The organism is Pseudomonas guariconensis, assembly GCF_024127895.1.
GTDB classification, from domain to species: Bacteria; Pseudomonadota; Gammaproteobacteria; order Pseudomonadales; family Pseudomonadaceae; genus Aquipseudomonas; species Aquipseudomonas guariconensis_B.
Genome location: NZ_JAMYBK010000001.1, coordinates 170051 through 400736, shown reverse-complemented (window position 1 = coordinate 400736; position 230686 = coordinate 170051). Strand labels below are relative to the sequence as shown.

General features: G+C 64.4%; 209 protein-coding genes and 2 pseudogenes (2 of these 211 cut by a window edge). 106 read left to right on the top strand and 105 right to left on the bottom strand.

Going from position 1 to position 230686, the window contains the following annotated elements; all coding sequences use genetic code 11:
• Both NJF35_RS01855 and dapC read left to right on the top strand, forming a co-directional pair.
• Window positions 1-1695, top strand: the 3' portion of a protein-coding gene (locus tag NJF35_RS01855; RefSeq protein WP_225787330.1) for a [protein-PII] uridylyltransferase. The gene continues 1008 nt to the left of window position 1, outside the view; 1695 of the gene's 2703 nt are visible here — the last part of the coding sequence; the start codon falls outside the window, past its left edge; the stop codon is at window positions 1693-1695.
• Window positions 1696-1717: 22 nt separating this feature from the next.
• Window positions 1718-2914: a succinyldiaminopimelate transaminase gene (gene dapC / locus NJF35_RS01850; protein ID WP_225787329.1), complete on the top strand. Its 1197-nt coding sequence runs from the start codon at window positions 1718-1720 to the stop codon at window positions 2912-2914.
• A gap of 33 nt (window positions 2915-2947) precedes the next feature.
• Here the strand turns inward: dapC and NJF35_RS01845 are convergent, their stop codons facing one another.
• Complete coding sequence (locus NJF35_RS01845) at window positions 2948-4594, bottom strand: Na+/H+ antiporter (protein WP_225787328.1); 1647 nt, start codon at window positions 4592-4594, stop codon at window positions 2948-2950.
• Between the two features lie 299 nt (window positions 4595-4893).
• Here NJF35_RS01845 and NJF35_RS01840 point away from each other — a divergent pair.
• From NJF35_RS01840 to NJF35_RS01820, 5 genes and pseudogenes are all read left to right on the top strand, one after another.
• Window positions 4894-5114 (top strand): annotated as a pseudogene (locus tag NJF35_RS01840) (HigA family addiction module antitoxin).
• A 111-nt stretch (window positions 5115-5225) separates the two neighbouring features.
• Window positions 5226-5573 carry an ArsC family reductase gene (locus NJF35_RS01835; protein WP_225787462.1) on the top strand — a complete coding sequence of 116 codons (348 nt, stop codon included), beginning with the start codon at window positions 5226-5228 and terminating at the stop codon, window positions 5571-5573.
• Between the two features lie 42 nt (window positions 5574-5615).
• Window positions 5616-6650 (top strand): 2,3,4,5-tetrahydropyridine-2,6-dicarboxylate N-succinyltransferase, encoded by a 1035-nt coding sequence (gene dapD, locus NJF35_RS01830; protein WP_225787327.1) that lies wholly within the window; start codon window positions 5616-5618, stop codon window positions 6648-6650.
• 78 nt (window positions 6651-6728) lie between these two features.
• Window positions 6729-7934: a cysteine desulfurase gene (locus NJF35_RS01825; protein ID WP_253090629.1), complete on the top strand. Its 1206-nt coding sequence runs from the start codon at window positions 6729-6731 to the stop codon at window positions 7932-7934.
• Window positions 7931-8341: a SufE family protein gene (locus NJF35_RS01820; RefSeq protein ID WP_253090628.1), complete on the top strand. Its 411-nt coding sequence runs from the start codon at window positions 7931-7933 to the stop codon at window positions 8339-8341. The genes NJF35_RS01825 and NJF35_RS01820 overlap by 4 nt, the downstream gene beginning before the upstream one ends.
• 113 nt (window positions 8342-8454) lie before the next feature.
• Here the strand turns inward: NJF35_RS01820 and tcdA are convergent, their stop codons facing one another.
• Entirely contained in the window at window positions 8455-9276 is an 822-nt protein-coding gene (tcdA, locus tag NJF35_RS01815; RefSeq protein WP_253090627.1) for a tRNA cyclic N6-threonylcarbamoyladenosine(37) synthase TcdA, read from the bottom strand.
• A gap of 274 nt (window positions 9277-9550) precedes the next feature.
• Here tcdA and NJF35_RS01810 point away from each other — a divergent pair, with 274 nt between their 5' ends.
• The 4 genes from NJF35_RS01810 (at window position 9551) to NJF35_RS01795 (ending at window position 14635) form a co-directional block, all read left to right on the top strand.
• Window positions 9551-12142 (top strand): glycosyltransferase, encoded by a 2592-nt coding sequence (locus tag NJF35_RS01810; protein WP_253090626.1) that lies wholly within the window; start codon window positions 9551-9553, stop codon window positions 12140-12142.
• Between the two features lie 133 nt (window positions 12143-12275).
• Complete coding sequence (gene dapE, locus NJF35_RS01805; protein WP_225787322.1) at window positions 12276-13427, top strand: succinyl-diaminopimelate desuccinylase; 1152 nt, start codon at window positions 12276-12278, stop codon at window positions 13425-13427.
• Window positions 13427-14239: a putative RNA methyltransferase gene (locus NJF35_RS01800; protein WP_225787321.1), complete on the top strand. Its 813-nt coding sequence runs from the start codon at window positions 13427-13429 to the stop codon at window positions 14237-14239. Before dapE ends, NJF35_RS01800 begins: the two co-directional genes overlap by 1 nt.
• An 18-nt stretch (window positions 14240-14257) precedes the next feature.
• Entirely contained in the window at window positions 14258-14635 is a 378-nt protein-coding gene (locus tag NJF35_RS01795; RefSeq protein ID WP_225787320.1) for a hypothetical protein, read from the top strand.
• Window positions 14636-14732: 97 nt separating this feature from the next.
• On the opposite strand, the gene NJF35_RS01790 is transcribed toward NJF35_RS01795, so the two are convergent.
• Window positions 14733-14942 carry a cold-shock protein gene (locus tag NJF35_RS01790; RefSeq protein WP_225787319.1) on the bottom strand — a complete coding sequence of 70 codons (210 nt, stop codon included), beginning with the start codon at window positions 14940-14942 and terminating at the stop codon, window positions 14733-14735.
• Between the two features lie 233 nt (window positions 14943-15175).
• Between NJF35_RS01790 and plsB the strand changes: the two genes are divergently transcribed.
• The 3 genes from plsB (at window position 15176) to NJF35_RS01775 (ending at window position 18859) form a co-directional block, all read left to right on the top strand.
• Window positions 15176-17662 (top strand): glycerol-3-phosphate 1-O-acyltransferase PlsB, encoded by a 2487-nt coding sequence (gene plsB, locus NJF35_RS01785; RefSeq protein WP_253090625.1) that lies wholly within the window; start codon window positions 15176-15178, stop codon window positions 17660-17662.
• 75 nt (window positions 17663-17737) lie between these two features.
• The gene (locus NJF35_RS01780; protein WP_225787317.1) at window positions 17738-18136 is read left to right on the top strand and encodes a YbaY family lipoprotein; all 399 of its coding nucleotides are present in this window, start codon (window positions 17738-17740) and stop codon (window positions 18134-18136) included.
• Between the two features lie 33 nt (window positions 18137-18169).
• Window positions 18170-18859, top strand: coding sequence for a DUF4197 domain-containing protein (locus NJF35_RS01775; RefSeq protein ID WP_225787316.1), 690 nt, complete (start codon window positions 18170-18172; stop codon window positions 18857-18859).
• Between the two features lie 64 nt (window positions 18860-18923).
• Here the strand turns inward: NJF35_RS01775 and NJF35_RS01770 are convergent, their stop codons facing one another.
• Window positions 18924-21989 (bottom strand): efflux RND transporter permease subunit, encoded by a 3066-nt coding sequence (locus tag NJF35_RS01770; RefSeq protein ID WP_225787315.1) that lies wholly within the window; start codon window positions 21987-21989, stop codon window positions 18924-18926.
• A 6-nt stretch (window positions 21990-21995) separates the two neighbouring features.
• Window positions 21996-23096: an efflux RND transporter periplasmic adaptor subunit gene (locus NJF35_RS01765; protein WP_253079932.1), complete on the bottom strand. Its 1101-nt coding sequence runs from the start codon at window positions 23094-23096 to the stop codon at window positions 21996-21998.
• 181 nt (window positions 23097-23277) lie between these two features.
• Here NJF35_RS01765 and NJF35_RS01760 point away from each other — a divergent pair, with 181 nt between their 5' ends.
• From NJF35_RS01760 to NJF35_RS01725, 8 genes are all read left to right on the top strand, one after another.
• Window positions 23278-23910 carry a TetR/AcrR family transcriptional regulator gene (locus tag NJF35_RS01760; protein ID WP_225787313.1) on the top strand — a complete coding sequence of 211 codons (633 nt, stop codon included), beginning with the start codon at window positions 23278-23280 and terminating at the stop codon, window positions 23908-23910.
• A 103-nt stretch (window positions 23911-24013) separates the two neighbouring features.
• Window positions 24014-25109, top strand: a protein-coding gene (prfB, locus tag NJF35_RS01755; RefSeq protein ID WP_225787312.1) for a peptide chain release factor 2 whose coding sequence is annotated in 2 segments (ribosomal slippage) — window positions 24014-24085 and window positions 24087-25109 — 1095 coding nt in all. Because the reading frame shifts where the segments join, the coding sequence is not laid out codon by codon here.
• A gap of 123 nt (window positions 25110-25232) precedes the next feature.
• Complete coding sequence (lysS, locus tag NJF35_RS01750; RefSeq protein ID WP_253079931.1) at window positions 25233-26735, top strand: lysine--tRNA ligase; 1503 nt, start codon at window positions 25233-25235, stop codon at window positions 26733-26735.
• A 333-nt stretch (window positions 26736-27068) separates the two neighbouring features.
• On the top strand, window positions 27069-27773 hold the full coding sequence (locus tag NJF35_RS01745; protein WP_225787310.1) for a TetR/AcrR family transcriptional regulator: 705 nt from the start codon (window positions 27069-27071) through the stop codon (window positions 27771-27773).
• A 46-nt stretch (window positions 27774-27819) separates the two neighbouring features.
• On the top strand, window positions 27820-28368 hold the full coding sequence (locus tag NJF35_RS01740) for a hypothetical protein (RefSeq protein ID WP_225787309.1): 549 nt from the start codon (window positions 27820-27822) through the stop codon (window positions 28366-28368).
• Between the two features lie 24 nt (window positions 28369-28392).
• The gene (locus NJF35_RS01735) at window positions 28393-29670 is read left to right on the top strand and encodes a flavohemoglobin expression-modulating QEGLA motif protein (protein WP_225787308.1); all 1278 of its coding nucleotides are present in this window, start codon (window positions 28393-28395) and stop codon (window positions 29668-29670) included.
• Entirely contained in the window at window positions 29642-30565 is a 924-nt protein-coding gene (locus NJF35_RS01730) for an alpha/beta hydrolase (RefSeq protein ID WP_253090624.1), read from the top strand. Before NJF35_RS01735 ends, NJF35_RS01730 begins: the two co-directional genes overlap by 29 nt.
• Window positions 30562-30888: a hypothetical protein gene (locus tag NJF35_RS01725; protein WP_225787306.1), complete on the top strand. Its 327-nt coding sequence runs from the start codon at window positions 30562-30564 to the stop codon at window positions 30886-30888. The genes NJF35_RS01730 and NJF35_RS01725 overlap by 4 nt, the downstream gene beginning before the upstream one ends.
• A gap of 133 nt (window positions 30889-31021) precedes the next feature.
• Here NJF35_RS01725 and NJF35_RS01720 read toward each other — a convergent pair whose 3' ends face one another.
• The 3 genes from NJF35_RS01720 to NJF35_RS01710 form a co-directional block, all read right to left on the bottom strand.
• Complete coding sequence (locus NJF35_RS01720) at window positions 31022-31810, bottom strand: OmpA family protein (RefSeq protein WP_225787305.1); 789 nt, start codon at window positions 31808-31810, stop codon at window positions 31022-31024.
• A gap of 50 nt (window positions 31811-31860) precedes the next feature.
• Window positions 31861-32274 carry a DUF4398 domain-containing protein gene (locus tag NJF35_RS01715; protein ID WP_225787304.1) on the bottom strand — a complete coding sequence of 138 codons (414 nt, stop codon included), beginning with the start codon at window positions 32272-32274 and terminating at the stop codon, window positions 31861-31863.
• A gap of 262 nt (window positions 32275-32536) precedes the next feature.
• The gene (locus tag NJF35_RS01710; protein WP_225787303.1) at window positions 32537-32884 is read right to left on the bottom strand and encodes a pilin assembly protein; all 348 of its coding nucleotides are present in this window, start codon (window positions 32882-32884) and stop codon (window positions 32537-32539) included.
• A gap of 229 nt (window positions 32885-33113) precedes the next feature.
• Here NJF35_RS01710 and ppc point away from each other — a divergent pair, with 229 nt between their 5' ends.
• The 7 genes from ppc to NJF35_RS01675 all read left to right on the top strand — a co-directional run bounded on the left by ppc (window position 33114) and on the right by NJF35_RS01675 (window position 40259).
• Window positions 33114-35741, top strand: a complete 2628-nt coding sequence (gene ppc / locus NJF35_RS01705; protein WP_253090623.1) for a phosphoenolpyruvate carboxylase — start codon at window positions 33114-33116, stop codon at window positions 35739-35741.
• A gap of 257 nt (window positions 35742-35998) precedes the next feature.
• Complete coding sequence (gene adk / locus NJF35_RS01700; protein ID WP_253079928.1) at window positions 35999-36649, top strand: adenylate kinase; 651 nt, start codon at window positions 35999-36001, stop codon at window positions 36647-36649.
• An 87-nt stretch (window positions 36650-36736) separates the two neighbouring features.
• A complete protein-coding gene (gene tsaB, locus NJF35_RS01695) occupies window positions 36737-37411 on the top strand; it encodes a tRNA (adenosine(37)-N6)-threonylcarbamoyltransferase complex dimerization subunit type 1 TsaB (protein WP_253079927.1) in 675 nt (224 codons plus the stop codon).
• A gap of 130 nt (window positions 37412-37541) precedes the next feature.
• Complete coding sequence (locus NJF35_RS01690; RefSeq protein ID WP_225787299.1) at window positions 37542-37829, top strand: hypothetical protein; 288 nt, start codon at window positions 37542-37544, stop codon at window positions 37827-37829.
• A gap of 3 nt (window positions 37830-37832) precedes the next feature.
• A complete protein-coding gene (locus NJF35_RS01685) occupies window positions 37833-38702 on the top strand; it encodes a DUF72 domain-containing protein (RefSeq protein WP_253090622.1) in 870 nt (289 codons plus the stop codon).
• 30 nt (window positions 38703-38732) lie between these two features.
• On the top strand, window positions 38733-39563 hold the full coding sequence (locus NJF35_RS01680; RefSeq protein ID WP_253090621.1) for an oxaloacetate decarboxylase: 831 nt from the start codon (window positions 38733-38735) through the stop codon (window positions 39561-39563).
• A 6-nt stretch (window positions 39564-39569) separates the two neighbouring features.
• Window positions 39570-40259 carry an extensin family protein gene (locus NJF35_RS01675; RefSeq protein WP_253090620.1) on the top strand — a complete coding sequence of 230 codons (690 nt, stop codon included), beginning with the start codon at window positions 39570-39572 and terminating at the stop codon, window positions 40257-40259.
• Window positions 40260-40261: 2 nt separating this feature from the next.
• Here NJF35_RS01675 and NJF35_RS01670 read toward each other — a convergent pair whose 3' ends face one another.
• Entirely contained in the window at window positions 40262-40882 is a 621-nt protein-coding gene (locus NJF35_RS01670) for an energy transducer TonB (RefSeq protein WP_253090619.1), read from the bottom strand.
• A gap of 94 nt (window positions 40883-40976) precedes the next feature.
• On the opposite strand from NJF35_RS01670, the gene NJF35_RS01665 reads away from it, so the two are divergent.
• Window positions 40977-41759, top strand: a complete 783-nt coding sequence (locus tag NJF35_RS01665) for a class I SAM-dependent methyltransferase (protein WP_253090618.1) — start codon at window positions 40977-40979, stop codon at window positions 41757-41759.
• 180 nt (window positions 41760-41939) lie between these two features.
• Here the strand turns inward: NJF35_RS01665 and NJF35_RS01660 are convergent, their stop codons facing one another.
• Window positions 41940-42665, bottom strand: coding sequence for a tellurite resistance TerB family protein (locus NJF35_RS01660; protein ID WP_225787293.1), 726 nt, complete (start codon window positions 42663-42665; stop codon window positions 41940-41942).
• A gap of 197 nt (window positions 42666-42862) precedes the next feature.
• Between NJF35_RS01660 and NJF35_RS01655 the strand changes: the two genes are divergently transcribed.
• Window positions 42863-44287: a gamma-aminobutyraldehyde dehydrogenase gene (locus NJF35_RS01655; RefSeq protein ID WP_225787292.1), complete on the top strand. Its 1425-nt coding sequence runs from the start codon at window positions 42863-42865 to the stop codon at window positions 44285-44287.
• A 65-nt stretch (window positions 44288-44352) separates the two neighbouring features.
• Here NJF35_RS01655 and NJF35_RS01650 read toward each other — a convergent pair whose 3' ends face one another.
• Entirely contained in the window at window positions 44353-45459 is a 1107-nt protein-coding gene (locus tag NJF35_RS01650) for an NADH:flavin oxidoreductase/NADH oxidase (protein WP_225787291.1), read from the bottom strand.
• Between the two features lie 477 nt (window positions 45460-45936).
• On the opposite strand from NJF35_RS01650, the gene NJF35_RS01645 reads away from it, so the two are divergent.
• From NJF35_RS01645 to NJF35_RS01635, 3 genes are read left to right on the top strand one after another with little or no spacing between them, the layout of a single operon-like run.
• Window positions 45937-46530: a 2OG-Fe(II) oxygenase gene (locus NJF35_RS01645; protein ID WP_225787290.1), complete on the top strand. Its 594-nt coding sequence runs from the start codon at window positions 45937-45939 to the stop codon at window positions 46528-46530.
• Window positions 46527-47396 carry a hypothetical protein gene (locus NJF35_RS01640; protein WP_225787289.1) on the top strand — a complete coding sequence of 290 codons (870 nt, stop codon included), beginning with the start codon at window positions 46527-46529 and terminating at the stop codon, window positions 47394-47396. The genes NJF35_RS01645 and NJF35_RS01640 overlap by 4 nt, the downstream gene beginning before the upstream one ends.
• 29 nt (window positions 47397-47425) lie before the next feature.
• Window positions 47426-47986, top strand: coding sequence for a hypothetical protein (locus tag NJF35_RS01635; RefSeq protein ID WP_225787288.1), 561 nt, complete (start codon window positions 47426-47428; stop codon window positions 47984-47986).
• Between the two features lie 251 nt (window positions 47987-48237).
• Here the strand turns inward: NJF35_RS01635 and recJ are convergent, their stop codons facing one another.
• Together recJ and NJF35_RS01625 are read right to left on the bottom strand one after the other, a co-directional pair.
• Window positions 48238-49947, bottom strand: coding sequence for a single-stranded-DNA-specific exonuclease RecJ (gene recJ, locus NJF35_RS01630; protein WP_225787287.1), 1710 nt, complete (start codon window positions 49945-49947; stop codon window positions 48238-48240).
• 30 nt (window positions 49948-49977) lie between these two features.
• A complete protein-coding gene (locus tag NJF35_RS01625; protein WP_225787286.1) occupies window positions 49978-50520 on the bottom strand; it encodes a YaeQ family protein in 543 nt (180 codons plus the stop codon).
• Window positions 50521-50754: 234 nt separating this feature from the next.
• Here NJF35_RS01625 and NJF35_RS01620 point away from each other — a divergent pair, with 234 nt between their 5' ends.
• Complete coding sequence (locus NJF35_RS01620) at window positions 50755-51954, top strand: CaiB/BaiF CoA transferase family protein (protein WP_225787285.1); 1200 nt, start codon at window positions 50755-50757, stop codon at window positions 51952-51954.
• Window positions 51955-51976: 22 nt separating this feature from the next.
• Window positions 51977-52852 carry a TIGR02285 family protein gene (locus NJF35_RS01615; RefSeq protein ID WP_253090652.1) on the top strand — a complete coding sequence of 292 codons (876 nt, stop codon included), beginning with the start codon at window positions 51977-51979 and terminating at the stop codon, window positions 52850-52852.
• Window positions 52853-53001: 149 nt separating this feature from the next.
• On the opposite strand, the gene NJF35_RS01610 is transcribed toward NJF35_RS01615, so the two are convergent.
• From NJF35_RS01610 to ffh, 12 genes are all read right to left on the bottom strand, one after another.
• Window positions 53002-53283 (bottom strand): DUF3509 domain-containing protein, encoded by a 282-nt coding sequence (locus NJF35_RS01610; RefSeq protein ID WP_225787284.1) that lies wholly within the window; start codon window positions 53281-53283, stop codon window positions 53002-53004.
• 77 nt (window positions 53284-53360) lie between these two features.
• Window positions 53361-53801, bottom strand: coding sequence for a histidine kinase (locus NJF35_RS01605; RefSeq protein WP_253079921.1), 441 nt, complete (start codon window positions 53799-53801; stop codon window positions 53361-53363).
• Window positions 53802-53967: 166 nt separating this feature from the next.
• Window positions 53968-55377: a threonine synthase gene (thrC, locus tag NJF35_RS01600; protein WP_253079920.1), complete on the bottom strand. Its 1410-nt coding sequence runs from the start codon at window positions 55375-55377 to the stop codon at window positions 53968-53970.
• A 170-nt stretch (window positions 55378-55547) separates the two neighbouring features.
• The gene (locus tag NJF35_RS01595) at window positions 55548-56852 is read right to left on the bottom strand and encodes a homoserine dehydrogenase (RefSeq protein WP_225787281.1); all 1305 of its coding nucleotides are present in this window, start codon (window positions 56850-56852) and stop codon (window positions 55548-55550) included.
• Window positions 56853-56934: 82 nt separating this feature from the next.
• Window positions 56935-57696, bottom strand: coding sequence for a DsbC family protein (locus NJF35_RS01590; protein ID WP_225787280.1), 762 nt, complete (start codon window positions 57694-57696; stop codon window positions 56935-56937).
• Window positions 57697-57850: 154 nt separating this feature from the next.
• On the bottom strand, window positions 57851-58747 hold the full coding sequence (gene xerD / locus NJF35_RS01585; RefSeq protein ID WP_253090617.1) for a site-specific tyrosine recombinase XerD: 897 nt from the start codon (window positions 58745-58747) through the stop codon (window positions 57851-57853).
• A gap of 184 nt (window positions 58748-58931) precedes the next feature.
• Window positions 58932-59342 carry an acyl-CoA thioesterase gene (locus tag NJF35_RS01580; RefSeq protein WP_225787278.1) on the bottom strand — a complete coding sequence of 137 codons (411 nt, stop codon included), beginning with the start codon at window positions 59340-59342 and terminating at the stop codon, window positions 58932-58934.
• A 122-nt stretch (window positions 59343-59464) separates the two neighbouring features.
• Entirely contained in the window at window positions 59465-59815 is a 351-nt protein-coding gene (rplS, locus tag NJF35_RS01575) for a 50S ribosomal protein L19 (RefSeq protein ID WP_225787277.1), read from the bottom strand.
• A gap of 42 nt (window positions 59816-59857) precedes the next feature.
• Entirely contained in the window at window positions 59858-60610 is a 753-nt protein-coding gene (gene trmD / locus NJF35_RS01570) for a tRNA (guanosine(37)-N1)-methyltransferase TrmD (protein ID WP_225787276.1), read from the bottom strand.
• Between the two features lie 3 nt (window positions 60611-60613).
• Window positions 60614-61150: a ribosome maturation factor RimM gene (gene rimM, locus NJF35_RS01565; RefSeq protein ID WP_253090616.1), complete on the bottom strand. Its 537-nt coding sequence runs from the start codon at window positions 61148-61150 to the stop codon at window positions 60614-60616.
• Between the two features lie 5 nt (window positions 61151-61155).
• Window positions 61156-61407 carry a 30S ribosomal protein S16 gene (rpsP, locus tag NJF35_RS01560; protein ID WP_225787274.1) on the bottom strand — a complete coding sequence of 84 codons (252 nt, stop codon included), beginning with the start codon at window positions 61405-61407 and terminating at the stop codon, window positions 61156-61158.
• Window positions 61408-61638: 231 nt separating this feature from the next.
• Window positions 61639-63015 (bottom strand): signal recognition particle protein, encoded by a 1377-nt coding sequence (ffh, locus tag NJF35_RS01555; RefSeq protein ID WP_225787273.1) that lies wholly within the window; start codon window positions 63013-63015, stop codon window positions 61639-61641.
• A 530-nt stretch (window positions 63016-63545) separates the two neighbouring features.
• On the opposite strand from ffh, the gene NJF35_RS01550 reads away from it, so the two are divergent.
• From NJF35_RS01550 to NJF35_RS01540, 3 genes are all read left to right on the top strand, one after another.
• On the top strand, window positions 63546-64355 hold the full coding sequence (locus NJF35_RS01550; RefSeq protein WP_225787272.1) for an inner membrane protein YpjD: 810 nt from the start codon (window positions 63546-63548) through the stop codon (window positions 64353-64355).
• 9 nt (window positions 64356-64364) lie between these two features.
• Window positions 64365-65570, top strand: a complete 1206-nt coding sequence (locus tag NJF35_RS01545) for a transporter associated domain-containing protein (RefSeq protein ID WP_225787271.1) — start codon at window positions 64365-64367, stop codon at window positions 65568-65570.
• Window positions 65571-65827: 257 nt separating this feature from the next.
• Window positions 65828-67132 carry an MFS transporter gene (locus NJF35_RS01540; RefSeq protein WP_225787270.1) on the top strand — a complete coding sequence of 435 codons (1305 nt, stop codon included), beginning with the start codon at window positions 65828-65830 and terminating at the stop codon, window positions 67130-67132.
• A gap of 75 nt (window positions 67133-67207) precedes the next feature.
• Here the strand turns inward: NJF35_RS01540 and purT are convergent, their stop codons facing one another.
• The 5 genes from purT to NJF35_RS01515 form a co-directional block, all read right to left on the bottom strand.
• A complete protein-coding gene (gene purT / locus NJF35_RS01535; protein ID WP_253079918.1) occupies window positions 67208-68389 on the bottom strand; it encodes a formate-dependent phosphoribosylglycinamide formyltransferase in 1182 nt (393 codons plus the stop codon).
• 104 nt (window positions 68390-68493) lie between these two features.
• A complete protein-coding gene (locus NJF35_RS01530) occupies window positions 68494-68961 on the bottom strand; it encodes a VUT family protein (RefSeq protein WP_253079917.1) in 468 nt (155 codons plus the stop codon).
• A gap of 119 nt (window positions 68962-69080) precedes the next feature.
• Window positions 69081-69278, bottom strand: a complete 198-nt coding sequence (locus NJF35_RS01525; RefSeq protein ID WP_253079916.1) for a DUF1289 domain-containing protein — start codon at window positions 69276-69278, stop codon at window positions 69081-69083.
• A gap of 1 nt (window position 69279) precedes the next feature.
• The gene (locus NJF35_RS01520; RefSeq protein ID WP_225787266.1) at window positions 69280-69804 is read right to left on the bottom strand and encodes a gamma carbonic anhydrase family protein; all 525 of its coding nucleotides are present in this window, start codon (window positions 69802-69804) and stop codon (window positions 69280-69282) included.
• Window positions 69805-69848: 44 nt separating this feature from the next.
• Window positions 69849-70448: a CoA pyrophosphatase gene (locus NJF35_RS01515; RefSeq protein WP_225787265.1), complete on the bottom strand. Its 600-nt coding sequence runs from the start codon at window positions 70446-70448 to the stop codon at window positions 69849-69851.
• A gap of 133 nt (window positions 70449-70581) precedes the next feature.
• Here NJF35_RS01515 and NJF35_RS01510 point away from each other — a divergent pair, with 133 nt between their 5' ends.
• The 5 genes from NJF35_RS01510 to NJF35_RS01490 all read left to right on the top strand — a co-directional run bounded on the left by NJF35_RS01510 (window position 70582) and on the right by NJF35_RS01490 (window position 80355).
• Window positions 70582-71136, top strand: a complete 555-nt coding sequence (locus NJF35_RS01510) for an NUDIX hydrolase (RefSeq protein WP_225787264.1) — start codon at window positions 70582-70584, stop codon at window positions 71134-71136.
• 19 nt (window positions 71137-71155) lie between these two features.
• Window positions 71156-71716, top strand: a complete 561-nt coding sequence (locus tag NJF35_RS01505) for a murein L,D-transpeptidase family protein (RefSeq protein WP_225787263.1) — start codon at window positions 71156-71158, stop codon at window positions 71714-71716.
• Window positions 71717-71874: 158 nt separating this feature from the next.
• On the top strand, window positions 71875-73566 hold the full coding sequence (locus NJF35_RS01500) for a ShlB/FhaC/HecB family hemolysin secretion/activation protein (RefSeq protein WP_253090615.1): 1692 nt from the start codon (window positions 71875-71877) through the stop codon (window positions 73564-73566).
• Between the two features lie 27 nt (window positions 73567-73593).
• Window positions 73594-78132: a hemagglutinin repeat-containing protein gene (locus NJF35_RS01495; protein WP_253090614.1), complete on the top strand. Its 4539-nt coding sequence runs from the start codon at window positions 73594-73596 to the stop codon at window positions 78130-78132.
• Window positions 78133-78303: 171 nt separating this feature from the next.
• Window positions 78304-80355, top strand: coding sequence for a PhoX family protein (locus NJF35_RS01490; RefSeq protein ID WP_253090613.1), 2052 nt, complete (start codon window positions 78304-78306; stop codon window positions 80353-80355).
• A 98-nt stretch (window positions 80356-80453) separates the two neighbouring features.
• On the opposite strand, the gene NJF35_RS01485 is transcribed toward NJF35_RS01490, so the two are convergent.
• A complete protein-coding gene (locus NJF35_RS01485) occupies window positions 80454-80765 on the bottom strand; it encodes a YqfO family protein (RefSeq protein WP_253090612.1) in 312 nt (103 codons plus the stop codon).
• A 2-nt stretch (window positions 80766-80767) separates the two neighbouring features.
• Window positions 80768-84664 carry a phosphoribosylformylglycinamidine synthase gene (gene purL / locus NJF35_RS01480; RefSeq protein ID WP_225787258.1) on the bottom strand — a complete coding sequence of 1299 codons (3897 nt, stop codon included), beginning with the start codon at window positions 84662-84664 and terminating at the stop codon, window positions 80768-80770.
• Window positions 84665-85151: 487 nt separating this feature from the next.
• On the opposite strand from purL, the gene mltF reads away from it, so the two are divergent.
• A complete protein-coding gene (gene mltF / locus NJF35_RS01475) occupies window positions 85152-86609 on the top strand; it encodes a membrane-bound lytic murein transglycosylase MltF (protein WP_225787257.1) in 1458 nt (485 codons plus the stop codon).
• Window positions 86610-86643: 34 nt separating this feature from the next.
• Here mltF and tadA read toward each other — a convergent pair whose 3' ends face one another.
• A complete protein-coding gene (gene tadA / locus NJF35_RS01470; RefSeq protein ID WP_225787256.1) occupies window positions 86644-87123 on the bottom strand; it encodes a tRNA adenosine(34) deaminase TadA in 480 nt (159 codons plus the stop codon).
• Window positions 87123-88505, bottom strand: a complete 1383-nt coding sequence (locus NJF35_RS01465) for a multicopper oxidase family protein (protein WP_225787255.1) — start codon at window positions 88503-88505, stop codon at window positions 87123-87125. The genes tadA and NJF35_RS01465 overlap by 1 nt, the downstream gene beginning before the upstream one ends.
• A gap of 204 nt (window positions 88506-88709) precedes the next feature.
• On the opposite strand from NJF35_RS01465, the gene NJF35_RS01460 reads away from it, so the two are divergent.
• Window positions 88710-91385 carry a membrane-targeted effector domain-containing toxin gene (locus tag NJF35_RS01460; protein WP_225787254.1) on the top strand — a complete coding sequence of 892 codons (2676 nt, stop codon included), beginning with the start codon at window positions 88710-88712 and terminating at the stop codon, window positions 91383-91385.
• Between the two features lie 253 nt (window positions 91386-91638).
• Here the strand turns inward: NJF35_RS01460 and NJF35_RS01455 are convergent, their stop codons facing one another.
• Both NJF35_RS01455 and NJF35_RS01450 read right to left on the bottom strand, forming a co-directional pair.
• The gene (locus NJF35_RS01455; RefSeq protein ID WP_225787253.1) at window positions 91639-92037 is read right to left on the bottom strand and encodes a type II toxin-antitoxin system death-on-curing family toxin; all 399 of its coding nucleotides are present in this window, start codon (window positions 92035-92037) and stop codon (window positions 91639-91641) included.
• Complete coding sequence (locus tag NJF35_RS01450) at window positions 92037-92207, bottom strand: acetyltransferase (RefSeq protein ID WP_225787252.1); 171 nt, start codon at window positions 92205-92207, stop codon at window positions 92037-92039. Before NJF35_RS01450 ends, NJF35_RS01455 begins: the two co-directional genes overlap by 1 nt.
• A gap of 1307 nt (window positions 92208-93514) precedes the next feature.
• On the opposite strand from NJF35_RS01450, the gene NJF35_RS01440 reads away from it, so the two are divergent.
• Window positions 93515-95839, top strand: coding sequence for a patatin-like phospholipase family protein (locus tag NJF35_RS01440; RefSeq protein ID WP_253090610.1), 2325 nt, complete (start codon window positions 93515-93517; stop codon window positions 95837-95839).
• Window positions 95840-95896: 57 nt separating this feature from the next.
• Here the strand turns inward: NJF35_RS01440 and NJF35_RS01435 are convergent, their stop codons facing one another.
• From NJF35_RS01435 to NJF35_RS01415, 5 genes are all read right to left on the bottom strand, one after another.
• Window positions 95897-96535, bottom strand: coding sequence for a hypothetical protein (locus NJF35_RS01435; RefSeq protein ID WP_253090609.1), 639 nt, complete (start codon window positions 96533-96535; stop codon window positions 95897-95899).
• 2 nt (window positions 96536-96537) lie between these two features.
• Window positions 96538-97035 carry a TIR domain-containing protein gene (locus NJF35_RS01430; protein WP_253090608.1) on the bottom strand — a complete coding sequence of 166 codons (498 nt, stop codon included), beginning with the start codon at window positions 97033-97035 and terminating at the stop codon, window positions 96538-96540.
• Window positions 97036-97095: 60 nt separating this feature from the next.
• Window positions 97096-97914, bottom strand: coding sequence for a nucleoside triphosphate pyrophosphohydrolase family protein (locus NJF35_RS01425; protein WP_253090607.1), 819 nt, complete (start codon window positions 97912-97914; stop codon window positions 97096-97098).
• An 85-nt stretch (window positions 97915-97999) separates the two neighbouring features.
• Entirely contained in the window at window positions 98000-99028 is a 1029-nt protein-coding gene (locus NJF35_RS01420) for a nucleotide kinase domain-containing protein (protein ID WP_253090606.1), read from the bottom strand.
• A 329-nt stretch (window positions 99029-99357) separates the two neighbouring features.
• Window positions 99358-99618, bottom strand: coding sequence for a hypothetical protein (locus NJF35_RS01415; RefSeq protein ID WP_253090605.1), 261 nt, complete (start codon window positions 99616-99618; stop codon window positions 99358-99360).
• Window positions 99619-100267: 649 nt separating this feature from the next.
• Between NJF35_RS01415 and NJF35_RS01410 the strand changes: the two genes are divergently transcribed.
• From NJF35_RS01410 to NJF35_RS01390, 5 genes are all read left to right on the top strand, one after another.
• Window positions 100268-100477, top strand: a complete 210-nt coding sequence (locus tag NJF35_RS01410) for a TraC family protein (protein WP_253090604.1) — start codon at window positions 100268-100270, stop codon at window positions 100475-100477.
• Between the two features lie 2 nt (window positions 100478-100479).
• A complete protein-coding gene (locus tag NJF35_RS01405; protein ID WP_088851986.1) occupies window positions 100480-100704 on the top strand; it encodes a hypothetical protein in 225 nt (74 codons plus the stop codon).
• A 265-nt stretch (window positions 100705-100969) separates the two neighbouring features.
• Window positions 100970-101758, top strand: coding sequence for a P-type conjugative transfer protein TrbJ (gene trbJ / locus NJF35_RS01400; RefSeq protein WP_088851987.1), 789 nt, complete (start codon window positions 100970-100972; stop codon window positions 101756-101758).
• A gap of 192 nt (window positions 101759-101950) precedes the next feature.
• Window positions 101951-103558, top strand: a complete 1608-nt coding sequence (gene trbL / locus NJF35_RS01395; protein ID WP_088851989.1) for a P-type conjugative transfer protein TrbL — start codon at window positions 101951-101953, stop codon at window positions 103556-103558.
• Complete coding sequence (locus tag NJF35_RS01390; protein ID WP_253090603.1) at window positions 103555-103875, top strand: hypothetical protein; 321 nt, start codon at window positions 103555-103557, stop codon at window positions 103873-103875. Before trbL ends, NJF35_RS01390 begins: the two co-directional genes overlap by 4 nt.
• 447 nt (window positions 103876-104322) lie before the next feature.
• Here the strand turns inward: NJF35_RS01390 and NJF35_RS01385 are convergent, their stop codons facing one another.
• The 8 genes from NJF35_RS01385 to NJF35_RS01350 form a co-directional block, all read right to left on the bottom strand.
• A complete protein-coding gene (locus NJF35_RS01385; RefSeq protein WP_253090602.1) occupies window positions 104323-104916 on the bottom strand; it encodes a hypothetical protein in 594 nt (197 codons plus the stop codon).
• A gap of 232 nt (window positions 104917-105148) precedes the next feature.
• Window positions 105149-106027 carry a helicase RepA family protein gene (locus NJF35_RS01380; RefSeq protein ID WP_253090601.1) on the bottom strand — a complete coding sequence of 293 codons (879 nt, stop codon included), beginning with the start codon at window positions 106025-106027 and terminating at the stop codon, window positions 105149-105151.
• 3 nt (window positions 106028-106030) lie between these two features.
• On the bottom strand, window positions 106031-106261 hold the full coding sequence (locus NJF35_RS01375; protein ID WP_088852310.1) for a helix-turn-helix transcriptional regulator: 231 nt from the start codon (window positions 106259-106261) through the stop codon (window positions 106031-106033).
• Window positions 106262-106566: 305 nt separating this feature from the next.
• Window positions 106567-107775: a tyrosine-type recombinase/integrase gene (locus NJF35_RS01370; RefSeq protein ID WP_253090651.1), complete on the bottom strand. Its 1209-nt coding sequence runs from the start codon at window positions 107773-107775 to the stop codon at window positions 106567-106569.
• 307 nt (window positions 107776-108082) lie between these two features.
• Window positions 108083-109660, bottom strand: coding sequence for a glutamine-hydrolyzing GMP synthase (guaA, locus tag NJF35_RS01365; RefSeq protein WP_225787251.1), 1578 nt, complete (start codon window positions 109658-109660; stop codon window positions 108083-108085).
• A gap of 125 nt (window positions 109661-109785) precedes the next feature.
• On the bottom strand, window positions 109786-111255 hold the full coding sequence (gene guaB, locus NJF35_RS01360; protein WP_225787250.1) for an IMP dehydrogenase: 1470 nt from the start codon (window positions 111253-111255) through the stop codon (window positions 109786-109788).
• Window positions 111256-111383: 128 nt separating this feature from the next.
• Entirely contained in the window at window positions 111384-111944 is a 561-nt protein-coding gene (locus NJF35_RS01355) for a sugar ABC transporter ATPase (RefSeq protein ID WP_225787249.1), read from the bottom strand.
• Window positions 111945-111994: 50 nt separating this feature from the next.
• A complete protein-coding gene (locus NJF35_RS01350) occupies window positions 111995-112750 on the bottom strand; it encodes a sulfite exporter TauE/SafE family protein (RefSeq protein WP_253081234.1) in 756 nt (251 codons plus the stop codon).
• 299 nt (window positions 112751-113049) lie between these two features.
• Between NJF35_RS01350 and xseA the strand changes: the two genes are divergently transcribed.
• The 3 genes from xseA (at window position 113050) to leuA (ending at window position 117255) form a co-directional block, all read left to right on the top strand.
• Window positions 113050-114429 (top strand): exodeoxyribonuclease VII large subunit, encoded by a 1380-nt coding sequence (gene xseA / locus NJF35_RS01345; protein WP_253081235.1) that lies wholly within the window; start codon window positions 113050-113052, stop codon window positions 114427-114429.
• 3 nt (window positions 114430-114432) lie between these two features.
• On the top strand, window positions 114433-115260 hold the full coding sequence (locus NJF35_RS01340) for a M23 family metallopeptidase (RefSeq protein ID WP_253090600.1): 828 nt from the start codon (window positions 114433-114435) through the stop codon (window positions 115258-115260).
• Window positions 115261-115581: 321 nt separating this feature from the next.
• The gene (gene leuA, locus NJF35_RS01335; RefSeq protein WP_225787245.1) at window positions 115582-117255 is read left to right on the top strand and encodes a 2-isopropylmalate synthase; all 1674 of its coding nucleotides are present in this window, start codon (window positions 115582-115584) and stop codon (window positions 117253-117255) included.
• 163 nt (window positions 117256-117418) lie between these two features.
• Here the strand turns inward: leuA and NJF35_RS01330 are convergent, their stop codons facing one another.
• The 6 genes from NJF35_RS01330 to NJF35_RS01305 form a co-directional block, all read right to left on the bottom strand.
• On the bottom strand, window positions 117419-118711 hold the full coding sequence (locus tag NJF35_RS01330) for an OprD family porin (protein WP_225787244.1): 1293 nt from the start codon (window positions 118709-118711) through the stop codon (window positions 117419-117421).
• A 137-nt stretch (window positions 118712-118848) separates the two neighbouring features.
• On the bottom strand, window positions 118849-120162 hold the full coding sequence (locus tag NJF35_RS01325) for an MFS transporter (RefSeq protein WP_225787243.1): 1314 nt from the start codon (window positions 120160-120162) through the stop codon (window positions 118849-118851).
• Between the two features lie 204 nt (window positions 120163-120366).
• The gene (locus NJF35_RS01320) at window positions 120367-121008 is read right to left on the bottom strand and encodes an N-carbamoylsarcosine amidohydrolase (protein WP_225787242.1); all 642 of its coding nucleotides are present in this window, start codon (window positions 121006-121008) and stop codon (window positions 120367-120369) included.
• Between the two features lie 14 nt (window positions 121009-121022).
• The gene (locus NJF35_RS01315) at window positions 121023-121775 is read right to left on the bottom strand and encodes an Asp/Glu racemase (protein ID WP_225787241.1); all 753 of its coding nucleotides are present in this window, start codon (window positions 121773-121775) and stop codon (window positions 121023-121025) included.
• A gap of 13 nt (window positions 121776-121788) precedes the next feature.
• Window positions 121789-122595: an N-formylmaleamate deformylase gene (gene nicD / locus NJF35_RS01310; RefSeq protein WP_253090599.1), complete on the bottom strand. Its 807-nt coding sequence runs from the start codon at window positions 122593-122595 to the stop codon at window positions 121789-121791.
• Window positions 122592-123740, bottom strand: coding sequence for an FAD-dependent monooxygenase (locus NJF35_RS01305; protein WP_253081240.1), 1149 nt, complete (start codon window positions 123738-123740; stop codon window positions 122592-122594). Before NJF35_RS01305 ends, nicD begins: the two co-directional genes overlap by 4 nt.
• A gap of 329 nt (window positions 123741-124069) precedes the next feature.
• On the opposite strand from NJF35_RS01305, the gene NJF35_RS01300 reads away from it, so the two are divergent.
• The 4 genes from NJF35_RS01300 to NJF35_RS01285 all read left to right on the top strand — a co-directional run bounded on the left by NJF35_RS01300 (window position 124070) and on the right by NJF35_RS01285 (window position 129970).
• Entirely contained in the window at window positions 124070-125122 is a 1053-nt protein-coding gene (locus NJF35_RS01300) for a 2,5-dihydroxypyridine 5,6-dioxygenase (RefSeq protein ID WP_253090598.1), read from the top strand.
• An 84-nt stretch (window positions 125123-125206) separates the two neighbouring features.
• A complete protein-coding gene (locus tag NJF35_RS01295; RefSeq protein ID WP_225787237.1) occupies window positions 125207-125689 on the top strand; it encodes a MarR family winged helix-turn-helix transcriptional regulator in 483 nt (160 codons plus the stop codon).
• A 235-nt stretch (window positions 125690-125924) separates the two neighbouring features.
• Window positions 125925-126392: a (2Fe-2S)-binding protein gene (locus tag NJF35_RS01290; protein WP_253090597.1), complete on the top strand. Its 468-nt coding sequence runs from the start codon at window positions 125925-125927 to the stop codon at window positions 126390-126392.
• Window positions 126393-126406: 14 nt separating this feature from the next.
• Window positions 126407-129970: a molybdopterin cofactor-binding domain-containing protein gene (locus tag NJF35_RS01285; protein WP_253090596.1), complete on the top strand. Its 3564-nt coding sequence runs from the start codon at window positions 126407-126409 to the stop codon at window positions 129968-129970.
• Between the two features lie 3 nt (window positions 129971-129973).
• Here the strand turns inward: NJF35_RS01285 and NJF35_RS01280 are convergent, their stop codons facing one another.
• Window positions 129974-130612, bottom strand: a complete 639-nt coding sequence (locus NJF35_RS01280; RefSeq protein WP_225787234.1) for a TetR family transcriptional regulator — start codon at window positions 130610-130612, stop codon at window positions 129974-129976.
• 118 nt (window positions 130613-130730) lie between these two features.
• Between NJF35_RS01280 and NJF35_RS01275 the strand changes: the two genes are divergently transcribed.
• On the top strand, window positions 130731-131702 hold the full coding sequence (locus NJF35_RS01275; protein ID WP_253081243.1) for an XdhC family protein: 972 nt from the start codon (window positions 130731-130733) through the stop codon (window positions 131700-131702).
• 133 nt (window positions 131703-131835) lie between these two features.
• Here the strand turns inward: NJF35_RS01275 and NJF35_RS01270 are convergent, their stop codons facing one another.
• From NJF35_RS01270 to zwf, 3 genes are read right to left on the bottom strand one after another with little or no spacing between them, the layout of a single operon-like run.
• On the bottom strand, window positions 131836-132510 hold the full coding sequence (locus tag NJF35_RS01270) for a bifunctional 4-hydroxy-2-oxoglutarate aldolase/2-dehydro-3-deoxy-phosphogluconate aldolase (RefSeq protein WP_225787232.1): 675 nt from the start codon (window positions 132508-132510) through the stop codon (window positions 131836-131838).
• 17 nt (window positions 132511-132527) lie between these two features.
• A complete protein-coding gene (gene pgl, locus NJF35_RS01265) occupies window positions 132528-133241 on the bottom strand; it encodes a 6-phosphogluconolactonase (protein ID WP_253090595.1) in 714 nt (237 codons plus the stop codon).
• Window positions 133228-134697 (bottom strand): glucose-6-phosphate dehydrogenase, encoded by a 1470-nt coding sequence (gene zwf, locus NJF35_RS01260; protein WP_225787230.1) that lies wholly within the window; start codon window positions 134695-134697, stop codon window positions 133228-133230. Before zwf ends, pgl begins: the two co-directional genes overlap by 14 nt.
• A gap of 209 nt (window positions 134698-134906) precedes the next feature.
• Here zwf and hexR point away from each other — a divergent pair, with 209 nt between their 5' ends.
• Window positions 134907-135770: a DNA-binding transcriptional regulator HexR gene (hexR, locus tag NJF35_RS01255; RefSeq protein WP_225787460.1), complete on the top strand. Its 864-nt coding sequence runs from the start codon at window positions 134907-134909 to the stop codon at window positions 135768-135770.
• Here hexR and NJF35_RS01250 read toward each other — a convergent pair.
• The 10 genes from NJF35_RS01250 to edd all read right to left on the bottom strand — a co-directional run bounded on the left by NJF35_RS01250 (window position 135763) and on the right by edd (window position 147524).
• Window positions 135763-136617, bottom strand: a complete 855-nt coding sequence (locus NJF35_RS01250; RefSeq protein WP_225787229.1) for a D-hexose-6-phosphate mutarotase — start codon at window positions 136615-136617, stop codon at window positions 135763-135765. The two genes, hexR and NJF35_RS01250, sit on opposite strands and share 8 nt — an antisense overlap.
• A gap of 117 nt (window positions 136618-136734) precedes the next feature.
• Window positions 136735-138036, bottom strand: coding sequence for a carbohydrate porin (locus NJF35_RS01245; RefSeq protein ID WP_225787459.1), 1302 nt, complete (start codon window positions 138034-138036; stop codon window positions 136735-136737).
• Between the two features lie 82 nt (window positions 138037-138118).
• Entirely contained in the window at window positions 138119-139273 is a 1155-nt protein-coding gene (locus NJF35_RS01240) for an ABC transporter ATP-binding protein (protein WP_225787228.1), read from the bottom strand.
• A 3-nt stretch (window positions 139274-139276) separates the two neighbouring features.
• Window positions 139277-140113 (bottom strand): carbohydrate ABC transporter permease, encoded by an 837-nt coding sequence (locus tag NJF35_RS01235; protein ID WP_225787227.1) that lies wholly within the window; start codon window positions 140111-140113, stop codon window positions 139277-139279.
• Window positions 140106-141014: a carbohydrate ABC transporter permease gene (locus NJF35_RS01230; protein WP_225787226.1), complete on the bottom strand. Its 909-nt coding sequence runs from the start codon at window positions 141012-141014 to the stop codon at window positions 140106-140108. Before NJF35_RS01230 ends, NJF35_RS01235 begins: the two co-directional genes overlap by 8 nt.
• 100 nt (window positions 141015-141114) lie before the next feature.
• Window positions 141115-142377, bottom strand: a complete 1263-nt coding sequence (locus NJF35_RS01225; RefSeq protein WP_253081245.1) for an ABC transporter substrate-binding protein — start codon at window positions 142375-142377, stop codon at window positions 141115-141117.
• A 131-nt stretch (window positions 142378-142508) separates the two neighbouring features.
• Entirely contained in the window at window positions 142509-143963 is a 1455-nt protein-coding gene (locus NJF35_RS01220) for an ATP-binding protein (RefSeq protein WP_225787224.1), read from the bottom strand.
• Window positions 143944-144669, bottom strand: coding sequence for a two-component system response regulator GltR (gene gltR / locus NJF35_RS01215; protein WP_225787223.1), 726 nt, complete (start codon window positions 144667-144669; stop codon window positions 143944-143946). Before gltR ends, NJF35_RS01220 begins: the two co-directional genes overlap by 20 nt.
• 72 nt (window positions 144670-144741) lie before the next feature.
• Window positions 144742-145701: a glucokinase gene (locus NJF35_RS01210; protein WP_225787222.1), complete on the bottom strand. Its 960-nt coding sequence runs from the start codon at window positions 145699-145701 to the stop codon at window positions 144742-144744.
• Window positions 145698-147524, bottom strand: coding sequence for a phosphogluconate dehydratase (edd, locus tag NJF35_RS01205; protein ID WP_225787221.1), 1827 nt, complete (start codon window positions 147522-147524; stop codon window positions 145698-145700). Before edd ends, NJF35_RS01210 begins: the two co-directional genes overlap by 4 nt.
• Before the next feature lie 267 nt (window positions 147525-147791).
• Here edd and gap point away from each other — a divergent pair, with 267 nt between their 5' ends.
• From gap to NJF35_RS01175, 6 genes are all read left to right on the top strand, one after another.
• Window positions 147792-148793, top strand: coding sequence for a type I glyceraldehyde-3-phosphate dehydrogenase (gene gap, locus NJF35_RS01200; protein ID WP_225787220.1), 1002 nt, complete (start codon window positions 147792-147794; stop codon window positions 148791-148793).
• Window positions 148794-149080: 287 nt separating this feature from the next.
• Window positions 149081-149593, top strand: a complete 513-nt coding sequence (locus NJF35_RS01195) for an RNA polymerase sigma factor (protein ID WP_225787219.1) — start codon at window positions 149081-149083, stop codon at window positions 149591-149593.
• A 93-nt stretch (window positions 149594-149686) separates the two neighbouring features.
• A complete protein-coding gene (locus NJF35_RS01190; protein ID WP_225787218.1) occupies window positions 149687-150649 on the top strand; it encodes a FecR family protein in 963 nt (320 codons plus the stop codon).
• A gap of 126 nt (window positions 150650-150775) precedes the next feature.
• Window positions 150776-153364: a TonB-dependent receptor gene (locus NJF35_RS01185; protein ID WP_225787217.1), complete on the top strand. Its 2589-nt coding sequence runs from the start codon at window positions 150776-150778 to the stop codon at window positions 153362-153364.
• Window positions 153365-153594: 230 nt separating this feature from the next.
• Window positions 153595-154203 carry a biliverdin-producing heme oxygenase gene (locus NJF35_RS01180; RefSeq protein ID WP_225787216.1) on the top strand — a complete coding sequence of 203 codons (609 nt, stop codon included), beginning with the start codon at window positions 153595-153597 and terminating at the stop codon, window positions 154201-154203.
• 52 nt (window positions 154204-154255) lie between these two features.
• Complete coding sequence (locus NJF35_RS01175) at window positions 154256-154669, top strand: YbaN family protein (protein WP_225787215.1); 414 nt, start codon at window positions 154256-154258, stop codon at window positions 154667-154669.
• 3 nt (window positions 154670-154672) lie between these two features.
• On the opposite strand, the gene arcD (NJF35_RS01170) is transcribed toward NJF35_RS01175, so the two are convergent.
• Window positions 154673-156100 carry an arginine-ornithine antiporter gene (gene arcD / locus NJF35_RS01170; RefSeq protein WP_225787214.1) on the bottom strand — a complete coding sequence of 476 codons (1428 nt, stop codon included), beginning with the start codon at window positions 156098-156100 and terminating at the stop codon, window positions 154673-154675.
• A 436-nt stretch (window positions 156101-156536) separates the two neighbouring features.
• Here arcD (NJF35_RS01170) and arcD (NJF35_RS01165) point away from each other — a divergent pair, with 436 nt between their 5' ends.
• From arcD (NJF35_RS01165) to NJF35_RS01110, 12 genes are all read left to right on the top strand, one after another.
• Window positions 156537-157964 (top strand): arginine-ornithine antiporter, encoded by a 1428-nt coding sequence (gene arcD / locus NJF35_RS01165; RefSeq protein ID WP_225787213.1) that lies wholly within the window; start codon window positions 156537-156539, stop codon window positions 157962-157964.
• Between the two features lie 32 nt (window positions 157965-157996).
• Window positions 157997-159253, top strand: a complete 1257-nt coding sequence (gene arcA, locus NJF35_RS01160) for an arginine deiminase (RefSeq protein ID WP_225787212.1) — start codon at window positions 157997-157999, stop codon at window positions 159251-159253.
• Window positions 159254-159322: 69 nt separating this feature from the next.
• Entirely contained in the window at window positions 159323-160333 is a 1011-nt protein-coding gene (locus NJF35_RS01155) for an ornithine carbamoyltransferase (RefSeq protein WP_225787211.1), read from the top strand.
• 89 nt (window positions 160334-160422) lie between these two features.
• The gene (gene arcC, locus NJF35_RS01150; protein WP_225787210.1) at window positions 160423-161361 is read left to right on the top strand and encodes a carbamate kinase; all 939 of its coding nucleotides are present in this window, start codon (window positions 160423-160425) and stop codon (window positions 161359-161361) included.
• A 56-nt stretch (window positions 161362-161417) separates the two neighbouring features.
• A complete protein-coding gene (locus NJF35_RS01145; RefSeq protein WP_225787209.1) occupies window positions 161418-161780 on the top strand; it encodes a DUF5064 family protein in 363 nt (120 codons plus the stop codon).
• Window positions 161781-161890: 110 nt separating this feature from the next.
• A complete protein-coding gene (locus NJF35_RS01140; RefSeq protein ID WP_225787208.1) occupies window positions 161891-163399 on the top strand; it encodes a sigma-54-dependent transcriptional regulator in 1509 nt (502 codons plus the stop codon).
• Between the two features lie 279 nt (window positions 163400-163678).
• On the top strand, window positions 163679-164062 hold the full coding sequence (gcvH, locus tag NJF35_RS01135) for a glycine cleavage system protein GcvH (protein WP_225787207.1): 384 nt from the start codon (window positions 163679-163681) through the stop codon (window positions 164060-164062).
• A gap of 12 nt (window positions 164063-164074) precedes the next feature.
• Entirely contained in the window at window positions 164075-166930 is a 2856-nt protein-coding gene (gcvP, locus tag NJF35_RS01130; RefSeq protein WP_225787206.1) for an aminomethyl-transferring glycine dehydrogenase, read from the top strand.
• Window positions 166931-167065: 135 nt separating this feature from the next.
• On the top strand, window positions 167066-168442 hold the full coding sequence (locus NJF35_RS01125) for an L-serine ammonia-lyase (protein WP_253090594.1): 1377 nt from the start codon (window positions 167066-167068) through the stop codon (window positions 168440-168442).
• Between the two features lie 26 nt (window positions 168443-168468).
• Window positions 168469-169590, top strand: coding sequence for a glycine cleavage system aminomethyltransferase GcvT (gene gcvT, locus NJF35_RS01120; protein ID WP_253081730.1), 1122 nt, complete (start codon window positions 168469-168471; stop codon window positions 169588-169590).
• A gap of 346 nt (window positions 169591-169936) precedes the next feature.
• On the top strand, window positions 169937-170149 hold the full coding sequence (locus tag NJF35_RS01115) for a cold-shock protein (RefSeq protein ID WP_225787203.1): 213 nt from the start codon (window positions 169937-169939) through the stop codon (window positions 170147-170149).
• 90 nt (window positions 170150-170239) lie between these two features.
• Window positions 170240-170728, top strand: coding sequence for an RDD family protein (locus tag NJF35_RS01110; RefSeq protein WP_225787202.1), 489 nt, complete (start codon window positions 170240-170242; stop codon window positions 170726-170728).
• Window positions 170729-170846: 118 nt separating this feature from the next.
• On the opposite strand, the gene lptG is transcribed toward NJF35_RS01110, so the two are convergent.
• Both lptG and lptF read right to left on the bottom strand, forming a co-directional pair.
• Entirely contained in the window at window positions 170847-171908 is a 1062-nt protein-coding gene (lptG, locus tag NJF35_RS01105) for an LPS export ABC transporter permease LptG (RefSeq protein ID WP_225787201.1), read from the bottom strand.
• A complete protein-coding gene (gene lptF, locus NJF35_RS01100; protein WP_225787200.1) occupies window positions 171901-173016 on the bottom strand; it encodes an LPS export ABC transporter permease LptF in 1116 nt (371 codons plus the stop codon). Before lptF ends, lptG begins: the two co-directional genes overlap by 8 nt.
• A gap of 289 nt (window positions 173017-173305) precedes the next feature.
• Here lptF and NJF35_RS01095 point away from each other — a divergent pair, with 289 nt between their 5' ends.
• The 5 genes from NJF35_RS01095 (at window position 173306) to rlmF (ending at window position 179733) form a co-directional block, all read left to right on the top strand.
• Window positions 173306-174796 carry a leucyl aminopeptidase gene (locus tag NJF35_RS01095; RefSeq protein ID WP_225787199.1) on the top strand — a complete coding sequence of 497 codons (1491 nt, stop codon included), beginning with the start codon at window positions 173306-173308 and terminating at the stop codon, window positions 174794-174796.
• A 50-nt stretch (window positions 174797-174846) separates the two neighbouring features.
• The gene (locus tag NJF35_RS01090; protein WP_225787198.1) at window positions 174847-175275 is read left to right on the top strand and encodes a DNA polymerase III subunit chi; all 429 of its coding nucleotides are present in this window, start codon (window positions 174847-174849) and stop codon (window positions 175273-175275) included.
• Between the two features lie 5 nt (window positions 175276-175280).
• Window positions 175281-175649: a DNA polymerase III subunit chi gene (locus tag NJF35_RS01085; RefSeq protein WP_225787458.1), complete on the top strand. Its 369-nt coding sequence runs from the start codon at window positions 175281-175283 to the stop codon at window positions 175647-175649.
• Window positions 175650-175770: 121 nt separating this feature from the next.
• Window positions 175771-178617 carry a valine--tRNA ligase gene (locus NJF35_RS01080; protein ID WP_225787197.1) on the top strand — a complete coding sequence of 949 codons (2847 nt, stop codon included), beginning with the start codon at window positions 175771-175773 and terminating at the stop codon, window positions 178615-178617.
• A gap of 159 nt (window positions 178618-178776) precedes the next feature.
• Window positions 178777-179733: a 23S rRNA (adenine(1618)-N(6))-methyltransferase RlmF gene (rlmF, locus tag NJF35_RS01075; RefSeq protein ID WP_225787196.1), complete on the top strand. Its 957-nt coding sequence runs from the start codon at window positions 178777-178779 to the stop codon at window positions 179731-179733.
• A 49-nt stretch (window positions 179734-179782) separates the two neighbouring features.
• On the opposite strand, the gene NJF35_RS01070 is transcribed toward rlmF, so the two are convergent.
• Window positions 179783-180064: an HU family DNA-binding protein gene (locus tag NJF35_RS01070; protein WP_225787195.1), complete on the bottom strand. Its 282-nt coding sequence runs from the start codon at window positions 180062-180064 to the stop codon at window positions 179783-179785.
• A gap of 396 nt (window positions 180065-180460) precedes the next feature.
• On the opposite strand from NJF35_RS01070, the gene yejK reads away from it, so the two are divergent.
• Window positions 180461-181468: a nucleoid-associated protein YejK gene (yejK, locus tag NJF35_RS01065; RefSeq protein WP_225787194.1), complete on the top strand. Its 1008-nt coding sequence runs from the start codon at window positions 180461-180463 to the stop codon at window positions 181466-181468.
• A 71-nt stretch (window positions 181469-181539) separates the two neighbouring features.
• Here the strand turns inward: yejK and NJF35_RS01060 are convergent, their stop codons facing one another.
• The 14 genes from NJF35_RS01060 to NJF35_RS00995 all read right to left on the bottom strand — a co-directional run bounded on the left by NJF35_RS01060 (window position 181540) and on the right by NJF35_RS00995 (window position 192594).
• Window positions 181540-181827 carry a GIY-YIG nuclease family protein gene (locus NJF35_RS01060; RefSeq protein ID WP_225787193.1) on the bottom strand — a complete coding sequence of 96 codons (288 nt, stop codon included), beginning with the start codon at window positions 181825-181827 and terminating at the stop codon, window positions 181540-181542.
• Between the two features lie 43 nt (window positions 181828-181870).
• A complete protein-coding gene (locus NJF35_RS01055; protein WP_225787192.1) occupies window positions 181871-182341 on the bottom strand; it encodes a nuclear transport factor 2 family protein in 471 nt (156 codons plus the stop codon).
• An 88-nt stretch (window positions 182342-182429) separates the two neighbouring features.
• A complete protein-coding gene (locus NJF35_RS01050) occupies window positions 182430-183710 on the bottom strand; it encodes a CynX/NimT family MFS transporter (protein ID WP_225787191.1) in 1281 nt (426 codons plus the stop codon).
• 13 nt (window positions 183711-183723) lie between these two features.
• A complete protein-coding gene (locus tag NJF35_RS01045) occupies window positions 183724-184371 on the bottom strand; it encodes a FadR/GntR family transcriptional regulator (protein WP_253081797.1) in 648 nt (215 codons plus the stop codon).
• Window positions 184372-184666: 295 nt separating this feature from the next.
• Window positions 184667-185713: a histidinol-phosphate transaminase gene (gene hisC, locus NJF35_RS01040; RefSeq protein WP_253090593.1), complete on the bottom strand. Its 1047-nt coding sequence runs from the start codon at window positions 185711-185713 to the stop codon at window positions 184667-184669.
• A gap of 2 nt (window positions 185714-185715) precedes the next feature.
• The gene (gene hisD, locus NJF35_RS01035; RefSeq protein WP_225787188.1) at window positions 185716-187041 is read right to left on the bottom strand and encodes a histidinol dehydrogenase; all 1326 of its coding nucleotides are present in this window, start codon (window positions 187039-187041) and stop codon (window positions 185716-185718) included.
• A gap of 126 nt (window positions 187042-187167) precedes the next feature.
• Window positions 187168-187803, bottom strand: coding sequence for an ATP phosphoribosyltransferase (gene hisG / locus NJF35_RS01030; protein WP_225787187.1), 636 nt, complete (start codon window positions 187801-187803; stop codon window positions 187168-187170).
• A 90-nt stretch (window positions 187804-187893) separates the two neighbouring features.
• Window positions 187894-189159 carry a UDP-N-acetylglucosamine 1-carboxyvinyltransferase gene (gene murA / locus NJF35_RS01025; RefSeq protein ID WP_225787186.1) on the bottom strand — a complete coding sequence of 422 codons (1266 nt, stop codon included), beginning with the start codon at window positions 189157-189159 and terminating at the stop codon, window positions 187894-187896.
• 23 nt (window positions 189160-189182) lie between these two features.
• Window positions 189183-189422 (bottom strand): BolA family protein, encoded by a 240-nt coding sequence (locus NJF35_RS01020; protein ID WP_225787185.1) that lies wholly within the window; start codon window positions 189420-189422, stop codon window positions 189183-189185.
• A 118-nt stretch (window positions 189423-189540) separates the two neighbouring features.
• Window positions 189541-189843, bottom strand: coding sequence for a lipid asymmetry maintenance protein MlaB (locus NJF35_RS01015; protein ID WP_225787184.1), 303 nt, complete (start codon window positions 189841-189843; stop codon window positions 189541-189543).
• Window positions 189840-190493, bottom strand: coding sequence for a phospholipid-binding protein MlaC (locus tag NJF35_RS01010; protein ID WP_225787183.1), 654 nt, complete (start codon window positions 190491-190493; stop codon window positions 189840-189842). The genes NJF35_RS01015 and NJF35_RS01010 overlap by 4 nt, the downstream gene beginning before the upstream one ends.
• 9 nt (window positions 190494-190502) lie before the next feature.
• Entirely contained in the window at window positions 190503-190988 is a 486-nt protein-coding gene (gene mlaD / locus NJF35_RS01005; protein WP_225787182.1) for an outer membrane lipid asymmetry maintenance protein MlaD, read from the bottom strand.
• Window positions 190988-191785, bottom strand: coding sequence for a lipid asymmetry maintenance ABC transporter permease subunit MlaE (mlaE, locus tag NJF35_RS01000; RefSeq protein WP_225787181.1), 798 nt, complete (start codon window positions 191783-191785; stop codon window positions 190988-190990). The genes mlaD and mlaE overlap by 1 nt, the downstream gene beginning before the upstream one ends.
• Window positions 191785-192594: an ATP-binding cassette domain-containing protein gene (locus NJF35_RS00995; RefSeq protein ID WP_225787180.1), complete on the bottom strand. Its 810-nt coding sequence runs from the start codon at window positions 192592-192594 to the stop codon at window positions 191785-191787. The genes mlaE and NJF35_RS00995 overlap by 1 nt, the downstream gene beginning before the upstream one ends.
• A 244-nt stretch (window positions 192595-192838) precedes the next feature.
• Here NJF35_RS00995 and NJF35_RS00990 point away from each other — a divergent pair, with 244 nt between their 5' ends.
• From NJF35_RS00990 to NJF35_RS00940, 11 genes and pseudogenes are all read left to right on the top strand, one after another.
• Window positions 192839-193813: a KpsF/GutQ family sugar-phosphate isomerase gene (locus NJF35_RS00990; protein WP_225787179.1), complete on the top strand. Its 975-nt coding sequence runs from the start codon at window positions 192839-192841 to the stop codon at window positions 193811-193813.
• A gap of 14 nt (window positions 193814-193827) precedes the next feature.
• Window positions 193828-194352 carry a KdsC family phosphatase gene (locus NJF35_RS00985; RefSeq protein ID WP_253090592.1) on the top strand — a complete coding sequence of 175 codons (525 nt, stop codon included), beginning with the start codon at window positions 193828-193830 and terminating at the stop codon, window positions 194350-194352.
• An 8-nt stretch (window positions 194353-194360) separates the two neighbouring features.
• On the top strand, window positions 194361-194933 hold the full coding sequence (lptC, locus tag NJF35_RS00980) for an LPS export ABC transporter periplasmic protein LptC (protein WP_225787177.1): 573 nt from the start codon (window positions 194361-194363) through the stop codon (window positions 194931-194933).
• Window positions 194920-195444, top strand: coding sequence for a lipopolysaccharide transport periplasmic protein LptA (gene lptA, locus NJF35_RS00975; protein WP_225787176.1), 525 nt, complete (start codon window positions 194920-194922; stop codon window positions 195442-195444). The genes lptC and lptA overlap by 14 nt, the downstream gene beginning before the upstream one ends.
• A gap of 5 nt (window positions 195445-195449) precedes the next feature.
• Complete coding sequence (lptB, locus tag NJF35_RS00970) at window positions 195450-196175, top strand: LPS export ABC transporter ATP-binding protein (RefSeq protein ID WP_225787175.1); 726 nt, start codon at window positions 195450-195452, stop codon at window positions 196173-196175.
• A 176-nt stretch (window positions 196176-196351) separates the two neighbouring features.
• On the top strand, window positions 196352-197845 hold the full coding sequence (locus tag NJF35_RS00965; protein WP_225787174.1) for an RNA polymerase factor sigma-54: 1494 nt from the start codon (window positions 196352-196354) through the stop codon (window positions 197843-197845).
• 77 nt (window positions 197846-197922) lie between these two features.
• Window positions 197923-198231, top strand: coding sequence for a ribosome hibernation-promoting factor, HPF/YfiA family (gene hpf / locus NJF35_RS00960; protein WP_225787173.1), 309 nt, complete (start codon window positions 197923-197925; stop codon window positions 198229-198231).
• Between the two features lie 12 nt (window positions 198232-198243).
• Window positions 198244-198708: a PTS IIA-like nitrogen regulatory protein PtsN gene (gene ptsN, locus NJF35_RS00955; protein WP_253090591.1), complete on the top strand. Its 465-nt coding sequence runs from the start codon at window positions 198244-198246 to the stop codon at window positions 198706-198708.
• Between the two features lie 2 nt (window positions 198709-198710).
• Window positions 198711-199565, top strand: coding sequence for an RNase adapter RapZ (gene rapZ / locus NJF35_RS00950; RefSeq protein ID WP_225787171.1), 855 nt, complete (start codon window positions 198711-198713; stop codon window positions 199563-199565).
• 20 nt (window positions 199566-199585) lie between these two features.
• Window positions 199586-199858: an HPr family phosphocarrier protein gene (locus tag NJF35_RS00945; protein ID WP_225787170.1), complete on the top strand. Its 273-nt coding sequence runs from the start codon at window positions 199586-199588 to the stop codon at window positions 199856-199858.
• A gap of 307 nt (window positions 199859-200165) precedes the next feature.
• Window positions 200166-200300: pseudogene (locus tag NJF35_RS00940) on the top strand (transcriptional regulator); the annotation flags it as partial.
• Between the two features lie 45 nt (window positions 200301-200345).
• On the opposite strand, the gene NJF35_RS00935 reads toward NJF35_RS00940, so the two are convergent.
• The 6 genes from NJF35_RS00935 to pmbA all read right to left on the bottom strand — a co-directional run bounded on the left by NJF35_RS00935 (window position 200346) and on the right by pmbA (window position 205651).
• Window positions 200346-201239 (bottom strand): ZIP family metal transporter, encoded by an 894-nt coding sequence (locus NJF35_RS00935; RefSeq protein ID WP_253090650.1) that lies wholly within the window; start codon window positions 201237-201239, stop codon window positions 200346-200348.
• An 11-nt stretch (window positions 201240-201250) separates the two neighbouring features.
• Window positions 201251-201862, bottom strand: a complete 612-nt coding sequence (locus NJF35_RS00930; RefSeq protein WP_253081368.1) for a superoxide dismutase — start codon at window positions 201860-201862, stop codon at window positions 201251-201253.
• A 1-nt stretch (window position 201863) separates the two neighbouring features.
• Complete coding sequence (locus NJF35_RS00925; RefSeq protein WP_253090590.1) at window positions 201864-202325, bottom strand: DUF2753 domain-containing protein; 462 nt, start codon at window positions 202323-202325, stop codon at window positions 201864-201866.
• Window positions 202326-202350: 25 nt separating this feature from the next.
• Entirely contained in the window at window positions 202351-203727 is a 1377-nt protein-coding gene (locus tag NJF35_RS00920; protein WP_253090589.1) for a class II fumarate hydratase, read from the bottom strand.
• Complete coding sequence (locus NJF35_RS00915; RefSeq protein WP_225787166.1) at window positions 203720-204121, bottom strand: FagA protein; 402 nt, start codon at window positions 204119-204121, stop codon at window positions 203720-203722. The genes NJF35_RS00920 and NJF35_RS00915 overlap by 8 nt, the downstream gene beginning before the upstream one ends.
• 183 nt (window positions 204122-204304) lie before the next feature.
• On the bottom strand, window positions 204305-205651 hold the full coding sequence (pmbA, locus tag NJF35_RS00910) for a metalloprotease PmbA (protein WP_253090588.1): 1347 nt from the start codon (window positions 205649-205651) through the stop codon (window positions 204305-204307).
• Window positions 205652-205760: 109 nt separating this feature from the next.
• Between pmbA and yjgA the strand changes: the two genes are divergently transcribed.
• Complete coding sequence (gene yjgA, locus NJF35_RS00905) at window positions 205761-206282, top strand: ribosome biogenesis factor YjgA (protein ID WP_225787164.1); 522 nt, start codon at window positions 205761-205763, stop codon at window positions 206280-206282.
• Between the two features lie 81 nt (window positions 206283-206363).
• On the opposite strand, the gene tldD is transcribed toward yjgA, so the two are convergent.
• The 8 genes from tldD to mreB form a co-directional block, all read right to left on the bottom strand.
• On the bottom strand, window positions 206364-207803 hold the full coding sequence (gene tldD / locus NJF35_RS00900; RefSeq protein ID WP_253090587.1) for a metalloprotease TldD: 1440 nt from the start codon (window positions 207801-207803) through the stop codon (window positions 206364-206366).
• Between the two features lie 2 nt (window positions 207804-207805).
• Entirely contained in the window at window positions 207806-208657 is an 852-nt protein-coding gene (locus tag NJF35_RS00895; protein WP_253090586.1) for a carbon-nitrogen hydrolase family protein, read from the bottom strand.
• Window positions 208654-212475 (bottom strand): YhdP family protein, encoded by a 3822-nt coding sequence (locus NJF35_RS00890; RefSeq protein WP_253090585.1) that lies wholly within the window; start codon window positions 212473-212475, stop codon window positions 208654-208656. The genes NJF35_RS00895 and NJF35_RS00890 overlap by 4 nt, the downstream gene beginning before the upstream one ends.
• Window positions 212476-212557: 82 nt before the next feature.
• Window positions 212558-214015, bottom strand: a complete 1458-nt coding sequence (gene rng / locus NJF35_RS00885) for a ribonuclease G (RefSeq protein WP_225787160.1) — start codon at window positions 214013-214015, stop codon at window positions 212558-212560.
• A 54-nt stretch (window positions 214016-214069) separates the two neighbouring features.
• A complete protein-coding gene (locus tag NJF35_RS00880) occupies window positions 214070-214669 on the bottom strand; it encodes a Maf family protein (RefSeq protein ID WP_225787159.1) in 600 nt (199 codons plus the stop codon).
• A 34-nt stretch (window positions 214670-214703) separates the two neighbouring features.
• Window positions 214704-215192, bottom strand: a complete 489-nt coding sequence (gene mreD / locus NJF35_RS00875; RefSeq protein ID WP_253090584.1) for a rod shape-determining protein MreD — start codon at window positions 215190-215192, stop codon at window positions 214704-214706.
• On the bottom strand, window positions 215192-216202 hold the full coding sequence (mreC, locus tag NJF35_RS00870; protein WP_410900157.1) for a rod shape-determining protein MreC: 1011 nt from the start codon (window positions 216200-216202) through the stop codon (window positions 215192-215194). The genes mreD and mreC overlap by 1 nt, the downstream gene beginning before the upstream one ends.
• A gap of 229 nt (window positions 216203-216431) precedes the next feature.
• The gene (gene mreB / locus NJF35_RS00865) at window positions 216432-217469 is read right to left on the bottom strand and encodes a rod shape-determining protein MreB (protein WP_003255163.1); all 1038 of its coding nucleotides are present in this window, start codon (window positions 217467-217469) and stop codon (window positions 216432-216434) included.
• 201 nt (window positions 217470-217670) lie between these two features.
• Here mreB and gatC point away from each other — a divergent pair, with 201 nt between their 5' ends.
• The 6 genes from gatC to NJF35_RS00835 all read left to right on the top strand — a co-directional run bounded on the left by gatC (window position 217671) and on the right by NJF35_RS00835 (window position 222901).
• Entirely contained in the window at window positions 217671-217958 is a 288-nt protein-coding gene (gene gatC / locus NJF35_RS00860; RefSeq protein WP_225788658.1) for an Asp-tRNA(Asn)/Glu-tRNA(Gln) amidotransferase subunit GatC, read from the top strand.
• A 15-nt stretch (window positions 217959-217973) separates the two neighbouring features.
• Window positions 217974-219425 carry an Asp-tRNA(Asn)/Glu-tRNA(Gln) amidotransferase subunit GatA gene (gene gatA, locus NJF35_RS00855; protein WP_225788657.1) on the top strand — a complete coding sequence of 484 codons (1452 nt, stop codon included), beginning with the start codon at window positions 217974-217976 and terminating at the stop codon, window positions 219423-219425.
• A gap of 11 nt (window positions 219426-219436) precedes the next feature.
• Entirely contained in the window at window positions 219437-220882 is a 1446-nt protein-coding gene (gatB, locus tag NJF35_RS00850) for an Asp-tRNA(Asn)/Glu-tRNA(Gln) amidotransferase subunit GatB (protein WP_253081373.1), read from the top strand.
• A gap of 118 nt (window positions 220883-221000) precedes the next feature.
• Entirely contained in the window at window positions 221001-221411 is a 411-nt protein-coding gene (locus NJF35_RS00845) for a septal ring lytic transglycosylase RlpA family protein (protein ID WP_225788656.1), read from the top strand.
• 61 nt (window positions 221412-221472) lie between these two features.
• Entirely contained in the window at window positions 221473-222516 is a 1044-nt protein-coding gene (locus tag NJF35_RS00840; protein WP_225788666.1) for a calcium/sodium antiporter, read from the top strand.
• Between the two features lie 10 nt (window positions 222517-222526).
• The gene (locus NJF35_RS00835) at window positions 222527-222901 is read left to right on the top strand and encodes a carboxymuconolactone decarboxylase family protein (protein ID WP_225788655.1); all 375 of its coding nucleotides are present in this window, start codon (window positions 222527-222529) and stop codon (window positions 222899-222901) included.
• Between the two features lie 58 nt (window positions 222902-222959).
• On the opposite strand, the gene NJF35_RS00830 is transcribed toward NJF35_RS00835, so the two are convergent.
• The 4 genes from NJF35_RS00830 to NJF35_RS00815 all read right to left on the bottom strand — a co-directional run bounded on the left by NJF35_RS00830 (window position 222960) and on the right by NJF35_RS00815 (window position 227321).
• Entirely contained in the window at window positions 222960-224324 is a 1365-nt protein-coding gene (locus NJF35_RS00830; protein ID WP_225788654.1) for an amino acid permease, read from the bottom strand.
• A gap of 54 nt (window positions 224325-224378) precedes the next feature.
• On the bottom strand, window positions 224379-225320 hold the full coding sequence (locus NJF35_RS00825) for an AEC family transporter (RefSeq protein ID WP_225788653.1): 942 nt from the start codon (window positions 225318-225320) through the stop codon (window positions 224379-224381).
• 184 nt (window positions 225321-225504) lie between these two features.
• The gene (locus NJF35_RS00820; protein WP_225788652.1) at window positions 225505-226065 is read right to left on the bottom strand and encodes a response regulator transcription factor; all 561 of its coding nucleotides are present in this window, start codon (window positions 226063-226065) and stop codon (window positions 225505-225507) included.
• The gene (locus NJF35_RS00815) at window positions 226062-227321 is read right to left on the bottom strand and encodes an ATP-binding protein (protein ID WP_225788651.1); all 1260 of its coding nucleotides are present in this window, start codon (window positions 227319-227321) and stop codon (window positions 226062-226064) included. Before NJF35_RS00815 ends, NJF35_RS00820 begins: the two co-directional genes overlap by 4 nt.
• A gap of 209 nt (window positions 227322-227530) precedes the next feature.
• Here NJF35_RS00815 and NJF35_RS00810 point away from each other — a divergent pair, with 209 nt between their 5' ends.
• The 3 genes from NJF35_RS00810 to NJF35_RS00800 form a co-directional block, all read left to right on the top strand.
• Complete coding sequence (locus NJF35_RS00810; protein ID WP_225788650.1) at window positions 227531-228247, top strand: SIMPL domain-containing protein; 717 nt, start codon at window positions 227531-227533, stop codon at window positions 228245-228247.
• Window positions 228248-228753: 506 nt separating this feature from the next.
• Entirely contained in the window at window positions 228754-230379 is a 1626-nt protein-coding gene (locus NJF35_RS00805; protein ID WP_225788649.1) for an ABC transporter substrate-binding protein, read from the top strand.
• Window positions 230380-230537: 158 nt separating this feature from the next.
• Window positions 230538-230686: the 5' end (the start) of an ABC transporter substrate-binding protein gene (locus NJF35_RS00800; RefSeq protein WP_253090583.1), read on the top strand. 1444 nt of this gene lie beyond the right edge of the window; the window shows 149 of its 1593 coding nt (coding positions 1-149); it begins with the start codon at window positions 230538-230540; its stop codon lies off the right edge, out of view.

Below are 230686 nucleotides of genomic sequence, written 5' to 3'. Positions count from 1 at the left end.
AGCGGCACCACCCAGCCACTGAATGCGCGCTTCCGACTCCACGACGGCTATATAGAAGCGGCTCACCCGAACGTCTTCAAGCGCACCCCATTCGCCATGCTGGAGATCTTCGTGCTGATGGCCCAGCACCCGGAGATCAAGGGCGTGCGCGCCGACACCGTGCGCCTGTTGCGCGAACATCGGCACCTGATCGACGACAGGTTCCGCCACGATATCCGCAATACCAGCCTGTTCATCGAGCTGTTCAAATGTGAGATCGGCATCCACCGCAACCTGCGCCGGATGAACCGCTACGGCATCCTCGGCCGCTATTTGCCGGAGTTCGGCCTGATCGTCGGGCAGATGCAGCACGACCTGTTCCACATCTACACGGTCGACGCCCACACCCTCAACCTGATCAAGCACCTGCGCAAGCTGCAGTACACGCCGGTCTCGGAGAAGTTTCCGCTGGCCAGCAAGCTCATGGGCCGCCTGCCCAAGCCCGAGCTGATCTACCTGGCCGGCCTGTACCACGATATCGGCAAGGGCCGCCAGGGCGACCACTCCGAGCTCGGCGCGGTGGATGCCCAGGCCTTCTGCGAGCGCCACCAGTTGCCGGCCTGGGATACCCGGCTGATCGTCTGGCTGGTGCAGCAGCACCTGGTGATGTCCACCACCGCCCAGCGCAAGGACCTCTCCGACCCGCAGGTGATCAACGACTTCGCCCTGCTGGTGGGTGACGAGACGCGCCTGGACTACCTCTACGTCCTGACCGTGGCCGACATCAACGCCACCAACCCCAGCCTGTGGAACTCCTGGCGCGCGAGCCTGCTGCGCCAGCTCTACACCGAGACCAAGCGCGCCTTGCGCCGGGGCCTGGAAAACCCGCTGGACCGCGAGGAGCAGATCCGCCAGACGCAGAACGCGGCGCTGGACATCCTGGTCCGCGAGGGCACCGACCCGGACGACGTGGAACAGTTGTGGGCGCAACTGGGCGATGACTACTTCCTGCGCCACACCGCCGCCGACGTGGCCTGGCACAGCGATGCGATCCTCCAGCAACCGGCCGACGGCGGCCCGCTGGTGCTGATCAAGGAAACCACCCAGCGCGAGTTCGAGGGCGGCACGCAGATCTTCATCTATGCCCCCGACCAGCACGACTTCTTCGCCGTGACGGTGGCCGCCATGGACCAGCTCAACCTGAACATCCACGACGCGCGGATCATCACCTCCAGCAGCCAGTTCACCCTCGACACCTACATCGTGCTGGACAACGACGGCGGCGCCATCGGCGACAACCCGCAGCGGGTCAAGGAGATCCGCGAAGGCCTGACCGAGGCCCTGCGCAACCCCGAGAACTACCCGACCATCATCCAGCGCCGGGTGCCGCGCCAGCTCAAGCACTTCACCTTCGCGCCCCAGGTGACCATCCTCAACGATGCCCAGCGGCCGGTGACCATCCTCGAGATCACCGCCCCCGACCGCCCGGGCCTGCTGGCGCGGCTGGGCAAGATCTTCCTGGAGTTCGACCTGTCGCTGCAAAACGCCAAGATCGCCACCCTCGGCGAGCGCGTGGAAGACGTGTTCTTCATCACCGACGCCGACAACCAGCCGCTGTCCGACCCGCAACTGTGCAGCCGCCTGCAGGAGGCCATCATCCAGCAGTTGCAACCCAGCCCGGCCAGCGAACCCAGCACCACCCGCGTGACTTTCTAACGATTGACGAGACCTTGCGCCGATGAACCATGCCTTGACCCAGCTTCAGCCCTACCCGTTCGAGAAACTCCGCGCCCTGCTGGGCAGCGTGAAGCCGGCTGCGGACAAACGCGCCATCGCCCTCTCGATCGGTGAACCGAAGCACGAATCGCCCGCCTTCGTGGCCCAGGCCATGGCCGACAACCTCAAGCAACTGGCGGTCTACCCGAGCACCATCGGCCTGCCCGCCCTGCGCCAGGCCATCGGCCAGTGGTGCGAGCGGCGCTTCGGCGTGCCGGCCGGCTGGCTCGACGCCGAGCGCCATATCCTGCCGGTCAACGGCACCCGCGAGGCACTGTTCGCCTTCACCCAGGCCGTGGTCAACCGTGCCGATGACGGCCTGGTGGTCAGCCCCAACCCGTTCTATCAAATCTATGAAGGCGCGGCCCTGCTGGCCGGCGCCACCCCGCACTACCTGCCATGCCTGGCGGACAACGGCTTCAACCCGGACTTCGACGCCGTGCCGGCCGAGGTCTGGCAGCGCTGCCAGATCCTCTTCCTGTGCTCCCCGGGCAACCCCACCGGCGCTCTGGTGCCGATGGACACGCTCAAGAAACTGATCGCCCTGGCTGACGAGCACGACTTCGTGATCGCCGCCGACGAATGCTACAGCGAGCTGTACTTCGACGAGGACGCACCGCCGCCCGGCCTGCTGAGCGCTTGCGCGGCGCTTGGCCGCAGCGACTTCAAGCGCTGCGTGGTGTTCCACAGCCTGTCCAAGCGCTCCAACCTGCCAGGGCTGCGCTCGGGCTTCGTGGCCGGTGACGCCGAGATCATCAAGCCGTTCCTGCTGTACCGCACCTACCATGGCTGCGCCATGCCGGTGCAGACCCAGCTGGCCAGCATCGCCGCCTGGCAGGACGAAGCCCACGTGCGCGAGAACCGCGACCAGTACCGGGCCAAGTTCGACGCCGTGCTGGACATCCTCCAGCCGGTCATGGACGTGCAGCGCCCGGATGGCAGCTTCTACCTGTGGGCCAAGGTGCCGGGCAGCGACGCCGACTTCGCCCGCGACCTGTTCGAGGCCGAGCATGTGACGGTGGTGCCGGGCTCTTACTTGTCGCGCGAGGTGGATGGGGTCAACCCGGGGGCCGGGCGCGTGCGGATGGCACTGGTCGCGCCACTGGCCGAGTGCATCGAGGCAGCCGAGCGGATTCGTGACTTCCTGAGCGAGCGCTGATGCCTCGGGGGCCGCTTTGCAGCCCCCGGCGATCTACCTGACCTGCCCCAGGTTCGCCTCGCTCATGTCCAACTCCCCGAGCACCTGGCGCACCACCTCGTCCCCGACCAGATGCTGGCGGTGCAGGTTGTAGAGCTCCAGGCGCTGGGCCCGCAACGCGCGTATGCGCAGGCGGCGCTCCAGTTGATCCATCTGCTCGGCCAGGGCCCGCGCCTCGGCGCTGTCGTTGTAGCTGGCCAGCTCATCGCGATACTCGGCCATCAGGCGCGCCTTGAGTTCGGTGGCCAAGGTCGCCTGGGCCGCATCCTGGGGGGCATTGGCATCGATGACCTCCTCGGCCTCCAGGGCGTGGATGGCCGCCTCCGCCGTACGTCGCCAGGCGTCCTGGACTTCCTGGCGCAAGCGCTCGTCCGGGCTCTTGGTCACGCCGCGCAACAACAGCGGCAAGGCGATGCAGGCACTGACCAGCGACATCAGGATCACCCCGGCCGCGATGAAGATCAGCAGGTCACGCTCGGGGAACGCCTTGCCGGCACCGATCAGCAACGGCACCGACATCACACCGGCCAGGGTCACCGCGCCCCGTACACCGCCGAGAGTCAGCAGCAGGCAGGAGCGTGTGGTCGGCAACAGCACCAGGTCCGGCTTGCCACGCCAACGCCGGATGACACCGATCGCACGCCAGATGCTCTGCACCCAGACGAAGCGCAGCAGCACCAGCGCCACGAAGATCGCCACCACGTCCAGGCAACGCCAGGCCAGCGTCGGCCATAACGAAGTCTCGTGGCTGACCACCGCCTTGATGATGTCTGGCAGTTGCAGGCCCAGCAGCAGGAAGATCAGGCCGTTGAAGGCGAACTCCAGCAACGACCAGACACTGCGGTTGAGCAAGCGCGTACTGGTCTGCCGCGGCAACAGGTCGAGCCAGCTCTGCATCATGCCGGCAGCCACCGCAGACAGGATGCCGGACACGCCCAGGCGCTCGGCCACCACGTAGGCGGCGAACGGCAGCAGCAGCATGAACACCACATGGGTCGCCGGGTCGTCCCAGCCACGGGCGATCATCCAGGCCCGCAGGCGACCGACCAGCCAGCTCAGGGCGACACCGACAGCCAGGCCGCCGAGCGCCACCAGGACGAAGGTCAGGCTCGCTTCGGCGAGGGAGAACACCCCGGTGATCGCCGCTGCCAGGGCGAACTTGAAGGTCACCAGGCCCGAGGCATCGTTCATCAGCGCTTCGCCCTGGAGCATGTGCATCAAGGGCGTGGGCAAACGGTCCTGGGTAATGGCCGAGACCGCCACGGCATCGGTGGGCGACAGTACCGCCGCCAGGGCGAAGGCCACCGCCAGGGGGATGCTCGGCAGCAACCAATGGATGAAGTAGCCTGCGCCGACCACGGTGAACAGCACCAACCCCACCGCCAGCGCCACCACCGGCCCGCGCAGGCGCCACAACTCGCGCTTGGGCATGCGCCAGCCATCGGCGAACAGCAGCGGCGGCAGGAACAGGAAGAGGAACAGCTCCGGGTTCAGGGTCACATGCAGGCCCAGGGTCGGCCAGGCCAGCAAGGCGCCGGCGGCGATCTGCACCAGCGGCAGGGGCAACGGGATCATCCGCCCGACCAGTTTCGACACGCTTACCAGCGTCAGCAAGATAAGGACGGTATAGGCTGACTGCATCGGCAAAGCTTCCTGTGTGATCCGAACAAAGCGACAGCGGGGCGAATCATCGCCATTGAAACAATATGTTAGCGATGTCCCGGGAAGAAGGAACGCTGCACGAAAGTCGCAGCTGGCTGAAGAATATGTAACACAATACTACCCGCACCTGATTGACCCGCCTGGCCAAAGCTCGTCCACTGGCACGCTGGCGGCGCCCGATCAACGCTCAATGGCACCTGGGCTGTCTATGGGCCGTGAGGGCCGGAAGACGTTGAAATTGTCGATTACCACTGAGGTGCATCATGCTCAAGAACGGCATGCGTCCAATACATCCTGGCGAAATCCTGCGCGAAGAGTTCCAGCGGGAGATGGTTTTCAGCGCGGCGGCATTTCGGCCGACATGGCGCTACGGCTATCCATTTGCCTGAACACCACTGCGCAATTCTGGCTCGACTTGCAAATGGCCTATGACCTGCGCAAGGTCGAGCAGGAGCATGGCGTGCAAATCCTGCGAACCGTGCACCCCCTGGTCGCCTGACCTGGCTGCGCCAGCCGTGGCGCTGAGGGGAACGATGTCGCATAATCCGGCGACTTATTTTCGGGAGAACAGGGGGAGGATTGGGGAAGCCAACGATCCCCGATGAATTCAATGGCTTACACTCTCTACGGCATCAAGGCCTGCGACACCATGAAAAAGGCCCGTACCTGGCTTGACGAAAAAGCCATCGGCTACCAATTCCATGACTACAAGACCCAGGGCATCGACCGCGACAGCCTCAACCGCTGGTGCGACGAGCACGGCTGGGAAGTGGTCCTCAACCGCGCCGGCACCACCTTCCGCAAGCTCGACGACGCCAGCAAGGCCGATCTCGACCAAGCCAAGGCCGTCGAACTGATGCTCGCCCAACCGTCGATGATCAAGCGCCCGGTGCTCGACCTCGGCGAGCGCACCCTGGTCGGCTTCAAGCCCGACCTGTACGCCGCGGCGCTGGCCTGAGCCCGCCTTCGCTTCAACCCCTTATTCGCATGAGGTAACTGCATGTCCACTACCCTGTTCAGCCTGGCCTTCGGTGTCGGCACCCAGAACCGCCAGGGCGCCTGGCTGGAAGTCTTCTACGCCCAGCCCCTGCTCGCCCCGAGCGCCGAGCTGGTCGCCGCCGTGGCGCCGATCCTTGGCTATGAAGGCGGCAACCAGGCCATCACCTTCAGCACCGCCCAGGCCGCCCAGCTGGCCGAAGCGGTCAAAGGCATCGATGCCGCCCAGGGCGCGCTGCTGACCCGCCTGGCCGAAAGCCACAAGCCGCTGGTCGCCACCCTGCTGGCCGAGGACGGCGCCCTGGCCTCCACTCCCGAGGCCTACCTGAAGCTGCACCTGCTGTCCCACCGCCTGGTCAAGCCCCACGGCGTGAGCCTGGCCGGCATCTTCCCGCTGCTGCCGAACGTCGCCTGGACCAACCAGGGCGCCATCGACCTGGCGGAACTGGCCGAGCAGCAGCTGGAAGCGCGCCTGAAGGGCGAGCTGCTGGAAGTGTTCTCGGTGGACAAGTTCCCCAAGATGACCGACTACGTGGTCCCGGCCGGCGTGCGCATCGCCGACACCGCCCGTGTACGCCTGGGCGCCTACATCGGCGAAGGCACCACCATCATGCACGAGGGCTTCGTCAACTTTAACGCCGGCACCGAAGGCCCGGGCATGATCGAAGGGCGCGTCTCGGCCGGCGTGTTCGTCGGCAAGGGTTCCGACCTGGGTGGCGGCTGCTCGACCATGGGCACCCTGTCCGGCGGTGGCAACATCGTCATCACCGTCGGCGAAGGCTGCCTGATCGGCGCCAACGCCGGTATCGGCATCCCGCTGGGCGACCGCAACACCGTGGAAGCCGGCCTGTACATCACTGCCGGCACCAAGGTGCAACTGCTCGACGAGCAGAACCAGTTGGTCAAAGTGGTCAAGGCACGCGAACTGGCCGGCCAGGCCGACCTGCTGTTCCGCCGCAACTCGGTTTCCGGCGCCGTGGAGTGCAAGACCCACAAGTCGGCCATCGAGCTGAACGAGGCGCTGCACGCCCATAACTGAGAACCTTCCGCGGTTCGAAGTGATAAGATCGGGTCTGGCCCTGTGCCAGGCCCGTTTTTATTTCCAGGTCTCAACACCATGTTCCAGCCCTCCCCCTGGCGTGCCGACTTTCCCGCCATCGCCGCCCTGCAACGGCAGCACCAGACCTACCTGGACAGCGCCGCCACCACCCAGAAACCCCAGGCGTTGCTCGACGCCCTGAGTCACTACTACGGCCATGGTGCAGCCAACGTGCACCGTGCCCAGCACCTGCCTGGCGCACTGGCCACCCAGGCCTTCGAAAGCAGCCGCGACAAGGTCGCTGCCTGGCTCAATGCCGCCGATGCACGGCAGGTCATCTTCACCCATGGCGCCACCTCGGCACTGAACCTGCTGGCCTATGGCCTGGAAGCGCACCTGGAGGCCGGCGACGAGATCGCCGTCAGCGCCCTGGAACACCATGCCAACCTGCTGCCCTGGCAACAGCTGGCCCGGCGGCGCAACCTGCGCCTGGTGGTGCTGCCGCTGGACGAGCACGGGCGTATCGACCTGGACCAGGCCCTGCAACTGATCGGCCCACGTACCCGCGTGCTGGCAGTCAGCCAGTTGTCGAACGTGCTCGGTACCTGGCAGCCCCTGCCAGCGCTGCTGGCCCACGCGCGGGCCCAGGGCGCCCTGACCGTGGTCGATGGCGCCCAGGGCGTGGTGCATGGCCGCCATGACGTGCAACAGCTGGGCTGCGACTTCTATGTGTTCTCCAGCCACAAGCTGTACGGCCCCGAGGGCGTCGGTGTGCTGTACGGCCAGCGACAGGCGCTGGAGAAGCTACGCCATTGGCAGTTCGGGGGCGAAATGGTGCAACTGGCCGACTACCACAGTGCGAGCTTCCGCCCCGCGCCGCTGGGCTTCGAGGCCGGCACCCCGCCGATCGCCGGGGTCATCGGCCTGGGGGCGACCCTCGATTATCTCGCCAGCCTCGACGCCCAGGCCGTGGCCAACCATGAAGCCAGCCTGCACCAGCAACTGCTGCGCGGGCTCGCCGACCGCGAGGGTGTGCGTCTGCTCGGCACACCCCAGGCGGCCCTGGCCAGCTTCGTCGTCGAGGGCGTGCACAACGCCGACATCGCCCACCTGCTGACCGAGCAGGGCATCGCCGTGCGCGCCGGACACCATTGCGCCATGCCGCTGCTCAAGGGGCTGGGGCTGGAAGGGGCGATCCGCGTGTCGCTGGCCCTGTACAACGACAGCGACGACCTGCAGCGCTTCTTCGAGGCCCTCGACCAGGGCCTGGAGCTGTTGCGATGAGCCTGCCGGAAGCGGCCAGCCAGGCGCTGGAAAGCTTCGCGCAGGCCCGAGGCTGGGAACAGCGCGCGCGCCTGTTGATGCAGTGGGGCGATCGCCTGACGCCGCTGGAGGATTCGGAAAAGACCGAGGCCAACCGTGTGCATGGCTGCGAGAGCCTGGTCTGGCTGGTGGCCGAGCAGCAGGACGGCCAGTGGCGTTTCAAGGCCAGCAGCGATGCCCGCCTGTTGCGAGGCCTGCTGGCCTTGCTGCTGGTGCGGGTGCAAGGGCTGGACAGCGCGCAGTTGGCACAGGTCGACCTGGGCGGCTGGTTCGCTTCATTGGGGCTGGAGCGACAACTCTCGCCCTCGCGCAGCAATGGCCTGCATGCGGTGCTGCAGCGCATGGCGGAATTGGCATCCGGCCATTGAGTCGGTGGTGAATCCATTTCGCGGGCGGGCCGCAATGCCAGGCAAGTCAAGCGGCCCAAGGACGGCCGAAAAGCTTGAGAGCTGGCCTTCACAGGAACCTGACGGTCGCCCCCTCACTCGGCCGCTGGTACCGCCTTCACCCGCTCCGACGGCCGCCGGGCGCCGCCCACCAGTTTTTCCACCGCCTTGCTCGCCGCGACCATGCCGAAGGTCGCGGTGACCATCATCACCGCACCGAAGCCCCCGGCACAGTCCAGGCGCACGCCCTCGCCGACGAAGCTCTTCTGCAAACACACGCTGCCATCGCCCTTGGGGTAGCGCAACTGCTCGCTGGAGAACACGCAAGGCACACCGTAGTTGCGGCTGACATTGCGCGAGAAGTTGTAGTCGCGGCGCAACGTGGAACGCACCCGCGAGGCCAGCGGGTCGTTGAAAGTCTTGTTCAGGTCGCCGATCTGCACCTGGGTCGGGTCGATCTGCCCGCCAGCGCCACCGGTGGTGACGATGGTGATCTTGCGGCGCCGGCACCAGGCGATCAGCGCGGCCTTGGCCATCACGCTGTCGATGCAGTCGATGACGCAGTCCATCTGCTCGGTGATGTACTCGACCATGGTGTCGCGGGTGACGAAGTCGGCCACCGCATTCACGCGGCAGGCCGGATTGATCGCCCGCAGGCGCTCGGCCATGACCTCGACCTTGGGCCGGCCCACCTGGCCTTCCAGGGCATGGGCCTGGCGGTTGGTGTTGCTGACGCAGACGTCGTCGAGGTCGAACAGGGTGATCTCGCCCACGCCGCTGCGCGCCAGGGCCTCGGCCGCCCAGGAGCCGACGCCGCCGATGCCGACGACGGCCACATGGGCCTGCTGCAGGCGCTGCAACCCCTGGTCGCCGTACAACCGGGCGACGCCGGCGAAGCGTGGATCTTCTGTGCTCATCTTCATACCCCGCGAAAAACGGCGCGCATTATATGCCAGTGGAGCCGCTGCGCGCCCCTTCGGCGACACAAGGGCCACCAGCTGACGCAGCCGAACGCCCCGAATTGGTAAAGAATCCGCCAATCCTGTTTTAATGTCGCACCCAATAATCGGACCTGGACGACAACCGAGCGGGCCCAGACCTCATCTTCAGCCGACCATCCACCCCACTACCGGCACCTGGCAAGCGAAGGACCCACGCCCCGCTCCTCTCCTCGGAACCTCGAATACACGTATGTCATCACGCAAATTCGGTCTCAACCTGGTGGTGGTGCTGGCCATCGCCGCGCTGTTCACCGGCTTCTGGGCATTGGTCAACCGCCCTGTCTCGGCCCCCGCCTGGCCCGAGCAGATCTCCGGCTTCTCCTACTCACCGTTCCGCCTCGGGCAAAGCCCGCAGAAGGGGCAGTTTCCGAGCGAGGCGCAGATCCGCCAGGACCTGGAGCAGTTGAGCGGGTTGACCGACAGCATCCGCATCTACACCGTCGAAGGTAGCCAGGCACAGATCCCGCGCCTGGCCGAGGAGCTTGGCCTGCGGATTACCCTGGGCGTGTGGATCAGCCCGGACCTGGAGCGCAACGAGCGCGAGATCGCCAAGGCCATCGAGCTGGCCAACACCTCACGCAGCGTGGTACGGGTCGTGGTGGGCAACGAGGCGCTGTTCCGCGAAGAGATCACCCCCGAGGCGCTGATCCAGTACCTGGACCGGGTACGCGCCGCCGTCAAGGTACCGGTGACCACCAGCGAGCAATGGCACATCTGGAAGGCGAACCCGCAACTGGCCCAGCACGTCGACCTGATCGCCGCGCACATCCTGCCCTACTGGGAGTTCGTGCCGATGCAGGACGCCGTGCAGTTCGTCCTCGAACGCACCCGCGAGCTCAAGCAACAGTTCCCGCGCAAGCCGCTGCTGCTGTCGGAAGTCGGCTGGCCGAGCAATGGCCGCATGCGCGGCGGCGCCGATGCCACCCAGGCCGACCAGGCGATCTACCTGCGCACCCTGCTCAGCACGCTCAATCGTCGGGGCTACAACTATTTCGTCATCGAAGCCTACGACCAGCCCTGGAAAGCCAGCGACGAAGGCTCGGTGGGCGCCTACTGGGGCGTGTTCAACGCCGAACGCCAGCAGAAATTCAACTTCGAAGGCCCGGTGGTGGCGATCCCGCAGTGGCGCGCCCTGGCCGTGGCCTCGGTGGTGCTGGCGATGATCGCCCTGGCGGTGCTGCTGATCGACGGCTCGGCCCTGCGCCAGCGTGGCCGCACCTTCCTCACCTTCATCACCTTCCTCTGCGGCTCGGCCCTGGTATGGATCGCCTACGACTACAGCCAGCAGTACAGCACCTGGTTCAGCCTGACCGTCGGATGCCTGCTGGCCCTGGGCGCCATCGGCGTGTTCATCGTCCTGCTCACCGAAGCCCATGAACTGGCCGAGGCGGTGTGGATCAGGAAACGCCGCCGGGAGTTCCTGCCGGTGCGGGCCGATACCGCCTACCGGCCCAAGGTCTCGATCCACGTGCCCTGCTACAACGAACCGCCAGAGATGGTGAAGCAGACCCTCGACGCCCTCGCCGCCCTCGACTACCCCGACTACGAAGTGCTGGTGATCGACAACAACACCCGGGACCCAGCCGTGTGGGAGCCGCTCAAGGCGTATTGCGAGCGGCTCGGCGAACGCTTCAGGTTCTTCCACGTGGCGCCCCTGGCCGGTTTCAAGGGGGGCGCGCTGAACTACCTGATCCCGCATACCGCCAAGGACGCCGAAGTGATCGCGGTGATCGACTCGGACTACTGCGTCGACCGCAACTGGCTCAAGCACATGGTGCCGCACTTTGCCGACCCGAAGATCGCCGTGGTGCAATCGCCCCAGGACTACCGCGACCAGCACGAAAGCACCTTCAAGAAGCTGTGCTACAGCGAGTACAAGGGGTTCTTCCATATCGGCATGGTCACCCGCAACGACCGTGACGCGATCATCCAGCATGGCACCATGACCATGACCCGCCGCTCGGTCCTGGAAGAACTGGGCTGGGCCCAGTGGTGCATCTGCGAGGACGCCGAGCTGGGCCTGCGGGTCTTCGAGCGGGGCTATTCGGCCGCCTACGCCCACCACAGCTACGGCAAGGGCCTGATGCCCGATACCTTCATCGACTTCAAGAAACAGCGCTTGCGCTGGGCCTACGGCGCCATCCAGATCATCAAGCACCACGCCGGGGCGCTGCTGCGCGGCGAGGGCAGCGAGCTGACCCGTGGCCAGCGCTATCACTTCCTGGCCGGCTGGCTGCCATGGATCGCCGATGGCATGAACATCTTCTTCACCGTCGGTGCCCTGCTCTGGTCGGCGGCGATGATCATCGTCCCGCACCGGGTCGACCCACCGCTGATGATCTTCGCCATCCCGCCGCTGGCACTGTTCTTCTTCAAGGTCGGCAAGATCATCTTCCTCTACCGCCGCGCCGTGGGCGTCGACCTCAAGGACGCCTTCGCCGCCGCCCTGGCGGGGCTGGCGCTGTCGCACACCATCGCCAAGGCGGTGCTGTATGGCTTTTTCACCAGCAGCATGCCGTTCTTCCGCACGCCGAAGCATGCCGACAGCCACGGCCTGCTGGTGGCGATCGCCGAGGCCCGCGAGGAACTGTTCATCATGCTCCTGCTGTGGGGGGCGGCGCTGGGCATCTATCTGGTCCAGGGCTTGCCCGGCACGGACATGCGCTTCTGGGTGACGATGCTGCTGGTGCAGTCGCTGCCGTACCTGGCGGCGCTGGTGATGGCCTTGCTGTCGTCGCTGCCCAGGCCGGCGACCAAGGCAGCCGAGGCCAAGGCGGCCTGATACCGGGGCCGCTTCGCGCCCCATCGCCGGCTTGCCGGCGATGGGCTGCAGCCCAATGTCCCGTGCCCGCCGGCACCGTTTGATATAAGATAACGCCCCTGTTTCCCGCCCTGCCTTGCCCCCGGAGTCCTTCATGACGGCCCCAGCCGAGCTCTCGCCCACCCTTCAACTGGCCTGCGACCTGATCCGTCGCCCCTCGGTCACCCCCGTCGACGCCGACTGCCAGGCCCAGATGATGCAGCGCCTGGAGGCCGTCGGCTTCCAGCTCGAGCCGATGCGTATCGAGGAGGTCGACAACTTCTGGGCCACCCATGGCACCCAGGACGGTCCGGTGCTGTGCTTCGCCGGCCACACCGACGTGGTTCCCACCGGCCCCGTGCAGGCCTGGCAGCATGAGCCGTTCGACGCCTTGATCGACGCCGAAGGCATGCTCTGCGGCCGTGGCGCCGCCGACATGAAGGGCAGCCTGGCGTCCATGGTGGTGGCCAGCGAGCGCTTCGTGCGCGACTACCCCAACCACCGTGGCAAGGTCGCCTTCCTGATCACCAGCGACGAGGAAGGCCCGGCCCACCACGGCACCAAGGCCGTGGTCGAGCGCCTGGCCGCGCGCAACGAGCGCCTGGACTGGTGCATCGTCGGCGAACCGTCGAGCACCAGCCTGCTCGGCGACGTGGTCAAGAACGGCCGCCGCGGCTCGCTCGGCGCCAAGCTGACCGTACGCGGCAAGCAGGGCCACGTGGCCTACCCGCACCTGGCGCGCAACCCGATCCACCTGGCCGCGCCGGCCCTGGCGGAATTGGCCGCCGAGCACTGGGACGAGGGCAACGCCTTCTTCCCGCCGACCAGCTTCCAGATCTCCAACCTCAATTCGGGAACCGGTGCGACCAACGTGGTGCCGGGCGAACTGACCGCGCTGTTCAACTTCCGTTTCTCCACCGAGTCGACGGTCGAAGGCCTGCAGCAACGGGTCGCGGCGATCCTCGACAAGCACCAGCTCGACTGGTCGATCGACTGGGCGCTGTCGGGCCTGCCGTTCCTCACCGAGCCGGGTGAACTGCTCGATGCGGTGTCGTCGAGCATCACGGCGGTCACCGGTCGCCAGACCCAGCCGTCCACCAGCGGCGGCACCTCCGATGGCCGCTTCATCGCCACCCTGGGTACCCAGGTGGTGGAGCTCGGCCCGGTCAACGCCACCATCCACCAGGTCAACGAGCGCATCCTGGCCAGCGACCTCGAGCTGCTGACCGAGATCTACTACCAGACCCTGGTACGGTTGCTCGCCTGATGCTCGCCTGCCCTCTCTGCCAGGCCGCCCTGACCCGGCTCGACAACGGTGTGCTGTGTCCGGCCGGGCACCGCTTCGACCGGGCCCGCCAGGGCTACCTGAACCTGCTGCCGGTACAGCACAAGAACAGCCGCGACCCAGGCGACAACCAGGCCATGGTCGAGGCGCGCCGGGACTTTCTCGACGCCGGCCACTACGCACCGGTGGCACGCCGCCTGGCCGAACTGGCCGCCGAGCGCCAGCCCGGCAGTTGGCTGGACATCGGCTGCGGCGAAGGCTACTACACAGCGCAGATCGCCCAGGCCCTGCCCGGCAGCGACGGCTATGCCCTGGACATCTCCCGGGAGGCGGTCAAGCGCGCCTGTCGCCGCGCCCCGGCGGTGACCTGGCTGGTGGCGAGCATGGCCCGGGTCCCCCTGGTCGATGCCAGCTGCGACTTCATCGCCAGCGTGTTCAGCCCGTTGGACTGGCAGGAAGCCAAGCGTCTGCTCAGCCCCGGCGGCGGCCTGCTGCGGGTCGGCCCGACCAGCGGTCACCTGATGGAACTGCGCCAGGTGCTCTACGATGAAGTGCGGCCCTACGCCGACGACAAGCACCTGGCCCTGGTGCCCGAGGGCATGGCCCACGCCCATGGCGAGGTGCTGGAGTTCACGCTGGCCCTGGCGGCGCCCAAGGCCCGTGCCGACCTGTTGGCCATGACCCCGCACGGCTGGCGAGCCAGTGCCCAGAAACGGGCGCGGGTGATCGACCAACCCGAGCCGTTCGAGGTCACCGTATCCATGCGCTATGACTATTTCGTGCGCCAAGACTGAGCACACCCGGAGCCCTTTATGCGCCAACCCGATATCGAGATCTACCTGAAGGACACCGACGTCGACCACAAGCAGATCGCCGCGTGGCTCGGCCAGGCACTGGGCCCTTGCAGCGAGTGGCAGCAGAAAGGCCAGACCTGGAAGTGCACGGCCGGTAACATTCCAGTCACCTGGGTACCCAAGGCTGTAGGGAAATGGAACAGCCTGTTCCTGGAAAGCGACCAGACCCCATGGGACGACGACATCGCCTGCGCGCGCGCCGCCTATGCCGCACTGGGCGTCGAAGTGCGCTGCGCGCCGGGCAGTTGGGTCGAGGAAGATGGGGAAGAAGATGCCGATCGCTGGATCCGCATCAGCGCCGACGGTGAACAGGAAATCACCTGGCGCACGGGTTGAAGCTGCAAGCTCAAGCTGCAAGACAGATCGCATCAAGCTGCAAGTCACACGGTCAACTTGCAGTTTGAAGCTTGTGGCTTGCAGCCCGGAGCGCGCCTCAGAGGCCGACTACGTCCTCGGCTTGCAGGCCTTTCTGGCCCTGCACCAGGGCGTATTCCACCCGCTGTCCTTCGACCAGGGTCCGATGCCCCTCACCGCGGATCGCCCGATAGTGGACGAACACATCCGCACCACCTTCGCGCTGAATGAAGCCATAGCCTTTGGCATCGTTGAACCACTTCACATTCCCAGTCTCACGAGACGACATCTGAACTACTCCGGATTTTTATTTTGAAGATCGCCGTGCAGGCACAGGGTCATCACCCCATGCCGACGCAGCTTGCCGAAATATCCTGCAAGCTGCGGACCGAGTATATGACAGGGAACAAAAAAATTTCATGACTGGGGCGCTAATTGGCGGATTTTGCCGAACTTGCGCGGATACGGCAGACTAACTGGCTGGAATATCACCCGAAAAATCTCATCCAGGGCACACACCCCATGACCCGTTCCCCCCTGCGCCGCCTGATCTTCGGCGCCTTGCGTCGCCTGTTGTACCTGTGGGTGCGCTCCGAGACCATCAACCAGTCCTCCCTGACCCTGCAGCTCGACCGTGGTCGCCCGGTGTTCTACGCCCTGCCCTCGCCGTCGCTCACTGACCTGGCCGTGCTGGACCGCGAATGCACCAAGGCGGGGCTGCCACGCCCGGTCCTGCCCGTCGCCGTGGGCTCGCTGCAGGAGCCGGCAGGCTTCTTCTACCTGACGCCCGACCCTGACTGGCTGGGCCGCCACGACAAACGCGGTGCGCCACCGACTCTCGAACGCCTGGTCGCCGCGGTGAGCCAGCACGCCGAGGAAGACGCGCAGGTCATCCCGGTCAGCGTGTTCTGGGGCCAGTCGCCGGCCAGCGAGTCGAGCCCGTGGAAGCTGCTGTTCGCCGACAGCTGGGCGGTGACCGGGCGCCTGCGCCGCCTGCTGACCGTGCTGATCCTGGGGCGCAAGACCCGAGTGCAGTTCTCCGCACCGATCCACCTGCGCGAACTAGTGCAGCACAACAAGGGCCATGAGCGCACCGTGCGCATGGCCCAGCGCCTGCTGCGGGTACACTTTCGCAACCTCAAGACCGCGGTGATCGGCCCGGACATCTCCCACCGGCGCAACCTGGTCAAGGGCCTGGTGCACGACCCACTGGTACGCCAGGCCATCGCCGACGAGGCCGAACGGGCGCAGATCCCCTACGCCAAGGCCGAAGCCCAGGCGCTGCGCTATGGCAACGAGATCGCCTCCGACTACACCTACACCGCGATCCGCTTCCTCGAAGTGGTGCTCAGCTGGTTCTGGAACAAGATCTACGACGGCATCAAGGTCAACCACATCGAGCAGGTACAGGGCATCGCGCCGGGCCACGAGGTGATCTACGTGCCCTGCCACCGCAGCCACATCGACTACCTGCTGCTGTCCTACCTGCTGTTTCGCAACGGCCTGACGCCACCGCACATCGCCGCCGGCATCAACCTCAACATGCCGGTGATCGGTGGCCTGCTGCGCCGTGGCGGGGCCTTCTTCATGCGCCGCACCTTCAAGGGCAACCCACTGTACACGGCGGTGTTCAACGAATACCTGCATACCCTGTTCACCAAGGGCTTCCCGGTGGAGTACTTCGTCGAGGGCGGGCGCTCGCGCACCGGGCGCATGCTGCAGCCACGCACCGGCATGCTGGCGATCACCCTGCGCAGCTTCCTGCGCTCGTCACGTACACCGATCGTCTTCGTACCGGTGTACATCGGCTACGAGCGAGTGCTGGAGGGCCGCACCTACCTGGGAGAACTGCGCGGTGCGAGCAAGAAGAAAGAGTCGATCTTCGACATCTTCAAGGTCATCGGTGCGCTGAAGCAGCGCTTCGGCCAGGTCTACGTCAACTTCGGCGAGCCGATCCGCCTGGCGGGCTTTCTCGACCAGCAGCAACCCGGCTGGCGTGAGCAGGTGCTGGCCCCGCAGTTCCGTCCGGCCTGGCTCAACGAGACCACCACGCGCCTGGGCGAGACCGTGGCCCGGCACCTGAACGAGGCGGCGGCGATCAACCCGGTCAACCTGGTGGCCCTGGCGCTGCTCTCCACCAGCCGCCTGGCCCTGGACGAGCGGGCTTTGACCCGGGTCCTGGACCTGTACCTGGCCTTGCTGCGCCAGGTGCCCTACTCGCCCCACACCACCCTGCCCGAAGGCGACGGCAAGGCGTTGATCGAGCACGTGCGGCGCATGGACCTGCTGGCCGAACAGACCGATGCCCTGGGCCGCATCCTCTACCTGGACGAAGCCAACGCGGTGCTGATGACCTACTACCGCAACAACGTCCTGCACATCTTCGCCCTGCCGGCCCTGCTGGCGAGCTTTTTCCAGAGCAGCTCGCGGATGAGCCGCGAACTGGTCGGCCAGTACGTCCGGGCGTTGTATCCCTACCTGCAGGCGGAACTGTTCCTGCGCTGGGCACCGGAACAGCTCGACGAGGTCATCGATCAATGGCTCGAGGCGCTGGTCGGCCAAGGCCTGCTGCGCTTCGAGAACGGCGTCTACCTGCGCCCGGCGCCCAGCTCCCGGCAGTTCGTCCTGCTGACCCTGCTGGCCCGTGCCATCACCCAGACCTTGCAGCGCTTCTACATGGCCACGTCGCTGTTGCTCAACAGCGGCCAGCACAGCCTGACCGCCGAGGAGCTGGAAGACCTGAGCGTGATGATGGCCCAACGCCTGTCGATCCTGCATGGCCTGAATGCCCCCGAGTTCTTCGACAAGACCCTGTTCCGCCACTTCATCCAGACCCTCGTCCAACAGGGCGTGCTGCGCCCGGACGGCAACGGCAAGCTGGGTTACCACGACAAGCTCGGCGAACTCGCCGAAGGCGTGGCCAAGCGCGTGCTGTCGGCGGAACTGCGCCTGTCGATCCGCCAGGTGGCGCTGCACCGCGAGGAAACCCTGGAAGCCGTGGCCAGCTGAGGCTTCGCCCCGGGCGAAAATCCGTTAAAGTCCTTGGGTTGGCCAAAAGCCGGCCCCAAGGACACCGGAGATTCCATGAAAAAACTCTTCATGCTGTGTTGCGCATCCCTGCTTGCAGCCTGTTCCAGCCATACCCCGTCGAACCAGGCCAGCCTGGAGGGCGAAGTCTTCTACCTGCAACGCATGGCCCTGCCGCCGAGCGCGACCTTGAGCGTGAGCCTGCAGGACGTGTCGCTGATGGACGCCCCGGCGGTGACCCTGGCCAGCCAGGCCGGCCCGGTCAAGGGCAATGTCCCCCTGCCGTTCCACCTCACCTACGACCCGGCCCAGGTCAAGCCCGGCCACCGCTACGCGGTCAGCGCACGCATCGAGCTGGACGGCAAGCTGCTGTTCATCAATACCGAGCACCATGGCGTCAAGCTCGACGGCAGCGACCCGCAGCCGGTGCGGATCAAGGTCGATCCGGTGCGCTGACCCCTGTTCATGTTCAACCATAAGGAAATCCCCATGATTCGCTCCTCCCTGCGCCTCACCACCCTGTGCGCCGGCCTGCTGCTGTCGGCCAGCGCCCTGGCCCTGTCGCTCGGCGACCTGACCCAGAAGGACGCCACCGGTGGCCTGAAGGACGCCCTCACCCAAGGCACCCAGATCGCCGTCAAGCAACTGAGCACGCCGGGTGGCTTCAACGACAACCCGGACGTGCGCATCGAGCTGCCGGGCAACCTCGGCAAGGCTGCCAAGGCCATGAAGATGTTCGGCAAGGGCGAGCAGGTCCAGGCCCTGGAAGACAGCATGAACAAGGCCGCCGAGGCCGCCGTGCCACAGGCCCAGACGATCCTCGTCGACGCGGTGAAGAAGATGACCGTGACCGATGCCAAGGGCATCCTCAGCGGCGGTGAAGACGCCGCCACCCAGTACCTGAACAAGAGCAGCCGCGAAGAGATTCGCGCCAAGTTCCTGCCGATCGTCAAGCAGGCCACCGACAAGGTCGGCCTGGCCCAGCAATACAACAACTTCGCCGGGCAAGCGGTGGCCCTCGGCGTGGTCGACGCCAAGAGCGCCAACATCGAGAACTACGTGACCGAGAAGGCCTTGGACGGCCTGTTCGAGATGATCGCCAAGCAGGAGCAGAGCATTCGCCAGAACCCGGCCGAGGCGGCGACCAGCCTGGCCAAGAAGGTCTTCGGAGCACTCTGACGCAGCCGCGGCTGCAAGCAAGAGCGAGACCGCGCCGCGATCCGCTCTTACTTGCAGCTTGCAGCTACCCCTTCCGCACCCTGAACCACGCCGCATATAGCGCCGGCAGGAACAACAGGGTCAGCACCGTGGCCACGATCAGCCCCCCCATGATCGCCACCGCCATCGGCCCGTAGAACACGCTGCGCGACAGCGGGATCATCGCCAGCACCGCCGCCAGGGCAGTCAGCACGATGGGCCGGAAACGCCGTACCGTGGCCTCGATGATCGCCTGCCAACGCTCCAGGCCGCTGGCGATGTCCTGTTCGATCTGGTCCACCAGGATGACCGAGTTGCGCATGATCATCCCCGCCAGGGCGATGGTGCCGAGCATGGCGACGAAGCCGAACGGCTGGCGGAACACCAACAGGAACAGGGTCACGCCGATCAGCCCCAGCGGCGCGGTGAGGAACACCATCACCGTGCGCGAGAAACTGCGCAGCTGGATCATCAGCAGGCTCAACACCACCACGATGAACAGCGGCATGCCAGCGTTCACCGATTTCTGCCCGCGCTCGGCATCCTCCACCGTGCCACCGACCTCCAGCAGGTAGCCATCCGGCAATGCGTCGCGCACCTGCTGCAGGGTCGGCAGGATCTGCTGCACCAGCGTCGCCGGCTGTTCCTTGCCGTAGATATCGGCGCGCACGGTGACCGTCGGCAGGCGATTGCGGTGCCAGATGATGCCTTCCTCGAAACCGTACGCCAGGGTCGCCACCTGCGACAGCGCCACGCTCTGGCCGTTGTCGGTGGGCACGGCCAGGCTGCCCAGGTTGCCCAGCTCGCTGCGCTCCTGCGGGGTGCCGCGCAGGAGAATCTCGATCAGTTCGTTGTCTTCGCGGTACTGGCTGACCGTGGTGCCGGTCAGCGAGCTCTGCAGGAAACTCGACAGGTGCGCGGTGCTCACGCCCAAGGCCCGCGCCCGGTCCTGGTCGATCTCGAGGAACACCGCCTTGCTCGGCTCCTCCCAGTCCAGGTGGACGTTCACCAGGTGCGGGTTCTCGCGAACCTTGGCCGCCACCTCGCGGGCCAGGGCACGGACCTTCTCGATATGCTCGCCGGTGACCCGGAACTGCACCGGATAACCCACCGGCGGGCCGTTCTCCAGGCGCGTGACCCGTGAGCGCAGGTCGGGGAACTGCTCGTCGAGCGTGGCGATCAACCAACTGCGCAGCGTCTCGCGATCCTCCAGGCTCCTGGCCAGCACCACGAACTGGGCGAAGCTGGCGGCTGGCAACTGCTGGTCCAGCGGCAGGTAGAAGCGCGGCGAGCCGGTGCCGACATAGGCCACGTAGTTGTCGATGCCCTGCTGCTGGCGCAGCAGAGCTTCCAGGCGCTTGACCTGCTCGGCGGTGTTGCTCAGGGAGGCGCCCTCGGCCAGCTTGAGGTCGATCATCAGCTCGGGGCGCCCCGAGGCCGGGAAGAACTGCTGCGGCACGAAACGGAACAGCAGGATGCTGCCGACGAAGGCGGCGATGGTCAGCACGATCACCGTCTTGCGCCGGCGCACGCACCATTCCACCACACGTCGCACACGCTGGTAGAACGGCGTGGCGTACGGGTCCGGCGCATGCGCGCCACTGCCCTGGCGCGCTGCGTGGCGCTTGGCCAGGTCGGGCAACAGCCGCTCGCCCAGGTAGGGCACGAACACCACCGCGGCGACCCAGGAGGTGAGCAAGGCGATGGTCACCACCTGGAAGATCGACCGGGTGTACTCGCCGGTGCTCGACGCCGCCGTGGCGATCGGCAGGAAACCCGCCGCGGTGATCAGGGTGCCGGTGAGCATCGGGAAGGCCGTGCTCGTCCAGGCGTAGCTGGCCGCCTTGAGCCGGTCGAAGCCCTGCTCCATCTTGATCGCCATCATCTCCACGGCGATGATCGCATCGTCCACCAACAGGCCCAGCGCCAGTACCAGGGCGCCGAGGGAGATCTTGTGCAGGCCGATGCCGAAGTAGTGCATGGCCGCGAAGGTCATGGCCAGCACCAGCGGGATCGCCAGCGCCACCACCAGGCCCGTGCGCAGCCCCAGGGAGAAGAAACTCACCAGCAGGACGATGGCCAGGGCCTCGACCAACACCTGGACGAACTCGCCGACCCCGGCCTTGACCGCCGCGGGCTGGTCCGACACCTTGCGCAGTTCCATGCCCGCCGGCAGGTTGCGCGCCAGGCGGGCGAACTCCGCCTCCAGGGCCTTGCCCAACACCAGGATATCGCCGCCGTCCTTCATCGACACCGCCAGGCCGATGGCATCCTCGCCCATGAAGCGCATGCGCGGCGCGGGAGGGTCGTTGAACCCCCGGTGCACCTCGGCGACATCGCCGATGCGCAAGGTGCGGTCGCCGACACGGATTGGGAACTGGCGGATCTGCTCGACACTGTCGAAACGCCCGCTGACCCGCAGCTGCAGGCGCTCGCTGGCGGTCTCGAAGAACCCTGCGGTGCTGACCGCGTTCTGCTCCTGCAGCGCCTGCTGCACCGCCTGCAGGGGCACGCCGAGGGTGGCCAGCTTGATGTTCGACAGTTCGATCCAGATCTTCTCGTCCTGCAAGCCGACCAGCTCGACCTTGCCCACGTCCTTGACCCGCTGCAGCTGGATCTGGATGCGATCGGCGTAGTCCTTGAGCACGGCATAGTCGAAACCGTTGCCGGTCAGCGCGTAGATATTGCCGAAGGTGGTGCCGAACTCATCGTTGAAGAACGGCCCCTGGATCTCCGGCGGCAAGGTGTGGCGGATGTCCGCGACCTTCTTGCGGATCTGGTACCAGAGCTCGGGGATGGCATCGGAGTGCAGGGAATCGCGGGCCATGAAGGTCACCTGGGACTCGCCAGGCCGGGAGAACGAGACGATCCGCTCGTATTCGCCGGTTTCCATGAGCTTCTTCTCGATGCGCTCGGTGACCTGGCGCGAGACCTCCTCGGCGGTGGCCCCTGGCCACAGGGTGCGGATGACCATGGCCTTGAAGGTGAAGGGGGGATCCTCGCTTTGCCCCAGCTTGGTGTAGGACATGGCACCGACCGCCGCCAGCAGGATCATCAGGAACAGCACGATCTGGCGGTTGCGCAGCGCCCAGGCGGAAAGGTTGAAACCCATCGGGACTTACTCCTTGGCCGCCAGGTTCACTTCACGGTTGCTACGGTCCACAGGCCGCACCTGCTGGCCTTCGCGCAGCACATGACCACCGGCGGCGACCACCCAGTCGTCCGCCGCCAGCCCCTCCAGCACCGGCACGCTATCGGCACCGTAGGGGCCGAGGCGAACCACCGCGCGCTCCAACCGACTGTCTTTGTTCACCCGCCAGACATAGGCCTGACCCTGCTCGGCGGTGACGGCCGAGAGCGGTACCGACAACGGCGAGCGTTCGGCATGGGCGATGAATACCCGGGCGCTCTGGCCCAGTTCGGCCGGCGCCTTGGCCGAGGTGAAGGCGATGCGCGCGGCGAAGGTCCGCGAGCGTGGGTCGGCCGCCGGCGACAGCTCGCGGATGCGCCCTTCGTAGCGCTGGTTGGGGTGCGACCACAGCTCCACGCTGACCGTCTGCCCCACGGCAAAACGGGCGAACTGCTGCTCCGGCAGGCCGATGGCCACCTCACGCTCACCGTCGGCGGCCAGGGTGAACACGGTCTGCCCGGCCGCCACCACCTGGCCGACCTCGACCTGGCGCTTGGCGATGACGCCTGCCTGGGGGGCGCGCAGCACGGCGTATTCGGTCTGGTTGCCGGCGACTTCGAACTCCGCACGGGCCTGCTTCAGGCGCGCCAGCCCCGCGCGGTAGAGGTTCTCGGCATTGTCGAACTGGGAACGGCTGACCATCTGCCGCTCGAGCAGCTTCCGGTAGCGGTCACGCTCGGTACGCACCAGCGCCAGGTTGGCCTCGGCGGCAGCCAGTTGGGCGCGGTTGGCCTCCAGTTGCAGGCGCACGTCCTGTGGGTCGAGCTCGGCCAGCGGCTGGTCGGCCTTGACCCGCTGCCCCTCCTCCACCAGGCGCTTGTTGACCTTGCCGCCGATGCGGAAGGCCAGCTCCGGCTCGAACCGCGCCCGTACCTCGCCCGGGTAGCTGTCGGCAGAGGCACCGGTTGGCTGGGGCTGGACCACCAGCGCCGGACGTGGGGCGGCCGGTGCCGCGGTTTCCTGGCCACAGGCGGCCAGCAGCAGGGCCACGGCGGCGGACAGAGCGATGGGCAAGGCATGACGCAACATGGTGAATGACCTTTCGCAAGGAACGCATCGAATATTTATACTGGCGAGTATATTAAGTCAGGGAAGCGGGGTGTGGAAGCAGGCACAGCGGCGAAAACGCAACGACGTCGCGACATCCAGAGCAGCGGTATGACCCACGACCCGGTAAGATGGTCGCTCCTCCAACCAGATACGGATTCCAATGCCCAACGACGCACCCATCGGCCCCGGCCGGCCCAAGGACCTGGCCAAGCGCGAGGCCATCCTCGAAGCGGCCAAGACGCTGTTCCTCAGCCTTGGCTATGCCAACACCAGCATGGATGCGGTCGCTGCGGCGGCAGGTGTTTCGAAGCTCACCGTCTACAGCCACTTCACCGACAAGCAGACCCTGTTCGGTTCGGCGGTCATGGCGACCTGCCAGACCCAGTTGCCCGACCTGATCTTCGAACTGCCCGAAGGCGTGCCGCTGGAGCAGGTGTTGTTGAACATCGCCCGGGGGTTCCACGCGCTGATCAGCAGCGACGAGTCGGTCAAGCTGAGCCGGCTGATCATTGCCCTGGGCAGCCAGGACCCAGGGTTCGGCCAGTACTTCTGGGAAGCCGGGCCCAAGCGGGTGCTGGGTGAAATGGAGGCATTGCTGCGCTGCGTCGGCGAGCGGGGGCTGTTGCGCATCGACAACCCGTGGCGCGCGGCCGAGCATTTCTTCTGCCTGGTCAAGGGGGCGCCGGACTATCGCCTGCTGCTGGGCTGCGCGCCGCCCCTGCAAGGAGATGAGGCCGAGGCGCATGTGCGGGAAGTGGTCGGGTTGTTCATGCGGGCCTATCGAATCCAGTAGCCCGCAGCAGCGGCGGCACGGGACAAGTGGGGGTGGGAGGCACCCCTCATACTCGGTTATACTCGCGGGCTTTTCACCGAATTCGCACGAGAGCCGCGCACCCATGGAAATCCAACCGATCCTGAACACCATCAAGGACCTTACCGAGCGTTCCCAGTCCATTCGGGGGTATCTTTGACTACGATCAAAAAGCTGACCGCCTGATCGAAGTCAACCGCGAACTGGAAGACCCTGCCGTCTGGAGCAAGCCCGAATATGCCCAGGGGCTGGGCCGCGAGCGCGCCATGCTGGCGCAGGTCGTCGAGACCCTGGACAAACTGTCCGGCGGCCTGGCCGACTGCAAGGACCTGCTCGACATGGCCGTCGAGGAAAATGACGAAGGCGCCGTAGGCGACGTCGTGACCGAGCTGGAGGGCCTGGAAGAACGCCTGGCACAGCTTGAGTTCCGTCGCATGTTCAGCGGCGAGATGGACATGAACAACGCCTACCTGGACATCCAGGCCGGCTCCGGTGGTACCGAGGCGCAGGACTGGGCCAACATCCTGCTGCGCATGTACCTGCGCTGGGCCGACAAGCGCGGTTTCGACGCCACCATCATGGAACTGTCCGAGGGTGAAGTCGCCGGTATCAAGGGCGCCACCGTGCACATCAAGGGCGAATACGCGTTCGGCTGGCTGCGTACCGAGATCGGCGTGCACCGCCTGGTGCGCAAGAGCCCGTTCGACTCCGGTGCCCGTCGCCATACCTCGTTCTCGGCGGTGTTCGTGTCGCCCGAGATCGACGACAAGGTCGAGATCGAGATCAACCCGGCTGACCTGCGCATCGATACCTACCGCTCCTCCGGTGCCGGTGGCCAGCACGTAAACACCACCGATTCGGCAGTGCGTATCACCCACGTGCCGACCAACACCGTGGTCAGTTGCCAGAACGAACGCTCCCAGCACGCCAACAAGGACACCGCCATGAAGATGCTGCGGGCCAAGTTGTACGAGATGGAGATGCAAAAGCGCAACGCCGCCTCGCAGGCGCTGGAAGACAGCAAGTCGGATATCGGCTGGGGCCACCAGATCCGCTCCTACGTACTCGATGACTCGCGTATCAAGGACCTGCGTACCGGCGTCGAGCGCAGCGACTGCCAGAAGGTCCTGGATGGCGACCTCGACCAATACCTGGAAGCGAGCCTCAAGCAGGGGCTTTGAACCGCACACCGATACCGCGATGCAAGCTACGGCCCGTTCCCCGAGCGGGCCTGCCCAGGCCACCGAAGCGCCGCGATCCCTGCCTGGCAGGGGCAACGAACCCGTGATGGAAAGATTGACGACATGAGCGACCTCAACACCGCACCGCAAGACCTGCAACAGGAAGAAAACGCCCTGATCGCCCTGCGCAAGGAAAAACTTGCCGCCGAGCGCGCCAAGGGCCAGGCCTTCCCCAACGACTTCCGCCGCGACAGCTATTGCGACGACCTGCAGAAGCAGTACGTCGACAAGACCAAGGAAGAGCTGGAAGCTGCAGCGATCCCGGTCAAGGTCGCCGGCCGCATCATGCTCAACCGTGGCTCGTTCATGGTCATCCAGGACATGACCGGGCGCATCCAGGTCTACGTCAACCGCAAGACCCTGCCGGAAGAAACCCTGGCCGCGGTCAAGACCTGGGACCTGGGCGACATCATCAGCGCCGAAGGCACCCTGGCCCGTTCCGGCAAGGGTGACCTGTACGTCGAGATGACCGACGTGCGCCTGCTGACCAAGTCGCTGCGCCCACTGCCAGACAAGCACCACGGCCTGACCGACACCGAGCAGCGCTACCGCCAGCGCTACGTCGACCTGATGGTCAACGAGGACACCCGCAAGACCTTCCGCGTGCGTTCCCAGGTGATCTCGCACATCCGCAACTTCCTGGCCAAGCGTGACTTCCTCGAAGTCGAGACGCCGATGCTGCAGACCATCCCCGGCGGCGCCGCGGCCAAGCCGTTCGAGACCCATCACAACGCCCTGGACATGGCCATGTTCCTGCGCATCGCGCCGGAGCTGTACCTCAAGCGCCTGGTGGTCGGCGGCTTCGAGAAGGTGTTCGAGATCAACCGCAACTTCCGCAACGAAGGCGTCTCGACCCGGCACAACCCCGAGTTCACCATGCTCGAGTTCTACCAGGCCTATGCCGACTACAAGGACAACATGGACCTCACCGAGGAGCTGTTCCGCGAGCTGGCGCAGTTGGTCCTGGGCAGCACCGACGTGCCGTACGGCGACAAGGTGTTCCATTTCGGCGAGCCATTCGCCCGCCTGACCGTGCTCGAGGCCATCCTCAAGTACAACCCGGACATCACCGAGGCCGACCTGCAGGACGTCGACAAGGCCCGTGAAATCGCCAAGCGAGCCGGCGCCAAGGTGCTGGGCCACGAGGGCCTGGGCAAGCTGCAGGTGATGATTTTCGAGGAGTTGGTGGAGAGCAAGCTGGAGCAGCCGACCTTCATCACCGAGTATCCGTTCGAAGTCTCGCCGCTGGCCCGTCGCAACGACCAGAATCCGAGCGTCACCGACCGTTTCGAGCTGTTCATCGGTGGCCGCGAGATCGCCAATGCCTACTCCGAGCTCAATGACGCCGAGGACCAGGCCGAGCGCTTCATGGCCCAGGTGGCCGAGAAGGACGCCGGCGACGACGAAGCCATGCACTACGACGCCGACTTCGTCCGCGCCCTGGAGTACGGCATGCCGCCGACCGCCGGCGAAGGCATCGGCATCGACCGCCTGGTGATGCTGCTGACCAACTCGCCGTCGATCCGCGATGTGATCCTGTTCCCGCACATGCGTCCACAGGCCTGAGCATCCTGAACAAGCCGCCTTTCGAGGCGGCTTTTCTTTGGGCGGCAAGCGACAAGCTGCACGCCACAGGAAAGCGCCATTCGGCATGCACCGCGCCGGTCAGTTAAGATTTCCAGCTGTCATTTGGGGCCACTTCGCTGCCCTATCGCCGGCAGGCCCCCACATGGTTCGGCGCAGACCTCAAGAGCAGCGCGGTCCTTGTGGGAGCTGGCTTGCCAGCGATGGGCTGCAAGGCAGCCCCGGCTCTGTGCACAGGCTTTTTCTTGTAGCTTGCCGCTTGCAGCTTGCATCCCACCGCTTCCACATTCAGAGGTACCCGACGTGACACCCGCAATGGCCCAACAGGGCGCGGCAGGCGTGGCCACCGCCGTCGCCGAAAGCGTGCAGTACCAAGGGCGCAAGACCGCCCGCCAGGGCAGCGAACAGCGCCGCCAGCAGATTCTCGACGCCGCCATGCGCATCGTCGTGCGCGATGGCGTGCGTGGCGTGCGCCACCGGGCGGTGGCCGCCGAGGCGGGAGTGCCACTATCGGCCACCACCTACTACTTCAAGGACATCGAGGACCTGCTCACCGATACCTTCGCCCAGTACGTCGAGCGCAGCGCCGCGTACATGGCCAAGCTGTGGGCCAATACCGAGGTGGTATTGCGCCAGTTGCTCGCCCAGGGCGACGGCAGCCCGCAGTCGCGTGCACGCTTGGCCGACGAGGTGGCACGCATGACCGCCGACTACGTCAGCCGCCAGTTCCACAGCCGCCGCGACTTCCTCATGGCCGAGCAGGCCTTCCGCCAGGAGGCGCTGCTGTGCCCGCGCCTGGCCGAGCTGGTGTGTGCCCACGAGCAGATCCTCCTGCAGGGTGCGCGGCAGATGCTCCAGGTCGTCGGGTCGCGCCATCCCGAGCAGGATGCCCAGATGTTGACGGCGATAATCGAGCAGATGGAATATCAGTGCCTGCTCAAGGACGCGAATTCTCAAGCCGATGGGCAGATGCTCGCTATCCTTACCCGGTACCTGCATCTGGTGCTGGCATCGGCCTGAGCTGCGAGCGGCCCGGGCTGGCCCCGACCTTTTCAAGGAGAACCCGATGAAAGCCTGGCGTGTGGTGTTGTTGACCTTGTCATTCCTGCTGCTGGGCGGCTGTCTGGTGACCTTCCACGAACCCTTGCCCAGCAACCAGGCCGCGCCCAGGGAACTGCTCGGCAAATGGAGCAGCAAGGACGCCTGGGGCGAGCCCCTGACACTGGCCATCAGCCGCAGCGGCGCCGATGCCTACCGGGCAGTGGCCACGGCCAAGGGCAAGGCCCCCGAGGAATACGTCTTCACCGTCTCCCGCCATGGCAACCGCTGGTACCTGTCGGCAGGCGTGCCCAAGCGCCTGGGTGGCAACTTCCTGATCGGCGGTTTCGAAGTGATCGACGGCAAGGAACTGGTGGTCTACAACCTCGATGTCGACCAGGTCCAGGAGGCGGTGGGGCAGAAGGAACTGAGCGGGCGCAGCACCGAGGGGCTGGAGGACAACGGCCCGGGCGTGCTGATCGACAGCCCGGCGGAGCGGGTCCTGGCCTACCTGGACGATCCGGCCAATTCCGACCTGTTCGTCGAAGTGGCGCGTTTCCAGCGCGTGGGCAGATAAGCGATCCGAGCAAGGAGTCCCGGGGTGGACGAGTACCAGCAGACCATACGCACGCTGTCCGATCGCATCGTCGCGGCGCAGACCCCCATCCGCGTACTCGATGCGGTGAAGTGGGACGACAACATCCGCCAGGGCTTCCTCAAGGCCAAGGGCAAGGAGCCGCCTGCGGTGGACCGTGCCTACTACCAGGGGCGGCCCCTGTCGTTCGACTCCGCCGCGGTGAAGTCGGAATTCCAGAGCATCGAGCGTGACATCACCCGCCAGCTCGGCCAGTTCAATCCGGTCGGCCAGATCATGCGGCGGATGTGCAAGGAGTACCGCATGGTGGTGCGCATGCTCGAGGCGCGCGGCACCGAAGACTTCGGCCTGATCTCCCAGGAGCTGTATGGCGCGGCCTCCGATGCCTTCCATGCCGGCGACCCGACGCTCGCCGACCTGGGCCTGATGCTCTCGGACTACCTCAACAACATCGACGGCCGCGGCGACCTCAAGGACGAGCCGAAGAACCTGACCGCCAAGGAAGCCGTGGAGATCCTCCAGCGACGGCTGAACAAGGTGTTCGGCGAGGCCGAAGAGACCATCCGCGTGTTCGAGTCCGACGGCATCGTCGCCGATGCCGCGGCCGGTGCCGACTACATCAAGGTGCGCGCCGACGCCCTGTTCAACAATCGCGACGTGCGCGCCCTGGAGGTGCACGAGGGGTTGGTGCACGTGGGCACCACCCTCAACGGCCTCAACCAGCCGATCTGCACCTTCCTGGCCAAGGGGCCGCCCTCCTCGACCGTGACCCAGGAGGGCCTGGCCATCCTCATGGAGGTGATCGCCTTCGCCTCCTACCCCAGCCGCCTGCGCAAGCTGACCAACCGCACCCGGGCCATCCACATGGTCGAGGAAGGCGCGGACTTCCTGCAGGTCTACGAGTTCTTCCGTGGCCAGGGCTTCGAGATGGCGCAGAGCTACAGCAACGCGAGCCGGGTGTTCCGTGGCTCGGTGCCCGATGGCCTGCCGTTCACCAAGGACTTGTCCTACCTCAAGGGCTTCATCATGGTTTACAACTACATTCAGTTGGCCGTGAAGAAGGGCAAGCTGGAGCAGATCCCCCTGTTGTTCTGCGGCAAGACCACCCTGGAAGACATGCGTACCCTGCGCCAGCTGGTCGAGGAAGGCCTGGTGGAGCCGCCCAAGTACCTGCCGGAGCAGTTCCGCGACCTCAATGCGCTGTCGGCCTGGATGTGCTTCTCCAACTTCCTCAACCACCTGAGCCTGGACCGTATTGAAGCCGACTACGCGAACATTCTCTGACGCCTGCCGCGGCCTGTGCCTGGGGCTGCTGTTGCTCGGCGTGGGCGGCTGCAGCAGCCTGCTGTTCTACCCGGAACCGGGCCAGCCGTTCACCCCCGAGAAGGCGCGCCTGGCCTTTCGCGAGGTGTCGCTGGTCACCGCCGACGGCGTGCGCCTGCACGGCTGGTGGCTACCGGCCAAGGCGGGGGTCGAGGTGAAGGGCACGGTGCTGCACCTGCACGGCAATGGCGGCAACCTGGCCTGGCACCTGGGTGGCAGCTACTGGTTGCCGGAACAGGGCTACCAGGTGCTGATGATCGATTACCGCGGCTATGGCCTGTCCCAGGGCAAGGCGCGCCTGCCGGATGTCTACCAGGACATCGCCGCAGCCCTGGACTGGCTCGACAAGGCGCCCGAGGTCGAGGGCAAGCCGCTGGTGCTGCTGGGCCAGAGCCTGGGCGGGGCCATGGCCATCCATTACCTGGCTGCCCACCCCGAACAACGCCAGCGTTTCAGTGCGCTGGTGTTCGACGGTGTGCCGGCCAGCTACCGCGAGGTGGGGCGCTTCGCCCTGGGGGCGTCCTGGCTGACCTGGCCGTTGCAGGTGCCGTTGTCCTGGCTGGTTCCGGACGGTGACAGTGCGATCCGCTCGATCGAGCGCCTGGACAGCCCGCCCAAGCTGTTCTTCCACAGCATCGACGACAACCTGGTGCCCATGGACAACGCCATCCGCCTGTACCAGCACGCCCCCCCGCCACGGGTGTTGCAACTGACCCGAGGTGGCCACGTACAGACCTTCGCCGACCCGACGTGGCGCCAGGTGATGCTGCGTTTTCTTGACGATCCGAGCCATTTCAACGGCCTTCGGCGCTTGGCCGAAGTCCCCAACTACCCTGACGAGAAGAACGCGCAATGAGTGAAGAACGCAACGCCATCCCGCTGATCCTGACCGCCGTCGGCAGCATCATCGTGACGGTCGGGACCCTCTGGTACTACGGCTACGTGCATTTTGCCAAGCCCGAGGATGCCCTGTTGCTGCAGGACTACACCATGCTCAAGACCATCCCCGGCGAGGACTACAAGGTCTCCCTCGCCCCCGCTCCCCAGGTCGCCCAGTGCATCGACGGCGTGCTGGTGCTGTTCGACACCCAACAGAAGGGCCTGACCGGCGTGCTGGTGGACAACCGCAAGCGGGCGATCCGCTGCATGGGGCAGGAGACGCCGCAGCAGGTGCAGTGATCGAGGTATCCCAGGCCGCTTCGCCCCCACAGGCCCCCGGCAATGCCCACGAAGCATGTGTCATGCAGTGGGTGCGGCCTTGTGTCGCGAAAGGGCCGCAACGCGGCCCCACGCTTTCGAGGCGCTACAAGCTTCAGCGCACGTGGCTCACCGAACGCGGCTGCACCGGTTGGTTGTCGTTGGAGATGGTCACCTCCACCCGACGGTTCTGGGCACGGCCGGAGTTGGTGGTGTTATCGGCCACCGGGTATTCCTTGCCATAACCCTGGGCGACGATGCGTGCCGGATCGACCCCGGCGCGTACCAGCGCCATGCGCACACTGTTGGCACGGCGCTCGGACAGGCCCTGGTTGTAGCTGGCCGAGCCGACGCTGTCGGTGTAACCCTCGACGATCACCTTGCGCTCAGGGTTTTCCTGGAGGAACTGGGCGAGCTTGGTGATGTTGGGGAAGGCGCTGCTCTTGAGTTCGGACTTGTTGAAGTCGAACAGCACGTCGCCGAAGGTCACCAAGGTCCCGCGATCGGTCTGCTTGGCGTTGAGGCTCTCCTGCAGCTTGCGGATCTGCGCGTCGCGGGCGTCCAGGCGGGCCTGGGCGCGATGGGCAGAGGCATTCTTCAGTTCGTTCTCGGCCGAACGCAGGGCGATGGTCTGCTTGGCCACTTCGACGCGCTGGTTGGTCAGGTAGGCCAGTTGGTCGACCTTCTTCTCGTCCTCGCGGTCCAGGTAGGCCTTGTCGGCCTTGTTCAGCCAGTCCTGGGCGTCCTTGGTCTCGAGGGCCGCCAGCTTGCTGGCCTGCGGATCGCTCTGCAGCGCGGAGAAGTTGGTGCGGGCCGACTCAAGGTTCGGGTTCGGGTCATGGGAGCAGGCAGCCAGGCCTACGCTCAGGGCCAGCAGGGCGGGAATCATGACGTAGTTGCGCATAGTGTTCATCCTTTGATCGTTAGCGAAGGCTCAAGGTGGCGGGACAACGCTCATTCAGCGCTGCGCAGGCCTTCCTCACGCAAGTCCTGGACACCCTGGCGGGCATCCTGCAGGGCCTTCTCGGCCTTGGCGGCCTGCGCCTTGCGTTCGGCGACGCGGGCGTCCCACTCGGCCTGTTCGGCCAGGCGCCTGGCTTCGTCGTACTTCTTGTCGTGCATGGCGATCTCGGCCTGCTTGAACTTGTCCTGGGCCGCCTTCATTTCCACCGCTGCGAACTCGGTGCCACCGGCACTGACGGCGGAATTCACCGCGGACTGGGTGACGGCATACTGCTCGGTGGGCGGGTTGCCCGCGCAGCCGGCCAGCAGCAGGCTGCTACCCAGCGCCAGCGCAGCCAGCCTGAGCCCGCGCAGGTGAGTGGGTGAAGGTTTCAACGTGCGGGTCTTCATGGTGGTCAGCTCCATTGGATCACTCCTGATAACGACGATGTCCGTAGCACTCCATCGCTCTTTCCCTGTCATCCGCGAGCACTCAGCCGAACTGTGCACAACGCCAGGTGTGCAGGGTTTTAGCGTGATGGCTATTGGCTGTGACTGAGGCGTTTTTCGAATAGTTCAGAAAAAATCACCCAAAACGGGTGACTTTTTCTGACTGACAAGTCAGTGTTTTTCCGGGAACTTCCAGGCCGCGCGGCGGTATCCAGGGCGCCTGGCGCGCCGCTGGAACTCAGCCCTGGTTGTCTTCGCCCGCCTTGCCCAGCGCGGCTTGCAGGTGACGCCGGGACAGGGCCAGGAAGCGTGGCGTGGGGCCGATGTCTTCGTACAACGGGTCGCCTTCTTCATCCGTGGCGATCACCTGTTGGCCCTTGACGTAGGGGAAGCTGGCCTCCAATTCCTCGAGCGCCGCGGCGACCAGTTCGCCGAGCAGCTCCTCGGTGCTGCGCTTGGGGTACATCTCGGTCAGCGCGGCCAGGCGCGCCTCGGATTCCAGGTCCAGATGCAGGACGTGCCCGGTGGGGCTCAGCCGGCCCGTGGCATCTTGTTCCCAGCGCTGGACGAGTTCGCGGATTTTCATGATGACCTCTGCACGCAACCTGAAATGAGGCATCGCCTGGGATGCCCTGCATTCACTTTAGTCGCTGAGCGCAAGCTTCGAGCGGCAAGCGAATCATGCACGGGCCGCTTTTACTTGCAGCTTGCCGCTTGTCCCCATCGCCCGGCTTGCCAGGCCGGCCCCGCTGTAGGCACTCTTGGGCAAGAGTTCCTGGGCGATGCGCGGGCCGACCGCGCCGGAGAGAGGGCCGATGACCGATATCGATGCACGCTTGCGAGAGGATGTCCACCTGTTGGGAGAGCTGCTCGGCGAAACCATTCGCCAGCAGCATGGCGATGCCTTCCTGCAGAAGATCGAGGACATCCGCCACAGTGCCAAGGCCGACCGCCAAGGCGGGGCCGAACAGTTGAGTTCGACCCTCGCCGACCTTGCCGACGACGACCTGCTGCCGGTGGCGCGGGCCTTCAACCAGTTCCTCAATCTGGCCAATATCGCCGAGCAGTACCAGTTGATCCGGCGCCGCGACGCTGGGCGCCCCGAGCCCTTCGAGGCACGCGTGCTACCTGAGCTGCTGGCGCGCCTGAAGCAGGCCGGGCACGGCGACGAGGCCCTGGCCAGGCAACTGGGCAAGCTGGACATCCAGCTGGTGCTCACCGCCCACCCCACCGAGGTGGCACGCCGGACCCTCATCCAGAAATACGACGCCATCGCCGGCCAACTGGCGGCCCAGGATCATCGCGACCTGACGCCCGCCGAGCGCGGCCAGGTGCGTGAGCGCCTGCGCCGGCTGATCGCCGAGGCCTGGCACACCGAAGAGATCCGGCGCAGCCGGCCGACCCCGGTGGACGAGGCCAAGTGGGGCTTCGCGGTGATCGAGCATTCGCTCTGGCAGGCCATTCCCAACCACCTGCGCAAGGTCGACAAGGCCCTGTTCGAGGCCACCGGCCTGCACCTGCCGCTGGAGGCCGCGCCAGTCCGCTTCGCCTCGTGGATGGGCGGCGACCGCGACGGTAACCCCAACGTGACTGCTGCGGTGACCCGCGAGGTCCTGCTGCTGGCCCGCTGGATGGCGGCCGACCTGTTCCTGCGCGACATCGACTACCTGGCCGCGGAATTGTCCATGCAGCAGGCCAGCGAGGCCCTGCGTGCACAAGTGGGCGACAGCGCCGAGCCCTACCGCACCCTGCTCAAGCGACTGCGCGAACGCCTGCGGGCTACCCGCGCCTGGGCCCAGGCTTCGCTGGGCGCCAGCCAGCCGGTCACCACCGAGGTGCTGGTGGACAACCGCGAGCTGATCGCCCCGCTCGAGCTGTGCTACCAGTCGCTGCACGCCTGCGGCATGGGCGTGATCGCCGATGGCCCGTTGCTCGACAGCCTGCGCCGGGCGGTGACCTTCGGCCTGTTCCTGGTGCGCCTGGACGTGCGCCAGGACGCTGCCCGCCACCGTGACGCGCTGTCCGAGATCACCGACTACCTGGGGCTGGGGCGCTACGCCGAGTGGGACGAGGAGCAGCGCATCGAGTTCCTCCAGGCCGAACTGAAGAACCGCCGTCCCCTGCTGCCGGCGCACTTCCAGCCCCAGGCCGAAACCGCCGAGGTGCTCGCCACCTGTCGCGAGATCGCCGCCGCACCGGCGGCGTCGCTGGGCTCCTACGTGATTTCCATGGCGGGTTCGGCCTCGGACGTGCTGGCGGTGCAGCTACTGCTCAAGGAAGCCGGCCTGACCCGGCCGATGCGCGTGGTACCGCTGTTCGAGACCCTCGCCGACCTGGACAACGCCGACCCGGTGATGGCGCGCCTGCTCGGCCTGCCGGGCTACCGGGCCAGCCTGCGTGGCCCGCAGGAGGTGATGATCGGCTACTCCGACTCGGCCAAGGATGCCGGCACCACGGCAGCGGCCTGGGCCCAATACCGGGCGCAGGAGGAGCTGGTGCGCATCTGCCGCGAGCACCAGGTCGAACTGCTGCTGTTCCATGGCCGTGGCGGCACCGTCGGCCGTGGCGGCGGCCCGGCCCACGCCGCGATCCTGTCGCAGCCGCCGGGCTCGGTGGCCGGGCGTTTCCGCACCACCGAGCAGGGCGAGATGATCCGCTTCAAGTTCGGCCTGCCGGGCATCGCCGAGCAGAACCTCAACCTGTACCTGGCCGCGGTGCTCGAGGCCACCCTGTTGCCGCCTCCTCCACCGCAACCCGCCTGGCGCGAACTGATGGACCAACTCGCCGCCGATGGCGTCAAGGCCTACCGTGGCGTGGTGCGCGAGAACCCGGACTTCGTCGAGTATTTCCGTCAGTCCACGCCAGAACAGGAATTGGGCCGCCTGCCCCTGGGCAGCCGCCCGGCCAAGCGCCGCGCCGGTGGTATCGAGAGCCTGCGCGCCATCCCCTGGATCTTCGGCTGGACCCAGACGCGCCTGATGCTACCGGCCTGGCTGGGCTGGGAGACCGCCTTGAACAACGCGCTGGCACGTGGCCAGGGCACGCTGCTGGAGCAGATGCGCGAACAGTGGCCGTTCTTCCGTACGCGCATCGACATGCTGGAGATGGTCCTGGCCAAGGCCGACGCCGAGATCGCCAAGGCCTACGACGAACGTCTGGTGCAACCGCAGCTGCGTCCGTTGGGGGTGCATCTACGCGACCTATTGTCGCAGTCGTGCCAGGTCGTGCTGGGGCTGACCGGGCAGCCGGTGCTACTGGCGCACAGCCCCGAGACCCTGAAGTTCATCAGCCTGCGCAACACCTACCTGGACCCGCTGCACCTGCTCCAGGCCGAGTTGCTGGCGCGTTCGCGCAGCCGCGAAGCCGCTCTGGACAGCCCGTTGGAGCAAGCCTTGCTGGTCACCGTGGCGGGGATCGCCGCTGGCCTGCGCAACACCGGTTGAAGTGTCGCAAGCAGGGTCGCGCCCGGGGGGCATAGGCCCTTCGAGCGAGGGAGGCGAAGCCGGTTGCGCCGGGCGCAACCCGCTCGCCCCCAGGGGGCAAGTGGCGATTTCCTGCCACCTGGCGGCGCTTGTCTGCTTGCCGGGCGCTGTGTATCTTGAGCAGCCTTTTGACCGATTTTCGGTCTCACCCGATTTTTCGGAGTTGGCCCTGAGCGCCGAATCCGTTGATTCACATAGAAAAATATGAGGAGCACAAGATGCGCGTAATTCTGCTGGGAGCTCCCGGGGCCGGTAAAGGTACTCAGGCAAAGTTCATCACCGAGAAGTTCGGTATTCCACAGATCTCCACCGGTGACATGCTGCGTGCCGCCGTCAAGGCCGGCACCCCGCTGGGCCTGGAGCTCAAGAAAGTCATGGATGCCGGCCAACTGGTCTCCGACGAGCTGATCATCAGCCTGGTCAAGGAACGCATCGCCCAGCCCGACTGCGCCAAGGGCTTCTTGTTCGACGGTTTCCCACGCACCATTCCGCAGGCTGAAGCCATGGTCGCCGCCGGTGTCGAGATCGACGCCGTGGTCGAAATCGCCGTCGACGACGAAGAGATCGTCGGGCGCATGGCCGGCCGTCGCGTGCACCTGGCCTCGGGCCGTACCTACCACATCCAGTACAACCCGCCCAAAGTGGAAGGCAAGGACGACGTCACTGGCGAAGACCTGATCCAGCGCGACGACGACAAGGAAGAGACCGTACGTCATCGCCTGTCGGTCTACCACAGCCAGACCAAGCCGCTGGTGGACTTCTACCAGAAGCTGTCGGCCGCCAACGGCGGCAAGCCGAAGTACAGCCACATCGAAGGCGTCGGCTCGGTCGAAGCCATCACCGACAAGGTGCTGGCAGCCCTGAGCTGATTCGCCTCGCAACTTCACGACGGCCCGCTTGCGGGCCGTTGTCGTTTATACTGCCGCTCTTTCACCTCTCGCCTGGAATACCGTTCGATGACCACCTTGCTGGCCCTGGATACCGCCACCGAAGCCTGTTCCGTCGCCCTGCTGCATGACGGCAAGGTGACCAGCCACTACGAGGTGATCCCACGGCTGCATGCGCAGAAGCTGCTGCCGATGATCAAGCAGTTGCTGGCCGATTCCGGCGTGGCCCTCAACGCCCTGGACGCCATCGCCTTCGGCCGTGGCCCAGGCGCGTTCACCGGCGTGCGCATCGCCATCGGCGTGGTCCAGGGCCTGGCGTTCGCCCTCGAGCGTCCAGTGTTGCCGGTGTCCAACCTGGCCGCGCTGGCCCAGGGCGCCCTGCGCGAGCGGGGCGCACAGCAGGTGGCCGCGGCCATCGATGCGCGCATGGACGAGGTGTATTGGGGCTGCTACCAGGCCTGCGACGGCGAGATGCGCCTGGTCGGCCAGGAGGCGGTGCTGGCGCCGGAGCGGGCGGCGTTGCCGCAAGGCGCCAGCGGCCAGTGGTTCGGCGCCGGGAGCGGCTGGGGCTACGCCGAACGGCTGGGCGCCGCGGTGAATGCCAGCGACGCCAGCCTGCTGCCCAATGCCCTGGACATCCTCGGCCTGGCCGGTTTTGCCTGGGCCCGTGGCGAGGCGATCAGCGCCGAGCAGGCGCAGCCGGTCTACCTGCGCGATAATGTAGCCACGCCCAAGGCGCGTTGAGCGCTGTTCGTCGGCTATCGCCGATGACGATAAAACCTTTTGCGCGAACTGTGGTCTAGTTATCAATCGGGCATTAGCGACGGATCTCTGATGCTGCTAAATTGCCATCACTGACCCTGAGTGCCCATTCATGCGTATCGACGGCTTCTCCTCGCAGTCCTACCCGATCCGGCGCCCGCCGCGCCAGGCCCCTGTGCGCGACGAGTCGATCGAGGACGCCGAGCTGCTCGACGAAGCCGAAGCCTCCCAGCCGAACCGCGTCAATCGCCGCCCGGGCGGCCTGCCGGCGCGCCAGCAGGACATGATCTTCCCGCGTGCCCGTGACCGGCGCACCGCCACCGCCCTGGCCAGTTACCTGGCCACGGCCGGCTTCACCGACTGGGAGATGGAAGTAGAGGGGCTGGACCTGTACATTTGAGGCATGAATCCATCGCCTCTGCCTTATTTCCTCGGTTGTCCCTCCTGGAGCGAAAACGCCTGGCGCGACTACCTCTACCCCGCCGATGCCCGTCCCACCGAATACCTCGGCCTGTACAGCCAGGTCTTAAATGCCGTCGAAGGCAACACCACCTTCTATGCCCGCCCTGCCCCTGCCACGGTGCAACGCTGGGCCCAGGTCATGCCGGCACACTTTCGCTTCACCGCCAAGTTTCCGGGTGATGTCAGCCATGCGGGGGACCTGGGCGAACAGCTGGAGTCGGCGATCGACTTCACCCGCCTGCTGGCACCGCTGGGCGAGCGCGTTTCACCCTACTGGCTGCAGTTACCGGCGCTGTTCGGCCCATCGCGCCTCGCCGAACTGAGCCACTTTCTCGACCGGATCGGCAAGCCGGTGGCCGTCGAAGTGCGCCATGGCGCCTTCTTCGCCCGTGGCGAGGAGGAGCGCCAGCTCAATCGCCTGCTGCACGAACGGGGTGTGGAGCGCATCTGCCTGGATCCGCGTGCGCTGTTCAGCTGCGCCTCGCGCGAGCCGGGCGTGTTGCATGCGCAAGCCAAGAAACCACGGGTACCGCCGCGCCCTGCGGCGTTCAGCCAGTCTCCCCAAGTGCGCTTCATCGGCCATCCGGAGCTGGAGGCCAACGAAAGCTTCCTTACCCCCTGGGTGGAAAAAGTCGCTGCCTGGATCGAGGAAGGGCGCAGCCCCTACGTGTTCCTGCACACCGCCGATAACCGCCTGGCCGCCGCCCTCGCCCAGCGTTTTCACCAGCGCCTGATGGCGCGCCTGCCTGGCCTTGCCCCGCTGCCGGAATTGCCGCGCGCTCCAGAGGTCGAACAACTGGGGCTACTCTGACGACTCCTTCATCTGCCGGAGGTTATGACCATGGATGTGCAAACCCTGCGAGCCGAAGCCTTCAAGGCACTGCACGAACGTGAAGGCACCTTCGTCATTCCCAACCCATGGGACGCAGGCTCTGCGCGGCTGCTGGCCAGCCTGGGCTTCGAAGCACTCGCCACCACCAGCGCGGGCCTGGCGTTCAGCCTGGGGCGACCGGATGCGGAAGGCGCCCTGACCCTGGACGAAACCCTGGAGAACGCCAGGGCGATCGTCGACGCCACTGCGCTGCCAGTGGCCGCCGACCTGGAAAATGGCTTCGGCGACCTGCCGCAGGACTGCGCCCTGGCCATCGCCCGTGCTGCCGAGGCCGGCCTGGTGGGCGGCTCGATCGAAGATGCCACGGGGCGCAGCGATACGCCGATCTACGACTTCGCCCTGGCGGTCGAGCGGGTACGCGCCGCAGTGCAGGCCGCGCGCGAGCTCCCCTTCCCCTTCACCCTCTGTGCCCGTGCCGAGAACCTGCTGCATGGGTGCCTGGACCTGGACGACACCATCCGGCGCCTGCAGGCCTATGCCGAGGCAGGCGCTGACGTGCTGTATGCACCGGGGCTGCGCAGCGTCGACGAGATCCGGGCGGTGGTCCAGGCGGTGGCGCCAAAGCCGGTGAACGTACTGATGGGCATGCCCGGGGTGCCACTGGGCGTGAACCAGTTGCAGGACCTGGGCGTGCGGCGTGTCAGCGTCGGTTCGTCGCTGGCTCGGGCGGCATTGGGGGCATTGCGGCAGGCGGCAATGGAGATTCGCGACCAGGGCACCTTCGGCTATGGCGAGCAGGCGCTGCCGTTCGCCCAGCTCAACGACCTGTTCCGCCGCTGAGGCCGCATGCGCGCAGCGCCGGTACTGCTGGGCGGCCTGCTGTTGGCAGCGGGCCTGGCCTGGTACCTGGGCTGGCGGCCGCCTGCGGCATGGAACCCTTGGGCAGCGCTGGACGTGCGCCAGCCGCCGAACCTGCTGACGCCCTACAAGCTATCGCGCCTGCGCGACGATCCCGGCTTGTGCCGCCAGGTGCTGGCGACCTCTGCCCTGCGCTATCGCCCACAGGCGGACAGCCCGGCGACGGCCTCCTGTCCGTTGCAAAATGTCTTGCGCATCGAAGGCGGCCAGGCGCGGCTGAGCAGTAGTTTCCTGGCCTCCTGCCCGTTGGCGGTGGCTTATGCGCTGTTCGAGACCCATGGCTTGCAACCTGCGGCGCAACGGGTGTTCGGCCAACCCGTGGTGCAGGTGGATCACCTGGGCAGCTTCGCCTGCCGCAACGTCTATCACCGCCAGCAGGGGCGCCTGAGCCAGCATGCCACGGCCGATGCTCTGGACATCAGCGGCTTTCGCCTGGGCGATGGCCAGCGCATCGTGCTGGCGCGCGACTGGCAGGGGGACGGGCAGAAGGCAGCGTTTCTACGCCAGGTGCGGGACGCTGCCTGCGACAGCTTCAACACGGTGCTGGGGCCCGACTACAACGCCGCGCACCATAACCATTTTCACCTGGACATGGGGTTCTGGCAGGTCTGCCGCTGAACTCAGGCGTGCAGGCGGACGTTGTTCAGCACCACCGGGCGCGCCCAGTGGGTGTCGAACGCCAGGTCGTTCTGCTGCTGGGCCAGGGTGGTTTCGTCGTAGGGTTCAGGGGCCTTGTCCAGCAGTTCCATCTCGAATTCGGCGATGGGCAGGAACAGCGGGCGTGGCGACGGCGCCGGCCCAGGCTCTGGGAGGGGATGGCCCTGGCTCATGACTACCGGGCGCAGCCAGTTGTTGTTCAGGTCGAGCTGGCGCTGCTGCTCGATCAGCTCGGCGGTGCTGAAGGGCTCGGGGGCCTTTTCCAGCAGTTGCGGTTCGAATTCGGCCTTGGGCAGGAACAGCGGCTCGGGCGGCTTGACCTCCCTGTCCTGCACGTCGCATGCGCGCTGGAGGCGGATCTGCGCCAGGGCCTGCACGCCACCGATTGGCTCACCGCTTCGCTCGTCGTACTGCTCCAGGGCCTGGCGGGCGGGGTCTGCCTCCTGCCCTTGCTGCTCGGCCAGGGCGCGGGCGAAAAAATCCTGCCACAGGTGGCTGACGCCCCCGAGTGCCTGGGTGTTCTGCCGACCGTAGTTGCCGACGGGCGACAGGTAGGTCAAGCCGATGGGAAGGGTTTCTGACATGGCAGTCGCGCGCGTTGTGCTCTGGCAGAATAGCGAGTACTGCGTATATCGGCCGTGGCCGGGGTTTCATTAATTTTTTCGGATGCGGGTACGGATGGTAGAGCAAGAGCAAGGCACAGGTATCAGGGTCGAGGCGTTGTCGGCTGAATTCCAGGCGCAGGCCGTGGCATGGGCCGAGCGCCTGGGCCTGCCGCTTGCGGACGATACGGCGGGTTTCGCCGTGCAGATCGGTGCCAATGGCCTGCAGATCCAGCAACTGGGGCCGCAGGCGCCGGGGCCGGTGCGGGTGGACTTCGTCGAGGGCCAGGCAGCCCACCGGCGCCTCTATGGCGGTGGCAACGGGCAAATGATCGCCAAGGCCGTGGGCATCGCCCAGGGCATACGGCCGCAGGTGCTGGATGCCACGGCGGGGCTGGGCAAGGATGCGTTCGTCCTGGCCAGCCTCGGTTGCCAGATGACCCTGATCGAACGCCAGCCGCTGATCGCCGCGTTGCTCGAGGATGGCCTGGCACGGGCCCGGGACGACGAGGACGTGGCGGCGATCGTCGGGCGCATGCGCCTGCTCACGGGCAACGCCATCGAGCGCATGCGTGGCTGGGAGGGCGAGCCACCCCAGGTCATCTACCTCGACCCGATGTTCCCGCATCGGGACAAGAGCGCCCTGGTGAAGAAGGAAATGCGCGTGTTTCGGCCGCTGGTCGGCGATGACCTGGATGCGCCGGCGTTGCTCGAGGCAGCGCTGGCGTTGGCTTCGCACCGGGTGGTGGTCAAGCGGCCGCGCAAGGCCCCCATTATCGAGGGGCCCAAGCCTAGCCATAGCCTGGAGGGGAAATCGAGCCGGTATGACATCTACCCGAAGAAGGCGCTCAAGGCCTGATCGGGCTGGGCTTGGGGCTGCCTTGCAGCCCATCGCCGGCAAGCCCACCACACGGTTCTCTACATGGCACCCCATGTGTGAGCACCAGTGCCCCTGTGGCCGGCTTGCCGGCGATGGGGCGCGAAGCGCCCCCAATGCCGCTTAACCGACTGGCATTAGGCAATGCCCTCTATCACAGCATCACTGCCCGGCGGCAAGCCTGACCTGCTCCTCCAGCTCCTGGCGCAGGGTCGGCTCCAGGCGCAGCTGGCGTGCCAGTTCGTCCAGGTAGGCACGCTCCATGAAGTTCTCCTGGTCGACCATCATCACGCTGGCCAGGTACATCTCGGCAGCCATCTCCGGCGTCTGCGCGGCACTGGCCACCTCGGCCGGGTCCAGCGGCTTGTTCAGCTCGGCGTGCAGCCAGTGCTGCAGCTCGCGATCGTCGTCGAGCCTGACGAATTCGCCCTCGATCAAGGCACGTTCGCGCTCGTCGATGTGGCCATCGGACTTGGCGGCCGCCACCAGGGCACGCAGGACCGCCTGGCTATGCTGCTCGGCCTGGGCCGGCGGCAGGCGATCGAGGGTCCGGGGTTCCTGGGGCTGGCCTTCGCCCTGGCGCGCCTGCCAGTTGCCGTAGGCCTTGTAGGCCAGCACGCCGAGGGCGGCCAGGCCTCCGTAGGTCAGCACCTTGCCGCCGTACTTGCGCGCTTTCTTGTTGCCCAGCAGCAAGCCCATGGCACCGGCTGCCAGGGCACCGCCGCCGGCGCCCGAGAGCAGGCTGCCAAGGCCACCGCCCTTGCCCGCCTGGCCGCCGAGCAGGTCGCCAAGGCCAGGCACCTTGCCCGCCCCGCCCTTGCCTTGCTGGTTCTGCAACAGCGTCTGTCCGGACTTGAGCAGTTGGTCGAGCAGGCCACGGGTGTTCATCTGGCGTTACCTCCTGGGGAAAGGAAAACCCCAGAGTAGGCCCGGAGGCTGAATCCTCGCTTAACGCATTTGCATCCGAATGTTGCTCGATGTGTCATTTGTCGCCGGCGGCACCAGCTTCTAGTCTGGTGGATCACGGTCGTGCCGCGCCCACGTGGGTGGTCGTCGCGCGCACCCCCCCTACGGAGGATGGACGCATGCATACCCAAATGCTGATCAACGGTCGCCTGGTGGCCGGCGAAGGCCCCACCTGGACCGTGCTGAACCCGGCCCTGGGCAGCGCCCTGGCGCAGATCGGCGAAGCGACCGAAGCCCAGGTCGACGCCGCCGTGCGTGCCGCCGACCAGGCGTTCGACAACTGGTCGCAGACCAGCCCCAAGGACCGCTCCCTGGCCTTGCTGGCGCTGGCCGATACCCTCGAACGGCATGCCGAGGAACTGGCCCGGCTGGAGTCGCAGAACTGCGGCAAGCCTTTCGCCGCGGTGCTCGGCGACGAGTTACCGGCCATCGTCGACGTATTCCGCTACTTCGCCGGCGCAGCCCGTTGCCTGGGCGGCTCGGCGGCTGGCGAGTACCTGCCGGGGCACACCTCGATGATCCGTCGCGACCCGCTGGGGGTGGTCGCCTCCATCGCGCCGTGGAACTACCCGTTGATGATGCTCGCCTGGAAGGTCGCCCCTGCCCTGGCGGCAGGCAACACCGTGGTGCTCAAGCCTTCGGAGCTGACGCCCCTGACCGCCCTGCGCCTGGCAGAATTGGCCAAGGACATCCTGCCGCCAGGTGTGCTCAACATCCTGTTCGGTCGCGGCCCGACCGTGGGCACACCGCTGGTCACCCATCCCAAGGTACGCATGGTCTCGCTGACCGGCTCGATCCCCACCGGCGCGCACATCATCGGCGCCACGGCCAGCAGCGTGAAGCGCCTGCACATGGAGCTCGGCGGCAAGGCGCCGGTGCTGGTGTTCGACGACGCCGACCTGGACGCCGCCATCGAGGGTATCCGCACCTTCGGTTTCTACAATGCCGGCCAGGACTGCACCGCCGCCTGCCGCCTGTATGTGCAGGACGGTATCTACGAGCGTTTCGTCGAACGCCTGGGCGAGGCGGTGGCCAGCCTCAGGCCTGGCCTGCAGGACGATCCCGAGACCGAGCTGGGGCCGTTGATCAGCGCCCAGCACCGCGACAAGGTCGCCGGCCTGGTGCAGCGGGCCATCGCCCAACCCCACATCCGCCTGGTGACCGGCGGCAAAGCCCTGCCGGGCGAGGGGTTCTACTTCGAGCCGACGGTGCTGGCCGATGCGCTGCAGGATGACGAGATCGTCCGCCACGAAGTGTTCGGCCCGGTGGTCTCGGTGACGCGCTTCAACGATGAAGCCCAGGCCCTGGAGTGGGCCAACGACTCGGACTATGGCCTGGCCTCATCGGTATGGACCCGCGACACCGGCCGCGCCCACCGCCTGGCGGCACGCCTGCAGTACGGCTGCACCTGGGTCAATACCCACTTCATGCTGGTCAGCGAAATGCCCCATGGCGGGCAGAAACACTCGGGGTATGGCAAGGACATGTCCATGTATGGGCTGGAGGACTACACCTGCGTGCGGCATGTGATGATCAGGCATTGAGCCTGGGGCTGCCAAGCAGCCCCAGTGTCACCCGGCATTGGGGCTTGCCCACAAAGGCGCCGATACTATTCCCGCAGGTCTGACTCGTGGATCGGGTTCGCCCGGCTGGTGGCCCGCTGGTATTGCGCCGGCCACGTCGCCTTGTTGCCGCCCAGGTCATCGTCGGCGTGCAACGGCCAGTACGGGTCACGCAGCAGCTCGCGGGCCAGGAAGATGATGTCGGCCTGCCCGGTGCGCAGAATATGCTCGGCCTGGGCCGGTTCGGTGATCATGCCGACAGTGCCGGTAGCGATCTCCGACTCCTTGCGTACCCGCTCGGCAAAACGGGTCTGGTAGCCAGGGCCGGTAGGGATCTCGGCATTGACCGAGGTGCCGCCGGAGGAAACGTCGATCAGGTCCACCCCGATCGCCCGCAGGCGCCGGGCCAGTTCGACGGTTTCGTCCGGATTCCAGCCATCCTCGACCCAATCGGTGGCCGATACCCGCACGAACAACGGCAACTCCTGTGGCCAGACCTTGCGCACCGCCTCGGTCACCTCCAGGGTCAGGCGGATGCGGTTCTCGAAGCAACTGCCATAGCGGTCTCGGCGCTGGTTGCTCAGCGGCGAGAGGAACTGGTGCAGCAGGTAACCATGGGCGGCATGCACTTCGGCCACCTTGAAGCCTGCGCTCAAGGCGCGGCGGGCAGCATCGGCGAATGCCTGGACGATACCGCCGATCTCATCCTCGGTCAGTTCATGGGGTACGGTGTGTTCCGGATCGAAGGCGATCCTCGACGGGCCGACCGGCTGCCAGCCGCCCTCCTCCACGCTGACGCTGCCATGCTTGCCCAGCCAAGGCCGGTAGGTGCTGGCCTTGCGCCCGGCATGGGCCAGCTGGATGCCCGGCACGGCGCCCTGGGCGGTGATGAAGCGGGTGATGCGCTGCAACGGCGGGATCTGTGCATCGTTCCACAGGCCCAGATCCTCGGCGCTGATGCGTCCGTCCGCGGTCACGGCAGTGGCCTCGGTGAACACCAGGCCTGCGCCACCAACGGCACGGCTGCCCAGGTGCACCAGGTGCCAGTCGTTGGCCAGGCCGTCGACGGCGGAATACTGGCACATGGGGGAAACGGCGATACGGTTGGGCAGGGTCAGCTGACGCAGGGTGTAAGGCTCGAGCAGCAGGCTCATGAGGGCACCTCCCAAGGACTCCAATGGTGATCCGGCCCGGACACTCAATTGCACGTCCCTGGCCCGGGTCCGGTCAATCTTCAGACTAGACCAGATTGGGTGGGGGAGTGGTTCCGTGGGATGTTGGGGCGGACGCCAGATGCCTTGCTGGAGGCAGACACTCAGCAGCCCTGGCCGAGCCCACAGACAGGCTCGGCATTCCGAAAGCGAAAACACTCCCCGAGCAGATAATTCCTCCACGCATATGGGTTACCGTACCGACCTTGCAGCCCCTGGGATGTCGGGGCAATGAGAGACTTCCCACAAGCAGTTACCTTAATAGCTACATATGCTTGGGAAACTCTTCTCAATCAGCAACTCCGACATCCTATCGCCCGCACAGTGCACAGTCTCTAACGTCTACTTGCGCCAGCGCCTCCGGCAACCTCGCCAGCAACCTACGAGGAAATATTCATATGCGCTATAGAGACACAGCTGATGAAAAGGCAATTCACATCTGAAGATGTAAAGATCATTGACAACGCCATAACACCAACGGAGCAAGCCCAGCTTGACCACGCGTTCTCAGATGCGCTCTGGAGATATGACTGGCCAGTAAACTCCACGCCCTTCGCTCGCCCCTGCTGGCACTTTTTCATTGCAGGAAGCAAACGAGAGGCACTGGAATGCTGTGAAAAAGAGCTGGCCATTAACGAGCGCTGGGGGTTTCTTATCAACATCTGGAAACGCCTATGTGCTGTGTATATGAAAAATTCCAGATTGCTCGGTGTCTATGCGAACGGTCAGACCTTCGGGCAGGACAGCCCGATTCACCGAGATAACCTGCCAAGCGAGCCGGGCCATACCGCAGTCCTTTTTTGTAATGACTATTGGGCTACGACATGGGGCGGCGAACTTTTGTTCTGCAATGACGCCAAGACAGACATTATTACTGCTGCACTTCCCAAACCGAGACGCATTGCCATCTTCAATGGTGAAATGCCGCACCGTGCCAAATCGCCAGCCATAGACTGCGACCGCCTGCGCACCACCATTGCATTCAAGACAATCAACAAGGATCACATACCATGACCAATCGAGTTGAAATATTCGTCGCTATGGTAGACAGGGTTGGGAAGCCCGGATTTCAAGCGGGCGCAGCCGCCGCAGTACATGATCAATTCAAGACTGACAAGCAGGGCTTCTCACTTGTGGTGCAGGGTGCCCAAACGAGCAGCGCGGTTGCTTCTGTGCTGTCGGTTACGCTGATGACTGCGGGTGCGGTGCCTTTTATCAATATCGTGACCAACACCTTGGCGGGCACGGTGACATTCTTGAAGATTGTTGCCGAGTACCACCCTGACAAAAAGCTGGAATTTGGGGATTACGTCAGCCTTGTGGGTAACGTAGCGGGTGTAGTCGCGGGATTCGCCATATTGGCGGGTACTCCTTTGACCGCAGGCGCTTTCACCGTCGTGGCATTGGGTGCCAGTTTAGTAAGTACTTACAACTCAGAGCTAGCAAAAAAAATTAAAAATACGGTCACCCCTATAATAGAAAACCTGAAAAAACACGACATAAAACAAGAGCCCCAAACACCTTTATTAGCTCCAAACCTAGTAATTACGAATCCAGAATCCATAAAAAATCACTTCGGAGGCTTGATACAAGTCATCACATGGCATCCCGAAACAATGGAAATTCACCCAGGTACTAGAAAGCTGGAGTTATTCCAGATCAGCCATGATAATCGGCCGATTATACATGGCGGCTTAAATCCGCCTATCGTGCTGCCTCCACCTCCTGTCAATCAAGGAGGGGCTACGATAACTGTGGGAATCGAGAGTGTTAACGGAAAACCATCGGCGGACCCCATGCCCTCGATTACTACCGTGGTGGGTGGAGGCCAGGACAAATACGCTTGCTGCTCCGCACCCCAGCAAGATAAATACAACTAAATCAAATAATTATCGAGAGAAGTCCACCGATGCTGACTTGGCGAGCCTGGATAAAAATGATGCAGGCATTAGAACCGCATAAGCGTGTCACCTGCATGCTGTTCGCGGGGTTCATCTTTCTTTGTTTTTTACCCTTATTTTTTATGAATTGGGAAAAAAGCACCCAACCAGCAACCTCTCCATGGGTACGCGCTCCGGCCGCGCTAGCATCCAACCCTGAAACCTGGCGGCATGACAAGTCACTTTACTCATTTGCCATTGTGTACAAACAACCAGAGAGACAACCAGTTAAAACTTGGGTATACGCGCACAAAGCTCGCTACGACGCCGCTAAAATCAGCAAGACGACGCCGTTATTCGTGGAAGTCGAAGATGCTTTGTCCGGGCCAATTGTCAGGCGGTTGTCGGCTAGCGACGAAACCCTGTACGACCCGGCACTTAAACAGTATGTGATCGAGACGTACAACCGACAATCGGTGGAGGGGATCGTATTCTTTTCCACGCTTGGCCTGGCCTCATTTATCGCGGCAGGCGTGATGCACTGGCAAAACCGGCAGCGTAAAAAGCAGCAGGCGACGTTCAGCTCATAACCGCTTGCTCCTCAGCTAGCTCAGGCTGCTGCGGGGCATTGCCCGCCATGGAGTCAATGCGGTGTATGGCACCGGCTACGCCGGTGTTCGCGGGCAAGCCCGCTCCCACAAGATCGCGCAAGCTTTTAGAGATCGAGCGCCGCCGCCCGACCGCATCGCGTGCCATCGCTTTGGCTCGTGGCTCGACATCGAATCGTACCGGTTGTGCATAGAGCACTTTCGCAAAACCGCCGTTCCCGCAAAAATTGCCGTCAGCGCGGCTCCATGTGGGCAATCATCAACTGTACGCTTTCATTGCCACGGAACTCGTTCACATCCAGCTTGTAGGCCAACTCGACCCAGCGCACGGTCGGGTTCGGCCACACCTCGCGGTCGATGCCGAAGGCAATGCCGTCCAGCCGCACCGAGCCACACTCGCTCTTGAGCACCACCTTCAAGTGCCGCTCGCCCACCACCCGTTGCTCGACCAACTGGAACACGCCGTGGAACAGCGGCTCGGGAAAGTGCTGCCCCCAGGGCCCGGCATGGCGCAGGGCACGCGCCAGGTCCAGGTGGAACTCCTCCACTGCCAGGGTACCGTCGGACAGCAAGCGCCCGGTCAGGTCCTCCTCGCGCAGCTGGCGGCGAACCTCCTCGTCGAAGGCCTGGGCGAAAGCCGGGAAGTTGTCTGCTGGCAGCGACAGGCCGGCGGCCATGGCATGCCCGCCAAACTTGCTGATCAACTGCGGATGGCGCGCTGCCACCGCATCCAGCGCATCGCGGATGTGAAAACCCGGCACCGAGCGCGCCGAGCCCTTGAGCATGCCCTCCCCGGCATCGGCAAAGGCGATGGTCGGGCGGTGGTAGCGCTCCTTCAGACGCGAGGCGAGGATGCCGATCACCCCCTGGTGCCAGTCCGCATCGAACAGGCACAGACCATAGGGCATGGACTCTACCGGCAGGTCCTTGAGCTGGGCCAGCGCCTCGCGTTGCATGCCCTGTTCGATGGACTTGCGGTCCTGGTTCAAGGCATCCAGCTCGCGTGCCATGTCCAGGGCCTGGGCCGGATCGTCGCAGAGCAGGCATTCGATACCCAGGCTCATGTCGTCCAGGCGCCCGGCGGCGTTCAACCGCGGCCCGAGAATGAAGCCCAAGTCGGTGGAGGTGATGCGCCGATGGTCACGCCGGGCCACCTCGAGGATCGCCTTGATCCCGGGCCGGGCACGGCCGGCGCGGATACGCTCGAGGCCCTGGTGGACCAGGATGCGGTTGTTGGCGTCCAGCGGCACCACGTCGGCCACGCTGCCCAGCGCCACCAGGTCGAGCAGCTCGCCGATGTTCGGCTGCGGCTGGTTGTCGTAGCGCCCCAGGTCGCGCAGGCGCGCGCGCAGCGCCATGAGCACGTAGAAGATCACCCCGACCCCCGCCAGGGCCTTGCTCGGGAAATCGCACCCCGGCTGGTTCGGGTTGACGATGGCGTCGGCTTGCGGCAACTGCTCGCCGGGCAGGTGGTGGTCGGTGACCAGCACCTTGAGCCCGGCGGCCTTGGCTGCGGCCACCCCCTCCACGCTGGAGATGCCGTTGTCGACGGTGATCAGCAACTGCGGCTCGCGCTGCAAGGCCACCTGGACGATCTCCGGGGTCAGGCCATAGCCGTACTCGAAGCGGTTGGGCACCAGGTAGTCGACCTGGGCCGCGCCCAGCAGGCGCAGGCCGAGCACGCCGACCGTACTGGCGGTGGCGCCATCGGCATCGAAGTCACCGACGATGAGGATACGCTGGCGCTGGTCGAGGGCTTCGACCAGCAACTGCACCGCAGCGTCGATGCCCTTGAGCTGCTGGAAGGGCAGCAGGCGTGCCAGGCGCTTGTCCAGCTCGGCTTCGGACTGCACGCCACGGGCAGCATACAGGCGGGTCAACAAGGGAGGCAGGTTGCCCAGGAACGGCAGGCTCGGCGGCAGGGGGCGAGGTTCGATACGCATGGGATCTTCGGCAGTCAGGTAGGGAACAGGTCAGCCACGCTCACCGAGCAGCCACTCCAGCTGCACTTCGTGCTGGCCGCGGTCGTCGGTGACGTATACCGTGCCTTCGCTGATCATCACGTCCCACTTGATCGAGCGGGGCATGTCCGTGGCCAGGGTCTCCAGCACCTCCTGGGGCACGGCGGCGATGCTGAGGTTCTTCAGGCCCTTGACCGCATCCACCACCTTGTTCTGCCACACCCGCAGGCTGCCGTAGGCCAGCAGGCTGGTGCGCTCGGTGCGACGCGAGCACCAGGTCAGGCGCTCGGCATCCGGCTGGCCGACCTCGATCCAGTGCAGGACACGGTCATCCAGGCTCTTTTCCCACAGGGCTGCTTCATCCACATCCGACAGGCCACGGCCAAACGCCAGGTTCTCGTTGTACCAGAGCGCGTAGGCCAGCAGCCGTACGGCCAGGCGTTCCTCGGTCTCCGAGGGGTGACGGGCGATGGTCTGCCTGACGTTTTCGTACACGCCGCGGTCGAGATCGGTCAGGTTCAGTTCGAATTTGTAGGTGGTGGACGGCTGGGCCATGGCGACGGGCTTCTTGCAAAGAAAAGTTGCACAGTCTAACCGATCGTGGACAGTCGCGGGGCGCTGACGGCCTTCTTCGCGGGCTTGTCCCAATGCTGGGCCTGGCAAGACATTCGGCGTCCATTCAGGGCCGCTTCGCGCCCCATCGCCAGCAAGGCAGCCCCACCCTGGCAGTACCTGCCATGCACCACCTGTGATACAACCAAGGGCCAAACCCATCGCCACGGACGCCCCATGCCCACGCCCAGCAAACCCCTCGCCGGCCTGAAAGTCATCGAGCTCGGCACCCTCATCGCCGGCCCCTTCGCTTCCCGCATCTGCGCCGAATTCGGCGCCGAGGTGATCAAGGTCGAGTCGCCCGATGGCGGCGACCCGCTGCGCAAGTGGCGCAAGCTGTACGAGGGCACCTCGCTGTGGTGGTTCGTCCAGGCGCGCAACAAGCAATCGCTGACCCTCAACCTCAAGCACCCCGAAGGCCGCGAGATCCTCAAGCGCCTGCTGGCCGAGGCCGACATCCTGATCGAGAACTTCCGCCCCGGCGTGCTGGAAAAGCTTGGCCTTGGCTGGGACGTGCTGCACGCCCTCAACCCGCGCCTGGTCATGGTGCGCCTGTCAGGCTTCGGCCAGACCGGCCCGATGAAGGACCAGCCCGGTTTCGGCGCGGTCGGCGAATCCATGGGCGGCCTGCGCTACATCACCGGCTTCGAGGACCGCCCGCCGGTGCGTACCGGGATTTCCATCGGCGACTCGATCGCCGCCCTGTGGGGCGTGATCGGCGCATTGATGGCCTTGCGCCATCGCGAAGTCAACGGCGGCCAGGGGCAGGTGGTGGACGTCGCGCTCTACGAAGCCATCTTCGCCATGATGGAAAGCATGGTCCCGGAGTTCGACGTGTTCGGCTTCATTCGCGAGCGCACCGGCAACATCATGCCGGGGATCACCCCCTCCTCCATCCACACCACCGCCGATGGCCGGCACGTGCAGATCGGCGCCAACGGCGATGCCATCTTCAAGCGCTTCATGCAGGCCATCGGCCGCGACGACCTGGCCAACGACCCTGGCCTGGCCACCAACGATGGCCGCGACCTGCGCCGCGACGAGCTCTACGGGGTGATCGACCGCTGGGCCAACGGCCTGCCACTGGCCCAGGTAATGCAAGTGCTCAACGATGCCCAGGTGCCCGCCAGCCGTATCTATTCGGCCGAGGACATGTTCAGCGACCCGCAGTTCCTGGCCCGCGAGATGTTCCTCCAGGCCCGCCTGCCGGACGGCAAGCCGTTCAGGATGCCAGGCATCGTGCCCAAGCTCTCCGACACCCCAGGCTCCAGCGAATGGGTGGGGCCGGGCCTGGGCGAACACAACGAATCCGTGCTCGGCACCCTGGGCTACGATGCCACGGCCATCGCCCGGCTGCGCGAAGCCGGCGCGATCTGATCGCGCGCAACACGCCATGCACATGCCCGGCGGACGCCTGCTTGGCCTCCTGATTCTGCTGTGCGGGTTGCTGCCGGCCATGACCGAGGCCAAGGAGCGCCTGCTGTGGCTGGTGCGCGACCTGCCACCGTTCACCATCTTCGAAGGCTCGGAGAAAGGCCAGGGCGTGATCGACCGCATGCTACCGGAACTGATCGCGCAGATGCCCGAGTACGACCACAGCATCGTCCGGGTCAACCGTGCCCGTGGCCTCCAGATGCTCCAGAGACCCAACCTCACCTGCGACCCGACCCTGCTATGGACGCCGGAGCGGGCCAGGTTCGTGCAATTTTCCACGCCCTTTCTCGGCGTGCTGAGCAGCGGGCTGGTAGTGCGCCGCCAGGACCAGGCCCTGCTGGCGCCCTTCCTGGAGCGCGGCAAGATCGACCTCCAGCGCCTGCTGGCGCAGACCCGGCTCAAGCTCGGCATCGTCGCCGAGCGCAGCTACAGCGCACAGGTCGACGATATCCTGCGGCAATTGCCCGACAGCGCCTTCAGCCGCCACTACGGCAACGACGCCACCGCCAACCTGCTGCAGATGCAGCGCCTGGGGCGCCTGCAACTGGTGCTCGGCTACTGGCCGGAGGCGCGCTACATGATCCAGCAGCAAGGCGGATCTCTGGACGAATACGTGTTCCATCCGATCCAGGGGGTGGACCGTTACCAGTTCTTCCACGTGGGCTGCTCCGACACGCCGCTCGGACGCGAGGCCATCGGCCATATCAACCCGTTGTTGGCCACCTTGCGCCACGCCCCATTGCCCGAGCAGTATGCCCAGTGGCTGGACCCGGACCTGCGCGAGGACTATCTGGAACAGAGCCGGCGCTTCTTCAAAGACCAGCAGGACGCGCCCCGCTGACAGCCTTCGTGGCCGGACGGACAAAAAGAAACCCCGGATGCCGGGGAGAGCGTCCGGGGTCGAGCGAAAGCCCTGAAGGACTCCCGGGACAGCCCACAGCACCGGAGCAGAGTGCCGTCAGCCTGCCCTCACTGTGTCAGATAAAGCGCTCAGGCGAAGGTTCCCGGCAATGACTGCTGGTGCTGCAAGGCCGCGATCACACAGGGCTGCAGGCGGCCTTCGACGATCTGCAGGTCACGGTGCAGGCCATCCACCAGGTCGACCAGCAGTTGTTGCTCCTGCAATTGGCGCGGGCTTACCGCACGCCTGAGGATCACCGCCCCCTGGTTGTCGATCACTGTCAGCTGGCGCTTGCCGCTGGCGTCTGTTTCGCCGAGTTGGGCTTGGTACGGGGTCAGGGCATCATTGAGCAGTTTGCAGATTCTTTCCATCCGGCGTACTCGCTGTTCTTGGAACCTATCGGAACTGACCTTGGGGAGCGGAGGAAGTTCGTCTAGCCGCCCCCGTATCAATGAGCATGCGCAAGGCAGATGACCGTTTGAGTATCCCTTGCGCCGCATGCTCCAGGAATGGGTCGCAAGCGCCGCACGGCATCGTGCAGGGCGGCCGTCGACAACGGCCAGCGCAGTTCAGCGATGACCCACAGGCCCTGTTGTCGGGCTTGCTGGGCCAGGTCCGCCTTGCCCGGTGACGGCTGGCCGACGAACAGCAGCGCGCGTGGGCGCCGTGTCTGCAGCACATGCCGGAGCAGGGCCAGGCCGCTGGCCTCGGGCATGGCATGGTCGAGGATCAGCAGGTCGGTGGCGTCTCCCTGGGCCAAGCTTGCCTGGGTATCGGGCAGGCCCTGGGTGAGGCGCACATTGAAGATGCCCAGGGCATTGCAGGCCTGGTGCAAGAGGATCCGATGGGAAGGACGTGCCTGGTGGATGAGCACGTTGAGCCGGTGCATGGGCCGCTCCTGGGGCTTCGCGCGCCCTGGTGGATAGGGGCGGTTACTCTAGGGAAGTCACCTGACGACTCATATAGGAAAAGTCTGAAACCGCAGTGGGAACGGTCTGCGGATAATGGGTGGATAGACATTGGGGCCGCGAAGCGGCCCCAATCAATCACTCGTCTTACAGCGGCTTGCCACGATTCCCGTGCTGGCTGACGAACGCCTGCACCGCTTTCAAGTCGTTGGCCAGGACCGTGCAACGCTCCTCGCGCTCGAACAGGTCGCTCAGGTGGGCCGGCAGCTCCAGGGCCTTGCCGACGCCGGCCTTCTCCACCGCTTCGGGGAACTTGACCGGGTGCGCGGTGCCCAGCACCACCATCGGCGTATCCAGGCTGCGGCGGCACTCGCGGGCGGCCTTGACGCCGATCGCGGTATGCGGGTCGAGCACTTCACCGGTACTGGCGAACACTTCGGCAATGGTCTGGCAGGTCTGCTCGTCGGTCACCGCCAGGGAATCGAACAGCTTGCGCGCTTCGGTCCAGCGGTCCTGCTCGACGCTGAAACCACCGCCCTGCTTGAAGCGTTCCATCAGCTCGGCGATGGCGGCGCCACTGCGGCCATGCAGGTCGAACAACAGGCGCTCGAAGTTGGACGAGACCATGATGTCCATCGAGGGCGACAGGGTCGGGTGCAGGGTGTCCTTGACGTACTGGTTGCCGCTCATGAAGCGGTGCAGGATGTCGTTGCGGTTGGTCGCCACTACCAGTTGGCTGATCGGCAGGCCCATGTTGCGGGCCAGGTAGCCGGCGAAGATGTCGCCGAAGTTGCCGGTCGGTACCGAGAAGGCCACCGAGCGCGCCGGGCCGCCCAGTTGCAGCGCGGCGTGGAAGTAGTAGACGATCTGGGCCATGATCCGCGCCCAGTTGATCGAGTTCACCGCCACCAGGCGGGTGCCCTTGAGGAACGACTGGTCGGCGAAGCTGGCCTTGACCATTTCCTGGCAGTCGTCGAAGTTGCCTTCGATGGCGATGTTGTGGATGTTGTCGCCGAAGATCGTGGTCATCTGCCGGCGCTGCACTTCCGAGACGCGCTGGTGCGGGTGCAGGATGAAGATGTCGACGTTGTCGCAGCGGCGGCAGCCTTCGATGGCGGCCGAACCGGTGTCGCCGCTGGTGGCACCGATGATCACCACGCGCTCGCCACGCTTGGCCAGCACATGGTCGAGCAGGCGGCCGAGCAGTTGCAGGGCGAAGTCCTTGAACGCCAGGGTCGGGCCGTGGAACAGCTCCATGACCCACTCGTTGCTGTCCAGCTGGCGCAGCGGCGCCACGGCGGCATGGGCGAACTCGCCGTAGGTTTCCTCGAGGATCTTCTTGAAGTCGGCGTCGGCGATGCTGCCTTCGACGAACGGGCGCATCACCCGGAAGGCCAGCTCGTGGTACGGCAGGCCGGCCCAGGAGGCGATCTCTTCCTGGGTGAAACGCGGCAGGTTTTCCGGCACGTACAGGCCGCCGTCGCTGGCCAGGCCAGCCAGCAGGACATCTTCGAAGTTCAGGGCCGGTGCCTGGCCGCGGGTACTGATATAGCGCATGGGTGCAAACCTTTGGTTCGAGCGGCAAGCTTCGAGCGGCACGCTACAAGAAAAAGCCGATCGGCATCGTTCCTGTAACTCGCGCCCCACCCTTGCCGCATGTGTCATCTGTTCCAAGCCTCAACGCCGAACTGCCTTTATCTTGCAGCTCGCTGCTTGAAGCTTGCCGCTTAATTGAGCTGTTCGACGCGAATACGCACGACCTTGCCGACCACGTCCTGCAGGGCTTCCAGGGCGACGATGGCGTCGTCGATACGCTGCTCGACCACGCGATGGGTCAGCAGGATCATCGGTACCAGGCCGTCCTGCTCCTCGGCTTCCTTCTGCATGATCGACTCGATGTTGATGCCGCGCTCCGAGAGGATGCTCGCCACCTGGGCCAGCACGCCCGGATGATCCTTGGCCTGGATGCGCAGGTAGTAGGCGCTTTCGCAGGCTTCGATCGGCAGGATCGGGTGGGCCGACAGTGAATCGGGCTGGAAGGCCAGGTGCGGCACGCGGTTCTCCGGGTCGGAGGTCATGGCGCGGACCACGTCGACCAGGTCGGCGACCACCGAGGAAGCGGTCGGCTCCATGCCGGCGCCGGCACCGTAGTACAGGGTCGAGCCGGCGGCGTCGCCGTTGACCATCACCGCGTTCATCACACCGTTGACGTTGGCGATCAGACGGTCGCTGGGGATCAGCGTCGGGTGCACGCGCAACTCGAAGCCGTCGTCGGTGCGACGGGCCACGCCCAGGTGCTTGATGCGGTAGCCCAGGGCCTCGGCGTAGTTGACGTCGGCCGTGGTCAGCTGGGTGATGCCCTCGGTGTAGGCCTTGTCGAACTGCAGCGGGATGCCGAAGGCGATGGAGGCCAGGATGGTCAGCTTGTGCGCCGCGTCGATGCCCTCGACGTCGAAGGTCGGGTCAGCCTCGGCGTACCCCAGGGCCTGGGCCTCGGCGAGCACGTCAGGGAAGGCACGGCCTTTGTCGCGCATCTCGGTGAGGATGAAGTTGCCGGTACCGTTGATGATGCCGGCCAGCCAGTTGATGCGGTTGGCCGACAGGCCCTCGCGGATCGCCTTGATCACCGGGATGCCACCGGCAACCGCGGCTTCGAAGGCGACGATGACGCCCTTCTCGCGGGCCTTGGCGAAGATCTCGTTGCCGTGCACGGCGATCAGGGCCTTGTTGGCGGTGACCACGTGCTTGCCGTTTTCGATGGCCTTGAGCACCAGGTCACGGGCGACGGTGTAGCCGCCGATCAGCTCGATGACGATGTCGATCTCCGGGTTGCTCGCGACCTCGAACACATCAGCGGTAATGGGGGTACCGGTAATCTGGCAGTTCGGGTTCTGCGAGCGCATGGCGATCTGTGCCACTTCAATACCGCGCCCGGCACGGCGGGCGATCTCCTCGGCGTTGCGCTGAAGTACATTGAAGGTTCCGCCACCGACGGTCCCCAACCCACAGATGCCTACTTTGACCGGTTTCACTGTGAACTCCCCATTGAACGGCCGGCCTCTGCGCCGACCGTGAAACATGCCGTCTCCCCATGGTGACGGCGTACTGATTGAATTACTTGGCTGCGCTGCCTTCGCTGGCCAGGGCCAGCTTGGCCACCTGCGGCGCCGGCTGGTAGCCCGGAATCACCTGGCCGCTCTGCAGGACGATCGCCGGCGTGCCGTTGACACCGATCGACTGGCCCAGCTGGAACTGCCTGCCGACCGGGTTGGCGCACTTGGCGGCCTTGATTTCCTTGCCCTCGATCATCTTGTCCAGCGCCGCGCGACGGTCGCTGGAGCACCAGACCGCCTGCAGTTGCTCGTCGCCCGGCGAGCCGAGCCCCTGACGCGGGAAGGCGACGTAGCGCACCTCGATACCGCGGCGGTTGAGCTCAGGCACCTCGGCGTGCAGCTTGTGGCAATACGGGCAGGTGGTATCGGTGAAGACGGTGATGTGCGACTTGGTCTGGCCCTTGGCAGGATAAACCACCATCTCGGCGGCTGGAATGCCGTTGATGAGCTTGGCGATGCCTTGGCGCTCGGTCTTCTCGGTGAGGTTGACCGGCTTGCCGTCCTGGATCTGGAACAGGTAGCCCTGCATGACGAACTGCCCATCGGCACTGGCGTACAGCACGCGGCCGCCCTGTAGCTTGACTTCGTAGAGACCGCTGACCGGGCTGCTGGCGACGCTCTCGACCGGCACTTCCAGCTCGAGGGTCTGCAGGGTCTTGCGGATCGCCTGCTCGGCGCCGGCACTGGCGTCGCTGGTCGCGGCAACGGCAAAGGTACTGGCCAGCGCCAGGGCGGCGGCGGCGAAAATCTGGGTCACGCGCATGGGAACTCCTGAAGGCGGACGGGGCCGGCGGGGCGTCGGGCGCGGGGGAAATCGCGGCGAGCGGGCAGCCCTTGGTGCAAACCGTCCAAGCCTACCACAACAGGCCGCTACTGGAGGGGTTCGCAGGCACCGGTCGGCGGAACATGAAAACCATTCATCCACGCGGATGGTGCTGGGCATGCAGTTGCTGCAGGCGCGCCTTGGCCACGTGGGTATAGATCTGTGTGGTCGACAGGTCGCTATGGCCCAGCAGCATCTGCACCACCCGCAGGTCGGCACCGTGATTGAGCAGGTGGGTGGCGAAGGCATGGCGCAGGGTATGCGGCGACAGTGGCTTGTCGATGCCAGCGACCCGGGCATGGTGCTTGATACGGTGCCAGAAGGTCTGGCGGGTCATCTGCTCGCCGCGCTGGCTGGGGAACAGCACGTCGCTGGGGCGGCCATTGAGCAGCTCGGCACGCCCATCGCGCTGGTAACGCTCCAGCCAGAGCACCGCCTCCTCCCCCATCGGCACCAGGCGCTCCTTGCTGCCCTTGCCCATGACCCGCAGCACGCCCTGGCGCAGGTTGACCTGGTCCAGGGTCAGGCTGACCAGTTCGGTCACCCGCAGGCCGCAGGCATAGAGCACTTCGAGCATGGCCCGGTCGCGCTGGCCGATGGCCTCGCCTAGGTCCGGCGCCTGCAGCAGGGCCTCGACGTCGGCTTCGGACAGGGACTTGGGCAACGGGCGGCCCAACTGCGGCATCTCGACCTGCAGGGTCGGGTCGACGTCGATCAGCCTTTCCCGCAGCAGGTAGCGGAAGAAGCCGCGCAGGCCAGAGAGAAAACGCGCCGTGGAGCGTGGCTTGTAGCCTTGCTCGAAGCGCCAGGCGAGGTGATCGAGAATCAGCTCGCGGCCCGCCGCCGGCAGGGCCACGCCGTGCTCCTGCAACCAGCCGTTGAACAGGGCCAGGTCGCTGCGGTAAGAGGCGCGGGTATTGTCGGACAGGCCTTTTTCCAGCCAGAGGGCATCGAGGAACTGGTCGATCAGGGGGTGGTCGAGAGCGGACATGCGGGGCTGCTGGGCGTTGAGAGGGGCCTAGTGTTTCACAGCAGGTGACAGGTTGTCAGGTCTGGCACTTTCGCGGGCAAGCCCGCGCCCACATGGCCCTGCAAACCGCATCACTTGCGATCGACTCGCCCCCTGCAAGAGCGGGCTTGCCCGCGAACAGGCCGGCGCAGGCGCCGGAGCGTCCTCAGGCCTGCGGCAACACCGGCACCGGGCGCTTGTCCTCGTCGATGGCGACGAAGCTGAACACACCATGAATGGCCCGCTCGCGGCCATCGAGGTACATGTTCTCGACGAACACATCCACCTGCACCTGCAGGCTGGTGGTACCGACCTTGATCACGGTCCCCACCAGCTCGACGATCGAGCCCGCCGGGATCGGGTGCTTGAAGTCGATGCGGTCGGTGGACACGGTCACCAGCGGCAGGCGACAGAAACGGGTCGCGGCGATGAACGACACTTCGTCCATCCAGGCCAGGGCGGTGCCGCCGAACAGGGTGTTGTGGTGATTGGTGGTGCTGGGGAAGACAGCCTTGGTCACGCGGGTCACCGACAGTTCGGTGCGGCGTTGGATTTCCTGGTCTCGGGTGATGGTCATCGCTTACTCACATCGCAAGGGGCCGGGGCGGCCCCGGTACATCATTCGACAAAACGCAAAAAAGCAGCCCGAAGGCTGCTTTTTCTCTCGCAAGGCGGCCTCGGCCACCGGTCAAACTGCACTCAGGACAGTTTTTCCTTGATGCGAGCGGCTTTGCCGGACAGGTCGCGCAGGTAGTACAGCTTGGCCTTACGCACGTCACCACGACGTTTCACGGACAGGCTGTCGATTTGCGGGCTGTAGGTCTGGAAGGTACGCTCGACGCCAACGCCGCTGGAGATCTTGCGCACGGTGAAGGCGCTGTTCAGACCGCGGTTGCGCTTGGCGATGACGACACCTTCGAACGCCTGCAGACGGGAACGCTCACCTTCCTTCACTTTCACCTGGACGACAACGGTGTCGCCCGGGGCGAAGGCCGGGATTTCCTTGTTCATCTGCTCGGCTTCGAGCTGCTGGATGATCTTGTTGGTCATGCTGTGCTCCTAAGGCGGATAACTCGATCCACCATCGATACGTTAACTATCGTCCCGCTCGCGGAGGTATTCCTCGAGCAGCTTCTTCTCTTCTCCAGAAAGCGAGCGACTTTCCAGAAGATCGGCGCGCCGTTCGAAGGTCCGACCAAGGGACTGCTTCAACCGCCAACGCCGGATGTGTGCATGGTTGCCACTGAGCAACACGTCGGGAACGCGCAGATCCGCATACACCTCCGGTCGGGTGTAGTGCGGGCAATCGAGCAGACCGTCGGTGAAGGAGTCTTCCTCCGCCGAGTCCACATGCCCTAAAGCTCCGGGCAGCAGCCGCGTAACCGCATCGATCAGCACCATGGCCGGCAGCTCGCCACCGGAAAGCACATAGTCGCCAATCGACCACTCTTCATCGACATGAGCCTCGATAAAACGCTCGTCGATGCCTTCATAACGACCGGCGATCAGGATCAACGATTCCTGTTGCGCCAGCCCTTTGACCGCCTGCTGGGTCAGCTTGCGGCCTTGTGGCGAGAGGTAGATCACCTTCGCCGCAGCCCCGGTCGCCTGCCTGGCACTGGCCAGGGCGTCTTCCAGAGGCTTGATCTTCATCACCATGCCCGGACCACCGCCAAAAGGCCGATCATCCACCGTGTGGTGGCGATCCGTGGTGTAGTCCCGCGGATTCCAGCAGGTCACTTGCAGCAACCCCTGTTTCACCGCGCGGCTGGTAATGCCGTACTCCGTGATGGCCGAGAACATCTCGGGGAACAGCGTGACGACTTCTACGCGAAGGTTACCCATCGGTCAGAAATCCGCGTCCCATTCGACCCGCATCACGCCTGCTTCCAGGTCGATGGCCAGCACGCACTGCGCCGTATAGGGCAGCAAGCGCTCGCGATCGTCCAGGCTGCCTGCGCAGGGCCGGACCACCAATACATCGTTCGCGCCGGTCTCCAACAAGTGATCAACCTTGCCGAACAGCTGTTCGTCCTGGTTGACGACCTTCAGACCCACCAGCTGGTACCAGTAGTACTCGCCATCGGTCAGGTTGGGCAAAAGGCTCTGCGGTACGCAGATCTCGTAACCGCTCAGAAGCCGTGCTTCGTCACGATCGTCGAGGTCCTTGAGCTTCACCACCAACCCCTTCTGGGAAAGGCGGCCCTTGACCAGCTCGACCTGCTTTACCACGCCTTCGTGCCGAAGCGTCCAGCGGGGATAATCCAACAGGTTGTCAATCGGATCGGTAAAGGAAAACACCTTCACCTCGCCGCGAACGCCGTGAACCGAAAAGATCTTGCCGACAACGATGAGGTCGTCAGCCTTGTCTGGCGTCGCGTTCATACTGCTCAGGCGGCAGCCTTGGCAGCGTCCTTCAGCAGCTGAGCAACACGCTCAGACGGCTGCGCGCCCTGGCTCAGCCAGTACTGGGCACGTTCCTGGTTGACCGACAGGCGAACTTCGGCGCCGGAGGCGATCGGGTTGAAGAAACCGATACGCTCGACGAAACGGCCGTCACGGGCGTTACGGCTGTTGGTCACGGTCAGGTGATAGAAAGGGCGCTTCTTGGAGCCGCCACGGGCAAGACGGATGGTTACCATGTGAACATCGTTCCTATAGTCGGTGCTGCAAATCTGAATGCCCAATGGGCACAGGGTGCCCAAAAGGCCGCATATTCTCGGGGAATACACGGACATTTGCAAATGCCTTTTTCGGCAAGGCTACGCCTCACCGTCCAGATCTGCCGGTTAAGCCGCTGTTTGCGGCGCTATTCCCGCCGAGGCGGGGCTCCGGACGACCGCCTCACGACAAGGCGGCCACCTCGAAATCGGTTACAGCTTCGGCATGCCGCCACCCGGCAGCATCCCGCCCAGGCCACGCATCATCTTGGCCATGCCGCCCTTGGCGGAGAATTTCTTCATCATCTTCTGCATCTGCTTGTGCTGCTTGATCAGCCGGCCGACGTCCTGCACCTGGGTGCCGGAGCCGAGGGCGATGCGGCGCTTGCGCGAGCCGCTGATCATCTCTGGGTCGCGGCGCTCGGCCGGGGTCATGGAGTTGATGATCGCCTCCATCTGCTTGAACTGCTTCTCGGCCGCGCCCTGGGCGTTGCCCATCTGCGACAGGTTGACCCCGCCGATGCTCGGCAGCTTGTCCATCAGGCCACCCAGGCCACCCATGTTCTTCATCTGTTGCAACTGGTCGCGGAAGTCCTCGAGGTCGAAGCCCTTGCCTTTCTTGAGCTTCTTGGCCAGCTTGTCGGCCTTGGCCTTGTCGATGGTCTGCTCGGCCTGCTCGATCAGGCTGAGCACGTCGCCCATGCCGAGGATGCGCGAGGCGATACGGTCGGGGTGGAACGGCTCCAGGGCCTCGCTCTTCTCGCCCATGCCGATGAACTTGATCGGCTTGCCGGTGATGGCGCGCACCGACAGCGCGGCACCGCCACGGGCATCGCCGTCGACCTTGGTCAGCACCACGCCGGTCAGCGGCAGGGCGTCGCCGAAGGCCTTGGCGGTGTTGGCGGCATCCTGGCCGGTCATGGCGTCGACCACGAACAGGGTCTCGATCGGCTTGACCGCGGCGTGCAGGGCCTTGATCTCGTCCATCATCTCGGCGTCGATGTGCAGGCGACCGGCGGTATCGACGATGACCACGTCGATGAACTTGAGCTTGGCCTCGCGGATCGCCGCCTCGGCGATGGCCACCGGCTTCTGGCTGATGTCGGACGGGAAGAAGGTCACGCCGATGTCGTTGGCGAGGGTTTCGAGCTGCTTGATCGCCGCTGGGCGGTAGACGTCGGCCGAAACCACCATCACGCTCTTTTTCTTGCGCTCCTTCAGGAAGCGCGCCAGCTTGCCGGCGGTGGTGGTCTTGCCCGCGCCCTGCAGGCCGGCCATCAGTACCACGGCGGGCGGTGCGGCATTGAGCGCCAGGTCTTCGTTGGCCGCGCCCATCAGGCCTTCCAGCTCGGCCTGGACGATCTTCACGAATGCCTGGCCCGGGGTCAGGCTGCGCGACACCTCGGTGCCGACCGCACGTTCCTTGACGCTGTTGACGAAATCCTTGACCACCGGCAGGGCGACGTCGGCCTCGAGCAGGGCCATGCGCACTTCGCGCAACGTGTCCTTGATGTTGTCTTCGGTCAGCTTGGCCTTGCCGGTGACATGGCGCAGCGTCTGTGACAGGCGGTCGGTCAGGTTTTCGAACATGGTGATCCTTTCAGGCCCAGTGAAGCCGAGGTTGTTCAGGCGCCCTGGCGGATATGCGCACGCGTGGGGCACAGCAAGCCGGGCATTATAACGGAGAGCGGCGGTGGCGCACACCTCGTGCCGTGCCTCCCATCGCGGCGGGGGCAAGCTGCAAGAAAAAGCAGATCGTGCAGCGTTCTGCTTTTTTAGGAACAGAACATTATTCAATGGGCCGCTTCGCACCCCATCGCCGGCAAGCCCACAGAGTTCTCTGCATGCCACAAGATTGATGAACACCGCCACCTTGTGGGAGCCGGCTTGCCGGCGATGGGCTGCAAAGCAGCCCCAAGACCACTGGACTGGCCGGCATTGGTGCAATGCCCCCTCCCCCACTCCTTCTGCCCTCTGCCCTCTGCGCGGATGGGAGGGCCTTCATCTGTCAAGCTTGCAACTTGTGGCTTGTGGCTGTGGCTCGAAGCCGCCCCCGGTCTTCCTAGGCTGCCGCGTTCTATGCCACACTTCGTTCCTTTAGGGCTTGCCTACCTGGACTTATGCTCTCGTCACCCAGCCTCATCCCCAACCTGCTCGCCGCCGGGCTGTACATCGTCGCCGCCCTCTACCAGGGCAGCCGCCTGGCCCAGGGCAGTCGCGCCGACAAACGGTTGCTCGGCCTGCTCGGCGCACTCGCCGTGGTCGCCCAGAGCGGCGCCCTGTTCTTCCAGCTGATCACCCCGCTGGGCCTGAGCCTCGACTTCTTCAGCGCCGCCAGCCTGATCGCCGCGGCCGTGATCGCCCTGACCCTCGTGGCCTGCCTGCGCATCCCGGTCGAGAACCTGCTGGTGCTGCTGTTCCCGCTGGGGGCCATCACCGCCCTGCTGGCCCAGTTCGCCCCCGCGGGCACCGTGCCGCTGATCAACGAGAAACCCGGCATCCTGGCGCATATCCTGTTGTCGATCCTCGCCTATGGCCTGTTCACCATCGCGGTGTTCCAGGCCCTGCTGCTGCTGCTCCAGGACCACCAGCTCAAGCACAAGCACCCATCCGGGCTGATCCGCAACTTCCCGCCCTTGCAAACCATGGAAAGCCTGCTGTTCGGCTTCCTCTGGGCCGGCTGGTGCCTGCTCTCGCTGTCGTTGATCTCCGGTTGGCTGTTCCTCGACAACCTGTTCGCCCAGCACCTGGTGCACAAGACCTCCCTCGCCTGCGTCGCCTGGGTGGTGTTCAGCGTGCTGCTGTGGGGCCGCACCCGCCTCGGCTGGCGCGGGCACAAGGCGATCCGCTGGACGCTTGCCGGTTTCTGCCTGCTGATGCTGGCCTATTTCGGCAGCAAGCTGGTCCGCGAATTCATCCTGCACGTCTGACGGCCGCCCATGGACACCCTGCCGTACGCGCCCTTGCTCGGCACCCTGACCCTGGCACTGCTCTGGTCGGCACTGTTCAGTGCCGTCGACGCGGCACGCCAGCAACTGAACGGCCAGCAGCGGCCCGCTGAAACCAGCGACCCCCCCCTGCCCGCCCAGGCCCTGGTGCTCTGCGCCAGCCTGGGCAAGCTGCTGGTGCTGGGCCTGGCCTGCCTGCTGGGCCAGCGCTACGACGGCGAACACGGTTTCTGGCTCGCCGGCCTCGCCGCCGCCCTGACCCTGCTGGTGCTGGCCGAGTACCTGCCGCGGCGCATGGCCCGGCGCAATCCGCAGGCGTTCGTCAGCCTCGGCGCCAGCCTGCTGAAATGGCCCCTGGCTACCCTGCAGCCGCTGGCTTGCCTGCTGGACGGCTGCGCCCGGCTGATCCTGCGGCCGTTCCGCGCACAACCCACTGCCGTGGCCCTGCACCCACAGGAAGACGATCGCTTCGACGAGGACGAACCACTCGAACCACCCCGCCCTGGCCTGCCGGAAGGGCTGCAGGCGCTGGACAAGATCACCGTCAACGACATCCTGGTACCGCGCAACGAAGTGGACGGCATCAACCTGGACGAGCCGATGGAGCGCATCGTCGAGCAACTGATCGTCAGCCGCCATACCCGCCTGCCGGTCTACCACAGCGACATCAACCAGGTCGAAGCCATCCTCAACACCAAGCTGATCAGCCATCTGCTGCCCAGGGCCGAGCTGACCCTGCAAGCGCTGCGGGCCGCCTGCTACGAGCCCTACTTCGTGCCCGAGAGCACGCCGCTGCAACTGCAACTGCTGAACTTCCACAAGCAACAGCGCCGCCTGGGCGTGGTGGTCGACGAATACGGCGAAGTGCTGGGCATCGTCACCCTGGAGGACATCCTCGAGGAGATCGTCGGCGAATTCGAGGACGAGCAGTCGCTCGACAACCCCCACATCCACCCCCAGCCCGACGGCCGCTACGTGATCGAGGGCACCGCTTCGCTGCGCGAGCTCAATCGCAGCCTGGGCTGGCACCTGCCCTGCGACGGCGGGCCGAAGACACTCAACGGCCTGGTCACCGAGGCCCTGGAAAGCATTCCGGAAAGCGCCGTGTGCCTGAAGATCGGCCGCTATCGCCTGGAAATCCTCGAAACAGAGGACAATTGCGCCAGCAAGGTACTGGTATGGACCGTGACCCGATAGCTATACTCGGGTCACGCTTACCCAGCCCTGCCGTCCCGCCCGCTACCCGCACCCGGCGTCACACGGCCAGTCCGCTCCACTGACACGCCCCGCGGTCCTGCTTCACCACCCCGAACAGCGCCCGCTCCCGATCCTATCCCCTGGGGCCCTCGTCAGCGGGCGAACCACAACAAACGCTCCGGCGTCCGTGTGCCCATGCCTGCCTGGGCAGCGCGCGGCCATGCCCAGGATGCATCCGACTGTCAGGGACCTATGCAATGACAACCAGCAGCACCTATGCCGATTCGACCCCGGCGACGCCCGTCAACTCGCCTGCGCGGGTCGCCACGGCGAGTTTCATCGGCACCGCCATCGAGTTCTACGATTTCTACGTCTACGCCACCGCCGCCGCCCTGGTGATCGGCCCGGTGTTCTTCCCGTCCGGGTCTGGTACCGCGCAGATGCTCGCGGCCTTCCTCACCTTCGGTATCGCCTTCCTCGCCCGGCCGCTGGGCTCGGCCCTGTTCGGCCACTTCGGCGACCGCATCGGACGCAAGTCGACCCTGGTCGCCTCGCTGTTGCTGATGGGTGTCTCCACCACCCTGATCGGGGTGCTGCCGGGCTACGACAGCATCGGCATCTGGGCCCCGATCATCCTCTGCCTGCTGCGCTTCGGCCAGGGCCTGGGGCTGGGCGGCGAATGGGGCGGCGCGGCGCTGCTGGCCACCGAGAACGCCCCGCAGGGCAAGCGCGCCTGGTTCGGCATGTTCCCGCAACTGGGCCCGTCGATTGGCTTCCTGGCCGCCAACGGCCTGTTCCTGACCCTGGCCCTGGTGCTCAGCGACGAGCAGTTCCGCGAGTGGGGCTGGCGCATCCCCTTCCTGCTCAGTGCCGCGCTGGTGATCGTTGGCTTGTACGTGCGCCTGAAGCTCGAGGAAAGCCCGGTGTTCGCCAAGGCCGTGGCGCGCCATGAACGGGTGAAGATGCCGGTGGTCGACCTGTTCGCCAAATACTGGCTGCCGACCCTGCTGGGTGCCGCGGCGATGGTGGTGTGCTACGCGCTGTTCTACATCTCCACGGTATTCTCCCTCAGCTATGGCGTATCGACCCTGGGCTACAGCCGCGAGAGCTTCCTGGGCATGCTGTGCTTCGCGGTGGTCTTCATGGCCCTGGCCACCCCGCTGTCGGCCTGGCTGAGCGACCGCTACGGGCGCAAGCCGGTGCTGATCGTCGGCGGCCTACTGGCCGTGGCCTCGGGCTTTACCATGGAGCCACTGCTGACCTCGGGCTCGACCACTGGCGTGGCGCTGTTCCTGGCCATCGAGCTGTTCCTGATGGGTGTGACCTTCGCGCCGATGGGGGCATTGCTGCCAGAGCTGTTCCCGACCCACGTACGCTACACCGGCGCCTCGGCAGCCTACAACCTGGGCGGCATCGTCGGTGCCTCGGCGGCACCGTTCTTCGCCCAGCAACTGGTGAGCATGGGGGGATTGAGCTGGGTGGGGGGCTATGTGTCGGTGGCGGCGGTGATCAGCCTGATTGCCGTGCTTTGCCTGAAAGAGACACGCAACAGCGAGCTTTGAATTTCCAGCTGCAAGCTTCAAGCGGCAAGTAAAAGCGGGATCGTGCACGACCTGCTTTTTCTTGCCGCTTTAAGCTTAGAACTCGACCTTGACTGCCTGGGAGGCGCGGGTCGCCTTGGCACGAGCGGCTTCGATCGACTCGTCTCGCGCCAGGCAGACGCCCATGCGGCGCTGGCCGTCGATCTGCGGCTTGCCGAACAGGCGGATGGCAGTGTCCGGTTCGCTCAAGGCGGCGCCGAGGTTGGCGAAGGTGGTCTGCTGGGACTGACCCTGCGGCAGGATCGCCGCCGAGGCCGACGGCCCGAACTGGCGCACCACCGGGATCGGCAGGCCGAGGATGGCACGGGCATGCAGGGCGAACTGCGAAAGATCCTGGGAGATCAGGGTCACCAGGCCCGTGTCGTGCGGGCGCGGCGAAACTTCGCTGAACCACACCTGGTCGCCCTTGACGAACAGCTCCACACCGAACAGGCCACGCCCACCCAGGGCATCGGTGACCGCCTTGGCCACCCGTTGCGATTCCGCCAAGGCCTTCGGGTTCATCGCCTGGGGCTGCCAGGATTCCTGGTAGTCGCCCTTCTCCTGGCGATGGCCGACCGGCTCGAGGAACGTGGTGCCGCCCACGTGGCGCACGGTCAGCAGGGTGATCTCATAGTCGAAATCGATGAACCCTTCGATGATCACCCGGCCCCGGCCGGCGCGGCCACCTTCCTGGGCATAGTCCCAGGCCTTTTGCAGGTCGGCTTCGCCGCGCAGCAGGCTCTGGCCCTTGCCCGACGAACTCATCACCGGCTTGACCACGCAGGGGTAGCCCAGGTCGGTGACCGCCCTGGCGTACTCCTCGAAGGTATCGGCGAAGTGATACGGCGAGGTCGGCAAGTCCAGTTCCTCGGCGGCCAGGCGGCGGATGCCTTCGCGGTTCATGGTCAGTTGGGTGGCGCGGGCGGTGGGCACCACGTTGAAGCCCTCGTTCTCCAGCTCGACCAACGTGGCGGTGGCGATAGCCTCGATCTCTGGGACGATGTAGTGCGGCTTCTCGGCTTCGATCACCGCGCGCAGGGCGGCGCCATCGAGCATGTCGATGACATGGCTGCGGTGCGCGACCTGCATGGCCGGGGCGTTGGCGTAGCGGTCCACGGCGATCACCTCGACACCCAAGCGCTGCAGCTCGATCACCACTTCCTTGCCCAGCTCGCCGCAGCCACACAGCAGTACACGGGTCGCGGTGGGCGACAATGGGGTTCCGATACGGGTCATTTCAGGTCCTCGAAGGCGTCGGGGCCGCGCCATGCTGGCTGCCGCCCGCTGAAAAAGGACCGCTATTCTACACTGGCCGGTGAACGCGGGGCTGCCCCTTGCAATCAGCCAACGACAGCCGCACGCCGTGCCCGCCAGGCCATGGCCAGCCATACCACGGTGACTCCGGCGAACTTCGACCCCAGGGCGGTGCCGACCACCGTTGGGGTCAGGGCGCCGATCATGCCGAAGAAGATGAAGGTATCCACCGGGATGCTCAGCGCCGAGCTCAGCCACAGGCGGTCGCGCAGCGGCCGGCGGGTGATGCTGAACACCAGCCAGTCGATCAGTTCGGAGACGAAGAACGCCGTGGCGCTGGCCAGGGCGATGGCCGGCTCGGAGGTGACATAGGACAGCACCAGCGCCACCAGCATGGCCAGCAGCGCACCATGGCCATGGCGGGTCTGCACCATGTCGCGCAGGATGAACACCAGCCCGCCCCAGGCGGACCAGATCACGTCCAGGTGCGGGGCACTGGAAAAGGCGTAGTTGATCAGCACTACGCTGCTGATGTAGGCGATGAGATAGAACATGGGATCACACGTTGGGCAAGCGGCACAGATTACTTGATTTTTGAGTCAACCGCAGCTGTTGGGGCCGCCTCGCGCCCCAGCACTTACCAAGCCCAACGTGTACGCAGATGCCCCACCGTTCACATCCCGATGATCAACCCCGCGGCCACCGCCCGCTCATGACACAGCTTCAGCACCTGGCGCCGCTCCTGGTTGTCCATGCGCCCCCAACGGGTGATCTCCGCCACCGTCCGCTGGCAGCCGACGCAGATGTCCTGCTCGTCCAGGGCGCAGACGCTCACGCAAGGCGAGGCGACGGGGCGTTCGGCATCGCTCATGTCAGTCCTCCTGGGGCGCCAGGTCACGGGCGTAGCGCTCGGCATTGTGCACGTAGTGGGCCGCGCTGGCCTCGAGCATGCGTTTCTGCGCGTCGGTCAGCTCGCGTACCACCTTGCCTGGCGAGCCCATCACCAGCGAGCCATCGGGGATTTCCTTGCCCTCGGGAATCAGCGCATTGGCGCCGATGATGCAGTGCTTGCCGATGCGTGCACCGTTGAGGATCACCGCGTTGATACCGATGAGGCTGTAGTCGTCGACGCTGCAACCATGGAGCATGGCATTGTGGCCAATGGTCACGCCCTTGCCGATGGTCAGCGGCGAGCCCATGTCAGTGTGCATCACCGTGCCGTCCTGGACATTGCTGCCCTCGCCGATGTCGATCAGCTCGTTGTCGCCGCGCAGCACCGCGCCGAACCAGACACTGGCGTGGGCCTGCAGGCGTACCTTGCCGATCAGCGTGGCAGTGGGGGCGGCCCAACTGGTGGGGTGGGTCTCGACCCGCAGGTCGCCCAGGCGATATTTCATGGTTGGCTCCTCAAGGTTTGCCGGGGTGGCGGGGTGGGCCCCACTCAGTTCTGGATGAAGCGTTCGGGGGGCTGGTGCAGGCTGATACCGGCGTCGTACAGCAGGTTGACCAGCTCGACGATCATGATCGCCGACAATCCCCAGATCTTGTAGTCGCCATAGCGGTAGCTGGGCACGTACCAGCTGCGCCCCTGGTAGTCGATGCGATGGGTATGGTCGCGCGGGTCCTGGCGGAAGAACTCCAGCGGCACACTGAACACCGCGGCGATCTCCGCGTCGTTGGCGCGGTACTCGACGTAGTCCGGGATCAGGCCGACGAATGGCGTCACCTTCAGGCCATGCAACGACACCAGCGGGCTGAGCGGGCCGATCACTTCCACCAGGCCAGGCGGCAGGCCGATTTCCTCCTCGGCTTCGCGCAGCGCGGTGAACACCAGGTCCGGGTCTTCCGGGTCGCGCCGCCCGCCAGGGAAGGCCACTTCGCCGCCATGGGTGGACAGCCCCTTGGCGCGCAGGGTCAGCACCAGTTCGGGCTCTTCGCTGCGGGTGATGGGCAGGAGTACCGCCGCCTCGGGGAAACGGTGGTCCGTCTCCAATGACGCGGGGGTATGGTTGCTCATTCGGCGAAGAAGCTCGTCCAGCATTACACACTCTCGATTCCAAGGCCTGTCTTGCATGATGCACCAAAGCCGCGAAGCACCCAAGCCCCGCCAGATGGCGGCTTGCGGGCGAGCCGCCAGGCGCGCCAAGATATCCCGACCTCAAAGGAATAAAAGCATGAAATTCTGCAGCGCGTGCGGCCACCCGGTCATCCAGCGGATCCCCGAGGGCGACAGCCGCCCGCGGTACGTCTGCGAACACTGCCGGACCATCCATTACCAGAACCCCAACATCGTCGCCGGCGTGCTGCCCACCTGGGGCAGCCAGGTGCTGCTGTGCCGTCGCGCGATCGAGCCGCGCCGTGGTTTCTGGACCCTGCCTGCCGGCTTCATGGAGAATGGCGAGACCCTCGACCAGGCCGCTCGTCGCGAAACCGTGGAGGAGGCCTGCGCCCGAGTCGGGCAGATGAGCCTGTACCAGCTGTTCGACCTGCCGCACATCAACCAGGTGCATGTGTTCTTCCGCGCCGAGCTGGCCGACCTGGACTTCGCCGTGGGCATCGAGAGCCTGGAAGTGCGGCTGTTCGAGGAACACGAGATTCCCTGGGACGCGCTGGCTTTCCGCACCGTCGCTCGCACACTAGAATGCTATTATCGTGACCGCATCGGGCAGCACTACCCCATAGGCCATGAATACCTGCCACCGATGAACGTCTCGTCGTCCACCACCTAGCTTTCAGGGATAAGGTTTCATGCGCTGGTTGTTCGCCCTCTTCTGCCTCTGCGTTGTATCGGTGTCCCAGGCGGCCTTCACCGAAACCATCATCCGCAAGCCCCTGCCCGCTACGCAGCCACCGTCCCACTCCCCGGCCCAGGTTCCCACCCAGCCATTGATCGACAAGGTGCTGGTGCTCAAGTCCGAACGCCGCCTGCAATTGATCAGCCGCGGCGAGCCGCTCAAGACCTACCGCATCTCCCTGGGCAAGCAACCCAAGGGGGCCAAGGAGCGCGAGGGCGACAAGAAGACTCCCGAAGGCCTCTACTGGCTCGACTGGCGCAAGGTCAGCGACCGCTTCAACCTGGCCATGCACATCTCCTACCCGAACATCAGGGATGCCGCCCGTGCCCGCCGCGAAGGCGTCAACCCGGGCAGCATGATCATGATCCACGGCACGCCGATCGACGAGGAATACCCGGAGTGGTACTTCCATACCCTGGACTGGACCGAAGGCTGCATCGCCATGCGCAATGACGACATGCGCGAAGTCTGGAGCATGGTCAAGGACGGCACCCTGATCGAGATCCGTCCCTGAAAGCGTACGATCCAGGATATTTCCTCAGAATTTCCCGACACTAATTCCGCATCTGCCTGACACGCAGGTGGGCACGGGCTCGCATCCAGACGACCAGTCGCATTCTTAGAATCCTCGCAAACGAGTACTGAACCGTACGCACTTTGCAGATTTCTTCCATGCCGACCGCCTCGCTCCGCTTCCACACCGCCAGGTGGCTGCTGGCTGGCCTGTTGTCCGGTCTCCTGGCCATGCCCCAGGCCCTGGCCGACGACCCGGCCAGCCAGCAACTGCGCGAACAACAGCGCACGCTCCAGCAACTGGAGCACCAGCAGCGGCTGCAGCGCTGGCAGCAACGCGAGCGCCCCAGTGCCACGCCGACGCCTTCCTCCTCCCCCCATGAGCCGGACACCCACTGCTGGCCTACCCCAGGCGTACGCCTGGCTGGCAACCAGTCGCTCTCCACCCCAGCGCTGGAGCGAACCCTGCGGCCACTGCTGCGTCCCTGCATGGGCGTGGCTGACATCAACCGGCTGCTGAAGGCCATCACCGAGCGTTACGTGCAGGCCGGCTATCCGACCAGCCGTCCCTACCTGGCCCGGCAACCCGAACCGGGCGAGCCGCTGGAGATCGTCATCGTCGAAGGCTTCGTCGAGTCGATCGAACTGGCTGGCGCCGACCTGCCGCTGTCCCTGCAGGGCGCCTTCCCCGACCTGCTCGGCCATCCCTTGTACCTGCCGGACCTGGAACAAGGGCTCGACCAGCTCAATCGGCTGCGCGCCTATGACGTCGTCGCCGACCTGTCGCCAGGCGAGCTGCAAGGGGGCACCCAGGTGCTGCTCGGAGCGCGCCAGGTCAGCTCGCGCTGGCACCTGGACGGGCGCCTCGACAACCGCGGCAGCGAGCTGACCGGCCGTCATCGCCTGAACCTGAGCCTCGGCCTGGACAGCCCGCTGAACCTCAACGACGACCTGCGCCTGTCGCTGGTCTCGACGCTCTTCGGTGCCCCCGGCGAAAGCCGAGGCGCCAGTCTCTACTACAGCCTTCCCTACGGCCCCTGGACCTTCGCCCTGAACGCCAGCGAGATCGCCTATCGCTCGCCCATCCCCCACGGGCGCCAGGTCAGCAGCGGCAACAGCCGCTTCCTGGGCATGAGCGCCGAGCGCGTGCTCTGGCGCAACCCGCAGGGCATGCTAAGCGCCAGCGCCCGCCTGGACCACAAGCGCCTGGTCAACCGCATAACAGGCGTGGTCGCGGGCGTGCAGAGCCCTACCCTCACCACCCTGGAGACAGGCATCAACCTACTCTGGCTCGATGGCGGCCTGTGGAACGCCTACCTGGGCATCGCCCAGGGGCTGGACGGGTTCGGCGCCGACCGCAAAGCCCAAGGGACGCTCGCCCCAGCGCCGCAATTTCGCAAGTACCGCGCCAGCCTGCTGCACCTGCGCCAAGGTCCGGCACAACGGCCCTGGCGCTGGCAAAGCGAACTCAACCTGCAATACAGCCGCGATGTCCTGTTCGCTGTCGAACAGCAGTTGCTCAGCGACGACTCTGCCGTGCGCGGCTTTCGCCAATACACCGTCGCCGGTGCCAGCACTGGCGTCTGGCGCAACACCCTCAGCCAGCCCCTGCCCCTGTCGCTGCCCTACGGCCTGGAGGTCCGCCCGGTCGTCGGCCTGGACCTGGGCTGGGCCCGCCTCTTCCATGGCCAGCCCTCCCAACGCCTGGCAGGTGCCGCCGTGGGCGTGGAGCTCAGCATGCCGGGCTCGCGGCTGCGCCTGGACTACCAGCATGCGCTCTACGCCAGCGACCTCCCCCGCCGATGCCTGGAGCCAGGATTCTGGGTACTGGACTGGACCCTGAACATCTGATTCACCCACAACAAAGAGAACGAAGACGTGAAGAAAGATCCCAAGCAACCGGCACCACGGCCCAATACCTTGCGCTGGGCCATCTCCCTTGCGCTGCTCACCTCCTCCACGGCCCTGGCCCAGGGAGGCCTGCAACCCGCCCCCGGCCCAGGCGGCACGCCCATCATCAACAATGGCCACGGCGTACCGGTGATCGACATCGTCGCCCCCAACACCCACGGCCTGTCGCACAACCAGTTCCTCGACTACAACGTCGGCAAGCCCGGCGTGGTCTTGAACAACGCCCTGCAAGCGGGCCAGTCGCAACTGGCCGGGGCCCTGGCCGCCAACCCGCAGTTCCAGGGCCAGGCCGCCTCGACCATCCTCAACGAGGTGATCAGCCGCAATGCCTCGCTGATCGAAGGCCCACAGGAAATCTTCGGCCGCCCGGCCGACTACATCCTGGCCAACCCCAACGGCATCACCCTCAACGGCGGTAGCTTCATCAACACCACCCGCGCCGGCTTCCTGGTCGGCACGCCAGTCGTCCAGGAGCAGCAGCTCAAGTACCTCGACACCCTGCAGGCAAGCGGCTCGCTGCAGGTGCTCGGTGGCGGCCAGAGCAACGCCGAAGGCGCCCTGGGGCTGATCGCGCCGCGCATCGACAGCCAGGGCCTGCTCAGCGCCAAGACGGACCTCGACCTGACCGTTGGCCGCAACCGCATCGACGCCGCCAGCGGGCACGTTTTGCGGCACCTGCCCGGCACCCCGTCGAGCATCGATGCCAAGCTGTTCGGCGCGATGCGTGCCGGGCGTATCCGGGTGCTGAGCACCGCCGAAGGCGCCGGCGTGCGCATGGGGCCGATAGAGGTGGCGGCACGTGACGGTATCAGCATCCGCTCGGCCGGTGATCTGCAGATCGACGCCAGCGCCACCCAGGGCGCACGCTTGCACAGCGAGCACGGCGCATTGTCCCTCAGCGCAGCGGATGACCTGCGCCTGCTGGCCGTCGACGGCAAGGCGCAACGGATCGAGGTGAAGGCCGGCAAAAAGCTGACGCTCGATGCCAGTACCCGGGAGAACATCGAACGCGACAATGAAAAATGGAACAAGAAAGCCTGGTTCATCACCACCGAGACCTACGACCGCGAACTCACCGTCACCACACGCACGCGGCACGGCACACACCTGCAGGCCGGCGACGACCTCACACTGCAATCCGGCAGCGACATGCGCCTGGTGGCGGCCACCGTGCAAGCCGGTGGCGACCTTGACGTGGCCAGTGGCGGCAAGCTCGACATCGAGGCCGGTATCGACAGCCGGCGGGAGCAGGAACAGGTACGCCATCGCAAGCACCTGTGGCGCGGCGACCGCGATACCGACGACTACAAGGAGACCGCCAAGGCCAGCGCCCTGGGTGGCGAGCGCGTGACGGTGAAGGCCGGCGATACGCTCAGGGTACGGGGCAGCCGCCTGGAAAGCCGGGGCGAGATGGAACTCTCGGCGCGGCAGGTGGAGGTGACGACTGCCGCCCTGCAGGAAAACGGCAAGCAACGCGATTACCGTGGCGACCTGGTGTCCGGCACCTTCTTCGGCGACCGCAACGGCAACGACCGCCAGGGCCAGGCCGTCGCCGGCAGCGTCGTTGCAGCGGTGGGCGACCTGCATGTCAGCGCCGAGCAGGTCGTCATCAAGGGCAGCAGCGTGACCAGCCAGGGCGATGCCGTGCTCTACAGCGAGAAGGGCCTGCTGGCGATCGAGGCCGACCAGGGCAGTTCCACCTCCAAGGAGCAGCAGAGCGACAGCAAGCTGTTCGGGCTGATTGGCAGCAAGCGCGATCGCAGCGTGCGCGAGGAACAGGTGCTGATCAGCGACGTGACCGCCAAGAGCAACCTGCGCCTGGCCAGCGCCGCGCAAATGAAGCTTCGCGGCGCCAAGCTCGAAGCTGGCGGGCATCTGCAGCTCGAGGCCAAGGGCGACCTGTCGATCGACAGCACACAGTCGCGCCTGGATGCCGACACTGTCAGCCAGCAACGAGGCTTCACCGCCAACGCCCGGCAGACCCAGGAAGCCCAGGACGGCAAGCCCGATTCGCGACAATTCGAAGCCACTGCCGGCTACCAGGTCGCCACGACCACCACCCGCGAAAGCGAAACCACCCAGGTCGCCAGTGAACTCAAGGGCGCCAGCGTGGTGTTGAACAGCGGCGAGCACCTGCAGGTCAACGGCTCCAAGGTCACGGCCAGCACAGGCGACCTGAGCCTGCAGGGCAAGCAGGTCACCCTCGGGGCCACTCGCAACGAGCGCAACACCCAGACCGACACCCGCACCAGCGGCGCAGGCCTGACTGTCACCGGTGGCATCGACAGGCTCGGTAGCGCCTTCACCGGCGAGCATGTGCAAGACACCCAGCGAGAACGTGACAGCCAGGTGCAACGCAGCGAGCTGCAGGCCAGCGGCGATGTGAAGATCAACGCCACGAACCTTGTCACCGAAGCCGCGAAAGTCGATGCAGGCAAGCAGCTGCTGGTGGAAGCCGAGCACATCGACAACCGCGCCGTGCAGGACATCCACGAGCGCGAACACAATACCGAGCAATGGCGTGGCAGCCTCGGCGCCGACGTGGAATACCGCGACCTGACCCGCCCGATCGAACGCCTGGTACAAGGCCAGGAAGCCGCCCGCTTCCAGCAGGCGTCCCCCGAAGACGCCATGGCACCGCCCAGCGTGGGCGCGCAGATGACCGTCGACCACCTCAAGCGCCTGGAGAACCAGCGCCGGGGTCACGCCCAGGTCAGCGAACTGTCGGGCGCCACGGTCGCCGTCAAGGCCAACACCCTCGATGACCAGGGCACGGCCTGGCGCGCCAAGGGCGGCCAGCTCAAGATCGACGCCGACCGCCATCACGCCAGGGCGGCCGAGAATGTCGAGCAAAGCAGCGTGCAGCGCCTGGCCTACGGTGGCGAACTGCGCGTCGACACCAGCACCGGCCAGGACATCAACGTGCGCGCAGCCGGCAAGGGCGGCTCGCTGGACAAGCAGGCCAGCGCCAGCACCGCGCGTCCCGTCAGCCTCCAGGGGCATACCGGCGTCCAGATACAGCTCGGCAGCGATGGCCGCTACGAAGGCACCACCATCGATGGCGGCAACGGCGATGTATCGATCAATAGCGCCGGACGGCTGAGCCTGACCCAGGCCAACGATCGCAGCAGCGAACAATCGCGGCAACTCGATGGCAATGCCTGGGCCAAGGGCGGCAACCGGCCCACCAGCACCGGCCTGGACGCCCGTGGCTACCTCGACCACGCGCAGCGCCAGAGCCAGGACAGCAAGACCAGGGTCGCGCAGATCGACGCCAAGGGCGATGTCGTCCTGAGCAGTGGCGGCGACATGCTGCTCGAAGGCACGCGCATCGGCAGCCGCGAACGCAAGGTCGACGACATCCGTCTCGACAGTGGGGGCGTGCTGCAGGTCAAGGCCGCCAGCGACGCCCACCAGGCCAGTGGCAGCAAGCTGGGCGGCGGCCTGGAACTGTCCGCCAAGACCGGCAGCAGCAAGGGTGGCGGTATTGGCGGCCACTTCGAGCATGGCAAGCTGGACGAACGTGGCCGCCAGGCCGTCGATGCCCATTTCAATAGCGCAGGCGCCCTGCAAATGAACAGCCGCGCGCGGGAGGACATTGCCCTGCACCTGCAAGGCCTGCAGGCCTCCGCCGCGCAGATCGCCCTGAATGCGGCCAACGGCAGCATACGGATCGAGGCCTCCGGCAACCAGGAGTACCGCAACAACCTGGCGATCACCGCCGGGGCCGGGTTCAACACCTCCAAGGGCGAGACGCCGGACAAGGACGTGCGCGGGCTGCATGGCCGCGTACAGGTTGACCTGGACAAACGCGACAACCAGACCTGGAACGGCAACACGTGGCGGGCAGAGCGGATCAGCCTGCACAGCCGGGGCGACACGCGCATCGAAGGCGCCAGCCTGGAGGCCGGGCAGATCCAGGGCAATATCGGCGGCGATTTGCGGGTGGCCAGCCGCAAGGACCGCGTCGATAACCTGAGCCTCAAGGTCGATGCGCGCCTGAGCAAGGAGAAAACCCCCCAGGGCTACGTCAATGCGGCCAGCGCCGTGGCAGGGCCGGCGGGGGGCAAGGTCAGCGAGAAAGTCGGCCCGACGCTGAGCAAGGCCGAGCCTGGCCTGTCGCCGACCTTCAAGCTCGACCTGTCGCATGAGCAGCGTGACACCGTGGCCCACCAGGCGTCCCTCAGGGGCAGCGAGGGCATCGACCTCAAGGTGGGCGGCGACGCACACCTGGTCGGCGCCCGGTTGCAATCGGCCGGTGGCACTGTCGACCTGGCAGCGGCCTCCGTCAGCCGAGAGACCCTGACCGGTCGCGATTATCGACGGGATGTGTCGGTCGATGCGTCCAACTCACCGGTCGACCTGGGCACCGCCGTGGCCGAAGTGGTCAAGGACAAGGGGGCGGCCGACGGCGAGAATGCCCTGGACCTGGGGCTGTTGCGTACCAGCGGGCATGACCGCCGTGAGCAGTGGTCCTCGAGCGTTCAGGGCAAGATCGAGCGCTGAGCCGATCTCCACGATTTGGGGGCGATGGGCTGCAAGGCAGCCCCACGCCACTCGATGGACCGACATCGAGGACCGCCCCGCGCCGAAGCCTCCGTTAACATTTCTGCCAAAAAATCATCATATTGACGCACTAAAGTCGCGTCTTTCTTACTCACAACAAAAGGACACCCGATGAGTCGAGAAACCGGCGACAACCTTGACCGGAACCTGAGCGACAACCCGCCGATGGCCAGCGTCATGGACGCCTACCTGAGCCGTCGCAGCGTGATGCGCGGCAGCCTTGGCGCGGCGATCGCCATGATCGCGGGAACCGGCCTGGCCGGCTGCCTAGATGGCATTGCCGCCGCTCGCCAAGATGCGCCCCGCCCGGCCAAGCCGCAGCCCTCGAAACTGAAGCTGGGCTTCGAGTCCATCGCCGGCTCGCGCACCGATGCCTGCGTCGTCGCTGCCGGCTACAGCGCCTATGTGCTGGCCCCCTGGGGCACGCCGCTGAACAGCAAAGCCAGCCCATGGAAGGCCGACGGCAGCAACACCGCCCTCGACCAGGCCAACGCCATGGGCATGCACCACGACGGCATGCACTTCTTCCCCATCGCTGGCAGCGCCGACGACGGCCTGCTGGCGATCAACTTCGAGTACATCGATCCCGCCGCCCTGCACCCGAACGGCCCGACCACCGACGCCAACGGCAAGCGCCCAGCCGAAGAAGTGCGCAAGGAAATCAATGCCCACGGCGTCGGCGTGGTGCGCCTGAGCAAGGTCGACGGCCGCTGGCAGGTGGTCGAGAACGACCCGCTCAACCGCCGCTTCACCACCGCCTCGCGGATGAACATCTCAGGCCCGCTGCGCGGCACCGACCACGTCAAGACCCGCTTCTCGCCCGACGGCAGCCAATGCCGCGGGACCAACAACAATTGCGGCAACGGCCATACCCCGTGGGGTACCTACCTGACCTGCGAGGAGAACTGGCCGGGCATCTTCGTCAACAAGGGCGCCCTCCCCGCCGACCAGTCGCGGATCGGCGTGGCGACCTCCAGCGGCCTGTACCAATGGGAAAGCGCTGCTGGCGACAGCAGCGAGGTCGACGGCGAATTCGCCCGCTTCGACGTCACCCCGACCGGCGCCAGCGCCACCGACGACTATCGCAACGAAGCCAGCACCTACGGCTACATCGTCGAGATCGACCCGTACGACAGCACCACCCTGGCGGTGAAACGTACCGCCCTGGGGCGCTTTCGCCACGAGGGCTGCTGCCCGGGCCTGGCGGTGGCCGGCAAGCCGCTGGTCTGGTACAGCGGCGACGACTCCAACAACGAGTACCTGTACAAGTTCGTCTCCGACGCCCTGTGGGACCCGGCCGACGCCAACCCGGCCGACCGCCTGGCCACCGGCGACAAGTACCTGGACCAAGGCACGCTCTACGTGGCCCGCTTCGATGCCGACGGCCGTGGCAGTTGGCTGCCCCTCGACGTCGAGACCGCCACCACCGACGGCAGCACCCTTGGCGCCCGGTTCGGCGACCTGCCGAGTATCCTCCTCAACACCCGGGGTGCGGCGGATGCCGTGGGCGCAACGCCCATGGACCGGCCGGAATGGACGGCGGTCAACCCGCTCAACGGTGACGTCTACCTGACCCTGACCAACAACAGCGCGCGCACCCCGGCAACGGTAAACGCCGCCAACCCACGCGGCCCGAGCCGTCACGGCCATATCATCCGCTGGCGCGACAGCGACGATCAGCGGGGTTTCACCTGGGATATCTTCGTGTTCGGCGCCAACGCCTCCGGTGCCGCCGAGATCAACCGCTCGGGCCTGACCGAACTGAACCAGTTCGCCAGCCCCGACGGCATGTGTTTCGATAGCCGCGGCGTGTTGTGGTTCGAGACCGACAACAGCGAGCCGAGCGTGGCTGACTACACCAACGACCAGTTGCTGGCAGTGATTCCGTCCGACCTGATGGATGCCGATGGCAGGCAGATCCCGGTCAACGCCCGCAACCAGGTCGACCTGCGCCGCTTCTTCGTCGGCCCGAACGGCTGCGAGGTGACTGGCATCGCCTTCACGCCGGACAACAAGACGTTGTTCATCAACATCCAGCACCCGGGCAACTGGCCGTACAGCGACATTGCCACCGATGCCACCCCGGCGGGCACGACGGTGCGTCCACGGGCTTCGACCGTGGTGATCCAGCGTGACGATGGTGGGGAGATCGGGACGGCCTGATGGGCTGTCCTTTCAGGTTTCTGGGGCCGCTTCGCGCCCCCATGCCACCTAGCTAACAAACATTCGCGGGCTTGCCCCGCGAATGGCTCCAGCGCGGTCTAGAACTCGGCGAGCCGCCAGAGCTCATAGGCCGGCGTCTCGTACGGATGGCTCGCCTTGAGCGCAGCGACGACCTGGGCAACCAGGTCGTCAGCCACCACCAGCTCCACCTTCCACTCGTCCACCTGCTCGACCTGCCCTGCCTGCCCCAGGTACGGCTGGCTGCCGTCCAGAGGCCGGAACTGGCCCTGGCCCAGGGTCTGCCAGGCACAGTGGTCGTAGTCGCCGATGCGCCCGCCACCGGCGGCGAACACAGCGGCCTTGACCACGTCCACATGGCTCGGCGGCACGAAGAAGGCGAGCTTGTACACCGTCAGTTCACCCAGACCCGCGCATTGCGGAACATGCGCATCCAGGCGCCATCTTCCTGCCACTCGTCCGGACGCCAGGAGTTCTGCACGGCGCGGAACACCCGCTCAGGGTGCGGCATCATGATGGTCACGCGACCGTCACGGCTGGTGAGGCCGGTGATACCACGCGGCGAGCCGTTGGGGTTGGCCGGGTAGGCTTCGGTGACCTTGCCGTGGTTGTCGACGTAGCGCAGGGCCACGCAACCGGACAGGTCGGCTTCCAGCAGCGCTTCCTCGCTGGCGAACTCGGCATGGCCCTCGCCGTGGGCGATGGCGATCGGCATGCGCGAACCGGCCATGCCCTGCAGGAAGATCGAATTGGACTTCTGCACCTCGACCATGGCCACGCGCGCCTCGAACTGTTCCGAGCGGTTGCGCACGAAGTGCGGCCAGTACTCGGTGCCCGGAATCAGCTCGTGCAGGTTGGACATCATCTGGCAACCGTTGCACACGCCCAGGGCGAAGCTGTCGTTGCGCTCGAAGAACGCCTGGAAGGCATCGCGGGCACGGCGGTTGAACAGCGCCGACTTGGCCCAGCCTTCGCCGGCCCCCAGCACGTCGCCGTAGGAGAAACCACCGCAGGCCACCAGGCCCTTGAAGTCGGCGAAGTCGACCCGGCCGGCGAGGATATCGCTCATGTGCACGTCGATGGCGGCGAAGCCGGCGCGGTCGAAGGCTGCGGCCATCTCGACCTGGCCGTTGACGCCCTGCTCGCGCAGGATCGCCACTTGCGGGCGCACGCCCTTCTTGATGTACGGCGCGGCGATATCGTCGTTGACGTCGAAGCCCAGCTTGACCGACAGGCCGGGATTCTCTTCTTCCAGCAGCACGTCGAATTCCTGGTCGGCGCACTCGGCGTTGTCGCGCAGGCGCTGGATCTGGTAACTGGTCTCGGCCCACTGGCGCTGCAGCAGACGGCGCTGGTCGTCGAACAGCACCTCGCCGCCCAGGCTGATGGACACCTCGCCGTTGTTGACCGGCTTGCCGATGACCGCGACGCAGTCTTCCAGGCCGGCGGCGCTGAACTGGGCCAGCACCTCGGGGGTGGCATCCTGGCGCACCTGGATGACCGCCCCGAGTTCCTCGTTGAAGAGGATCGCCGGGACTTCGCCACGCTCGTCGGTCAGCGGGTCCAGGTGCAGGTCGAGGCCGCAGTGGCCGGCGAAGGCCATTTCCAGCACGCTGACCAGCAGGCCGCCGTCGGAGCGGTCATGGTAGGCCAGCAGGTGGCCGTCAGCGTTCAGGCCCTGGATCACCGCGAAGAAGGCCTTGAGGTCTTCGGCGTCGTCGACGTCCGGGGCCTGCTGGCCGAGCTTGCCGTGCACCTGGGCGAGGATCGAGCCGCCCATGCGGTTCTTGCCACGGCCCAGGTCGATCAGGATCAGGTCGGTCTCGCCCTTGTCCATGCGCAGTTGCGGGGTCAGGGTGTCGCGGATGTCGACCACCGGGGCGAAGCCGCTGACGATCAGCGACATCGGCGCGGTGACGCTCTTCTCGACACCGTCCTCGCTCCAGCGGGTCTTCATCGACATGGAGTCCTTGCCGACCGGGATGGTCAGGCCCAGGGCCGGGCACAGCTCCATGCCCACGGCCTTGACGGTGTCGTACAGGCGGGCATCCTCGCCGGGGTGGCCGGCGGCGGACATCCAGTTGGCCGACAGCTTGATGTCGGAGAGTTGTTCGATGCGGGCACCGGCCAGGTTGGTCAGCACCTCGCCGATGGCCATGCGACCCGACGCCGGGGCATCGAGCAGGGCCAGCGGGGTGCGCTCGCCCATGGCCATGGCTTCGCCGGTATAGACGTCGAAGCTGGTGGCGGTGACGGCGCAGTCGGCCACCGGTACCTGCCAGGGGCCGACCATCTGGTCGCGGGCCACCAGGCCGGTGATGGTACGGTCGCCGATGGTGATCAGGAAGCTCTTGCTGGCCACCGCCGGATGATGCAGGACGCGCTCGACGGCGTTGTCCAGGTCCAGCGCGCTCGGGTCGAAGTCATCGCCCAGCTCCGCCTCGCGGGTGACCGAACGGTGCATGCGCGGCGGCTTGCCCAGCAGCACGTCCAGCGGCATGTCCACCGGGGTGTTGCCGAAGTGGCTGTCGGTGACGGTCAGGTGCAGTTCCTCGGTGGCCTCGCCGACCACGGCGAACGGGCAGCGCTCGCGCTCGCAGATGGCCTTGAAGCGCTCGAAGTCGGCGGCGCTGACCGCCAGCACGTAGCGCTCCTGGGACTCGTTGCTCCAGATCTCGTGCGGCGCCATGCCCGGCTCGTCGTTGGGCACGTTGCGCAGCTCGAAGCGGCCACCGCGGCCACCGTCGTTGACCAGCTCGGGGAAGGCGTTGGAAATACCGCCCGCGCCGACGTCGTGGATGAAGGCGATCGGGTTCTGCTCGCCCAGTTGCCAGCAACGGTCGATGACCTCCTGGCAGCGGCGTTCCATTTCCGGGTTCTCGCGCTGCACCGAGGCGAAGTCCAGGTCGGCGGAGCTGGCACCGGTATCGACCGAGGACGCCGCGCCGCCGCCCAGGCCGATCAGCATGGCCGGGCCGCCGAGCACGATCAGCTTGGCACCGACAGTGATCTCGCCCTTCTGCACGTGCTCCTCGCGGATGTTGCCCATGCCACCGGCGAGCATGATCGGCTTGTGGTAGCCACGGACCTCTTCACCACGCGGGGTGTCGATGGCCTGCTCGAAGGTACGGAAGTAGCCGGTCAGCGCCGGACGGCCGAATTCGTTGTTGAACGCGGCACCGCCCAGGGGGCCTTCGACCATGATGTCGAGGGCGTCGACGATGCGGCCCGGCTTGCCGTAATCCTGCTCCCAGGGCTGCTCGAAGCCGGGGATGCGCAGGTTGGACACGGTGAAGCCGGTCAGCCCGGCCTTGGGCTTGGCGCCACGGCCGGTGGCGCCTTCGTCGCGGATCTCGCCGCCGGAGCCGGTGGAGGCGCCGGAGAACGGGGCGATGGCGGTCGGGTGGTTGTGGGTCTCGACCTTCATCAGGATGTGCACCGGCTCCTGCACCGCGCCGTACTGGCGGGTCTCAGGGTTCGGGAAGAAGCGCCCGGCGACGTGGCCGACGATCACCGAGGCGTTGTCCTTGTACGCCGACAGCACGCCTTCGCTGTGCATCTGGTAGGTGTTCTTGATCATGCCGAACAGGCTCTTTTCCTGAGCCTCGCCGTCGATGTCCCAACTGGCGTTGAAGATCTTGTGGCGGCAGTGTTCGGAGTTGGCCTGGGCGAACATCATCAGCTCGATGTCGTTCGGGTTGCGCGCCAGGCCCTGGAAGGCGTTGACCAGGTAGTCGATCTCGTCTTCGGCCAGGGCCAGGCCCAGGTCGATGTTGGCCTGGGCCAGCGCGGCACGGCCGCCACCGAGGATGTCCACGGAGGTCATCGGCCGAGGCTGGGCGTGGCTGAACAGGTCGGCGGCTTCTTCGAGCTTGCCCAGCACGCGCTGGGTCATGCGGTCGTGCAGCTCGGCGGCGATGAGCCCGGCGTCGGCCTCGGACAGCTCGCCGGCGACGTAGTAGGCGATGCCGCGCTCCAGGCGCTGGATGGCCTGCAGGCCGCAGTTGTGGGCGATGTCGCTGGCCTTGCTGGCCCAGGGCGAGATGGTGCCCAGGCGCGGCACCACCAGGAACAGGCGGCCACTGGGCTCCTGCACCGGTACGCTCGGACCGTACTTGAGCAGACGGCCCAGCACCTGCTGCTGGTCGGCGGTCAGCTCGCCGCTGACGTCGGCGAAGTGGGCGAATTCGGCATACAGGCCGGTAACAGCGGGGACTTTCTGGCTCAGTTGCTCGAGTAGCTTACCGTGGCGAAAGGCAGAAAGGGCAGGAGCGCCGCGCAGGATCAACATCGTCGGGACAGCCTCAGGAAGGGGTGTGCTTAGAGGCCGTGCATTCTAGCCTAAATCCGCGGCTTTCGGCACCCGCCAGAGGGCAATGCTGCCGGGCGGCGGAACCGGACTTCAGGGTCAGGAAAGCGGCACGAAAAGCAGCTTCAAGCGGCAAGCTACAAGCCGCAAGAAAAAGCGGGGCAGTGCACGGCTAATGCTGTTCACTTAAGCCTGATGTGACATCGATTGGGGCTGCCTTGCAGCCCTTCGCGGGCAAGCCCGCTCCCACAGGATCGTGCATTTGCAGCGTACTTGTGGGAGCGGGCTTGCCCGCGAAGGGCCGCAAGGCGGCCCCAATTGATTAAAGTGAACAGCATTAGGCAGTGCACGGCCTGCTTTCCCCTGCAGCTCGCCGCTGGGAGATAAGTAGCTTGAAGCTTGCCGCTAGCAAACCTATGGCCCGTTGTCGAGATATGGCGCGACCGGTCCTTTGCGTATACTGCAAGCTATGTTCGCCCACACTGCTTTGCGCCAGCGCTGCGCCAGATGGCTCTTCGCAACCGGACTCTTCCTGATGCTCGGTGCCTGTGTTGAAAAACCCAGCACCCTCGAGCGCGTCAAGGAGGACGGTGTGCTGCGCGTGATCACCCGCAACAGCCCGGCTACCTACTTCCAGGACCGCAATGGCGAGACCGGCTTCGAGTACGAGCTGGTCAAGCGGTTCGCCGACGATCTCGGCGTGGAACTGGAGATCGAGACCGCCGACAACCTCGACGAGCTGTTCGACCAACTGGGCAAGCCCTCCGGTCCGGTGCTGGCCGCCGCCGGCTTGGTCAGCAGCGAGCGGCGCAGCGCCCAGGCGAAATTCTCCCACCCTTACCTCGAGGTGACCCCACAGGTCATCTACCGCAACGGCCGCTCCCGGCCCACCAGCGTGAAAGGCCTGATCGGCAAGAAGATCCTGGTGCTCAAGGGCAGCAGCCATGCCGAGCAACTGGCCGAACTGAAAAAGCAGAATCCCACGTTGGAATACGAAGAGTCCGACGCAGTGGAAGTGGTCGACCTGCTGCGCATGGTCGACGAGGGCCAGATCGACCTGACCCTGGTGGACTCCAACGAACTGGCCATGAACCAGGTGTACTTTCCCAACGTGCGCGTGGCCTTCGACCTGGGCGACACCCGCGATCAGCGCTGGGCAGTGGCCGCCGGCGAAGACAACAGCCTGCTCAACGAGATCAACGCCTTTCTCGACAAGGCCAAGAAGAACGGCACGCTGCAACGCCTGAAGGAGCGCTACTACGGTCATGTCGATGTACTCGGCTACGTCGGCGCCTACACGTTCGCCCAGCACCTGCAGCAGCGCCTGCCCAAGTACGAGAAGTACTTCAAGGCCAGTGCCAAGGTCGAGCAGGTCGACTGGCGCCTGCTGGCGGCGATCGGCTACCAGGAGTCCCTGTGGCAGCCGGAGGTCACCTCCAAGACCGGTGTGCGCGGCCTGATGATGCTCACCCAGCGCACCGCCCAGGCCATGGGCGTGTCCAACCGCCTGGACCCGAAGCAGAGCATCCAGGGCGGCGCCAAGTACTTCATGGTCGTCAAGGCCCAGCTCGACGACAGCATCAAGGAGCCGGACCGCACCTGGTTCGCCCTGGCCGCCTACAACGTCGGCAGCGGCCACCTGGAAGACGCGCGCACGCTGGCCAGGCGCGAGGGGCTGAACCCGAACAAGTGGCTGGACGTGAAGAAGATGCTGCCACGCCTGTCGCAGAAGCAGTGGTACAGCAAGACCCGCTACGGCTATGCCCGCGGTGGGGAGCCGGTGCACTTCGTGGCCAACATCCGCCGTTACTACGACATCCTCACCTGGGTGACCCAGCCGCAGCTCGAAGGCCAGGTGGCCGAGGGCAGCCTGCATGTGCCGGGGGTCAACAAGGACAAGCCGGCGGAACAGTCGCCGCCGATGTAGTGCCGGGCGACCGGTGGTGGAGGCCCAGACCGGCTCAGGCCTTCGTCCTGCGTGCCTTGAAGAACTCGCTCAGTATCTGCCCGCACTCCTCGGCCAGCACCCCGCCTTCATAGATCACCCGATGGTTGAGAAACCCCTGGGTGAAGAACTGCCCCTGGCTCTGCACGACCCCCGCCTTCGGCTCCAGTGCCCCATACACCACCCGCGCCACCCGTGAGTGCACGATCAGGCCGGCGCACATGCTACACGGCTCCAGGGTCACGTACAGGGTGCTGCCGGGCAGGCGGTAGTTGCTCGCCGCCCTGGCCGCCGAGCGAATGGCGACCATCTCGGCATGGGCGCTGGGGTCGCTGTCGGCGATCGGCCGATTGAAGCCCTGCCCGATGACTTGCCCGTGCTGCACCAGCACCGCGCCCACCGGCACTTCGCCCATGGCCGCCCCTTCGGCGGCCAAGGCCAGGGCCAGACGCATGAATTCCTGGTCGCGGCTGCGATCGATGATCTGCGGGCGCATCAGACCACCGCGATCGCGGCCATCAGGCCGGTTTCCATGTGGTCGATGACGTGGCAGTGGAACATCCAGGTCCCTGGGTTATCCGCCACCAGTGCCACCTGGGCACGCTCGTTCTTGCCCAGCAGGTAGGTGTCGGTGAACCAGGGCTCGACGATCTTGTGGCGATTGGAGGCGATCACCTTGAAACTCATGCCGTGCAGATGGATAGGGTGCTGGTACTGGGTCATGTTCTTCAGTTCGAAGATATAGCTCTTGCCCTTCTGCAGGGTAGCGATCGGTCGATCGGCACAGGTCTTGTCGGTGATGTCCCAAGCCTGGCCGTTGATCTGCCACAAGCTTGGAGGCTTGCCGTCCTCGGTGCCGACCGACACCTTGCCGGCCCACTCGAAGTTGAAGTTGAGCTTCTCGGCGTTCGCCAGGTCCGGCTCAGCGACCGGATTGGGCGGCAGGGGCTTGGGCCAGTCGCCGGGAGCTTCGTCGCTGACCACCGAGCGCAGGGTGCCCAGGCGCACGAAACCATCGCGCAGGGAGATCTGCTCGCCGGCCTGGGGAATGCGGATGGCCAGGCAGATGCGCATGCCCGGGCCGAGCCAGTAGTCCTTGCCCAGGGGCCGTGGCGTGACGGGGTTGCCATCCAGGGCATAGATCATCGCCTCGCAGTTGCCCTTGAGGTTGATGCGGTAGGTCCAGGTGTTGTCCAGGTTGAGCAGGCGCACCCGCACCACCTGGCCGGCCGGCAGCTCGGTGACCGCCCCGGCCTGGCCGTTGATGGTGATCAGGCGCCCGGCGGTGCCGTTGCGCGCCGCCTCGCGGGCAACGCTGAACGGCATCCAGGCGCCCTGCTCGTCCACGTGCCAGGTCTTCAGGCTCAGGGTGCGTTCATGACGAAACCCCGTGGGCTCGCGCTCCTCGACGATCAGCGGGCCGACCAGGCCGCGGCCCAGTTCCTCGGAGCTGCTGACGTGGGGGTGGTACCAATAGCTGCCAGCGTCCGGGACGCGGAACTTGTAGTCGAAGAACTCGCCCGGCTTGACCGGCAATTGCGACACGTAGGGCACGCCGTCCATTTCCAGCGGCAGGCGGATGCCATGCCAGTGAATGGTCGTCTCGACCGGCAGGTGATTGATGAAGCGTACCCGCAGCCAAGTGCCCTGGCGTACCCGCAGCTCGGTGCCCGGGGCCGATGGGCCGAAGGCCCAGGCCTCGGTCTTGAAGCCGGGCACCAACTCGACGTCCAGGGGTGCGGCGATCAATTCGTAGTCGTGCCCGGCGTTCTCGTCCTCCACCTTGCCCAGCCAGTAGCGGGCGGCGCCCCCGGCGCCCAGGCCAACCACCACCAGGCCGGTCAGGCCCTTGAGCATTTGTCGACGGGTGAAGGACATCGGTGCAGGTACCTCGTTTTTCGCGATCAATCTGCCAGCAGAGCTGGCAAGGAAGGGCGAATACGATACACCTGCAGTTGAGAAAGATTAAGTGAAGACTTGTACCTCGGGCCGGACGCGATGTCGCATCCAGCATTAAGTACCACCCCCACCACGACCGTTCCAACCATCTTGTGCGCCCCTTGAACCACCGCGAGTACGCTCATGATCTTTACCGAACGGCAGAAGCAGGATCACCAAACCCTGAACCTGATGGCGACCCAGGTAAGCACCTCTTGCCCCGACCTGCGCCAGATGGCCCGGGATATCGCCAAAGCGCTCCTGACCCAACATGGTTTCACGGCACTGGATCCCGACCGGGTGTACTTCCATCGCTTCCATACCGCCTCCAGCAGCCCCCGCACATTCAATGGCTGGCAGCATCATGAAAAGCCCTACCAATCGCTGACCCTGCCACAGCTGGTGATGCATCGCTTCGACGCGGCCGAGCAGGACAATGCCGACCTGCTCGGCAACTACACAGGTTTCTACACCTCAGGCCCAGGGGCCCAAGCCTACGATGAACGCAACGAAGTCCCCCTGGCCCCCAAGGCCGTACTCGAGGCGTTCTGGAAGATCGATTTCAGCAGTGCCTTCCATCAACGCCTCGATGCCTTCTGGGCACAGCATGCCGATGACTACCGAACCCTGGCCAAATCCATGTTCCTGAGCAAGGTCCTGGAAGCCTGCGCACATGACGCCCACAGTAGCCTGGCCAAGAGAGCACGCCAGATCACCGAGGCCTTGACGGGCGTGCGGACCTGGCCTGCCTCCCTACAGGAGTTGCGCCAGCAGGTCGTGCCCTCGACAGAGGTACGCTTGTGCACCTTCGACATAGGCGGACACGTCGCCAGCGATATCCTCAGGGTGGTGATGAGTGATGGCTGCCAGTTGCTCTACCTGCCAGGTGAAGACGAGGCGCTGCAACTGTTCGCCAGTGACCGGGAGCTTCATGCGTGGGTCCTGGCCAATACCCGGGAAACGCAAGGCAAGGTCCGCTTCATGGGCCACTTCCCGCTGGCGAGCCAAAAGGAGAATGACCCCAACATGGGGCTCGGTCACCTGCTGGATGTCATGAGGTGCCAGTGGGACGCCGCACATCCCGATGGCCTGAACACGCAGGACACGACGCTGCACGTGGATGCTTTCAGCCACCTGCGCGATGCCGCTCGCCAGCGCATGCTCGAAGATGCTCACTTCGCCTTGCGCTCCAACGCAGACCTGCGCAAACAGCTGTGGATCGGTTACCTAGGGGCCTTCTCCAAGGTCTTCGGCCCCATGGCCGCCCTGGACTGGCCAGTGGCGCTGGCCGCCGTCGGCGCAGGCCTGGCCGAGACAGGCCTGGATATCGACCAGGCGATCAACGGCCACACCACCGCCGAGCGTCAGGCGGGCGTCACGGGGGCCATACTCGCCGGCATCAATACCTTGTTCAACGCCACTTTCCTGGTTGCCGCCGGTGTGAACGCCACGGGCGAGCTGGCCCCCATCGAGGAAGCCGGCGAACAGGTCACCCTCCCCGAGGAAAACCAGCCCCCGGGCGAAGAACTCGATCCCGCCACCCCGGACGAGATCCAGGCCTGGGTTCCGGAAGATTTCAGGCCGAGCGATCTCGCACAGCGGATGCAGACGCTAGAAAGCAACGATATCCTGCGCAATGCCCCGGCAAACGCACCGTTCAAGGGCATCCTGGTACAGGACGGCAAGCAGTACGCGATGGTTGGCGACCTCGTCTACCAGGTACGTTTCGTCGGAGAACTGGATACCTGGGTCATCATCGATCCAGAAAACCCCTACGCGTTCTCAGGCAGCATCCCCATTGCCCCGGATACCGAAGGCCGCTGGCAACCTATCGACAGCATAGGGCTCAAGGGCGGCGGAATACCGAGGTTCCTGCTCAAGGCATGGGGCCGGTTACGGCCAAGGCCTGCCCTGCCACCCCTGGCCCCCACCCCCTACGACGTAGCGGAAATCGAGCGTCCGGCCTTGGCGCCTGCGACCAGAGGCGGCCTGAGGCTCGCCCTGGAAGACCCCGACAGCGGCCATCCCTATTCGGTCTATAGGCAACTGCGCGACCGCTTGGCCGCTGACGCACAGGGCTTCTTTTCTTCGTTTCACGCCCCTGCCCGCCCAACGATTCCCGAGCTACCCAGTACAGCCACAAACAAGGAGATCATCCGCACGCTTTACCAGGAAAGCGACGGTCTGGTGATCGGCGAGTCACATACCCAACGCGGCGCCAAGCAGCTCTTGATCAAGAACATGCGGCAACTCAAGAAACAGGGGGTGGATGTACTCTACATGGAGCACTTCACGACCGATTTCCACCAGGTCGATCTCGACCTGTTCAACCGAACCGGGATGTTGTCGGCCGAACTCAAGGCCTATGTGGAGGATTTCGACGCCCAAGCCACCCTCGCCGAATCGACGCCCCACACCATGAAGAACGTGCTGTACGAGGCCCACCGGCAGAACGTACGCGTACAAGCCATCGACTGCCTTGCCTCGTACGTCCAAGCCTGGGACGTGCAGCCCTCTTCGACCATTCGCCAGGAAATGATGAACTACTTCGCCCATGTGGTCATCGAGGCCGACCAGACGCGACGCGGGGCCGGAAAATGGATCGCCCTCGCGGGCAACTCCCATGCCAATACCTTCATGGGCACTCCCGGCCTGAGCGAGCTGGAGGGGGTTATCAGCTTGCGGGTCGAAGACGTCGAGATCGACCAGGCAGGCGGCATTGGCAACGATCCCGGCTTCTGGGAGGAGGTGGAGGGGGAGCCGTTATTCGTCAAGAACGACCTGCTCCTGCAAGTTCCTCTCCTTCGCCCCTGGATGTAGGTACGACGGCCCTGCCCCTGAGCGCCATGGCGACAACTCGCGTCAGAGTGCCGCCATGGCACTCCAGCGAATCGTACGCCCTGAAACCCAAAAGCCCGCAATCATGCGGGCTTCTTGGATGTTTCTCACCAGTGGGGACCGGTCAACGCCGATTCCACTTCATTATCAATAGAATAAAAAAACCATATAAGCGGCTATTGCCCATCGTGACTACAACGAATCAAGACAGTGAATCTGAAAGGACTTCCTAGCACTACGCCTGATTTTGAGAAGCTATGAAAGAGGAGTAGAGAATATCGGCGAAATCATGCTCGTTGATATCGCCAGTAACCAAATCCCTAACGGCATCCGCTAGCAGATCATTGTCTAAGGTTATTTCATAATCATTGAGCGAAAGGTACTCCAAGCCGACTGCAAGCCCGGTGCGCTTGTTAGCATCAGGGAGTGCGTGGCCTCGCGCGATACTGGCTGTGTATTTAGCGGCAATTTCAAACACATCGTCGAGGCCATCATAGGCGACCGCATTGTCGATTCGGGCCAGCGCGCCCTGCAAGATCGGAATGCTCACCGCCCCCTTCATGCCGGGCTCGGTAGTCAAGATTTGAGTATTTATCTCAATGACACGTTCAAATGGAAAGAAGATCAATTCCATTACATGTCAGCCAGCTTCTGAAAGGTTTTCCTGTGAGTTCTGAGAGCGAGCTTGGTTTCTGAATAAACGATCTGCTTCCCCAAGTCGCCGCCCAAATCCAGCTTCTTGGTGGCTTTAATTTTAGGCCTTTCTACTATGGATACGCCATAGGTGTTCAGCTTGTGGTTCATGGCTTGGGTACCCCAAACGGCTTGATCAATTTCTACTCGCAAGGTAGCACACGAGGAGGCAAGACGCACCGAGCCGTCGACTTAAGGTACAGAGGAGGTTGTCCGGCATTTTTTTGGCCTGTCGGCGACCGCTCCTGACCGATCGAGGCAAAAAGGGGACTGATTTATTTTCCACTTGTTCATCAGCCTGCTGGGCGTCGTGCTGGTGCACACGACGCGTTGGCGTGAGGAACGCGCCGCCATGGGCCTATGGCCTGCCGCTGCCGGGCATGCCGGCGGTGGCGACGCTGTGGCAGAAGCATGTGCATTCCGAGGCAGCGCTAAGGATGCTGCCCACCCTGTGGTTGCAGTGCGTGGTAGCGACAGGTGCATTCGCCTGACTGGCGAGCTTGGAGGGCAGCTTGATGCAGTGGCAAGCACCGGATTCACGCTGAGCGTGCTGTGGACGGCTGCGCTGTCCATCCTTGGCGGCTCTATGGGCTTGGGCCATGTTTGATGAGCCGCTGTCGTGATGGATGTTGGTGGGCACTGGGGTGTCGGGGTTGAGGGTCTGCTTGGTGGCGCGGCGGAGCGGGTGCGGAGTTGAAGCCACGGGTGTGATACCCCACCTCAAAAACGCCGAAAGCCCGCAGTTACGCGGGCTTCCGGGGTGTTTTTTTACCGTTTGATCCGGTCTATGCCGGACGCGGGATCACTCCCACTCTATTATCAAAAAGCAAAAATAACCCAACCATTTCAAGCACTTAGGTGCCTTCTAACTCTAAATACCATCAGAAATACCATTGAATTATTGATTATTTTCTAATCCTAGAGAAGGGGGCAATTCAGCTCCATCTCTTCGGAACGCCAACGCTAACTGACGCAATAGAACTTCCAGCTCAGCTTCACAGCCATCCCGCTGAACCTCATGGAGCAATGCTGCTGCATAGAGGGGGTCGGTACGGAAGATTTCAGCCAATACCTCGTCATGTCGTCGGTCTCTCATCTCGCTAAGCCTGTAATGAATCGGGGAGCAGCGCTCCTTCCTGTCCCTGCGTGCTACCTACTCTAGCTCTCTCGCCAGATTCCTGCCTCGCTAGTAAGCTGCGGGCTAGAGGCTAAAAGCCATCCGAAGATAACCGGCATAGGATGAATGATTAGGGATGACCATCGTACAGTCACCGTTGAGTCCAGACCAGTTGGCCGCACACTCCCTGCTTTCTGAGCTCAGGACACGCATTGCAGTTCAGCCACTCCCGTACCAGTATGGAATTGAATCACGAGCTTTGGAGAGTCTCTGGGAAATCTTTGGACTAGCACGAGGGGTTATGAAAGCCTATCCCGGCTGTAAAGATTTCTCGCGAATCACCACCAACATGCTGAACACGGAACTTCGTCCCGTAACGGCAAAATGGCATAGGGCGCATCAGGCTGGGATATTGGACTCAAAAGACGGAGCTAATGAGTTCCGTATAGATCTTAGTGCACTAAGAATTAAGCTGATTAAGTTCTGTGAACAGCTTCAGCTGATGGCTTACGGTGACATTTACCCTGACGAAAACGCCCCAGAAGTAATAGATGATATTGAACTGCAGGACTGCTTCACTCCGATAGAGTTCGGCATACCGAGCAACGCAGCAGGAAAAATCCCTAACTTTCAGGCTATAAACGCCTCTGAAGCTTCTGCAATTAAAGCAAGAAGAAAAAACTACGGAATAGGTACTACTGAGAACACCGACGCTGTAGGATTAGCTCTTTCTGGAGGTGGCATACGATCTGCAACATTTTGCCTTGGAGTCGTACAAGTCCTTTCAGAGAAAAAACTGATGAAAGACTTCGACTACCTATCAACCGTTTCGGGAGGTGGATATACAGGCAGCTTTATTACTTCAACTATAAGCGATAAAAATGATTATGAGTCAATAGGGAAGCCATATGGCCCAGATACAGATCCTATCCGCCATATAAGACAAAATGCCAAATATCTCAGCGCATCAAACCTAAAACAGCGATGGATGATGGTTACAGGAGCCATGGCCGGACTAATCCTGAACCTAAGTGCCCCAGTGGCTACAATTGCGCTGATAGCGCTCATTAGCAACTACGTATCTACGATATCGTCATCAAACACCTGGCTAGCTATCGCAGGGATCTCCATTGGGTCAAGCATTGTTGGCATAATAGCCTATGGTATTGGCCTACGCTTCGGGTGGGGAGCCAAAGCTGGAAGCGCCATAGTGGCCATAGGTGCAAGCTCCATGTTAGTGGCTTTAGCAGCTTTCGTCATTGGCAAAGGATATGATTCGCTGGGAGTATTAACCTCGAAAAACTGGCAAATCTCAAGTTACTTAGCAGCGTTAATATTTTCAGCCCCACTGATTGCCAAATTCATTCCAATCTTCAATAACTTACATGCGAAAAACATCCTTCAAAAATACGCTTTAATCCTGGCTGCCGTCACGACTCCGCTAGTATCAATTGGATTGTTTTATACATTCAAAACAATAGGTAACACCGACACACCCTTCTTATTCGAGTGGCTCAGCGGCCAGAATTTACTTCTAGCTATTATCACTATTTGCTGCTGTATTTCTCTTTTCCTGAACGTGAATCTGACGGGCTTACACAAACTTTATCGAGACCAGCTGTCTAAAACCTTTGTGGAAACTGACTCAAGCTCTGAGAATCTACCATTAGACAATATTAATAACGATCACAAATCACCATATCATTTAATCAACGCGACAGTTAATTTACCTTCGAGCAAAAATCGAACGCTCAGGGATCGCCGCGGTGATTTCTTTATCTTTTCGAAATATTGGTGTGGTTCAGCAGCGACAGGGTATTCACCTACACCGGAATGGAAAAGTAACGGTGAATTGGTGGATTTAGCAACCGCTATGGCCATCTCTGGTGCCGCCGTATCGCCGCAGATGGGGCCTAACTCTGTCTCTAGCCTCGCTGCACTTATGACGCTTTTGAATTTACGGCTCGGCTACTGGATAAGCAATCCAAAAGTTGCAAGTAAGGATTCACCCGGCTTTTTATGCCTACTTAGGGAAATGACCGGAATCGGCATGAATGAAAAAAATCCTTGGCTAAATTTATCGGATGGCGGCCATATAGAGAACATGGGGCTTTACGAGCTGCTGCGCCGTCGCTGCAAATTCATAGTTTGTGTCGATGGGGAAGCCGACCCGCGCTCGACTTTCGAAGGGCAGCTCACACTAGTTAGACATGCACAGATTGATTTTGGTGTACGACTTGAGCCGAGACTGGACGACATACGACTTGACCCAAAATCAACACTAAGTAGAACTCACTCCCACCTCCTTAGAGTTCACTATCCCGAAGCTGGACCAGGAAAACCAGCGGCGACTGGGCTAATGCTATATCTCAAATTATCCTTAACCGGTGACGAAACAGAACTGCTCAAGAGATACCGCTCCATAAGCCCCGAATTTCCGCACGAATCCACTCTTGATCAGTTTTATACAGAGGAGCAGTTTGAAGCTTATAGACAACTTGGGGTACACGTCGCTGAAGGCGTATTCTCTAAAGCTTTATTAGACAAAAATATAGCTCCTAGCAATGTTAGCGAATGGTTCAGCCAATTAGCCAAAAACATGCTTGAGCCCATTAACAAGCTCTAATAATGCAATGCCCGAGTGAGAGCTCGGGCAAGTCAAACCCAAATATCCATACAAGGTTCAGGCGGTCACCTTATTGTTTTCTGCCGAATACCGTGACTTTGCCGATTCGAAATCGAAAGGATCACCATACAATATATTGCGCTCAAACCCGTTCTCGATATACTCAATAAGTGGCTGAGCTCGGTTGAGCGAAAATTTACGATGGCTTCTCCCATTCACATACCCAACATCAGAAAGAATTTTCCCTGGGATTTCTACAGCACCTGAACCAAAATAATAAAAATACTCAGAAATCAGCACAGCATCTGTCTGAGTATCATTCTTTATATTATGAGGATTTGGCGAACCGTCAGGAAAACTATGATGAGAATTAAGCTGCTGCCATTCGCCATTCTCCCTCCAATAAATATTATCACCAACAATCATTTTTTTACTGCCATTTCGCAGAGGCTTTTTATCTTTATAATCCGGATTACTCCAATAGGAATCAAAAGTTTCACGGCGAGAAACCTTCATGGCAAAGACACACTTACCTGTGGCTTTTAGCCTCCCTCCTCCCATTCCGATTACCCAATCGCCAACCTTTGCCACCCTCCTGGTAATAGGCTTGCAAGTTGCTAGCGTACACAGACCGTGGAATGGATTGGGGGCAAAACCAAAATCACGGTCCACTACATACATGAATACATTAGCCATTGCTAGCACTCGGAATTTGCTGCAGCATTGACCGTACCACGCGTAGTTCCGTCGGGATTTTGAAACGTATTCTCACCGCCATCTATAGCGCCCATGATACTTTCAGAATTCCAACCCACTATTGCTGAGGCGTATTTTTCTAGGCTTGCGGGTATATCCGACTCTTTACCTCCTTGCTCATATACCCCCACGATTCGTTTTCCCTGTGCGTGCGCTTGGTCTATTTCCCAATTTACCCACGGGCGTTGGTGAGTTTGCTGTCCGATCAGGACCACCACCGTGGAAGCCCAAGAAACCTTCATACGCAACAGTCGCTTGATTGTCGATTCCTTAATCATTCCCTTGTCGAGCCGAGCCTGGTTAGCAGGTTTAGCCCGAATAGAACTATTGCGAACATCCCACCCTTTTGAACCAAGCAGCCTCGTAAACTTATCAACTAGTGCATCATCACGATGATGATGGCTTATGAACAAATGCCTACGACTTCCAGACTTACTCATCACTTAACTCTCCTTGTTACGAATAACGACTACCGAGATCGCAATTGCATGCAGCAAAAACTATGTAATTTCAGCTTCCTCCAAAACCCTCACATAATTTATTGTTTTTAAGTCTTGATCAACTACTAACACCCCTCCATTTGATTTAAGAACTTTCCTCCAGACCTCAAAACCTAAAATAATAGCTCTCTGCCACTCCCCCATGGAACGCGCCTTTACTTCCAGAAGAGAAGTAACACCTTTAATAGTTCTTAATAGCTTATAATCTAGTTCATTAACATCCTCAAGCCACTTGTGCTCTTTTGCATAATCGAACACGAGCGCTGCCACCGCCTCATCAATCACCTGAGCACGGCCTCCATCTTGTACTTCATCAACCGCAGGATCGCTTTTTCGCTTTTTCTTCATTAGGCTGCGAAGTACTGGCGACCACCCTAATACTGCGATGTATGCAAGATGAAACACATCATGAAAACGATACCCATCAGGATCTTCAGCATTGTCTGTTAGTTCGTCACCGATTTGGGTACCATTTAGAAGCATGCGAATTTTTGGCTTACCGGCAACCATCACCTCGCCTAGTTTTATCTCGAAACGTCTTGGTAACTTCTCACCTTCTGGATATCCAGCGTCGAATATCACTTCGCTTGTGTCAGTTTTGCCCCAGCGCCCATCAGCTTTAGCAAGATTTTTCTGAGCAATATCCTCCAACTTTAGATTGAATTTCTCCGCAACATTTGCTATGTACCACAGCAAATCACCAAGCTCTTCAGACACTTTGTCCTTGAATAGCAGGTGGGATTCGCCGTCACGCAAATGTTTTTTATATTCGCTAAGTAACTCCCCAGTCTCTCCCGCCAGCCCCAACAGAGGAACCATAAAGTCGGCTCCTGAGTTCCCGGTGCTCCCCAAAGGAACGCGGTCACTCACTTGAGCCAACCTCTGGTAAGAATTTAAGTCCATTTCAACTCTCCCAATTCAATAGTCCTTGTCTGTCGCCACAGATCTTATGGTCTCGAGAACGTCCAAGCGCCTTGAACTCTGCTACGACTCTTTCATTAATACCCCACTTCGGTGGATACCACGGCATATCCAACGGAGCAGTAGCATTAAATTTTTGCTTTATGCGGGTTCGGCCAGACACACCAGAAATATCAGGATGCGCAACGCGAGAATACTTATCAACTTCACAAAAAATATTCTGACAATCAATGAGCTGAAGCGGTCGCCCCCACAAAGACTCAAAATTGATTCCCAAGCGTTCAAACTCGCACTGCTGGTTTTCAGCCATCATCCGGATAAGATGCTCCCCTCCAAGTCCGCCTCCATCACCGAAACACTTTTTTAAACCATCTAGAGCTCCCGGACCTGGAACTACAAATTCCATCTCCGAAAAAGCAGTAACTTCCGAATAGTTTATATCCGTAACAAACTGATAAGCCAAAAAATTACCAATTGTAGGGTAGCTCCTAATAAGCTCAAAAGCTTGCTGCATGTTAGGCAATTTACTCAAGACTTTCGGCAACTTCTGCTCCATCATTCGCTCAAGCAACTTGAGATGATTTTGGTGCTTGGCTGAATACCCAAATGCAGAGCTACCAGGCGGCATTATGTATGCTGCGGAGTATATTCGCCCCCCTGCTCGCATAGCTTGACTTAAAACTCTATCATAGTCTGCAAACTTATAATTCCGATAGCTGACCTGGCCAAGCTCTCGCTCCAATAGTTCCCAAGTCTCGATTTTATTGAAAAACTTGAACAATAAAATTCTAAAAACCACTTCCTCAGGCGAATCACAGAGATCCGAACGATAAATAACGTTTCTGATTAAATATTGACTTACACGATCTGATGCACGATACGCATTCGTAAATTTGTAGCTACCAATAATTGGATCAGAAGTCCAAGGCGAAGCCTCAGAAAACAATCTTTTTCTAAAAACTCTTTGCCGTTCCGCTGCAAATCTCCAGTAACTTTTGTAGACAGGCGTCACGCTTAAGCCCCTGACTTCCCCTGCCTTCCAAACTAGCGAACTTGAATTCAACTCAAAACTTTCGCCGTCAGACTCAATGGCTAACCTCACGCTTTTATCTCCACCTTCGCGCACTCGCCAACGCACATTTCATCTAGAAACTTGCGTGGCAATGATTTCATTTCCTGCTCGAAGCGGACAGGCAAATTGATTCTTTTAGCTACTAAGTCGGGCAATAAAAACTGACCATGCACATAGGAGATACCTATGTCACCGACGCATAGAGACAATGATTCAGTTGACCTCATCCCTTGATGCCCTCACTAAGCCCGCCAACCTATTCGTTTGCCCTAGACTACCACGCTCATCGCTGCAAAAATGTCGATTTGCAATAGTCTAAAATCGTTCATCAGCTGCTGCACCTCAATCGTATTGGCATCCATGCCTTTCTTTGCTGACAGCCACAATTTTAGCATGCCCGCCATCCTCCGAAGGTCGACAGTGACCTTGCCCAAGTCGGCCAATGCTTGCAGGTCAACAACCGAGCGAATTGGCTCATTCAATATAACAGCTAGCAGGACGCCGACTGAGACATGCCCTTTGAGGGGCACGCTCTACCAACTCGGCGCGTTCATCCACCGTCACGAAACCTTGATGTACTCGGTCGAGGACAGGTGCGGTAGGTCGTCTTTTGCTCCTTTGTCATTCGTCTCTCGCTCATACCGGAGCGACAGCCAGTTGGCGCAGGAGCGCGCCTTTCCTTTGGTGCCGCATCGGGCTGTTGATGTTCGGTCGCGGCAGCGACGATGGCCTCGCAGAGCAAGATGCCGTCGAACCGAAGGTGAGTAAGGGGCGGTGTTGCGGGGAACAGGCGCAGCCTGTGGACCCACAACACACATCTTGCCGTCCAGCCGAGTGCAATTCAAATAAATCCAACGCTACTTCCCCCTTTAGCAACGCAACTTCGTAAGCAATTTCCTTTAATTTCTCTAATTATCCTAAAGTTGCCTTGAGCTGCATTAACCCTCTTCGGAATTGCCTTAGATTTCCTTCAATTGCCTTCAATTTACCATCAGAGTGAAATCATCGGAAAGAGCGGAAGAAGTGCAAACCAACCGTTCAAAATTTCCGATGCCCGTACCGCCCACATTGCCCTGCGCAAGAAAAAAACCATATGGTCATAAATTTCGGGCGCCGCTAGAATTCTTACAGACCGCAGCAAAATCAGAGCATTAGATAGGCACCAAAAGGAGAAACCAATTGGCTAGAAAGACCCTTTCAGAACGCAGGGCTGATGCGCTTTCCGAACTAGAAACAGCTAGGGCTCGTCTTGCAAAACTCGACAACGAGGCTGCTGAAAGAATCGGAAGAATTGCAATAAAATCAGGATTGGTTAATCTTGAACTTACGGATGATCAAGTCCGAGAGGAATTTAATAGAATCGTCGAAAAGATAAGCAAAGGAAATTGACCATGAAGACAGCTCATCGCATTACCGAATTGGCAAATCAACTCAACGAGCTGCAAGCTTGCCTAGGCCGACCCAGCAGGCGCCCTAGGGAGAAGTTTGTAACAGCCCAACGTCTTGCGGCCGAGCTGGCTTTTCTAGTTGAAGAATGGCAGCTCGAAACACTGCGTATTCCTGAAGCAGAGCGTGACATGTATCGCACACCAAACCCCTACTGCGCACTCCACTGACGACTTGGTTATCGCCAAAAAGCCCACTTCGGTGGGCTTTTTTCCTTGAATTTCACACTAAGTCAGACGACCACATGATCGCCCCCGCAAGACTAAAATCCTCAATAAAATCAGTTTTCTCCGCCCGAAACCGTTTTGATTTCGGGATACTTTCGGGACTCGATTCTTTGATTTGTATGCGGATAGAAAGCTATCCGCATATTCATAAGCTGACCATATGGGTGAATAATTGAGCTTCGGATGATGACAAAACGAGGAATTCAAGATGAAACCAGAACAGGGGAAATTATCGGCGTACACCGCCAAAAATCTTGGGCGAAGCGTGAGGCTTATCGTAGCGAGCTTATGCATTAGTTCGAGTCTCTACATAGCACCATGCCCGGCTTATGCCATCTATTGCTCAAACTGCTCAACGTTTTACCAGCAAATGTTCGAGTACGCCGAACAGGTAAACACAGCTTTGAACACTGCTGAGCAACTCCAAACCCAAATCCAGCAGTACCAAAATATGCTCACTCAGGGCTCGGGCTTACCCAATTCTATGTTTGGTAGCATCGCCGCCGATCTGAAAAGCGTGGTGAACATCTATCAGCGTTCACAAGCACTCGGCCGTCAATTTCAGAACATGGACGCGCAGTTCAACACAGCCTATCCCGGTTTCGAAGACTATCTAGCTCAAGCGGCTACCTCTGGAGAGGTGCAGACGCGGGATCGTTATGAAAGGTGGTCTGAACAAGGTCGCGACAACGTTAGGAGCGCTTTGGGTGCAGCAAATACAAACACCAGCACTTTTGAATCGGAAGATGCCCAGCTCGAACGCATGATGGCTCGTTCGCAAAATGCCACTGGAAGGATGCAGGCGATTCAGGCGGGCAACGAAATCGCATCGCAGAACGTGCAGCAACTGCAAAAACTGCGCGATCTCGTTGCCACGCAAATCAACATGCAGGGCAACTACCTAGCTCAGGAAGGGGACCGGAAGGCAGCTAGCGAAGCTGCCGAACAGCAGTTTGAAGCGCGCAAAAGCACACGCGGCGGCGTGAAGGGGTACTGAAATGACTATTTCAAGATGGCTCATAGTATTGATGTGCGCAGGGTCAGCAATGGTCGGTTCCATTTTCACCGTAGTCGTTCACAGCGACAGCGCATGTACTGCGATGACCGAGCAACAACGGCAACAGCATGACGCTGATGCCTCGTTTGAAGTGCGCCCGAACACTCGCGGCGGCGTCAAAGGGTACTAGCTATGGATCGTCGCCTATTTTTGTTACTCGTCTTGGCGAGCGTGTTCGTTAGTGCGGATGCTATTGCCTCGACTGACCTTGCCCAGGCTGATACATCCGTCCAGGGCCTACTCGACCTCGTTTTGCAACAGTCGCACCAGTGGTCAGGAAAGCTGTATGACTATGCGATCAGACTGTTCTGGCTGCTGGCCTCGACCCAGTTCATCTGGACTTTCATGCCCCTAGTTATGAAGCAAGCTGATTTCGGCGAGATTGTCGGCGAGCTGCTGCGTTTCGTACTGGTAATCGGTTTCTTCCTCGCAGTCATGAAGTACTCGGTGGAATGGTCGACAGCCATTGTCGATAGCTTCCGCGACGCGGCGGCATCAGCGAGCGGTCTCGGGCGAGCATTAGAACCCGGCGATATGCTGGCAGTTGCGTTGGATTTTGGTCGGACCATGGTGAAGGGAATTTCGGTGTTCTCTCCAGCCAAGGGGCTTCTGATCGCTGTGTGCGCGATCCTTGTGTTGGCATGTTTCGCCTTCATCGCTGCATTCATGTTTGTGACGCTCGTGGAATCTTACGTCATCATCAATGCTTCGGTGCTCTTCCTCGGCTTCGGCGGTTCACAATGGACGCGAGATTTTGCGATTGCACCTATGCGCTTCACCGTTGCGATTGGCGCCAAGCTGTTTGTACTCACCCTGATTGTCGGCCTGATCGTACAGTCGGCAAAACAGTGGTTGTCCGCTTATACCAATGACGAAGCGTCATTGATGACGATGGTCGGTTTGGCCTTGGTTTGCTGTTACCTCACCAAAACTATTCCTGACGTAATCGGCGGCATGATTAGCGGCACCTCAATGGGCGGCGGCTCGACTATAGGTGGAATGGCAGTGGCCGGTGCGGCTGGTGCAGCGGCGGCGATGGCCACGATCGCAACAGCCGGTGCAGCGGCTCCAGCGGCGGCCGGCACGCTTGGTGCAGCCGGGGCGGGTGCAGGTGCGGCCGGGGCCAGTGGCGGCCTAGCCAGTGCCATCAACTCCAGCTTTGCTGGTGCCAGCTCGGCCGGGGAAGTGGCGTCTTCCGCAGGGGGCATGGCTTCATCAGCAGGCGTTGGCACCAGTACTGGCGGCAGCGCTGCTACCAAGGGTGCTAGCTCCGCCGGTTCGCGGGTTGGCGGCGGCACCGCCAACGGGGCCCCATCACCAGCTCCCTCTCAACCTAGCAGCAGCGTACAGCAGGCCGCCAAACAGGCCGGAAAACCGGCGCAGGGAAATGATGACAAGGAACAGCCCGCTACGCCAAAAAGCGGGGCCATCGGCTCCGATAACACGCTTTCCCAAGCGGCCAGTGCTGGAGCAAAAATGCTCGGTGTGATGGCCTCGATGTCAGTGCCGGGTATGGAGAACGCACATGCCTTGTCTCTTGGCGCAGGATCTCCAGCACTTCTTCCTGACGGTAACGGTTCGGTCACTCCGACCAATGAAGTGGAGTTAGCTGCAAAATCCACACAAGAAGAATCCAATGTCATCCGTCCGGCCTCTGACACCAGCTCTACTCCCGGCCGCCTCGCATCACTCAAGTTGCCCGGCATGACCGCGAACAACCAATCGGAGAAACAACCATGAGAGAAATCCTTATGTTTGCTGGATTCGTAGTACTCGCCTCGACGTTGGCCATCGGCATGTGGGCGCTCGGTCGGTGGCTGCGCAGCAAAGGCTACGGGCCGCAGCTCGATAAGCTGGATCGCCAATATGCAGCCTTGCAGCTTCGGGTAAGCCCGCTTGCCTTGTCGGCGTCCTATCACATGTTTGCCGGGGCGCAGATCATCAATCGTCTTCCTCTGCTGGGAAGCAAGAGTAGCGCCTGTCTGAACCAGCAAGTATTAGCGGCTATACAAGCTGCGAAGGAAGCGGCGAAACATGAGAAGCGCGACAAGCTGTGACCGATGACCAGTCCCACGCAGCCCCGTCTCAGCGCGGGGCTTGCTTGCCAGACAGCGCGCCTCCTTTCGTATACCCAGCTTAGGACTCAAACAAGCTTCCGCCCTGTACCAGGGCTGCGCGAGCCATGGACAGCGCTCCGCGTTGACATACCGCCCTTGCGGCTATTGGAGACAATTCATCACGGGGGCTTCGCCATTAGTAATACGCACGGACTTGTCTCAGCCCCATTGATTACGCATCGCTGCTTGGCCATACGCTGCGGTTTGATCAATTTCTACGGCACCGACAACACGGACCATCACGTAAGCGTCTAAGCGCTTCTGTGGCGCGTTCGACGGACAATCGCCCTTCCTTTTGGTGCTAAACGGCCGTAGGCCGACTGGCAAGGCCTGACCGCGCCTAAGCGCGGGCTGTGCCGCGCAGGACTGAATATCCTGAATATCCTGCTAACTCCGGGCGGGTGTGACACGCACCGGGCGGGTGTGAAACGCTTCCGGGCGGGTGCAGCACGCCATCGGGCGGGTGTGACACGCTTCAGGTGTTGCAAGCACCGCTTTTGTAATGCGATCACCATTGAGCACAAGCCCAATTCGCCGTAGATCTTCAGCATCCTCCTTGAGCCTTTTTCGCGCATTGCGCATGTCTTGACTTGAGGCTTGTCCGGCAACCGCCACGATAACGGTGTCTAGATACCAACCACCTGCTGGCACAACTTTGTGGCTCAAAACGTGCCGAGCTACCGCTTGGCTGATGCCGTGCTGGAGGCGAGCTATGGGGGCCGGATCGTAGTACAGGCTCAGATCATGCTCAAGGAGCATCATCAGCGCAATTCCGAGCCGTACCCGCCACAGGTTCCGCTCTCCTCCTGTCAGAGGATCGGGACGTGTCATTGGTGAAGGAATAACGTGGTCAATCAATCCGCCGATGATGGGAAAGTCAAATTGTGGCGTTTCAATTGTGATCGTTGCGGCTCGCAGTTCGGCCAGCAGCTTTTCGAGCTGTGAGAAGCTGTAGCGGCTATCGGAAAGTGTCTTTCTCACCCGCGCGGGATCTACTAGAAGTTCTACGCCACCATCTGAGACAGGCCGCCGACGTTCTGCGCAGTACAGGACCGCTTCCAATATGTCCGCGTGCCTCTGCCCCAGTCGGCCCGCCACGCGGCAGCGCCCAAATGATGTCTCTGCCCAATCCCCTTCGCGCAGCCGCGGGCGCTGGCTAGGCTGATAAAGCATCACTCTGGCCTGTGCGATAGTACTGGTGGGGACCACGGCGTTACCACCGCTCATCGTCACTTCCGTTTACGACTTGCAGCGGGCTTCCGCTCCTCACTTCCGCCAATTCAACCGGCACAAGAACGCCGCCTTCCCGGCGCTGGTACCACTGGTCGAGCGGGGTGGCGTCGTAGTTCTGCTTACTAACACCAAAACGGACAAAAAAATTGCGCCTGTCGTTGCCAATAGGCTGTCGCTCATAGGTGCGATCACTCAGTCGCTTTGCCTCGTCCTCGGTCATCTTGGCCACGAAGCCGCACCAACGGGCGTTATCGATTAGAGCTGATGCACCCCGCGCTGCCTGCTGCTGATCGGTTTGAGCCTCGCGGGCGCTGCCTTTGCTGACATGATGAAGGTACAACACCGATGCTCCCGTGTTGGCCGCGACGTGCTCAAGCGTGGCGACAAGCCGTGACATGTCACCGTTGCTGTTCTCGTCACGGTCGTGAATCCGGCTGAGTGTGTCCAGTACGATCAACCGGGCACCGATGCAAAACTCGGTGATACGGGCGAGATGCCGATCATCCATTACGTTCAGCCGCTTACCCATTATTGGCTCAAGGGTGAGGTTCTTCGCGATGGATTCACGTGCCTGCTGATTCAGGTGCCGACCGATGGCATGAATCCGGCGCACCAGTGCGACTTCTGGGTCTTCTCCTGCGAAGTAGACGACGCGGCCAGCACATGCAGGGGCAAGCCCTACAAGATCCCCGCCCGCAACGCTGCATGCGATGGCCATTGCAGCTTCCAACGCCCAAAAGCTTTTGCCTGTAGCTCCGGGAGCTACCACGGCTCCTACTGTACCAGCGAGGAATCCCGGCCAAATGAAGTCTAGAGTGGGAGGCTCATTCTCAAAAGCGTCCCGTAAGTCAATCGCCACAATTCAGCCTCCCATTCCTGGCCGGGGAGCCGGGCCACTGCCCTTGCATGCATCAATCCATTCTTCGACCTCGCACAGATCCCACACGACCTTGCGGCTGCTGAGCGCTATCCGGCGAGGGAATTTTCCCTGTTTTTCAAAGTTGTAGATCGTGCGCTCGCATAGCGGAATCATTGCCAGCAACTGTTTCTTGCTGATCAGGACTTTGCTCTCTTTTCTCGATTCTTTCTCCACACCGAATACCTCGCTCCGTCATCAATCGAGGCTCGATTATTGCCCCACATTTCCGGTCTTTTCCAGCACTTTCCCGAAATCTTTCCATATAAATCAATGACTTAATCGTCCTTCAAACGTCTAGTTTCGGGACAGAAACAATCATGCAATGTCTTGTTTGTCCGCAGTTTTTTTTATGGAAATTCGAAGGAAAAAAAGTGTCCCTAAAACGCCTATTTCGGGACGAAAAAAAACCCACCGAAGTGGGCGTTTCGCCACAAACACACGGCAAGTCGTGTGCTCTGTTTGGCCAGTGAAGCTCAGAATCAATCCGCTACGCGAGGTTTCCTAAGTGTCCACTCGTCAATCATGTCCGCCCAATCCTGCAACATCGCACGGCGCTGATCGCGATATTCAGCCTTGTTGTAGACGGCTCTCACACCTTTTTGCTCGTGCGCGAGACACTTCTCGATCCAATCGGAGTTGTAGCCCGCCTCATGCAACAGCGTGCTAGCCGTGCGGCGTAGGTCGTGGGGACCGAACTTACCTAGAGGCACACCTTCCTTTTGAGCAAGACGATAGGTCAGCGTCAGTACCTGGTTGATCGTGGCTGCACTCATTGGCAAATCGGAGTCATAGCGTGACGGCAGAACGTACTCAGAACCTCCGGCCAAGGTTTTCAACGCGATGAAGAAATCCAAAGCTTGCCGGGACAGAAACACCAGATGGGGATTTCGGCGCTTCATCCGTTCTTTGGGGATTGTCCACAGCGCTTCACTGAAGTTGATCTCGCTCCATGTCGCGTTGGTCAGCTCGCTCTTACGCACCATCGTCAGCAGTAGGAGTTTGGCTGCGGCACGAACCGACGTCGCTGTCCCGATCCGGTCCATGTAATGGTACATCAGCGCGATTTCATCAGGCGTCAGCGCCCGATCGCGTGGCTCAAATTTGGCGATGCTAGCAGAGCGTACTAGGTCCGCTGGATTTTCAACTTTCTGGCCACGCTCAATGGCCCATCGGAACACCTGCAAGACGATCTCACGTGAGTGAACCGCAGTTGCGGGTGCCCCCCGCTCTACTATCGCGTCTGTTAACGCTCGCAGGTCCTCATGAGTGATTTCAGCCAGCTTCTGATTGCCAAACTTCGGCTTCAATTCGCGCTCATAGACTGACCGGCGCATATCTCGTGTCGAGTCCGCCATCTGATAGCCACGCAGCCATTTTTCAGCCCAATCATCAAAGGTCTCTGCGCCCTTCGTGCGAGCCTTCGCACGCGCCTTCTCCTTAGCAGGCGACTTACCTGCGGCGATCATCTTCTTCGCCTCTCCTAGCCGCTCACGTGCCTCTGCCAGGGTGATCCCGCCCAAGCCATAACGACCGAAGGTGATGGTCTCCTGCCGGCCATTGATGGAGTAGTTGTAGCGGAAGGAGATTGAGCCGGCCGGTGTAACCGCCACGTACAAGCCATCACGGTCAATCACCTTGTACAGCTTGTCTTGCGGCTTGAGGTTTCGAAGCTTGGTATCAGTAAGCATGGCTTCCATTTATTCCATGAAAAAATACCATGCTCTGAAAAGCGCGGAAGAATGGGGCTTAACCCCAGTAAAACCGGGCCTCTTGGCTATCCCGATACCATGCTCATCCTGAAACAAGGGACATGGTATCAAGCGTCATGCATGGCATCGGATGCAGTTGGTACCCCGTACCATGCCATAAAAAAACCATGCTTGGCGATGCAAAACGCTGCCTGTAATTGCCAGACCCCAAAAGCCAAAAGCCCGCAATTACGCGGGCTTCAGGGCATTTTTTGCTAGATCGTGCCGGGCAGTGCCGGACGCGGGATCATTCCCACTCGATCGTGGCAGGCGGCTTGCTCGACACATCGTAGGTGACGCGGGAAATACCTTCGATTTCGTTGATGATACGGCCGCTGACGGTCTCCAGCAGCTCATAGGGCAGGTGCGCCCAGCGAGCGGTCATGAAGTCCACGGTCTCGACGGCGCGCAGGGCGACAACCCAGGCGTAGCGGCGGCCATCACCGACCACACCGACCGACTTCACCGGCTGGAACACCACGAACGCCTGGCTGGTCTTGTGGTACCAGTCGGCCTTGCGCAGTTCTTCGATGAAGATGTGGTCGGCGCGACGCAGCAGGTCGGCGTATTCCTTCTTCACTTCACCGAGGATGCGCACGCCCAGGCCCGGGCCCGGGAACGGGTGGCGGTAGACCATGTCGTACGGCAGGCCCAGCTCCAGGCCGATCTTGCGCACTTCGTCCTTGAACAGCTCGCGCAGCGGCTCGACCAGCTTGAGGTTCATCTCCTCCGGCAGGCCACCGACGTTGTGGTGCGACTTGATCACGTGGGCCTTGCCGCTCTTGGCGCCGGCCGACTCGATCACGTCGGGGTAGATGGTGCCCTGGGCGAGGAACTGGATGTTCTCCAGCTTGCTGGCCTCGGCATCGAACACGTCGATGAAGGTGCGGCCGATGATCTTGCGCTTCTTCTCCGGGTCGCTCTCGCCCGCCAGGTTGGCCAGGAACTGGGCCTCGGCGTCGGCACGGATCACCTTGACGCCCATGTTCTCCTTGAACATGGCCATCACCTGGTCACCTTCGTGCAGGCGCAGCAGGCCGTTGTCGACGAACACGCAGGTCAGCTGGTCACCGATGGCGCGGTGCAGCAGCGCGGCGACCACGGAGGAGTCGACGCCGCCGGACAGGCCCAGCAGCACGTTGGCCGAACCGACCTGCTCGCGGACCTGGGCGATAGCGTCCTCGACGATGTTCGACGGGGTCCACAGGGCTTCGCAGCCGCAGATGTCCTGGACGAAACGCGACAGGATGCGCCCGCCTTGCTTGGTGTGGGTCACTTCCGGGTGGAACTGCACGCCGTAGTAGCCACGGGCATCGTCGAACATGCCGGCGATCGGGCAGCTCGGGGTGCTGGCCAGGATGTGGAAGTCTTCCGGCATCTGGGTGACCTTGTCACCGTGGCTCATCCACACGTCCAGGCCGAACACGCCGTCATCGTCGACATGGTCTTCGATGCCATCGAGCAGGCGGCTCTTGCCGACCACGTCGACGCGGGCATAACCGAACTCGCGCAGGTCGGAACCTTCGACCTTGCCACCCATCTGTTCGGCCATGGTCTGCATGCCGTAGCAGATGCCCAACAGCGGGACGCCCAGGTCGAACACCGCCTGCGGTGCGCGTGGGCTGTCGGCTTCGTGGACCGACTCGGGGCCGCCGGCGAGGATGATGCCGCGTGGGTTGAATGCGCGGATCGCTTCATCGTCCATGTCGAACGGATGCAGTTCGCAGTAGACCCCGATCTCGCGCACGCGGCGGGCGATCAGCTGGGTGTACTGGGAACCGAAATCGAGGATCAGGATACGGTGAGCGTGAATGTCGAGGGCCATGACTCAATCTCTGATACAGCTGCGAGCGTCTAGCCGCAAGCTGCAAGTTGATCGGGGGAAAACGCGGTAGCGGCTGCAGCGCAACTACCGCTTGTAGCTTGGAGCGCGTAACGGTGACTGGGATATCAACCGACGCGATAGTTCGGCGCTTCCTTGGTGATCTGCACGTCATGCACGTGGGACTCGGCCATGCCGGCACCGGTGATGCGCACGAACTCCGGCTTGGTGCGCATCTCGTCGATGGTCGCGCTGCCGGTGTAGCCCATGGAGGAACGCAGGCCGCCCATCAGCTGGTGGATGATCGCTGCCAGGGCGCCTTTGTAGGGCACACGGCCTTCGATACCTTCCGGCACCAGCTTCTCGGCACCGGCCGAGGAGTCCTGGAAGTAGCGGTCCGAGGAGCCCTGGGCCTGCGCCATGGCGCCCAGCGAGCCCATGCCGCGGTAGGCCTTGTAGGAACGGCCCTGGAACAGCTCGACCTCGCCCGGGGCCTCTTCGGTACCGGCGAACATCGAACCCATCATGACGCAGGAGGCGCCGGCGACGATGGCCTTGGACAGGTCGCCGGAGAAGCGGATGCCACCGTCGGCGATCAGCGGGACGCCAGTCCCTTCCAGGGCGGCGGCGACGTTGGCAATGGCGCTGATCTGCGGCACGCCGACACCGGCGACGATACGGGTGGTGCAGATCGAGCCCGGGCCGATACCGACCTTGACCGCGTCGGCACCGGCTTCGGCCAGGGCCTTGGCAGCGGCGCCGGTGGCGATGTTGCCGCCGATCACCTGCACCTGCGGGTAGGTTTCCTTGACCCAGCGCACGCGGTCGATCACGCCCTTGGAGTGACCGTGGGCGGTGTCGACCACCACCACGTCGACGCCCGCGGCGACCAGGGCGGCAACGCGCTCGCCGGTGTCCTTGCCGGTACCGACGGCGGCGCCGACGCGCAGGCGGCCCTGGTCGTCCTTGCTGGCCAGCGGGTAGGCCTTGGCCTTCTCGATGTCCTTGACGGTCATCATGCCCTTGAGGTTGAACTTGTCGTCGACGATCAGGACTTTTTCCAGGCGGTGCTTGTGCAGCAGCTCGCGGACTTCGTTCTTGTCGGCGCCCTCGCGCACGGTGACCAGGCGCTCTTTCGGGGTCATCACCTCGCGCACCTTGGCTTCCAGGCGGCTTTCGAAGCGCACGTCACGGGAGGTGACGATACCGACCAGGTCGCCGTTCTCCAGCACCGGCACGCCGGAGATGTTGTTCAGGCGGGTCAGCTCGAACAGGTCGCGCACGGTGGCGTCGGCGTCGATGGTGATCGGGTCCTTGACCACGCCGGCCTCGAACTTCTTGACCTTGCGGACCTCGGCGGCCTGCTGCTCGATGGTCATGTTCTTGTGGATGATGCCGATGCCGCCTTCCTGGGCCATGGCGATGGCCAGGCGCGCTTCGGTCACGGTATCCATGGCGGCGGAGACCAGGGGAATGTTCAGCTCGATGCCACGGGTCAAACGGGTCTTGAGACTGACTTCATTGGGCAGTACCTCGGAATAGCCAGGTACAAGGAGGATATCGTCGAAGGTCAGGGCTTCTTGGCTGATACGCAGCATCGCGGGGGCTCCCGGGCGGGAAAAATGGAAGCGCGCCATTATACTCATCCACGCTGCCGCGCTCAATGCAAAATAAGGGCCTCTTGTCAGCTGCGAGCATCGGGACCGAGCCGCTCGCAGCGCGTGGCTCAGCGCTTGTCGCCCAGCTTCACCTGCACCACCGCCACCGGCTGGTCCAACCAGTCGGCGAAGGTATCGAGGAAGGCCTGGGTGAAGCCGGCCTCGCCCCAGTTGTTGAAGATGAACCCCAGGTTGGAGAAGGCGCACGGCTGCAAGTAGAGGAAGCCGTTGATGTCGTCCTCGAAGCCGCACAGCGGGCAGGTGAAGTTGTCGCTCACCCCGGGCATCCACTCCTCCAGGCTCTCGAACAGCGGTTCGCCCACCTCACGCCGACATTCGGGGCAGCCGGCTTCCTCGAGAAAGCCCTCGGTAGGGGTATAGATACAGCGCTTGAGCACCACCTCCAGGCCGTTGACCGGCTCGCCGAAGGGCAGCATCTGCGGGTGCAGCGCCACCTTGCGCGCGCCCTCGGCCAGGGCATGGCCCATGCGGTTGCCGGTGCGCCCGCAGGTGCTCAGGTGCTCCTCGACGATCTTCTCGCGCACCAGCCAGCGCAGGATCGCCCGGGCGCGGGCTTCGTGCACCGGCACGGTGGACAGTTTGGGGACGATGATGCTCTGGGTGTTCATGAACGAAACGGGCCTGCGGACTGCGGTAATGGCGCAATTCTACCGCCTGCTCACGTGCCCAGATAGCGACCGATCAGCGCCACGCCGCTGGCCAGCACCAGCCAGGTGACCAACCGGACGAAGGCCTCGCGCGACAGCCTCATGGTCAGCCGCCGCCCAATCCACAGCCCGGCGAACATGACCGGCAACAGGCAACCGGCGAGCAACAGCAGGCCCGTGTCGGCATACACCCCGGCGATCAGGAACAGCGACAGGCGCACGACCGTGCTGCAACTGATCAGTGCGCTCTGGGTCGCCCGTGCCTGCTCTTTCGAGTCCAGCCGGCCACTGAGGTAGATGGCATAGAGAAAACCGCCGCTGCCGAACAAGGCACCGAACAACCCGCCCACCGTGCCCATCGGCACGGCCCAGAAACCGGACAGGTTCGCCGGCCGCACCTTCACCGCCAGGCCGTAGAGCGCGTAGGCGGTGACGAACAGCCCCATCAGCAAGAGCAGCAGGTCGGACTTGAGCCGCAGCAGGAACACCACGCCCAGCGCGCAGCCCAGGGCCATGCACGGCAGCAGGCGCAGCAACTCGCCGCGCACCACATCCCGACGGGATGGCAGCAGGTTGCCGAACGCGGCGACGAAGTCCAGCAGCACCAGCAACGGAATGACCCGTGACAGCGGCATGAAGTGGATCAGCACTGGGCCTGCGACCAGCGCGGTGCCGAAGCCGGCGATACCGAAGACGACATAGGCCACGGCCACGCCGAGCAGGATCGGCAGCCAGTCGAGGCCGGTGAAAGGCAGTTGGGCGAGCATCGAGGCGATTCCTGGGAAGACAGCGCAAGGTTAGCCATCGACGTGCCGTGCTGGCCAGGCTGTCTGTTCGTTCTGCTCTATCTCGGCAGCGCTGCACGGCTGGAGGGCCCATTGGCGGGCAAGCCCGCCCCCACGGGGAGCAGTGGTGCTCACACATTCAGGTGCCATGTCCAGGACATTGTGGGAACCGGCTTGCCGACGATGGGGCGCGAAGCGGCCCCGAATGACAGCAGATGACTGGCACGCGGACCTGCCAGCAACCGATGCACAACCCCGCCGCGTCCTTTATGATGCCTGCCATGATCAAAGACCCTTTCGAACGACTCGGCCTGGACCGCGAGGTTCTCACCGTCAGCCAGCTCAACGGCCGCGCTCGCGTGCTGCTCGAGGACGTGTTCCGCAGCGTCTGGGTGGAAGGCGAGATTTCCAACCTCGCCCGCCCGGCCTCCGGCCATGTCTACTTCACCCTCAAGGACAGCGGCGCCCAGGTGCGCTGCGCGCTGTTCCGGCAGAATGCCGCCCGCGTGCGCCAGGCCCTGCGCGACGGCCTGGCGGTGCGGGTGCGCGGCAAGGTCTCGCTGTTCGAGGGGCGTGGCGACTACCAGTTGATCCTCGACAGCGTGGAGCCGGCCGGCGATGGCGCCTTGCGCCTGGCCTTCGAGGCACTGAAGGAGAAGCTCGGCGCCGAAGGCCTGTTCAGCGCCGAACGCAAGCGCCCCTTGCCGGCCCACCCGCAGCGCATCGGCATCGTCACCTCGCCTACTGGCGCAGTGATCCGCGACATCATCAGCGTCTTTCGCCGCCGCGCGCCCCAGGTCGAATTGAACCTGATCCCCACCGCGGTGCAGGGCCGCGAGGCCATCGGCCAGATCGTCCGCGCCTTGCAGCTCGCCGACAGCCGTGGCTTCGACGCACTGATCCTGGCCCGTGGTGGCGGCTCGCTGGAAGACCTCTGGTGCTTCAACGAGGAAGCCGTGGCCCGCGCCGTGGCGGCTTGCGTGACGCCCATCGTCAGCGCCGTGGGGCATGAGACCGACGTGTCGATCAGCGACTTCGTCGCCGACGTCCGGGCCCCGACCCCATCCGCCGCCGCCGAGTTGCTCGCCCCCGACAGCAGCGGCCTGCAGCAACGTCTCGAGAGCCTGCAACGGCGCCTGCTGCTGCGCATGCGTAACCGCCTGGCCCACGACCACCTGCGCCTGGAAAGCCTGGCCCGGCGCCTGCGTCACCCAGGCGAGCGCCTGCGCCAGCAGGCCCAGCGCCTGGACGACCTGGACATGCGCCTGCGCCGCGCCTTCATGCTCGGCATGAACCAGCGCCACGAACGCCTGGCGCGGCTCGACACACGCCTGTCCGCCCAGCACCCGGGGCGCACGCTGAAGCTGCTCGGCCAACGCCTGGACAGCCTTGCCGAGCGCTTGCCGCGAGCCATGCGCGAGGTGCTCAAGGACCGTCGCCAGCGCTTCCAGGCCCAGTTGCAGACCCTGCAGGTGGTCAGCCCGCTGGCGACCCTGGCGCGCGGCTACAGCATCCTGCTCGACGAGCGCGGCCAGGCCATTCGCAGCGCCGCCCAGACCCACAACGGCCAACGCCTGACCGCACGCCTGAACGAAGGCGAACTCAAGGTGCGGGTCGAGGACAATCACCAGACCCCGGTCACCCTTTCGCTACTGGACTGACACATGCCCCGCTTGTTCGCGCCCCTGCTCGCCCTGACCCTCCTGCTGCTCGGCACCAGTGCCCAGGCCAGCTACATCACCCGCCAGTTGAACAAGCCGGTCCCTGGCGGCGTCGCGGTGGTCGACCTCGGCCCGGCAGTCAGCGCGCCGAGCGCACGCTTCGACGGCAAGCCGGTGCTGGTGGTCAAGGAGCAGGACACCTGGCTGGCCATCGTCGGCATCCCCCTGACCCAGCAGCCCGGCACCGCCGTGCTCACCCAGGGCGGTCGCACCCTGCCCTTCACCGTCGTCGGCAAGAAGTACCCCGAGCAGCGCATCACCTTGAAGAACAAGCGCCAGGTCAACCCCAACCCCGAGGACCTCAAGCGCATCGACCGCGAACTGGCCGAACAGCTCAAGGCCTACCGCAGCTTCAGCCCCAACCTGCCGAGCAACCTGATCCTCGACAAGCCGGTCAACGGCCCGCTGTCGAGCCGCTTCGGCGTACGCCGCTTCTTCAATGGCGAGGAACGCAACCCGCACGCCGGGCTGGACTTCGCCGTGCCCGCCGGCACGCCGATCAAGACCCCGGCCAACGGCAAGGTGATCCTGGTGGGCGACTACTTCTTCAATGGCCGCACGGTGTTCGTCGACCATGGCCAGGGCTTCATCAGTATGTTCTGCCATATGTCCAGGATCGACGTGAAACCCGGCCAGGCGCTGCGCCGTGGCGAAGTGGTCGGCCGTGTGGGCGCCACCGGTCGGGCGACCGGGCCGCACATGCACTGGAATATCAGCCTGAACGATGCACGGGTGGACCCGGCGATCTTCATCGGGGCGTTCCAGCCCTGAGATCGGCGACATTGGGCCGCTTGCGCCCCTTGAAAAGACCGCGCAACCAACACGGTCTTTTTGCACCCAGCAAGCGATAAAATATCGAAAACCTACTTTTTTTGAGCATTTCTATCAATTTTTCTCGAAGGCTTGCCATCCTTCACCCCACTGGTTAGGGTTGAAGACATGAAAACGTCCACGACCCTCATTCTGCTCCGCCAACACCGCAGCCTCTGCCTGGTCAGTGCACGACTACCAGGGTGAATCGCGTCGCCTCGCCTTTTCATCTCGTTACGTCCGGCAGGCCCGATCACGGCCGCACACTAAAGGATTGCTTCCATGACCATGCTCAAAGACCCTTCGAAGAAATACCGCGCGTTCCCGACCATCGACCTGCCCGACCGCACCTGGCCGTCGAAGACCATCACCCAGGCGCCGATCTGGTGCAGCTCCGACCTGCGTGATGGCAACCAGTCGCTGATCGAGCCAATGGACTCGGAGAAGAAGCTGCGTTTCTGGAAGACCCTGGTGCAGGTAGGCGTCAAGGAAATCGAAGCGTCCTTCCCGTCCGCCTCGCAAACCGACTTCGACTTCGTGCGCACCCTGATCGAGGACGGCCACATCCCGGACGACACCACCATCCAGGTGCTGACCCAGGCCCGTGAAGACCTGATCGCCCGGACCTTCGAGTCCCTGCGCGGGGCCAAGAAGGCCATCGTCCACCTGTACAACGCCACCTCGCCGTCGTTCCGCCGCATCGTCTTCAACCAGGACAAGCAAGGCGTGAAGGACATCGCGGTGAACGCGGCCAAACTGTTCGTCAAGTACGCCGCCCAGCAGCCGGAAACCCAGTGGACGTTCCAGTACTCGCCGGAGACCTTCAGCGCCACCGAACTGGAGTTCGCCAAGGAAGTCTGCGACGCGGTGATCGAGGTGTGGAACCCGACCCCCGAGCACAAGATCATCCTCAACCTGCCGGCCACCGTCGAAGTGGCGACGCCGAACGTCTACGCCGACCAGATCGAGTGGTTCTGCCGCAACATCAGCCGTCGCGACAGCGTGATCATCAGCCTGCACACCCACAATGACCGTGGCACCGGCATCGCCGCCACCGAGCTGGGCCTGATGGCCGGCGCCGACCGCGCCGAAGGCTGCCTGTTCGGCAACGGCGAGCGCACCGGCAACGTCGACCTGGTCACCCTGGCCCTGAACCTCTACACCCAGGGCATCGACCCGCAACTGGACTTCTCCGACATCGACGGCGTGCGCAAGGTGGTCGAGGAGTGCAACCAGCTGCCGGTGCACCCGCGTCACCCGTACGTCGGCGACCTGGTCCACACCGCCTTCTCCGGCTCGCACCAGGACGCCATCCGCAAAGGCTTCGCCCAGCAGAAGGACGGCGAACTGTGGGAAGTGCCTTACCTGCCGATCGACCCGGCCGACATCGGCCGCAGCTACGAGGCGGTGATCCGCGTCAACAGCCAGTCCGGCAAGGGGGGCATCACCTACCTGCTCGAGCAGGAGTACGGCATCAGCCTGCCGCGCCGCATGCAGATCGAGTTCAGCCAGGTGGTACAAGGCGAAACCGACCGCTTGGGCCTGGAAATGACCGCCCAGCAGATCTACAGCCTGCTGCACAAGGAATACCTCCAGGCCAACACCCCGTACGCGCTGGTCAGCCATCGCCTGCAGGAAGAAAACGGCCACAGCGCGGTGGAAGTGGAAGTCGCCGGTGAAGGCGAGACCACCCTGCACTGGCGCGGCAAGGGCAACGGCGCCCTGGAAGCCCTGGTCGCCGGCTTGCCGATCGGTGTGGAGATCATGGACTACAACGAGCACGCCATCGGTGCCGGTACCAATGCCAAGGCCGCGGCCTACATCGAGCTGCGCGTGGCCGGTGGCCGTCCGGTGCATGGCGTGGGCATCGACGAAAACATCACCACCGCCAGCTTCAAGGCCCTGTTCAGCGCGCTGAACCGCTCGCTGAGCCAGCAAGCAGCGAAGGCGGCATAAGTCACACCGCAACATGCAAAGCCCCTGTCGAAAGACAGGGGCTTTCTTGTGCTCGACAGTTAGAGCGAAACGTAATTCGTTGATTTGGGCAAACCCTGTGGACATTCCGTCAACCGAATGTTCTGCGTGCGGCAGCGCTGCCCGGAGGGCTGGGTCATCTCCCTCAGAACAACTTGATCGTATAGCTCAGGATCAACCGGTTCTCATCGATATCCGTGCGGTAGTTCGATCGCGCCACCACGTTGCGGATACGTACGCCAACGCCCTCCAACGGCCCACTCTGCACCACATAGGCCAGGTCCAGGTCGCGCTCCCAGTCACGCCCCTCGAAGCCCAACCCCGTCTCCACGTCCTTGCCCTTCACATAGCGCAAGGTCGACGTCAGCCCAGGAATCCCCAGCACCACGAAGTTGTAGTCATGCCGGACCTGCCACGAGCGCTCGCCCGGGGCGGCGAACTCGTAGGTGGGCAGCGTGTTGCCCAGCGGGTTGGTGTTGGCGCCGACCTGGATGAAGCCGTCGTCGCCACCGATCTGCTGGTAGCCCAGGTAGAAGGTATGCCCGCCGTGCTTGGCGGAGAACAAACCGAACAACGCATGGTTGTCGTACTCGCCGGCGATCTGCCGGCCGTCCTCGCGGGCATCGAAGTAACCTGCGTTGACCCCCAGCACCCAATCCCCCACCGGCTCGGCATGCTTGAAGCTGTAGAAACGCTGCTGGTAGATGTCCTCGAGTTGCGCCTGCCACACCCCGACACTGGTGCGGTTGTCGTTGAAGGCATAGTCGGCGCCGACGTAGTTGAAGCGGTCGCTGGTGAAACGGGCCAGGCGCTGCGGGTTGATCGGGTCGTTGACCAGGGCATACATCTTCTGGTCGTTGGACGAGTCGCGCAGGCGGGTGGAGCGGAACTGGCCCGCGCTCAGGGTCAGCCCCGGGAACTCGCGGGATTCGAGCATCGCGCCCTGGTAGGTCGGTGGCAACAGGCGCAAGTCGCTGAACACCAGCACCGGCAGGTTCGGCATTAGCTCGCCGATCTTCAGTTCGGTCTTGGAGGCCTTGAACTTGATCGCCGCACCCAGGCGGCCGTACTCGTCCGCCGACTCACCGTCGGCGTGCGTGGGCAACAATCCCGACCTGGCCCGGTCAGGGCTGCTGTCGAGCTTGATGCCGAGCAGGCCGATGACATCGACACCGACGCCGACCGTACCCTGGGTATAGCCGGAGCTGGCATTGAGGATGAAGCCCTGTGCCCATTCCTCGGTCTTCGATTGCCTGTTCGCCCCCTGGATATCGGAATAATCGCGGCTGAAGTAATAGTTGCGGGCTTGCAGGGTGGCCTGGGCACCTTCGATGAAACCGGCTTGCTCGGCGACCGACTCACCGCACAGGGCGGCGGCCAGGCAACCGCCAGTCAGGCGAACGGCCGGGTTGAGACGCTGTGACATTCGGGCATGCATGGAACGACTCCTGGATTTCGGGCAATGGCGATCCGTCGCGGTGGCCTGGGGCCAACCACGGGCGGAGTGCGACAAGGGGGATCGGCAAGCGGACCCAGGGCCCGCCTGCACTGCCGTTACGAAAGCCGGTCGGCCGCCTAGCGGTTGACCAGCTTGGCCGGCAAGGCGATCACCAGGAAGCAGCTGAGGATCAGGCAGCCTGCGAACACCCACAGCGCGGCATGGGAGGTGCCGGTAAGGTCGGTCACCAGGCCCATCAGCGAGTTGCTCACCAGGCCCGCGATGTTGGCCAGCGAGCAGGCCAGGGCGAAGCCGGTGGCCGCGGCGGTACCCTTGAGGAACGTCGCCGGCAGGCTGAAGAACACCGGTACCGCGCCGATGATCGCAGCCGAGGCGATGGAGAACAGCACCACGGTCACCACCAGGTTGTAGCTGAACAGGGTACTGCCGGCCATGGCGAACGCACCGATGACGAAGGGCACGATGATGTGCCAGCGGCGTTCGCGATGACGGTCGGAGCTCGCACCGATCATCAGCATGCCGAGCAAGGCGGCAAGGCTGGGGATGGCGGTCAGCAGGCCGATGTGGAAGGTGTCGCTGACGCCCGCGTCGCGGATGAAGGTCGGCATCCAGAAGCCCATGGCATAGGCGCTGAGCAGGATGGAAAAGTCGATGCCACCGAGCATCCACACCTTCAGGTTGAAAAAGCCATCGCGGAAACTGTGCTTGCTGCCCTTCCCTTCCGCGTCATCGGCGGCGAGATCGCTGGCCAGTTGCGCCTTGTCGTCCTCCGACAGCCACTTGGCCTGCTGGAAGTTGTTGGGCAGCGCCCAGAAGGTCAGGATACCGAGCAGCACACTCGGGATCGCCTCCAGCAAGAACAGCCATTGCCAGCCGTGCAAACCGTGCACCTGGTCGAAATGGCCCATGATCCAGCCGGAGATAGGCCCGCCGATCACGCTCGACAGCGGCAGCCCGATCATGAACAGGGCGATGATGCGCCCACGCCGGTAGGTCGGGTACCACATGGTCAGGTAGTACAGCACGCCCGGCAGGAAGCCCGCCTCGGCGGCCCCCAGCAGGAAACGCAGGATATAGAACTGGGTGGTGCTGGTGACGAACATGGTGCAGGCCGAGAGCAGGCCCCAGGTGATCATGATACGGGCGATCCAGATCTTCGCACCGACACGCTCGAGGATCAGGTTGCTGGGCACTTCGAAGATGATGTAGCCAACGAAGAACAGCCCGGCGCCCAGGCCATAGGCCGCGGTGCTGAACTGCAGGTCTTCGAGCATCTGCAGCTTGGCGAAGCCGACGTTGATGCGGTCGAGATAAGCGGCGAGATAGCAGAAGCACAGGAAGGGGATGAGCCTCCATGTGATCTTTCGATAAAGCGCTTGTGTGCCATGGTCGGCTTCGCTATGGACCGTGGTTGCATTCGCAATGGGCATTTTCTGTCTCCTGGCGGCGACTTGTGGTTGTTGTATAGGCCAGCAGTTTTCGACGCTCCGGGAGCGCCGCGAACTACAAGCGACTTTCCAGGGCAGCGTCACAAGATCCCCGAGCGCTCCTGCGGGGAGGTCGCCCAGACAGCAGGCGGCCAGGGAACGGGCTTCCCGCGCCGTTCCTCGATTGTTATGGGTGCGCCGGTCGAGTCAGCCGGCCAGGCGCGCCAGTTGTTCCATGGCTTCCTGCCGACTGACGACATCGCCGTACTTGCTGTCGATGTCGAACAGGTTGGCCTCGTGGGGAGCGGGATGGCGATCGCCCACGCATTCACGAACCACGATGGTACGGAACCCATGCTGCACGGCGTCCACCGCGCTGGCACGGATGCAGCCGCTGGTGGAGCAGCCGGCCAGCACCACGGTGTCGACCCCTTGTGCATGCAGCAGCGAGGCCAGGCTGGTACCGAAGAAGGCACTGGCGTACTGCTTGCTGATCACCGGCTCCCCTGGCCGTGGCGCCACCGGGGCGCAGAACGCCGCCAGCGGGTTGCCCTCGACCATGTCCTTCATCACCGGCGCCTTGCGCACCCAGATACCCCCATCGGCGAAATGCCCAGGCTGGTAGCGGATGTTGGTATGCACCACCAGGGTACCGCAGCCACGGGCCAGTTCCAGCAGGCCAGCGGCCTGCTCCACCGCCGACACCACGCCCGGGGCGTAGAGCGGCGCACCTGGTGTGGTGTAGCCCTGCATGAAGTCGATCAGCAGCAAGGCAGGCTTGCGGCCGAAGCCGATGCGCTGGCCCCACACGCCCTGGTAGTTGTCGCTTGCACTCTGCACGTCGCTCATTTCCGCCTCCCGACTCAGTAGGCGCCCGACAGCAAGGCACCGGCACCCGGCACCACTGGCTCCAGGTCCAGGGCCTTGAGCATGGCGTAGGTGGTGGCGATGGCCGCAGTGACCACCGGCTTGCCGGTCTGCGCCTCGACCTTGGCCACCGCCGACAGCGACTGCATCTGCACGCAGGCCGACAGCACCACCACATCGACGCCTTCCAGGTCCATGTCGGCGACGATACCGGGCAGGTTGGCCGGGTCGTGGCGGGCCACGGCGAGGTTGTCGGGGATTTCCAGCGCGCGCCAGTCCTGCACCTCGAAGCCTTCTTCACGGATGTAGTTCACCACCAGTTCGGTGAGCGGCTTCATGTAGGGCGCGACGATGGCGATGCGTTTGGCCTTCATCACGTGCAAGGCTTCGACCAGGGCACCGGCGCTGGTGATCACCGGGGCCTGCGCCTCATTGTCGGCGGTGGCCTTTTGCAGGCGCTTTTCCGACTGGCGATGGTAGCCCAGCCCCATGGCCATGATCGCCACCAGGCAGGCGTAGCCCAGCACGTCGACCTTGGCGTCGGACAGCTCGACCGCGCAACGGTCGGACTCGGCGTCCATCGCCGCCAGCTCTTCCTTCTTCACCTGTTTCATGCGCATGCGGCTGGAGTGGAAGGTGAAACGCTCGGGGCGGATGGCCTGGCGCGCCATGAGCATCGCCGGGATCTCGGTCTCCATGGTGGTGTTCGAGCTCGGCACGATCTGGCCGATGCGATACAGCTTGGTCATGTTGCGTGCTCCTTCAGACGAGAGGTTGGCCGAGGAAATCGCCGAACGCGGCGAAGAAACCTTCAAGGTCATCCCAGGGAATCATGTGCCCGGCGTTGTCGACGTGAACCACCTGGATATCCGGCTTGAGCTCGCGGATCTCGGCGATGTCCTGGGGCTGGATCACGCCGCCGCGCCCGGCCACCATCAACAGTGCCGGCTGGCTCACGGCGGGCAGGTACTGGTGGATATCCACCTCGTGGAAGTCCTCGAAGGCGCGCACGATCGCCGGCTCATGGCAGGTGTGCAGCCACTCGGCGCGCAGTTGCAGTTGCTCGTCGCTCCAGGTTGGGCAGAACGCGCGCATGTCGTCGCCGGTCATGCCGATGCTGGCCTGGCGGATCGAGTCCACGTACCACGGCAGCTTGCTCGGATACGCGCGGCGCCCCGGCCCGGAGACCGGCGGGTCCACCAGCACCAGGCGCTGCAGGCCCGGTGCGCCCGCGGCGGCGGCACGGATGGCGAAACGCGCCCCCATCGAGTGGCCGAGCAGGTCATAGCGCTCAAGGCCCAGGGCCTCGGCGAACGCCGGGATGTCCGCGGCGCAGGCATCGGTGCCATAGTCCAGGCCCGGACCGCTGGAGGACAGGCCACGGCCGCGCACGTCGAGCACGTAGGTGTCGAAGTGCTGGCCCAGGCGCTCGGCCACGAAGCCCCAGGTGATCGCCGGGCTGGTGATCCCCGGCACCAGGATCAGCGCCGGGCCCTTGCCACCGTAGCGCAGGTAGTGCTGGCGGATGCCGTTGGCACTGACGTTGCCACCCTCGACGAAGGTGCTCATGCCGCTTCCCCGCTCTTGAGCTGCTGGCCGTAGAGGTCATAGCCATAGACCCACGCCGGATCTTCCTGGGTACGCAGGAAGGTGTTGGCGTTGGACACGGCCTGCACTCGCGAGGCGCGCTCCTTGCGGTTGGCCTCGTACAGGGCGAAGGCGGTGTGGTGGTCGGACAGCCCGGTTTCCTCCAGGCAGCGGGTCAGCATGGCGGCATCCTCGATGGCCATGCAGGCGCCCTGGGCCATGTGCGGCTTCATCGGGTGACAGGCGTCGCCCAGCAGCACCAGGCGGCCACGGCTCCACAGCGGCAGCGGGTTGCGGTTGCGCAGCGGCCACTTGGTGATCGACTCGGTGGAGCGGATCAGGTTCTGCACCGTCGGGTGGTAACCCTCGAAGGCCGCCAGCATCTCTTCCTGGCTGCTGTCGACGAACGGGCCCTGGAAGTCCCAGGCCTCGTGCGGCACGCCGGTGACGAAGTAGTACTCGTCCCGCTTGCCGGTGGTGTAGTAGACCATCATGTGACGGTCCTCGGTCCACCACTTCACGCAGTCTTCGAACACGTCCGAATAGCGCGCCAGTCGCTCGCCGCGGATCAGCGCCCGGTGGGCGACCCAACCGCTGTAGATCGGTGCTTCAGCGCCCAGCAGCGCTTCGCGGATCTTCGAGTGGATGCCGTCGGCACCGATGACGATGTCAGCCACGGTGCTGGTGCCGTCGGCGAAGGCCAGGCGCACCTGGTCGCCATCATCGACGATGCTTTCCAGGCGCTTGCCGAAATGCACGGTGCCCGGCTTGATGGCGGCGATTTGCAAGGCATGCAGGTCGCCACGGTGAATGGTGATGTACGAGGCGCCGTACTCGCGACGGGCGAACTCGCCAAGGGGAATGCGCGACAGGTAGTCGCCGCTCAGGCCGTCGCGGCTGAACCAGAAGTCCGGGTGGGAGCTCATCAGCTCCAGCTTCTGCTCCAGCCCCATGCGGCGGAAGATCTTCATCACGTTCGGGCCGATGTGGATACCGGCGCCCAGCCGGGTGAACTCCGGTGCCTGCTCATAGACCTCGACGTCGAAGCCTGCCTGCTGCAACAACGTCGCGGCGGCCGCACCACCCAGCCCTGCACCGACGATCGCGATTTTCTGTCTACCCCGCATGGGCATGTCTCCTCTTGTTCTGATGGATCGCAAGCGGGAGGTCCCGCCTGGCGATTTACAGTGTATACGCTCTATTTTTTCAAAGTGAAGATGCTGCACCAGGATATTTTCAAACAACCGATTGAAGTCGACGAACGGCCTACTGTTACTGTATACATTGATAAATGTGTGCTTTCGTAACGAACCAATACAGTGCTTGCGCTTTGCTCGGGGATGCGCTTTTCTATTGCAAATAGGGTGTACACACTATTTATAAGCACTACAACGAAGCACGTGGCACCACCATGGTGCAACGGCCTCCCCCTTCACGCCTGACCAGGAGAAACCCGATGCCGGTTAGCAACGCAGAACTGACCCAGATGTTCGAGCACGTGCTCAAGCTGTCCCGCGTGGACGAAACCCAGAGCGTGGCCGTGCTCAAGAGTCACTATTCCGACCCACGCACGGTGAACGCGGCGATGGAAGCGGCGCAGCGCCTGAAGGCCAAGGTCTATGCGGTGGAGCTGCCGTCGTTCAACCACCCCAGGGCCATGGGCAACGACATGACCGCCTACTGCGGCGACACGGCGCTCACCGGCAACCTCGCCGCCCAGCGCGCCCTGGAAGCCGCCGACCTGATCGTCGACACCATGATGCTGCTGCACTCCCCCGAGCAGGAGCAGATCCTCAAGACCGGCACGCGCATCCTGCTGGCCGTGGAGCCGCCGGAAGTGCTGGCGCGGATGCTGCCGAACGAAGAGGACAAGCGTCGCGTGCAGGCCGCCGAGGCCATGCTCAAGCAGGCGCGCGCCCTGCACGTGCGCTCCAAGGCCGGCAGCGATTTCCATGCCCCGCTGGGCCAGTACCCGGCCGTCACCGAATACGGCTACGCCGACGAACCCGGGCGCTGGGACCACTGGCCCAGCGGCTTCCTGTTCACCTGGCCGAACGAGGACAGCGCGGAGGGCACCCTGGTGCTGGACGTGGGCGACATCCTGCTGCCGTTCAAGACCTACTGCCGCGAACGCATCACCCTGGAGATCGAGAAGGGTTTCATCACCGGCATCCACGGTGGCTTCGAGGCCGAGTACCTGCGCGACTACATGAAATACTTCGACGACCCCGAGGTGTACGGCATCTCCCATATCGGCTGGGGCCTGCAACCCCGCGCCCAATGGACCGCCATGGGCCTGCACGACCGCAACGACGGCATGTGCATGGACGCCCGCGCCTTCTATGGCAACTTCCTGTTCTCCACCGGCCCCAACACCGAGGTCGGCGGCAAGCGCAAGACGCCGTGCCACATGGATATCCCGCTGCGCAACTGCGACATCTACCTCGACGACCAGGCCGTGGTGCTGGCCGGCGACGTGGTCGCCCCCGAGGCCTCCAAAGCCCGCTAGCCCTGACCCGCGGCTTGGTTATACTGGCCGGACGCTCCGCTACCGGGGGCCGGCCAGCCCCCTCCACACAAGCCAAGCCATCACATGCCCAGAAAACCCAGCCCAGCTCCCGCCGCCCCACAGATCGACGCCACGCCCTACGATGTCACCGAACAGATCGGCCACCTGCTGCGCAAGGCCTATCAGCGGCACACGGCGATCTTCCAGCAGCAGGCCTGCGACCCGCAGCTCACCTCGATCCAGTTCGTCACCCTGTGCGCCCTGCGCGACAACGGCCCCAGCTCCCAGGCCGAGCTGATCAAGGCCACCGCGGTGGACCAGGCGACCATTCGTGGCATCGTCGAGCGCCTCAAGAGCCGTGGCCTGATCCAGCTGTCGCCAGACCCAGGCGACCGGCGCAAGGTCATCGTCGAACTCACCGAGGCGGGCAACACCCTGCTCGACGCCATGATCCCCTGCGCCCGCCGGATCAGCGAACTGAGCATGGGCAGCCTGAACGCGGCGGAGCAGGTGGCGATCCTGTTCCTGCTGCGCAAGATGATCGACAGCGACGAGTCGGCTGGCTGATCCGTCCCGGGGCAGTTTTCTTCACAGGCGTTCATGCCATTGGGGGCCGCTTCGCGCCCCATGATGGCAACGCACGACTTGACTGACTGACATAGCCGCAATCATCCCTGGCCTGCTTCTTGCCTACTCATTTAATGTAGTGAGTACTTACCGAAAAAACGCCCCCGTTGAGTCCTTTGGTAGCGCCCCGATACTCGCCCATGAACGGCAAGCAACCTCCAGAGATGAGCGAACCATGCAAAAAGACATCTCCCTGCGAGTCAACGGCCAGGCAGTCGAGGTCAGCGCGACGCCCGACACGCCACTGCTCCTGGTCCTGCGCAACGACCTGTGCCTGAACGGCCCGAAATACGGCTGCGGCCTGGGCGAATGCGGCGCCTGCACGGTGATCATCGACGGTGTCGCGGCACGCGCCTGCGTGATCCCGCTGTCCGGTGCCGAAGGCCGCGATATCACCACCCTCGAAGGGCTCGGCAGCAAGGCCGCGCCGCACCCGGTGCAGCAGGCGTTCATCGACGAGCAGGCAGCGCAATGCGGCTACTGCATGAACGGCATGATCATGACCGCCAAGGCCCTGCTCGACCGCATCCCCAACCCCAACGACGAACAGATCCGCAACGAACTGTCCGGCAACCTCTGCCGCTGCGGCACCCACGTCGAAATCCTGCGCGCCGTGCGTCGCGCAGCCGGCCGCCAGGCCTGAGCCCGGAGACAAGCATGAATCACTCACAGCAGGTTCCCACCCGCGACCAGTTGCTGGCCAAGACCGGCGTACTGCTCATCGTCGACGAGATCGTCCCGCCCTCGGGCCCGGTGGCCAAGGGCGTGACGCCGGAGGTCAAGGACAAGGAGTTGGCGCTGTTCCTAGCCGTCAGTGACGATGGAACGGTCTACGCCTTCAACGGCCACGTGGACCTGGGCACCGGCATCCGCACCTCGCTGGCGCAGATCGTCGCCGAGGAACTGGACCTGCGCATGGACCAGGTGCACATGGTGCTCGGCGATACCGAGCGGGCACCGAACCAGGGCGCCACCATCGCCAGCGCTACCCTCCAGATTTCCGCCGTGCCGCTGCGCAACGCGGCGGCGGAGGCACGGCGCTTCCTCCTGCGACGAGCAGCGCAGCAGCTGGCTGCCGATGTTGAGCAACTGCGCATCGAGGACGGCGTGGTGATCGCTGGCGACGGCCGTGCACTGGCGTTCGCCGAACTGGTGCGCGGCGAGCGCCATCGACTGCTCATCTCCGGCGACGCGCCGCTCAAGCGCATCGAGGACTACCGCCTGGTCGGCCGTAGTGCCGCGCGCGTGGACATCCCCGGCAAGGCCACCGGCGAGCTGACCTACGTCCACGACATGCGCCTGCCCGACATGCTTCATGGCCGCGTGGTACGCCCGCCCTACGCCGGCTACGACAGCGGCGAATTCGTCGGCAACAGCCTGCTGGCAGTGGACGAATCGTCGATCGCCCATATCCCCGGCGTGGTCGCGGTGGTGGTGATCCGCGATTTCGTCGGCGTGGTCGCCCAGCGCGAAGAACAGGCAATGCGTGCCGCGCACGAACTGAAGGTCAGCTGGAAACCCTGGACCGGCAAGCTTCCCGACCTGTCCGACGTGGCCCAGGCGATCCGCGACAACCCTAGGGTCCAGCGTACCGTGCTGGACAAGGGCGATGTCGACGCCGGCATCGCCAACGCCAGCCAGCGCCTGAGCCGGAGCTACCTGTGGCCGTACCAGTTGCACGGCTCGATCGGCCCGTCCTGCGCGCTGGCCGACTACACCGAAGGGCAGATCCGCGTCTGGTCCGGTACCCAGAACCCGCACCTGCTGCGCGCCGACCTGGCATGGCTGGTGGAATGCCCGGAAGAACGCATCGAGATCATCCGCATGGAAGCGGCCGGATGCTACGGGCGCAACTGCGCCGACGATGTCTGCGCCGATGCGCTGCTGTTGTCACGCGCAGTAGGCCGGCCGGTGCGGGTGCAACTGACCCGCGAGCAGGAGCATGTGTGGGAACCCAAGGGCACGGCGCAACTGATGGAGATCGATGGCGGGCTCAACGCCGACGGCAGCGTGGCCGCCTACGACTTCCAGACCAGCTACCCGTCCAATGGCGCCCCCACCCTCGCCCTGCTGCTGACAGGAGCCGTGGAGCCGGTGCCGGCGCTGTTCGAGATGGGCGACCGCACCTCGATCCCGCCCTACGACTACGAACACATGCGCGTCACCATCAACGACATGACCCCGCTGGTGCGGGCCTCGTGGATGCGCGGCGTATCGGCCTTGCCCAACAGCTTCGCCCACGAGTCGTACATCGACGAGCTGGCCTTCGCCGCGGGCGTCGACCCGGTCGAGTACCGCCTCAAGCACCTGTCCGACCCACGGGCCATCGACCTGGTCAAGGCCACTGCCGAGCGCGCCGGCTGGCAACCCCACGACGCCCCCATGCAGACCCCGGCCGAGGGTGACGTGCTGCGCGGTCGGGGCTTTGCCTATGCGCGCTACATCCACAGCAAGTTTCCCGGTTTCGGTGCGGCCTGGGCGGCCTGGGTCGCCGATGTCGCGGTGGACCGGCGCACTGGCGAAGTGGCGGTGACCCGCGTGGTGATCGGCCATGACGCCGGCATGATGGTCAACCCGGAAGGGGTGCGGCACCAGATCCACGGCAATGTGATCCAGTCCACCAGCCGGGTGCTCAAGGAGCAGTTGAGTTTCGAAGACTCGAAAGTGGCGAGCAAGGAATGGGGTGGCTACCCGATCCTCACCTTCCCCGAGGTTCCGGACATCGACGTGATGATGCTGCCGCGCCAGCACGAGCCCCCCATGGGCAGCGGCGAATCGGCCTCGGTGCCAAGCGCCGCGGCTATCGCCAATGCCATCTTCGATGCCACCGGCATCCGCTTTCGTGAGCTGCCGATCACCGCCGAACGGGTACGTGCGGCGCTGGGCGGCGACAACCCCGGCAACGACACCCCGGCGCCCAGCGACGTGAAGACCAAGCGCTCGAAGTGGTGGTTCGGCTCGCTCGCCGGCCTGTTCGGCGCCGCCCTGGGCATGGCCGCCACCGCCCTGCCCTGGCGCGCCGAGATCGCCCCGGTGACGCCGCCTGCGGCTGGCAGCTGGTCGGCGTCGATGCTCGAACGGGGGCGCCAGGTGGCTGCCGCGGGCGATTGCGCGGTCTGCCACACGGTGAGCGGCGGCAAGGTCAATGCCGGCGGGCTGGCGATGGAAACACCCTTCGGCACGTTGTACAGCACCAACATCACCCCTGACCCGGAAACCGGTATCGGCCGCTGGTCGTTCGCGGCCTTCGAGCGAGCCATGCGCGAAGGCATCAGCCGCGATGGCCGGCACCTGTATCCGGCCTTCCCCTATACCTCGTTTCGCAACATCACCGACGGCGACATGCAAGCACTGTATGCCTACCTGATGTCCCAGGCCCCGGTACGCCAGGAAGCGCCCGCCAACCAGATGCGCTTCCCATTCAACCAACGCCCGCTGATGGCTGGCTGGAACGCGCTGTTTCTCAAGCGCGGCGAGTACCAGCCCGACCCGCAGCGCAGTGCACAGTGGAACCGTGGTGCCTACCTGGTCGACGGCCTGGGCCACTGCACCGCCTGCCACTCGCCGCGCAACCTGATGGGCGCCGAAAAGGCCGGCAGCAGCTATCTGGCCGGCGGCAAGGTCGACGGCTGGGAAGCACCGGCCCTCAATGCCTTGGGCACGTCGTCGATACCCTGGAGCGAACGCGAGCTGTTCGACTACCTGCGTACCGGTTTCTCTGACAAGCACGGCGTCGCCGCCGGCCCCATGGGCCCTGTGGTCAGCGAACTGGCCACCCTGCCGGAAAGCGACGTACGCGCCATCGCCCATTACCTGGCCTCCCTCGACGGCGAGCCACGAGCGGTAGCGGCCAAGGCACCGCCCCAGGCGGACACACAGGTGTCGCTGAGCAATGGCGAACGGGTGTTCAAGGGCGCCTGCCAGGCCTGCCACAGCGATGGCCTGGGACCGAAGCTGTTCGGCGTCAGCCCGTCGATGGCGGTCAACAGCAACGTCCACAGCGACCTGCCGGACAACCTGCTGCGCGTGGTGCTGCACGGCATCCCGACCCCGGCGACCCGCGACCTGGGCTACATGCCGGGCTTCAGGGACAGCCTGTCGGATCGGCAAGTGGCAGACCTGGCAGCCTACCTGCGCCAACGCTTCGCCGCCGACAAACCGGCCTGGGAAGGGTTGCAGGCCAGGAGCGCACAGGTACGCGCCAACCCCGGCAGCCACTGAGCCTCAGCGGCGCAGACCGCGCAGGGCCAGGTCGCTGATGAAGTGCAGCCAGTCGTCCTTGGCGCGCTTGTCGGTGAGGTCCTCGGCAAGGAACGAGCTCAAGGTGTAGCAATTGGAGTTATAGAAGTAGCAGAGCGAGGCGATCATCAGGTAGGCGTGCTTGATGTCGATGTCGTCGCGAAACAGGCCCTTGGCCTGCCCGGCTTCGATGATCGGCCGCAACACGCCGACCGCCTCGCCCGACAGCGCCTGCAGGTTCAGGGATTTGCGGGCGTGCTGGCCCTGGTGCAGGTTCTCGGTGGCAAGGATGGTGACGAACTCCGGGTGACGCAGGTAGTAGTCCCAGATGAACGCCACCAACTGGCGCAGCGCGGCCTCGGGGTCGGCGAGGTCGAGCCGCAGCTTGCCCTCGGCCTTGTTGAAGCTGGCATAGATATGTTCCAGCACGCTGATGAACAGCTTCTCCTTGTTACCGAAGTAGTAATAGATCATCCGGTCGTTGGACTTGGCCAGCTTGGAGATTTGCTCGATGCGCCCGCCGCTGAAGCCGTGCTTGCTGAACACCCGCACCGCCGCCTTGAGGATGCTGTCCTTGGTACGGTCGGCCTGCTGGGCACGAACGCCGGTTTTGCGATTCTGCATGTTGGTCCCTGTGGGGCAGTGCCAGATGGCCCGGATAGTACCAACACTGCCACAGGGCTCGCGCCTCTGCGCGACTTTTCTGGCGCGATGCACACCCTTTGGAACGAGGTAGCGGAACATGCGGCATCTCGACTTGCAGGTCATAGACCAGGCGCTGCAATGGGCCCGATCGGGCCAGCCGGTGTGGCTGTGCACGGTGCTCTCCACCTATGGCTCGGCACCCCGCTCGCCAGGCGCGATGCTGGTCAGCCGGGGCGTGGACGGGTACGTCGGGTCGTTGTCCGGCGGCTGTGTGGAAGAAGAGTTCCTGGAGAGCCTCGCACGGGGCGCATTCGCCCGACAGGCGCAGGTGGTGCGCTACGGCGATGGCCAGGAACAGAGCCGGCGCCTGCGCCTGCCCTGCGGCGGCGTCTTGGTGGTGTTGGTGGAGCACCGAGCGCCGGATAGCGACTGGCTGGAGCACCTCGAGGCCCTGCGTAGCGCGCTGCTCGGCCAGCGTCGGCTATCACGCCAGGTGAGCCTGGCAGATGGCGCCTTGCGCATCGACACCCACGGCGGCCAGGGCAATGCCCGCGTACGCCTGCTCGATGATGCGGTGCATATCGACATCGGCCCGGCCCTGCGCCTGGTGCTGGCCGGCCTGTCGCCGGTGGCCGAAGCCTGCGCCGACATCGCCCGTACGCTCGGCTGCGAGGTGATCGCATGCGATCCCCGGGAAGAAATGGCGCACGTGCAGCTCGACGGCGTGCAGATGCACCGCATCCTGCCTTCGATGTACATCGCAGCGCACGGCTGCCATGCCGCGACGGCCGTGGTGGCGCTGACCCACGACCCGAAGATCGACGACCTGGCGTTGATGGAGGCGGTCAACACCCCGGCCTTCTACATCGGCGCCATGGGCTCGACCACCACCTCGGCCCGCCGCGCCGAACGCCTGCGGCGCATTGGCGGGCTGACCAACGCACAGATCGAACGCCTGCACATGCCCATCGGGCTGGACCTGGGCAGCAAGTCGCCAGCGGAGATCGCCCTGGCGGTGATGGCGGATGTGCTGCGGGTGTATCGGGGCAAGGCGCGGCATGCGTTGTAGCGGTGCGCAAGGGACGCCGAGCGGCCCCAATGGCGCTGGCACCGGGCCTACCCCACGATGCCTTCTGCCAGGCAAAAAAAAGGGGCGCCGACCAAGCGCCCCATAAGCCGTGCAGCACACAACAAATACGATGTCAGTCCAGCAGGGCCATGGCCTCGGCACTGCAGGCCTCGATCCGCGCCCAGTCGCCGTTCTTGATCCAGCTGCTGTCGAGCATCCAGGTCCCCCCCACGCACATGACGTTGGGCAGGGCCATGTAGTTGCGCACATTGGCCGGGTTGACGCCGCCAGTCGGGCAGAAACGAATGTCGCCGAACGGGCCGGCGTAGGCTTTGATCGCCGCCACCCCACCACTGATCTCGGCGGGGAACAACTTGAAGCGCCGGTAGCCGAGGGCGTAGCCCATCATGATTTCCGACGGCGTGCTGATGCCCGGCAGCAGCGGGATGTCGCTGTCCACGCCTGCTTCGAGGATGTCCTGGGTGACCCCGGGAGTCACCACGAACTGCGCGCCAGCGGCCTCGACGGCGGCGAACATGCCGCGGTCCAGCACGGTACCGGCACCGATGCACAGCTCCGGCCGCTGCTCGCGCAGCACGCGGATGGCCTTAAGGCCGTGCTCGGAACGCAACGTCACCTCCAGGGTGCGGATGCCACCGGCGGCCAGGGCGTCGGCCAGGGGCAGGATGTCTTCCTCACGGGCGATGGTGATCACCGGCAGGATGCGCGCCTGGCCACAGATCGCGTCGATCCGGGCGGCTTTCTCGGCCATCGAGAGCAGAGGCTGTGGGCGTTCAAGCGTGGTCATGAGAGTGGATCCTTGGCTCATGGGCACCAGTAGATGTCCAGGGGGTCGTGAAGAAAGGCGCGAATCGGCATTTCGGTTGGGTCGGCGCCCGCCAGGGCGGCGCGCAGGGTAGCGAGTTTGCCCGGGCCTTGCACGGACAGGGCGATGAAGCCGGCGCTGGCCAGCAGTGCGCGGCTCATGCTCAGGCGCTGGCGCGGCACGCTCGGCGCCAGCATCGGCAGGCAGCGGCGCGTGCCGGCAGGGTCCAGGCCTTCGGCCAGGTTGGGGCTGGCCGGGAACAGCGACGCCGTGTGGCCGTCGTCGCCCATGCCCAGCACCAGCACATCGATCGGCGGCAGCTCGGCCAGGGCCTGGTCGGCCAGGGCAGCGGCGGCCTCGAGGTTGTCAGCGCAGTGGTACAAACCGACGAAGCGTGCCTTGGCCGCCTCGCCCGTGAACAAGTGACGCGCCAGCAGCCCGGCGTTGCTGTCGGCATGCGCCACCGGCACCCAGCGCTCGTCGGCCAGGCTCACGGTGACCTTGGCCCAATCCAGCGGCTCGCCGGCCAGGCGCTCGAGAAACGGCACCGGGCTGCGCCCGCCAGACAGCACCAGGCAGGCCTGGCCCTTGGCAGCGATGGCCTGGCGCAGGCGCTCGGCCACATCACCGGCCAGGGTCTCGGCCAGCGTGGCGGAGTCCGCCAGTGAGTGCGCCTTCACCTGCGCAGGCAATTGCAGTTCAGATATCGCCATACCACGCCCTCCCATCGCGTGTAATCAGAGCGATCGAGCTCATCGGCCCCCAGGATCCAGCCGCATAGGGCTTGGGGGCGTCGCCGGCGTTCTTCCAGCCGGCGATCAGCTGGTCGCACCATTTCCAGGCATATTCGATCTCGTCCTTGCGCACGAACAGGTTCTGGTTGCCGCGCATCACTTCCAGCAGCAAGCGCTCGTAGGCATCGGGAATCCGCGCGCTGCGCCAGGTATCGGAGAAATTCAGCTGCAGCGGCCCGCTGCGCAGTTGCATGCCTTTGTCCAGGCCCTGTTCCTTGGTCATCACCCGCAAGGAAATGCCTTCGTCCGGTTGCAGGCGGATGATCAGTTTGTTACCGATCTGCAAACGCTGTTCCGGGGCGAAGATGTAGTGCGGCGTTTCCTTGAAATGGATGACGATCTGCGACAGTTTCTGCGGCATGCGCTTGCCGGTGCGCAGGTAGAACGGCACGCCCGACCAGCGCCAGTTGCGGATATCGGCACGCAGGGCGACGAAGGTCTCGGTATCGCTGGCGGCGTTGGCGTTGTCCTCTTCCAGGTAGCCTGGCACCGGCTTGCCATCGCTGTAGCCGGCGATGTACTGGCCCCGCACCACGCAGGTGCTCAGGGCCTCGCCGGTGATCGGCGCCAGGGCCTTGAGCACCTTGACCTTCTCGTCGCGGATGCTGTCGGCCGACAGGTCGCTGGGCGGGTCCATGGCGATCAGGCAGAGCAGCTGCAACAGGTGGTTCTGGATCATGTCGCGCAGCTGGCCAGCCTTGTCGAAGTAGCCCCAGCGCCCCTCGATACCGACCTTCTCGGCCACGGTGATCTCCACGTGGGAGATGGAGTTCTGGTTCCACTGGGTTTCGAACAGGCTGTTGGCGAAACGCAGGGCGATCAGGTTCTGCACCGTCTCCTTGCCCAGGTAGTGGTCGATGCGATAGACGCGGCTCTCCGGGAAGAAGCGCGCCACGGCGTCGTTGACCCGGCGCGACGACTCCAGGTCGTGGCCGATGGGCTTCTCCAGCACCACCCGGGCACGATCGGCCAGGCCGGCCTTGTCGAGGTTCTCGCAGATCGCCCCATAGACTGCCGCAGGCGTGGCGAAGTAGGCGATCAACGGCAGCTCGCCGGCAACCTGCTCGGCCAGGGCCTGGTAGCCCTCGGGCTGGAGGAAGTCCAGGCGCAGGTAGCTCAGGCGGCCGAGGAATCGCCCCAGGGTCGCCGCCTCGATGTCCGCCTCGGGCACGAAGCGGCGCAGGTGCGCCTCGATGGTCGCCAGGTGCTGCTCGCCGTCGCCTGCCTCGCGGGCCAGCGCCAGCAGGCGGGAATCGGCGTGCAGCAGGCCGGCACGGTCGAGCTGGTAGAGCGCGGGGAACAGCTTGCGCAGTGCCAGGTCGCCGAGGGCGCCAAACAGGGCAAAGGTGCAAGGTTCTACACTGATCGCAGCCATGATGTTGGTTCTTTCCTAAAGTTGACCTAGGAATATCGTGTTCAAACACGATTTTCAAGGGGTAATGTAGTAAAAACCACAACATTACCGACAAATGTTACAGACAAGTGGTGCGGCAACCTTACCGCCAGTACGATAGACACCGTGCAAAAAGCCTGCTGTTCCACCAGCCGGCCGTCTTCCCGACCCAAGGACATACCATGGACCGCGTGCGAAACCTCCTGGAACAGATCCAGGGACGCCTCGACGAGCTGAACAAGGCCGAACGCAAAGTCGCCGAGGTCATCCTGCTCAACCCGCAACAAGCCACCCGCTTCAGCATCGCCGCCCTGGCCCAGGCGGCCAAGGTCAGCGAGCCGACCGTCAACCGTTTCTGCCGCTCGTTCGGCGTCAGCGGCTACCCTGAGCTGAAGCTGCAACTGGCGCAGAGCCTGGCCAGCGGCGCCGCCTACGTCAGCCGCGCCGTGGAGGCCGACGACGATCCGGCCGCCTACACCCAGAAGATCTTCGGCAGCGCCATCGCCTCGCTCGACAGTGCCTGCCAGCAGCTCGACCCGCAGCAGGTCAGCCGCGCCGTGGACATGATGATCCAGGCCCGGCAGATCCACTTCTTCGGCCTCGGCGCCTCGGCCCCGGTGGCCCTCGACGCCCAGCACAAGTTCTTCCGCTTCAACCTGGCCGTGTCGGCCCACGCCGACGTGCTGATGCAACGCATGCTGGCCTCGGTGGCGCACACCGGTGACCTGTTCGTCATCATCTCCTACACCGGGCGCACCCGCGAACTGGTGGAGGTGGCGCGCCTGGCCCGGGAAAACGGCGCCTCGGTGCTCGGCCTGACCGCCGCCGGCTCGCCGCTGGCCAAGGCCTGCAGCCTGAGCCTGCACATCCCGCTGCCGGAGGACACCGACATCTACATGCCGATGACCTCGCGGATCATCCAGCTCACCGTGCTCGACGTGCTGGCCACCGGCATGACCCTGCGCCGTGGCGTGGACTTCCAGCCCCACCTGCGCAAGATCAAGGAAAGCCTCAACGCCAGCCGCTATCCCATCGAGGACGACGAGCTCAACTGAGCCGATGCGCCTGCAGGCGCAGGTGGGCACGCTGCCCCGGCGCCAGGCTCAGGCCCTCGTCACTGCCGCTGGCCGCCTCGACGCAGACGAAACGCTGGCACTCGCGCCCGCTCACGCCCATCAGCGGACGCTTGCCCGGGTGCCAGACCACGGTGTCGTCGCTGTCGCCAGTATCGATGCACAACGCCCGCTCCCAGGCCGGGTCCTGCAATTGCACTCGGGGTGTGCCCGGATAGACCTTCTGGCAACCGCCCTTGAGCTTCAGGGCGCCGTCCTCGCGGCAGGCCTGGCGGTTCAGGCGGTCGTAGCCCTCGATATCCTCCAGCCCAGACAGCGCTATCTCCGAGACGTCGCTGATACGCCAGTAAGCCAGCAGCGCATGGCTCAACTGGCAGGGCTCGCTGTCCTGGTGCTCGGTGCTCAGGCGCAGCTCCATGCGGCTGTCCAGCCGCGCATGCAGGTCGACCTGCCAGTCGCACAGCTGCAGGCGCCACCTGAGGGTCACGCCTTCCTCGTCCTCGCGGCTGTCCATCAGCTTCCAGTCGAGCAACCGCGCCCAGCCGTGGGCCGGCCACAGGTCCTCGCTGGGGTGGCGGCCATACCAGGGCCAGCACACCGGCACGCCACCACGGATCGCACCGACCTGCGGCCACTGTTCGGCGCACCACAGCCAAGGCCGTTCGCCGGCCGGCTGGAAATGCAGCAGCTGCGCGCCCTGGCGGCTGAACACCGCCTGGCAACGGGGATGATCGATGATCAGCACATCGCGCTGCTGGTAACGCTCCCACTCGAAGGTCGGCCTGGGCCGCTGCGAGGTGAAGAAGCGATGGAGCGGATGTTCGGGCATGGTTGCAAGGCTCTTGTTGTTGAGATAGCGCTGTCTCGACCTGGGCCCTGTTGCCACTGCGGGCCAGTGGGAACAGGGTTGCCAAGAATGGATGGCGTAAATTTACAACAATTTTTCTCAGAATGACGACTGAATCTTCAGGCCCGCGACCAGCGCGTTGTCCACCTCGTCCACCCCGCCCGGGCTCTTGATGTATTGCAGGTTGGGGCGCACGGTCAGCCAGTTAGTGACGTGGAAGCCGTAGTACAGCTCGGCGTTGTACTCGGTGCGCTGCAGCGGCACGAAGCCTGGGTTGTCGTAGTCGTCGATGCCGCTGGCGGCATTGAGCTGCCCGGCGCGCTTCTTCACGTCGTCGTTGACGTGGATACGGGCGATGCCGAAGCCGATGTCATCCTTGGGCCGGGCATCGAAGGGCCCCTTGTAGACCAGGCCGAGCTGCTGGTAGTTGTCGATGACGTTGGTGGCCTTGTCGTGCACGGTGAAATTGGCGAACAGGCTCAGGCCACGATTGACGTCGCCGCCATGGGCGGTGACCTGCTGCTGCGCCACCACCCACCAGCCATGCTTGCTGGAGTGGGACTTGAAGTCATTGCCGGTGATGCCTTGGGGCTGGCCATTGACGTCTTCGTAGACATCGTCGGCCTTGGCGGTGCTGTAGTAGTAGCCCAGCCGGTACTCGCCCGGCAGGCCATTGACCTTCGGCGACCAGACCATCTCCACCGGCAGGATCGCCCCCTTGGTGCCGCTGCCGCTGAGCTTGAAGCCGTTGCCGGTCTCCAGGTTCGAGGGGTTCTGCTCGAAGGCGCCGACCTGGACGAAGAATTCCGGGTTGATGTTGTACTTGACCCGCAGGGCCCACTGGCTGACCGGCCAGTTGTACCAGATGCCACCGACCCAGTTGCCCACCTGAGAGCCACAGAACGCCAGGTTCTGGAAGTCGCAGGGGAAGCTGTTGAAGTCCTCGCCTTCGCCGAAGCGGCCGAATTTCACGTCCAGGGCGCCATCGAAGTACTTCTGCTTGATCCACATCTGGGTCAAGCGCCAGGTCTGGCCACGCCCCCAGACCTCCTGGACCGAGCTGAACTGGCCGGCACGCGGGTCGCTGATGCGGTCGTTGGACAGGTTGCGGCCACTGCGCTCGGTGATCGCCAGCTTGAACTCGGCGTCATGCCAGCCAAGGATCTTCTCCAGGTCCAGGTGCGCGCCGAGGGCGAATTGGTCGCTGTAGCGCGCGGTCTTGTCGTCGTTGTAGCCACCGTGCAGGTTGCCGGCTACCTCGCCGACGTAGTCGAGGGTGAAATCGTAGCCTTTCTCCAGCAGTTCGGTGCGGGCTCCGCCCCAGTCACCGGTCATCCATTTCGACTCCGTCGAGAAGGCCTCGGCGGCCTGTGCGCCACTGCTGCCGACGATGGCCAGCATGGCCAGCGCCCCCAGCGTCCCGATGCGTTTGCAATGATCCATCCCTTGTTCCTCATTTCTTGTTATTGATGGTTTAGACGACTCAGCGCCCTTTGAAACGAGCCACGTTGTCCTTGACCACTGGGGCCGGCGTGGCCAGGTCCAGGCGTTCGCCGCTGACCGCGTCGAACAGCAGCACCCGCCCCGGATCGAACTGCAGGTTCAGGCTGTCGCCGACACGGCACGCCACATCCGGCGCCAGGCGGCAGCAGACCTTGGTCTGGTTGAGGGTGACGAACACCAGCAGGTCCGGCCCGGTGGGTTCGATGACCTGCACTTCAGCCCGGATACCCGGCAGGCCGTTGCCCTCCTCCGCCCCCAGGGTGATCTGTTCCGGGCGCACGCCGAGGATGATCTCGCGCCCGTCCAGCGCATCGTCCAGCACGCCGAGCGACAGCTCGCAGCGGGCCTGGCCGCTGTCGAGCAGGGCCAGCAGGCGCCCCTCCTGTTTCGTCAGGCGCACGGGAATGAAGTTCATCGGCGGCGAGCCGATGAAGCTGGCCACGAACAGGTTGGCCGGATCGTTGTAGATCTGCCGCGGCGTGCCGAACTGCTGGATGACCCCGTCCTTCATCACCGCCACCTTGTCGCCCAAGGTCATGGCTTCGATCTGGTCGTGGGTGACGTATACCGTGGTGGTCTTCAGGCGCTGGTGCATCAGCTTGATCTCGGTGCGCATCTCCACCCGCAGCTTGGCGTCGAGGTTCGACAGCGGCTCGTCGAACAGGTAGATCTTCGGCCGTCGCGCCAGGGCCCGGCCCATGGCCACCCGCTGCTGCTGGCCGCCGGAGAGCTGGCCGGGCTTGCGCCCGAGCAGGTGCTCGATCTGCAGGAGCCTGGCGACCCGCGCCACCTCCTCGTCGATGGCCGCCTGGGACATCTTGCGGATCTTCAGGCCGAAGGCGATGTTGTCGCGCACGCTCATGGTCGGGTACAGCGCGTAGGACTGGAACACCATGGCGATGTCCCGGTCCTTGGGGCTCATGCCGCTGATGTCGGCACCGTCGACGAGGATCTCGCCGCCGCTGATGTCTTCAAGGCCGGCGATGCAGTTCATCAGGGTCGACTTACCGCAGCCGGAGGGGCCGACCAGGATCAGGAACTCGCCGGACTCGATGGCCAGGTCGATCGCCTTGAGGGTATCCGGCAGGCCGCTGCCGTAGCGTTTGTTGACGTTGCGAAGTTCGAGCCGTGCCATGTGTCACCCCTTGACCGCGCCGGCGGTGAGGCCGCGCAGGAAGTATTTGCCAGCGAGGACGTAGACCAGCAGGGTCGGAAGCCCCGCGATCATCGCCGCCGCCATGTCGACGTTGTATTCCTTGACCCCGGTGCTGGTGTTGACCAGGTTGTTCAGGGCCACGGTGATGGGCTGGGCGTCGCCGCTGGCGAACACCACGCCGAAGAGGAAGTCGTTCCAGATCTGGGTGAACTGCCAGATCAGGCAGACCATGATGATCGGCACCGACATGGGCAGCAGGATCCGCCCGAAAATGGTGAAGAACCCCGCCCCGTCCAGACGCGCCGCCCGCACCAGGGCCTCGGGCACGCTGCAGTAGTAGTTGCGAAAGAACAGCGTGGTGAAGGCCAGCCCGTAGACGATGTGCACCAGCACCAGGCCGGTGGTGGTACTGGCCAGGCCCAGCTTGCCGAGGGTGAACGAAGCCGGCAGCAGCACGGTCTGGAATGGCAGGAAGCAGCCGAACAGCAGCAGCCCGAAGAACAGCTGCGAGCCACGGAAACGCCACATCGACAGCACGTAGCCGTTGAGCGCGCCCACCAGGGTCGAGATGAGCACCGCCGGCACGGTGATCTTCACCGAGTTCCAGAAGTAGCCGCCTACCGTGTCCCAGGCCTTGATCCAGCCGATACCGGTGACCACTTCCGGCCAGCTCAGCAGGTTGCCGGTGCGGATGTCGTCGGGCGACTTGAAGCTGGTCAGCAGCATCACCACCAGCGGCACCAAGTACAGGGCGCAGGCGGCCAGCAGGGTGGCATGGATGGCCAGGCGGCTGGGGGAGAACCAACGCGGGCTAGTCATGGCGCTTGTTCCTCAGTTCCGAATACAGGTAGGGCACCAGGATCGCCAGGATGGCGCCGAGCATGAGGATCGCACTGGCCGAGCCCATGCCCATCTGCCCGCGGCTGAAGGTGAAGTTGTACATGAACATCGCCGGCAGGTCGGAGGCGTAACCCGGCCCGCCAGCGGTCATGGCGGCGACCAGGTCGAAGCTCTTGATGGCGATGTGGGCGAGGATCATCAGGGCGCTGAAGAACACCGGGCGCAGGCTCGGCAGGACGATGCGCAGGTAGATCCTCGGCAGGCTCGCGCCATCGACCTGGGCGGCACGCACGATCGACGAGTCGACCCCACGCAATCCGGCCAGGAACAGCGCCATGACGAAGCCCGAGGCCTGCCACACGGCAGCGATCACCAGGCAGTAGACGACCCGGTCCGGGTCTACCAGCCAGTCGAAGCGAAACCCCTCCCAGCCCCAGTCGCGCAGGAGCTTGTCCAGGCCCAGGCCGGGGTTGAGCAGCCACTTCCAGGCGGTGCCGGTGACGATCATCGACAGGGCCATGGGGTAGAGGTAGACGGTGCGGATGACGCCTTCGCGGCGGATGCGCTGGTCCAGCAATACCGCCAGCAGCACGCCGACAGCCAGGCTGATGGCGATGAACAGGCCACCGAAGACCAGCAGGTTCTTGCTGGCGACCCACCAACGGTCGTTGTCCAGCAGCTTCAGGTACTGGGTCAGCCCGGCCCACTTGTAGCTGGGCATGAAGCTGGAGTGGGTGAAGGACAGCACGAAGGTCCAGAGGATGTAGCCATAGAAGCCCACCAGGACGATCAGCATGCTGGGGGCCAGCACCAGTTTCGGGAGCCAGCGCTGCAGGGCGTCCAGGGGGGAGGCCCGCAGGGTTGCGGTTACTGTGTTCATGAGGAAATCCTGCTGGGGTGCATGGATTTATGGAGTGCGGTGTCAGTTCTGGCCTATTCGCGGCGGTTCGGCGCGAATAGGCCAGAACTGACACCCCGCCTTACTGGGCCGCCTTGATCGCCGCACCCAGTTGCCGGGCCGCCTTGGCCGGATCGGCCTTGGGGTCGTTGAGGAAGTTGGTGACCACGTCGAAGATGGCCCCCTGCACCGCCAGCGACGAGGCCATGTTGTGCGCCATGCTCGGCTGCAGGCCTTCGCCTTTTCCGGCCTCCTGGAAGTCCTTCTGCGACTGCTGGGTGCAGGCGTCGAACGGGCTCATGTCCATGCCCTGGCGCACCGGCAGCGAGCCCTTGGCCTGGTTGAAGACGGTCTGGAAGGCCGGCTCCAGGGCGACCTTGGCCAGGTCGGCCTGGGCCTTGATGTCGTTGTCGTCCTTGAGCTTGAACATCGCCAGGGAGTCGATGTTGTAGGTGAAACTGCCCTGGGTGCCTGGGAACGGCACGCACTGGTAGTCCTTGCCGGCGACCTTGTGGGCTGCGGTCCATTCGCTCTTGGCCCAGTCGCCCATGATCTGCATGCCGGCCTTGCCGTTGATGACCTCGGCGGCGGCGATGTTCCAGTCGCGGCCGGCGCGGTTGGGGTCCATGTAGCTACCCAGGCGCTGCAGGACCTTGAAGGTCTCGACCATCTTGTCGCCGGTGAGGGTCTGCGGGTCCAGCTCGACGAACGCCTTGTGGTAACCCTCAGGGCCGAGGATGCTCAGCACCAGGCTCTCGAACACGGTGCTGTCCTGCCATGGCTGACCGCCATGGGCCAGGGGCTGGAAGCCGGCGGCCTTGAGCTTGTCGGCGGCGGCGAACAGCTCGTCCAGGGTGGTCGGCACCTTGGCGCCGGCCTTGTCGAACACCTGCGGGTTGACCCACAGCCAGTTCACCCGGTGGATGTTCACCGGCACCGCGACGTAGTGGTCGTCGTATTTCCAGATGTGGGTCAGCTTGGCCGGCAGCAGTTGATCCCACTGGTTGGCCTCGGCCACCTCGTCCAGCTCGGTGAGCAGGCCCAGGGCGCCCCATTCCTGGATGTCCGGCCCCTTGATCTGCGCGGCGGCCGGCGGGTTGCCCGCCACGGCGCGGCTCTTGAGCACGGTCATGGCCGCGGCACCACCGCCACCGGCCACGGCATTGTCCTTCCAGGTGAAGCCGTCCTGCTCGATCTGCTCCTTGAGGGTCTTGACCGCCGCGGCTTCACCGCCCGAGGTCCACCAGTGCAGGACTTCGACGGTGCCGTTGTTGGCAGCGATGGCAGAAAGGGGCATGAGCGAAGCGAGGGAAACGACAGCGGCGAGACGGGTGATCGCATTCATCGTGAAAACCTTTCTTGTTGTTATGCAGGTGCAAGCTGAGGCTTGCGCTTGCCCCGAAGTCTAACCAGCACACCGGCGCCGCCAGGTAACGAAGGGATGCGCGAATGTCACCGAACCGTGACATTCGCCGCTCAGTCGGCCGTGCGCGGCAAGCTCAAGGTGACCCGCAGGCCACCCTGGCGCAGGTTCAGCAGGCTCACCTCGCCACCGTGGCTGTGGGCGATGTTGCGCGCGATCCCCAACCCCAGACCGTAGCCCTGCTGCTGCCCGGCCAGGCGAAAATGCGGCTCGAACACCTGCTCCAGGCGCTGCTCAGGCACCCCGGGCCCCTGGTCGTCCACTTGCAGGACGAACCCGGTGGCGCTGTCGAGGATGCGCAGGTGCGCCCGCTCGCCGTACTTGATGGCGTTGTCGATCAGGTTGCCGATGCAACGGCGCAAGGCCAGCGGCTTGCCCGGATAAGGCGCCAGTGCGCGGCCCTCGACGGTGATGCGGCCATCGCCCAGGTAGGGCTCGGCGAGGATCTCCAGGACCTGGTTGAGGTCGATCGGCTCGATGTTCTCGTGGATGTCGGTGTCCTTCACGCACTGCAGCGCGCCCTTGACCAGCAGCTCCAGCTCGTCGAGGTCGCGGCTGAACTTGGCCTGCATCCGCTCGTCGTCGAGCAGCTCGACCCGCAGGCGCAGGCGCGTGATCGGCGTGCGCAGGTCGTGGGAGATGGCGCTGAACAACTGGCTGCGCTCGGTCAGGTAGCGACTGATGCGCTCACGCATGCTGTTGAAAGCGCGCCCCACGTCGGCCACCTCGCTGCCACCGCCTTCGGTCACCGGCGCCACGTCCGCCCCCAGCGACATCTCCCGCGCCGCCCGCGCCAGGCGCTTGAGCGGGCGGCTCTGCCAATGCACCAGCAGGCCGATGAACAGCAGCAGCAAGGCCGTGGTCAGGGCGATGAAGCCGATCTGCTGGCGTGGCAGCCGCTCGGCCTCCAGGCCCGTGTAGGGCTCCGGCAGCAACGAGGCGATGTACAGCCACTCGCCCTCGTCCAGGCGGATCTGCGTCACCAGCACCGGCGGGTTGAGCGGCTCCAGGGTCAGCGAGTAGTGCGCCCAGGAGCGCGGCAACTCGTCGAGCCTCAGGCCGCTGTTGAAGATGCGCAGCTCCTGGGGGCTGACGAACGCCACGCTGATCTCCACCTGCTGGCCGAGGCGCTCGTGCAATACCTCCTGGAAGACCTCGATCACCGCCTGCTTGCGCGGCGTGACCGGCAGCAGCGGCATGTCCAGGGGCTTTTCGTTGAGCGAGACGAAGAAGCGCGTCCCGCCCATGCTGCGCAACTGGTCGAGGATCATCGGCCGGTAGGCCACCGGCAACGAGCGGAAGTAACTGACACTCGCGCTCATGGAATGGGCCAGGCTGCGGGCGCTGGCCTGCAGGCCCTGCAACTGGCTGGCACGCAGCTGCGACACCCAGATCAGGCTCGACAGCCCTTGCGCCAGCAGGACCACCAGCAGGGTCAGCAGCAGCATGCGCCCGAGCAGCGAGCGCGGCAGCAGGCGCCAGCGCCGTTCAGCAGGCCGCGCAGACATGGGCCGCCAGCAGGTAGCCGCTGCCGCGCACGGTGCGGATCAGGCGTGGTGGCTTGTCGGTGTCGCGCAGCCGCTGGCGCAGGCGGCTGACCGCCATGTCGACGATGCGATCCAGGGGCATCGGCTCGCGGCCGCGGGTGGCATTGCCGATGGTGTCGCGGTCGAGGATCTGCTGCGGATGGTCGAGGAACAGCTTGAGCAGGGCGAAGTCGGCGCCGGAGAGGATCACCTCCTCGCCATCACGGTGGAACAGGCGATGGCTGATGGTGTCCAGGCGCCAGTCGTCGAAGGCCAGCACGGCACCGGCCGGCGCGGCCTGGGCGAATTCGGTACGACGCAACAGGGCCTTGATCCGCGCCTGCAGCTCGCGGGGGCTGAAGGGTTTGCCGAGGTAGTCGTCGGCCCCCAGCTCCAGGCCGATGACCCGGTCGGTCTCGTCGGAACTGGCGGTCAGCATGATGATCGGCACCCGTGCCTGGCGCGGGTGCTGGCGCACCCAGCGGCACAGGCTGAAGCCGTCCTCGTCGGGCAGCATCACGTCGAGGATCACCAGGTCGCAAGGCTGGCTGTCCAGTGCCTGGCGAAAGCCCTGGCCATCGGCCGCGGCGTGGACCTGGAAGCCGGCCCGGCTCAGGTAGGTTTGCAGCAGTTCACGGATCTCCTGGTCGTCGTCGACCATCAGGATCGATTTTCCGGCAGTGCTCACAACGTCCCATCCTCTGGTTGGCGCGGGTCTTCATGCCCGCTGTTGTCGGGGCTGCTGTGCAGCCCGCTTGAATCAGTCCTGCAATGCCTGCTGCAACGCCACCCCGGCACCGAGCAACCCGGAGAACTCCGCCGTCACCAGCCATACCGGCAGCCCTTCGAAATACCCGCTCATGCAGCCCTTGTCGGCAAAGCTTGCAGCGAACCCGCTGTGCAGGAACAGCTCGGCAAAGCGCGGGATCACGCCGCCGACGATATAGACCCCGCCCCGCGCCCCGAGGGTGAGCACATTGTTGCCCGCCACCCGGCCAAGAAAGCGGCAGAACTGCTCGATCACCGCCATCGCCCGTGGCTCGCCGCCCAGGGCGGCATCGGTGATCTGCGCCGGGGTCTTGTGCCGTGGCGTATCGCCGTCCAGGGCGCAGATGGCCTGGTACAGGCGCACCAGGCCGCCACCACTGAGCACGGTCTCGGCGCTGACATGGCCGATCTGCCGGTGGATCTGCTGGTGGATCGCCGCCTCGCGGGTATTGCCCACCGGCAGGTCGACGTGCCCGCCCTCCCCCGGCAGCGCCAGCCAGCGCTGTTCATCCAGGCGCAACAGGGTGCCCACGCCCAGGCCGGTACCAGGGCCGATGACCAGCGCCGGACGCGCAGGGTCCGCCTCGCCCGGGCAGACCTGGCGGTATTCGCCGTCCTGCAGGCGGGTCATGCCCAGGGCCATGGCAGAAAAATCGTTGAGCAACAGCAAGCGCTCGACCTGCAGCGCCTGGCAGAAGGCACGGCGGCTCAAGCGCCAGTGGTTGTTGGTGAAGCGGAACTCGTCGCCATCCACCGGCCCGGCCACCGCCAGGCACACCGCCGCCAGAGCGCCACGGCCGATGCCCTGCTCGGCAAGGTAGGCCTCGATGGCCTGTTCGGGGCGGGTGTAGTCGGCAGTCGCCAGCACCTGCACGGCATGCAGCCGGTTATCGCGCCACAGGGCGAAACGGGCATTGGTGCCGCCGATGTCACCGACCAGCAAGGCCTTCATTTGAGGTTCTCCAGGGCCGAGGTGAAGGCGCTGGCGCCCTGCTCGGCCGGGCTGAACGCCATGCGCATGAAGCCGAACAGCTCGCGGCCACAGCCCAGGTCGTTGCCCCGGGGTGGCTCGGGCAACTCGCGGGCGGCCATTTCCTCGGCCGGTACCATGACCTGCAGCGTGCCTTCGACACCGTCGACCCGCACGATATCACCATCGCGCACCCGTGCCAGCGGGCCGCCGTCATAGGCTTCCGGGCAGACATGGATGGCCGCCGGGATCTTGCCCGAGGCGCCAGACATACGCCCGTCGGTGACCAGCGCCACCTTGTAGCCACGGTCCTGCAGCACGCCGAGGAACGGCGTCAGCTTGTGCAGCTCGGGCATGCCGTTGCAGCGTGGCCCCTGGAAACGCACCACGGCGACGAAGTCGCGCTCCAGCTCCCCGGCCTTGAAGGCATCGGCCAGGGACTGCTGGTCGTGGAACACCCGCGCCGGCGCCTGCACCACCTGATGCTCGGGCGCCACGGCGGAAACCTTCATGACCCCACGACCCAGGTTGCCCGCCATCACCCTCAGGCCACCTTCGGCCGAGAACGGCCGGGCCACCGGCCGCAGGATGTTCTCGTCGAGGCTTTGTGCCGGCCCTTCGCGCCAGACCAGCTTGCCGTCCTCGAGAAACGGCTCCTGGGTATAGCGGCGCAGGCCATGGCCGGCCACGGTGTTGACGTCCTCGTGCAGGAGCCCGGCGTCGAGCAGTTCGCGGATCAGGAAGGCCATGCCGCCGGCGGCCTGGAAGTGGTTGATGTCGGCCTTGCCGTTGGGATAGACGTGGGACAGGGTCGGCACCACCTCGGAGAGGTCCGCCATGTCCTGCCAGGTCAGCTGGATGCCGGCGGCCTGGGCGATCGCCGGGATGTGCAGGGTGTGGTTGGTCGAACCACCGGTGGCATGCAGGGCGACGATGGCGTTGACCAACGCCTTCTCGTCGACGATCTCGCCCAGGGGCATGAAGCTGCCGCTGGCCTTGGTCATGCGCGTGACCTGCTGCGCCGCCTCGGCGGTCAGGGCATCGCGCAGCGGCGTGTAAGGGTTGACGAACGAGGCGCCCGGCAGGTGCAGGCCCATCACTTCCATGACCAGCTGGTTGGTGTTGGCGGTGCCGTAGAAGGTGCAGGTGCCGGGGCTGTGGTAGGACTTCATCTCCGACTCGAGCAGTTCCTCGCGGCTGGCCTTGCCCTCGGCGTAGCGCTGGCGCACGTCGGCCTTCTGCTTGTTGGAGATCCCCGAAGGCATCGGCCCGCCAGGGACGAAGATGGTCGGCAGGTGACCGAAGCGCAGCGCCCCCATCATCAGGCCGGGGACGATCTTGTCGCAGATGCCCAGCATCAGCGCGGCGTCGAACATGTTGTGCGACAGGGCGACGGCGGTGGACATGGCGATCACTTCGCGGCTGGCGATGGCCAGCTCCATGCCCGGCTCGCCCTGGGTCACGCCATCGCACATGGCCGGCACGCCACCGGCGAACTGGCCGACCGAACCGATCTCGCGCAGGGCCTGCTTGATCAGTTCGGGGAAGTGCAGGTACGGCTGGTGGGCCGAGAGCATGTCGTTGTAGGCCGAGACGATGGCCACGTTGGCGGCGTTCATCATCCGCAGGGCCTGCTTGTCCTGGGTGCCGCAGCCGGCCACGCCGTGGGCGAAGTTGGCGCACTGCAGGCCGGCGCGCATCGGTCCGTCGCTGGCAGCGCCGCGAATCAGCTCCAGGTAGCGTTCACGGGTGGGACGGCTGCGTTCGACCAACCGTTCGGTGACCTCAAGGATGCGCGGATGCATGTACTGGACTCCAGGCTAACAGTGGGGGTGGTCTCACAGGGCATTTCCCCTTCAAACGATTGCGACCTAGGCTCAAGGAAAAGGTGCCTGAGGCAATCGAGGGAAGGCTGGCCCAACCACTCGTTGTAGGTTTAAACAAAATACTGCCATCAAAAAGGCTTGTTTTCTATCTGTCAGTGAATAATCTTGTAATTCCAACAACAAAACCGTTTCAGTGAAGCTGCTCTTTTTGCCACAGGCTTCACCCGGACCGCCAGAGGTAGTGCCATGACCCTTCGCATCGCCATCAATGGATTCGGCCGCATCGGACGCAACGTCCTGCGCGCACTCTATACCCAAGGCTACCGCCAGGACCTGCAGGTCGTCGCCATCAACGACCTGGGTGACAGCGCCATGAACGCCCACCTGCTCAAGTACGACAGCGTGCATGGGATCTTCGAGGCCGATGTCCAGGCCGATCACGAGAGCCTGACGGTCAATGGCGACCGTATCGCCGTCAGTGCCATCCGCAACCCGGCGGAGCTGCCGTGGAAAGCCGAGGCGGTGGACGTGGTGTTCGAATGCACCGGGCTGTTCACCGAGCGCGCCAAGGCCGCCGCTCACCTGGCCGCCGGAGCCGGCAAGGTGATCGTCTCGGCACCGGCCAAGGGCGCCGATGCCACGGTGGTGTATGGGGTCAACCACGATATCCTGCGCGCCTCGCACCAGGTCATTTCCAATGCTTCCTGCACCACCAACTGCCTGGCGCCGATCGCCCAGGTGCTGCACCGCGAGTTCGGCATCGAGCAGGGCCTGATGACCACCATCCATGCCTACACCAACGACCAGGTGCTCACCGATGTCTATCACGGCGATCCGTACCGTGCACGTTCGGCGACCCAGTCGATGATCCCGAGCAAGACCGGCGCCGCCGAGGCCGTGGGCCTGGTGCTGCCGGAACTGGCCGGCAAGCTCACCGGCATGGCGGTCAGGGTACCGGTGATCAACGTGTCGCTGGTGGACCTGACCGTCAACCTCAAGCGCGAGGCCAGCGCCGAGGAAGTCAACAGCTTGTTCCTCGAGGCCAGCCGGCATTCCCGGGTGCTGGGCTACAACGCCCTGCCGCTGGTGTCGTGCGATTTCAACCACAACCCGCTGTCGTCGATCTTCGATGCCAACCATACCCGGGCCAACGGTCGGATGCTCAAGGTATTGGCCTGGTACGACAACGAATGGGGCTTCTCCAACCGCATGCTGGACAACTGCCTGGCGCTGTGCAACGCCCGCTGATCGCTGGCGGGGTATGGGCAGGGCTGCTTTGCAGCCCATCGCCGGCAAGCCGGCTCCCACAGAGCCCCTGCAAACCGCATCATCCAGGGTACGACTCGTCCCCCTGTGGGAGCCGGCTTGCCGGCGATGGGGCGCGAAGCGGCCCCAAATGGCCGTTGAAGCCTTGACTCACCGGCATTGGGAAAGCGACGGCTGCCGATCTTTACCTAATCGTGACACTTCCAGGCTTGACCTTGGCCAATGATGATAAGCATTATCATTCACCTCCTATCGGCCCAGGTTTCCCCGTGAGTCAGTCCCGGTTCAACACAGTCTTCCTAACCCAGCGCCTCACCCTGCTGCGTACGTTGCAGCGCATGGTCGGCAACCCCAGCACGGCCGAGGACTTGCTGCAGGAAACCTACCTACGGGTCACCCGTGCCTTGGGCGAACGCCCCATCGAGCACCTCGAGCCGTTCGTTTTCCAGACTGCGCGCAACCTTGCCCTCGACCACTTGCGGGCACGCCGGGTGCAGGCACGGACCCTGGTCGACGATGTCCCCGAGCAGGTGCTGCACAATGTCGCCGCCCAGGCCGGCAGCAGCGAGGACGCCGCCCATGCCGAACAATTGCTCAGGCACCTGAGTGTCAGCCTTGGCCAGCTCACTGCGCGCCAGCAGCGGATCTTCATCCTCAGCCGCCTGCATGGCGCCAGCTACCTGGAAATCGCCGAACAGTTGAAGGTCTCGGCCAGCACGGTGCAGAAGGAACTGAAACTGATCATGGCCATCTGCATGGGCGTGGCCGACCGGCTCAAGTGAGCCGACCGCTCGCCGGCCGACCGAGGCAAAGCCCTTGCCATGCCTCGCCGCAGCCCTGATCATTCAAAAAAAAACCTACCGCAAGGAACCTCCGTGACCGACAGCCCCGTCCCTCGCCCGTCACCCGCCGGGCCTGACGCCCGTGCCCGTGCCATGGACGAGGCACTGGACTGGCTCGTGCGCCTGCAATGCGCCAGCGAGGACGATACCCGTGCCTTCGAAGCCTGGTTGAGCGCCGCCCCGGAAAACGCCGAGGCCTATGTCGAGGCCGAAGCCCTGTGGAACGGCGCGCCCCTGCGCCAGGCCGCCAGCCACCTGCACCACAACCGCCGCCGCTCCCTTGGCGGGCGCCTGCGTGCCCACTGGAAACCTCTGGCCACCGCCGCCGTGTTGCTGGTCGGGCTGTTCACCTTCGGCAACCTGCCGGTACGCCTGCAAGCCGATCACCTGACTGTGGTCGGCGAGCGCCAGCGCCTGCAACTGGACGATGGCGCGCAGGTGCTGCTCAACACCAACTCGGCCTTCGCCAGCGACCTGCGCGAGGGCCGCCAGGTCGCCCGCCTGCTCCAGGGCGAGGCGTATTTCCAGGTGCCCGGCGGCATCCAGGCGCCCCTGGAAGTCCAGGCCGGACCACTGCGTGCGCAGGTGCACGACACCGACTTCGCCGTGCGCTACCTCGATGGCCAGGCCCAGGTGCGGGTGCAACGCGGCGACGTCGACCTACAGGCCGCCAGCGACCAGCGCATCCGCCTGAGCGCCGGCGACAGCATCAGCGTCGGCCCCCAGGGCTTCAGCCAGCGCCAGCGCCCGGACATGAGCAAGGAACTGGCCTGGATCGACGGCCGCCTGGTGTTCGAGAACTGCCCGCTGAGCCAGGTCCTCGACGAGCTGCGCCGCTACTACCCCGGCTGGATCATCAGCCGCAACACGCAGCTGGAGCAGGTCGCGGTGACCGGCAACTACCGCCTCGACCAACCCCTGGAAACCTTGCGCGCCCTGGCCCAGATCACCTCGGCGCAACTGCACGAGTACCCCGCGCTGGTGATCATCAACTGACCGACGAACTTTTTTTACGCGATCGCGCCGCCCTGCCCGTCTCGTTATAGCCAATGCAACTGATTCTTGTTTTGAAACAAGAACAGCCATCACCTATAACAGTTCGCGCGTCAGGGAGCGCCTTCGATGTCCACAGGTCCAACTCGTCCGTCCACCTCCTCCCGCCGCATGGGGCAGCTGTCGCTGCTGACCCTGGCCTTGCTCGCCAGCGGCGCCTGCAGCCTGCCGGCGCTGGCCGCAGAGCCCACCCAGGCCAGCGGCCCGCGCATGGGCGACTACCGCTTCGCCATCGCCCAGCAGCCGTTGGTCTCGGCGATCAACGCCTTCAGCCAGGTCACTGGTTGGCAGGTCGGCTTCAATGCCGAGTTGGCCGAGGGAGTGTCCTCGCCGGGGGTGCAAGGCTCGCTGGCGCCGGAGGCCGCGCTCAAGCGCCTGCTCCAGGGCACCGGCCTGGGCTATCGCAAGATCGGCAACGGCAACGTGGTGCTCGAACGCCAGGTGGCAGGCAACGCCATCGCCCTGCAGCAGCTCACCGTCAGCGCCACCCGCAGTGCCCAGGACGTCAGCCAGGTGCCCAGCACCGTCAGCGTGCAGACCCGCGAACAACTGGACCGGCAGAACGTCAACAACATCCAGCAACTGGTCCGCTACGAGCCTGGCGTGTCGGTCGCCGGCACGGGCCAGCGCAGCGGCCTCAATGGCTACAACATCCGCGGCATCGACGGCGAACGCATCCTGACCCAGGTCGACGGCGTGTCCATTCCAGACAGCTTCTTCTACGGCCCCTACGCCCAGACCCAACGCAACTATGTCGACCCGGAGATCGTCAAGCGCGTCGAGATTCTTCGCGGCCCGGCCTCGGTGCTGTACGGCAGCAATGCCATCGGCGGCGCGGTGAGCTACTTCACCCTCGACCCGGACGACATCCTCAAACCCGGCAAGGACGTCGGTGCGCGCCTGAAGACCGGCTACAGCTCGGCGGACGAAAGCTGGCTGACCTCCGCCACCGTGGCCGGCCGCCAGGGCGACTTCGACGGCCTGCTGCACCTGAGCCAGCGCAATGGCCACGAGACCGAATCCTACGGCAGCCATGGCGGCACCGGCCTGGATCGCACGCAGGCCAACCCCGAGGACGTGCGCACCACCAACGTGCTGGCCAAGCTGGGCTGGAACTACGCCGACGATGCGCGCCTGGGCTTTACCTACGAGCGCTACAAGGACGATCGCGACCAGAACATCCTCAGCGCGGTGGGCGGCCCCTTCATTCCCGGTTTTGGCGCCATGAATTCCTATCGCACGCGCCAGGGCAACGACACCGTGACCCGCGAGCGCTTCGGGATCAATCATGAATTCGGCCTCGACAGCCTGGTCGCCGACCATGCGAAGTGGAGCCTGAACTACCAGATCGCCAAGACCGACCAGCGTACCGATGAAATCTACGCGGCCTCGGGGCGCGAGGTATTCAGGGATCGCCAGACCACCTACAAGGATCGCCAGTGGGTCTTCGATGCCCAGTTGGACAAATCCTTCAGCATCGGCCCGACCGATCACCTGCTGACCTACGGCACCACGCTCAAGCACGAGAAGGTCACCGGTTCGCGCAGCGGCACCGGCACCTGCCTGAACGTGGGCGGCAGCTGCGCGTTCATCGGCCAGGACAGCAGCCGGGACGGCCAGGCACTGGTCAGCGATTTCCCGGACCCGACCGTCGACACCTACAGCCTGTTCGCCCAGGATGAGATCCGCTGGAACAACTGGACCTTCCTGCCAGGCGCGCGCTACGACTACACCCGCATGGAGCCGCACATGACCACCGAGTTCCTGCGCGGCGTGCAAGGCAGCGGCGAGGCCCCCGAGCGGATCGACGACTCGGACAAGAAATGGCACCGCGTCTCGCCCAAGTTCGGCGTGACCTATGCCTTCAACGACAACTACACCTGGTACGGCCAGTACGCCGAGGGTTTCCGTACGCCGACCGCCAAGGCCATGTACGGGCGCTTCGACAACCCAAGCCTGGGCTATCGCGTGGAGCCGAACCCCGACCTCGAGCCGGAAAAGAGCAAGAGCTACGAGACCGGCCTGCGCGGCAACTTCGAGGCAGGCAACTTCGACGTGGCGGTGTTCTACAACAAGTACCGCGACTTCATCAACGAAGACGCCGTGCAGTCGGCCAATCTGGGCTCGACCTTCCAGGCCAACAACATCAAGCACGCCACCATCAAGGGGGCCGAGTTCAAGGGCCGCCTGAACCTGGACCACTTCGGCGTAACCCAGGGCCTGTACACCCAGGGCTCGCTGGCCTACGCCCATGGCCGCAACGACGACAACGGCCAGCCGCTCAACAGCATCAACCCGCTCACGGCAGTGATCGGCCTGGGCTACGAGCAGCAGAACTACGGCGGCCTGCTCAGCTGGACCCTGGTCAAGCGCAAGACCCGCGTCGACGACACCACCTTCTTCGCCCCCGACGGCACCAGCTCGCAGTTCCGCACCCCGGGCTACGGCGTGCTGGACCTGACCGGTTTCTACAAGGTGACCGACGACATCACCGTCAATGCAGGCCTGTACAACCTCACCGACAAGAAGTACTGGCAGTGGGACTCGGTGCGCGGCTACGACGCCCTGGGCGAGGCAGCGGTGACCCAACCGGCCAACCTCGACCGCCTGACCATGCCGGGCCGCAACTTCGCCATCAACCTGGTGTGGGATATCTGACTGCAGTCAGGGGGCGCTTCGCGCCCCTTTCCAACCAGTACGGCGCCCCGGCAAGGCCGCTCCCACATGGCCCTTCAGCGCCCAGTATTTGTGATCGACTCGGCCCCTGTTGGAGCAGGCCGCGAAGCGGCCCCCTGACGATAATTTCACCTCTAGATGAGATTTTTTTACTGTTCCGTCTCACCTGGTTCGTCTTGTACTAGACAGCCTATTCCCAAGGACCCGCCTCCATGACCAGCACCCTTGCCTCTGAACGCCCAAGCCTGCGCTCGCAGCGCCTGAACCAGATCACCCATGCGCCGCACAGCGAGCTCGATGCCCTGGTCAAGTCCCATGCGCCGTTCGACAATCGCGAAAACTTCGCACGCTTCGTGGTCGCCCAGTACCTGTTCCAGTCCGAACTGCAGGCCCTGTACAACGACCCACAACTGATCGCCATCGTCCCCGACCTGGCCGAGCGCTGCCGCGCCGAACAGGCCCGCCTGGACCTGGCCGACCTGGACACCGAAGTCCCCGCACCGGTCTTGGGCGCCCTGCACAACCCGAGCCTGGGCGAGGCGATGGGCTGGATCTTCGTCTCCGAAGGCTCCAAACTAGGCGCCGCGTTCCTGATCAAGCGTGCCGTGGCCCTGGGTCTGTCGGACAGCTTCGGTGCCCGCCACCTGGGCGAACCGGCCGGTGGCCGTGCCGAGGGCTGGAAGCAGTTCACCCGCATCCTCGACAGCCTGGAGCTGTCGGCCGAGGAGGAGGCCGCCGCCGAACGTGGCGCGGTCGCTGCCTTCGAGCGCTTCACCGAACTGCTCAAGCATGCCTACGCCGCGGATGCCGCACTGGCCTGACACGCCTTACCCGGCCCCCCCTGGTGGCCGGACCGCCCCTTGCAGTGAGACCATGACCCAGCCTGCCCGCTCGAAGCTGTCCCGCCTGCTGTACGCGATCCTGGCCTATGTCAGCCTGGGGATAGGCCTGGTCGCCATCGTCGTGCCCGGCCTGCCGACCACCGAGTTCATTCTCCTTGCCGCCTGGGCCGCCACCCGCAGCTCACCGCGCCTGAGCGCCTGGCTGGAGAACCACCGGCTGTTCGGGCCGATCCTGTACAACTGGCGCAACGGCAAGGTCATCCAGCGCCGCGCCAAGGTCAGCGCCACCGTCAGCATGCTGCTGTGCGCCACGCTGATGCTGGTTTTCCTCGAGCATCGCTGGCCGGTGTTCCTGGCCCTGGCCGGCATGGCCCTGGGCAACCTGTGGATCTGGTCGCGCCCGGAGCGGCCTACCCCGCCCTGCCCCGGCACCGGCCCGGCCTGACGCTCACAAGCCCAGCAATCCCGAATACAGCGCATAGGCCGCCAACCCCGCCCCCACCAGCACCGCCGCGAAGATCAGCCTCTCCCACTGGGTGAACAGGGCTTGCCCCTGCTCGCGCTTGGCCCGGGCGAACAGCACCACCCCCGGCGCATAGAGCAGCGCCGACAGCAGCAGGTACTTGAGCCCTCCGGCATACAACAGCCAGATGGCATAGACCAGCGCCACCAGCGCCACCACCAGGTCCTTGCGGCGCATTCGCTCCTGCCCCGCGTAGCCCTCGCCTCGCAACGTGAGCAACACGGCGTAGGCCGCCGACCAGAAGTACGGCACCAGGATCATCGACGAGGCCAGGTAGATCAGGCTGGTGTAGGTGCCTGCGGAGAACAGCGTGATCAGCAGGAACCCCTGGATCATGCAGTTGGTCAGCCACAGGGCGTTGGCCGGCACATGGTTGGCGTTCTCGCGGGCCAGGAAGCGCGGCATGGTCTTGTCCCTGGCCGTGGCGTAGAGGATCTCGGCGCACAGCAACGCCCAGGACAGCAGGGCGCCGAGCAGCGACACCGCCAGGCCGATACTGATCAGCAAGCCTCCCCAGGGCCCGACGATGTGCTCGAGCACGGCGGCCAGCGACGGGTTCTGCAACTGCGCCAGCTCCGGCTGGGTCATCACCCCCAGCGATAGCACGTTGACCAGCACCAGCAGCGCCAGCACGCCGAGAAAACCGATCACCGTGGCCTTGCCCACGTCGCAGCGGTGCAAGGCCCGGCCGGAATAGACACTGGCGCCTTCGATGCCGATGAACACGAACACCGTCACCAGCATCATGTTGCGCACCTGCTCCAGCACGCTGCCGAACTTGGGATTGCCCAGGCCCCAGATGTCGCGGGTGAAGATGTCGGCACGAAAGGCGAAGGCGGCGATGACGATGAACATCAGCAGCGGCACGAGCTTGGCCACGGTGGTCACCTGGTTGATGAACGCCGCTTCCTTGATGCCGCGCAGCACCAGGAAGTGCACGGCCCACAGCAACAACGAGGCGCAGCCGATGGCCACCGGCGTGTTGCCCTCGCCGAATACCGGGAAGTAGAAGCCCAGGGTGCTGAACAACAGCACGAAGTAGCCGACATTGCCCAGCCAGGCGCTGATCCAGTAGCCCCAGGCCGAGGAGAAACCCATGTAGTCGCCGAAGCCGGCCTTGGCGTAGGCGTACACCCCGGAGTCCAGCTCAGGCTTGCGGTTGGCCAGGGTCTGGAACACGAAGGCCAGCGCCAGCATGCCGACGGCAGTGATGCCCCAGCCGATCAGCACAGCGCCCACGTCGGCCCGCGCCGCCATGTTCTGCGGCAACGAGAAGATCCCGCCGCCCACCATCGAACCGACCACCAGCGCGATCAACGCCCCCAGGCGCAGCTTTTGTCCCGGTTCGCTCATGGGGCCTCCCCCCTGCGTTCTGTCATACGCATGAAACAACCCTTGCGTTCATATAAAAGCTGCAGCCAATTTATATTAGACCAGGCGATCAGAGGCAGAAGATTCATAACCAGTATTTCTATGCCACCTGCAACTTCACGCCCGTTATTTCCGTGACGTGAATCACACTGCACCGGTACACAATGTGTTTACCCGGAAAATTTGCTTATTACCCAAAAGCGGCTAGCTTCAACATTCGCAGGCCGGTGGAGCGATTGCTCCAGATGGACATGGAGGTGCCAGCGCACAAGGCCTGCAGCCACGCTGTCGGCACTCTCCAGGAGGCGCGTGAAGGAATTTTCCTACTTCACAACGTCATGAACTGATCTGCATCAGCGAATGACGAAGGCGTCGGATTTATTCTGTCGTCAACTTTCTCCTGGCACGGAGTTGTTAAATGTCTGATTCTCCCGGAAAACTAAAACTGGGTGCACTTGTTGCACTTGTCGTCGGTTCGATGATTGGCGGCGGGATCTTCTCGTTGCCGCAAAACATGGCGGCCAGCGCCGGTGTCGGTGCCGTGCTGATCGGCTGGGCCATCACCGCCGTCGGCATGCTGACCCTGGCCTTCGTGTTCCAGACCCTGGCCAACCGCAAGCCTGACCTGGACGGTGGTGTGTACGCCTACGCCAAGGCCGGCTTCGGCGACTACATGGGTTTCTCCTCGGCCTGGGGCTACTGGATCAGCGCCTGGCTGGGCAACGTCGGCTACTTCGTGCTGCTGTTCAGCACCCTGGGCTACTTCTTCCCGATCTTCGGCGAAGGCAACACCCTGGCCGCCGTCATCGGTGCGTCGATCCTGCTCTGGGCCGTGCATTTCCTGGTGCTGCGCGGCATCAAGGAAGCGGCGTTCATCAACCTGATCACCACCGTGGCCAAGGTCGTGCCGCTGGCGCTGTTCGCCTTGATCTGCCTGTTCGCCTTCAAGCTCGACGTGTTCACCGCCGACATCTGGGGTGAGGGCTCACCTGACCTGGGCAGCGTGATGAACCAGGTACGCAACATGATGCTGGTCACCGTGTGGGTGTTCATCGGCATCGAGGGTGCGAGCATCTTCTCCTCGCGGGCGGAAAAACGCTCCGACGTGGGCAAGGCCACGGTCATCGGCTTCATCACCGTGCTGTTGTTCCTGGTGCTGGTCAACGTGCTGTCGCTGGGCGTGATGACCCAACCGGAACTGGCCAAGCTGCAGAACCCGTCGATGGCCGCCGTGCTCGAGCACGTGGTCGGCCACTGGGGCGCGGTGCTGATCAGCGTCGGCCTGATCATCTCGCTGCTCGGTGCCCTGCTGTCGTGGGTACTGCTGTGCGCCGAGATCATGTTCGCCGCGGCCAAGGACCACACCATGCCGGAGTTCCTGCGCCGCGAGAACGCCAACCATGTGCCGGCCAATGCCCTGTGGCTGACCAACGCCATGGTGCAGATCTTCCTGGTCATCACCCTGTTCTCCAGCAGCACCTACCTGTCGCTGATCTACCTCGCCACCTCGATGATCCTGGTGCCCTACCTCTGGTCGGCGGCCTACGCCTTCCTGCTGGCGGTACGCAGCGAAACCTACGAGCAGGCCCTGGCCGAACGGCGCAAGGACCTGATCATCGGCGGCATCGCCCTGTTGTACGCCATCTGGCTGCTGTACGCCGGCGGCGTGAAGTACCTGCTGCTCTCGGCCCTGCTCTACGCCCCTGGCGCGATCCTGTTCGCCAAGGCCAAGCGCGAGGTGGGCCAACCCATCTTCACCCCGGTGGAAAAACTGATCTTCGCGGCCGTCGTGGTCGGCGCCCTGGTGGCGGCCTATGGCCTCTACGACGGCTTCCTGACCCTTTGAACCACGTCTTCGCATTCTTGGAGGTATGAATCATGTCCACGGAAAAAGTGCAATACGGCGTCCACTCCGAAGCCGGCAAGCTGCGCAAGGTGATGGTCTGCGCCCCGGGCCTGGCGCACAAGCGCCTGACCCCGAGCAACTGCGACGAACTGCTGTTCGATGATGTGATCTGGGTCGACCAGGCCAAGCGCGACCACTTCGACTTCGTCACCAAGATGCGCGAGCGCGGCGTCGAGGTGCTGGAGATGCACAACCTGCTCACCGAGATCGTGCAGAACAAGGAAGCGCTCAAGTGGATCCTCGACCGCAAGATCACCGCTGACACCGTCGGCGTCGGCCTGACCAACGAAGTGCGCAGCTGGCTGGAAGGCCTGGAGCCGCGCCACCTGGCCGAGTTCCTGATCGGCGGCGTGGCCGGCCAGGACCTGCCGGAGAGCGAAGGCGCCAGCGTGATCAAGATGTACAACGACTACCTGGGCCACTCCAGCTTCATCCTGCCGCCGCTGCCCAACACCCAGTTCACCCGCGACACCACCTGCTGGATCTACGGCGGCGTGACGCTCAACCCGATGTACTGGCCAGCGCGTCGTCAGGAAACCCTGCTGACCACCGCCATCTACAAGTTCCACCCCGAGTTCACCAAGGCCGACTTCCAGGTCTGGTATGGAGACCCGGACAAGGACCACGGCCAGGCCACCCTCGAAGGCGGCGACGTCATGCCGATCGGCAAGGGCATCGTGCTGATCGGCATGGGCGAGCGCACCTCGCGCCAGGCCATCGGCCAACTGGCACAGAACCTGTTCGCCAAGGGCGCGGCGCAGAAGGTGATCGTCGCCGGCCTGCCGAAGTCCCGCGCCGCCATGCACCTGGACACCGTGTTCAGCTTCTGCGACCGCGACCTGGTCACGGTCTTCCCGGAAGTGGTCCGGGAGATCGTGCCGTTCATCATCCAGCCGGACGAAAGCAGGCCCTATGGCATGGACGTGCGCCGCGAGAACAAGACGTTCATCGAGGTGGTCGCCGAACAACTGGGCCTGGCCAAGCTGCGGGTGGTCGAGACCGGCGGCAACAGCTTCGCCGCCGAACGCGAGCAGTGGGATGACGGCAACAACGTGGTGGCGGTGGAGCCCGGCGTGGTCATCGGCTACGACCGCAACACCTATACCAACACCCTGCTGCGCAAGGCCGGTATCGAGGTCATCACCATCAGCGCCGGCGAGCTGGGCCGCGGCCGGGGCGGCGGCCACTGCATGACCTGCCCGATCGTGCGCGACCCGATCGACTACTAACGACCATCGCTTGCCGGCTGCCCCCACGCGGCGGCAGCCGGACACACCCCGAATCCAAGGAGAACCGTCATGGCGTTCAACATCCACAACCGCAACCTGCTCAGCCTGGAGCACCACTCCACCCGCGAGTTGAAGTACCTGCTGGACCTCTCCCGCGACCTCAAGCGCGCCAAGTACACCGGCACCGAGCAGCAGCACCTCAAAGGCAACAACATCGCCCTGATCTTCGAGAAGACCTCCACCCGCACCCGTTGCGCCTTCGAGGTCGCCGCCTATGACCAAGGCGCCAACGTCACCTACATCGACCCCAATTCTTCGCAGATCGGCCACAAGGAAAGCATGAAGGACACCGCCCGCGTGCTCGGGCGCATGTACGACGCCATCGAGTACCGGGGCTTCAAGCAAGAGATCGTCGAGGAGCTGGCCAAGTACGCCGGCGTGCCGGTGTTCAACGGCCTGACCGATGAATACCACCCGACCCAGATGATCGCCGACGTGCTGACCATGCGCGAGCACAGCGACAAGCCGCTGCACGACATCAGCTACGCCTACCTGGGCGATGCCCGCAACAACATGGGCAACTCGCTGCTGCTGATCGGCGCCAAGCTCGGCATGGACGTGCGCATCGCCGCGCCCAAGGCGCTGTGGCCGCATGACGATCTGGTCGAGCGTTGCAAGCAATACGCCGAAGAGAGCGGTGCGCGCATCACCCTCACCGAAGACCCGAAAGCCGCGGTCCAGGGCGTGGACTTCGTCCACACCGACGTCTGGGTGTCCATGGGCGAGCCGGTCGAGGCCTGGGGCGAGCGCATCAAGCTGCTGCTGCCCTACCAGGTGAACAAGGAACTGATGAAGTCCACCGGCAACCCGCGGACCAAGTTCATGCATTGCCTGCCGGCCTTCCACAACTCCGAGACCAAGGTCGGCAAGCAGATCGCCGAGCAGTACCCGAACCTGGCCAACGGCATCGAAGTGACCGACGACGTGTTCGAGTCGCCGGCGTGCATCGCCTTCGAGCAGGCGGAGAACCGCATGCACACGATCAAGGCGATCCTGGTATCGACGCTGGCCGACCTGTAACGCCACGCGCGATCCCTGTGGGAGGCGGGCCTGCTCCCTCCCACAGGCTCAGCATCGATCAGCACATTTCCGTTTAAAGGACATTCCCCATGCGTATCGTTGTTGCTTTGGGCGGCAACGCCCTGTTGCGCCGCGGCGAACCGATGACCGCCGACAACCAGCGCGCCAATATCCGCATCGCCACCGAGCAGATCGCCAAGATCCATGCCGGCAACGAACTGGTCATCGCCCACGGCAACGGTCCCCAGGTCGGCCTGCTGTCGCTCCAGGGCCAGGCCTACAAACCCGACGAGGCTTACCCGCTGGATGTGCTCGGTGCCGAAACCGAAGGCATGATCGGCTACATGATCGAACAGGAGCTGGGCAACCTGCTGCCGTTCGAAGTGCCGTTCGCCACCCTGCTCACCCAGGTGGAAGTGGATGCCAACGACCCGGCCTTCCAGGACCCGACCAAGTTCATCGGCCCGGTCTATGGCAAGGAAGAAGCCCAGCGCCTGGCCGAGGAGAAAGGCTGGGTGGTCAAGCCCGACGGCGACAAGTACCGCCGCGTCGTGGCCAGCCCCAGGCCCAAGCGCATCTTCGAGATCAAGCCGATCACCTGGCTGCTGGAGAAAGGCACCGTGGTGATCTGCGCCGGCGGCGGCGGCATCCCCACCATGTACGACCCGGCCAAGGGCGAACGCCTCCTCCAGGGCATCGAGGCGGTGATCGACAAGGACCTGTGCTCGGCACTGCTGGCCGAGCAGCTCAAGGCCGACCTTCTGGTGATCGCCACCGACGTGAACGCGGCGTACATTGACTACAACAAGCCCACCCAGAAAGCCATCGCCGAAGCCCACCCCGACGAGCTGGAAAAGCTCGGCTTCGCCGCCGGTTCCATGGGACCGAAGGTCCAGGCCGCCTGCGACTTCGCGCGCCACACCGGCAAGGTGGCGGTGATCGGTTCGCTGTCGGACATCCAGGACATCGTCAAGGGCACCGCCGGCACCCGCGTCTCCACCGCCAAGCCGGGCATCAGCTACCGTTGAGTGCAGTAGGCGGGCGTGGGGCGCCCGCCGTTTTCAACTTTCCGGAGGATTGCGCCATGGCCCAGTTCCAACCCGGTCACCTGCATATCGAGCGCCATGCGCTGACCAAGGATGACCATAGCTACAACCTGTGCATCGATTACGAGGTCGCGCAGGATCCCAAGGAAGGCAAGGGCATGCAGTTCCGCATGCACGGCAATATCCAGGGCAAGGACATGGACGAGACGTTCTTCCTGGCCAAGGACCAGGCCTTCGACTTCGCCCGCCATGTCACCCGGGTGGCGGAAAAGTACGGCATCCCGAAAAACGCCAGTAGCCTCGGCTCGTCGCACAAGTACTACGACCTGATGTTCGAGGACGTACGGGCGCAACTGGACGTGAAATCCGGAGACCCCATCAAGCCCGAGCACCTGGGATAGGAGCTGCAAGCTGCAAGAGACTGCCGAACCTGCGCGATTCGCTTTTCTCTTGCAGCTTGAAGCATGAAGCTTGAAGCTATCCGCCTCCATCCCCGGCTACCGCTCCCCCAATGCGCATCCACGTCAGCTTCATCGACCGCGTCGGCATCACCCAGGAAGTCCTGGCCCTGCTCGGTGCCCGCAACCTCAACCTCGACGCCGTGGAGATGGTCCCGCCGAACGTCTACATCGACGCCCCGACCTTGAGCCCCGCCGTGCTCGAGGAACTGCACGATGCGCTGTTCGAGGTCCAGGGCGTGCAGTCGGTGGAAGTGGTCGACATCCTTCCCGGCCAGCGTCGCCACCTGCAGCTCGATGCCCTGCTCGCCGCCATGAGCGACCCGGTGCTGGCGGTAGACAGCGCCGGCAAGGTGTTGCTGGCCAACCCGGCGCTGATCGCCCTGTGCGGGCGCGAGTCGGCCGGCCGCTCGGTGGGCGAGCTGTTTGGCGACCCGGGGCTGCTCCAGGCCCTGCTGGACAACAACTTCCACCTGCCCATGCGCGAGATGCAGCTCAACGGCCAGAGCCTGCTGCTCGACGCCACGCCGATCACCAACGCCGGCGGCCTGCTCACCCTCTATCCGCCGCACCGCATGGGCGAACGCCTGTCGGCCCTGCACCACGATCACGCCGAAGGCTTCGATGCCCTGCTCGGCGACTCCCCGGCGATCCGCACCCTCAAGGCCCGTGCCCTGCGCGTGGCAGCCCTGGATGCACCGCTGCTGGTACATGGCGAGACCGGTACCGGCAAGGAGCTGGTGGCCCGCGCCTGCCATGCCACCAGCAGCCGCCATGCCGCGCCGTTCCTCGCGCTGAACTGCGCCGCACTGCCGGAGAACCTGGCCGAGAGCGAACTGTTCGGCTACGCCCCGGGCGCCTTCACCGGCGCGCAACGGGGTGGTAAGCCAGGCTTGATGGAACTGGCCAACCAGGGCACGGTGTTCCTCGACGAGATCGGCGAGATGTCGCCCTACCTGCAGGCCAAGCTGCTGCGTTTTCTCAACGACGGCAGCTTCCGTCGGGTCGGTGGCGACCGCGAGGTCAAGGTCGACGTGCGCATCATCAGCGCCACCCACCGCGACCTGGAACGCATGGTCGCCGAAGGCACGTTCCGCGAAGACCTGTTCTATCGCCTCAACGTCCTTAACCTGCAAGTCCCGCCCCTGCGCGAACGTGGCCAGGACATCCTCCTGCTGGCGCATGTCTTCATGCAGCAGGCCTGCACCCAGATCCAGCGCCCACCCTGCCACCTGGCACCGGCCACCCACCCGGCGCTGCTGGCCAACCCCTGGCCCGGTAACGTACGCCAATTGCAGAACGTGATCTTCCGCGCCGCCGCCATCTGCGATGGCAGCCTGGTGGACATCGGCGACCTGGACATCGCCGGTACCTCGGTGGCGCGTGGCCAGGATGGTGACGTGGCCAGCCTGGAGCAAGCCGTCCAGGCCTTCGAGCGCGACCTGCTGCAGCGCCTGTACGTGAGCCATCCTTCGACTCGCCAGTTGGCCAACCGGTTGCAGACCTCGCACACCGCCATCGCCCAGCGCCTGCGTAAGTACGGGATTCCGGCGAAGGGCTGATGACGGTACGGAACATCTTCGTATCGATTTCATTACATCGTAATGAAATCGATACACGCCTTTGCAGATGCAGCTACGCAAGGGTTTGATCCAGCACAGCTTTTCAATCGCCCAACATCTGTAGCGATTTCATTACAGACTGCGGAACATGGACTTTCCCAATATCCCCTCAACCCATTGATTTATAAGCGATTGACTCATCTGGCCGCATTATTGCTAAGGGAATTCCAACCAAGAGTGCGGACCTACCGCACCCAACGCCCCCTGCGAGGAATTTCCATGAGCGAGTTGCGTTTCACCGAAGATCACGAATGGCTGCGCGTCGAGGCCGACGGCAGCGTCACCGTGGGCATCACCGCCTACGCCCAGAACGCCCTGGGCGATGTGGTCTACGTGCAACTGCCAGAACTGCAGCACTACGAAAAAGGTGCCGAAGCCTCCACCGTCGAATCGGTGAAGGCCGCCAGCGGCGTCTACATGCCCCTGACCGGTGAAGTGATCGCGGTCAACGACCAGCTCGACGCCAGCCCCGAGCTGGTCAACGAAGACCCGCTGGGCGAAGGCTGGTTCTTCCGCTTCGTCCCCGCCGACGCCAGCGCCGTGGCCAGCCTGCTCGACCAGGCCGCCTACGACCGCCTGCTCAACGCCAACGACGACGCCTGAGGAGAAGCCGCCATGACCATCGACCTCGGCACCGCCAACGAATTCATCGCCCGTCACATCGGCCCACGCAGCGCCGACGAGCAAGCCATGCTCGCCACCCTGGGCTTCGATTCCCTGGAGGCCATGACCGCCGCTGTCATCCCCGAGAGCATCAAGGGCACTAGCGTGCTGGGCGCCAGCGACGGCCAGAGCGAGGCCGATGCCCTCGCCGACCTCAAGGCCATCGCCAGCCAGAACCAGCTGTTCAAGAGCTATATCGGCCAGGGCTACTACAACTGCCATACCCCGGCGCCGATCCTGCGCAACCTGCTGGAAAACCCGGCCTGGTACACCGCCTACACCCCCTACCAGCCGGAAATCTCCCAAGGCCGCCTGGAAGCGCTGCTGAACTTCCAGACCCTGGTCAGCGACCTGACCGGCCTGCCGATCGCCAACGCATCCTTGCTCGACGAAGCCACGGCCGCCGCCGAGGCCATGACCTTCTGCAAGCGCCTGTCGAAGAACAAGGCCAGCCATGCCTTCTTCGCCTCCGTCCACTGCCACCGGCAGACCCTCGACGTGCTGCGCACCCGTGCCGAGCCCCTGGGCATCGAGGTGGTGGTCGGCGACGAGCGCGAACTGACCGACGTCAGCGCGTTCTTCGGCGCCCTGCTGCAATACCCGGCCAGCAACGGCGACGTGTTCGACTACCGTGAGCTGGTGCAACGCTTCCACGCCGCCAACGCCCTGGTAGCGGTGGCCGCCGACCTGCTGGCGCTGACCCTGCTCACCCCGCCCGGCGAGTTCGATGCGGACGTGGCCATCGGCAGCGCCCAACGTTTCGGCGTACCGCTGGGCTTCGGCGGCCCGCACGCGGCCTACTTCGCCACCCGTGACGCCTTCAAGCGCGACATGCCGGGCCGCCTGGTCGGCGTGTCGATCGACCGTTTCGGCAAGACCGCCCTGCGCCTGGCCATGCAGACCCGCGAACAGCACATCCGCCGCGAGAAAGCCACCAGCAACATTTGCACCGCCCAGGTGCTGCTGGCCAACATCGCCAGCATGTTCGCCGTGTACCACGGCCCGGCCGGCCTCAAGCGCATCGCCGAACGCACCCATGCCCTGACCGCGATCCTCGCCGCCGGCCTCGGCCAACTGGGCGTCAACGTGGTGACCGGCGCCTGCTTCGACACCCTGACCCTGGCCACCGGCGATGCCACCGCCAGCCTGCACGACAAAGCCCGCGCCCAGCGCGTCAACCTGCGCCAGGTCGACGCCACGCACCTGGGCCTGTCCCTGGACGAGACCTGCACCCAGGCCGACGTCGAGGCCCTCTGGCAACTGTTCGCCGGCGACCAGGCCCTGCCGGACTTCGCCGCCCTGGCCGCCACCGCGGCCTCGCGCCTGCCGGCCGCCCTGCTGCGCCAGTCGGCGATCCTCGCGCACCCGGTGTTCAACCGCTACCACAGCGAAACCGAGCTGATGCGCTACCTGCGCCGCCTGGCCGACAAGGACCTGGCCCTGGACCGCAGCATGATCCCGCTGGGCTCGTGCACCATGAAGCTCAACGCCGCCAGCGAGATGATCCCGGTGACCTGGGCCGAGTTCGGCAACCTGCACCCCTTCGCCCCGGCCGAGCAGAGCCAGGGCTACCTGCAGATGACCCGCGAACTGGAGGACATGCTCTGCGCCGCCACCGGCTATGACGCCGTGTCGCTGCAGCCCAATGCCGGCTCCCAGGGCGAATACGCCGGCCTGCTGGCGATCCGCGCCTACCACCGCAGCCGCGGCGAGGGCCATCGCAACATCTGCCTGATCCCCTCCTCGGCCCACGGCACCAACCCGGCGACCGCGCACATGGCCGGCATGCGCGTGGTGGTCACCGCCTGCGACGCCCGTGGCAACGTCGATGTCGACGACCTGCGCGCCAAGGCCATCGAGCACCGCGAGCAACTCGCCGCGCTGATGATCACCTACCCGTCGACCCACGGCGTGTTCGAGGAAGCGATCGGCGAGATCTGCGCGATCATCCACGACAACGGCGGCCAGGTGTACATCGACGGTGCCAACATGAACGCCATGGTCGGCCTGTGCGCACCGGGCAAGTTCGGCGGCGACGTGTCGCACCTGAACCTGCACAAGACCTTCTGCATCCCCCACGGCGGTGGCGGCCCGGGCGTCGGCCCGATCGGCGTCAAGTCGCACCTGGCCCCCTTCCTGCCGGGCCACGCGACCCTGGCCAACCCCGAGGGCGCGGTCTGTGCCGCACCGTTCGGCAGCGCCAGCATCCTGCCGATCACCTGGATGTACATCCGCATGATGGGCGGCGCCGGCCTCAAGCGCGCTTCGCAGATGGCCATCCTCAACGCCAACTACATCGCCCGTCGCCTGGAAGAGCACTATCCTGTTTTGTACACCGGTGGCAACGGCCTGGTCGCCCACGAGTGCATCCTCGACCTGCGCCCGCTCAAGGACACCAGCGGCATCAGCGTCGACGACGTGGCCAAGCGCCTGATCGACTTCGGCTTCCACGCCCCGACCATGTCCTTCCCGGTAGCCGGTACGCTGATGATCGAACCGACCGAAAGCGAGTCCAAGGAAGAACTGGACCGTTTCTGCGACGCGATGATCCAGATCCGCGAGGAAATCCGCGCCGTGGAGAACGGCAGCCTGGACAAGGACGACAACCCGCTGAAGAACGCCCCGCACACGGCGGCGGAGCTGGTCGGCGAATGGGCGCACGGCTACAGCCGCGAGCAGGCGGTGTACCCACTGCCGAGCCTGGTGGAAGGCAAGTACTGGCCGCCCGTCGGCCGGGTCGACAACGTGTACGGCGACCGCAACCTGGTCTGCGCGTGCCCGTCGATCGAGAGCTACCAGGACGCCTGATAGCCCCAGGCTCGCCATCCACCCTGTGGCAGCGGGCTTGCCCGCGAAAGCGTCGGTGAAGCCACCATCGCATTCGCGGGCAAGCCCGCCGCCACAGGTTCACCGTCATCCCGACGACCCTGGTAGGAGGTCACCATGTCATTGAGCGTCTTCGACCTGTTCAAGATCGGCATCGGCCCCTCCAGCTCCCATACCGTCGGCCCGATGCGCGCTGCTGCGCGTTTCGCCGAAGGGCTGCGCCGCGAAGGCCTGCTGGCCCGCACCGCCAGCGTCAAGGCCGAGCTGTACGGCTCCCTCGGCGCCACCGGCAAGGGCCACGGCAGCGACAAGGCCGTGCTGCTGGGCCTGGAGGGCGAGCACCCGGACAGCATCGACACCGAGTCCATCCCTGCCCGCCTGCAAGCGATCCGCGACAGCGGCCGCCTGCGGCTGCTCGGCGAGCACGAGATCGCCTTCGTCGAAAAGCAGCACCTGGCGATGATCCGCAAGCCGCTGGACTACCACCCCAACGGCATGATCTTCCGCGCCTTCGACGCCGCCGGGTTGCAGATCCGCAGCCGCGAATACTACTCGGTAGGCGGCGGTTTCGTGGTCGACGAAGAGGCCGCAGGGCAGGATCGCATCGTCGAAGACACCACCGTGCTGGCCTATCCGTTCAAGACCGCCAAGGAGTTGCTCGCCCACTGCACCGCGCAGCAGCTGTCGTTCAGCCAGGTGATGCTGGCCAACGAAGCCGCCTGGCGGCCAGAGGCCGAGACCCGTGCCGGCCTGCTGCGTATCTGGCAGGTCATGCAGGACTGCGTCGAGGCCGGCTGCCGTCATGAAGGCATCCTACCTGGCGGGCTGAAGGTCAGGCGCCGTGCACCGACCCTGTACCGCCAGTTGAGCCGCCATCCGGAAGCCAGCCTGCGCGATGCCCTGTCGGTGCTCGACTGGGTCAACCTCTATGCCCTGGCGGTGAACGAGGAGAACGCCTACGGCGGACGGGTGGTCACCGCCCCGACCAACGGCGCGGCCGGCATCGTCCCGGCAGTCCTGCACTACTACATGCGCTTCGTCCCCGGTGCCAGCGAGGACGGGGTGGTGCGCTTTCTGCTCACCGCCGCGGCCATCGGCATCCTCTACAAGGAAAACGCCTCGATCTCCGGTGCCGAGGTCGGCTGCCAGGGCGAGGTCGGCGTAGCCTGCTCCATGGCCGCCGGAGCCCTGTGCGAAGTCATGGGCGGTACCCCGCAGCAAGTCGAGAACGCCGCCGAGATCGGTATGGAACACAACCTGGGCCTGACCTGCGACCCCATCGGCGGGCTGCTCCAGGTGCCTTGCATCGAGCGCAACGCCATGGGCTCGGTCAAGGCCATCAACGCGGTGCGCATGGCCTTGCGCGGCGACGGGCAGCACTACGTGTCGCTCGACAAGGTCATCCGCACCATGCGCCAGACCGGCGCCGACATGAAAAGCAAGTACAAGGAGACCGCCCGTGGCGGTCTGGCCGTCAACATCATCGAATGCTGACCCGAACACTACCTGAGGAGCCCCCGATGTCCGAAACACTGCACAAGACCCCGCTGCACGCCCTGCACCTGGAACTGGGCGCGCGCATGGTGCCGTTCGCCGGCTACGACATGCCGGTGCAGTACCCGCTGGGCGTGCTCAAGGAGCACCTGCACACCCGCGAGCAGGCCGGCCTGTTCGACGTCTCGCACATGGGGCAGATCCGCCTGCGTGGCGCCGAGGCCGCCCAGGCCCTGGAAACCCTGGTGCCGGTGGACATCGTCGACCTGCCGCTGGGCATGCAGCGCTATGCCATGTTCACCAACGAACAGGGTGGGATCCTCGACGACCTGATGGTCGCCAACCTGGGCGACGACGAGCTGTTCCTGGTGGTCAACGCCGCCTGCAAGGACCAGGACCTGGCCCACCTGCGCCAGCACATCGGCTCGCGTTGCGACATCCAGCCGCTGTTCGAAGAACGTGCGCTGCTCGCCCTGCAAGGCCCGGCGGCTGCCCAGGTGCTCGAGCGCCTGGCACCGGAGGTGGCCGGCATGACCTTCATGCAGTTCCGCCCGGTCACCCTGCTGGGCGAAGACTGCTACGTCAGCCGCTCGGGCTACACCGGTGAAGACGGTTACGAGATCTCGGTGCCGGCCGGCGCCGCCGAAGCCCTCGCCCGTCGCCTGCTGGCCGAACCCGAAGTACAGCCGATCGGCCTGGGCGCACGTGACTCGCTGCGCCTGGAAGCTGGCCTGTGCCTGTACGGCCACGACATGGACACCCGTACCACGCCAGTGGAGGCCAGCCTGCTATGGGCCATCTCCAAGGTGCGCCGTGCCGACGGCGCTCGCGCTGGCGGCTTCCCGGGCGCGCAAGCTGTGTTCGCCCAGCAGCAGCAAGGTGTCGCCCGCAAGCGTGTCGGCCTGCTGCCCCAGGAGCGCACGCCGGTACGCGAAGGTGCCGAGATCGTCGACCAGAACGGCAAGCCGGTCGGCAAGGTGTGCAGCGGTGGTTTCGGTCCGACGCTCGGTGCACCGGTCGCCATGGGTTATGTCGATAGCGAACATGCCGCGCTCGATACCGCCTTGTTTGCTGTTGTACGGGGCAAGCAGGTGGCCTTGAAAGTCAGCAAAATGCCTTTTGTCGCGCAACGTTACTATCGCGGTTGATTGTTCCCACGGCAGGTTCGGCATATTCGTTTTCGAACCTGCCTAATAACTTTTGAACATGGCGCCAGGCCAGGCACCATGCCGTTTCCGACAATTTTGTCGGTTATCGGAAAAAGCCTGAATTCCAGCGGTCCGGAGGGCTTGTTTTTGTCGACGGAGTTAGCGTAGAGTCACTGCACTGTGTTTGCATGGGTCGCAACAGTTCGTGACCTGGGCCAGTAGCTGCAATCTGCTACAACCCGTTCGACGTCTCTTACTTTCCTGCAACCCAGCCCGGTACTTTTTCATATCGTTTGGATATGAAAAAAACTGTCATCAAAAACTAAGCTTCATAGGAAACAAGACAATGGCTGAGCGTCAGAACGGTACCGTCAAGTGGTTCAATGACGAGAAAGGTTACGGCTTCATCACCCCCGAAAGCGGTCCGGATCTGTTCGTGCACTTTCGCGCCATCGAAGGTAACGGCTTCAAGAGCCTGAAAGAAGGCCAGAAGGTCTCCTTCGAAGCTGTTCAGGGCCAGAAAGGCATGCAGGCCGACAAGGTCCGCGCTGAAGGCTGATCCCAGACTTTTTCAGAAAAAGCCCCTGCCAAGTGCAGGGGCTTTTTTTTGTCCGTAGAATGTGGGCTTCGCCACTCGGAGCCGTCCTGCATGTCCAAGCCTCTGCTCAAACCCCAGGGTGATTTCCCGCCGGTCGGCCTGGGCCGTCGCCTGGCCGCGATGTTCTATGACTTCTTGCTGTGCACCGCCCTGCTGATCGTCACTGCCGGCCTCTACAAGATGGTACAGATGGCGATCATCGGCGAGGCACGCATGCGTGAGCTGACCGAGGCTGGCGCCCTGGACGGTGACCCGCTGCTGTCGACCCTCCTGCTGTTCGCCCTGTTCGGTTTCTTCGCCAAGTTCTGGACCCACGGCGGGCAGACCCTGGGCATGCAGGTGTGGGGAGTACGGGTGCAGAACGCCGACGGCAGCGCCATCAGCCTGTGGCAGGCGCTGCTGCGCTTTCTCGTGGCCATCGCCTCATGGCTGTGCCTGGGACTGGGGTTCTTCTGGTCGTTGATCGACAAGCGCAAGCGCAGCTGGCATGACATCTACTCCGAGACGCAACTGGTGCGGATTCCCAAGCAGAAGAAATGAGCTTACCGATACGTCCCCGGTGCCAGCCGCTTGAATGGCATCTGGGGCTGCGAAGCAGCCCCAGGCTTGACTGACCGGCATCGACGCTAGGGTCGACTTTTCTGTGCAGCCCAGGCCATCACCCCGCCCGGCGCAACAACCACACACCGGCCAGCGCGCAGATCCCGGCCGGGATCACCACCGCCAGCAGCGGCGGGAAGCCGAACACCTGGCTCGAAGGCCCAAGCAAGTCCTGGCCGATGCGGAACACGAAGCCCACCAGCACACCGGTGAACACCCGCTGGCCGAGGGTGACCGAGCGCAGTGGGCCGAAGATGAAGGAAATCGCCATCAGCACCAGCGCCGCCGTGACCACCGGCTGCAGCACCTTGGTCCAGAAGGCCAGCCAGTAGCGGGCGTTGTTCAGGCCCTGCTCGGACAGGTAGTGGATGTAGTCCCACAGGCCAGTGATCGACAGGGACTCCGGTGCCAGGATCACGGTATTGAGCAACTGCGGCGTCACCGAGACGTCCCAGCGCTCCTGCGGCGCCTTCACCACCTCGGTGCGGTCGCCGTGGAAGAAGGTGGTGCTGACATCGCTGAGGATCCAGTGGTCTTCCTGGTACTGCGCCCGACGGGCGAAGCTCGAGGTGACGATCCGTCGCTCGTCGTCGAAGCGGTAGCGGGTCACGCCCAGCAGCAGGCCATTGGGCTGCACCGCGTTGATGTGCACGAACTCGTCGCCCTGGCGGTGCCACATGCCGCGCTTGGAACTCTGCGCCTCACCGCCGCCCTGGGCCAGTGAGCGGTCGGCCTGGGCCTTGTTCTCGGTGACCGGGGCCACGTACTCGCCGATCAGCAGGCCGACCAGCATCAGCACCAGCATCGGCTTCATCACCGCCCAGACGATACGCCCGATGGACACCCCGGCGGCGCGCATGATGGTCAGCTCGCTGCTGCTGGCCAGGCTGCCCAGGCCGATCAGGCAACCGATCAGCGCCGCCATTGGCAGCATCTCGTAGAGCCGGCGCGGGGCGGTGAGCAACACGAAGTTGCCGGCATCCAGCACCGTATAGGTATCGCTCAGGTCGCCCATCTCGTCGATGAAGGCGAACAGCGAGGCCAGGCCGAGGATGATGCCCAGCACCGCCAGGATGGCCAGCAGCACGCTCTGGCCGATGTAGCGATCCAGCTTAACCATGGGCCACCTCCGCACGACGGGCGGCGCGCTTGAGGCGCAGCGGCTCCCAGTACATCAGGCCCAGGCCGATCAGCAGGAACAGGCCGTGTACCCACCACATGCCCAGGGCGATCGGCAGCTTGCCCTTCTCCAGGGCGCCGCGTACGGAAATCAGCATCGTCAGGTAGGCCATGTACAGGAGGATCGCCGGCAGCAGCTTGAGGAAGCGGCCCTGGCGCGGATTGACCTTGGCCAGCGGCACCGCCAGCAGGGTCACGATGAAGACCAGCAACGGCAGGGAGAGCCGCCACTGCAGCTCGGCCTGCTCGCGCAGGCCCTGGTGCCCGAACAGTTGCCAGGTCGGGATGGCTTCGCGCTCGGTCACTTCCTCGCTGACCTCGGGCTTGGGTAGCAGCACGCCGTAGGTGTCGTACTTGATCGCCCGGTAGTCGGCCTGGCCGGGGTTGCCGTCGTAGCGGTAGCCGTTCTCCAGGATCAGGTAGCGATTGCCGTCGGCCTGCACTTCCTGGTGGCCCTTCTCGGCAACCAGCACGGAGGGCGCGCGGTCCTTGGTCTTGTCCTGGTTGAAGCGTTTCTCGGAGATGAACACCCCGGCCAGGTTGACGCGGTCGTCCGTCAGCTCCTCGGTGTAGGTCACCCGTGAGCCGTCGCGCAAGGTCTGGAAGCGCCCGGGCACCAGGGTATCGAACTCGGTCAGGGCATCCTGCTGGTTGATGATCTGCTGCACCTGGGCCACGCCCTGGGGCGCCAGGCCCAGGCTCAGCCAGGCCACCAGCAAGGCGACCAGCGCGGCCGGCGCCATGGTCAGGGCGAGCAGGCGCTGCTGGCTCATGCCGGTGGCCGAAAGCACGGTCATCTCGCTTTCCAGGTACAGCCGGCCGTAGGCCAGGAGGATACCGAGGAACAGCCCCAGCGGCAGGATCAGTTGCAGGAAGCCCGGCAGACGGAAGCCCATGATCAGGAACAGCACGCTCGGATCGAGCACGCCCTGGGCCGCCTGGGCCAGGTACTTGATGAAGCGCCCGCTCATGATGATCACCAGCAGCACGGCGCTGACGGCGCTCAAGGTCAGCAGGACCTCGCGGGACAGATAACGAAAGACGATCAAACCAGACACTCCTGGGTTGTCAGGGGCGGAGAGCCAAACAATGGCCTAGGACAGCCAAGGCCCGTGCCAGTTCGCCGACGGCGAAGCAGCATGTGAAGTGCGCGCATTATCCTGTGATTGACCGCGCCTGTCACTTGGCCGCGCATGACGGCGCAGGTCGGGGTTGTCACAAGGGTTGCCGCAGGCTCAAACTGGCAGCTTTTCCACTGGCACGCGAACATGCGGCCAGGCCTGCTTCGAGCGCTCGCCAAAGACAGCGCCAACTGACAGATCATTCGGGGACCCTGACATGGAACTGGTTGTAAAAAGCGTAGCCGCAGCATCCTTGAAAACCGCCACCCTGGTGCTGCCCGTCGGTGAGGGCCGCAAGCTCGGCGACGTGGCCAAGGCCGTCGACCAGGCCAGCGGCGGCGCCATCGCCGCCGTGCTCAAGCGCGGCGACCTGGCCGGCAAGCCCGGCCAGACCCTGCTGCTGCACAGCCTGCCAGGCCTGAAGGCCGAGCGCGTGCTGCTGGTCGGCAGCGGCAAGGAGGCCCTGAATGACCGCAGCTGGCGCAAGCTGGCCAGCAGCGTTGCCGGGGTGCTGAAGAACCTGGGCGGCGGCGACGCCGTGCTGGCCCTGGAGGATGTCGCCGTCGACGGCCGCGATGCCCACTACGGCAAGTACCGCCTGCTGGCCGAGACCCTGCTCGACGGCGAGTACGTGTTCGACCGCTTCAAGAGCCAGAAGGCCGAGCCACGCACCCTGAAGAAGATCACCCTGTTGGCCGCCAAGGCCGGCCAGGCCGAGGTCGAGCGCGCCGTGAAGCACGCCACCGCCATCGCCACCGGCATGGCCTTCACCCGTGACCTGGGCAACCTGCCACCGAACCTGTGCCACCCGAGCTTCCTCGCCGAACAGGCCAGGGACCTGGGCAAGGGCCACAAGAATCTCAAGGTCGAAGTGCTCGACGAGAAGAAGATCAAGGACCTGGGCATGGGCGCCTTCTATGCCGTGGGCCAGGGCAGCGACCAGCCGCCACGGCTGATCGTGCTCAACTACCAGGGCGGCAAGAAGAGCGAGAAGCCGTTCGTGCTGGTGGGCAAGGGCATCACCTTCGACACCGGCGGCATCAGCCTCAAGCCGGGTGCCGGCATGGACGAGATGAAGTTCGACATGTGTGGCGCCGCCAGCGTGTTCGGCACCCTGCGCGCGGTGCTGGAACTGCAGTTGCCGATCAACCTGGTGTGCCTGCTGGCCTGTGCCGAGAACATGCCCAGCGGCGGCGCCACCCGTCCCGGCGACATCGTCACCACCATGAGCGGCCAGACCGTGGAGATCCTCAACACCGACGCCGAAGGCCGCCTGGTGCTGTGCGACACCCTGACCTACGCCGAGCGCTTCAAGCCGCAGGCGGTGATCGACATCGCCACCCTGACCGGCGCCTGCATCGTCGCCCTGGGCAGCCACACCTCCGGCCTGATGGGCAACGACGACGCACTGGTCGGCCAGTTGCTCGACGCCGGCAAGCGGGCCGATGACCGCGCCTGGCAACTGCCACTGTTCGACGAATACCAGGAGCAGTTGGACAGCCCGTTCGCCGACATCGCCAACATCGGCGGCCCGAAGGCCGGCACCATCACTGCCGGCTGCTTCCTGTCGCGCTTCGCCAAGGCCTACCACTGGGCCCACCTGGACATCGCGGGCACCGCCTGGATCAGCGGTGGCAAGGACAAGGGCGCCTCGGGCCGCCCGGTACCGCTGCTGACCCAGTACCTGCTGGACCGCGCCAACGCCTGATGCCCCCAGGCCGGGCGGCGCCCGCGCGGCGCCGCCCGGCAGAGCGAACCATGAGCAAAGTCGATTTCTACATCCTGCCCACCGACTCGTTGTCGGCACGCCTGGACTTCGCCTGCAAGCTGTGTGAAAAGGCCTGGCGCCTTGGCCACCGGGTCTACCTGCATTGCCAGGACGACGCACAGCGCAGCGAGCTGGACGAACGCCTGTGGCGCTTCAAGGGCGAGGCCTTCGTGCCCCACGACCTGGCCGAGGACCATGCCGATGCCGTGGTCGCACTGGGCCTCGGTACGGATGCCGGCGCGCACCGTGGCCTGCTGATCAACCTGGGCGGCGACGTGCCGGCCTTCGTCGGCCAGTTCGAGCGGGTCGCCGAGATCGTCGTCGAGGAGCCGACCGTTCGCCAGGCCGCTCGCGAGCGATTCCGTTTCTACCGCGAACAGGGCTATGCTCTGCAAGACCACCGCTTACAGCGACTTTGACGATGATGGACAAGCCTTCCCCCCTGCCCGATTCCGCCCACCTGCTCGACGACCTGGAGTCGATCCGCCAGTTGCTGGGCGATGCCGACCTGCAACCGCCGCTGCTGACCGAGACGGTCGAACAGATCCCCCTGCTGCTCGACGAACCGGCCGGCAATGCACCACCTGCCGCCGAACCGGAGCCGGCCGCAACCGCCGAGGACGATCCGCAGACCCGCCGCCAGGACACCCTGCTGCACCTGGAAGCCGAACTGCGAGCCGCCGCGCAGTTGATCATGCAGGACGTGATCAACGACTTCACTCCGCACATCGAGAACGAGATCAAGCGTCGCCTCGATGCGCGCATGGAGCGGCTGATCAAGCGCTCCGAGTAAGCCCGCCCGGGGCCGCTACGCGCCCACTACAGCTCCCCGCCTCGCAGCTTGTCGCTTGAAGCTTGCAGCTCCGTTATACTTCCCGGCTTTCCCGAATTAATGCCATAGGGTCCCGCCGCGCATGGATAAGACCTACCAGCCGCACGCCATCGAAACTTCCTGGTACACCACCTGGGAGTCGGAGAACTATTTCGCCCCACAAGGTGCAGGCGAGTCCTACACCATCATGATCCCACCGCCGAACGTAACCGGCAGCCTGCACATGGGCCACGGCTTCAACAACGCGATCATGGACGCCCTGATCCGCTTCCGCCGCATGCAGGGCCGCAACACCCTGTGGCAGCCAGGCACCGACCACGCCGGCATCGCCACCCAGATGCTGGTGGAGCGCCAGCTCGAGGCCAAGGGCCAGAACCGTCATGACCTGGGCCGCGAGAAGTTCCTGGAGAAGGTCTGGGAATGGAAGGAACAATCCGGCGGCAACATCAGCCGGCAGATCCGCCGCCTGGGCTCGTCGGTGGATTGGAGCCGCGAGCGCTTCACCATGGACGACGGCCTGTCCGAGGCAGTCAAGGAAGCCTTCGTCCGCCTGTACGAAGACGGCCTGATCTACCGCGGCAAGCGCCTGGTCAACTGGGACACCAAGCTGCACACCGCCATCTCCGACCTCGAAGTGGAAAACCACGACGAGAAGGGCCACCTGTGGAACCTGCGCTACCCGCTGGCCGATGGCGCCACGACCGCCGAAGGCAAGGACCACCTGGTCGTCGCCACCACCCGTCCGGAGACCCTGCTCGGTGACGCCGCCGTCGCCGTCAACCCGAACGACGAGCGCTACCAGGCACTGATCGGCAAGTTCGTCGTGCTGCCGCTGGTCGGCCGACGCATCCCGATCATCGCCGACGACTACTGCGACCCCGAATTCGGCACCGGTTGCGTGAAGATCACCCCGGCCCACGACTTCAACGACTACGAAGTCGGCAAACGCCACGACCTGCCGCTGCTGAACATATTCGACAAGAATGCCCTGGTCCTGGCCAGTGCCCAGGCCTTCAACCTCGATGGCAGCCTCAACGACAGCGTCGACACCTCCCTGCCCGCGCAGTACGCCGGCCTCGACCGTTTCGTCGCGCGCAAGCAGATCGTAGCCGACCTGGATGCCCAAGGCCTGCTGGTCAGCATCGACGACCATGCCCTGAAGGTGCCGAAGGGCGACCGCTCCGGCACCGTCATCGAGCCCTGGCTGACCGACCAGTGGTACGTTTCCACCAAGCCGCTGGCCGAGCCTGCCATCGCGGCGGTGGAGGACGGCCGTATCCAGTTCGTGCCCAAGCAGTACGAGAACATGTACTTCTCCTGGATGCGCGATATCCAGGACTGGTGCATCAGCCGTCAGCTGTGGTGGGGCCACCGCATCCCGGCCTGGTACGACGAGTCCGGCAAGGTCTACGTCGGCCGCGACGAAGCTGAAGTGCGCGCCAAGCATGGCCTGGGCGCCGACGTGGTGCTGCGCCAGGACGACGACGTCCTCGACACCTGGTTCAGCTCGGGCCTGTGGACCTTCTCCACCCTGGGCTGGCCGGAGCAGACCGAGTTCCTCAAGACCTTCCACCCCACAGATGTGCTGGTCACCGGCTTCGACATCATCTTCTTCTGGGTCGCGCGCATGATCATGCTGACCATGCACCTGGTGAAGAACGAGGACGGCACGCCGCAGGTACCGTTCAAGACCGTCTACGTCCACGGCCTGGTGCGCGACGGCCAGGGCCAGAAGATGTCCAAGTCCAAGGGCAATGTCCTCGACCCGCTGGACATCGTCGACGGCATCACCCTCGACGCCCTGCTGGAAAAACGCACCAGCGGCATGATGCAGCCCAAGCTCGCCGAGAAGATCGCCAAGCAGACCAAGGCCGAGTTCCCCGAAGGCATCGCCAGCTACGGCACCGACGCCCTGCGCTTCACCTTCTGCTCGCTGGCCTCCACCGGCCGCGACATCAAGTTCGACATGGGCCGCGTCGAGGGCTACCGCAACTTCTGCAACAAGATCTGGAACGCCGCCCGCTACGTGCTGGACAAGGGCGAGGACTGCGGCCAGAACGGCGAAGCCTACGAGCTGTCGCTGGCAGACCGCTGGATCATCTCGCAGCTGCAGCGCACCGAGGCCGAAGTAACCCGCCAGCTCGAGCAGTTCCGCTTCGACCTGGCCAGCCAGGCCCTGTACGAGTTCATCTGGAACCAGTACTGCGACTGGTACCTGGAGCTGTCCAAGCCGGTACTGTGGGACGAGAACGCCCCCATCGAGCGTGCCCGCGGTACCCGTCGCACCCTGGTGCGCGTGCTGGAAGTGGCCCTGCGCCTGGCGCATCCGTTCATGCCGTTCATCACCGAGGAAATCTGGCAGCGCATCGCGCCGCTGGCCGGCATCCAGGGCAAGACCCTCATGCTGCAGCCGTGGCCGGTGGCCAACGAGAGCCGTATCGACAGCGCCGCCGAAGGTGACATCGAGTGGCTCAAGGAGCTGATGGTGGGCCTGCGCAACATCCGCGCCGAGATGAACATCGGCCCGGGCAAGCCGCTGCCGCTGTTCCTCAAGAGCGCCAACGCCGACGACCAGCGCCGCCTGCAGGAGAACGAGGCGCTGCTCAAGAAGCTGGCCAAGGTCGAATCCTTCACCGTGCTCGGCGAACAGGACGAAGCGCCGCTGTCGGCCACCGCGCTGGTGGGTGACCTGCAGGTACTGGTACCGATGGCCGGCCTGATCGACAAGGATGCCGAGCTGGCGCGCCTGAACAAGGAAATCCAGCGCCTGCAAGGCGAGGTCCAGCGCGTGGGCGGCAAGCTGTCCAACGCCGCTTTCGTCGACAAGGCACCGCCTGCGGTGATCGAGAAAGAGCGCGCCAAGCTGGCCGAGGCCGAGCAGGCCCTGGCCAACTTCACCGAGCAGCATGCGCGGATTGCGGCGCTCTAATCACTAGAGACCGTCAGGGCCGCTGCGCGGCCCTTTCGCGACACAAGGCCGCGCCCACAGGACGGCGCCCGACTTCAAGGCGCCACTCTCCTGTAGGCGCGGCCTTGTGTCGCGAAAGGGCTGCACAGCAGCCCCTGGCCTGCGACACCGGACCCGACCATGACCGTAAAACCCACCCTGCACCCGCGCAACCGCCATCAGGGCCGCTACGACTTCCCCAGCCTGATCAAGGCGCACCCGCAACTGGCCAACTTCACCATCACCAACCCCTACGGCAAGCCGAGCATCGACTTCGCCAACCCGCAGGCGGTGCGTGTGTTCAACCGCGCCCTGCTCAAGGCCCAGTACGGTATCCAGCACTGGGACATCCCGGCCGACTACCTGTGCCCGCCAATCCCGGGCCGAGCCGACTACATCCACGTGCTGGCCGACCTGCTGGCCGAGGACAGCGGCGGTGAGATCCCCCGTGGTGCCCAGGTACGCGCCCTGGACATCGGTGTCGGCGCCAACTGCATCTACCCCCTGCTCGGCCACAGCGACTACCGCTGGCGCTTCCTAGGCTCGGACATCGACCCGGTGGCCCTGGCCTCGGCCAGGACGATCGTCCTGGCCAACGGCCTGGGCAAGGCCATCACCCTGCGCCAGCAAGCCAACCGCAACCACATCCTCACCGGCCTGCTGCAGGGCGACGAGCGTTTCGACCTGACCCTGTGCAACCCGCCCTTCCACGCCTCCCGCGAGGAGGCCACCCGCGGCAGCCAGCGCAAATGGAAGAACCTTGGCAAGCTCGACCCCAGGCGCAAGCTGCCCGTGCTGAATTTCGGCGGACAGAACAACGAGCTGTGGTGCGAGGGCGGCGAGATCCGCTTCGTCACCCAATTGGTGGGCGAAAGCGCGCAGTACGGGGAGCAGGTGCTGTGGTTCACCAGCCTGGTGTCCAAGGCCAGCAACCTGCCTGGCATCGAGGCAGCACTGAAGAAGGCGGGGGTTAAGGCACAGCGTATCGTCGCGATGGGCCAGGGCCAGAAGCAGAGCCGCATGGTCGCCTGGAGCTTCCTGGACGACAGCGCGCGCCAGGCCTGGCACGCTCGCCGTGAAAGCAAACCGCAGGTATGAAAAACCGCGCCCGGGCAAGCCGGGCGCGGTTTCAGTACGGCATCGACAATTACTTGTTGACGGCGTCGGTCAGGACCTTGGCTGGTACGAACTTGACGACTTTCTTGGCAGCGATTTCGATGGCGGCACCAGTCGAAGGGTTGCGGCCAGTACGGGCAGGACGCTCGGCGACTTTCAGCTTGCCGATACCTGGGAGAGTGATCTCAGCGCCGTTTTCCAGTTGGTCGGCAACGATCTGGCCCAGTTGCTCCAGCGCGTTCTTGGCGGTGGCCTTCGGGGCGCTGATCGATTCGGCGATGTCGGCAATCAGTTGGTCTTTGGTCAATGCCATGGTGGTGTTCCTTCCCTATCAAATTCAGTGGTTATGCAGCGTGCTACATCGGTTATCGGGCCAGCCCTGAAAAGGTCCGGCGGGCCGCGCCAATCGCGTATGTAGATACGAAAATCGGCGTTTGGTTCGACACGACGCGAGCGATCTGCCAGCAATGCGCCACCCAAGGGGCGCAAGACCGCGCAAAACTACCACAGGAATGGATAAATATCCGCTACCGGCTTCGATTTTATGCAGGTTTTTCGGGGGTTTTGTCGTAAAACGCAAAAAATTGAACAAAAAAACAACAACAGGCATTTACGCCAACATCCGGCCACTGCATCGCCCCCGCCCCTGGGGTAAACTGGCCGACTTTGCAGCGCGGCCTCGCACCGCCCCACACCATTCGAGAATCCCATGCCAATCCGTCATTGCATCGTTCACCTGATCGACAAGAAGCCCGATGGCAGCCCCGCCGTGCTCCATGCGCGGGACAGCGAACTGACTGCATCGGACGCCATCGAGAACCTGCTGGCTGACCTCAACGACAGCTACAACGCCAAGCAGGGCAAAGCCTGGGGCTTCTTCCACGGCGAATCCGGGGCCTACCCGTTCAGCGGCTGGCTCAAGCAGTACCTGGACGAGGAGAAGGACTTCACCGCCTTCAGCCGTGTCGCCGTCGAGCACCTGCAAAAGCTGATGGAAGAATCCAACCTGTCCGTCGGTGGCCATGTGCTGTTCGCCCAGTACCAGCAAGGCATGACCGACTACCTGGCGATCGCCCTGCTGCACCACAGCGAGGGCGTGGCGGTGAACGCCGAGCTGGATGTCACCCCGTCGCGCCACCTCGACCTGGGCCAACTGCACCTGGCGGCGCGGATCAACCTGTCGGAGTGGAAGAACAACCAGAACTCGAAGCAGTACATCTCGTTCATCAAGGGCAAGAACGGCAAGAAGGTCTCGGACTATTTCCGCGACTTCATCGGCTGCCAGGAAGGGGTCGATGGCCCCGGCGAGACCCGTACCCTGCTCAAGGCCTTCAGCGACTTCGTCGAGAGCGAGGACCTGCCCGAGGAGGCCGCCCGCGAGAAGACCCAGACCCTGGTCGAATATGCCACCACCCAGACCAAGCTGGGCGAGCCGGTGACCCTGGAGGAGCTGTCCAGCCTGATCGACGAGGACCGCCCCAAGGCCTTCTACGACCATATCCGCAACAAGGACTACGGCCTGTCGCCGGAGATCCCGGCCGACAAGCGCACCCTCAACCAGTTCCGCCGCTTCACCGGGCGCGCCGAAGGCCTGTCGATCAGCTTCGAGGCGCACCTGCTCGGTGACAAGGTGGAGTATGACGAAGAAGCCGGCACCCTGATCATCAAGGGTCTGCCGACCCAACTGGTCGACCAGCTCAAGCGCCGCAAGGAGTGAAACCGCTGGGCTGCCTCGCAGCCCATCGCCGGGACTGCGCCGTTCTTGAGCGAATGGGTCGCACAAGCGCCCTAGGAGCCGTGGGTCACGCCACCATAGGCCGCCACCAACGCTTCCTTGGCCGACTTGCGCAGCTTCTTGACCAAACGCTCCTGGCGCAGCGCCTCGGCCTTGTCCGGCCACTGCTCGACATAGACCAGCGCCTGGGCCGGGCTGGTCTTGAAGTAACGTGCCCCCTGCCCTTTCTGATGCTGGAGGAAACGTCGCTGCGGATCGTCGCTGATACCGCAGTACAAGGATCCGTTGGCGGCGCGGACCAGGTATACGTACCAGGGTTTGGGAAGGGATGTCTCGCTCACGGCTCGATTCAGGACAGCTGGGAAAGGCCGCCAGCTTAACCGCTCAACGCCCTTGCTGGAACGCCCGCAGCCCCTTGAATGCCTGCTGGCGTATCTTGTTCTGCAACATAGGCGACCACCCCAGCAGAAGCCCGGGCAGGCCCAGGGCCTGACGCGACCAAGCCCACAGGTCGAAGCTGTCATCGTGCTGACGAATCAGCCCATTGCGGATCACGAAACGCGCCTGGATGTCGTTGACCACGGTGCGCCCGGTCTGGCTGAACAGGTAGGTCGCCACCCAGTGCGCGCAGCCGCTGTCCTGGTTGGCATGGACGTGGTCGAAGGTCAGGGAGAAATCCCTGGCGCGGGTTGTGAGCAACCGCCACATATCGCCGACGTCACTGCCGCGCAAGGTGCCAAAGACCGGGTCGGTGAAGACGATGTCATCGCTGTAGCAGGCCACCATGGCCTCGGCGTCCAGGCGCTGGAAAGCCTGGTAGAAGCGGCAGATCAGGGCGTGGTTGGCGTCGCTCATGGGGCTGCTCCGTCCTGCAGGGCGAAACCTGAACGATAATCCGCCGCGGGCGATGTCGCCATGGCCATTCGCGCCATTTGTGCAGGCCTCAAACCCGTTCGCTCTCCACCTGCACATGCAGCGCCCGCCCGGCACCAAGGCCGAACACGATGGCGCCCACGCCCAGCACCGCGAAGATCCAGCCCACCGCAGCCCAGCCACCGGTCAGGTCATGCACCAGCCCTACGGCGAAAGGCCCCATGGAGGCCAGGGTGTAGCCCACGCCCTGGGCCATGCTCGAGAGGTTGGCGGCCACATGAGCATCCTTGGAACGCAACACGATCAGGGTCAGGGCCAGGGCGAAGGTACCGCCCTGCCCCAGGCCCAGCAGGACCGCCCAGCCCCACAGGCCGGAAAGCGGCGCATACAGGCAGCCGAACAACCCGGCCAGGGTGACCAGCATGACGATCACGATGGCCAGGCGCTGGTCCTTGCCACGGGTCGCCAGCCAGGGCGCACTGAGCGAACTGACCAGTTGCACGATCACCGAGCCGGACAGCACCAGGCCTGCCTCGGTCGGGCTCAGGCCGCGGCCAATGAGGATCGATGGCAGCCAGCCGAAGACGATGTAGGCCAGCGAAGATTGCAGGCCCATGTACAACGTCACCTGCCAGGCCAGCGGGTCGCGCCACAGACCGCGCACCCGGTAGGCCACCTTGTGCAGGCCATGCCCCTGGCGCGCCTGGGGCAACCACACGAGCATCGCCAGCAATGCCGGCACCAGCCAGAAACCCAGGCCCATCGCCCAGCTGTCGTCGAAGCGCTGGGCCAGCGGTACGGTCGCGCCGGCGGCCATCGCGGCACCGAGGCACAGGGCCATGGTGTAGACGCCAGTGAGGGTCCCCGCATGCTGTGGGAAGTCGCGCTTGACGATGCCTGGCAGCAAGACGCCGATGATGCCGATGCTGGCCCCCGCCATCAGGCTGCCGATGAACACCCCAGCCGTCCCCAGGGCACTGCGCACCAGGATGCCCAGGGCCAGGGTCAGGAGAATGCCGAGGATCACCCGCTCGCTGCCGAAACGTCGCGCCAGGACCGGCGCCAATGGCGCGAACAGCCCCAGGCAGAGCACCGGCAAGGTGGTCAGCAAGCCGGCCTGGGAAGCATTCAGCCCCAGCCCCTCGCTGACCTGGCCCAGCACCGGCGCCATGCTCGACAGCGCCGGACGCAGGTTCAGCGCCACCAGTACCAGGCCCAGCAGCAACAACCAGGGCCGCTGCAGGAGCACCGGTTGCTGCTGGACCTGCTCGTCGTCGGCTTCGGCATCGATGAGCAGTTCATCGAGCTCCGCCTCGCGGGGGGCGGTGTGGCGGGTCAATTGTTCAGCCATGGGAGTCTCGCTTTCAGGATTCGATGAGGGTGCGGCTCAGGCGCTTGGCCCGCTCCGCGTCGCGCTGCTCGATGGCGTCGAGAATCTGCCCATGCAGGTCGAAAACCTTCTGGCAACGGGGGGCAGTGCTCATGTTGAGCTGCAGCGCCGCCGCCACCACGCCGGAGAAATAGCGGTACAGCTCGCTCAGGGCGGGGTTGTGGGCGGCGTCCACCAGGCGCTGGTGGAAGACCAGGTCACAGGTGACGTAGGCCTCGACATCACCATGGAAATGCGCCGCGCTATCGGCAAGCGCCTCGCGCAGGCGGGCCAGGTCGTCCTCGGTGCGACGCAGGGCGGCCAGCCCGATCGCCTCGGCTTCGAGGATGTGGCGGGTTTCGCGGGCCTGCTCGGGGGTGCAGCGGGACATGGCCTGGACCGCCTGGAGCGGGTCCTGGGCGGTACGCAGGTAGCTGCCGTCGCCCTGGCGGATTTCCACCAGGCCACTGAAGGCCAGCACCCGCATGGCCTCACGCACGGTGTTGCGGCTGATGCCCAGCTCCAGGGCCAGTTCGGGCTCGGTCGGCAGGCGCTGGCCGATGGCCCAGGTGCCGCTGGTGATGCGGTTGCGCAGTTGGTCTACGGCTTGCTCGACCAGGGAGCGTTTGATTAACAGAGTCATGGGGACATCCAGTCATCGGATGATTTTTTCGAAGAGGTGAACGATAACGCTGGAGTGCCGCGGGGACAAGGTTGGTTTCTCACAGCAGCTAAACGATATAGGGGCCGCTTCGCGCCCCATCGCCGGCAAGCCGGCTCCCACAGAGTTGGCTGTATGACACATGATGTGCGAACAGTACTGACCCTGTGGGAGCCGGCTTGCCGGCGATGGGCTGCAAAGCAGCCCCAATAGCCTTGCGATCAGCACCACTCCCCATAAGAGCGGGCTTGACCGCGAAGAGGCCGCTACGGCCGAGTCAGTTCAGCGCATCGAGCAGCGCCTGGTTCTGCTCCGGCGTACCGATGGTGATCCGCAGGAACTGGGCGATACGCGCCTGCTTGAAGTGCCGCACGATCACCCCCTGCTCACGCAAGCGTGCCGCCAGCCCAGCGGCATCCTGCTGCGGATGGCGGGCGAAGATGAAGTTGGCCGCCGACGGCAGCACTTGGAAACCTCGCGCAACCAGTTGCTCGACCAGCGCCTCGCGGCTGTCGATCACCTGGCGGCAGGTCTGTTCGAAGTACGCCCGGTCCTCGAACGCCGCCGCCGCGCCGACGATCGCCATGCGGCCCAGCGGGTAGGAGTTGAAGCTGTTCTTGATCCGCTCCAGCGCCTCGATCAACGCCGGGTGACCGACGGCCAGGCCAACCCGCAGCCCCGCCAGGGAGCGCGACTTGGACAGGGTCTGGGTCACCAGCAGGTTGTCGTAGCGGTCCACCAGGCTGATGGCGGTCTGGCCGCCAAAGTCGATGTAGGCCTCGTCCACCACCACCACCGAGTCGCGGTTGGCTTCGAGCAAGCGCTCGATCGCCTCCAGCGGCAGCAGACAGCCGGTGGGGGCGTTGGGGTTGGGGAAGATGATCCCGGCGTTGGGCTTGCGGTAGTCCTCGATCCGGATCTGGAACTGCTCATCCAGCGCCACCTGCTCGAACGGAATGCCGTACAGGCCACAGTAGACCGGGTAGAAGCTGTAGCTGATGTCCGGGAACAGCAGCGGCGCATCGTGTTGGAACAGGCCGTGGAAGATGTGCGCCAGCACTTCGTCCGAACCATTGCCGACGAACACCTGCTGTGGCGTGACGCCATAGTAGTCGGCGACCGCCTGCTTGAGGCGGTCGCCGTTCGGGTCCGGGTACAGGCGCAGGTTATCGTTCAACTCGTCGCGCATGGCCTCCAGCGCCTTGGGCGACGGGCCATAGGGGTTCTCGTTGGTATTGAGCTTGACCAGGCGGGTCAGCTTCGGCTGCTCGCCCGGCACGTAGGGCACCAGATCCTTGACGAAGGGGCTCCAGAATCGGCTCATGTTCAGTTCCCCTCGTTCTCGGTGAGGATGCGGTATTCGGCGCTGCGGGCGTGGGCGGTCAGCGATTCGCCACGGGCCAGGACCGAAGCGGTGTGGCCCAGCTCGGACGCGCCCTGCTCGGAGCAGAAGATGATCGACGAACGCTTCTGGAAGTCGTATACCCCCAGCGGCGAAGAAAAGCGCGCGGTGCCGGAAGTCGGCAAGACGTGGTTGGGGCCTGCGCAGTAGTCACCCAGCGCTTCGCTGGTGTGGCGGCCCATGAAGATCGCGCCGGCGTGGCGGATGTGCGGCAGCCAGGCCTGCGGATCGGCCACCGACAGCTCCAGGTGCTCGGGCGCGATGCGGTTGGCCACGTCCATGGCCTGCTGCATGTCGCGCACCTGGATCAGCGCACCACGGCCATTGATCGACTTCTCGATGATCTCGGCACGCTCCATGGTCGGCAGCAGCTTGTCAATGCTGGCGGCGACGCGATCGAGGAAGGCGACATCCGGGCTGACCAGGATGGCCTGGGCATCTTCGTCGTGCTCGGCCTGGGAGAACAGGTCCATGGCGATCCAGTCCGGATCGGTCTGGCCGTCGCACACCACGAGGATTTCCGACGGACCGGCGATCATGTCGATGCCGACCTGACCGAACACGTGGCGCTTGGCGGTGGCCACGTAGATGTTGCCCGGGCCGACGATCTTGTCCACCTGGGGCACGCTTTCGGTGCCGTAGGCCAGGGCCGCGACGGCCTGGGCACCACCGACGGTGAACACCCGGTCGACACCGGCGATGCAGGCGGCGGCCAGCACCAGTTCATTGACCTCGCCGCGCGGGGTCGGCACCACCATCACCACCTCGGACACCCCGGCGACCTTGGCCGGGATGGCGTTCATCAGCACCGACGAGGGGTACGACGCCTTGCCGCCGGGCACGTACAGGCCGGCGCGGTCCAGCGGGGTGACCTTCTGGCCGAGTACGGTGCCGTCGGCTTCGGTGTACTGCCAGGAGTCCTGCTTCTGCCGCTCGTGGTACATGCGCACACGGCTGGCGGCCTTCTCCAGGGCTTCGCGCTGGGCCGGGGTGATGCGGGTCAGGGCCAGTTCCAGGCGCTCGCGGCCCAGGATCAGGTCATCGATGCTTTTGGCGTCGACGCCGTCGAAACGCTGGGTGAACGCCACCAGGGCTTCGTCGCCACGCTCGCGCACGGCCTTGATGATGTCGAGCACGCGCTGGTTGACCGCGTCATCGGACACACTTTCCCAGCTCAGCAGATGATCCAGATGTCGGGCGAAATCCGGATCAGCAGCGTTGAGACGGGCAATTGCAGTGGACACGGTCATGGCGAGGGCCTCGATGATTAGCGAATGCTCAGGCGCCCTAGGCTACCAGTCCATCCGCGCGGGCACCCGAGAAAATTGGCTATGACGCGGATAGATGGGCGCGACAGCGAAGGTCGCGCGCAGAGGTCAGCCGCGGTGTCGCGATTCGACAGCCTGGCGCAGGGTATCGATCAGGCTCTGGATGCGCGCGTGCTGCATCTTCATGGAGGCCTTGTTGACCACCAGGCGCGAGCTGATGGTGGCGATCAGTTCCTGGGGCTCCAGGCCATTGGCGCGCAAGGTGTTGCCGGTGTCGACCACGTCGATGATCTTGTCGGCCAGGCCGATCAACGGCGCCAGTTCCATGGAGCCGTAGAGCTTGATGATGTCGACCTGGCGGCCCTGCTCGGCGTAATAGCGCTTGGCGACATTGACGAACTTGGTGGCCACGCGCAGGCGGCCCTTGGGCTCCGGTGCTCCCACCGCACCGGCGGTCATCAGCTTGCAACGGGCGATCTGCAGGTCCAGGGGCTCGTACAGGCCCTGGCCACCGTACTCCATGAGCACGTCCTTGCCGGCCACACCCAGGTCGGCGGCGCCATGCTCGACATAGGTCGGCACGTCGGTGGCACGCACGATCAACAGGCGCACGTCTTCCTGGGTCGTGGGGATGATCAGCTTGCGGCTCTTGTCCGGATTCTCGGTCGGCACGATGCCGGCCTCTGCCAGCAGCGGCAGGGTGTCGTCGAGGATGCGGCCCTTGGATAGCGCGATGGTCAACATTGGAGCGTCGGTCCTTAAGCGTCTACTGCCGGCCGGGCACGCGCCCGACCGCATACGATTCGGCTGGCGCGTCCCTGCGCCAATCACAGACTAGCCCGGTACGCGACGGATCTTCGCGCCCAGCATCTGCAGTTTTTCCTCGATGCACTCGTAACCACGGTCGATGTGGTAGATGCGATCGATCAGGGTGTCGCCTTCAGCCACCAGGGCCGACAGCACCAGGCTGGCCGAGGCCCGCAGGTCGGTGGCCATGACCGGTGCGCCCTTGAGCGCCTTGACCCCGGTGACGATGGCGGTGTTGCCTTCGACCTGGATCTGCGCGCCCATGCGGTGCATCTCGTAGACGTGCATGAAGCGGTTCTCGAAGATGGTCTCGATCACCGCGCCCGTGCCTTCGGCGATGGCGTTGAGCGAGATGAACTGCGCCTGCATGTCGGTCGGGAACGCCGGATACGGGGCGGTGCGCAGGTTGACGGCCTTGGGCCGCTTGCCGTGCATGTCCAGCTCGATCCAGTCTTCGCCAGTGGTGATCTCGGCGCCGGCTTCCTTGAGCTTCTCCAGCACCGCCTCGAGGATGGTCGGATCGGTGTCCTTGAGCTTGACGCGGCCACCGGTCACGGCGGCGGCGACCAGGTAGGTGCCGGTCTCGATCCGGTCGGGCATCACGCGGTAGTTGGCCGAGTGCAGGCGCTCGACGCCATCGATGGTGATGGTGTCGGTGCCGGCGCCTTGGATCTTGGCGCCCATGGCGATCAGGAAGTTGGCCAGGTCGACCACCTCCGGCTCACGGGCGGCGTTCTGCAGCACGCTGCGGCCCTTGGCGAGCGCCGCGGCCATCATGATGTTCTCGGTACCGGTCACGCTGACGGTATCGAAGAAGAAGTGCGCGCCACGCAGGCCGCCCTCAGGTGCCTGGGCCTTGATGTAGCCGCCCTCGACCTCGATCTTCGCGCCCATGGCCTCCAGGCCGCGAATGTGCAGGTCGACCGGACGCGAACCGATGGCGCAGCCGCCCGGCAGGGCCACTTCGGCCTTGCCGAAGCGGGCGACCATCGGGCCGAGCACGAGGATCGAGGCACGCATGGTCTTGACCAGCTCGTAGGGGGCGACCAGGGTCTTGATGGTGCGCGGGTCGATCTCCACTGCCAGCTTCTCGTCGATCACAGGCTCGATGCCCATGCGGCCGAACAGCTCGATCATGGTGGTGATGTCGTGCAGGTGCGGCAGGTTGCCCACGGTGACCGGACCGTCGGCCAGCAAGGTGGCCGAGAGGATCGGCAGGGCGGCGTTCTTCGCCCCGGAAATGCGGATCTCGCCGTCGAGGCGGGCGCCGCCAGTGATAATCAGTTTGTCCATTGGAGTCTCGCCGCCAAGTTGGCTCAGGTGCGCTCAGCCCAGGCTGCGCTGCTGAAAAATTTCATGGTTACCGCATGGATGCTGCCATCGGCGATCCACGGGTTCAGGTGAGCATAGATCGCCTGCTGGCGCTTGACCGGGCTCTGGCCGGCCAACTCGTCGCTGATCACGTTCAACTGGAAGTTGCAGCCTTCGCCCTCAACTTCGACCCGGGTTCCCGGCAATTTCTCTTCAAGGAAGTTCTTAACTTCTACGGCCTGCATGCTCAACCTCAATCGGCGCCCTGTGCGCGCGGGTCGGCCATCATACAAAAAAGCCCCTCGCCTGCGAAGCCCATGGACGGGCGTGCTGACCGAGGGGCCATCCATTGAAGGCGAGCCATCAGCCCGCCAGCACTTCATCGAGGTCATACACCTCGGCGATTTCCCGCATGGCGTCGGGCATCTCGCGCACTTCCCACCCCTTGCCCGCCGCCTGGGCGTCACGCATGAACGCCAGCAGCAGGGAAAGGCCGACACTGGAGGACTTCACCACCGCCGAGCAATCCAGCACCAGGCGCGGCTCGCGACAGGCGGCGATCAACGCCTTGCCTTCCTTGCGCAGGGTCGGGCCGCTGCGGTAGTCCAGCACGCCGGCCAGGCGCAGGACGCCCGGCTCGGCCATGCTCACGCCGGCTTCGCTCATTGCACTTCCTTGTCTGGCGACTTGTCGGCGGTTTCCTTGGCCTTGGCCACCTCGCCGGCCCAGCCGTCGATGGTCTTGTCCAGGTCGTTGCCGTTGCGCTGCATGGCGTCGGCGAACTGGTCGCGGAACAGTTTGCCGATGTTGATGCCGTTGACGATGACGTTGCGCACCTTCCACTCGCCGCCCAGCTTGACCATGGTGTACTGGACCGGGTAGACCGCGCCGTTGTTGCCGGTGACCTTCATGCCGACGCTGGTGCGATCGCCTTCCTCGCCCTTGGCCGGGTCGACGGTGATGCCCTGGTTGTTGTACTCCAGCAGGGCATTGCCATAGAACTGCATCAGGCTGCGCTTGAAGTTCTCCTGGAAGCGCTGCATCTGCGCAGGCGTCGCCTTGCGCGAGTACTTGACGGTCATGATGCTCTTGGAAATGCCATCGGCGTCGACCACCGGGCCGAGCACGCGGTTGAGCGCATCGTAGAACGCTTGCGGACTGGTCTTGTACTGTTCCTTGTTGGCCTTGAGGTCGGCCAGCAGTTCGTTGGTGGTGCCCTGGATCACATCACGGGCGGATTGCCCCGGCGCCGCCAGGGCCATCAGGGGGAAGGCCGCCAGCAGGACCAGCAGGCCACGTCGCAGGATCGAAATCATGAAAACTCCTCAATTAGCTGGTTGGGCTTCTTTCGGTTCCTTGCCAACGGAGTTGAGCAGGAACTTGCCAATCAGATCTTCCAGCACCAGGGCCGACTGGGTGTCGTGGATGGTGCTACCGTCCTTGAGCACCTCGTCCTCGCCGCCCACGCTGATGCCGATGTATTTCTCGCCGAGCAACCCGGCGGTCAGGATCGAGGCAGTGGAGTCGGTCGGCAGGTTGTCGACGTGCTTGTCCAGCTGCAGGGTCACCCGACCGGTGTAGGAATCACGGTCCAGATCGATGGCCGTGACCTTGCCGATGGTCACGCCGGCCATGGTCACCTTTGCTCTGACAGTCAAACCGGCGATATTGTCGAAGTACGCATAAACTTTGTACGTGTCGCTGCTCGGGCTGGCGGACAGCCCGCTGACACGCAGGGCCAGCAGCAGCAACGCCAGGATCCCGGCCAGAAGGAACAGGCCGACACCGATTTCCAGGGTGCGGTTTTGCATCAGAAATCTCCAAACATCAAGGCGGTCAGAATAAAGTCCAGACCCAGGACCGCCAACGAGGCGTAGACCACGGTCTTGGTGGTGGCACGGCTGATCCCTTCTGAGGTGGGCTCGCAGTCATACCCCTGGAACACGGCGATCCAGGTGACAACGAAGGCGAACACCAGGCTCTTGATCAGCCCATTGAGCACGTCGTCGGTAAAGGAAACGCTGTTCTGCATGTTGGCCCAGAACGAGCCTTCGTACACGCCCAGCCAGTCCACTGCCACCCAGGACCCGCCCCAGATGCCGACCACGCTGAAGATCAGCGCCAGCATCGGCAGCGAGATGAAGCCTGCCCACAGGCGCGGGGCAACGATGTACTTGAGCGGGTCGACCCCGATCATCTCCAGGCTCGACAGTTGCTCGGTGGATTTCATGTTGCCGATCTCGGCGGTCAGTGCCGAGCCCGCGCGCCCGGCGAACAGCAAGGCGGTGACCACCGGGCCGAGTTCGCGCAGCAGGGTCAGGGCGACCATCTGCCCCACCGCCTGCTCGGAACCGTACTTGGTCAGGATGCTGTAGCCCTGCAGGGCCAGCACCATGCCGATGAACAGGCCAGAGACCACGATGATCGCCAGCGACAGCACGCCAACCGAATACAGCTGCTTGACCAGCAGCTGGAAGCTGCCGCCGATGCCGCCGCGCCCGACCAGCGCATGGAACAGGAACAGGCAGGAACGCCCCAGCACGGCCAGCACGTCGATGGCCGAGCGACCGAGAAGACGGATACGTTCGAGTAAGGATCGTCTGCGCATCAATGCGCCCCCAGCAGATCGGCGCGGTAATCAGGCGCGGGAAAGTGGAATGGCACCGGACCGTCCGGATCGCCCTTCATGAACTGGCGGATACGCGGGTTGTCCGAGCCCATCAGTTCGTCAGGCGTACCCTGCCCCAGCACCTGGCCGTCACCGACCACATAGATGTAGTCGGCGATGCTGGCAGTCTCGGCCAGGTCGTGGGAAACCACGATGCTGGTGATGCCCAGGGCATCGTTGAGCAGGCGGATCAGGCGCACCAGCACGCCCATGGCGATCGGGTCCTGGCCGACGAACGGCTCGTCGTACATGAGGATCTGCGGGTCGAGGGCGATCGCCCGGGCCAGCGCGACCCGGCGCTTCATGCCGCCGGACAGCTCGTCCGGCATCAGGTCGATGGCCCCGCGCAGGCCCACGGCCTGCAGCTTCATCAGGACGATGTCGCGGATCATCTCGTCCGACAACTGGGTGTGCACCCGCAACGGGAAGGCGACGTTCTCGAACACGTCGAGATCGGTAAACAGCGCGCCGCTCTGGAACAGCACGCCCATCTGCTTGCGCGCGTCGAACAGGTCGCCCCGCGACAGGGTCGGCAAGTTCTGCCCAGCGACCCACACCTCGCCGCTGGACGGGCGCAACTGCGCGCCCATCAGGCGCAGCAGGGTCGTCTTGCCGCACCCGGAAGGCCCCATGATGCCGGTGACCTTGCCGCGGGGGATGCGGATGTCGACATTGCTGAAAATGCTGCGCGAACCGCGCTTGAAGGTGACGCCCTTCAACTCGACCGCGTAGGCGCTATCCACACTCATCTAGACTCCTTGCGATGCAGCCTCGTCTCCATGGACGCTCACCTTCATCGTGAAGGCACACGCGCCCCTTGGCGGGCCGAATAGCGGCGAACTATAGCATCGCGGCAGGCCCGCCCCAAGGCCATCGCCCGAGTCGTTCAGGCCAGCGACAGGCTCGCGCGACCTCCGTCCGGCAATCGAAGGATGAGCCTTTCACACATTGCGGCTATAATCGGCGCCTTTTCGTCAGGCATCGTTTTTCGACATGAGCCAATCCAGCGAGCTGATCCAATCCGCCCAGCGCACCCTGCGCCTGGAAGTCGAGGCCGTGGAGGCCCTGCTGGCCCGCATCGACGATAATTTCGTCAAGGCCTGCGAGTTGATCTTGGCCAGCAAGGGCCGGGTCATCGTGCTCGGCATGGGCAAATCGGGCCACATCGGCAACAAGATCGCCGCAACCCTCGCCAGCACCGGCACCCCGGCCTTCTTCGTGCACCCGGCCGAAGCCAGCCACGGCGACATGGGCATGATCACCCGCGACGACGTCATCCTGGCCCTGTCCAACTCAGGCAGCACCGCCGAGATCGTCACCCTGCTGCCGCTGATCAAGCGCCTGGGCATCCAGATGATCAGCCTCACCGGCAACCCGGATTCGCCCCTGGCCCAGGCCGCCGAGGTCAACCTCGATGCCCGCGTCGCCCAGGAGGCCTGCCCATTGAACCTGGCGCCCACCTCGTCCACCACCGCAGCCCTGGCCCTGGGCGACGCCCTGGCCATCGCCCTGCTCGAGGCGCGCGGCTTCACCGCCGAGGACTTCGCTTTCTCGCACCCGGGCGGCGCACTTGGCCGCCGCCTGTTGCTGAAAGTGGAAAACGTCATGCATGCGGACGACGAACTGCCCCAAGTGAAGCGCGGCACCCTGCTCAAGGACGCACTCCTTGAAATGTCTCGTAAAGGTTTAGGCATGACCGTCGTCCTGGAAAACGACGGCAAGCTGGCCGGTATCTTCACCGACGGCGACCTGCGCCGCAGCCTGGATCGCAACATCGACGTGCACAAGACCCCGATCGACCAGGTGATGACCGTCCACGGCAAGACTGCCCGCGCCGAGATGCTGGCCGCCGAAGCCCTGAAGATCATGGAAGACCACAAGATCAACGCACTCGTGGTGGTCGACCAGGACGACCGCCCGGTCGGCGCCCTGAACATGCATGACTTGCTGCGCGCGGGGGTGATGTGATGGGGAGCGACGCGATGAACCAGGACCTGATGCAACGCGGCAAGGCGATCAAGCTGGCGGTGTTCGACGTCGATGGCGTGCTTACCGATGGCCGCCTGTACTTCCTCGAGGACGGCAGCGAATTCAAGACCTTCAATACCCTCGACGGCCATGGCATCAAGATGCTGATGGCCTCGGGCGTGACCACGGCGATCATCAGCGGGCGCAAGACCCCGGTGGTCGAACGCCGGGCCAGGAACCTGGGTATCCCGCACCTGTTCCAAGGCCGCGAGGACAAACTGGTGGTACTCGACGGCCTGCTGGCGGAACTGGGCCTAAGCTATGAACAGGTTGCCTACTTGGGCGACGACCTGCCCGACCTGCCGGCGATCCGCCGGGTCGGCCTGGGCATGGCAGTAGCCAATGCCGCGCCGTTCGTGCGCCAGCACGCCCATGGCGTGACCCAGGCACGTGGCGGCGAAGGCGCCGCCCGCGAGTTCTGCGAACTGATCATGCAGGCCCAGGGAACCCTGGACGCTGCCAACGCCAACTACCTGTAAGGCCGTACATGCTCAGCAAGAAAGCCCGAAACATCGCGCTGTTCGGTGCGATCGCCGCCCTGCTGGTGGCGGTCGGCTACTGGAACATCAGCCCCGAGAGCTTCCTCGACAGGCCAGTGGCCCAGGTCGACCAGAGCGCCATCGACTACTACGCGATCAACGCCCACAGCGTGCAGTTCCTGCCCGACGGCAAGCTGCAGTACGAAATGACCGCCGACAAGGTCGAGCACCTGAAGGCCAGCGAAGTGACCCTGGTGACCAAGCCCGACCTGCACCTGTATCGGGGCACCCCGTATCCCTGGCACGTACAGAGTGAACGCGCCGAGGTCAACCCGGACGGCAGCGAGGTCGAGCTGATCGACAAGGTCCGCGTTGCCCGTACCGACGCGAAACAACGCGATACCATCATCACCACTACCCGCATGACCGTGTTCCCGCAGAAGCAATATGCGCAGACCGAGCAAGCCGTTAGAATCGACGGCGCCGGTGGCACGACCACGGGCAAAGGAATGAAAGCGTATCTGAAAGACGGCAGGATGGACCTGCTGTCCAACGTAAGAGGACAGTATGAGGCTCGTTAAAACCCTCCCCCTTCTGCTCAGCCTGGGCGCGGCACTGGGAAGCGCGAGCGCCTTGGCCCTGCCGAACGACCGTGACCAGCCCATCCGCATCCAGGCCGACAACGCCCACCTGGATGACAAGCAGGGCGTTGCCACCTACACCGGCGACGTGATCATCACCCAGGGCTCGATGATGATCAAAGGCAATACCGTGACCATCACCCGCGCCGCCTCCGGCGATATCGACGTGGTCACCTCGGTGGGCAACCTGGCCTACTTCGAGCAGCAGCAGAGCGCCGCCAAGCCCGACAAGATGAAGGGCTGGGCCGTGACCATCCAGTACCAGGCGCTGAAGGACATGGTGATCCTCACCGACCGCGCCAAGGTCGAGAACGAAGGCAACACCACCGAGGGCGAGAAGATCGTCTACAACACCAAGACCCAGGTGGCTACCGCCGGTCGCGGTGGCAACGTGACCTCGCCGCGTCAGCGCATCGACATGGTGATCCAGCCGAAGAAGAAGGCCGAGTAAATCAGATGGCAACCCTCAAAGCCCAGCACCTGGCCAAGAGCTACAAGGGCCGCCAGGTCGTCCGCGACGTCAGCCTGTCGATCGACAGCGGCCAGATCGTCGGCCTGCTCGGTCCCAATGGCGCCGGCAAGACCACCTGCTTCTACATGATCGTCGGGCTGGTCCAGGCCGACCAGGGCCGCGTGCTGATCGACAGCCTCGACGTCAGTCACCAGCCCATGCACGGCCGCGCCCGTGCCGGTATCGGCTACCTGCCGCAGGAAGCCTCGATCTTTCGCAAACTGTCGGTGGCCGACAACATCATGGCCATCCTCGAGACCCGCAAGGATCTGGACCGTGACGGCCGACGCAAGGAACTGGAAAGCCTGCTGCAGGAGTTCCACATCAGCCACATCCGCGACAACCTCGGCATGAGCCTCTCCGGTGGCGAACGCCGCCGTGTCGAGATCGCCCGTGCGTTGGCCACCGCGCCGAAGTTCATCCTGCTGGACGAACCCTTCGCCGGTGTCGACCCGATTTCCGTTGGCGATATCAAGCAGATCATCCACCACCTCAAGGCCAAGGGCATCGGCGTGCTGATCACCGACCACAACGTGCGCGAAACCCTTGATATCTGCGAAACCGCCTACATCGTCAATGATGGCCAGCTGATCGCCGAAGGCGACGCCGAGACCATCCTGGCCAACGACCTGGTCAAGGAGGTTTACCTGGGCCACGAGTTCCGGCTCTAACGCTAGGAGTCTGCCCGGAGCACTGGCACAGGCGCCCGAGAAGGGCTTAAGTGATACAGTGCTCTAGGCAAACGCTACAATTTAAGGCATAAAACTTGCTTGAAGTTGGCGCCCCGGCGCCCTCTCTGTAGTGGATGGCGCATGTGCGCCGGCGAACAAGGTATTTAGCCCCTGCCATGAAACCATCGCTCGTCCTAAAAATGGGCCAGCAACTGACGATGACCCCGCAGTTGCAACAGGCTATCCGTCTGCTTCAGCTCTCCACCCTGGACCTTCAGCAGGAAATCCAGGAAGCGCTGGAGTCCAACCCGATGCTCGAACGTCAGGAAGACGGCGACGACTTCGACAACAGCGACCCGATGGCCGACAACGCCGAGAGCAAACCGGCCAGCGAACCCCAGGACAGCAGTTTCCAGGAAAGCACGGCCAGTGCCGACAACCTGGAGGATGGCGAATGGAACGAGCGCATCCCCAACGAGCTGCCGGTGGACACGGCCTGGGAGGACATCTACCAGACCAGCGCCAGCAGCCTGCCCAGCAGCGATGACGACGAGTGGGACTTCACCACCCGCACGTCGATCGGCGAGAGCCTGCAAAGCCACCTGCTGTGGCAACTGAACCTGGCGCCGATGTCCGACACCGACCGCCTGATCGCCGTCACCCTCATCGACAGCATCAACGGCCAGGGCTACCTGGAAGACAGCCTCGAGGAAATCTGCGCCGGCTTCGAGCCGGAGCTGGATATCGAGCTGGATGAAGTCGAGGCGGTGCTGCACCGTATCCAGCAATTCGAGCCCGCCGGCATCGGCGCACGCAACCTGGGCGAATGCCTGCTGCTGCAACTGCGCCAACTGCCAGCCAGCACGCCGTGGATGGCCGAAGCCCAGCGCCTGGTCACCGACTTCATCGACCTGCTCGGCAGCCGCGACTACAGCCAGCTGATGCGCCGCATGAAGCTCAAGGAAGACGAACTGCGCCAGGTCATCGAGCTGGTGCAGAGCCTCAATCCGCGCCCGGGCTCGCAGATCGAGTCGAGCGAGCCGGAGTACGTGGTCCCCGATGTCATCGTGCGCAAGGACAACGACCGCTGGCTGGTGGAACTGAACCAGGAAGCGATCCCGCGCCTGCGGGTCAATCCACAGTATGCCGGGTTCGTCCGCCGCGCCGACACCAGCGCCGACAACACCTTCATGCGCAACCAGTTGCAGGAGGCGCGCTGGTTCATCAAGAGCCTGCAGAGCCGCAACGAGACGCTGATGAAGGTCGCCACCCAGATCGTCGAGCACCAGCGTGGCTTCCTCGACCATGGCGACGAGGCGATGAAGCCGCTGGTCCTGCACGACATCGCCGAGGCGGTGGGCATGCACGAATCGACCATTTCCCGGGTCACGACGCAGAAATACATGCACACGCCCCGTGGCATCTACGAACTGAAATACTTTTTCTCGAGCCATGTGAGCACCGCCGAAGGCGGCGAATGCTCGTCCACGGCGATCCGTGCGATCATCAAGAAACTGGTTGCGGCGGAAAATCAGAAAAAGCCATTGAGTGACAGCAAGATCGCTGGTTTACTGGAGGCACAAGGCATCCAGGTAGCCCGTCGCACCGTCGCCAAGTATCGTGAGTCCCTCGGCATCGCACCGTCGAGCGAACGCAAGCGACTGATGTAGCCCCTGGCTGTGCCATAGCGTTTCAGTGGCAGGTGCAATACCTGCCCTTTATGCACGGGCAACAAAGGAGAAGCTGTATGCAAGTCAACATCAGTGGACACCATGTAGAAGTCACCCAGCCGCTGCGTGAGTACGTACTCGAGAAGCTCGCTCGCGTGGAGGGCCACTTCGACAAGATCACCAACGTGCAGGTCATCCTGACAGTCGAGAAGTTGCAGCAGAAGGTCGAGGCGACCCTGCAGATTCCCGGCGGCGAAGTGGTTGCAAACGCCGAAGACAAAGACATGTATGCAGCGATCGACGCCCTGGCTGACAAGCTCGACCGCCAACTGAAAAAACACAAGGAAAAACAGCAAAGCCTGCTGCAAGGTGCAGCCGCCCGCTGATCCCCCTCATCCATGATCCGACTTGAAACCATCCTGACCCCCGGCCGTTCCCTCGTGAACGTGCCGGGCGGCAGCAAGAAGCGTGTGCTCCAGGAAATCGCCACCCTGATCGCCAGGGACGTGGCCGAACTGGAAATGGAAGACGTATTCGAGAAACTGGTCGCCCGCGAGAAGCTGGGCTCCACCGGTTTCGGCAATGGCATCGCCATTCCCCACTGCCGGCTCGAAGGCTGCACCGCACCGGTCAGCGCCCTGCTGCACCTGGATGCCCCCATCGACTACGACGCCATCGACGGCGCTCCCGTGGACCTGCTGTTCGTCCTGCTGGTACCGGAAGCCGCCACCGATGCCCACCTTGAACTGCTGCGCCAGATCGCCAGCATGCTCGATCGCAAGGAGGTCCGCGATCGCCTGCGTGCCGCCGACAGCAGCGAGGCCCTGTACCAGGTAGTCCTGGACGCACAGAACGAGCACTGAACATGCGCCTGATCATCGTCAGCGGCCGGTCCGGCTCCGGCAAGAGTACCGCCCTCGACGTGCTGGAAGACAACGGCTACTACTGCATCGACAACCTGCCTGCCGGGTTGTTGCCGCAATTGGCGGAAAATGCGCTGGTCAATACCGAGATGCTGCAACCGAAGGTCGCCGTCTCCATCGATGCACGCAACCTGCCCAGCCATCTGTCGCGATTCCCCGAATTGCTCGAGGAGGCGCGTGCCCGGCATATCCAGTGCGACGTGCTGTACCTGGATGCGGACGAGGAGACCCTGCTCAAGCGCTTCTCCGAGACCCGCCGGCGCCACCCGCTGACCAACGCCGATCGTTCCCTGGCCGAGGCGATCCGCGTCGAGAGCGAACTGCTCGGCCCGATCGCCGACCTGGCGGACCTGAAGATCGACACCACCAGCCTCAACCTCTACCAGTTGCGCGACTCGATCAAGCTGCGCCTGCTCAACCAGCCTGAGCCCGGTACCGCCTTCCTGGTCGAGTCCTTCGGCTTCAAGCGCGGCATGCCTGTGGATGCCGACCTGGTGTTCGATGTGCGCTGCCTGCCCAATCCCTACTGGAAGCCGGAACTGCGTGAGCACTCCGGCCTGGAGCAGCCAGTGATCGACTACCTCGACGCCCAGCCGGATGTCGAGGAGATGTTCCAGGACATCTCCAGCTACCTGCTCAAGTGGCTGCCACGCTTCGCCGCCAGCAACCGCGCCTATGTCACCATCGCCATCGGCTGCACCGGTGGTCACCACCGCTCGGTGTACCTGACCGAACGGCTGGGCCAGCAGTTGCAGCAATCCCTGAAAAACGTCCAGGTCCGCCACCGCGACCTCTAGCCCACAGGACCCGCACCACGATGCCCGCCCGCGAAATCACCATCATCAACAAGCTGGGTCTGCATGCCCGGGCGGCCGCCAAGTTCGTCGGCGTGGCCGGGCGCTTCCCCTGCCAGATCAGGGTGGGCCGCGCACCGGACAAGCTGGTGGATGGCAAGAGCATCATGGCGGTGATGATGCTCGCCGCTGGCAAGGGTACCCAGGTCCACCTGCACACCGAGGGCGAGCAGGATGACGCGGCCATGGATGCATTGGTGGCACTGATCAACAATCGCTTCGACGAAGGCGAATAGCCCCCGGGATTCCCTCGAACCTTTGCGCAACATCTCCTGCCAATTGTCAGGAGCAGGTTCTGTTCGATTGCCTTACCTATATCGGTATGGATTGAAGGCGATCCCATGGAACCACACAAGCAAATCAAGCCTTTGTATTGGGTCGCCAGCAGTAGGAAAGATATTCAGAAACGCCCCGCCGATGTCCAAGATGTCTTCGGTTTTGCCCCGCACTTGGCGCAGGAGGGAGGCAGGCATCCGCAAACGAAGGCCTTGAAAGGCTTCTCAGGCTCGAAGTCGTGGAAGATCATGGCAACAACACCTATCGCGCCGTCTATTCCGCGGCATCAGCGAAACGAAGATGATCGAGTGCCTGGCGCGCCTGGGGCGGGATATACAAATTGTCATCAAGGCCGCCCCGCGCACACGTCGTGAAGGACGCGTGGAAGTGATCTATGCCTGAGCCAACGGCATAAGCAAAAAAAGGTACTCCCCACCTTCGCCATGCTCACGACATCGCCGTATCCATCACCATCATCAGGCAGAAGCCGACGCACAGCCCCAGGCTGGCCAAGCGATGATGGCCGTTGCTGCGAGACTCAGGGATGATCTCCTGGGTCACCACCAACAGCATGGCCCCCGCCGCGCAGGCCAGGCCCAGTGGCAGCAGTAGCTCGGCGATGTTCACCAGCCAGGCGCACACCACCGCCGCCAGCGGCTCGACCAACCCGGAAGCGGCCCCGATCAGGAACGCCTTGAAACGTGGCATCCCCGCCCCCGCCAGCACCAGGGCGATCACCAAGCCTTCGGGTACGTCCTGCAGGGCGATACCCATGGCCAGGCTGTCGGCATCGGCCATGCCGCCGCCGGCCGACACACCGATGGCCATACCTTCCGGGATGTTGTGCGCGATGATGGCAATGACGAACAGCCAGATCCGTGCGGCGATCACCGGCTTGTTCTCGCCACCGACCAAAGCCTCCGGCGAGGCGCCCGACACCTTGAGGTCGACCAGGAACAGGCACAGGGCACCGAACAACAGGCCGAAGCTGATCAGCCCACCGGCGCCCCAAGGGCTGAAGCCAATGGCCTGGGCCGCATCCAGCCCGGGGATGATCAGGGAAAACGCCGTGGCCGCCAGCATCACCCCAGCGCCGAAGCCCAGCAGGGTGTCGGCCAGGGCCACCGGCATGTTGCGGATGACCAGTACCGGCACCGCGCCCAGCGCCGTGCCCAAGGCACACAGCGCTCCGCCCTCGAGGGCGCGCAGCATGCGCGGCTCGAGGTCCAGCCAGGCGATGCCGCGCGCCACCAGCAACGCAGTGCCGCCCAACAACAGCAAGGTGCCCAGCGCCAGCCGAAACAGGCGCACACTGCTGACAGACATCACCTCCGAGCGCATACCGGTTCGACTCACTTCAGGGCTTCAAGGTAGCGGCGTTCGACTTCAGTCCAATCGATGACGTTGTAGAACGCACCGATGTATTCCGGACGACGGTTCTGGTACTTCAGGTAATAGGCATGCTCCCAGACGTCCAGGCCGAGGATCGGCGTGTTGCCGTGCATCAAGGGGCTGTCCTGGTTACCGCTGCTCTCCACCACCAGGGTCTTGGCCGGGGTCACGCTGAGCCAGGCCCAGCCGCTGCCGAAGCGGGTCAGCGCAGCCTTGGTGAAAGCCTCCTTGAAGGCCTCGAAGCCACCCAGTTGCTCGTCGATGGCCTTGGCCACCTGGCCCTGGGGCTGGCCACCGCCCTTGGGCGACATCACAGTCCAGAACAAGGTGTGGTTGGCATGGCCGCCGCCCTGGTTGACCACCGCGCCTTGCAGTTGCTCGGGCAGTTGCTTGACCGCGCCCACCAGCTTCTCGACCGGCCATTCGGCCCATTCGGTGCCTTCGATGGCGGCGTTGAGGTTGTTGATGTAGGTCTGGTGGTGCTTGGTGTGGTGGATCTCCATGGTCTGGGTATCGATATGCGGCTCCAGCGCATCGTAGGCATAAGGCAACGCAGGCAAGGTATGGGGCATGTCAATGGATTCCGTAGGCGTGTGAACGATGAATCGGTTCGCGCTGGGCGGCCAGCTCGCTCGCCCCTGGCGCATGGCGATCGAGTAGGCGCTCGGTACGCGGGTACTGGCCGTATTCGGCGATGAACCCCAGCAACTCGGTGTAGGTCCGGCCGCTGTGGCGCAACGCCGCCTCGCGCAGGGCCTGGGGCAGGCGCGGGTCCTGGCTGGCCTGAAGCAAGCGCTGGTGGGCGGCGCACAGGTAGTCGGCGCTCTCATGAGGCTGGTTCAGGCGCAAGTGCAGGTCGGCCAGGTTGTGGTGGGCGATGACGAACGCAGCCACCGCTTCGTCCACGTCATGCCAGCGCTCGAACAGCACCTGGGCCAGCGCCAAGGCCTGCAGGTAGTGTTCCCGGGCATCGACCAGCTCGCCCTGTTCGAACAGGCGGTTGGCGGTTTCCGTGGTGTGTTTCCAGTGCTGCATGACGTGTCTCCTGGGCGGTGCTGGATCAAATACCGCCGGCGGTGAGTTTTTCAGGGTCCAGCAGCGCCTCCAACTGGTCGCGCGACAGGTCAGTGTGCTCCAGCGCCACGTCGATGATCGGGCGCCCCTGCTTGTAGGCAGTCTTGGCGATCTCGGCGGCCTTCAGGTAGCCGATGATCGGGTTCAGCGCGGTGACCAGGATCGGGTTGCGCGACAGCGCCTCCTTGAGCTTGGTCTCGTTGATCTTGAAGCTGGCGATGGCCTTGTCGGAGAGCAGGCGGCTGGCGTTGGCCATCAGCTCGATGCTCTCGAGCAGGTTGCGAGCGATGACCGGCAACATCACGTTGAGCTCGAAGTTGCCCGACTGCCCGGCCACGGCGATGGTCGCGTCGTTGCCGATCACCTGGGCGGCGACCATGGCAGTGGCCTCCGGGATCACCGGGTTGACCTTGCCCGGCATGATCGAGGAGCCCGGCTGCAGGGCCTGCAGCTCGATTTCGCCGAGGCCGGCCAGGGGGCCGGAGTTCATCCAACGCAGGTCGTTGGCGATCTTCATCAAGGCCACGGCGGTGGTCTTGAGCTGGCCGGACAGGGCCACGGCGGTATCCTGGGAGCCGATCAGGGCGAACAGGTTGTCACCGGGGGTGAACTCGACCTGGGTCAGCGCGCTGAGCTGGCGGGCGAAGCCCGCGGCGAACTGCGGATGGGCATTGATCCCGGTGCCCACTGCGGTACCGCCCTGGGCCAGCGATTGCAGGCTCGGCAAAGTCGCCTCGATATGCGCCTGGGCAGCCTTGACTTGGGCAGCCCAGCCACCGAGGACCTGGCTCATGCGCACCGGCATGGCGTCCATCAGGTGGGTGCGGCCGGTCTTGACGTAGGCATGCACCTGGTCAGCCTTGGCTTCGATCACCTGGACCAGGTGACGCAACGCCGGTAGCAGTTGCTCGTGCAGGGCCAGCGCGGCGCTCACGTGGATGGTGGTGGGGATGATGTCGTTGCTGCTCTGACCGCAATTGACGTGGTCGTTGGCATTGACCTTGTCGCCCAGCACGCGGCTGGCCAGGGTGGCGATCACCTCGTTGGCGTTCATGTTCGAGCTGGTGCCCGAGCCGGTCTGGTACACATCCACCGGGAAGTGCCGGATGAAATCCTCGGCCAGCAGTTGCTCCACCGCCTCGACGATGGCTGCGCCCTGCTCGGCGCTCAATTGCTCCAGCTCGACGTTGGCCTTGGCCGCCGCGGCCTTGGCCAGCAGCAGCGCGCGGATGAACTGGGCCGGCATGCGCTGGCCGCTGATCGGGAAGTTGTCGACCGCGCGCTGGGTCTGGGCACCGTACAGCGCCTGGGCCGGCACCTGCAGTTCGCCCATGCTGTCACGCTCGATACGGGTATCACTCATCATCAAGTCCTTGCATCAGTTCATCGGGAGAAATCGAAGGCAGCAGCACGCAATTGGCCAGTTGCAAGGCGTAGGGCTGCCAGCGTTGGTTCTGTTCGCGACGGTCGAGGTTGCGCAGGTCGAGCAACGGACGCCAGGCCTGGTCCAGGCACAGGCAACGCCAGTGCCAGGGCAGCATGCGGTCGCAGGCGGTATCCAGGAGCAGGCGGAACGAGGTCAGGGCCACCGTCCAGGGCGAGGTTTCGGTACAGCACACCAGGTAGCGGCCTTCGGCCAGGTAGTGATCGATCAGCCGGGGCTCGTCGGGTTCGAGGGCACAGCGGATGCGCCGGCTGAGCCAGCGCCAGTTTTCCAGGTAGGGCAGTTCGTGGAGGACGGGTTTCATGAACATCATCGCCGGGTTACTGGATAATGATATTCATTATTAAGTGATAAATAGAATCACTTCAAGAGCAAGGCGAAAACCAACGCCTCGCGCGCCGTGAAAAATCGGCGCGACGACGTGATGATGCTTATTCGAATGTGCCCAATGAAGGGGCTGCTAGGCAGCCCCAATTGACATCACACAGATTGAGGTTCAACTACCCGCCACGGTCATCCGCTCGATCAGCACCGAGCCGCTGTGGATGTTGCTGCGGGTTTCGATATCACTGCCAATGGCGACGATTTGCTGGAACATGTCCTTCATGTTACCGGCGATCGTCACTTCCTGGACCGGGAAGCGGATCTCGCCATCTTCCACCCAGAAGCCCGCCGCGCCGCGCGAGTAGTCACCCGTCACCATGTTCAGCCCATGGCCCATCAGTTCGGTCACCAGCAGGCCTCGGCCCATGCGCCGGATCAACGCCGCCTGGTCCTCCACACCATGGGTGACGAACAGGTTGTGCACACCGCCGGCATTGGCCGTGCTCGGCAGGCCCAGCTTGCGGCCCGAATAGGTCCCAAGGAGATAGGACACCAACTCACCTTTGTCGACGAACGGCTTGGCATAGGTCGCCAGGCCGTCACCATCGAACGCGGCGCTGCCCAGGGCCCGCGGCAGGTGCGGACGCTCGTCGATGGTCAGCCAGGTCGGGAACAGGCGCTGGCCGATGGCACCGTCGAGGAACGACGACTTGCGGTACAGGTTGCCGCCGGAAATGGCCGACAGGAAGCTGCCGAACAGGCCGCCCGCCAGCTCGGCGGAAAACAGCACCGGCACCTCGCAGGTCGGCACCGGACGCGCGCCAAGGCGGCTGGCGGCACGCTGGGCGGCACGCTGGCCGATGCTGCGCGGGTCGGCCAGCAAGTGGCCCTGGCGATTGACGTCGTACCAATAGTCACGCTGCATTTGCCCCTCGCCCTCGGCGATCATCACGCAACTGAGGCTATGGCGGGTGGAGGCATAGCCGCCGATGAAGCCATGGCTGTTGCCATACACCCGACAACCCTGGTGGGTATTGAGGGTGGTACCGTCGGCGTTGCGGATGCGTGGGTCGGCCTCGAAAGCCGCCGCCTCGCAGGCCAGCGCCTTCTCGATGGCCTGCTCGGGGCTGATGTCCCAGTCGTGGTAAAGGTCGAGGTCGGGGATATCCCGGGCCATCAGCGCCGCGTCGGCCAGCCCCGCGCAATTATCCTCGGACGTATGCTGGGCGATGGCCAGGGCGGCGGCCACGGTCTCGCGGATCGCCTCCGGGCCGCTCGCCGAGGTACTGGCCGAACCTTTGCGCTGGCCGACATACAGGGTGATGCCAAAGCCCTGGTCGCGATTGAACTCGACCGTTTCGACTTCACGCTGACGTACCGTGGTGGACAGGCCCTGCTCCAGCGACACCGCCACCTCGCAGGCGCTGGCACCCTGGCGGCGCGCTTCGGCGATGATCGCTTCGACCTGTTCCTGCAACGCCGGCAGGTCCTTGGGGCCTACGCTCTGGACTGCACTCATGGTTCTCTCCACTCAAAATTCTGCGTACGGCTTGGGTCATTCTACGACCGGACCGGACAAGCGGCCCCCGACTGGTTATCATGGCGGCGTTTTCCAGCGGACTGCCACCATGGTTGATTCTTACGACGACGCCTTCGACGGCGAAAAAAGCAAAACCCAGATCAAGCGCGAACTGCACGCGCTGGTCGAGCTCGGCGAGCGTCTCACCACGCTCAAGGCCGACACCCTGGCGCGCCTGCCCTTGACCGATGGGCTGCGCAAGGCGCTGGCCGAGTCCGTCAAGCACACCGCGCATGGCGCCCGCAAACGCCACATGTCGTTCGTCGGCAAGCTGATGCGCGACCAGGACCTCGACGCCATTCATGCCGTGCTCGAGCAGATCGACAGCTCGAGCCGCCAGTACAACGAACGTTTCCACAACCTCGAGCGCTGGCGCGACCGACTGGTCGATGGCACCGATGAAGACCTCGAGCGCTTCATCAACGAGTACCCCGAGGCCGATCGCCAGCACCTGCGCTCGCTGATCCGCCATGCCCAGCACGAGAAGGCGCGGAACAAGCCGCCTGCCGCCGCGCGCAAGGTCTTCAAGTACATCCGCGACCTCGACGAAACCCAGCGCGGCCTGCGCTGAGGCCCGTCTCGGGGCTGTCACGCAGCCCCTCGCGGGAACGGCTGCGTGTCGCGAAAGGACTGCATGGCGGCCCCGACTTTTTCACGCTCCCGTACCACCCACCGTGATGGCATCGAGTTTCAGGGTCGGTTGGCCAACGCCGACCGGCACCGATTGCCCATCCTTGCCACAGGTTCCCACACCACTGTCCAAGGCCAGGTCGTTGCCGACCATCGACACTCGGCTCATGGCCTCCGGGCCGTTGCCGATCAGGGTCGCGCCCTTGACTGGCGCGGTGATCTTGCCGTCCTCGATCAGGTAGGCCTCGCTGGTGGAGAACACGAACTTGCCGCTGGTGATGTCCACCTGCCCACCGCCGAGGTTGGCGCAATACAGGCCTTTCTTCACCGAAGCGATGATCTCCTGCGGATCGCTGTCTCCGGCCCGCATGTAGGTGTTGGTCATGCGCGGCATCGGCAGGTGCGCGTAGGACTCGCGGCGCCCGTTGCCGGTGACGGCCATGCCCATCAGCCGGGCATTGAGCTTGTCCTGCATGTAGCCCTTGAGGATGCCATTCTCGATCAGCGTGGTGCATTCCGTCGGCGTCCCTTCGTCATCGACGCTCAGCGAACCACGGCGGCCTTCCAAGGTGCCATCGTCGACGATGGTGCACAGCGTCGACGCTACCTTTTCACCGATGCGCCCGCTGTAGGCCGAGCTGCCCTTGCGGTTGAAGTCGCCTTCCAGGCCATGCCCCACCGCCTCGTGCAACAGCACGCCGGACCAGCCCGGGCCGAGCACCACCGGCAAGGTACCCGCCGGTGCCGGCTTGGCCTCGAGGTTGACCAGCGCCTGGCGCAGCGCCTCTCGGGCATAGCCCATGACCCGCTCCTCGGTGAAATAGCGGTAGTCGGTACGCCCACCGCCGCCCTGGCCACCTCGCTCGCGCCGGCCGTTCTGCTCGACGATCACGCTGACGTTGAAGCGCACCAGCGGACGTACGTCGGCGGCCAGGCTGCCATCAGCGGCAGCCACCAGGATGCGTTCCCAGACCCCGGCCATGCTCACGGTGACCTGCTGGATCCTTGGGTCCAGGGCCCGGGTGGCAGCATCGACACGCTTGAGCAGCTCGACCTTTTCCGACCTGCTCAGCACGTCCAAGGGGTTGTCCGCGGCATACAGGGGCGTCACCTCCTGGCTGCGAAACGCCTGCACACGGCCCTCCTGGCCGGCACGGGAAATCGAGCGGGCAGCACGAGCCGCCGAGGTCAGGGCCTCGAGGTTGATCGCGTTGCTGTAGGCGAAGCCGGTCTTCTCGCCAGATTGGGCCCGCACGCCCACGCCCTGGTCGAGGTTGAAACTGCCTTCCTTGACGATGCCGTCCTCCAGGGCCCAGGTTTCCGAGATCTGGCCCTGGAAATACAGGTCGGCGGCGTCGATACCGGGGCCGGCCAACTCGCCCAGCACAGCCTGCAGGCTGTCCAGGGTCAGTCCGCCCGGGGCCAGGAGCTGCTCGCTGACGGTGGATAACATCTGGCTCATAGTCACTCCGAGGTGTGCGCAGGCCGCAAGGCGTCCTGCGAGAAAAAGCGCCGGTGCAAGGCGACCGGCATTCGCGCCCGTATGGACGCCTGTTCATCGATATCGCGCTCGGCCAGCAAAACGCCTTCGCCGCGCGCCTGTTCGGCGACGATCCGCCCCCAAGGGTCGATGATCGCCGCATGGCCGTGGGTTTCCCGCGGCCCTGGATGGGTGCCGCCCTGGGCCGCGGCCAGCAGGTAGCACTGAGTTTCGATGGCCCGGGCGCGGATCAGCACCTCCCAGTGGGCCGCGCCGGTCACCGCAGTGAAGGCCGAGGGCGCACTGATCAGCTCTGCCCCGGCAGCGCGCAGGGCGCTGTACAGCTCGGGGAAACGCAGGTCGTAGCACACCGAGAGGCCCAGACGCCCCACCGGGGTGTCGGCGACGACCACCTGGCCGCCATGGGCATAGTCGTCGGACTCCCGGTAACGGCCACGGCTGTCCGCGACATCCACGTCGAACAGGTGCAGCTTGTCGTAGCGCGCCGCCAGCTCGCCATGCTCGTCGACCAGCAGCGAGCAGGCGTGGGCCTTGGCATCGGGCTGGCCGACCGGCGGTAACGGCAGGGTACCGGCGACAATCCATAACCTGAGGTCGCGAGCCGTGCGTTTCAACCATGGCAGGATCGGCCCCTCGCCCATGGCCTCGGCCCGGCCTAACGCGGCCGCATCGCGCCGGCCCATGGCGGCGAAGTTCTCCGGCAGCACTGCCAACCTGGCGCCGCCGAAGGCAGCCTGCTCCAGCAGGGCCGTGGCACGTTGCAGGTTGGCCAGCACATCGTCCTGGCTGACCATCTGGATGACCGCTGACTTCATTGATGTTTCTCGAAAGGTTTCACAAATGTGATTCTAGGCTCTTTCCATGGGCCCTCGATGCGGTAGTGCACGCTGGCGAAGCGGGCCACGCGATCGCCGATCAGGCGGTCGACCAGGAACAGCGCGCCACCGACTGCCGGCGCCCCGACGATCAGTGCGGCCAGGGGCAGGTTGTTGGTCACCGGCAGGGTCACCTGCAGGTTGGCATCGACCCGGTCGCGGACCATGTCCAGGGTGCCGTCGAGTTCGAAATTGCTCGATGGCCCGGTGATGGTGATCGGCTCACGGGTCACGTAGACCCCATTGCTGGCCACCAGCAGGCCCTTGAGCCGATCGTAGGCCAGGCCCTTGTCGAACAGGTCGGAGAAGTCCAGGCGCAGGCGGCGGCCGATGGAGTTGAAATTGAGCAGGCCGAACACCCGCAGGGCCTGGGCACTGCCCTCCACCTCTATGAACTGGCCACTACGCAGGGCCGCGTCGAGGCTGCCGGAGAAGCGCTGGAGACCGACCCAGGCTGGCGAGCCCGGCCAGCGGCCATCCACGTCGAGGCGGAAGTCGCGGCTGGTGGCGGTCGGGGCAAAGCCCCAGCCCTTGAGCACCTCGGCAAGGTTCTTGCCCTCCAGGCGCCCCTTGTACCAGCTGGCGCTACGCCCCGGCTCGCCCTCCCAGCCACCGCTACCGCCAATGCGCAAGCCCTTGAGGTCGAGGTCGATATCGTTCAGCGAAACGCCACGCGCAGTCGGCCGCAGCTTCACCGCTGCGCGGCCGTACAGGTCGTCGCCGCGGAACAATTTGTCGATGGTCAGGTCGAGGGACGGCGCCTTGCGCGGATCGAAGGAAGCCAAGGGGTCAGGCGCATCCTCGGCCTGGACCTGGGCCGGGTCGGCCGCGGGCAGGCGCAGGGTCTGCAGGCGCACGCTCATGGGCGCGGCCTTGGCATCCGGGATGCGGGCATTGCCGATGACCTCCCGGCTGTCCAGGCGCAGGTCCCAGGCCGCGCTTCCCCGGGCCAGGCGAACCACAGCCTGGTTCAGGTCCAGGCCGAAGGCCTTCAGTTGACCGATGCTCAGGTCGACGCCCAGCAGGTTCTGCCGGGCATTGTCACCCGGCGCCTGGCCGGCGAAGCGCTCCAGTTGCTGCTGCCAGGGCGCCACGTCCAGGCTTTCGAGCCGGCCACGCACGCGCAGGCCCTGGCCGGGGGGCAGCAGCGCATTGCCGCTGCCGAGCAACAGTTCGCCACGGCCCTGGGCCAGCTTGTCGGCCGGCGCGGCATAGGCCAGGCGGGCCAGGTCGGCATAACCGGCGTCGAAGCGTCGTTCCTCGCCCTGCAGGGTCATGCTGAAGCGGCTGTCACGGGTGTCCGCCGCAGCCTTGCCGAACGGTGCCGGCAGGTCGATGGCCAGCCCCTTGAGCGTGGAGTTGACCGTCAACCGGTTGTCGCGGGCGCCAAGGCTCAGTCGCAAGCGGTATGGCAGGTCGCCCGAGGCCGGCAGCGGCTGCCCGAACTGCAGCCAGTCGGTCAACGTCTTGAGCGCCACCTGGCCGCTGGCATCGATACGGGTCTGCATCTGACCGGGCCGGCCTTCGGCGACGATCTGCGCGGTGACCGGCTTGCCGAATGCCTGCAGGCTGATGCCCTTGCCACTCAGGCCCTTGTCCAGGTCGAAGCTGAAGTCGCCCTTCAGACGGCTCAGTTCCAGGGTCGGCGGCGCCACCTTGAGGCGGGCATTGGCGGTGGCGAAGTCCACCCGCACCTTGGGATGCAGGCCATGGGCCAGGGGAATGTCGAGCTTGACCTTGCCCTTGAGCGGCCCCTCGCCTTCCCAACCGGCGAAGATCTCGCCGGTACCGATCGGCGCTTGCTGGAGGATCTTCAGGCCATCGCCCAGATGGCCATCGAAGTCGCCCTCCAGGTACAGGTGGCTGTGCTGGTCGCCTTCGACATGGGGGATGTCGACGCTGACGTCGCTGACCTGGGTGTCGAGCAGCAAGCCACGCTTGGCCTTGATGCGCACGCCGCTGTCCTCGATGTAGACATCGCCATCGACCTGCTGCACCTGCGGCCAGCCAGGCTGGAAGTCCAGTGACGCATCGCGCACCTTGAAGAACAGGCTGATGCTGCGCGCCTGCGGCGGCGCACCATGGTTCAGCGAACCCTGGTACTGGAAGTAGCCTTCGTCGACGGTGCCCTTGACGATAGCGCTGCGCAGCCACTCGTCGACCGCCGGGCTGAGCACCTCGGGCAGGTACTTGGCGGTGTAGCGCCCGTCGCCTTCGGTCAGGCCCACGCGCAGGTCCATGTAATCCTCGCGCCCTTCCTCGAACAGTAGGCGGATGAGGAAGTCGGCGGCAATCTTGCCCTCCTCCCCCAGCACCTTGATATACGGCGCAACCAGGGTGAAGCCGTCCTTGTCCAGTTGCCAGGTGAGCCGGGCGTTGGCCTTCTGGTAGTGCCAGGGTTTGGCGAAGATCGGGTACAGGTGCAGCATGAAGGCGTCGCTATCCAAGCGCAGCTCGCCGTGTCCGAGGTCGCCGCTGATGCTGCCGTTCACGTTGCCGGCCGCCGGCGCCCCGTGATAGGCGTCGAAACCGACCTTCTCCAGGTTGGCGGCGAAGCTCAGACGCTGGTCGCCCTCGGCCTTGGGGCGGATGTCCAGGCGCACGTTGCGCAGGGCACCGGTCACCTTGAGGGCATCGACCACGGTCATGACGTTGTCCGGCAACGGTGCCAGGGCGTCGACCAGCGGTGTCAGCGGCGTCAGGTCGAGGCGATCGGCCTGGACCTGCCAGTTTTCCTGGCTCGGATCAGTGCCTGACCGCTGTTGCAGTTGCAGGTGGGTTTCCCAGCGGGTCTCGCCGATGCTGGCCGCGAGCGAGTCCACGGTGACGTCGAAGCCGTCCTTGCCCCGCCGAAGCCAGGCGTTCAGGGCAAGGTTGTCGAGGGTGACGGCCTTACGCCCGACGTGGGCGCCCTGCAACTGCGGTGCATTGAGGCGGGCCACCGCGCGCTGCAGTTGTCCTTTGTTCCAATCGATCCAGAACTCGCCACCGGCGCGCAGCGTCGTGGCCTGCCACGGCCCCAGCAGGCGCGGCGGCAACCAGCGGGCCCAGTCGCTTTGCGGCAGGCTCAGGTAGGCCTCGAGCCGACTGTCGCGCCAGTTGCCGGGTACGGCACGACCACGCAGGCTGGCGGCCAGGGGCTGGCCATCGGGCAGGGTGGCCCGCAGGTCCAGCACCTGGCGCGAGGCGCCGGCGCGCAAGCCCGCACTGACGTAGGTGAGGGTCAAGGGGTCGCGTTGCCAAGGGTGGAGGGTGACCTGGCTGTCGAACACATCGATGCGGCCCAGTTGCCCCAGGCTGCGCAGGACCTGCGCCGGATCCGCCGGGGTGTCATCCTTGCGTGGCAGGCCTTCGAGCACCCAGGCGCCCTGTTCGTCCTCGCGCAGGATCAGTTGCAGGCCGCCGAGCTGGACGTTCGCCAGGCGCAGCTCGCGCGCCTTGAGGCTGGCCCACAGGTCCGGCACCACCTTGACGTCGTCCAGGCGCAAGGCCGCGGCGTCCTCGCCCAGTTGCAGGTCACGTACCTGCAACACTGGCGCCAGGCCGCTCCAACGACCTTCCAGGGCACCGATATGTACCGGCAGGCCCAGGGCCTGCTCGGCCTTGATCTCGGCGTCGGCACGGTACTCGGCCACCAGGGGGGTCAATTGCCGGCCGAGGCTGACATACAGCGCCACCAGCACCGCGAACAGGGCGCAGAGCCCCAGCCCCCAACGGGTCAAGGCGATCAGAACGCGGGTCAGACGTCCCATGGCCATGGCCCTCCAAGTCGTGCCTTAACTATGGCTCGGTGCCGTGGCTTTGCCAGTGCGTCCGAGCGCCGTGGGTGTTCATAACGCGTCAGAGCAACACCACATCGTACTGTTCCTGGGAATACATGGACTCCACCTGGAAACGGATGGTTCGGCCAATGAAAGCCTCGAGCTCCGCGACGTTGCCAGATTCCTCGTCGAGCAGGCGATCGACCACCTTCTGGTTGGCCAGCACCCGGTAACCCTCGGCCTGGTAGGCCCGGGCCTCACGGAGGATCTCGCGGAAGATCTCGTAGCACACGGTCTCGGGTGTCTTCAGCTTGCCACGCCCCTGGCAGGCGATGCAGGGCTCGCAGAGCACCTGCTCGAGGCTCTCGCGGGTGCGCTTGCGGGTCATCTGTACCAGGCCCAACTCGGTGATGCCGATGATGTTGGTCTTGGCATGGTCGCGCTCGAGCTGCTTCTCCAGGGTCCGCAGGACCTGGCGCTGGTGCTCTTCGTCCTCCATGTCGATGAAGTCGATGATGATGATCCCGCCGATATTGCGCAGGCGCAGTTGCCGGGCGATGGCGGTGGCCGCCTCGAGGTTGGTCTTGAAGATGGTTTCCTCGAGGTTGCGGTGGCCGACGAAGGCGCCGGTGTTGACGTCGATGGTGGTCATCGCCTCGGCCGGGTCGACCACCAGGTAGCCGCCGGACTTGAGCGGCACCTTGCGTTCCAGGGCACGCTGGATCTCGTCCTCGACGCCATAGAGGTCGAAGATGGGCCGCTCGCCCGGGTAGTGTTCCAGGCGGTCGGCGATCTCAGGCATCAGCTCGCCGACGAATTGCGTGGTTTTCTGGAAGGTTTCCCGGGAGTCGATGCGGATCTTCTCGATCTTCGGGTTGACCAGGTCGCGCAGGGTACGCAAGGCCAGGCCCAGGTCCTCGTAGATCACCAACGGCGCACCGCAGGTCTTGATCTGGCTGCCGATCTGCTCCCACAGGCGGCGCAGGTAGCGGATATCCTGGAGAATCTCTTCGGCGCGGGCGCCCTCGGCGGCAGTGCGCAGGATGAAGCCGCCGGCATCGCGGATATCCTCCTGCTCCATGCAGTCGCTGACCACCTGTTTGAGGCGATCGCGCTCGGCTTCGTCCTCGATCTTCAGGGAGATACCGACATGACTGCTGCGCGGCATGTACACCAGGTAGCGCGACGGGATCGATAGCTGGGTGGTCAGGCGTGCGCCCTTGGTGCCGATCGGGTCCTTGGTCACCTGCACCACCAGGGCCTGGCCCTCGTGGACCAGCGCGGTGATGGTCTCCACCGCCGAACCTTCGCGCTGGGAGATCTCCGATGCGTGGATGAAGGCGGCGCGCTCCAGGCCGATGTCGACGAAGGCCGCCTGCATGCCCGGCAGCACCCGCACCACCTTGCCCTTGTAGATGTTGCCGACGATGCCGCGGCGCTGGGTGCGTTCGACATGCACCTCCTGCAGCACGCCGTTTTCCACCACTGCCACGCGTGACTCCATCGGGGTGATGTTGATCAGGATCTCTTCACTCATGGCAGGCTCTCGTCAAAGGTCTCAGGTAATGATGGATCGCTGGCGGATAGCTGGCTAGCGCGGTGCTGAATCCTCATGTTGCTGCCAGCAGGCGATGGCGAATTGCGCCAGCAGGTCGGCCGTCTCGCTCAAGGGCAGACCGACCACCGCCGAATAGCTGCCGACGAGGCTCGTGACGAAGACCGCCCCCAGCCCCTGGATGGCGTAGCCACCGGCCTTGTCCAGCGGCTCGCCAGTGGCCCAGTAGCGCTCGGCCTCCTGCGCACCGATGGCACGCATGCGCACGTTGCTCGCCACACAGGCGCTCAGGCAACGCTGGTCATCGCTCAGGGCGACGGCGGTGAGTACCTGGTGTTCACGATTGGAAAGCTCGGCCAGCATGGCCAAGGCGTGTTCGCGATCTTGCGGCTTGCCAAGGATGCGACCATCGAGCACCACGGCGGTGTCGGCGCCCAGCACCACCCCTGGCCCGCTTACCTGGGCCAGCCCGGCTGCGGCCTTGGCCCGGGCCAGGCGCTCGACGTACTCGGCCGCGCCTTCGCCAGGCCGCGGGGTCTCGTCGATGGGTGCACTGACGGTGGTGAACGGCACGCCGATCTGGGTCAGCAGTTCACGACGGCGCGGCGAGCCAGAGGCCAGATACAGCGGAATCATGTCGACATCTCCCTGTCAGCGGCGATGATGGCCGTCAGTTGATGTGCAGGCGGCGGCGCAGATCGCGCAGGGCGAAGCTGATCCATGGCCAGAGCAACGCGCTGATCACCGCCGGCCAGACCAGCGCCAGGGTCGGCAAGCGATTGCCGGTCAGGGCGCTGAGCCACAGCTGGATCAGTTGGGCGATACCGAAGATCACCAGGATCACCAGGCTCTGCTGCCACATGGGGAACATACGCAGGCGCTGTTGCAGCGACAGCACCAGGAAGGTGATCAGGGTCAGGATCAGGGCGTTCTGACCCAGCAAGGTGCCATACAGGACGTCCTCGGCCAGGCCCAGGACGAAGGCCGTGGTCATGCCGACCTTGTGCGGCACCGCCAGGGCCCAGAAGGACACCAGCAAGGCCAGCCACATGGGCCGGAACACTTCCATGAACTGGGGCATGGGCGACACGCTGAGCAACAGGCCGATCACGAAGGTCAGCCAGATGGCCCAGCCGTTCTTGCTGCGCGAACCTGCCATCATTCTCTCCCGGGGGTATTCGGCGCCGCGGGGGCCGCTGCCGGGCTGGCAGGGGCCGCGCCTGGGGCGGCGGGGGCGGGGGTTGCCGGCGCGGCGGGTACGGCGCCCGGCGTGGTGGCGGACGGGGCAGGCGTGCCCTGCCCACCGTCGCCCGTGGCCTGGCCGTTGCCTGCCGCATCCTTGCGGTCAGCCTCTTCCTGGGCGATCGCCGCCTCCGTGGCACGCTGTTCCGGCGAACGCCGGTCGCTGAATACCAGCAGCATGTAGCGGCTACGGTTGAGCGCTGCGGTGGGAATGGCGCGGACGATGGCGAACGGCTGGCCGGAGTCGTGGATCACCTCGTTGACCGTGGCCACCGGGTAGCCGGCCGGGAAGCGCTGGCCCATGCCGGAGCTGACCAGCAGGTCGCCTTCCTTGATATCGGCGGTGTCGGCCACATGACGCAGCTCCAGGCGCTCCGGGTTGCCGGTGCCGCTGGCGATGGCGCGCAAACCGTTGCGGTTGACCTGCACCGGGATGCTATGGGTGGTATCGGTCAGCAGCAGCACCCGCGAAGTGTAGGGCATCAGCTCGACCACCTGGCCCATCAGGCCACGGGCGTCGAGCACCGGCTGGCCGAGGAACACGCCGTCGCGCTCGCCCTTGTTGATCAGGATGCGATGGGTGAAGGGGTTAGGGTCGACACCGATCAGCTCGGCCACCTCCACCTTCTCGTTGACCAGCGCCGAGGAGTTGAGCAGCTCGCGCAGGCGCACGTTCTGCTCGGTCAGGGCCGCCAGCTTCTGCAGGCGCCCCTGCAGCAGCAGGGCCTCGGTCTTGAGTTTCTCGTTCTCGGCGATCAGTTCGGTGCGGCTGCCGAACTGGCTGGCCACGCCCTGAAACAGGCGTTGCGGCAGGTCGGTGACCCAATAGGACTCCATCAGCACCAGCCCCATCTGGCTGCGCACCGGTTTGAGCACGGCAAAGCGCGAGTCGACCACCATCAGCGCGACCGACAGCACCACCAGCACGAGCAGACGAACGCCCAGCGAAGGGCCCTTGGAGAAAAGCGGTTTAATGGGCCGTTCCTCGTGGACGACGTTTCAGGAGGTCATTGGACATGGGGCAATGCACCGGCCTGCTTGCGGGTTGACGGAAACGACGCCCGGACGGACGCCAGCCAAGCACATACAGGTAGCACTGCGGGTGCTACCTGTAAACCGGGCGTTGACACTGCCAGGTGACGGACAGCGCCTGGGCTCACTCGCTGGAGAGCAGGTCCATGGCGTGCTTGTCCATCATTTCCAGCGCACGGCCACCGCCACGGGCGACGCAGGTCAGCGGGTCTTCGGCGACGATCACCGGCAGGCCGGTTTCCTGGGCCAGCAGCTTGTCCAGGTCGCGCAACAGGGCGCCACCACCGGTCAGCACCAGGCCGCGCTCGGCGATGTCCGAGGCCAGCTCGGGCGGCGACTGCTCCAGGGCGCTCTTGACCGCCTGGACGATGGTCGCCAGCGACTCCTGCAAGGCCTCGAGCACTTCGTTGGAGTTGAGGGTGAAGGCACGCGGCACGCCTTCGGCCAGGTTGCGGCCACGCACGTCGACTTCGCGGACTTCGCCGCCCGGGTAGGCGGTGCCGATTTCCTGCTTGATGCGCTCGGCGGTGGACTCGCCGATCAGGCTGCCGTAGTTGCGGCGCACGTAGGTGACGATGGCTTCGTCGAAACGATCGCCGCCGACCCGCACGGACTCGGCGTAGACGACGCCGTTCAGGGAAATCAGGGCGATCTCGGTGGTACCGCCACCGATGTCGACGACCATCGAGCCGCGGGCCTCTTCAACGGGCAGGCCGGCACCGATGGCGGCGGCCATCGGCTCTTCGATCAGGAACACTTCACGGGCACCGGCACCCAGGGCCGACTCGCGAATGGCGCGGCGCTCGACCTGGGTCGACTTGCACGGTACGCAGATCAGCACGCGTGGGCTGGGCTGCAGGAAGCTGTTCTCGTGGACCTTGTTGATGAAGTACTGCAACATTTTTTCACAAACGCTGAAATCGGCGATCACGCCATCCTTCATCGGACGAATGGCGGCAATGTTGCCGGGCGTGCGACCCAGCATGCGCTTGGCCTCGGTACCGACTGCGACGACGCTTTTCTGGTTGCCGTGGGTACGGATGGCAACGACCGAGGGCTCATTCAGGACGATACCGCGCTCACGCACGTAAATAAGGGTGTTGGCAGTCCCCAGGTCGATGGACAGATCGCTGGAAAACATGCCACGCAGTTTCTTGAACATGGGAAAGTGACCCTAGGCAAAGCGTGGGTAAAAAAGTGCGGCAAACTCTAACAATGGCAGGGATTTTGGGCAAGGAGCCAATATGTTAAATTGGCAGTTTTTCCGAGCACGCCAGCAGATGATCGCGGCCGTATGACCGCCAGAATGCCGGCATGTTCCTCATCGCGGACCCCATCCGTTCCGTTTCTCCTGGAGATCCCCATGGCGCTTCAACGCTGCGACGTGGAAAAGATCGCCCATCTGGCCCGCCTGGGCCTGAATGAAGGCGAACTGCCACGCATTACCGATGCCTTGAACAGTATTCTCGGGCTGGTCGACCAGATGCAAGCTGTCGACACCAGCGGTATCGAACCCCTGGCCCACCCCCTGGAGGCCAGCCAGCGCCTGCGCCCCGACCAGGTCACCGAAAGCAACCAGCGCGATGCCTACCAGGCCATCGCCCCGGCGACCGAGAACGGTCTGTACCTGGTTCCGAAAGTCATCGAGTAAGGGATAGAGCCTGCCATGCATCAATTGACCCTGGCCGAGATCGCCCGCGGACTCGCCGACAAGTCGTTTTCCTCCGAAGAGCTGACCGCCGCCCTGCTGGCGCGCATCCAGCAACTCGACCCGCAGATCAACAGCTTCATCAGCGTCACCGAGGAGCTGGCCCTGCAACAGGCCCGTGCCGCCGACGCCCGCCGCGCCGCCGGCGAGGGCGGCGCCCTGCTCGGTGCGCCGATCGCCCACAAGGACCTGTTCTGCACCCAAGGCATCCGCACCAGCTGCGCCTCGAAGATGCTCGACAACTTCAAGGCGCCCTATGACGCCACCGTGGTCGCCAAGCTGGCCGAAGCCGGCATGGTCACCCTGGGCAAGACCAACATGGACGAGTTCGCGATGGGCTCGGCCAACGAGTCCAGCCATTACGGCGCGGTGAAGAACCCGTGGAACCTCGAGCACGTTCCTGGCGGCTCGTCGGGCGGCTCGGCTGCCGCCGTGGCCGCGCGCCTGTTGCCGGCCGCCACCGGCACCGATACCGGCGGCTCGATCCGCCAGCCGGCGGCCCTGACCAACCTCACCGGCCTCAAACCGACCTACGGCCGCGTCTCGCGCTGGGGCATGATCGCCTACGCCTCGAGCCTCGACCAGGGCGGCCCGATGGCGCGCACCGCCGAGGACTGCGCCCTGCTGCTGCAAGGCATGGCCGGCTTCGATGCCAAGGACTCCACCAGCATCGACGAGCCGGTACCGGACTACAGCGCCGCGCTGAACGGCTCGCTGGAAGGCCTGCGCATCGGCCTGCCGAAGGAATACTTCGGCGCCGGCCTCGACTCGCGCATCGCCGACCTGGTCCAGGCCAGCGTCAAGGAGCTGGAAAAGCTCGGCGCGGTGGTGAAGGAAATCAGCCTGCCGAACATGCAGCACGCCATCCCGGCCTACTACGTGATCGCCCCGGCAGAGGCTTCCTCCAACCTGTCACGCTTCGACGGCGTACGCTTCGGCTATCGCTGCGAGGCGCCCAAGGACCTCACCGACCTGTACAAGCGCTCGCGTGGCGAAGGCTTCGGCGCCGAGGTGCAGCGGCGCATCATGGTCGGCACCTATGCCCTGTCGGCTGGCTACTATGACGCCTACTACCTCAAGGCGCAGCAGATCCGCCGCCTGATCAAGAACGACTTCATGGCCGCCTTCGAAGAGGTCGACCTGATCCTTGGCCCGACCACGCCGAACCCAGCCTGGAAGCTCGGCGCCAAGAGCAGCGATCCGGTCGCCGCCTACCTCGAGGACGTCTACACCATCACCGCCAACCTGGCGGGCCTGCCGGGCCTGTCGATGCCCGCCGGCTTCGTCGATGGCCTGCCGGTGGGCGTGCAGTTGCTGGCCCCGTACTTCCAGGAAGGCCGCCTGCTCAACGTCGCGCACCGCTACCAGCAAGTCACCGACTGGCACACCCGCGCCCCCAACGGCTTCTGAGGAATTCACACATGCAATGGGAAGTTGTGATCGGGCTGGAGATTCATACCCAGCTCGCCACCCAGTCGAAGATCTTCTCCGGCAGCGCCACCACCTTCGGCTCCGAGCCGAACACCCAGGCCAGCCTGGTCGACCTGGGGATGCCCGGCGTGCTGCCGGTGCTCAACCAGGAAGCCGTGCGCATGGCCTGCATGTTCGGCCTGGCGATCAATGCCCAGATCGGCAAGCGCAACGTGTTCGCGCGCAAGAACTACTTCTACCCCGACTTGCCCAAGGGCTATCAGATCAGCCAGATGGACCTGCCGATCGTCGGCAAGGGCTACCTGGACATCGCCCTGGAGGACGGCACCATCAAGCGCGTCGGCATCACCCGCGCGCACCTGGAGGAAGACGCCGGCAAGAGCCTGCATGAAGACTTCAGCGGCTCCACCGGCATCGACCTGAACCGCGCCGGCACCCCGCTGCTGGAGATCGTGTCCGAGCCGGACATGCGCAGCGCCAAGGAGGCCGTGGCCTACGTCAAGGCGATCCACGCCCTGGTGCGCTACCTCGGGATCTGCGACGGCAACATGGCCGAGGGCTCGCTGCGCTGCGACTGCAACGTCTCGGTACGCCCCAAGGGCCAGGCCGAGTTCGGTACCCGCTGCGAGATCAAGAACGTCAACTCGTTCCGCTTCATCGAGAAAGCGATCAACTACGAGATCCAGCGCCAGATCGACCTGATCGAGGACGGCGGCACGGTGGTGCAGGAAACCCGCCTGTACGACCCGAACAAGGACCAGACCCGCTCCATGCGCAGCAAGGAGGAAGCCAACGACTACCGTTACTTCCCCGACCCGGACCTGCTGCCGGTGGTCATCGAGGACAGCTTCCTGGAAACCGTCCGCGCTGGCCTGCCGGAGCTGCCGCAACAGAAGGTCGAGCGCTTCCAGAGCCAGTACGGCCTGTCGGCCTACGATGCCAACGTGCTGGCGGCCAGCCGCGAGCAGGCCGACTACTTCGAGAAGGTCGCCAGCATCGGCGGCGACGCCAAGCTGGCCGCCAACTGGGTGATGGTCGAGCTGGGCAGCCTGCTCAACAAGCTGGGCGTGGAGATCGACCAGGCGCCGGTCAGCGCCGAGCAGCTCGGCGGCATGCTGCTGCGCATCCGCGACAACACCATCAGCGGCAAGATCGCCAAGACCGTGTTCGAGGCCATGGCCGCCGGTGAAGGCGACGCCGACAGCATCATCGAGAGCCGCGGCCTCAAGCAGGTCACCGATACCGGCGCGATCGACAAGATGCTCGACGAAGTGCTCGCCGCCAACGCCGAGCAGGTCGAACAGTACCGCGCCGCCGACGAGGCCAAGCGCGGCAAGATGTTCGGCTTCTTCGTCGGCCAGGCGATGAAGGCCTCCAAGGGCAAGGCCAACCCGGGGCAAGTGAACCAATTGCTCAAGGCCAAGCTCGAAGGGTAATCGTTTTACCCCTGTAGCCCGACGAGGGCCCCGCCCTCGTTCACGGGACGAGCCCGCTCCCACAGGTTCCCCGCCCCCTGGGCCTTTCGGGAACCAGTGGGAGCGGGCTCGCTCCGCGATGGGCCGCAAAGGATGCAGTCTCGGAGCCTTCGACTTGACAAGACACGCCCTCAGCGCCCTGGCGCTCCTCTTCCTGCTGGCCGGCTGCGCCAGCCACGACATCGACCCCCGCGGCTACGACCAGTCCGGCACGGCCTCCTGGTACGGCTCACGCCACCACGGCAAGCGCACCGCCAGCGGCGAACCCTTCAACCAGCACGGCCTGACCGCCGCCCACCGCAGCCTGCCCTTCGGCAGCCGGGTGCGGGTCACCAACCTTGCCAACCAGCGCAGCGTGGTGGTGCGCATCAACGACCGCGGTCCGCACACTCGCGGCCGGCTGATCGACCTGTCGCGCGCCGCGGCAGAAAAAATCGGCATGCTCCGTAGCGGAACGGCGCGCGTCCGGGTACAAGGTCTGAGCAACTGAGCCGACAGGAGTCTCGACCATTTTCGACCTGGCCACCCTCCCCACCTTCAGCCTCCTGCAACTGGGCCTGGGCCTCGTGTTGCTGGTGATCGGCGCCGAGCTGCTGGTGCGCGCCGCCGTGCGCCTGGCCCTGCGCCTGCATGTACGACCGCTGATCATCGGCCTGAGCCTGGTGGCGTTCGGCAGCACCGCGCCGCAGCTCACCGTGAGCCTGCAGGCGGCCTACCAGGGCGCACCGGATGTCGCCGTGGGCAGCGTGATCGGCAGCAACATCTTCAATGTCCTGGTGATCCTGGGCCTGGCTGCGCTGATCATCCCGTTGCGTGTGTCCAGGCAACTGGTGCGCCTGGACATTCCATTGATGATCGTCGCCAGCGGCCTGGTCTACCTGCTGGCGGCCAACGGCCAGTTCGGCCGGTTGGAAGGCCTGTTGCTGCTGCTTGGCCTGCTGGGCTACCTGGGGATGCTCTGGCATCAGTCGCGCCACTACGCCCGTACCTACCCGGCGCCCGAGGCGGTACACACCAGCGCAGGGCGCTTCTGGAGCGCTGCGACGCTGCAGGTCCTGCTCGGCCTGGTTCTCCTGAGCCTGGCCGGCCACCTGCTGCTGGAGGCCTCGGTGGAGGTGGCCACGGACCTGGGATTGTCCGAGCGGATCATTGGCCTGACCGTGGTCGCCGTGTGCACCTCCCTGCCAGAGCTGGCTGCCGCCCTGGTGGCCGCCCTGCGCGGGGAGCGGGAGATCGCGGTGGGTACGGTGATCGGCAGCAACCTGTTCAACCTGCTGGCAGTGCTGGGGCTGACCGCGCTGGTTACCCCCGAACCGCTGTCGATCTCGCCCAACGCCCTGGACTTCGACCTGCCGGTGATGCTCGGGGTGGCCGCGCTGAGCCTGCCGGTGTTCTACTCCGGCTATCGAGTCACCCGCGCCGAAGGCCTGGTATTCCTCTGCCTGTACCTGGCCTATGGTCTGCACGTGGTGGCCTTCACCACTGGCATGCCGCTGGCCGGTCGCCTGGAAAAACTGATGCTGTTCTACGTGATGCCGGTGCTCGGGGTGCTCTTGCTGTACACGACCCTGCGCGCCTGGCGCCGCCAACACTAAGGAAAACAACATGGCTGACACACGCAAATCCGGCGAGCAGATCCGCCGCCAGGTAATGGGCGACGCCTTCGTCGACCGTGCCCTGGGCAATGCCACCGACTTCACCCAACCCCTGCAGGACTTCGTCAACGAGCACGCCTGGGGTAGCGTCTGGGCCCGCGAAGGACTGGCGCTGAAGACCCGCAGCCTGATCACCCTGGCCACGCTGACGGCCTTGAAGTGCCCGCAAGAGCTCAAGGGTCATGTGCGTGGCGCACTGAACAACGGCTGCACGGTGGAGGAAATCCGCGAGGCGCTGCTGCACTGCGCGGTCTATGCGGGGGTGCCGGCGGCGATCGACGCGTTCCGCGCGGCACAGGAAGTGATCGACAGCTACCCAGCCTGATTTTCGCGGCGCGCCATTCGCGGGCAAGCCCGCGAATGCTCCACCGTGAAAGAACAGATCAGCCCCTGACGAGCTGGCGCTGCTTCTTCAGACGAAACGCCACCCACAGCACCGCGATCCACAGCGGAATCAACATCACCGAGATGCGGATCGGCGGCGTCAGGTACATCACCACCAGGATCAGCGCGATGAACGCCAGGCACAAGTAGTTGGTGAGCGGATGCCCCCAGCTGCGGTAGAACGGCACGATGCCCCCCGCCAGCTTGGCCCTGCGGAACTTCAGGTGGGTGATGCTGATGCTCGCCCAGTTGATCACCAACGCCGACACCGCCAGGGCCATCAGCAGGCCGAAGGCTTCGCCCGGCATCAGGTAGTTGATCACCACGCACAGGCCGGTGGCCACGGCAGAGACGCCCAGCGCCGCCAGCGGCACGCCACGGCGGTTGACCTTGAGCAACTGGCGCGGCGCATCGCCCTGGGTCGCCAGGCCGAACAGCATGCGGCTGTTGCAGTACACGCAGCTGTTGTAGACCGACAAGGCCGCAGTAAGCACCACGACATTGAGCACGGTGGCCACCAGGTCGCTGTCCAGTTCATGGAAGATCATCACGAACGGGCTGCCGCCCTGCACCACCTTCTGCCACGGATACAGCGACAGCAGCACCGCCAGGGCGCCGATGTAGAAGATCAGGATGCGGTAGACCACCTGGTTGGTGGCCTTCGGGATGCTCACACGCGGGTTGTCCGCTTCGGCAGCGGTGATCCCCACCAGCTCCAGCCCACCGAAGGAGAACATGATCACCGCCAGGGCCATGATCAAGCCGGTGACGCCATTCGGGAAGAAGCCACCGTACTGCCACAGGTTGGCCACGCTGGCGTCCGGCCCGCCCTGGCCACTGCCCAGCAGCCAGGCACCGAAGACGATCATGCTGACGATGGCCACCACCTTGACCAGGGCGAACCAGAACTCCAGCTCGCCATACACCTTCACCTGGGTCAGGTTGATCGCGTTGATCACCACGAAGAAGATCGCCGCCGTGGCCCAGGTGGGGAAGCCCGGCCACCAGTACTGCACGTAGATGCCGACCGCGGTCAGCTCGGCCATGCCCACCAGCACGTACACCACCCAGTAGTTCCAGCCCGAGACGAAGCCTGCGAACTCGCTCCAGTATTGGTGGGCGAAGTGGCTGAAACTACCGGCGACCGGCTCCTCGACCACCATCTCGCCCAACTGGCGCATGATCAGGAAGGCCATCAGGCCGGCCACGGCGTAGCCCAGCAGGACGGACGGGCCGGCCAGCTGGATGGTCTGGGCGATACCCAGGAACAGCCCGGTGCCGATGGCGCCACCCAGTGCGATGAGCTGGATATGGCGATTCTTCAGCCCGCGCTGCAACTGCTCGGGCGTACGCTGGTCTTGCATGAAGTGTCCTCAGGTCAGGAGGCAGTGTTGTTGGTGTTGTCGGCAGTCGAGGATCTAGATCCATCCGCCCCACTGCAAGATAAAAATGCCGATATTGGTAGTGATTGCCGCCAAAAGCGTGGTGATCACGATGATCGAGGCCGCCAACTGGTGATTGCCGTTGGCCGCCCGCGCCATGACGTAGCTCGCCGCTGCCGTCGGGCTGCCGATGTAGAGGAACAGGATGCCCAGTTCGGCGCCACGGAAACCGCAGAGCCAGGCGCCCAGGGTACCCAACAGCGGCAGCCAGACCATCTTCACCAGGCTGACGTCGATGGCCAGCTTGCCACTGTCGCGCAAGGCCGCCAGCGACAGGGTGCCACCGATGCAGATCAGCGCCAGGGGCAGGGTCATCTGGGCCAGGTAGTCGGCGGATGTCAGCAACCAATTGGGCAGTGGCACCTGGCCGTAGGCCATGGGCGTGGCCACCAGTACGCTGAGGATCAACGGGTTGCTGAAGATGTTCTTGCACAGGCTCCAGGGGTCGGACTTCAGGTCCGGGCTGTAGACCGCCAGGACCACCACCGACAGCGAGTTGTACATGAGGATCACCAGGCCGGCGAGCACCGCGCCCAGGGAGATGCCGTAGTCGCCATACAGGCTCGCCGCCAGGGCCAGGCCGATCACCCCGTTGTTGCCGCGGAACGCACCCTGGGTATAGATGCCGCGATCGGCCGGCGGGCAGCGCCAGATCGCCAGGCCCCAGGCAATGGCGAAGCTGAGCAGGGTCGCGGCGACGAAATACAGGAGGACCCCAGGCTTGACCGCGGCGGCCAGGTCGGCGTGGTAGATGCCGAGGAACAGCAGGGCCGGCATGCAGACGTTGAAGACCAAGGTCGAGGCGACCTTGTTGAAATTGTCGTCGATCAGCCGGATACGCTTGAGAAGCACGCCCATGAACAGCATGGCGAACACCGGGGCCGTGATGTTCAGCGTCTGGATGAAGAGGGCGAGCATTGCAGGTCCTGAGGGGTTGCCGTTAGGGGGCTAATGATACGCGACCTGTCAGGTTTTGCGGGGATCTTGCTGTGACTTCTTCGGGTTTTGCTGCTGGGTACAGGGTGAGCCAGGCGGGGCGCACATCGGGGCTGCCTTGCAGCCCCGACAGCCAGCCGACGCTCCGCGAATCGAACCCTCGGCTTCAGCGCCGTACCGGCCGCTTCTGCAACTTGCGCTGCAGCGTACGCCGATGCATCCCCAGCGCCCGCGCGGTCGCGGAGATATTGCCATCGTGCTCGGCCAACACCCGCTGGATATGTTCCCACTGCAGCCGATCCACCGACATCGGGTTCTCCGGCACCAGCGAATCCAGGTCCGCATGCTCGGACAGCAACGCCGCCACCACATCGTCCGCGTCAGCCGGCTTGCACAGGTAGTTGCAGGCTCCGCGCTTGATGGCCTCGACCGCCGTGGCGATGCTCGAGTAGCCGGTGAGGATCAGCACCCGCATCTCCGGATCCAGCTCCAGCAGCTTGGGCAACAGCACCAACCCCGAATCGCCTTCCATCTTGAGGTCCAGGGTCGCGTAGTCCGGCACATCCTGCTTGGCCAGCACCAGCCCCTCTTCGGCGCAGGACGCAGTGCTCACGCGGAAACCGCGACGGCTCATGGCACGGGCCATGACCCGGGTGAAGGTGGCGTCGTCGTCCACCAGCAGCAGGTGTGGCAGCTCTTCGCCCTCGACCTGGTTTTCTTCGCTCATCGTTCATCTCCTCGCTTGCCATGGGGCAGGCGCAGCTCGGTAAGGGTGCCGCCCTGTTCATGACTATAGAGTTTCACCGAGCCGCCAGCACGCGTCACGCTGGCCTTGCTCAGGAACAGGCCCAGGCCGAAGCCTTTGCCCTTGGTGGTAAAGAAAGGTTTGCCGATCGCCTCGGCGATGGCCACGGGCACGCCCGGCCCATGGTCGCGGATGCTGATGAGGATGTCCTGGTCGTCCCAGTCCAGGCGTACCTCCAGGTCGTCCGGGCAGGCGTCGGCAGCGTTGTTCAACAGGTTCAGCAGGGCCTGGGTCAGGTCTGGGGGCGGGGTCAGGCGCGGCACCTCGCCGTCGCGCAGGCGCTGGAAACGGTAGCTGGCCTCCGGACGCATCAGGTGCCAACGGTTGAGCGCCTCGTCGAGCCAGACGGTCACCTCCTGCTCCACCACGCTCATGCGCCGGTTGGCCTCGGCGGCACGCACCAGTTGCTGCAAGGTCTCCTTGCACAATTTGACCTGGTCCTGGAGCACCATGAGGTCTTCCTGCAACTGCGGGTCGGTATGGTCCTGGCGCATCTCGTTGAGCAGCACGCTCATGGTCGCCAGCGGCGTGCCCAGTTCGTGGGCCGCCCCGGCAGCCTGGGTGGCCACGGCCAGCAGTTGCTCGTCACGCAAACTCTCTTCGCGGCGCTCGGCGCGCAACTGCTCCTGCCGGCGCAGCTCCTCGGCCATGCGCGCGGCGAAGAAGGTGATCACCCCCGCCGCCAGGGCGATGCTCAACCACATGCCGTAGACCTGCATCTTGTCCCGCGCCAGCGGCAGGGTCTCGAGCGGGTAGAACTGCACCAGCAGCAGGCTGTAGGCCGCCAGGGCGATGCCGGAAAGCACCAGCGAGTAGATCCACGGCAGGGTCACCGCGGCGATCGCCAGGGGCACCAGGTAATAGGAGACGAAGGGGTTGGTCGAGCCACCCGAGTAATACAGCAAGGCGCTGTGGATCAGCAGGTCGCAGGCCAGCTGGAAGGCGTATTCGAACTCGGTGACCGGCAGCGACAGGCGCAGGCGCAGGGCGGTGAAGGCGCACAGCAGGGACGACAGGGCCAGGGTCACCGCCAGGGAGAACCAGGGCAGCGGCAGCAGTTCGGTCCAGTAGGCCACGCCTACGGAGCCGGCCTGGGCGGCCAGGACCAGGATGCGAATGAAGGTCAGGCGCCAGAGGTTCTGGCGGGTGGCGGACAGCGGATGTGCGACGGCGAGCATGAGCTCTCCTGATGAGTGCTCCAGGGAAAACGGCTGGAGTATACCGAAGCCAGGCGCCCCGCTGCAGCGATGCGGCAAAGCGCCACACTCGGATCCAGCTTGCAGCTTGAAGCGCGGCGCTCGGAGATTGAAGCTCGGAGTCGCCCCATGAACCCACTACACTGTTTCCGGTCTGATGGACCATGCATTTCATTGCCAAGGAGCCCTACATGCAAATCCCTCGTCGCGGCACAGCCCTGATCCTGTCCTGTGGCCTGCTCGCCAGCCTGCCCACGCTGGCGGCCGAGGCACCGCGCTACAACCAAGTGTCGCTGCGTGCCGAAGTCAGCAAGGAAGTGGCGCGCGACCTGATGGTCGTGACCCTGTACAGCGAAGCCCAGAACAGCGACCCCGGCAAGCTCGCCAAGCAGATCACCGAGACCATGAACAAGGCCGTGCAACAGGCTCGCCAGGTCAAGGAGGTGAAGATCAGCCAGGGCAGCCGCAACAGCTACCCGGTCTACGACAGCAAGGGCCAGAAGATCACCGGCTGGCGCGAGCGCGCCGAACTGCGCCTGGAGAGCGCCGACTTCCCGGCCCTGTCCAAGCTCACCGGTGAACTGCTGCAGGACCTGAAGATGGGCGGCATGGACTTCTCCATCGCCCCGGCCACCCGCAAGGCCAGCGAAGACGCGCTGCTCAAGGATGCCGTCAACGCCTTCAAGGCCCGCGCTCAATTGGCTACCGAGGCGCTCGGCGGCACGGGCTACAAGGTCGTCAGCCTGAACCTCAACAGCAGCGGCTACCCGCGCCCGTACCTGCGCAGCGCACCGATGGCCGCCAAGGCCATGATCGCCGACGAGTCGGCACCAGCACCGGACATCGAGGCCGGCACCAGCGAAGTCAGCATGAACGCGGATGGCTTGATCGAAGTGCAGATGCCCTGATAGCCGAGGGCCGCTTCGGGAGCGAAGCCCAATGCGGTCAGGCAAGCTGTCTTGGGGCCGCTTCGCGCCCCATCGCGGGCAAGCCCGCTCCCACAGGGTCCGAATCGACCGCCAATGATGCGGTTTGCAGGATCATGTGGGAGCGGGCTTGCCCGCGATGGGGCGCGAAGCGGCCCTAAGCCTGGCCGGCCAGCCCCAACCGCCCCTCTCTCCCTCCCCCTTGTAGCCGAAAACCTATACCCAGTTCAGCCGTTTCCTACGCTCTAAACCGGTGCATCCGCTTGCCCCATTTAGTGCGAAATATCTTGAAAATCTCACCCTTCCACGCCACGCAAACGTTCAACTTCGTAAAAAGTTACACGAATGCGACATCCATGTACGTCCGTACCACACTTTTGACGCCAACTATCCTCCTCCCTGTTGCATTGGGAATACCCCCTGCATAAGTATCCCCAGGTCGGCTCACGAGGCCGCCTCAATCGAAAAATGACAACAATGAGGCCACCATGCTCAAACACGCAGTCATTCCGTTCCTGGTCGGCGCAGGCTTGCTAGCCGGCACACCCACCGCCCTCGCCGCGACCAACCTGGTGTTCTGTTCCGAAGGCAGCCCGGCCGGTTTCGACCCAGGCCAATACACCACCGGAACCGACTTCGATGCCTCGGCCGAAACCATCTTCAACCGCCTGACCCAGTTCGAACGCGGGGGCACCGCGGTCATTCCCGGCCTGGCCACCCGCTGGGAGGTTTCCGAGGATGGCAAGGCCTACACCTTCCACCTACGTGAAGGCGTCAAGTTTCACACCACCGACTACTTCAAGCCGACCCGTCCCTTCAACGCCGATGACGTGCTGTTCACCTTCAACCGCATGCTCGACAAGGACCATCCCTTCCGCAAGGCCTACCCCACCGAGTTCCCCTACTTCACCGACATGGGCATGGACAAGAACATCGCCCGTATCGAGAAGCTCGACGAGCACACCGTGCGCTTCGTCCTCAACGACGTCGATGCCGCCTTCATCCAGAACCTGGCCATGAGCTTCGCCTCGATCCAGTCCGCCGAATACGCCGACCAGTTGCTCAAGCAGGGCAAGGCCGCCGACATCAACCAGAAGCCGATCGGCACTGGCCCGTTCGTGTTCAGCAAGTACCAGAAGGACGCGCAGATCCGCTACAAGGGCAACAAGGACTACTGGCAACCCGAGGACGTCAAGATCGACAACCTGATCTTCGCCATCAGCACCGATGCCTCGGTGCGCATGCAGAAGCTGAAAAAGAACGAATGCCAGGTCACGCTGTTCCCTCGCCCGGCCGACATCGAGCCGCTGAAAAAAGACCCGAAGCTGCAGATGCCTGAACAGGCCGGCTTCAACCTCGGCTACATCGCCTACAACGTGATGGACAAGATCAAGGGCAGCAACGAGCCCAACCCCATGGCCCAGCTCAAGGTGCGCCAGGCCCTGGACATGGCGGTGAACAAGCAGCAGATCATCGACTCGGTGTACCAGGGCGCCGGCCAGCTGGCCGTCAACGCCATGCCACCGACCCAGTGGTCCTACGACACCAGCATCAAGGACGCCCCCTACGACCCGGAGAAGGCCAAGGCCCTGCTCAAGGAGGCCGGGGTCAAGGACGGTACCGAGATCACCCTGTGGGCCATGCCGGTGCAGCGCCCCTACAACCCCAATGCCAAGCTGATGGCCGAGATGCTGCAGTCCGACTGGGCCAAGGTCGGCATCAAGGCCAAGATCGTCAGCTACGAGTGGGGCGAGTACATCAAGCGCTCCAAGGGCGGCGAGAACGGCGCCATGCTGATCGGCTGGAGCGGCGACAACGGCGACCCAGACAACTGGCTGGGCGTGCTGTTCGGCTGCGATGCCCTGGAAGGCAACAACTTCTCCAAGTGGTGCTACAAGCCCTACGACGACCTGATCAAGCAAGCCAAGGCGACCTCCGACCAGGCCAAGCGCACCGAGCTGTACCAGAAGGCCCAGCACATCCTCAAGGAACAGGTGCCCTTGACCCCCATCGCCCACTCCACCGTGTACCAGCCGATGAGCGCCAAGGTGAAGGACTTCAAGATCAGCCCCTTCGGCCTGAACTCCTTCTACGGCGTGAGCGTGGAGAAATAGGGCAAGCCCCTGCGCCGCTGGCCTGACCGGCCGGCGGCCCCTCGCGCCACCCACGCACTACAGACCAAACGTCCTCCCGCTGCCATCCGCAGCGGGTCGGGCTCCTGTTGCCGCGCCTGCTACCTGGGCCGGCGAAAACCAATGGACAAGGATTCGCCATGCGCCACGCCACACTGCTCGCCACCCTGCTCGGCCTCGGCCTGCTACCCCAGGCCCCGACCCTGCTCGCCAAGAACCTGGTGTTCTGCTCCGAAGGCAGCCCGGCCGGTTTCGACACGGCCCAGTACACCAGTGCCACCGACAACGA

Bases quoted from the DNA above. Each gene is read 5' to 3' on its own strand.
- NJF35_RS01435 (WP_253090609.1), bottom strand. From the start codon at position 96,535: ATGGCTAATGTATTCATGTATGTAGTGGACCGTGATTTTGGTTTTGCC.
- trbL (WP_088851989.1), top strand. From the start codon at position 101,951: ATGGATCGTCGCCTATTTTTGTTACTCGTCTTGGCGAGCGTGTTCGTT.
- NJF35_RS01550 (WP_225787272.1), top strand. From the start codon at position 63,546: ATGCTCTCGTCACCCAGCCTCATCCCCAACCTGCTCGCCGCCGGGCTG.
- NJF35_RS01140 (WP_225787208.1), top strand. From the start codon at position 161,891: ATGCGCATCCACGTCAGCTTCATCGACCGCGTCGGCATCACCCAGGAA.
- NJF35_RS01790 (WP_225787319.1), bottom strand. From the start codon at position 14,942: ATGTCGTCTCGTGAGACTGGGAATGTGAAGTGGTTCAACGATGCCAAA.
- NJF35_RS01020 (WP_225787185.1), bottom strand. From the start codon at position 189,422: ATGCAGGCCGTAGAAGTTAAGAACTTCCTTGAAGAGAAATTGCCGGGA.
- rng (WP_225787160.1), bottom strand. From the start codon at position 214,015: ATGAGTGAAGAGATCCTGATCAACATCACCCCGATGGAGTCACGCGTG.
- mreB (WP_003255163.1), bottom strand. From the start codon at position 217,469: ATGTTCAAGAAACTGCGTGGCATGTTTTCCAGCGATCTGTCCATCGAC.
- NJF35_RS01810 (WP_253090626.1), top strand. From the start codon at position 9,551: ATGTCATCACGCAAATTCGGTCTCAACCTGGTGGTGGTGCTGGCCATC.
- NJF35_RS01095 (WP_225787199.1), top strand. From the start codon at position 173,306: ATGGAACTGGTTGTAAAAAGCGTAGCCGCAGCATCCTTGAAAACCGCC.
- NJF35_RS00990 (WP_225787179.1), top strand. From the start codon at position 192,839: ATGAGCCAATCCAGCGAGCTGATCCAATCCGCCCAGCGCACCCTGCGC.
- NJF35_RS01800 (WP_225787321.1), top strand. From the start codon at position 13,427: ATGCTCGCCTGCCCTCTCTGCCAGGCCGCCCTGACCCGGCTCGACAAC.
- NJF35_RS00985 (WP_253090592.1), top strand. From the start codon at position 193,828: ATGAACCAGGACCTGATGCAACGCGGCAAGGCGATCAAGCTGGCGGTG.
- NJF35_RS01760 (WP_225787313.1), top strand. From the start codon at position 23,278: ATGCCCAACGACGCACCCATCGGCCCCGGCCGGCCCAAGGACCTGGCC.
- NJF35_RS00805 (WP_225788649.1), top strand. From the start codon at position 228,754: ATGCTCAAACACGCAGTCATTCCGTTCCTGGTCGGCGCAGGCTTGCTA.
- arcD (WP_225787213.1), top strand. From the start codon at position 156,537: ATGTCTGATTCTCCCGGAAAACTAAAACTGGGTGCACTTGTTGCACTT.
- rpsP (WP_225787274.1), bottom strand. From the start codon at position 61,407: ATGGTAACCATCCGTCTTGCCCGTGGCGGCTCCAAGAAGCGCCCTTTC.
- NJF35_RS01300 (WP_253090598.1), top strand. From the start codon at position 124,070: ATGCCGGTTAGCAACGCAGAACTGACCCAGATGTTCGAGCACGTGCTC.
- dapD (WP_225787327.1), top strand. From the start codon at position 5,616: ATGTCCACTACCCTGTTCAGCCTGGCCTTCGGTGTCGGCACCCAGAAC.
- NJF35_RS01145 (WP_225787209.1), top strand. From the start codon at position 161,418: ATGGCCCAGTTCCAACCCGGTCACCTGCATATCGAGCGCCATGCGCTG.
- NJF35_RS01605 (WP_253079921.1), bottom strand. From the start codon at position 53,801: ATGCACCGGCTCAACGTGCTCATCCACCAGGCACGTCCTTCCCATCGG.
- lptB (WP_225787175.1), top strand. From the start codon at position 195,450: ATGGCAACCCTCAAAGCCCAGCACCTGGCCAAGAGCTACAAGGGCCGC.
- hisC (WP_253090593.1), bottom strand. From the start codon at position 185,713: ATGAGCCGATTCTGGAGCCCCTTCGTCAAGGATCTGGTGCCCTACGTG.
- NJF35_RS01015 (WP_225787184.1), bottom strand. From the start codon at position 189,843: ATGAGCGAAGCCGGCGTGAGCATGGCCGAGCCGGGCGTCCTGCGCCTG.
- NJF35_RS01180 (WP_225787216.1), top strand. From the start codon at position 153,595: ATGACCAGCACCCTTGCCTCTGAACGCCCAAGCCTGCGCTCGCAGCGC.
- NJF35_RS01250 (WP_225787229.1), bottom strand. From the start codon at position 136,617: ATGCCCGAACATCCGCTCCATCGCTTCTTCACCTCGCAGCGGCCCAGG.
- NJF35_RS00935 (WP_253090650.1), bottom strand. From the start codon at position 201,239: ATGCGCTCGGAGGTGATGTCTGTCAGCAGTGTGCGCCTGTTTCGGCTG.
- NJF35_RS01490 (WP_253090613.1), top strand. From the start codon at position 78,304: ATGAGTCGAGAAACCGGCGACAACCTTGACCGGAACCTGAGCGACAAC.
- NJF35_RS01440 (WP_253090610.1), top strand. From the start codon at position 93,515: ATGAAAGCCTATCCCGGCTGTAAAGATTTCTCGCGAATCACCACCAAC.
- xseA (WP_253081235.1), top strand. From the start codon at position 113,050: ATGATCAAAGACCCTTTCGAACGACTCGGCCTGGACCGCGAGGTTCTC.
- NJF35_RS01090 (WP_225787198.1), top strand. From the start codon at position 174,847: ATGAGCAAAGTCGATTTCTACATCCTGCCCACCGACTCGTTGTCGGCA.
- NJF35_RS01510 (WP_225787264.1), top strand. From the start codon at position 70,582: ATGAAATTCTGCAGCGCGTGCGGCCACCCGGTCATCCAGCGGATCCCC.
- NJF35_RS01660 (WP_225787293.1), bottom strand. From the start codon at position 42,665: ATGAACACCCGTGGCCTGCTCGACCAACTGCTCAAGTCCGGACAGACG.
- NJF35_RS01235 (WP_225787227.1), bottom strand. From the start codon at position 140,113: ATGACTAGCCCGCGTTGGTTCTCCCCCAGCCGCCTGGCCATCCATGCC.
- NJF35_RS01845 (WP_225787328.1), bottom strand. From the start codon at position 4,594: ATGCAGTCAGCCTATACCGTCCTTATCTTGCTGACGCTGGTAAGCGTG.
- NJF35_RS01545 (WP_225787271.1), top strand. From the start codon at position 64,365: ATGGACACCCTGCCGTACGCGCCCTTGCTCGGCACCCTGACCCTGGCA.
- NJF35_RS01280 (WP_225787234.1), bottom strand. From the start codon at position 130,612: ATGCAGAATCGCAAAACCGGCGTTCGTGCCCAGCAGGCCGACCGTACC.
- mreD (WP_253090584.1), bottom strand. From the start codon at position 215,192: ATGGCAGGTTCGCGCAGCAAGAACGGCTGGGCCATCTGGCTGACCTTC.
- ptsN (WP_253090591.1), top strand. From the start codon at position 198,244: ATGATCCGACTTGAAACCATCCTGACCCCCGGCCGTTCCCTCGTGAAC.
- NJF35_RS01770 (WP_225787315.1), bottom strand. From the start codon at position 21,989: ATGGGTTTCAACCTTTCCGCCTGGGCGCTGCGCAACCGCCAGATCGTG.
- purL (WP_225787258.1), bottom strand. From the start codon at position 84,664: ATGTTGATCCTGCGCGGCGCTCCTGCCCTTTCTGCCTTTCGCCACGGT.
- tsaB (WP_253079927.1), top strand. From the start codon at position 36,737: ATGACCACCTTGCTGGCCCTGGATACCGCCACCGAAGCCTGTTCCGTC.
- murA (WP_225787186.1), bottom strand. From the start codon at position 189,159: ATGGACAAACTGATTATCACTGGCGGCGCCCGCCTCGACGGCGAGATC.
- NJF35_RS01460 (WP_225787254.1), top strand. From the start codon at position 88,710: ATGATCTTTACCGAACGGCAGAAGCAGGATCACCAAACCCTGAACCTG.
- NJF35_RS00845 (WP_225788656.1), top strand. From the start codon at position 221,001: ATGGGCCGCAAAGGATGCAGTCTCGGAGCCTTCGACTTGACAAGACAC.
- NJF35_RS01685 (WP_253090622.1), top strand. From the start codon at position 37,833: ATGAATCCATCGCCTCTGCCTTATTTCCTCGGTTGTCCCTCCTGGAGC.
- NJF35_RS01350 (WP_253081234.1), bottom strand. From the start codon at position 112,750: ATGCTCGCCCAACTGCCTTTCACCGGCCTCGACTGGCTGCCGATCCTG.
- NJF35_RS00995 (WP_225787180.1), bottom strand. From the start codon at position 192,594: ATGAGTGTGGATAGCGCCTACGCGGTCGAGTTGAAGGGCGTCACCTTC.
- arcC (WP_225787210.1), top strand. From the start codon at position 160,423: ATGCGTATCGTTGTTGCTTTGGGCGGCAACGCCCTGTTGCGCCGCGGC.
- NJF35_RS01325 (WP_225787243.1), bottom strand. From the start codon at position 120,162: ATGCCCATTGCGAATGCAACCACGGTCCATAGCGAAGCCGACCATGGC.
- NJF35_RS00925 (WP_253090590.1), bottom strand. From the start codon at position 202,325: ATGCAGCACTGGAAACACACCACGGAAACCGCCAACCGCCTGTTCGAA.
- NJF35_RS00920 (WP_253090589.1), bottom strand. From the start codon at position 203,727: ATGAGTGATACCCGTATCGAGCGTGACAGCATGGGCGAACTGCAGGTG.
- edd (WP_225787221.1), bottom strand. From the start codon at position 147,524: ATGCATCCGCGCATCCTTGAGGTCACCGAACGGTTGGTCGAACGCAGC.
- NJF35_RS01305 (WP_253081240.1), bottom strand. From the start codon at position 123,740: ATGCGGGGTAGACAGAAAATCGCGATCGTCGGTGCAGGGCTGGGTGGT.
- NJF35_RS01290 (WP_253090597.1), top strand. From the start codon at position 125,925: ATGCAAAAAGACATCTCCCTGCGAGTCAACGGCCAGGCAGTCGAGGTC.
- NJF35_RS01390 (WP_253090603.1), top strand. From the start codon at position 103,555: ATGAGAGAAATCCTTATGTTTGCTGGATTCGTAGTACTCGCCTCGACG.
- lptA (WP_225787176.1), top strand. From the start codon at position 194,920: ATGAGGCTCGTTAAAACCCTCCCCCTTCTGCTCAGCCTGGGCGCGGCA.
- NJF35_RS01745 (WP_225787310.1), top strand. From the start codon at position 27,069: ATGGCCCAACAGGGCGCGGCAGGCGTGGCCACCGCCGTCGCCGAAAGC.
- NJF35_RS01720 (WP_225787305.1), bottom strand. From the start codon at position 31,810: ATGCGCAACTACGTCATGATTCCCGCCCTGCTGGCCCTGAGCGTAGGC.
- NJF35_RS00895 (WP_253090586.1), bottom strand. From the start codon at position 208,657: ATGAAGTCAGCGGTCATCCAGATGGTCAGCCAGGACGATGTGCTGGCC.
- guaB (WP_225787250.1), bottom strand. From the start codon at position 111,255: ATGCTGCGTATCAGCCAAGAAGCCCTGACCTTCGACGATATCCTCCTT.
- pgl (WP_253090595.1), bottom strand. From the start codon at position 133,241: ATGGCGATATCTGAACTGCAATTGCCTGCGCAGGTGAAGGCGCACTCA.
- arcD (WP_225787214.1), bottom strand. From the start codon at position 156,100: ATGAGCGAACCGGGACAAAAGCTGCGCCTGGGGGCGTTGATCGCGCTG.
- NJF35_RS01515 (WP_225787265.1), bottom strand. From the start codon at position 70,448: ATGCTGGACGAGCTTCTTCGCCGAATGAGCAACCATACCCCCGCGTCA.
- NJF35_RS01355 (WP_225787249.1), bottom strand. From the start codon at position 111,944: ATGAACACCCAGAGCATCATCGTCCCCAAACTGTCCACCGTGCCGGTG.
- NJF35_RS01680 (WP_253090621.1), top strand. From the start codon at position 38,733: ATGGATGTGCAAACCCTGCGAGCCGAAGCCTTCAAGGCACTGCACGAA.
- NJF35_RS01780 (WP_225787317.1), top strand. From the start codon at position 17,738: ATGAAAAAACTCTTCATGCTGTGTTGCGCATCCCTGCTTGCAGCCTGT.
- plsB (WP_253090625.1), top strand. From the start codon at position 15,176: ATGACCCGTTCCCCCCTGCGCCGCCTGATCTTCGGCGCCTTGCGTCGC.
- NJF35_RS01070 (WP_225787195.1), bottom strand. From the start codon at position 180,064: ATGGCATTGACCAAAGACCAACTGATTGCCGACATCGCCGAATCGATC.
- NJF35_RS00880 (WP_225787159.1), bottom strand. From the start codon at position 214,669: ATGATTCCGCTGTATCTGGCCTCTGGCTCGCCGCGCCGTCGTGAACTG.
- NJF35_RS01045 (WP_253081797.1), bottom strand. From the start codon at position 184,371: ATGACTCTGTTAATCAAACGCTCCCTGGTCGAGCAAGCCGTAGACCAA.
- NJF35_RS01590 (WP_225787280.1), bottom strand. From the start codon at position 57,696: ATGCGCGTGACCCAGATTTTCGCCGCCGCCGCCCTGGCGCTGGCCAGT.
- NJF35_RS01690 (WP_225787299.1), top strand. From the start codon at position 37,542: ATGCGTATCGACGGCTTCTCCTCGCAGTCCTACCCGATCCGGCGCCCG.
- NJF35_RS01210 (WP_225787222.1), bottom strand. From the start codon at position 145,701: ATGAAGGCCTTGCTGGTCGGTGACATCGGCGGCACCAATGCCCGTTTC.
- dapC (WP_225787329.1), top strand. From the start codon at position 1,718: ATGAACCATGCCTTGACCCAGCTTCAGCCCTACCCGTTCGAGAAACTC.
- NJF35_RS01340 (WP_253090600.1), top strand. From the start codon at position 114,433: ATGCCCCGCTTGTTCGCGCCCCTGCTCGCCCTGACCCTCCTGCTGCTC.
- xerD (WP_253090617.1), bottom strand. From the start codon at position 58,747: ATGTCCGCTCTCGACCACCCCCTGATCGACCAGTTCCTCGATGCCCTC.
- NJF35_RS01625 (WP_225787286.1), bottom strand. From the start codon at position 50,520: ATGGCCCAGCCGTCCACCACCTACAAATTCGAACTGAACCTGACCGAT.
- NJF35_RS01405 (WP_088851986.1), top strand. From the start codon at position 100,480: ATGAAGACAGCTCATCGCATTACCGAATTGGCAAATCAACTCAACGAG.
- NJF35_RS00965 (WP_225787174.1), top strand. From the start codon at position 196,352: ATGAAACCATCGCTCGTCCTAAAAATGGGCCAGCAACTGACGATGACC.
- NJF35_RS01295 (WP_225787237.1), top strand. From the start codon at position 125,207: ATGCCCAGAAAACCCAGCCCAGCTCCCGCCGCCCCACAGATCGACGCC.
- hisG (WP_225787187.1), bottom strand. From the start codon at position 187,803: ATGTTGACCATCGCGCTATCCAAGGGCCGCATCCTCGACGACACCCTG.
- purT (WP_253079918.1), bottom strand. From the start codon at position 68,389: ATGACCCGTATCGGAACCCCATTGTCGCCCACCGCGACCCGTGTACTG.
- NJF35_RS01230 (WP_225787226.1), bottom strand. From the start codon at position 141,014: ATGAACACAGTAACCGCAACCCTGCGGGCCTCCCCCCTGGACGCCCTG.
- NJF35_RS01315 (WP_225787241.1), bottom strand. From the start codon at position 121,775: ATGACCAAGCTGTATCGCATCGGCCAGATCGTGCCGAGCTCGAACACC.
- NJF35_RS01225 (WP_253081245.1), bottom strand. From the start codon at position 142,377: ATGAATGCGATCACCCGTCTCGCCGCTGTCGTTTCCCTCGCTTCGCTC.
- rimM (WP_253090616.1), bottom strand. From the start codon at position 61,150: ATGAACGCGACGCCAGACAAGGCTGACGACCTCATCGTTGTCGGCAAG.
- NJF35_RS01285 (WP_253090596.1), top strand. From the start codon at position 126,407: ATGAATCACTCACAGCAGGTTCCCACCCGCGACCAGTTGCTGGCCAAG.
- rplS (WP_225787277.1), bottom strand. From the start codon at position 59,815: ATGACCAACAAGATCATCCAGCAGCTCGAAGCCGAGCAGATGAACAAG.
- arcA (WP_225787212.1), top strand. From the start codon at position 157,997: ATGTCCACGGAAAAAGTGCAATACGGCGTCCACTCCGAAGCCGGCAAG.
- gatA (WP_225788657.1), top strand. From the start codon at position 217,974: ATGCATCAATTGACCCTGGCCGAGATCGCCCGCGGACTCGCCGACAAG.
- adk (WP_253079928.1), top strand. From the start codon at position 35,999: ATGCGCGTAATTCTGCTGGGAGCTCCCGGGGCCGGTAAAGGTACTCAG.
- NJF35_RS01270 (WP_225787232.1), bottom strand. From the start codon at position 132,510: ATGACCACGCTTGAACGCCCACAGCCTCTGCTCTCGATGGCCGAGAAA.
- NJF35_RS01645 (WP_225787290.1), top strand. From the start codon at position 45,937: ATGAAAAGGCAATTCACATCTGAAGATGTAAAGATCATTGACAACGCC.
- NJF35_RS01275 (WP_253081243.1), top strand. From the start codon at position 130,731: ATGCGGCATCTCGACTTGCAGGTCATAGACCAGGCGCTGCAATGGGCC.
- dapE (WP_225787322.1), top strand. From the start codon at position 12,276: ATGACGGCCCCAGCCGAGCTCTCGCCCACCCTTCAACTGGCCTGCGAC.
- NJF35_RS01655 (WP_225787292.1), top strand. From the start codon at position 42,863: ATGCATACCCAAATGCTGATCAACGGTCGCCTGGTGGCCGGCGAAGGC.
- NJF35_RS01795 (WP_225787320.1), top strand. From the start codon at position 14,258: ATGCGCCAACCCGATATCGAGATCTACCTGAAGGACACCGACGTCGAC.
- ppc (WP_253090623.1), top strand. From the start codon at position 33,114: ATGACCGATATCGATGCACGCTTGCGAGAGGATGTCCACCTGTTGGGA.
- NJF35_RS01125 (WP_253090594.1), top strand. From the start codon at position 167,066: ATGTCATTGAGCGTCTTCGACCTGTTCAAGATCGGCATCGGCCCCTCC.
- ffh (WP_225787273.1), bottom strand. From the start codon at position 63,015: ATGTTCGAAAACCTGACCGACCGCCTGTCACAGACGCTGCGCCATGTC.
- NJF35_RS01425 (WP_253090607.1), bottom strand. From the start codon at position 97,914: ATGGTTCCTCTGTTGGGGCTGGCGGGAGAGACTGGGGAGTTACTTAGC.
- NJF35_RS00810 (WP_225788650.1), top strand. From the start codon at position 227,531: ATGCAAATCCCTCGTCGCGGCACAGCCCTGATCCTGTCCTGTGGCCTG.
- NJF35_RS00930 (WP_253081368.1), bottom strand. From the start codon at position 201,862: ATGCCCCATACCTTGCCTGCGTTGCCTTATGCCTACGATGCGCTGGAG.
- NJF35_RS01430 (WP_253090608.1), bottom strand. From the start codon at position 97,035: ATGAGTAAGTCTGGAAGTCGTAGGCATTTGTTCATAAGCCATCATCAT.
- hpf (WP_225787173.1), top strand. From the start codon at position 197,923: ATGCAAGTCAACATCAGTGGACACCATGTAGAAGTCACCCAGCCGCTG.
- guaA (WP_225787251.1), bottom strand. From the start codon at position 109,660: ATGGCCCTCGACATTCACGCTCACCGTATCCTGATCCTCGATTTCGGT.
- NJF35_RS01110 (WP_225787202.1), top strand. From the start codon at position 170,240: ATGTCCAAGCCTCTGCTCAAACCCCAGGGTGATTTCCCGCCGGTCGGC.
- NJF35_RS01505 (WP_225787263.1), top strand. From the start codon at position 71,156: ATGCGCTGGTTGTTCGCCCTCTTCTGCCTCTGCGTTGTATCGGTGTCC.
- NJF35_RS01525 (WP_253079916.1), bottom strand. From the start codon at position 69,278: ATGAGCGATGCCGAACGCCCCGTCGCCTCGCCTTGCGTGAGCGTCTGC.
- NJF35_RS01715 (WP_225787304.1), bottom strand. From the start codon at position 32,274: ATGGAGCTGACCACCATGAAGACCCGCACGTTGAAACCTTCACCCACT.
- NJF35_RS01820 (WP_253090628.1), top strand. From the start codon at position 7,931: ATGAGCCTGCCGGAAGCGGCCAGCCAGGCGCTGGAAAGCTTCGCGCAG.
- NJF35_RS01635 (WP_225787288.1), top strand. From the start codon at position 47,426: ATGCTGACTTGGCGAGCCTGGATAAAAATGATGCAGGCATTAGAACCG.
- NJF35_RS00835 (WP_225788655.1), top strand. From the start codon at position 222,527: ATGGCTGACACACGCAAATCCGGCGAGCAGATCCGCCGCCAGGTAATG.
- NJF35_RS00890 (WP_253090585.1), bottom strand. From the start codon at position 212,475: ATGGCCATGGGACGTCTGACCCGCGTTCTGATCGCCTTGACCCGTTGG.
- gcvH (WP_225787207.1), top strand. From the start codon at position 163,679: ATGAGCGAGTTGCGTTTCACCGAAGATCACGAATGGCTGCGCGTCGAG.
- gcvP (WP_225787206.1), top strand. From the start codon at position 164,075: ATGACCATCGACCTCGGCACCGCCAACGAATTCATCGCCCGTCACATC.
- NJF35_RS01710 (WP_225787303.1), bottom strand. From the start codon at position 32,884: ATGAAAATCCGCGAACTCGTCCAGCGCTGGGAACAAGATGCCACGGGC.
- NJF35_RS01185 (WP_225787217.1), top strand. From the start codon at position 150,776: ATGTCCACAGGTCCAACTCGTCCGTCCACCTCCTCCCGCCGCATGGGG.
- NJF35_RS01835 (WP_225787462.1), top strand. From the start codon at position 5,226: ATGGCTTACACTCTCTACGGCATCAAGGCCTGCGACACCATGAAAAAG.
- tldD (WP_253090587.1), bottom strand. From the start codon at position 207,803: ATGAGCCAGATGTTATCCACCGTCAGCGAGCAGCTCCTGGCCCCGGGC.
- NJF35_RS01615 (WP_253090652.1), top strand. From the start codon at position 51,977: ATGCCCGGCGGACGCCTGCTTGGCCTCCTGATTCTGCTGTGCGGGTTG.
- tcdA (WP_253090627.1), bottom strand. From the start codon at position 9,276: ATGAGCACAGAAGATCCACGCTTCGCCGGCGTCGCCCGGTTGTACGGC.
- NJF35_RS01765 (WP_253079932.1), bottom strand. From the start codon at position 23,096: ATGTTGCGTCATGCCTTGCCCATCGCTCTGTCCGCCGCCGTGGCCCTG.
- nicD (WP_253090599.1), bottom strand. From the start codon at position 122,595: ATGAGCACCTTCGTCGAGGGTGGCAACGTCAGTGCCAACGGCATCCGC.
- NJF35_RS01245 (WP_225787459.1), bottom strand. From the start codon at position 138,036: ATGCTGGCCATCGTCGGCAGCAGTGGCGCACAGGCCGCCGAGGCCTTC.
- lptC (WP_225787177.1), top strand. From the start codon at position 194,361: ATGCTCAGCAAGAAAGCCCGAAACATCGCGCTGTTCGGTGCGATCGCC.
- NJF35_RS01240 (WP_225787228.1), bottom strand. From the start codon at position 139,273: ATGGCACGGCTCGAACTTCGCAACGTCAACAAACGCTACGGCAGCGGC.
- lptG (WP_225787201.1), bottom strand. From the start codon at position 171,908: ATGGTTAAGCTGGATCGCTACATCGGCCAGAGCGTGCTGCTGGCCATC.
- lysS (WP_253079931.1), top strand. From the start codon at position 25,233: ATGAGCGACCTCAACACCGCACCGCAAGACCTGCAACAGGAAGAAAAC.
- NJF35_RS01665 (WP_253090618.1), top strand. From the start codon at position 40,977: ATGGTAGAGCAAGAGCAAGGCACAGGTATCAGGGTCGAGGCGTTGTCG.
- NJF35_RS01610 (WP_225787284.1), bottom strand. From the start codon at position 53,283: ATGGAAAGAATCTGCAAACTGCTCAATGATGCCCTGACCCCGTACCAA.
- NJF35_RS01320 (WP_225787242.1), bottom strand. From the start codon at position 121,008: ATGAGCGACGTGCAGAGTGCAAGCGACAACTACCAGGGCGTGTGGGGC.
- trmD (WP_225787276.1), bottom strand. From the start codon at position 60,610: ATGGGTAACCTTCGCGTAGAAGTCGTCACGCTGTTCCCCGAGATGTTC.
- zwf (WP_225787230.1), bottom strand. From the start codon at position 134,697: ATGGCTGCGATCAGTGTAGAACCTTGCACCTTTGCCCTGTTTGGCGCC.
- NJF35_RS00830 (WP_225788654.1), bottom strand. From the start codon at position 224,324: ATGCAAGACCAGCGTACGCCCGAGCAGTTGCAGCGCGGGCTGAAGAAT.
- gatC (WP_225788658.1), top strand. From the start codon at position 217,671: ATGGCGCTTCAACGCTGCGACGTGGAAAAGATCGCCCATCTGGCCCGC.
- NJF35_RS01580 (WP_225787278.1), bottom strand. From the start codon at position 59,342: ATGACCATCACCCGAGACCAGGAAATCCAACGCCGCACCGAACTGTCG.
- NJF35_RS01540 (WP_225787270.1), top strand. From the start codon at position 65,828: ATGACAACCAGCAGCACCTATGCCGATTCGACCCCGGCGACGCCCGTC.
- yejK (WP_225787194.1), top strand. From the start codon at position 180,461: ATGCCAATCCGTCATTGCATCGTTCACCTGATCGACAAGAAGCCCGAT.
- pmbA (WP_253090588.1), bottom strand. From the start codon at position 205,651: ATGAGTGCAGTCCAGAGCGTAGGCCCCAAGGACCTGCCGGCGTTGCAG.
- NJF35_RS00815 (WP_225788651.1), bottom strand. From the start codon at position 227,321: ATGCTCGCCGTCGCACATCCGCTGTCCGCCACCCGCCAGAACCTCTGG.
- NJF35_RS01370 (WP_253090651.1), bottom strand. From the start codon at position 107,775: ATGCTTACTGATACCAAGCTTCGAAACCTCAAGCCGCAAGACAAGCTG.
- NJF35_RS01725 (WP_225787306.1), top strand. From the start codon at position 30,562: ATGAGTGAAGAACGCAACGCCATCCCGCTGATCCTGACCGCCGTCGGC.
- hisD (WP_225787188.1), bottom strand. From the start codon at position 187,041: ATGACCGTGTCCACTGCAATTGCCCGTCTCAACGCTGCTGATCCGGAT.
- gatB (WP_253081373.1), top strand. From the start codon at position 219,437: ATGCAATGGGAAGTTGTGATCGGGCTGGAGATTCATACCCAGCTCGCC.
- gcvT (WP_253081730.1), top strand. From the start codon at position 168,469: ATGTCCGAAACACTGCACAAGACCCCGCTGCACGCCCTGCACCTGGAA.
- NJF35_RS01085 (WP_225787458.1), top strand. From the start codon at position 175,281: ATGGACAAGCCTTCCCCCCTGCCCGATTCCGCCCACCTGCTCGACGAC.
- rlmF (WP_225787196.1), top strand. From the start codon at position 178,777: ATGACCGTAAAACCCACCCTGCACCCGCGCAACCGCCATCAGGGCCGC.
- NJF35_RS01775 (WP_225787316.1), top strand. From the start codon at position 18,170: ATGATTCGCTCCTCCCTGCGCCTCACCACCCTGTGCGCCGGCCTGCTG.
- tadA (WP_225787256.1), bottom strand. From the start codon at position 87,123: ATGCGCCCGCAGATCATCGATCGCAGCCGCGACCAGGAATTCATGCGT.
- NJF35_RS01175 (WP_225787215.1), top strand. From the start codon at position 154,256: ATGACCCAGCCTGCCCGCTCGAAGCTGTCCCGCCTGCTGTACGCGATC.
- NJF35_RS00945 (WP_225787170.1), top strand. From the start codon at position 199,586: ATGCCCGCCCGCGAAATCACCATCATCAACAAGCTGGGTCTGCATGCC.
- NJF35_RS01220 (WP_225787224.1), bottom strand. From the start codon at position 143,963: ATGTCTGCGCGGCCTGCTGAACGGCGCTGGCGCCTGCTGCCGCGCTCG.
- NJF35_RS01520 (WP_225787266.1), bottom strand. From the start codon at position 69,804: ATGAAATATCGCCTGGGCGACCTGCGGGTCGAGACCCACCCCACCAGT.
- NJF35_RS01330 (WP_225787244.1), bottom strand. From the start codon at position 118,711: ATGCATGCCCGAATGTCACAGCGTCTCAACCCGGCCGTTCGCCTGACT.
- rapZ (WP_225787171.1), top strand. From the start codon at position 198,711: ATGCGCCTGATCATCGTCAGCGGCCGGTCCGGCTCCGGCAAGAGTACC.
- NJF35_RS01455 (WP_225787253.1), bottom strand. From the start codon at position 92,037: ATGGAATTGATCTTCTTTCCATTTGAACGTGTCATTGAGATAAATACT.
- NJF35_RS01450 (WP_225787252.1), bottom strand. From the start codon at position 92,207: ATGAACCACAAGCTGAACACCTATGGCGTATCCATAGTAGAAAGGCCT.
- mlaD (WP_225787182.1), bottom strand. From the start codon at position 190,988: ATGCAAAACCGCACCCTGGAAATCGGTGTCGGCCTGTTCCTTCTGGCC.
- recJ (WP_225787287.1), bottom strand. From the start codon at position 49,947: ATGCGTATCGAACCTCGCCCCCTGCCGCCGAGCCTGCCGTTCCTGGGC.
- NJF35_RS01740 (WP_225787309.1), top strand. From the start codon at position 27,820: ATGAAAGCCTGGCGTGTGGTGTTGTTGACCTTGTCATTCCTGCTGCTG.
- mlaE (WP_225787181.1), bottom strand. From the start codon at position 191,785: ATGCGCAGACGATCCTTACTCGAACGTATCCGTCTTCTCGGTCGCTCG.
- NJF35_RS01670 (WP_253090619.1), bottom strand. From the start codon at position 40,882: ATGTCAGAAACCCTTCCCATCGGCTTGACCTACCTGTCGCCCGTCGGC.
- leuA (WP_225787245.1), top strand. From the start codon at position 115,582: ATGACCATGCTCAAAGACCCTTCGAAGAAATACCGCGCGTTCCCGACC.
- NJF35_RS01010 (WP_225787183.1), bottom strand. From the start codon at position 190,493: ATGATTTCGATCCTGCGACGTGGCCTGCTGGTCCTGCTGGCGGCCTTC.
- mltF (WP_225787257.1), top strand. From the start codon at position 85,152: ATGTTCGCCCACACTGCTTTGCGCCAGCGCTGCGCCAGATGGCTCTTC.
- NJF35_RS01055 (WP_225787192.1), bottom strand. From the start codon at position 182,341: ATGAGCGACGCCAACCACGCCCTGATCTGCCGCTTCTACCAGGCTTTC.
- NJF35_RS01620 (WP_225787285.1), top strand. From the start codon at position 50,755: ATGCCCACGCCCAGCAAACCCCTCGCCGGCCTGAAAGTCATCGAGCTC.
- NJF35_RS01640 (WP_225787289.1), top strand. From the start codon at position 46,527: ATGACCAATCGAGTTGAAATATTCGTCGCTATGGTAGACAGGGTTGGG.
- NJF35_RS01465 (WP_225787255.1), bottom strand. From the start codon at position 88,505: ATGTCCTTCACCCGTCGACAAATGCTCAAGGGCCTGACCGGCCTGGTG.
- thrC (WP_253079920.1), bottom strand. From the start codon at position 55,377: ATGCGCTATATCAGTACCCGCGGCCAGGCACCGGCCCTGAACTTCGAA.
- NJF35_RS00825 (WP_225788653.1), bottom strand. From the start codon at position 225,320: ATGCTCGCCCTCTTCATCCAGACGCTGAACATCACGGCCCCGGTGTTC.
- NJF35_RS01650 (WP_225787291.1), bottom strand. From the start codon at position 45,459: ATGAGCCTGCTGCTCGAGCCTTACACCCTGCGTCAGCTGACCCTGCCC.
- NJF35_RS01115 (WP_225787203.1), top strand. From the start codon at position 169,937: ATGGCTGAGCGTCAGAACGGTACCGTCAAGTGGTTCAATGACGAGAAA.
- NJF35_RS01155 (WP_225787211.1), top strand. From the start codon at position 159,323: ATGGCGTTCAACATCCACAACCGCAACCTGCTCAGCCTGGAGCACCAC.
- NJF35_RS01050 (WP_225787191.1), bottom strand. From the start codon at position 183,710: ATGGCTGAACAATTGACCCGCCACACCGCCCCCCGCGAGGCGGAGCTC.
- trbJ (WP_088851987.1), top strand. From the start codon at position 100,970: ATGAAACCAGAACAGGGGAAATTATCGGCGTACACCGCCAAAAATCTT.
- NJF35_RS01080 (WP_225787197.1), top strand. From the start codon at position 175,771: ATGGATAAGACCTACCAGCCGCACGCCATCGAAACTTCCTGGTACACC.
- NJF35_RS01530 (WP_253079917.1), bottom strand. From the start codon at position 68,961: ATGTTCTATCTCATCGCCTACATCAGCAGCGTAGTGCTGATCAACTAC.
- NJF35_RS00915 (WP_225787166.1), bottom strand. From the start codon at position 204,121: ATGATGTTCATGAAACCCGTCCTCCACGAACTGCCCTACCTGGAAAAC.
- NJF35_RS01500 (WP_253090615.1), top strand. From the start codon at position 71,875: ATGCCGACCGCCTCGCTCCGCTTCCACACCGCCAGGTGGCTGCTGGCT.
- NJF35_RS01675 (WP_253090620.1), top strand. From the start codon at position 39,570: ATGCGCGCAGCGCCGGTACTGCTGGGCGGCCTGCTGTTGGCAGCGGGC.
- NJF35_RS00820 (WP_225788652.1), bottom strand. From the start codon at position 226,065: ATGAGCGAAGAAAACCAGGTCGAGGGCGAAGAGCTGCCACACCTGCTG.
- yjgA (WP_225787164.1), top strand. From the start codon at position 205,761: ATGGTTGATTCTTACGACGACGCCTTCGACGGCGAAAAAAGCAAAACC.
- gap (WP_225787220.1), top strand. From the start codon at position 147,792: ATGACCCTTCGCATCGCCATCAATGGATTCGGCCGCATCGGACGCAAC.
- NJF35_RS01825 (WP_253090629.1), top strand. From the start codon at position 6,729: ATGTTCCAGCCCTCCCCCTGGCGTGCCGACTTTCCCGCCATCGCCGCC.